148 protein-coding genes and 2 pseudogenes are annotated in these 202,183 nt (G+C 72.1%); 73 read left to right on the top strand and 77 right to left on the bottom strand.

Translation table 11 applies throughout. The features are described from left to right. Positions 1–54: 54 nt before the first annotated feature. The 4 genes from OO63_RS06870 to OO63_RS06885 form a co-directional block, all read right to left on the bottom strand. The gene (locus OO63_RS06870) at positions 55–723 is read right to left on the bottom strand and encodes a potassium channel family protein (protein WP_030357312.1); all 669 of its coding nucleotides are present in this window, start codon (positions 721–723) and stop codon (positions 55–57) included. Then, positions 723–1,391, bottom strand: coding sequence for a potassium channel family protein (locus OO63_RS06875; RefSeq protein WP_030357311.1), 669 nt, complete (start codon positions 1,389–1,391; stop codon positions 723–725). The genes OO63_RS06870 and OO63_RS06875 overlap by 1 nt, the downstream gene beginning before the upstream one ends. 156 nt (positions 1,392–1,547) lie before the next feature. Further along, complete coding sequence (locus tag OO63_RS06880; RefSeq protein WP_030357310.1) at positions 1,548–1,787, bottom strand: hypothetical protein; 240 nt, start codon at positions 1,785–1,787, stop codon at positions 1,548–1,550. Continuing rightward, on the bottom strand, positions 1,784–2,140 hold the full coding sequence (locus tag OO63_RS06885; protein WP_033263899.1) for an ArsR/SmtB family transcription factor: 357 nt from the start codon (positions 2,138–2,140) through the stop codon (positions 1,784–1,786). Before OO63_RS06885 ends, OO63_RS06880 begins: the two co-directional genes overlap by 4 nt. A gap of 248 nt (positions 2,141–2,388) precedes the next feature. Between OO63_RS06885 and OO63_RS06890 the strand changes: the two genes are divergently transcribed. The 3 genes from OO63_RS06890 (at position 2,389) to OO63_RS06900 (ending at position 8,426) form a co-directional block, all read left to right on the top strand. Then, positions 2,389–4,647, top strand: coding sequence for an MMPL family transporter (locus OO63_RS06890; protein WP_078618981.1), 2,259 nt, complete (start codon positions 2,389–2,391; stop codon positions 4,645–4,647). 176 nt (positions 4,648–4,823) lie between these two features. Further along, positions 4,824–6,872, top strand: coding sequence for an APC family permease (locus OO63_RS06895; RefSeq protein WP_030357307.1), 2,049 nt, complete (start codon positions 4,824–4,826; stop codon positions 6,870–6,872). A 222-nt stretch (positions 6,873–7,094) separates the two neighbouring features. After that, complete coding sequence (locus OO63_RS06900) at positions 7,095–8,426, top strand: class I SAM-dependent RNA methyltransferase (protein WP_030357306.1); 1,332 nt, start codon at positions 7,095–7,097, stop codon at positions 8,424–8,426. A gap of 105 nt (positions 8,427–8,531) precedes the next feature. Here OO63_RS06900 and OO63_RS06905 read toward each other — a convergent pair whose 3' ends face one another. Then, positions 8,532–9,503 carry a serine/threonine-protein kinase gene (locus OO63_RS06905; RefSeq protein ID WP_030357305.1) on the bottom strand — a complete coding sequence of 324 codons (972 nt, stop codon included), beginning with the start codon at positions 9,501–9,503 and terminating at the stop codon, positions 8,532–8,534. A gap of 244 nt (positions 9,504–9,747) precedes the next feature. Between OO63_RS06905 and OO63_RS06910 the strand changes: the two genes are divergently transcribed. The 3 genes from OO63_RS06910 (at position 9,748) to OO63_RS06920 (ending at position 22,271) form a co-directional block, all read left to right on the top strand. Next, on the top strand, positions 9,748–15,021 hold the full coding sequence (locus OO63_RS06910; RefSeq protein WP_030357304.1) for a DEAD/DEAH box helicase: 5,274 nt from the start codon (positions 9,748–9,750) through the stop codon (positions 15,019–15,021). A gap of 96 nt (positions 15,022–15,117) precedes the next feature. Next, positions 15,118–18,108, top strand: a complete 2,991-nt coding sequence (locus OO63_RS06915) for a helicase-related protein (protein WP_030357303.1) — start codon at positions 15,118–15,120, stop codon at positions 18,106–18,108. Continuing rightward, positions 18,105–22,271 carry an Eco57I restriction-modification methylase domain-containing protein gene (locus OO63_RS06920; protein WP_051810622.1) on the top strand — a complete coding sequence of 1,389 codons (4,167 nt, stop codon included), beginning with the start codon at positions 18,105–18,107 and terminating at the stop codon, positions 22,269–22,271. The genes OO63_RS06915 and OO63_RS06920 overlap by 4 nt, the downstream gene beginning before the upstream one ends. On the opposite strand, the gene OO63_RS47740 is transcribed toward OO63_RS06920, so the two are convergent. The 7 genes and pseudogenes from OO63_RS47740 to OO63_RS06945 form a co-directional block, all read right to left on the bottom strand. Continuing rightward, positions 22,178–22,495: a DUF397 domain-containing protein gene (locus tag OO63_RS47740; RefSeq protein ID WP_397622208.1), complete on the bottom strand. Its 318-nt coding sequence runs from the start codon at positions 22,493–22,495 to the stop codon at positions 22,178–22,180. The two genes, OO63_RS06920 and OO63_RS47740, sit on opposite strands and share 94 nt — an antisense overlap. A 74-nt stretch (positions 22,496–22,569) precedes the next feature. After that, a pseudogene (locus OO63_RS47535) lies at positions 22,570–22,827 on the bottom strand (Scr1 family TA system antitoxin-like transcriptional regulator); the annotation flags it as partial. An 8-nt stretch (positions 22,828–22,835) separates the two neighbouring features. Then, entirely contained in the window at positions 22,836–23,150 is a 315-nt protein-coding gene (locus OO63_RS47540) for a helix-turn-helix domain-containing protein (protein ID WP_346009319.1), read from the bottom strand. A 593-nt stretch (positions 23,151–23,743) separates the two neighbouring features. Beyond that, positions 23,744–25,495, bottom strand: a complete 1,752-nt coding sequence (locus OO63_RS06930) for an ABC-three component system protein (protein ID WP_030357301.1) — start codon at positions 25,493–25,495, stop codon at positions 23,744–23,746. Further along, positions 25,473–25,763: an ABC-three component system middle component 6 gene (locus OO63_RS06935; protein ID WP_030357366.1), complete on the bottom strand. Its 291-nt coding sequence runs from the start codon at positions 25,761–25,763 to the stop codon at positions 25,473–25,475. The genes OO63_RS06930 and OO63_RS06935 overlap by 23 nt, the downstream gene beginning before the upstream one ends. Then, positions 25,760–26,701 (bottom strand): ABC-three component system protein, encoded by a 942-nt coding sequence (locus OO63_RS06940; RefSeq protein WP_051810623.1) that lies wholly within the window; start codon positions 26,699–26,701, stop codon positions 25,760–25,762. Before OO63_RS06940 ends, OO63_RS06935 begins: the two co-directional genes overlap by 4 nt. A gap of 25 nt (positions 26,702–26,726) precedes the next feature. After that, entirely contained in the window at positions 26,727–27,224 is a 498-nt protein-coding gene (locus OO63_RS06945; RefSeq protein WP_078618982.1) for a DUF4357 domain-containing protein, read from the bottom strand. Between the two features lie 58 nt (positions 27,225–27,282). On the opposite strand from OO63_RS06945, the gene OO63_RS06950 reads away from it, so the two are divergent. Next, positions 27,283–29,445 (top strand): UvrD-helicase domain-containing protein, encoded by a 2,163-nt coding sequence (locus tag OO63_RS06950; protein ID WP_030357298.1) that lies wholly within the window; start codon positions 27,283–27,285, stop codon positions 29,443–29,445. A 142-nt stretch (positions 29,446–29,587) separates the two neighbouring features. Next, positions 29,588–31,609, top strand: coding sequence for an N-6 DNA methylase (locus tag OO63_RS06955; RefSeq protein ID WP_030357297.1), 2,022 nt, complete (start codon positions 29,588–29,590; stop codon positions 31,607–31,609). 31 nt (positions 31,610–31,640) lie between these two features. Here the strand turns inward: OO63_RS06955 and OO63_RS06960 are convergent, their stop codons facing one another. Next, on the bottom strand, positions 31,641–33,206 hold the full coding sequence (locus OO63_RS06960; protein WP_234311083.1) for a serine/threonine-protein kinase: 1,566 nt from the start codon (positions 33,204–33,206) through the stop codon (positions 31,641–31,643). A 197-nt stretch (positions 33,207–33,403) separates the two neighbouring features. Here OO63_RS06960 and OO63_RS06965 point away from each other — a divergent pair, with 197 nt between their 5' ends. The 7 genes from OO63_RS06965 to OO63_RS06995 all read left to right on the top strand — a co-directional run bounded on the left by OO63_RS06965 (position 33,404) and on the right by OO63_RS06995 (position 46,533). Further along, positions 33,404–35,200, top strand: coding sequence for a PD-(D/E)XK nuclease family protein (locus OO63_RS06965; RefSeq protein WP_234311082.1), 1,797 nt, complete (start codon positions 33,404–33,406; stop codon positions 35,198–35,200). Continuing rightward, positions 35,193–36,464, top strand: a complete 1,272-nt coding sequence (locus OO63_RS06970) for a pPIWI_RE_Y domain-containing protein (RefSeq protein WP_157853956.1) — start codon at positions 35,193–35,195, stop codon at positions 36,462–36,464. The genes OO63_RS06965 and OO63_RS06970 overlap by 8 nt, the downstream gene beginning before the upstream one ends. After that, positions 36,457–40,203 (top strand): pPIWI_RE_Z domain-containing protein, encoded by a 3,747-nt coding sequence (locus tag OO63_RS06975; protein WP_030357293.1) that lies wholly within the window; start codon positions 36,457–36,459, stop codon positions 40,201–40,203. Before OO63_RS06970 ends, OO63_RS06975 begins: the two co-directional genes overlap by 8 nt. A gap of 81 nt (positions 40,204–40,284) precedes the next feature. Continuing rightward, on the top strand, positions 40,285–43,353 hold the full coding sequence (locus OO63_RS06980; RefSeq protein ID WP_030357292.1) for a pPIWI_RE module domain-containing protein: 3,069 nt from the start codon (positions 40,285–40,287) through the stop codon (positions 43,351–43,353). Positions 43,354–43,682: 329 nt separating this feature from the next. Then, complete coding sequence (locus tag OO63_RS06985) at positions 43,683–43,886, top strand: hypothetical protein (RefSeq protein ID WP_157853957.1); 204 nt, start codon at positions 43,683–43,685, stop codon at positions 43,884–43,886. A 176-nt stretch (positions 43,887–44,062) separates the two neighbouring features. Beyond that, positions 44,063–45,247, top strand: a complete 1,185-nt coding sequence (locus OO63_RS06990) for a PDDEXK family nuclease (RefSeq protein ID WP_030357290.1) — start codon at positions 44,063–44,065, stop codon at positions 45,245–45,247. 95 nt (positions 45,248–45,342) lie between these two features. Further along, complete coding sequence (locus OO63_RS06995) at positions 45,343–46,533, top strand: cation:proton antiporter domain-containing protein (RefSeq protein WP_030357289.1); 1,191 nt, start codon at positions 45,343–45,345, stop codon at positions 46,531–46,533. A gap of 4 nt (positions 46,534–46,537) precedes the next feature. Here OO63_RS06995 and OO63_RS07000 read toward each other — a convergent pair whose 3' ends face one another. The 3 genes from OO63_RS07000 to OO63_RS07010 form a co-directional block, all read right to left on the bottom strand. Continuing rightward, positions 46,538–47,131, bottom strand: coding sequence for an MBL fold metallo-hydrolase (locus tag OO63_RS07000; protein ID WP_030357288.1), 594 nt, complete (start codon positions 47,129–47,131; stop codon positions 46,538–46,540). Positions 47,132–47,227: 96 nt separating this feature from the next. Next, entirely contained in the window at positions 47,228–50,053 is a 2,826-nt protein-coding gene (locus OO63_RS07005; RefSeq protein ID WP_030357287.1) for a molybdopterin-dependent oxidoreductase, read from the bottom strand. Continuing rightward, positions 50,050–50,898: an FAD binding domain-containing protein gene (locus OO63_RS07010; RefSeq protein ID WP_030357286.1), complete on the bottom strand. Its 849-nt coding sequence runs from the start codon at positions 50,896–50,898 to the stop codon at positions 50,050–50,052. The genes OO63_RS07005 and OO63_RS07010 overlap by 4 nt, the downstream gene beginning before the upstream one ends. 289 nt (positions 50,899–51,187) lie before the next feature. Here OO63_RS07010 and OO63_RS07015 point away from each other — a divergent pair, with 289 nt between their 5' ends. Beyond that, complete coding sequence (locus OO63_RS07015; RefSeq protein ID WP_030357285.1) at positions 51,188–52,867, top strand: PucR family transcriptional regulator; 1,680 nt, start codon at positions 51,188–51,190, stop codon at positions 52,865–52,867. 83 nt (positions 52,868–52,950) lie between these two features. Here OO63_RS07015 and OO63_RS07020 read toward each other — a convergent pair whose 3' ends face one another. From OO63_RS07020 to OO63_RS07040, 5 genes and pseudogenes are all read right to left on the bottom strand, one after another. Beyond that, positions 52,951–53,346, bottom strand: a complete 396-nt coding sequence (locus tag OO63_RS07020; RefSeq protein WP_030357284.1) for a TOBE domain-containing protein — start codon at positions 53,344–53,346, stop codon at positions 52,951–52,953. Positions 53,347–53,496: 150 nt separating this feature from the next. Beyond that, complete coding sequence (locus tag OO63_RS07025; protein ID WP_078618983.1) at positions 53,497–56,259, bottom strand: type I polyketide synthase; 2,763 nt, start codon at positions 56,257–56,259, stop codon at positions 53,497–53,499. Between the two features lie 893 nt (positions 56,260–57,152). Next, positions 57,153–57,872 carry a sigma-70 family RNA polymerase sigma factor gene (locus tag OO63_RS07030; protein WP_234311081.1) on the bottom strand — a complete coding sequence of 240 codons (720 nt, stop codon included), beginning with the start codon at positions 57,870–57,872 and terminating at the stop codon, positions 57,153–57,155. 321 nt (positions 57,873–58,193) lie between these two features. Then, a pseudogene (locus OO63_RS41370) lies at positions 58,194–58,481 on the bottom strand (hypothetical protein); the annotation flags it as partial. A gap of 94 nt (positions 58,482–58,575) precedes the next feature. Further along, positions 58,576–59,094 (bottom strand): hypothetical protein, encoded by a 519-nt coding sequence (locus OO63_RS07040; RefSeq protein WP_157853958.1) that lies wholly within the window; start codon positions 59,092–59,094, stop codon positions 58,576–58,578. Positions 59,095–59,375: 281 nt separating this feature from the next. Here OO63_RS07040 and OO63_RS47545 point away from each other — a divergent pair, with 281 nt between their 5' ends. Both OO63_RS47545 and OO63_RS07050 read left to right on the top strand, forming a co-directional pair. After that, positions 59,376–61,154, top strand: a complete 1,779-nt coding sequence (locus OO63_RS47545) for an MFS transporter (protein WP_346009318.1) — start codon at positions 59,376–59,378, stop codon at positions 61,152–61,154. A gap of 53 nt (positions 61,155–61,207) precedes the next feature. After that, on the top strand, positions 61,208–62,422 hold the full coding sequence (locus tag OO63_RS07050) for a hypothetical protein (protein ID WP_030357279.1): 1,215 nt from the start codon (positions 61,208–61,210) through the stop codon (positions 62,420–62,422). Between the two features lie 54 nt (positions 62,423–62,476). On the opposite strand, the gene OO63_RS07055 is transcribed toward OO63_RS07050, so the two are convergent. Further along, positions 62,477–63,640, bottom strand: a complete 1,164-nt coding sequence (locus tag OO63_RS07055) for an acyl-CoA dehydrogenase family protein (protein ID WP_030357278.1) — start codon at positions 63,638–63,640, stop codon at positions 62,477–62,479. Positions 63,641–63,869: 229 nt separating this feature from the next. On the opposite strand from OO63_RS07055, the gene OO63_RS07060 reads away from it, so the two are divergent. Both OO63_RS07060 and OO63_RS07065 read left to right on the top strand, forming a co-directional pair. Beyond that, a complete protein-coding gene (locus OO63_RS07060) occupies positions 63,870–65,849 on the top strand; it encodes a CoA transferase (RefSeq protein ID WP_030357277.1) in 1,980 nt (659 codons plus the stop codon). A gap of 88 nt (positions 65,850–65,937) precedes the next feature. Then, on the top strand, positions 65,938–67,725 hold the full coding sequence (locus tag OO63_RS07065) for a class I adenylate-forming enzyme family protein (protein ID WP_030357276.1): 1,788 nt from the start codon (positions 65,938–65,940) through the stop codon (positions 67,723–67,725). A 165-nt stretch (positions 67,726–67,890) separates the two neighbouring features. On the opposite strand, the gene OO63_RS07070 is transcribed toward OO63_RS07065, so the two are convergent. The 6 genes from OO63_RS07070 to OO63_RS07095 all read right to left on the bottom strand — a co-directional run bounded on the left by OO63_RS07070 (position 67,891) and on the right by OO63_RS07095 (position 74,095). After that, on the bottom strand, positions 67,891–68,715 hold the full coding sequence (locus OO63_RS07070) for a metal ABC transporter solute-binding protein, Zn/Mn family (protein ID WP_030357275.1): 825 nt from the start codon (positions 68,713–68,715) through the stop codon (positions 67,891–67,893). Beyond that, complete coding sequence (locus OO63_RS07075; protein WP_030357274.1) at positions 68,658–69,542, bottom strand: metal ABC transporter permease; 885 nt, start codon at positions 69,540–69,542, stop codon at positions 68,658–68,660. Before OO63_RS07075 ends, OO63_RS07070 begins: the two co-directional genes overlap by 58 nt. Before the next feature lie 403 nt (positions 69,543–69,945). Beyond that, complete coding sequence (locus OO63_RS07080) at positions 69,946–70,584, bottom strand: ATP-binding cassette domain-containing protein (protein WP_030357273.1); 639 nt, start codon at positions 70,582–70,584, stop codon at positions 69,946–69,948. Between the two features lie 150 nt (positions 70,585–70,734). Next, complete coding sequence (locus tag OO63_RS07085; protein WP_234311080.1) at positions 70,735–71,349, bottom strand: copper chaperone PCu(A)C; 615 nt, start codon at positions 71,347–71,349, stop codon at positions 70,735–70,737. Further along, positions 71,346–73,709, bottom strand: coding sequence for a heavy metal translocating P-type ATPase (locus tag OO63_RS07090; protein ID WP_078618996.1), 2,364 nt, complete (start codon positions 73,707–73,709; stop codon positions 71,346–71,348). Before OO63_RS07090 ends, OO63_RS07085 begins: the two co-directional genes overlap by 4 nt. Positions 73,710–73,798: 89 nt before the next feature. Continuing rightward, a complete protein-coding gene (locus tag OO63_RS07095) occupies positions 73,799–74,095 on the bottom strand; it encodes a hypothetical protein (RefSeq protein WP_234311079.1) in 297 nt (98 codons plus the stop codon). 196 nt (positions 74,096–74,291) lie between these two features. Between OO63_RS07095 and OO63_RS07100 the strand changes: the two genes are divergently transcribed. The 4 genes from OO63_RS07100 to OO63_RS07115 all read left to right on the top strand — a co-directional run bounded on the left by OO63_RS07100 (position 74,292) and on the right by OO63_RS07115 (position 77,176). Further along, entirely contained in the window at positions 74,292–74,675 is a 384-nt protein-coding gene (locus tag OO63_RS07100; protein WP_030357269.1) for a cell division protein SepF, read from the top strand. 144 nt (positions 74,676–74,819) lie between these two features. Continuing rightward, the gene (locus OO63_RS07105; RefSeq protein WP_051810629.1) at positions 74,820–76,061 is read left to right on the top strand and encodes an AAA family ATPase; all 1,242 of its coding nucleotides are present in this window, start codon (positions 74,820–74,822) and stop codon (positions 76,059–76,061) included. 12 nt (positions 76,062–76,073) lie between these two features. Continuing rightward, the gene (locus OO63_RS07110; RefSeq protein WP_030357267.1) at positions 76,074–76,397 is read left to right on the top strand and encodes a nucleotide pyrophosphohydrolase; all 324 of its coding nucleotides are present in this window, start codon (positions 76,074–76,076) and stop codon (positions 76,395–76,397) included. 257 nt (positions 76,398–76,654) lie between these two features. Next, complete coding sequence (locus tag OO63_RS07115; protein WP_030357266.1) at positions 76,655–77,176, top strand: DUF6099 family protein; 522 nt, start codon at positions 76,655–76,657, stop codon at positions 77,174–77,176. A 448-nt stretch (positions 77,177–77,624) separates the two neighbouring features. Here the strand turns inward: OO63_RS07115 and OO63_RS07120 are convergent, their stop codons facing one another. Further along, positions 77,625–77,888 carry a hypothetical protein gene (locus OO63_RS07120; RefSeq protein WP_051810630.1) on the bottom strand — a complete coding sequence of 88 codons (264 nt, stop codon included), beginning with the start codon at positions 77,886–77,888 and terminating at the stop codon, positions 77,625–77,627. Positions 77,889–78,153: 265 nt separating this feature from the next. Here OO63_RS07120 and OO63_RS07125 point away from each other — a divergent pair, with 265 nt between their 5' ends. Further along, positions 78,154–79,077 carry an LLM class F420-dependent oxidoreductase gene (locus OO63_RS07125; RefSeq protein WP_030357264.1) on the top strand — a complete coding sequence of 308 codons (924 nt, stop codon included), beginning with the start codon at positions 78,154–78,156 and terminating at the stop codon, positions 79,075–79,077. A gap of 69 nt (positions 79,078–79,146) precedes the next feature. On the opposite strand, the gene OO63_RS07130 is transcribed toward OO63_RS07125, so the two are convergent. Beyond that, positions 79,147–79,449 carry a hypothetical protein gene (locus OO63_RS07130; RefSeq protein ID WP_229909445.1) on the bottom strand — a complete coding sequence of 101 codons (303 nt, stop codon included), beginning with the start codon at positions 79,447–79,449 and terminating at the stop codon, positions 79,147–79,149. 161 nt (positions 79,450–79,610) lie between these two features. Between OO63_RS07130 and OO63_RS07135 the strand changes: the two genes are divergently transcribed. Next, complete coding sequence (locus OO63_RS07135) at positions 79,611–80,285, top strand: response regulator (RefSeq protein WP_030357262.1); 675 nt, start codon at positions 79,611–79,613, stop codon at positions 80,283–80,285. Between the two features lie 95 nt (positions 80,286–80,380). On the opposite strand, the gene OO63_RS07140 is transcribed toward OO63_RS07135, so the two are convergent. After that, the gene (locus tag OO63_RS07140; RefSeq protein ID WP_051810631.1) at positions 80,381–81,667 is read right to left on the bottom strand and encodes a sensor histidine kinase; all 1,287 of its coding nucleotides are present in this window, start codon (positions 81,665–81,667) and stop codon (positions 80,381–80,383) included. Positions 81,668–81,901: 234 nt separating this feature from the next. Between OO63_RS07140 and OO63_RS07145 the strand changes: the two genes are divergently transcribed. The 6 genes from OO63_RS07145 to argF all read left to right on the top strand — a co-directional run bounded on the left by OO63_RS07145 (position 81,902) and on the right by argF (position 92,319). After that, positions 81,902–84,166: an MMPL family transporter gene (locus OO63_RS07145; protein ID WP_051810632.1), complete on the top strand. Its 2,265-nt coding sequence runs from the start codon at positions 81,902–81,904 to the stop codon at positions 84,164–84,166. Between the two features lie 162 nt (positions 84,167–84,328). Further along, positions 84,329–85,333, top strand: a complete 1,005-nt coding sequence (locus OO63_RS07150) for a 2-dehydropantoate 2-reductase (protein WP_030357259.1) — start codon at positions 84,329–84,331, stop codon at positions 85,331–85,333. 371 nt (positions 85,334–85,704) lie between these two features. After that, on the top strand, positions 85,705–87,243 hold the full coding sequence (locus OO63_RS07155) for a 3' terminal RNA ribose 2'-O-methyltransferase Hen1 (protein WP_030357258.1): 1,539 nt from the start codon (positions 85,705–85,707) through the stop codon (positions 87,241–87,243). Next, entirely contained in the window at positions 87,240–89,861 is a 2,622-nt protein-coding gene (locus OO63_RS07160; protein ID WP_030357257.1) for a polynucleotide kinase-phosphatase, read from the top strand. The genes OO63_RS07155 and OO63_RS07160 overlap by 4 nt, the downstream gene beginning before the upstream one ends. A gap of 102 nt (positions 89,862–89,963) precedes the next feature. After that, positions 89,964–91,190: an arginine deiminase gene (locus tag OO63_RS07165; RefSeq protein WP_030357256.1), complete on the top strand. Its 1,227-nt coding sequence runs from the start codon at positions 89,964–89,966 to the stop codon at positions 91,188–91,190. Positions 91,191–91,308: 118 nt separating this feature from the next. Then, entirely contained in the window at positions 91,309–92,319 is a 1,011-nt protein-coding gene (gene argF / locus OO63_RS07170; protein WP_030357255.1) for an ornithine carbamoyltransferase, read from the top strand. Positions 92,320–92,346: 27 nt separating this feature from the next. Here argF and OO63_RS07175 read toward each other — a convergent pair whose 3' ends face one another. After that, positions 92,347–92,772 carry an ATP-binding protein gene (locus OO63_RS07175; protein WP_030357254.1) on the bottom strand — a complete coding sequence of 142 codons (426 nt, stop codon included), beginning with the start codon at positions 92,770–92,772 and terminating at the stop codon, positions 92,347–92,349. Positions 92,773–93,097: 325 nt separating this feature from the next. On the opposite strand from OO63_RS07175, the gene OO63_RS07180 reads away from it, so the two are divergent. Both OO63_RS07180 and OO63_RS07185 read left to right on the top strand, forming a co-directional pair. Next, on the top strand, positions 93,098–93,925 hold the full coding sequence (locus OO63_RS07180) for an enoyl-CoA hydratase family protein (RefSeq protein ID WP_030357253.1): 828 nt from the start codon (positions 93,098–93,100) through the stop codon (positions 93,923–93,925). Continuing rightward, positions 93,922–96,258: a bifunctional salicylyl-CoA 5-hydroxylase/oxidoreductase gene (locus OO63_RS07185; RefSeq protein WP_234311088.1), complete on the top strand. Its 2,337-nt coding sequence runs from the start codon at positions 93,922–93,924 to the stop codon at positions 96,256–96,258. The genes OO63_RS07180 and OO63_RS07185 overlap by 4 nt, the downstream gene beginning before the upstream one ends. Positions 96,259–96,522: 264 nt before the next feature. On the opposite strand, the gene OO63_RS07190 is transcribed toward OO63_RS07185, so the two are convergent. Further along, the gene (locus tag OO63_RS07190) at positions 96,523–97,347 is read right to left on the bottom strand and encodes a PaaX family transcriptional regulator (protein ID WP_030357251.1); all 825 of its coding nucleotides are present in this window, start codon (positions 97,345–97,347) and stop codon (positions 96,523–96,525) included. 9 nt (positions 97,348–97,356) lie between these two features. Beyond that, positions 97,357–99,015: an AMP-binding protein gene (locus tag OO63_RS07195; RefSeq protein WP_030357250.1), complete on the bottom strand. Its 1,659-nt coding sequence runs from the start codon at positions 99,013–99,015 to the stop codon at positions 97,357–97,359. Between the two features lie 126 nt (positions 99,016–99,141). Between OO63_RS07195 and OO63_RS07200 the strand changes: the two genes are divergently transcribed. The 4 genes from OO63_RS07200 (at position 99,142) to OO63_RS07215 (ending at position 102,393) form a co-directional block, all read left to right on the top strand. Then, positions 99,142–100,305, top strand: coding sequence for an acyl-CoA dehydrogenase family protein (locus OO63_RS07200; RefSeq protein ID WP_051810633.1), 1,164 nt, complete (start codon positions 99,142–99,144; stop codon positions 100,303–100,305). A gap of 73 nt (positions 100,306–100,378) precedes the next feature. Then, positions 100,379–100,777: a RidA family protein gene (locus tag OO63_RS07205; RefSeq protein ID WP_030357248.1), complete on the top strand. Its 399-nt coding sequence runs from the start codon at positions 100,379–100,381 to the stop codon at positions 100,775–100,777. Further along, positions 100,777–101,613 (top strand): alpha/beta fold hydrolase, encoded by an 837-nt coding sequence (locus tag OO63_RS07210; RefSeq protein WP_030357247.1) that lies wholly within the window; start codon positions 100,777–100,779, stop codon positions 101,611–101,613. The genes OO63_RS07205 and OO63_RS07210 overlap by 1 nt, the downstream gene beginning before the upstream one ends. A gap of 114 nt (positions 101,614–101,727) precedes the next feature. After that, positions 101,728–102,393: a hypothetical protein gene (locus tag OO63_RS07215; RefSeq protein ID WP_234311078.1), complete on the top strand. Its 666-nt coding sequence runs from the start codon at positions 101,728–101,730 to the stop codon at positions 102,391–102,393. Positions 102,394–102,442: 49 nt separating this feature from the next. Here OO63_RS07215 and OO63_RS07220 read toward each other — a convergent pair whose 3' ends face one another. The 3 genes from OO63_RS07220 to OO63_RS07230 all read right to left on the bottom strand — a co-directional run bounded on the left by OO63_RS07220 (position 102,443) and on the right by OO63_RS07230 (position 107,704). Further along, positions 102,443–103,900, bottom strand: a complete 1,458-nt coding sequence (locus OO63_RS07220; protein WP_030357245.1) for a hypothetical protein — start codon at positions 103,898–103,900, stop codon at positions 102,443–102,445. A 68-nt stretch (positions 103,901–103,968) separates the two neighbouring features. Further along, positions 103,969–105,498 (bottom strand): UDP-N-acetylglucosamine 1-carboxyvinyltransferase, encoded by a 1,530-nt coding sequence (locus OO63_RS07225; RefSeq protein ID WP_030357244.1) that lies wholly within the window; start codon positions 105,496–105,498, stop codon positions 103,969–103,971. A gap of 166 nt (positions 105,499–105,664) precedes the next feature. After that, positions 105,665–107,704, bottom strand: a complete 2,040-nt coding sequence (locus OO63_RS07230; protein ID WP_234311077.1) for an amidohydrolase — start codon at positions 107,702–107,704, stop codon at positions 105,665–105,667. 134 nt (positions 107,705–107,838) lie between these two features. On the opposite strand from OO63_RS07230, the gene OO63_RS07235 reads away from it, so the two are divergent. Further along, complete coding sequence (locus OO63_RS07235) at positions 107,839–108,867, top strand: LacI family DNA-binding transcriptional regulator (protein ID WP_033263918.1); 1,029 nt, start codon at positions 107,839–107,841, stop codon at positions 108,865–108,867. A 237-nt stretch (positions 108,868–109,104) separates the two neighbouring features. Here OO63_RS07235 and OO63_RS07240 read toward each other — a convergent pair whose 3' ends face one another. Continuing rightward, the gene (locus tag OO63_RS07240; protein ID WP_030357241.1) at positions 109,105–110,133 is read right to left on the bottom strand and encodes a hypothetical protein; all 1,029 of its coding nucleotides are present in this window, start codon (positions 110,131–110,133) and stop codon (positions 109,105–109,107) included. 125 nt (positions 110,134–110,258) lie between these two features. Further along, positions 110,259–111,518, bottom strand: coding sequence for an AlbA family DNA-binding domain-containing protein (locus OO63_RS07245; RefSeq protein WP_030357240.1), 1,260 nt, complete (start codon positions 111,516–111,518; stop codon positions 110,259–110,261). Between the two features lie 222 nt (positions 111,519–111,740). Here OO63_RS07245 and OO63_RS42075 point away from each other — a divergent pair, with 222 nt between their 5' ends. Next, positions 111,741–113,279: a PIN domain-containing protein gene (locus OO63_RS42075; protein WP_157853959.1), complete on the top strand. Its 1,539-nt coding sequence runs from the start codon at positions 111,741–111,743 to the stop codon at positions 113,277–113,279. Positions 113,280–113,412: 133 nt separating this feature from the next. On the opposite strand, the gene OO63_RS42080 is transcribed toward OO63_RS42075, so the two are convergent. From OO63_RS42080 to OO63_RS07270, 5 genes are read right to left on the bottom strand one after another with little or no spacing between them, the layout of a single operon-like run. After that, positions 113,413–114,396, bottom strand: coding sequence for a TniQ family protein (locus OO63_RS42080; protein ID WP_030357238.1), 984 nt, complete (start codon positions 114,394–114,396; stop codon positions 113,413–113,415). Beyond that, complete coding sequence (locus OO63_RS43225) at positions 114,396–114,980, bottom strand: TniQ family protein (RefSeq protein WP_078618985.1); 585 nt, start codon at positions 114,978–114,980, stop codon at positions 114,396–114,398. Before OO63_RS43225 ends, OO63_RS42080 begins: the two co-directional genes overlap by 1 nt. After that, positions 114,977–116,026 (bottom strand): TniB family NTP-binding protein, encoded by a 1,050-nt coding sequence (locus OO63_RS07260; RefSeq protein ID WP_078618986.1) that lies wholly within the window; start codon positions 116,024–116,026, stop codon positions 114,977–114,979. Before OO63_RS07260 ends, OO63_RS43225 begins: the two co-directional genes overlap by 4 nt. Then, entirely contained in the window at positions 116,023–118,116 is a 2,094-nt protein-coding gene (locus tag OO63_RS07265; protein WP_030357236.1) for a Mu transposase C-terminal domain-containing protein, read from the bottom strand. Before OO63_RS07265 ends, OO63_RS07260 begins: the two co-directional genes overlap by 4 nt. Further along, complete coding sequence (locus tag OO63_RS07270) at positions 118,082–118,852, bottom strand: TnsA-like heteromeric transposase endonuclease subunit (RefSeq protein WP_030357235.1); 771 nt, start codon at positions 118,850–118,852, stop codon at positions 118,082–118,084. The genes OO63_RS07265 and OO63_RS07270 overlap by 35 nt, the downstream gene beginning before the upstream one ends. Positions 118,853–119,221: 369 nt before the next feature. Between OO63_RS07270 and acnA the strand changes: the two genes are divergently transcribed. Further along, on the top strand, positions 119,222–121,936 hold the full coding sequence (gene acnA, locus OO63_RS07275; RefSeq protein ID WP_030357234.1) for an aconitate hydratase AcnA: 2,715 nt from the start codon (positions 119,222–119,224) through the stop codon (positions 121,934–121,936). Positions 121,937–121,940: 4 nt separating this feature from the next. Here the strand turns inward: acnA and OO63_RS07280 are convergent, their stop codons facing one another. After that, a complete protein-coding gene (locus OO63_RS07280; protein WP_051810638.1) occupies positions 121,941–123,131 on the bottom strand; it encodes an NAD(P)-binding domain-containing protein in 1,191 nt (396 codons plus the stop codon). 91 nt (positions 123,132–123,222) lie between these two features. Here OO63_RS07280 and OO63_RS07285 point away from each other — a divergent pair, with 91 nt between their 5' ends. Then, complete coding sequence (locus OO63_RS07285; RefSeq protein ID WP_199819459.1) at positions 123,223–123,873, top strand: helix-turn-helix domain-containing protein; 651 nt, start codon at positions 123,223–123,225, stop codon at positions 123,871–123,873. On the opposite strand, the gene OO63_RS07290 is transcribed toward OO63_RS07285, so the two are convergent. The 3 genes from OO63_RS07290 to OO63_RS07300 all read right to left on the bottom strand — a co-directional run bounded on the left by OO63_RS07290 (position 123,874) and on the right by OO63_RS07300 (position 125,575). Then, positions 123,874–124,611 carry a hypothetical protein gene (locus OO63_RS07290; protein ID WP_030357231.1) on the bottom strand — a complete coding sequence of 246 codons (738 nt, stop codon included), beginning with the start codon at positions 124,609–124,611 and terminating at the stop codon, positions 123,874–123,876. 136 nt (positions 124,612–124,747) lie between these two features. Next, positions 124,748–125,140, bottom strand: a complete 393-nt coding sequence (locus OO63_RS07295; RefSeq protein WP_030357230.1) for a VOC family protein — start codon at positions 125,138–125,140, stop codon at positions 124,748–124,750. Between the two features lie 114 nt (positions 125,141–125,254). After that, complete coding sequence (locus OO63_RS07300) at positions 125,255–125,575, bottom strand: ArsR/SmtB family transcription factor (RefSeq protein ID WP_030357229.1); 321 nt, start codon at positions 125,573–125,575, stop codon at positions 125,255–125,257. Between the two features lie 129 nt (positions 125,576–125,704). On the opposite strand from OO63_RS07300, the gene OO63_RS07305 reads away from it, so the two are divergent. Then, positions 125,705–127,231, top strand: coding sequence for an MFS transporter (locus OO63_RS07305; RefSeq protein ID WP_078618987.1), 1,527 nt, complete (start codon positions 125,705–125,707; stop codon positions 127,229–127,231). A gap of 156 nt (positions 127,232–127,387) precedes the next feature. Here OO63_RS07305 and OO63_RS07310 read toward each other — a convergent pair whose 3' ends face one another. The 5 genes from OO63_RS07310 to OO63_RS07330 all read right to left on the bottom strand — a co-directional run bounded on the left by OO63_RS07310 (position 127,388) and on the right by OO63_RS07330 (position 137,446). Further along, complete coding sequence (locus OO63_RS07310; protein WP_051810639.1) at positions 127,388–129,493, bottom strand: HEAT repeat domain-containing protein; 2,106 nt, start codon at positions 129,491–129,493, stop codon at positions 127,388–127,390. Further along, positions 129,493–130,170 (bottom strand): DUF7019 family protein, encoded by a 678-nt coding sequence (locus tag OO63_RS07315; protein WP_030357226.1) that lies wholly within the window; start codon positions 130,168–130,170, stop codon positions 129,493–129,495. Before OO63_RS07315 ends, OO63_RS07310 begins: the two co-directional genes overlap by 1 nt. A 153-nt stretch (positions 130,171–130,323) precedes the next feature. Continuing rightward, positions 130,324–134,190, bottom strand: coding sequence for a GH92 family glycosyl hydrolase (locus OO63_RS07320; protein WP_234311076.1), 3,867 nt, complete (start codon positions 134,188–134,190; stop codon positions 130,324–130,326). A gap of 129 nt (positions 134,191–134,319) precedes the next feature. After that, complete coding sequence (locus tag OO63_RS07325) at positions 134,320–136,116, bottom strand: Hsp70 family protein (protein WP_030357224.1); 1,797 nt, start codon at positions 136,114–136,116, stop codon at positions 134,320–134,322. Continuing rightward, positions 136,106–137,446 (bottom strand): KAP family P-loop NTPase fold protein, encoded by a 1,341-nt coding sequence (locus OO63_RS07330; RefSeq protein WP_030357223.1) that lies wholly within the window; start codon positions 137,444–137,446, stop codon positions 136,106–136,108. Before OO63_RS07330 ends, OO63_RS07325 begins: the two co-directional genes overlap by 11 nt. A 497-nt stretch (positions 137,447–137,943) precedes the next feature. Here OO63_RS07330 and ngcE point away from each other — a divergent pair, with 497 nt between their 5' ends. The 9 genes from ngcE (at position 137,944) to OO63_RS07375 (ending at position 150,206) form a co-directional block, all read left to right on the top strand. Further along, positions 137,944–139,392, top strand: a complete 1,449-nt coding sequence (ngcE, locus tag OO63_RS07335; RefSeq protein ID WP_030357222.1) for an N-acetylglucosamine/diacetylchitobiose ABC transporter substrate-binding protein — start codon at positions 137,944–137,946, stop codon at positions 139,390–139,392. 121 nt (positions 139,393–139,513) lie between these two features. Further along, positions 139,514–140,443, top strand: coding sequence for a carbohydrate ABC transporter permease (locus OO63_RS07340; protein WP_030357221.1), 930 nt, complete (start codon positions 139,514–139,516; stop codon positions 140,441–140,443). Between the two features lie 13 nt (positions 140,444–140,456). Continuing rightward, complete coding sequence (locus OO63_RS07345) at positions 140,457–141,383, top strand: carbohydrate ABC transporter permease (RefSeq protein ID WP_030357220.1); 927 nt, start codon at positions 140,457–140,459, stop codon at positions 141,381–141,383. A gap of 177 nt (positions 141,384–141,560) precedes the next feature. Next, on the top strand, positions 141,561–142,760 hold the full coding sequence (locus tag OO63_RS07350) for an ROK family transcriptional regulator (protein ID WP_030357219.1): 1,200 nt from the start codon (positions 141,561–141,563) through the stop codon (positions 142,758–142,760). A gap of 122 nt (positions 142,761–142,882) precedes the next feature. Further along, positions 142,883–143,980: a substrate-binding domain-containing protein gene (locus OO63_RS07355; RefSeq protein WP_030357218.1), complete on the top strand. Its 1,098-nt coding sequence runs from the start codon at positions 142,883–142,885 to the stop codon at positions 143,978–143,980. Positions 143,981–144,188: 208 nt separating this feature from the next. After that, positions 144,189–144,989, top strand: a complete 801-nt coding sequence (locus OO63_RS07360; RefSeq protein ID WP_078618988.1) for an ATP-binding cassette domain-containing protein — start codon at positions 144,189–144,191, stop codon at positions 144,987–144,989. Then, positions 144,986–146,302, top strand: a complete 1,317-nt coding sequence (locus tag OO63_RS07365; RefSeq protein WP_030357216.1) for a sugar ABC transporter permease — start codon at positions 144,986–144,988, stop codon at positions 146,300–146,302. Before OO63_RS07360 ends, OO63_RS07365 begins: the two co-directional genes overlap by 4 nt. Positions 146,303–146,569: 267 nt before the next feature. Continuing rightward, on the top strand, positions 146,570–148,507 hold the full coding sequence (gene dxs, locus OO63_RS07370; RefSeq protein ID WP_030357215.1) for a 1-deoxy-D-xylulose-5-phosphate synthase: 1,938 nt from the start codon (positions 146,570–146,572) through the stop codon (positions 148,505–148,507). 175 nt (positions 148,508–148,682) lie between these two features. Then, on the top strand, positions 148,683–150,206 hold the full coding sequence (locus OO63_RS07375; RefSeq protein ID WP_030357214.1) for an amino acid permease: 1,524 nt from the start codon (positions 148,683–148,685) through the stop codon (positions 150,204–150,206). A 245-nt stretch (positions 150,207–150,451) separates the two neighbouring features. Here OO63_RS07375 and OO63_RS07380 read toward each other — a convergent pair whose 3' ends face one another. Further along, positions 150,452–151,471 (bottom strand): hypothetical protein, encoded by a 1,020-nt coding sequence (locus OO63_RS07380; RefSeq protein ID WP_199819458.1) that lies wholly within the window; start codon positions 151,469–151,471, stop codon positions 150,452–150,454. Between the two features lie 77 nt (positions 151,472–151,548). On the opposite strand from OO63_RS07380, the gene OO63_RS07385 reads away from it, so the two are divergent. The 6 genes from OO63_RS07385 to OO63_RS07410 all read left to right on the top strand — a co-directional run bounded on the left by OO63_RS07385 (position 151,549) and on the right by OO63_RS07410 (position 159,381). Further along, positions 151,549–152,751, top strand: a complete 1,203-nt coding sequence (locus tag OO63_RS07385) for a CapA family protein (RefSeq protein WP_030357212.1) — start codon at positions 151,549–151,551, stop codon at positions 152,749–152,751. A gap of 280 nt (positions 152,752–153,031) precedes the next feature. Next, positions 153,032–155,266: a HAMP domain-containing protein gene (locus tag OO63_RS07390; RefSeq protein ID WP_033263896.1), complete on the top strand. Its 2,235-nt coding sequence runs from the start codon at positions 153,032–153,034 to the stop codon at positions 155,264–155,266. 6 nt (positions 155,267–155,272) lie between these two features. Continuing rightward, positions 155,273–157,156 carry a poly-gamma-glutamate synthase PgsB gene (gene pgsB, locus OO63_RS07395; protein WP_030357210.1) on the top strand — a complete coding sequence of 628 codons (1,884 nt, stop codon included), beginning with the start codon at positions 155,273–155,275 and terminating at the stop codon, positions 157,154–157,156. Next, entirely contained in the window at positions 157,153–157,635 is a 483-nt protein-coding gene (locus OO63_RS07400) for a poly-gamma-glutamate biosynthesis protein PgsC/CapC (RefSeq protein WP_030357209.1), read from the top strand. The genes pgsB and OO63_RS07400 overlap by 4 nt, the downstream gene beginning before the upstream one ends. Before the next feature lie 16 nt (positions 157,636–157,651). Beyond that, on the top strand, positions 157,652–158,722 hold the full coding sequence (locus OO63_RS07405) for a C40 family peptidase (protein WP_030357208.1): 1,071 nt from the start codon (positions 157,652–157,654) through the stop codon (positions 158,720–158,722). Positions 158,723–158,916: 194 nt separating this feature from the next. Beyond that, entirely contained in the window at positions 158,917–159,381 is a 465-nt protein-coding gene (locus tag OO63_RS07410; RefSeq protein WP_030357207.1) for a hypothetical protein, read from the top strand. Positions 159,382–159,394: 13 nt separating this feature from the next. Here the strand turns inward: OO63_RS07410 and OO63_RS07415 are convergent, their stop codons facing one another. After that, positions 159,395–159,763, bottom strand: coding sequence for a PIN domain-containing protein (locus tag OO63_RS07415; RefSeq protein ID WP_030357206.1), 369 nt, complete (start codon positions 159,761–159,763; stop codon positions 159,395–159,397). Between the two features lie 119 nt (positions 159,764–159,882). On the opposite strand from OO63_RS07415, the gene OO63_RS07420 reads away from it, so the two are divergent. Beyond that, complete coding sequence (locus tag OO63_RS07420; RefSeq protein ID WP_030357205.1) at positions 159,883–160,917, top strand: PLL family lectin; 1,035 nt, start codon at positions 159,883–159,885, stop codon at positions 160,915–160,917. A gap of 63 nt (positions 160,918–160,980) precedes the next feature. On the opposite strand, the gene OO63_RS07425 is transcribed toward OO63_RS07420, so the two are convergent. The 5 genes from OO63_RS07425 to OO63_RS07445 form a co-directional block, all read right to left on the bottom strand. Continuing rightward, complete coding sequence (locus OO63_RS07425) at positions 160,981–163,113, bottom strand: 3-hydroxyacyl-CoA dehydrogenase NAD-binding domain-containing protein (protein WP_030357204.1); 2,133 nt, start codon at positions 163,111–163,113, stop codon at positions 160,981–160,983. Further along, complete coding sequence (locus OO63_RS07430) at positions 163,110–164,336, bottom strand: thiolase family protein (protein ID WP_030357203.1); 1,227 nt, start codon at positions 164,334–164,336, stop codon at positions 163,110–163,112. Before OO63_RS07430 ends, OO63_RS07425 begins: the two co-directional genes overlap by 4 nt. Positions 164,337–165,348: 1,012 nt before the next feature. Further along, positions 165,349–166,644 (bottom strand): ribonuclease D, encoded by a 1,296-nt coding sequence (locus OO63_RS07435; protein ID WP_030360266.1) that lies wholly within the window; start codon positions 166,642–166,644, stop codon positions 165,349–165,351. A 78-nt stretch (positions 166,645–166,722) separates the two neighbouring features. After that, the gene (locus OO63_RS07440) at positions 166,723–167,385 is read right to left on the bottom strand and encodes a response regulator transcription factor (RefSeq protein ID WP_016643199.1); all 663 of its coding nucleotides are present in this window, start codon (positions 167,383–167,385) and stop codon (positions 166,723–166,725) included. Between the two features lie 328 nt (positions 167,386–167,713). Then, positions 167,714–168,373, bottom strand: a complete 660-nt coding sequence (locus OO63_RS07445) for a DUF3000 domain-containing protein (RefSeq protein WP_063750376.1) — start codon at positions 168,371–168,373, stop codon at positions 167,714–167,716. Positions 168,374–168,718: 345 nt separating this feature from the next. Between OO63_RS07445 and hemE the strand changes: the two genes are divergently transcribed. Further along, entirely contained in the window at positions 168,719–169,783 is a 1,065-nt protein-coding gene (gene hemE / locus OO63_RS07450) for a uroporphyrinogen decarboxylase (RefSeq protein ID WP_030360268.1), read from the top strand. A gap of 790 nt (positions 169,784–170,573) precedes the next feature. Here the strand turns inward: hemE and OO63_RS07455 are convergent. Together OO63_RS07455 and OO63_RS07460 are read right to left on the bottom strand one after the other, a co-directional pair. Further along, entirely contained in the window at positions 170,574–171,959 is a 1,386-nt protein-coding gene (locus OO63_RS07455) for an FAD-dependent oxidoreductase (RefSeq protein WP_030360269.1), read from the bottom strand. 85 nt (positions 171,960–172,044) lie between these two features. Further along, positions 172,045–173,097, bottom strand: a complete 1,053-nt coding sequence (locus OO63_RS07460; protein WP_078618998.1) for a DUF4349 domain-containing protein — start codon at positions 173,095–173,097, stop codon at positions 172,045–172,047. Between the two features lie 357 nt (positions 173,098–173,454). On the opposite strand from OO63_RS07460, the gene hemG reads away from it, so the two are divergent. From hemG to OO63_RS07475, 3 genes are all read left to right on the top strand, one after another. Next, positions 173,455–174,960 (top strand): protoporphyrinogen oxidase, encoded by a 1,506-nt coding sequence (gene hemG, locus OO63_RS07465; RefSeq protein WP_078618990.1) that lies wholly within the window; start codon positions 173,455–173,457, stop codon positions 174,958–174,960. 4 nt (positions 174,961–174,964) lie between these two features. Further along, positions 174,965–175,684 carry a hydrogen peroxide-dependent heme synthase gene (hemQ, locus tag OO63_RS07470; protein WP_030360272.1) on the top strand — a complete coding sequence of 240 codons (720 nt, stop codon included), beginning with the start codon at positions 174,965–174,967 and terminating at the stop codon, positions 175,682–175,684. Positions 175,685–175,851: 167 nt separating this feature from the next. After that, a complete protein-coding gene (locus OO63_RS07475) occupies positions 175,852–176,235 on the top strand; it encodes an RNHCP domain-containing protein (protein WP_030360273.1) in 384 nt (127 codons plus the stop codon). 87 nt (positions 176,236–176,322) lie between these two features. Here the strand turns inward: OO63_RS07475 and OO63_RS07480 are convergent, their stop codons facing one another. From OO63_RS07480 to OO63_RS07500, 5 genes are all read right to left on the bottom strand, one after another. Beyond that, positions 176,323–177,993 carry an alpha/beta hydrolase gene (locus tag OO63_RS07480; protein WP_030360274.1) on the bottom strand — a complete coding sequence of 557 codons (1,671 nt, stop codon included), beginning with the start codon at positions 177,991–177,993 and terminating at the stop codon, positions 176,323–176,325. Between the two features lie 160 nt (positions 177,994–178,153). Beyond that, positions 178,154–178,924 carry a TIGR04222 domain-containing membrane protein gene (locus OO63_RS07485; RefSeq protein WP_030360275.1) on the bottom strand — a complete coding sequence of 257 codons (771 nt, stop codon included), beginning with the start codon at positions 178,922–178,924 and terminating at the stop codon, positions 178,154–178,156. Between the two features lie 96 nt (positions 178,925–179,020). Further along, positions 179,021–179,776: a DUF4142 domain-containing protein gene (locus OO63_RS07490; protein ID WP_030360276.1), complete on the bottom strand. Its 756-nt coding sequence runs from the start codon at positions 179,774–179,776 to the stop codon at positions 179,021–179,023. A gap of 102 nt (positions 179,777–179,878) precedes the next feature. Continuing rightward, positions 179,879–181,291: an MbnB/TglH/ChrH family RiPP precursor modification enzyme gene (locus OO63_RS07495; protein WP_030360277.1), complete on the bottom strand. Its 1,413-nt coding sequence runs from the start codon at positions 181,289–181,291 to the stop codon at positions 179,879–179,881. Positions 181,292–181,456: 165 nt separating this feature from the next. Further along, positions 181,457–182,224, bottom strand: coding sequence for a DUF4142 domain-containing protein (locus OO63_RS07500; protein ID WP_030360278.1), 768 nt, complete (start codon positions 182,222–182,224; stop codon positions 181,457–181,459). Positions 182,225–182,458: 234 nt separating this feature from the next. Here OO63_RS07500 and OO63_RS07505 point away from each other — a divergent pair, with 234 nt between their 5' ends. Together OO63_RS07505 and OO63_RS07510 are read left to right on the top strand one after the other, a co-directional pair. Beyond that, a complete protein-coding gene (locus OO63_RS07505; RefSeq protein ID WP_030360279.1) occupies positions 182,459–182,902 on the top strand; it encodes a DUF5959 family protein in 444 nt (147 codons plus the stop codon). Positions 182,903–182,984: 82 nt separating this feature from the next. Next, positions 182,985–183,554 carry an SMI1/KNR4 family protein gene (locus OO63_RS07510; protein ID WP_234311284.1) on the top strand — a complete coding sequence of 190 codons (570 nt, stop codon included), beginning with the start codon at positions 182,985–182,987 and terminating at the stop codon, positions 183,552–183,554. Positions 183,555–183,592: 38 nt separating this feature from the next. On the opposite strand, the gene OO63_RS07515 is transcribed toward OO63_RS07510, so the two are convergent. The 3 genes from OO63_RS07515 to OO63_RS07525 all read right to left on the bottom strand — a co-directional run bounded on the left by OO63_RS07515 (position 183,593) and on the right by OO63_RS07525 (position 185,671). Next, the gene (locus OO63_RS07515) at positions 183,593–184,399 is read right to left on the bottom strand and encodes an aminoacyl-tRNA hydrolase (RefSeq protein WP_033263898.1); all 807 of its coding nucleotides are present in this window, start codon (positions 184,397–184,399) and stop codon (positions 183,593–183,595) included. Positions 184,400–184,435: 36 nt separating this feature from the next. Continuing rightward, a complete protein-coding gene (locus OO63_RS07520) occupies positions 184,436–184,621 on the bottom strand; it encodes a hypothetical protein (protein WP_030360282.1) in 186 nt (61 codons plus the stop codon). 165 nt (positions 184,622–184,786) lie between these two features. Next, positions 184,787–185,671, bottom strand: a complete 885-nt coding sequence (locus OO63_RS07525) for a polysaccharide deacetylase family protein (RefSeq protein ID WP_030360283.1) — start codon at positions 185,669–185,671, stop codon at positions 184,787–184,789. A 277-nt stretch (positions 185,672–185,948) separates the two neighbouring features. On the opposite strand from OO63_RS07525, the gene OO63_RS07530 reads away from it, so the two are divergent. Together OO63_RS07530 and OO63_RS07535 are read left to right on the top strand one after the other, a co-directional pair. Beyond that, on the top strand, positions 185,949–186,359 hold the full coding sequence (locus OO63_RS07530) for a VOC family protein (RefSeq protein WP_030360284.1): 411 nt from the start codon (positions 185,949–185,951) through the stop codon (positions 186,357–186,359). Positions 186,360–186,526: 167 nt separating this feature from the next. Beyond that, positions 186,527–187,738 carry a methyltransferase gene (locus tag OO63_RS07535; protein WP_030360285.1) on the top strand — a complete coding sequence of 404 codons (1,212 nt, stop codon included), beginning with the start codon at positions 186,527–186,529 and terminating at the stop codon, positions 187,736–187,738. A gap of 66 nt (positions 187,739–187,804) precedes the next feature. Here the strand turns inward: OO63_RS07535 and OO63_RS07540 are convergent, their stop codons facing one another. The 4 genes from OO63_RS07540 to zapE form a co-directional block, all read right to left on the bottom strand. Next, positions 187,805–188,251, bottom strand: a complete 447-nt coding sequence (locus tag OO63_RS07540; RefSeq protein WP_078618991.1) for a PIN domain-containing protein — start codon at positions 188,249–188,251, stop codon at positions 187,805–187,807. Continuing rightward, positions 188,245–188,493: a type II toxin-antitoxin system Phd/YefM family antitoxin gene (locus OO63_RS07545; protein ID WP_030360287.1), complete on the bottom strand. Its 249-nt coding sequence runs from the start codon at positions 188,491–188,493 to the stop codon at positions 188,245–188,247. The genes OO63_RS07540 and OO63_RS07545 overlap by 7 nt, the downstream gene beginning before the upstream one ends. Positions 188,494–188,639: 146 nt before the next feature. Next, positions 188,640–190,022 carry an alkaline phosphatase PhoX gene (locus OO63_RS07550; RefSeq protein ID WP_030360288.1) on the bottom strand — a complete coding sequence of 461 codons (1,383 nt, stop codon included), beginning with the start codon at positions 190,020–190,022 and terminating at the stop codon, positions 188,640–188,642. A gap of 112 nt (positions 190,023–190,134) precedes the next feature. Further along, complete coding sequence (gene zapE / locus OO63_RS07555; RefSeq protein ID WP_030360289.1) at positions 190,135–191,229, bottom strand: cell division protein ZapE; 1,095 nt, start codon at positions 191,227–191,229, stop codon at positions 190,135–190,137. A gap of 47 nt (positions 191,230–191,276) precedes the next feature. On the opposite strand from zapE, the gene OO63_RS07560 reads away from it, so the two are divergent. From OO63_RS07560 to OO63_RS07580, 5 genes are all read left to right on the top strand, one after another. Then, positions 191,277–192,089 (top strand): pyrimidine reductase family protein, encoded by an 813-nt coding sequence (locus tag OO63_RS07560; RefSeq protein ID WP_078618992.1) that lies wholly within the window; start codon positions 191,277–191,279, stop codon positions 192,087–192,089. Positions 192,090–192,222: 133 nt separating this feature from the next. Further along, positions 192,223–192,693, top strand: a complete 471-nt coding sequence (locus tag OO63_RS07565) for an indole-3-glycerol phosphate synthase (RefSeq protein ID WP_078618993.1) — start codon at positions 192,223–192,225, stop codon at positions 192,691–192,693. A 153-nt stretch (positions 192,694–192,846) separates the two neighbouring features. Continuing rightward, positions 192,847–194,229 (top strand): UDP-N-acetylmuramate--L-alanine ligase, encoded by a 1,383-nt coding sequence (gene murC / locus OO63_RS07570; protein WP_030360291.1) that lies wholly within the window; start codon positions 192,847–192,849, stop codon positions 194,227–194,229. Between the two features lie 43 nt (positions 194,230–194,272). Next, entirely contained in the window at positions 194,273–194,680 is a 408-nt protein-coding gene (gene msrB, locus OO63_RS07575) for a peptide-methionine (R)-S-oxide reductase MsrB (protein ID WP_030360292.1), read from the top strand. Positions 194,681–194,727: 47 nt separating this feature from the next. Continuing rightward, the gene (locus OO63_RS07580; RefSeq protein WP_030360293.1) at positions 194,728–195,294 is read left to right on the top strand and encodes a hypothetical protein; all 567 of its coding nucleotides are present in this window, start codon (positions 194,728–194,730) and stop codon (positions 195,292–195,294) included. A 340-nt stretch (positions 195,295–195,634) separates the two neighbouring features. Here the strand turns inward: OO63_RS07580 and OO63_RS07585 are convergent, their stop codons facing one another. From OO63_RS07585 to OO63_RS07595, 3 genes are all read right to left on the bottom strand, one after another. Continuing rightward, positions 195,635–196,894, bottom strand: a complete 1,260-nt coding sequence (locus OO63_RS07585) for a DUF1266 domain-containing protein (protein ID WP_030360294.1) — start codon at positions 196,892–196,894, stop codon at positions 195,635–195,637. 68 nt (positions 196,895–196,962) lie between these two features. Next, the gene (locus tag OO63_RS07590) at positions 196,963–198,273 is read right to left on the bottom strand and encodes a cytochrome P450 (protein ID WP_030360295.1); all 1,311 of its coding nucleotides are present in this window, start codon (positions 198,271–198,273) and stop codon (positions 196,963–196,965) included. After that, positions 198,270–199,076: an alpha/beta fold hydrolase gene (locus tag OO63_RS07595; protein ID WP_030360296.1), complete on the bottom strand. Its 807-nt coding sequence runs from the start codon at positions 199,074–199,076 to the stop codon at positions 198,270–198,272. Before OO63_RS07595 ends, OO63_RS07590 begins: the two co-directional genes overlap by 4 nt. Before the next feature lie 145 nt (positions 199,077–199,221). Between OO63_RS07595 and OO63_RS46285 the strand changes: the two genes are divergently transcribed. Further along, on the top strand, positions 199,222–202,134 hold the full coding sequence (locus tag OO63_RS46285; RefSeq protein WP_030360297.1) for a GTPase-associated protein 1-related protein: 2,913 nt from the start codon (positions 199,222–199,224) through the stop codon (positions 202,132–202,134). The last annotated feature ends 49 nt before the right edge of the window (positions 202,135–202,183 follow it).

A 202,183-nucleotide genomic window follows, 5' to 3' on the forward strand; every position in this document is an offset into this window, starting at 1 on the left:
GGCGGGGGGCGCCCGGAACATTCCGGGCGCCCCCACCTGCGTAGAGCCCAGGGGCTAGACGTCGCGACGTACGGAGAGCAGATCCTCCAACTGCTCCTCCCGCGCCTGCGCGGCGACAAAGAGAAGCTCGTCCCCCGCTTCGAGGGAGTCGTCCGGCGTCGGCGCCAGCACGCGCGTACCCCGGATGATGGTGACGAGCGAGGTGTCCTCGGGCCACTGGACGTCCCCGACGCGGGTACCCGCGAGGGCGGACTCCGGCGGCAGCGTCAGCTCGACGAGGTTCGCGTCGCCGTGGCTGAAGCGAAGAAGGCGGACGAGATCACCGACGCTCACCGCCTCCTCGACGAGCGCGGACATCAGCCGCGGCGTGGACACGGCGACGTCGACGCCCCAGGACTCGTTGAAGAGCCACTCGTTCTTGGGGTTGTTGACGCGCGCGACGACCCGCGGGACGCCGTACTCGGTCTTGGCGAGCAGGGAGACGACGAGGTTGACCTTGTCGTCGCCGGTGGCCGCGATGACCACGTTGCAGCGCTGCAGCGCCGCCTCGTCCAGCGAGGTGATCTCGCAGGCGTCGGCGAGCAGCCACTCGGCCTGCGGGACGCGCTCGACGGAGATGGCCGTCGGCGCCTTGTCGACGAGCAGCACCTCGTGCCCGTTCTCCAGGAGCTCACCGGCGATGGAACGGCCCACCGCGCCCGCTCCGGCAATGGCGACCCTCATCAGTGACCGCCTTCCTCGGGGCCTTCGGCGAACGCGGCCTCGACCTTCTCCACCTCGTCGGTGCGCATCATCACGTGCACCAGATCGCCCTCCTGGAGCACCGTCTGCGACGTCGGCAGGACGGCCTCGCCGAGCCGGGTGAGGAACGCGACGCGCACGCCGGTCTCCTCCTGCAGCTGGCTGATCTTGTGCCCGATCCAGGCGGCGGACGCGTGCACCTCGGCGAGCTGTACGCCGCCGGTGGGGTCGCGCCACAGCGGCTCAGCGCCGGACGGCAGGAGCCGGCGCAGCATCTGGTCGGCGGTCCAGCGGACCGTGGCGACTGTGGGGATGCCGAGACGCTGGTAGACCTCGGCGCGGCGCGGGTCGTAGATACGGGCCGCGACGTTCTCGATGCCGAACATCTCGCGGGCCACCCGGGCGGCGATGATGTTGGAGTTGTCGCCGCTGGAGACGGCGGCGAAGGCGCCGGCGTCCTCGATGCCGGCCTCGCGCAGGGTGTCCTGGTCGAAGCCGACGCCGGTCACACGGCGGCCGCCGAAGCCGGAGCCCAGACGGCGGAATGCGGTGGGGTCCTGGTCGACGACGGCGACCGTGTGCCCCTGCTGTTCCAGGGTCTGCGCGAGAGCGGAACCGACTCTCCCGCAGCCCATGATGACGATGTGCACGTCGTTACCCCGCGCTCCTCATGGCCCTCGTGACCTGCGTAAATGCCCTACTCATGACTCTCGCCCTCGAATGTTCCCCGGGAATGCTCGAGTCCACGTTAACGGCTTCTTCACCCGGGTCGGATACCGCGGGAGCGTCCGGGGCCGGGCGCGGGCTCACTCGACGGCGCGCAGCATGCTCTCCATGGACTGGACCCGGACGTTCAGCTCGGTGAGCTGGGTCCGTATGGCTTCCTGTTGGGCCGTGACCGAGTCCAGTGCCTTGCGGTAGCCCTCCATCGCCTGCGCGTACTCGATGTCGCGCTCGCGGCTGCGCTGCGTCTGGAACTTGGCCACCGCCACGATTGCGCCGGCAAGGATCAGGAAGAAGGCGATCGGGATGATCGCGTCGCTCATTGGGGCGTCCCCTTTGGTGAGTGCTTTCCGGCTTCGCCCGTCCCGTCCGGTGGAGCGTCCGCCCCGTCGAGGCGGGCAGCCGCGAGAATCGTATCCACGTTCAACTGCACGTCAAAGGGTGCGAGTTCGAAGTACTTGAGGGCCTTGCCGTCGTCCGACAGCTCCAGCCTGCCGATCACGAGACCGGCCTTCTCCAGGCGTTCCAGATGCATGTACAGCAGGGGCCGGGAGACGCCGAGGCGGCGGGCGAGTTCGCTCACGTACAGCGGTCCTGTGGCCAGCTCCGTGATGATCCGGATGCGCTGGGCGTGGCCCACGGCCGCCAGGAAGGCCAGCAGCTCCTCGCTGTTCATGGCCTGCATGGCCCGCCTTCGCGCCGTCCCGATACCCGTCGGCCAAGGCTTACGCATGGCTTGAACCACTGTCAAACCCTCCGTCGATCGGACTCTTCCATTTCCGCGTGCCTGCTCACGGATCCTGCGTGCCTGCTCACGGAGCCAACCCGTTCGATCCTGACAGTTGACGTCTCAGACCTTCACCTGTCAGTCTCAACTTACACATGGAGGACGGGAGAGTCGCTATGGCAGCGAGGGGGCCGGACATGAGGCGCGGACCGAGGCGGTCGATGACGGTGCGGGTGGCACGGTGGAGCGCGCTGCATCCGTGGCGGGCGATCGTCGGCTGGTTCGTGTTCGTGGTGCTGTGCCTGGGGGCGGGCATCACGGCCGGGATGAACCAGGCGACGTCGGCGGACTTCCGCGTCGGCGAGGCCGGCCGCGCGGAGGCCATGGCGGCGCGGGGCGACCTCCAGATCAAGCCCCTGGAGCAGATCCTCATCAGCGCCGAGCCGGGGCGGCGCCTGGACGCGCGAGCCGCCGACGCGGCCGTACAGGACGTCACCCGGCGCATGCGGGCGCTGCCGGAGGTCGACGAGGTCGCCGCGCCGGTCCGCTCCAAGGACGGCCGGGTCGTGCGGGTGCCCGTCACCCTGAAGGGCCCCGAGCAGGAGGGCAAGAAGAACGTCGTCCCGCTCCAGGCCGCGACCGAGAAGGTGAAGAAGGCCCACCCGGACGTCGTGGTGGAGGAGACCGGCGCCGCGTCCGTGAGCAAGGGCGTCAACGACCAGCGCGGCAAGGACCTGGCGTTCTCCGAGATGATCACGCTGCCGGTCACGCTGATCACGCTGGCCCTGGTGTTCGGCTCCGTCCTGATGGTCGGCGTACCGCTGCTGCTCGCCATCACCTCGATCATGGCGACCATGGGCCTGGCGATGCTCGCCTCGCACCTGCTGCCCGACACCGGCGTCGGGATGAACATGATCCTGCTCATCGGCATGGCCGTCGGCGTCGACTACACGCTCTTCTACCTCAAGCGCGAACGCGAGGAGCGGGCCCGCGCCGGCGGCAGGCTCTCCGCGGAGGCGCTCGTCGAGACCGCCGCGGCGACCGCGGGCCGCGCCATCGTGATCTCCGGGCTCGCCGTGATCGTCTCCACCGCCGCGCTCTATCTCGCCGGGGACGTCATCTTCGACTCCCTCGCCACCGGCACCATCCTGGTCGTCGCCGTCGCCGTGGTCAGCTCCGTGACCGTGCTGCCCGCGATGCTCGTCAAGCTCGGGAAGCGCGCGGAGCGCCGCGCGGAGAAGCGCCGCGCGGCGGGCAAGACCGTGCGGTCCGACGCCGAGAAGAAGCCGGGCCGGGTCTGGAACGCCCTGCTCACCCCCGCCCGCAAGCGCCCCGCACTCACCCTGTGCCTGTCCGTCCTGATCCTGCTCGGCCTCTCGGCCCCCGCCGTGACCATGAAGCTCAAGGACCCGGCCAGGGACAGCTTCTCCCGCGAGATCCCCGCCATGCAGGGCTACGACCGGCTGCTCGCCGCCTTCCCCGACCTGCGCATCCGCTACCAGGTCGTGGTCACGTCCGAGCCCGGCCAGGCCGGGCAGGTCACCGACGCCCTGCGCGCACTCGACCGCAAGGCCGCCGCCGACCCGCTCCTGGCCCGCCACGACCGCCCCGCCATCAAGACCTCCGCCGACCGCCGCGTCAGCACCCTGGACCTGGGCGCCCCGCACGCCACGTACTCCGACAAGGCCGTCCGGGCCCTCGACCACATCCGCGACGACTACCTGCCCGCGACCGTCGGCAAGCTCGACGGCGTCGAGAGCGCCGTCAGCGGTGACGTGCCGCGCGGCGTGGACTATGTGGACCACCAGAGCCAGAAGCTGCCGCTGGTCCTCGGCCTTCTGCTCCTGATGACGTTCGCGATGACGGTGTACGCGTTCCGGTCCGTCGTCCTCGGACTGCTCGGCGTCGGCCTGAACCTGCTGTCCGCCGCGTCCGCGCTCGGGCTGCTCGTGCTCGTCTTCCAGGGGGAGTGGGCCGAGGGCCTGCTGTCCTTCGTCTCCCTGCACGGCATCTCGTCGCGCGTGCCGCTGTTCCTCTTCGTGATCCTCTTCGGGCTCTCGATGGACTACCAGGTGTTCGTGGTCAGCCGGATCCAGGAGGCCGCCCTGAACGGCGTGCCCACCCGGCAGGCCGTCATCGACGGGATCGCGGCCTCCGCCAAGGTCGTCACCAGCGCGGCCATCGTCATGGTCACCGTCTTCGCGAGCTTCGTGATGCTGCACATCCTGGAGATGAAGCAGATGGGCTTCGTCCTCGCGGTGGCCGTCCTGCTCGACGCGTTCGTGATCCGCGTCATGATCCTGCCGTCGGCTCTGCTGCTGCTCGGCCGGGCGACGTGGTGGCCGTCGAAGGCGGTGCGGCGGGCCGAGGAGCGACTGACCCGCGGGTACGCGGCCCCGGCCGGAGAGAGCGCGGAGCCGCCGCTGGCGGGGGCGGGCACGGCCCGCGAGCGGTGAGCGCGGCCGCGGCGCGCGGCCGCGAACGCTGAGTGGGTGGATCGGTCGGTGTGTGCACACCGACCGATCCACCCACTCACCTTTTGAACATCTCTTTAATCTTCTCCCCAGAAGCTCTTGACAGGACCGGGGTACTGGGTGGGCGACGTGCTGACGGAGCGCTTACGATCCTCTGCGTGTCCAAACTGACCGACGTGCCCAAACGGATCCTCATCGGGCGCGCACTGCGCAGCGACCGGCTCGGAGAAACGCTCCTGCCGAAGCGCATCGCCCTCCCCGTGTTCGCGTCCGACCCGCTGTCCTCCGTCGCGTACGCGCCCGGCGAGGTGCTGCTCGTCCTGTCCGTCGCGGGCGTCTCGGCCTACCACTTCAGCCCCTGGATCGCCGTCGCGGTCGTCGTGCTGATGTTCACGGTCGTCGCCTCGTACCGCCAGAACGTGCACGCGTACCCGAGCGGCGGCGGTGACTACGAGGTCGCCAACACCAACCTCGGGCCCAAGGCCGGACTGACCGTCGCGAGCGCGCTGCTCGTCGACTACGTCCTGACCGTGGCCGTGTCGATCTCCTCGGGCATCGAGAACCTGGGCTCGGCGGTCCCGTTCGTCGTGGAGCACAAGGTGCTCTGCGCGGTCGGCGTCATCGTGCTCCTGACCCTCATGAACCTGCGCGGCGTGAAGGAGTCCGGCAAGCTCTTCGCGATCCCGACGTACGTCTTCGTGGTCGGCGTCTTCCTCATGATCGCGTGGGGCGCCTACCGGGGCCTGATCCTCGACGACACCATGAAGGCCCCGACGGCCGACTTCGAGATCAAGGCCGAGCACGAGGGCCTCGCGGGCTTCGCCATGGTCTTCCTGCTCCTGCGGGCCTTCTCCTCCGGCTGCGCCGCCCTCACCGGCGTCGAGGCGATCAGCAACGGCGTGCCCGCCTTCCGCAAGCCCAAGTCGAAGAACGCCGCGTCGACCCTCGCCCTGATGGGCGCGCTCGCCGTCACCATGTTCTGCGGCATCATCGGCCTCGCCATGGCGACGGACGTCAAGATGGCCGAGAAGCCCGCCAAGGACCTCCTGGAGAACGGCGTCCCGCTCGGCGGCGACTACGTCCAGAACCCGGTGATCTCCCAGGTCGCCGAGGCGGTCTTCGGCGACGGCAGCTTCCTCTTCATCGTCCTCGCCGCGGCCACCGCGCTTGTCCTCTTCCTCGCCGCCAACACGGCGTACAACGGCTTCCCGCTGCTCGGCTCGATCCTCGCGCAGGACCGCTACCTGCCGCGCCAGCTGCACACCCGCGGCGACCGCCTCGCCTTCTCCAACGGCATCGTGCTGCTCGCGGGCGCCGCCGCCATGCTCGTCTGGATCTACGGCGCGGACTCCACCCGCCTCATCCAGCTCTACATCGTCGGCGTCTTCGTCTCCTTCACGCTCAGCCAGATCGGCATGGTCCGGCACTGGAACCGTCACCTGGCCACGGAGCGCGACCCGGGCAAGCGCCGCCACATGATCCGCTCCCGGGCGATCAACGCCTTCGGCGCCTTCTTCACCGGCCTGGTCCTGATCGTCGTCCTCGTCACGAAGTTCACGCACGGCGCGTGGGTGGCGCTGCTCGGCATGGTCATCTTCTACGCGACGATGACCGCGATCCGCCGCCACTACGACCGCGTCGCCCACGAGATCGCGGCCGCCGAGGGCCCCTCCGACGACAGCGTCCGCCCCTCCCGCGTGCACTCCATCGTCCTCGTCTCCAAGATCCACAAGCCGACGCTGCGGGCCCTCGCGTTCGCCAAGCTGATGCGCACGGACACCCTGGAGGCATTGAGCGTCAACGTCGACCCGGCCGAGACCAAGGCCCTGCGCGACGAGTGGGAGCGCCGCAGCATCAGCGTGCCCCTGAAGGTCCTCGACTCGCCCTACCGCGAGGTCACCCGCCCGGTCATCGAGTACGTGAAGTCGCTGCGCCGGGAGAGCCCGCGCGACGCGGTCAGCGTGATCATCCCCGAGTACGTGGTGGGCCACTGGTACGAACACCTCCTCCACAACCAGAGCGCCCTGCGCCTCAAGGGCCGCCTGCTCTTCACCCCCGGCGTGATGGTGACCTCCGTCCCCTACCAGCTGGAGTCCTCCGAGGCGGCCAAGCGCCGGGCACGCAGGCGCCAGGAGTGGAACGCGCCGGGCTCGGTGCGGCGGGGGCCGGTGGAGAAGCGGGCGAAGGAGACGAGCAAGAAGGGGTGAGGTGGCGCGGGCCTTCTCCGGCGGGTGGGCCCGCCCCGGCCGGGTGGGCCCGCCCCGGCGGCGTGGCCATGTCCCTGGCGGGCGGCGCGGAAAGGTGGACGTAGACTGGTCGGCTGTCGTCCGGACGTCCCCTGTTCTCCCCCTGTTCCCGCTGTTCCCGCTGTACTCGACGCCGTCGACCACTGTCCTTCCTTACCTCTTACGTTGTGGAGTCACCCCGCCATGCAGGCTGAACCGAAGAACTCTCTGGTGGGCGAGGAGTACGAGGTCGAGGTCGGGCCGGTCGCGCACGGCGGGCACTGCGTCGCCCGTACGGCCGAGGGCCAGGTGCTCTTCGTACGGCACGCGCTGCCCGGCGAGAAGGTCGTCGCGCGCGTGACGGAGGGCGAGGAGGGCGCGCGCTTCCTGCGGGCCGACGCCGTGACGATCCTGGACCCCTCCAAGGACCGCGTCGAGGCCCCCTGCCCCTTCGCGGGCCCCGGCCGCTGCGGCGGCTGCGACTGGCAGCACGCGAAGCCGGGCGCGCAGCGCCGCCTCAAGGGTGAGGTGATCGCCGAACAGCTGAAGCGGCTTGCCGGTCTTACGCCCGAGGAGGCGGGCTGGGACGGCACGGTGATGCCGGCCGAGGGCGACAAGCTCCCTGCCGGCGAGGTCCCGGCGTGGCGCACTCGCGTCCAGTACGCGGTCGACCCCGACTCCGGCCGCGCGGGCCTGCGCCGCCACCGCTCCCACGAGGTGGAACCGGTCGACCACTGCATGATCGCGGCTCCCGGAGTCACCGAACTGGGCATCGAGCGGCGCGACTGGCCCGGCATGGCGTCGGTCGAGGCGATCGCGGCGACGGGATCGCAGGACCGCCAGGTGATCCTGACGCCCCGGCCCGGGGCGCGCCTTCCTCTCGTCGAGCTCGACAAGCCGGTCTCGGTCCTCCGCGTGGAGGAGAAGGACGGCGGCGTGCACCGCGTCCACGGCCGCCCCTTCGTCCGCGAACGCGCCGACGGCCGTACGTACCGGGTGGGCAACGGCGGCTTCTGGCAGGTCCACCCGAAGGCGGCCGACACCCTGGTCACGGCCGTCATGCAGGGCCTGTTCCCGCGCAAGGGCGAGACGGCCCTCGACCTCTACTGCGGCGTGGGCCTGTTCGCGGGCGCCATCGCCGACCGCGTCGGCGACGAGGGCGCCGTCCTCGGCATCGAGTCCGGCAAACGCGCCGTCGAGGACGCCCGCCACAACCTCGCCTCCTTCGACCGCGTCCGCATCGAACAGGGCAAGGTCGAGTCGGTCCTCCCGCGCACGGGCATCACCGAGGTCGACGTCATCGTCCTGGACCCGCCCCGGGCGGGGGCGGGGAAGCAGACGGTGCGACACCTGGCCGGTCTTGGCGCGCGTCGGATCGCCTATGTGGCCTGCGATCCGGCTGCGCTGGCGCGGGACTTGGGGTACTTCCGGGAGGGGGGGTACAAGGTGCGGATGCTGCGGGCGTTTGATCTTTTCCCTATGACGCATCATGTGGAGTGCGTGGCTATTCTCGAGCCGGTCGCGAAGGGCGCCTGACCTGCTGTTTCGTGCGCGTGCAGTACGTGCGGTGTGGGCGTTACGGGCGATAACTTGACGCTGAAATGACGCTCGTTCTGATAGGTCGTCAGGCGGGGGCGGGCGTCAGCCCAGCCGCCCCTGTCGTTGAGGCCGAGCCCATGAGCGAACCGGGCGTGCGTCCGGCCCCATCGGGTGCCGGAAGGGGCGCAGTGGGTCGACCTCGGCCCAGGGGGTGAGTGCGGCCGCCGGGTCGCCGCGTTCGGGGAGCCAGGTGGCGAGCCGACGCCAGACCTCGCCGGCGTGGGCCGGGCGGTCGTTCGGTGTCTTGGAGAGGAGCTCGATCACGAGGCTTTCCAGGTCCGAGGGGGCGTCGGGGCGCAGGTCGCGCAGAGGGATCGGCGGGTGGTCGAGGATCAGGCCGGGGAGCATGAGTTCCGACCGGTGCTCGAAGACGGGCTCGCCGGTGAGCATCTTGTGAAGCAGACAGCCGAGCGCGTAGAGGTCGGTGCGGTGGTCGACGGGCTTGCCCAGGATCTGTTCGGGTGCCATGCATTCCAGGCTGCCCGGCCGCTCGCCCGTGGCGGTCAGCTTGGTGGTGTCCGGTTCGAGGAAGGCGGCGACGCCGAAGTCGAGCACCTTGACCACGCCGTCGGTGCGGATGATGACATTGCGGCCCTTGAGGTCGCGGTGGACCACGTTTCGGGCGTGTACGGACCCGAGGACGGAGGCGATCTGCACCCCGACCGAAGCGGCTTCCTCGATGCTCAGCCGTTCCTGTTCGGCGATCCGGTCTTCGAGGTCGACGCCGGTCACGTACTGCATGACCAGGAACCGAGTGCCACGTTCCTCGCCGAGGTCGTAGACGGTCGCGATGCCGGTGTGGTCAAGGCGTGCGGCGGCGCGGGCCTCGCGTCGGAAGCGCTCGGCGTCTCGGGCGCGCTGGTCCTGAGTCAGGCCGGGAGATGTATTCATGGTCTTGAGTGCGACGTCGCGGCCGAGGTGTTCGTCGTGAGCGAGCCATACGACCCCCATGCCCCCGGAGCCGATCTCCCGCTTGATCCGGTAGCGCTTGGCGATCACAGGTCCGATGTCCATGTGCGGGGCGACTCCGTCCGCGTCCGTCCTCGTGGCTCGATGCGTCCGTCGCGCGGGCGCATCGAACAGAGTGTGGCATGTGCACAGTATTTCGGGAAGCGATCCCTGCGCGGCTGTAATCTATTGACTGAGTTCACAGTGGCATGCTGTGATGTGCGACGTACGATCAAGGGGAGTGTGGCGCACCGCGGTCGGCGGGTGGCTACCGTTGCTCCGTACCGCCTCGGGAACAAGTGGGGAACACGTGGACGTCTTCAAGGTGCACCAGCGGCTCATCCGGGACTACAAGGAGTACACGTCCGGATCGGTGGTGATCGACGACGCCCGCATCGACGCCCAGGTGGCGAAGTCGCTCGCCGACGGGGACCAGTGGCCCGACCCTTATCTCTCCCTCAACCCGAGCTTCGCGCCCGGTGGTTCGGTCGAAGATCTCGCGCGGCCGGGAGGATTGCTGCACCCGGCGTGCGCGGACATCTTCCGTACGGGCAAGGACGAGCGAGGCGCCACTGTCCGCCCGATCCACTTCCACCAGCACCAGCTGGAGGCGATCGAGGCGGCCGGCTCCAGGGAGTCGTACGTCCTGACCACCGGTACCGGCTCCGGCAAGAGCCTCGGCTACATCGTGCCGATCGTCGACCGGGTGCTGCGCGAGAAGGAGGCCGGTGCCGCGCCCGGCATCAAGGCGATCATCGTCTACCCCATGAACGCCCTTGCCAACAGCCAGGAGCGGGAGCTGGCGAAGTTCCTCACCGCTGGATATGAGGAGGGGGGCGAGCCGGTCACCTACGCCCGCTACACGGGCCAGGAGAGGGAGGACAAGAAGGAGGCCATCCGCGAGTCCAAGCCGGACATCCTGCTCACCAACTACGTGATGCTGGAGCTGATGCTCACCCGGCCCAAGGAGCGCGAGAAGCTCATCGGGGCGGCCAAGGGGCTGCGCTTCCTTGTCCTCGACGAACTGCACACCTACCGGGGACGTCAGGGCGCCGATGTCGCCGTGCTGGTGCGGCGCGTACGCGAAGCATGCGAGGCACCCGATCTGCAGTGTGTCGGCACGTCCGCGACGATGGCCACCGAGGGCACCCCCACCGCGCGCCGCGGCGAGGTCGCCCGCGTCGCCTCCACCCTCTTCGACACGGAGATCTCCCCGGAGCGGGTCGTCGGCGAGACGCTGGTGCGGGCGACCGGGGGCGCAGTGCCCACGCCGTCCGAACTCGCCGCGCGGGTGAGGGAGAACAACCCTCCGGCCGAGTACGGGCGGCTGGCCGCCGATCCGCTGGCCCGTTGGATCGAGACCGCCTTCGGCCTGGTCGAGACCGAGGACGAAGATGGCAGCACACTCCTGGTCCGCGCCGAACCGCTCACCGTGGAGGCCGCTGCGGTGCGCCTGCGCTTCGAGGCGTTCGGCATAGAGGAAGGCGACCCGGAGGAACGGTGGTACGCGGCGTGCGCGGAGGCCATCCGGACCACCCTCCGGGCGGGAGCGGCCGCCCGCAGAGAGGAGGGGAACCGTCCGCTGTTCGCCTTCAGGCTGCACCAGTTCCTGTCCAAGGGCGGATCTGTCTACGTCTCTCTTGAGGACGAGGCCGACCGTCACATCACCCGCACCTACCAGCAGCGTGTCCCGAACGCCCCCGAGAAGCTGCTGCTGCCGCTGTCCTTCTGCCGCGAATGCGGGCAGGAGTACCTGATGGTCGCCCGCGACCAGGGGGACGATGGCTCCGTCGCCTTTCGTACGCGCGAGGACGAGGACGACGAGCAGGGGTATCTGTACATCTCGGCCGTCAACCCGTGGCCGGAGCAGGTCGGCGACGCCATCGAGCAGCGGCGCTTTCCCGACAGCTGGCTCACCTTCGACGAGCGCAAGGGCGCCCCGGTGCTCACCGCCAGCCGCAGGAAGCGGGCGCCGCAGCCGGTGTGGGTGCGCCCGGACGGCACCGCAGGAGGAAAGGCGAACGGCGGCGTCTACGCGGCGTATCTGCCTGCCCCGTTCCTGTTCTGCCTGGAGTGCGGTGTCGGCTACGAGCAGGTCAAGGAGCGGGACTTCGCCAAGCTGATGACCCTCGACCAGGAGGGCCGCTCGACCGCCACCTCCGTCATCAGCGCCTCGATCGTGCGTCACCTCAAGAGCATTCCTGAGGGCGAACTCGACAAGGACGCAAGGAAGTTGCTGACCTTCGTCGACAACCGGCAGGACGCGAGCCTGCAGTCGGGGCACTTCAACGATTTCGTCATGGTCACGCAGCTGCGCGGTGCCCTGTACCGGGCGATGGCCGCCGCCGGTGACAAGGGGCTGCGCTGGAAGCGGCTCGGCGAGGACGTGGTGGCGGCGATGGGGCTCTCCCCCCACGAGTACGCGGCCAAGCCCACCGAGATCGAGGAGCTGGCCGAGAGCACGCTGGAGGCACTGGCCGCGGTCGCCGAGTACCGCCTCTTCCTCGACCTGGAACGCGGCTGGCGCGTCACCATGCCCAACCTGGAACAGACCGGGCTGCTCGGTCTGGAGTACGGGGGGCTCGACGCCATCGCCGGCGACGAGGACCGGTGGCGGGACACCGTGGGCCCGTTGCGTACGGCCACTCCCGAGGCGCGCCACCAGTTGTCCAAGGTCCTCATGGACGAACTGCGGCGCCAACGGGCCGTGGACACTCCCTACTTCACCGAGGCCAAGTTCGCCGAACTCCGCAAGGAGTCGGCGCGGCTCAACGACGCGTGGGGGATCGCCGACACGGAGGCGGCGCCGCCGCCGGCCAAGTTCGCGGTGGCCCGGCCCGGCCGTCCCGGACGTACCGGGCGCGGTCGCAGCGAGCTGAACCTGACCGGCCGCACCGCGTTCGGCCGCCACGTCCGCAAGGACACCACCTTCCCCGACTGGGGACAGGGACTCTCCCTCGACGAGGCCCAGGACGTCATCCGCGACCTGCTCCGCGTGCTGGCCGACGGCGGAGTCCTGACCGAGGTCTCCCAGGGGCGGGGTGAGGAGCCCGGCTACCGCATCAACCACACCGTCATCCGCTGGCACGCCCGCGACGACGACCACGGCGCCGTGGACCGCCTGCGCCGCACCTACCGCGACGAGCGCGGCCCCCGTGTCAACGCCTTCTTCAAGCGGCTCTACAAGGACATCGCCGCCACCTTCGCCGGTCTGCACGCAGCCGAACACACGGCTCAGGTCCACCCCGACGTCCGCCAAGAACGCGAGGACCTGTTCGGCGAGGGCACCCGGCTGCCCCTCCTGTACTGCTCGCCGACGATGGAACTCGGCGTCGACATCAAGAACCTCAACGCCGTCAACCTGCGCAACGTGCCGCCGACCCCCGCCAACTACGCGCAGCGCTCCGGCCGAGCTGGCCGCAGCGGCCAGCCCGCGCTCGTCACCACGTACTGCGCCACCGGCAACAGCCACGACCAGTACTACTTCACCCGGCGCGAGCAGATGGTGGCCGGCCGGGTCGCCCCGCCCCGGCTCGACCTGGCCAACGAGGATCTGCTCGCCTCCCACGTGCACGCGATCTGGCTCGCCGAGACCCGACTCGATCTCGGCACCAGCATGGCCCGGCTGATCGATGCCGACGGCGACCACCCCTCGCTGGAACTGGCGTCGTCGGTGGCCACGGCCATCGAGGAGCCGGCTGCCCGCCGCCGGGCCCTGGCGCGTGCCCGGACGGTCCTGGACGGTTGTGGTGATCTGCTGCGCGCCACGTCCTGGTGGCACGAGCGGTGGCTGGAGCAGACCGTCGAGGCCGCGCCGGGCAGCTTCCGCAAGGCGTGCGGGCGCTGGAAGAACCTCTTCAGGCAGGCCCTCGAAGAGCGCGAGATCCAGCACCGCAACATTCTCAACCGCACCGCCACGGGCCGGTCCAAGGACCAGGCCAAGCGCCGCCGCGCGCAGGCCGAGAGCCAGCTCGCGCTGCTGCGCAACGAGCAGGGCGGCGAGCGGACCGTGATGTCGGACTTCTTCCCGTACCGCTACTTCGCCTCCGAGGGCTTCCTGCCGGGCTACTCCTTCCCCAGGCTGCCGCTCGCCGCGTACATCCCGGGCACCGGCCGCACCAGCCGTGGCGGCTACGACGGCGACTACCTGCAGCGCTCCCGGTTCATCGCGGTCCGCGAGTTCGGGCCCGGCGCGCTCATCTACCACGAGGGCAGCCGCTACAAGGTGGACCGGGTGCAGCTGCCGCCGGACACCGCGGGCGAGCTGACCACCGAGAGCGCCAAGGTGTGCGGGGCCTGCGGCTATCTGTCCCCGGAGGAGCAGCACGAAGACGTCTGTATGGGCTGCGGCAGCGGCCTCGGTGACGCGCGGACCGGGCTGCTGCACCTGCACACCGTTTTCACCCACCGCCGCGACCGGATCTCCTCCGACGAGGAGGAGCGCCAGCGCACCGGCTACAAGGTGGAGATCTCCTACCGCTTCAAGAAGCACGAGGACGGCCGCGATGGATCACTGCGCGCCATGGCGCAGACCGCGTCGGGTCGCGCCCTCGCCGAGCTGGCGTACGGAGACAGCGCCACCGTCCGGCTCACCAACCTCGGCTACCGCCGCTCCGTCGCCAATGGCGAGATCGGCTTCTGGATGGACCCGGTGACGGGCGAGTGGCTCGCGGGCGGCGCCGCCAAGAAGGGCGGCCGGGAGACCCCCCAGGAGCAGGAAGGGCTCGCGGACGCCGAGAAGGCCCACCGCAAGATGCCGGTGATCCCGTACGTGCAGGACACCCGGAACATTCTCGTCCTCCACCTGACCCAGCCGGTCGACCGGGACACCGCCGTCACTCTCCAGTACGCCCTGGAGCGTGGCATCGAGGCCGAGTTCCAGCTGGAGGACGCCGAACTCGACACCGAGGAGCTGCCGCCGCACGACGGGCCGCGCGAGCGCCTCCTGTTCATCGAGAGCGCGGAGGGCGGTGCGGGCGTCCTGCGGCGTCTGCAGGCCGAGCCCAAAGCTCTGGCCCTCGCCGCGCGCAAGGCTCTGGAGATCGCCCACTTCGACCAGCTGGGGCGTGACCGCGGCGACGAGAAGACCAACGGCGACCCGTGCGAGAAGGGCTGCTACGACTGTCTGCTGTCCTTCGCCAACCAGCGGCACCACCGCGTCATCGACCGGCAACTCGTGCGCGACCTGCTCCAGGCGTTCGCGGACGGCACCGTCGGTGTGTCAACCCCGGGCCGTTCGCGCGACGAGCACGCCGACGTGCTGCGGCAGGGCGCCGACTCCACCCTGGAGGAGCGCTTCGTCGAGTACCTGAGGTCGCACGGCCACCGGCTTCCGGACCACCAGCAGATCAAGGTGCGCGAGGCGCTGTCCAAGCCGGACTTCGTCTACGACACCGGGTTCGGCCCGATCGCGGTCTTCGTCGACGGCCCGCACCACGACCACGACGACATCGTGCTGCGCGACGAGGAGGCGGAGGAACGGCTGAAGGACTTCGGCTGGGAAGTGGTCCGCGTCCGCTACGACGACGACTGGTCCAAGAAGGTCGCCGAGTACCCTCAGGTGTTCGGCGAACCCCGCCGCTGACCTGCGGTCGGACGCCTCGCCCAGCAGCGTCGGCCGCTCTCCCCTCCACGCCCCGTACGTATGCGGGGCCCGCCCGCACCCACCCGGAAGGCCCGTATGACCACCGCCGCCACGCCGGCCCCGAAGTACGCCGTCGGCTCCCTCGTCCATGCCCGGGGCCGTGAATGGGTGGTGCTGCCGGACTCCACAGAGGACCTCCTCGTGCTGCGCCCGCTGGGCGGCGCCGATGTCGACATCGCGGGGGTGCTGCCGGGCCTGGAGACCGTGGTCCCCGCCACGTTCGCCCCGCCCACCCCCGGTGACCTCGGCGACCAGCACACCGCCGGTCTGCTGCGCACCGCCCTGCGGATCGGGTTCCGGGCCGGTGCGGGCCCCTTCCGGTCACTCGCCTCGATCGCCGTGGACCCGCGCCCGTACCAGCTGGTGCCGCTGATGATGGCGCTGCGCCAGGACACGGTGCGGCTGCTGATCGCCGACGACGTGGGCATCGGCAAGACCGTCGAGGCCGGCCTCATCGCGGCCGAACTGCTCGCTCAGGGTGATGCCCGCGGCCTGGTCGTGCTGTGCTCACCGGCGCTCGCCGAGCAGTGGCGGGCCGAGCTGCGGGGCAAGTTCGGCATCGACGCGCGTCTTGTGCTGCCCGCCACGATCGGCCGCCTTGAGCGCGAGACGCCGTACGGGCAGTCGGTGTTCCGCCCTGACGGCGCCTACGTCGTGTCCACCGACTTCATCAAGTCGCCCCGCCACCGTGAGGACTTCCTGAACAACTGTCCCGACCTGGTGATCGTCGACGAGGCGCACACGTGTGTCGCGGACTCCACGGCGCAGGTCTCGGCGCGCACCTCGCAGCAGCGCTACGGACTGCTGCGCGCGCTCGCCGACGACGCCACCCGTCACCTCCTCCTGGTCACCGCGACCCCGCACAGCGGTAAGGAGGAGCCCTTCCGCAGACTGCTCGGGCTGCTCGACGCCCGCCTCGCCACCGTGGGCTTCGAATCCCGCGCGGGCCGTGAACTGCTCGCTCAGTTCTTCGTGCAGCGCCGCCGCGCCGACATCCGTGAGGATTTCCAGGACGGCGCGCACTTCCCCTCCAGCCGCGACACCGCCGAGGTCTCCTACTCCCTGCACCGCGACTACCGTGCCCTGCTCGCCGAGGTCCTCGCGTACGCCCGCGAGACGGTGCGCGCTGCCGACGGGGCGTTGCAGCAGCGGCAGCGCTGGTGGTCGACCCTGGCACTGCTGCGCACCCTGTCCTCCTCGCCGGCCGCCGCCGTACGGTCGCTGAACACCCGGGCCGGTGTCCAGGAGGCGGACACCCCGGACGAGGTGGACCGCACCGGGCAGGTGACCGTTTCGGACCCGGCGGACACTGACAGCGCCCAGTCCGCGGACGAGGTACCGGGCAGTCTGCTGCCCACCGCCACGTCCACGACCGAAGAGGCCGGCCCTGACGGCCTCGACGGCTCTGACGGCCCCGACGGTCTCGACGCCGAGGAGAAGGCCCGCCTCGTCGCCATGGCCGAGGCCGCGCGCAAACTCGCCGGTCCCACCCGCGACACCAAGCTGAAGCAACTGGTGGCGACGGTGACCGACCTCCTCGACTCCGGATACCGGCCGATCGTCTTCTGCCGCTACATCGCCACGTCCGACTACGTCGCCGACCACCTGAAGAAGGTGCTCAACAAGAAGGGCACCGAACACCCGGTTGCGGTCGCCTCCGTCACCGGAGAACTCTCGCCCGACATGCGTCTGAACCGCATCGCCGAACTCACCGGCGCGGACGAGAACGGCGAGCCCGCCCCCGAGCGGCGCGTCCTGGTGGCCACCGACTGCCTGTCCGAGGGCGTCAACCTCCAGGAGTCCTTCGACGCCGTCATCCACTACGACCTGGCTTGGAACCCGACCCGCCACGAGCAGCGCGAGGGCCGCGTCGACCGCTTCGGGCAGCGCACCGACACCGTGAAGGCCCTCACCCTGTACGGGGCGGACAACCCGGTCGACGACATCGTCCTGAAGGTGCTGCTGCGCAAGCACGAGCGCATCCGCCGCGCCACCGGCATCTCCGTACCCGTGCCGCAGCAGGCGGAGAGCGCCATGCAGGCGGTCTTCGAAGAGCTGATCCTCAGCGGCGAGACCCCGTCTTTCGAGCAGGAGGGCCTGTTCGAGCGCGAACAGCTGCCCGCTGCCGAGCAGCTGGAGCTTGCCTGGGAGTCCTCCGCCGAACGGGAGAAGGCGTCCCGGTCCCTCTACGCCCAGAACCGGATCAAGAAGGAGGACGTGGCCACCGAGGTCGTCGAGATCCGTGCCGCGCTCGGTACCGGCGAGGAGGTCAGGGAGTTCACCCGCCGCGCGCTCGGCGCACTGCGCGGGGTGCCCGCCGATCGCAAGCAGGGCGGGTTCACCGCCCACATCGACGCGCTTCCGCAGGGCCTGCGCGACGCCGTGACCGCGGCGCTCGGCCCCCGCCACCCGCGCCCGGTCGTCTTCCACGACGCGCCGAGCGCTCCGCGCGGCGAGGTGGCGCTCACCCGCACCGACCCGGTGGTGGCCGCGACCGCCCGCTTCGTCCTGGACACCGCCCTGGACGAGAAGTTCCCGGCCTGGCAGCGCCCGGCCCGCCGCTGCGGCGTGATTCGTACGAACGCCGTACGACGGCCCACCACGATGCTCCTCGTACGTCACCGTTTCCAGCTGAGCCTGCCCACCCGCGACGGCGAGATCCGCCCCCAACTCGCCGAAGACGCAAGGGTGGTGGCCTTCCAGGGCAGACCCGAAGCGCCACAGTGGCTGCCGGACGAGGAGGCGCTGGCCCTCTTGGAGGCCCGCGCCACCGGAAACTCCGACCCGGCCTTCGCCACCGACCACATCGCGTCGATTCTCGCCGCCCTGAATACCGGCCTCATGGACGAACTGCGCCTGCGCTCCAAGACGGCCGCGACGGAGCTCGAAGCCTCCCACCACCGGGTCCGTACCGCCGCCCGGGCCCGTCTCGCCGGCCTGAAGGCCGTCCCGCAGGGCGATCCGGACGTCCTCGGTGTCTTCCTTTATCGTCCGGCCGCCACGATCCAGCTGGGAGCCGACGCGTGAGCACCGCGAGAACCCTGGTCACCGACACCGTCGCCACCGTCGGCGGGTTGCTGCCCTACGACCTCCTTGTTCGGATCAAGGAGGGCAAGGAACAGTCCGGGTCAAAGCCCGCCGACTACCGGCTGTTCGCCAAGGGCGAGTCCGTACGGGACGCCGCCGAGCGCTCCTGGGGCTATCTGTGCGGCGTCTGGGCCGCCTACCAGGACGCTCTCGCCCGCGACGGGGCGGACGACGACACCGGCGTGCACGCGGTGGGGCTGACCACCGAACGCTGGCTGCTGCCCCTGTTCGAGCAGCTCGGCTTCGGCGCGCTGTCCGCCGTTCCGGAGCCCGGCCTGCCCGCCCACGACAACACCAAGGATTTCCCGGTCAGTCACGCGTGGGCGCATGTGCCCGTGCACCTCACCGGTTGGAACGTCCCGCTGGACGTCCGCACCCCCCACGTGGCGCCGCAGGCCCCGCAGTCCATGGTGCAGGAGTACCTCAACCGCTCAGGTGACAAGGCTCTGTGGGGTGTCCTGTCCAACGGCCGCCAGCTGCGGCTGCTGCGCGAGTCCGCGTCGCTGACCGGCGCCGCGTTCATCGAGTTCGACCTCCGGGCGATCTTCGAGGGCAAGCGGTCCGACGACTTCGTCCTCCTGTGGCGCCTGCTGCACCGCACCCGCTTCGAGGGCGAGCCCGCCGCCTCCTGCCCACTGGAGAAGTGGCGCACCGAGGCCATCGACTCCGGCACCCGCGCCCTCAAGGAACTCCGCAAGGGCGTCGAGAAGGCCCTCACCGTGATCGGCGGCGGACTGATCGCTCACCCCGACAACGCGAAGCTGCGCGAGGCCCTGCACGCCCGCACGCTCACCGTCCGCGACCTGCATCCCGCCCTGCTGCGCCTCGTCTACCGACTCCTCTTCCTCTTCGTCACCGAGGACCGCGGCCTGCTCCTGCACCCGGACGCCGACAAGACCGCACGCGACCGCTATGAGAAGTACTTCTCCACCGGCCGCCTGCGCCGCCTCGCCCGCCGCTCCGGCAGCCCGCACGGCGACCAGTGGGAGGCCCTCACCCTCGTCATCAAGGGCCTCGGCGAGCCCGGCGGGCGCCCCGAACTGGGCTTGCCCGCCCTCGGCGGCCTCTTCGAACCCATCCCGGTGGACAAGCGCCTCGACGGTCTCGCCCTCACCAACGAGTCCCTGTACGAGGCCGTGCGCGCCCTCGCCGTCATCTTCGACGTCAAGCTCGGCCGCCCCCGCAAGGTCGACTACCGACATCTGGGAGCGGACGAACTCGGCTCGGTCTACGAGTCGTTGCTCGAACTAGATCCCCGCCAGGAAGAGGACGGCTCCTACGTCCTGAAGAAGCTGGACGGCAACGACCGCAAGACCTCCGGCTCCTACTACACGCCCTCCCCGCTGATCGACTGCCTCCTGGACTCGGCCCTCGACCCCGTCATCGAGCGGGCCGTCCGCTCGGGCACGACGAAGCAGGAACGCAAGGCGGCGCTGCTGGCCCTGACCGTGTGCGACCCGGCCTGCGGCAGCGGCCACTTCCTGGTCGCGGCGGCCCGCCGCATCGCCCGCCGCCTCGCGGAGATCGAGACCGACGACCCGGAGCCGACCGCCGAGGCCGTCCGGGACGCCCTGCGCGAGGTCATCTCCCGCTGCGTGTACGGCGTTGACCTCAACGAGATGGCCGTGGAGCTGGCCAAGGTCTCCCTGTGGATCGAAGCCATGAAGCCGGGCCGCCCGCTCACCTTCCTCGACGCGCACATCAAGCACGGCAACGGGCTGCTCGGCACGACACCCAAGCTCCTCGCGGGCGGGCTGCCCGACGAGGCGTTCAAGGTCCTGGAGGGCGACGAGTCCAAGGCCGTCAGGAACCTGAAGGCCCGCAACGCGAGCGAGCGGGAGCGGTGGCTGGCGGCGCTGCACCACCACGCGAACCAGGACGCCCTCTTCTCCGAGCAGCATGCGCTGGAGATCTCCAACGCGGCGATCAGCGCGAAGACATCGGACATCACGACCGCACGGTCGGAGAAACTGGAGGACGTCCAGAACCAGGCTCGCGCTTACCACGAACTCACCACCTCCAGGGACTACGTGCGGGCTCTGGAGCTCGCCGACGCGTGGTGCGCGGCGTTCGTCTGGGAGAAGACCGAACACACCGACGGCACGAAACGGACGGACGAGACCTTCCCGCCCGCGCTCACCACGGACTCCCTGCTCGCCCTGCACTCCGCCGACGGCGGCGCGACTTTGCCTGCGGGCACGGTGAAGAAGGTGAAGCGGCTGCGCAAGGAGTACCGCTTCTTCCACTGGCACCTGGAGTTCCCCGAGGTGTTCCGGGTGCCGGCCGATCCGGACGCCGCGGGAGTGGATAAACGCACCGGGTGGAAGGGTGGGTTCAGCTGCGTCCTCGGGAACCCGCCGTGGGAGCGGGTCAAGCTCCAGGAGCAGGAGTTCTTCGCCACTCGTGACGCCTCGGTCGCGAACGCCGCGAACAAGGCGGCCCGCGAGCGCCGGATCGCCGCGCTGGCCACCAGCGAGGAGGAGGCGGACCAGGCGCTGCACGCCGAGTTCATCGAGGCGCGTCGCCTCTCCGAAGGCGTCAGCCACCTGCTGCGCGGCTCGGGCCGCTTTCCGCTCGCAGGGCGCGGCGACGTCAACACGTACGCGGTGTTCGCGGAGGCGGCTTCGCTCGGCATCGCCCCCGAGGGGCGCTTCGGCCTGGTCCTGCCGACCGGCATCGCCACCGACGCGACGACCGCGCCGTTCTTCTCCGACCTGGTCCGAAGCTCACGGCTCGCCTCGTTCCTGGACTTCGAGAACGAAGCGTTCATCCTCAGCCGGGACGTGCACCACTCGGTCCGGTTCTCGCTGCTGACCGTCACCGGCCGGGGTGAGCGGGTGGAATCGGCGTCCTTCGCGTTCGGCACCCGCCACATGGAGGACCTCGACGAGCGCCGCTTCGCGATGCCGCCCGAGGAAATCCTCCTGGTCAACCCCAACACGGGCACGCTGCCGGTGTTCCGTACGCGCAGGGACGCGGAGATCACGCTGGGGATCTACCGGCGCGTCCCGGTCCTCCGGCGCGAACCGGACGCGGACGGCAAGGGCGGCACGGATCCGTGGGGCCTGACCTTCATGACCATGTTTCACATGTCCAACGACTCGCACCTGTTCCGCGGCAAGGCGGAGTTGGAGGCCGAGGGCTGGAAGCTCAAGGGCAACATCTTCAAGCACCCGTCCGACGGGCGCCGCTATCTCCCGCTGTACGAGGCGAAGATGCTGCACCACTTCGACCACCGGCTCGGGACGTACGAGGGGCAGACGCAGGCGCAGGCGAATGTGGGGACGCTGCCGCGCGTGACGCCGGAGCAGCATGATGACCCGGAGTTCGCGCCTATGCCTCGGTACTGGGTGCCGGAGTTCGACGTGGACTCGGGGAAACGGGACAAGAAGGGGAACCGGATCATGTGGCCGGGGGTGGCTACGCGGCTGGCTGAGCGGGAGTGGGACAGCCCTTGGCTGGTGGGCTTCCGGAAGATCTGCCGTTCCACGGACCGTCGCACCGTGTTGTCCTTCCTGTTCCCCGCGGTGGGACTCGGCGACTCCGCGAACTTGATGTTGCCGACGGCCGATGGGGCGGCGGCGGGCCTGTACGCAAACACGACGTCGTTTGTGCTCGACTACGTGCTTCGGCAGAAGCTCGCCGGAACGAACCTGAACTTCTTCCAGTTCGAGCAGCTCGCCGTGTTGCCGCCCGGTTCGTTCATGGAGCTTGCCCCTGATGGGGGCGGCACGTTGGACAGCTGGCTTGAGCGGCGGGTGCTTGAACTGTGCTACACCGCGCAGGATATGGGGCCGTGGGCCCGTCGTCTGGGCGACACCGGCCGCCCTTTCCGCTGGGATCCGAACCGACGCGAGCTGCTGCGGGCAGAGGTGGAGGCCGCGATGTTCCATCTCTACGGACTTGGCCGTGACGACGTGCAGTACGTCATGGAGACGTTCTCCATCGTCAGGCGCGAGGAGGAGGCCGCCCACGGCGCCTACCGCACCCGCGACCTCATCCTCGACATCTACGACCGCATGGCGGAGGCCCGCGAGACCGGCCGCGCGTACCAGACCGTGCTGGACCCGCCGCCGGGCCAGGGCCCCCGCCACGAGAGCTGAACCGCGAATTCACGGGTGGAGCCGGTTAGTTGAGCTGGCTCCGCCCGAGTTCGGCGACGCACCCGGCCCAGGCGGCACGTGCGAACGCGAGCTGCGGGCCCTGAGTTCGAGTCACGTACGTGGATGGCTGTGAGGGCTGCGGCCACCTCGACGCACTCGCCGCCCTCGTCCCCGCTGTAGTTGCTCTTGAACCAGTCGACCTGCGCGGGCTGTTCGGTGTACACAGGTCTCCCAGCATCTTCTCGATCAGGCGCAGGGAATCGCGGGTGGTGAGCGCCTGCCCTCGGATGCTGCCATATTTCGCGGCCAGGACTCGTACGTCTTCCGGATCGGCGATCAGGCGACTGATGTGCTGAACCTCCAGGTACGCCATCCGCGGGTGGCCCTTGATTTCGAGCAAGGTGAACGGGCCTCCCATCCCGGCGTGGTCCTCGCTGACCGTCGGCATGACCTGCACCTAGACATGGCGAAGGCGGCTCACCTGGACCAGGTGTTCAAGTTGCTCCCGTTGAACTGCGCGGCCACCGAAGGACTGCCTGAGGACCGATTCCTGCACGATGGCGCTTACCGTAGCTGGCGGTCGGCACGGCCTGGTTGGCGAATTAGCACAGTTCTACCGCATCGGCCTCCAACTCCGCATAAATCCCGAAACCACTCCGGATGCCGCACCCTCCGCCGCGCCTTCGCCTGCTCCGCATCCTCCCCAAGCAGCGCCAACAGCCCACCGCAACGGAGAAGTTCATCCACCGTCGCCAAGAAGTCCGGCTGCGGAGTCCGTTGCCCCCGCTCGATCGAGGAGATCTGCTCCTCGTTGTACCCAACCGCCTGCCCCAGCTCCCGCTGGTTCATCCCGGCCCGCTCCCGCGCCGCCTTGATCATGCGGCCGATGGCGCGGAACAGGTCCGCTACCTCCTCGGAGCCCGCCGGATCTCCAGCGCCACCCGCGTCGCTTCGTACCGCCACCACCACTCATCGCCCGCCCGCTCGTTCCAGTCCCGGCCGCCGCCTGGGCCTGCCGCCCGTGGATCTCCTGCCCACCGAGCCCCGACCGCGTGCGTCACGGCCGGACGGACCCCCGGACAACTCCCGTACAAGCCGGGCCGCCCACCCGGACAGCCTGCCCGCACCGCCGGACAGTCACGCTGCGTACGGCGGCGTGTGCTCCCCCCCTCGTTAGATCGGGCGCGTCACCCTCGGTGATGTGAACCAGGAAACCGAGGTCGTCGACCCTCAATCAGACGCGCACATGGGCCCGCCTCTACGTCCATCTGCATCCGACCGAACTGCGGATCGAGGTCACCGACGCCCATGGCTACAGATAGCCGACGCCACAGGAATCCGACACCGGCGGTGAGACGGGGCGCGGCCTGCTGCTCGTCGAGGCCCTCTCCGACGACTGGGGCGTGCGCCCGCACCACCCCGGCGGCAAAACGGTATGGGCCGTGTTCCGGCGGTGAGGCGTGAGGGCGGGGTCAGAAACGGAACCCGAACAGTCCGCCTTCGTCGTAGGCGTCGGTCAGGCGTGGCTCGATCAGGTAGGGAGAAGGGTCGAAGCCGCCCAGGCGGGCGCGTTCCAGCTTGTCCGAGTTGAACGTCACGATGTACTGGAGTCCTTCCTCCTCGGCGACCTCGGACGCGAGCGTCAGCGCCTCGGTCACCTGACGGTCGTCCACGCCGTCGAAGAGGTGGCTGTCGTGGACCAGGAAGTCGGGCCCGCGGTCGTGGCGGTGGGCGATCACCGCGGCCGTGAGATCGAGGCAGAAGATCACCATCTTGTTGATGCCGACGCTGCCCTGACTGTCGACATGGGCGGAGATCTCCAGGCTGCTGGTACCGGCCCTGATGGTGAGGTAGGCCTGTCGGTCCTGCCCGTAGAGGCGGCGGGCGAATCGGGCGAAGAGCCATGTGGCCTCACGCGTCTGCTCGCCGCGTTCGTCCAGGTCGAGCTCCAACTCCTCCTGGAGCTCGACGCGCTGCGCCGTGATCTCCCGCTGACTGGCCTCCATGAACTGGGCCGTCTCGTGCTGTTTGCGCAGTGCTTCGAGTGCCGCCTGCTTCTGCGCGAGCAACTGCTGGAGCGCCGTGAGGCCGTCGAGGGCGCCTCCGTCGCGCAGTGCGCTCAGCGTCTCGGTGAGCTCCTCGGCGAGACGGGCGCGCTCGTGTTCGCGCGCCGTGAGTCTGTCTTGTGTCTCCGCGATCTCGTCGGCGAGGTAGCGGCGGCGGTTGCGGACGATGGAGGCGTGGAATCCGCGTACGTCCTCGAAGGACCGGTGCACTCGGTCCGGGAGAACGACACCCAGCTCCTGGTAGACGGCGTCCACGTATTCCGTGTCCGAGTCGTTGGCCTCGTCCACCGCGCGCCGCAGTTCCGCCAGGTTCCGGCGGTCGATGACGTCCTGCTCCGGCAGTGAGCGAACTTTCTTGTCCAACTCGTCTGCCCGCTGCTGGAGTTCCTCGTACGCCGGCAGGACACGGAAGGCGGCGATCTGCTCGCTGAGTCGCTTCACATCCCCCTCGGCGACGATGATCCGGCCGCGCAGGTCCGCCGTCGTACCGACGACTTGGTGCCAGGACGGATCGTTCATGGCCGACCGCAGCTGCCTTCGGGTCGCCTCCCGTGCGGCGATGTCGCGGTAGCCGGCGGCGAGTCGCCAGTCCAGTCCGAGGAGATAGGCGAGGTTGGCCGCGGCCTCGGCCGTGGGCTGCTGCGGATAGGTCCGCACCGGGTCGTTGAAGGCGTGCGAACCGACACGGCGTACGAGGAGCGACAGCAGGGCGCGTCCCGAGATGCCGGGATGGTCGGCGGGCAGCCGGAAGAGGTCTGCCTCTATGCGTGTCCTCCACTCCGTCACCGGCATCTCACGGGTGAGGTTGAGCTCGAACAGCCCTCCGGCATCGCCCTCGGCGCCCCCTGGGGCATCGGTCAGGACGATGCCCTGCTGGGCACCGCGCCTGCTCACCCGCACCGGGTCCTCTCGTCCGGGCCAGTCCATGGTCAGCGTGAAGAGGGTGTGCCGAAGCCGGGTGCGGGTGGGCAGACTGCCCTTGCCGGCCTGGGCACCCAGGGCGAAGTGCAGCAGCTCCACCAGGCTGGACTTTCCGGTGCCGTTGCGGCTGTCCGTCTTCGTCGCCCCGGGGTGCGCCTCGGCGACCAGAAGGTTGAGGCCGCGCCGGAACTCAACGGTACGGAACCGGGGATCGTCAGCGCTCAGACGACGCAGCATCGCCCCTCCTTCTGGTCGGCGAATCGGCTCGCTTTCTCGTCAGCAGATCGTCGCGGAATTCGATCACACCGAGCGCGTACAGCACATCGAGCCCGAGGACGAACCACTGGAAGGAGACCGGAGAGTGGTGACCGAGCCGGACACGTTCGGTGCGGAACCGCGACCAGGTCTGGGTGACCGTCAGAGGCATGTCGAGGACCCGCAAGATCTGTGCACCGACGGCCAGCAGAGAGCGGTCCGGGGAGATGCCCTTCGTCGGCGTGATCACGCTGCGCTCCGGTCCGCCGGGCCCGGGACCCAGCCGTCGGGCGGCACGTCGAAGACGTCACAGCGTTGGAAGAAGTGGGCGATGACGATCCAGGCGCAGTACATCGAGTTCAGGCTCGGCGCGGCGTTCCCCAGGATGTACTCCTGCAGTGCCGCCCACAGCTTGTCCTGGTCGTCGGTGTCGGCCCTGACCTGGTCGTAGTACACCCGGAAGCCCTGCGCGACCCGGTCCGCCTCGTCCGGTGCGCCGAGTCCGGCGTAGTACCTCTCGACGAGGTGGCTGTGGCCGATTCCCTGGATCAGTGCGCCTCGGACGTCGCCGGTCAGACCGTTCCACTCGATCTTGTACTTGTTGACCTCGGGGAGAGCGGCGAGGGGTTCGGCCGTGCGCCGCTGCTCACCGAGCCGGATGAGCAGCACCTCGAGGTCGGTGAGTCCGATGCCGTACGTCTTGTCTTGGACCGGCAGTTCACGACCGAGCAGCTCCTCCGTAGCGATTCTGTCGAGTCGCATGACGTCGTTCCACAGCCGGTGCCAGCCGTAGTGTTCCACCCGGCGCGGGCGGAGCTTCTCCTGTGCCTCGGACATCATCACGCTCAACTCCGGGTGGACGCCCTTGAGATCGTTGACCGCGAAGCGGAACGTGTCGAAGGCGTCCGGCCTCTTGGCGAGGGCCTTCTCCAGGTCGGAGGTGAACTTGCGCTTCACCCGGGCGATGTCGTCGGTCTGCGGCGAGTAGCACGCCCAGAGCACCCGGTCCCACAGAAGAAGTCCGTCGGCGCCCAGATCGCCGAGATTTCCGTGGGTCCGTACAGGTACGAAGTCGGGGTGTCGCAGGCTCAGCAGGTGGTGGATCAATTGCTCGAAGCTCTCGCCCGGCATGTCGGTGAGCTGCTGGCGCAAAGTGAGCTGCGCGAGCATGCGCTGGGTGAAGTCCACGTGGTCGATCCCCCGTCGAAAGTGGTCAGGCTCTGCCGCGAAGGGCGCTCAAGGACGTGCCGTCGTCCGTGTGCCAGGCGTCCCAACCATTGGCTTTGGCCCCGGTCACCGCCTCACACGCGCCGGACGGCGACCCACAGATCCGGCCGTCCTCCAGGCGAAGACCGCCTCCGGCGGTGACGTGTGCGTGGTGCTCCTGCCCGAGGTTGCGGCGGCGCCAGGTCAGCCGCTGCTCCGGCTTCAGCAGTCCCGCGGCGAGCAACTTGGCGAGCGCGCCCGGCTGGGTCGACGCCTCATCCAGGGCGAGCAGACGCCGCAGCACGCTGTTGGGTGTGTCGATCAGCGGTTTGGCTTCGCGCTGCAGGCGCGCGAAGACCTCGGCGTCAACGGTGATGCTGTGCTCGGACATCGAGCCCCCTTTCTTCGGAACAAATTTTCTCTCAATGTGATAGAGAGAAAAAAATAGCGACTCCTGCGGCTTGCTGTCAACTCCGATTCCGGGAGGGTGGGTCATTGCCTGCATGTCGTCTGGCCGTAAACTGAGTCAACGGGTGCAGCTGGGTGCGAGAAGGAGTTACGTAGTGCCGCAGATCGCGATCACCAACACCTTCTGGGAAGGCGTGGACCGGCTCGACAAGCCGTCCCGCGCCCGCGTCTACAAGGCGATGGGGAAGTTCCAGCAGCTGACGATGCACCAGTTGCACGCGGACAAGGGCCTGCACCTGGAGTCCGTGGTCGGCTCCCGTGATCCGCGTATGCGCACCATCCGGGTCGACGACGGACAGCGCATCGTGCTGCTCGCGCCCGACGACGGCAGTGACGTGTTCGTCTTCGTCCATGTCGTCTCCCACGACAAGGCGTACTCCTGGGCCAAGCGCCGGCTGTACTCGGTCAACGCGGTCACACGCTGTCTCGAAGTGCGTGACCTGACCGCCATGGAGCAGATCACCCCGCTCTTCGCCCAGGAGGCCGAGGCCGCGCCGGAGCTCCTGTTCGCCCGGTGGTCGGACGCTGTGCTGCGCCACCTCGGCGTCGACGACGTCACATTGCGCGCCGCTCGCGTCATCACTGGCAAGGCGCAGTTGGAAGCCTTCGGGTCGCTGATGCCGGAGGACCAGTTCGAGGCGCTGTGGCTGCTCGCGGAAGGGTTCGAGCCCGAGGACATCTACCGTGACCTCGTCGCGGCGCGGCAGACGGCAGCCGTCGAGGAGGCCGAGGGTAAGCAGGGCGAGCTGGCCGCCGCTGTCAGCCGTACGCGCAGTCGGATCGCCCTGGTCACCGGGCCCGAGGAGCTCGCCGACATCCTCGCCAAGCCCTTCGACGCATGGCGGATCTTCCTGCATCCCACTCAGCGGAGGGTCGCCTACCGTCCTGCGTACACGGGCCCCGCCCAGATCACCGGCGGCCCCGGCACCGGCAAGACCGTGGTCGCCCTGCACCGCGTCAATCACCTGCTCGAACGCTCACCCGACACCCGTGTCCTGCTCACCACGTACACCGGCGCGCTCGCCCGCTCGCTGCGCTCCGGGCTCGCCCTGCTCCTCGACCACGACCAGGCGCTCCTCGACCGGGTCACCGTCACCACGGTCGACTCCATCGCCCACCGCACCGTGCGCGAGCTGCACGGGAACCCGGGGGACGTCCTCGGCGACAAGGACGAGCGGCAGCGCTGGAAGCGTCTGGCCCGCCGACTCGAACTGCCGTGGACCGATGCCTTCCTGGCCCAGGAGTATCGGCACGTGCTGCTCGCCCAGGACCTGCGCACCTGGGAGGAGTACGAGAAGTGCCTGCGGCGTGGACGCGGCAGCAAGCTGGCGGCCGGGCAGCGTCCGCGGCTGTGGCAGGCGATGGCCCGGTTCGAGGAGGAACTCGCCCGCGACCGCGCCTGCACCTGGCTGCAGCTGTGCGCCAGAGCCGCCCGGCTGCTGGAGGACAGGCCGGGCGACGGCCTCCGTTACGACCATGTGGTGGTGGACGAGGCGCAGGACCTGCACCCCGCCCAGTGGCGGCTGCTGCGGGCGCTGGTGCCCGAAGGGCCCGACGACCTGTTCCTCACCGGCGACCCGCACCAGCGGATCTACGACTCCCGGGTCTCGCTGCGCTCCCTGGGCATCTCCATCGCGGGACGGGGCGCGCGACTGCGTCTCAACTACCGCTCCACGGAGGAGATCCTGCGCTGGTCGCGGGCGCTGCTCGACGGGGAGTCGGTGGCGGACCTGACCGGTGACGCCGCGGATTCGCTCTCTGGGTACCGGTCCCTGCTGCACGGGGAGCGGCCCGTGTGCGAGGGGCACGGCACGGAAGCGGCCGAGGCCGACGCCGTCGTGCGCACCGTGAGCGCGTGGGTGGCGGCCGGCGTCGCGCCGTCCGAGATCGCGGTCTGCGCCCGGTTCCACACACAGACCGCGATGATCAGTGACCGGCTCACCCGGGCCGGGCTGCCCGTGGTGCGGGTCAAGGACGGGCAGTCCGATGACGCGGCCGGGGTGCGGGTGTCGAGCCTGCACAGCTTGAAGGGTCTTGAGTTCCGCTGCGTGGCCGTGGCAGGGGTGACCGCGTCGGCGTTCCCGTTCGCGGCGGCGGTGACACCCGCCGACGTCGACCCGTTGCAGAACGCGACCGATCTCGCGGCCGAACGGTGCCTGCTGTTCGTCGCGAGCACTCGGGCGAGAGAGGCGCTCTACATGTCGTACAGCGGACGGCCGAGCGATTTCCTCGACGGGGTGAGGCGGCAGGAAGAGTGACGCTCTGTGCCCTGTGAACACTGTCAATGCTTATCGTGGGCGTAGTAGTCTGCGGGACGCGCGGGAGGGGAAAAGTGGCTCGATCACGCGCCTTTAGGCGGGGGAGCATCCGCATGTATTGAGAAACATCCAGGGAGTTCAGATGTCCACGCCGCGTGCCGTACCCGTGTCCCTGGCGGAAATCGCTCGTCTCGCGGGCGTCGGGCGGGCCGCTGTCAGCAACTGGCGGCGGCGTCATCCGTCGTTCCCCGCCCGGATCGCCGGCACGGACGTCAATCCCCAGTTCTCGCTCACCGACATCGAGAACTGGCTGCGCGAGAACAAAAAGCTCAAGAAGTCCGCCGAGCGTGAATGGCTCTGGCCCCGCTTCGAGGCGCTCGGCGGACGGGACGAGACGGGGGCGGCGATCGCCGAGGTGGGTAGACGGCTCGCCGGACGGTACGGGGCAGGGCAGCCCGCGTACCCGAAAGAGACGGCGGCCCTGATCGAACGGGCCGTGGACCTCGGGCGACGCGAAGGAGGCCCGGAGACCTTCGCCTTCCTGCTGCGCCGCTGGCTCGACGTCCACGTACGCCAGATCGCCACGACCCCTGAGCCGCTCGCCGCGCTCATGGCGGACATCGCCACCCACGTGGCGGCCGTCGACGGCGGCCTGACGGCGATGGACCCCGCCTGCGGAACCGGCCACCTCCTGATGGCCGTGACCGAGACGGCCACGAGGGCGGGCGGAGGAGCGCTCACTCTGCTCGGTGGCGACCGTGACCCCGTACTCGCAGCACTCGCCGAAGCCCGCCTGACCCTCGCCGGGGAGGTGCCGCAGAGGGAGCCCGCACGCATCGACGTACGCGGCGGGGACTCGCTGCGCGACGACCCGTTCGCCGACGCGCCCGCCGACATCGTGCTGTGCAACCCGCCGTTCAACGAACGGGACTGGGGATACGAGGAACTGGCCACGGACACCCGCTGGAGCCACGGCCTGCCGCCGCGTACCGAACCCGAACTCGCCTGGGTCCAGCACTGCCTGGCCGGTCTGCGGCCCGGAGGCGCGGCCGTGCTGCTGCTGCCCCCCGCCGTGGCGGCGCGCAAGGCAGGACGGCGCATCCGCGGGTCCCTGCTGCGCACCGGCCAGCTGAAGGCCGTCGTGGCGCTGCCACCGGGGTGCGCCGCGCCGCACAGCGTCTCCCTGCACCTGTGGGTGCTACGAGCGCCCGCGGCAGGTGAGGAGCCACCCGTGGGCGGTCACCTCCTGGTGGCCGACGGAGTGTCCCGTTTCCCCCGGGACCCGGGCCGTGAATGGGCCCCCGACTGGGCGGCGATCGGTGACTTCCTGCGCGAGGCCGTGGAGGGGACGGACCCGGCCGAGGGATCTGCCCATGCGCGGCGCGTACCCGTCATCGAGCTGCTCGACGACGAGGTCGACCTCACGCCGGGACGCCACATCACCCCGTCCCCGGCGGACAGTGCACCCCGACTGGCCGCGTCCTGGCGGGAGTTCACGGACCTCACCGCCAGTATGACCAAGTCCGCCCGGCTGCTCGCGGCGCTCGAACTCGCCTCCGCCACACAGGACACGCCCACGGCCACCACCGTCGCCGAACTGGCGCGGGCGGGGGCGCTCACCCTGCGCGGCGGCCAACAGCCGCCGGAGGCAGCGGTCCGCACCGGGACGCCGTCCACCGAGGACATCCCGCTGCTGACGGTTCCCGACCTTCTGTCGGGCGGCGCACCCAGGGGACACCTCGCCGCCGACGACCCGGCGGTGCGCGACGCCGTGGTCGCCGAACCCGGAGACATCGTCGTGGTGGGAGTGGCGCGGGCCTTCTCCGCCTGGGTCCACGAAGGAGCACCCACCGCCCTGGGTGCGCAACTGCACGCTGTGCGGGTGCAGCCAGAGCAGCTGGATGCCTGGTTCCTCGCCGGTTCGCTGCGCGCCCCTGCCAACGTCCGCCAGGCCGGGACCCACGCGACGAGCTCCTCCCGCATCGACGTTCGCCGCCTCCAGGTCCGCCAGGTGCCGCTGCGTGAACAGCGGCGCTACGGCGAGGCGTTCCGTGAACTCGCCGCCTTCGAACAGCTGGCGCGGCGCACCGCCGAGCTCGGCGGCGACCTCGTCCACGACCTCGGTGACGAACTGGCGGCCGGGCGGCTGGCGGGCGGGGCGTAGCGCGTCCGGCGGTGTGAGGCGGCGGAACGCGTCACGGTGCTTCGCCGTCCGTCCGGATTTGCGCGGTGTCATGACCGTCCGCGTCCGCGAGCCGGGCCGAGAGCTGGGCGTCGACCTCACGCCGTACGGACTCGACCTGTTGGGCGTACTCGCGCGGCAGGCCCGCGGCCGTGCGGCCCGCGGCGTCGACCGTGGCGACGGCGACCTCCAATTCACCGAAGGCGAGTCGGCATTCGGCCAGCCGCAGCCGGATCACCGCGCGCTCCGCCCGCTCGGCCGGACCGTCGCCGTGCAGGAGCGCGTCGTCGATCCCCTCGTAGAGACGAGCCGCGGAGCCGAAGTCCCCGGCCAGGCGGAGCCCGTCCGCCGCTCCCCGCCACGCGCGGCGCACCAGTGGGCGGCGCGCTCCCCACTCCCCGCGCACCCGTTCCGCCAGCGCACTCAGACGATCGGTCGCGTCACCGGGTTCGCGGGTGGCGATCTCCGACTCGGCCCGCGCACACAGCAGTTCCACCGCGTGGGCGTCCAGCCACTCCGGCTCGCCCTCCGCCAAGGACGGGACAGGGGGCGTGGCGGGAGCGCGAGGGGTGCGTACGGCCCGGTCCGCGGGCCGGCGAAGCGGCGCCGTGGCGTCGGGGTGGGTGCGCGGACGGGGCCCGGGGTCACCGGGCTGCGGACCGAGCGGTTCGAGGACCGCCAGGACCTCGTCCACGGGCGGTCGCTGTCCCGGCTGCTTGGCGAGCATGCGCAGCACGAGATCGTCGATCACCTCGGGGATGCCCGCGGCGTACACGCTGGGCGGCAGCGGCTCCTCGTACAGATGCCTCTCGGTCAGACCGGCATCCGCGCCGAGCGGGAACGGCGGGCGCCCGGTGAGCAGTTCGTAGAAGACGCAGCCGAAGCAGTACACGTCCGTCCGCGCCGTGGGTTCACGCTCAAGCAGCTGCTCCGGCGCGAGATAGCCACGGGTGCCGAGGGTGGAACCGTGCGCCGTGTAACGGGTGGCGTCAGACCGCAGCGGCTTGGCGATGCCGAAGTCGATGAGGACGAGCGCCCCCTCGTCGTCGATCATGATGTTGGCCGGCTTGAGGTCCCTGTGCACGACGGGCAACGTATGTGCGCAGGCCAGTGCTCCCGCCATCTGCACGGCGACTGCGATCGCCGTCGCCAGTGGCAGCGGAGTGTGCTCGTCGAGGAAGGTGCGCAGGCTCACCCCGGTCACCAGACGCATGGCGATGTACGGCACGCCCCGGTGCGACCCGCTGCTGTACAGCTCCGTGATGCCCGGGTGGTCGAGTGTGCCCAGAAGCGTGGCCTCGCGCCGGAACCGGGCGTTCCTGACGGCGAGTTCGGCCTCCCTCTCCTCCGGGTCCAGGGCGTACAGGGCCTCGGAGTCGTGGCGCAGGAACTTCACCGCGACCTCGCGATCCGCCGAGGCCGCGCGACCTTCGGAAGTCCCGCCGCCCGGGGAGACCTCGCGGGCCCGCCAGACGTGGGCCATCCCGCCCTTGCCGAGCGACTCCGTCAACTCGTAGCGCCCGTCGATCAGATCACCCGTGCCGGGCCTGTACATATCCGCGTACGAATCCACGTCCACGCCGCGCCGCCCCTTCGTCCTTCCGCACCATCCGGCACAACAGACTAGCGTGAAGCGAATGATTTGCTAGATCTTCATGGACTCAGTTCACAGATGTGTGTCATGCTGGGTCGCGTCCAGGGTGCCGTTCACAGCCTGCCAGGCCCCTTGGTCCTGGACGTCCACTTTGCCCTTGCCGCCCTGCAACGGGGGTCACCATGCAGAACCCACCGGGTGTGGCCGGAGACGGCTGGCTGATCAAGGCGAGTCCCCGGATGGCTCGGCCCGACGCCGCTGCCTGCCCCACGCACCGCCGCATCGCGATGCGGCCCCAGCTCGTGGCCGAGCCGGCTGTGCCGTTCCTGTCCACGCCGTACGAGGAGTTCGGATTCGGCCCGCTCTTCGCGGCGCTCGATCGTGTGGAGCATGACGGCCGGTCCGTCGCGCAGGTGCGCGAGGAGCTGCGGAATACCCGCGGCCCGTTCCGAGGCAGGGGCGCACCGGTCCACCCCGTACATCTCGCGTGGACCGCGCACGCCCTGGAGCGGTACGTCGCGGCCCGCGCCCGTGAGCAGGCCGCCGCCGCGGAAGCGGGGCTGCCGCCCACCCTGGCGGTCAAGCAGCCGTGGACGTGGCGCACCCGCCGACTGGACGCCCCCGATCCGCGCGGCGCCCGGCAGTACGAGCACACCCTGTGGGGCCGCATGTACGCCTCCGGCGACGGGACCGTGCGCGACCTCTGGCTGCCCTCGCTGGGCCGAGCCAAGACCAGCCGACCCGCCGCCGAACTCGGAGCCGTGGCACAGGTGATGGCCCATGGTGCACCCACTTCCCGGCGCAGAGCGCGGGACGAACCCCCGGCCGTGGCGACCGACACCAGCCGGCCGCCCACCCTGGTGCGCGTCTTCGACGTCGGGTGCGCCGACGGTTCGATGGAACCGCTGCTCGGTGCGCCGCCGTTGTTCGGCGAGGGGCTCGCCGAGGCAAAGGGGCGGTTCGGGAGCGACGCCGTGCCGGCGTTCCTCGCGGCCGCGACCGCGACCGGCACCAAGCCCGGCGAGAGCTGCGTCGACTGCAAGGCCATCGCCGGTTGTACGGACCTGAAGCGCACCCCGGGTCTGTGGGCAGGGCGGCCCGCGTCTGTCACGCGCAAGCGGCGTTCCGTCTCCGCCTGGGACCTGCGCCTGTATGCGGAATGCCCTGCCCAGTACCACCTGGTGAGGCGTCTGCGTCTCAACGACCTGTCCGGCGAGAACGAGGGGGCACGGCGTGGCAGGTTCGTCGACTCCCGGCTGGACGCGCTCCACGGTGAAAAGCCGGTTCGCGGCTGCCGGGACCGTGCGGCCCTCGATCCGGACGCGCTGTGGTCCGAAAGCGGTCTCGACGAGGCGTCCGCGCGTGAGGCCGCCGGAATGCTGGACGGGCACCGGCTGCTGTGCCCGCTCGACGGACTCGGCGCCGACGAGCACGTCCTCGTGCAGCATCGGGTGACGGCCTACGTTCCCGAACTCGATGTCGTCGTCCTCGCCGTACCCGATCTCGTGTACACCCATCGTGGCCGGTGGATCTGGCGCGAGACGAAGACATCCTCCCGCCCGCTGTGGGAGCGGGATTCACTGCTGGGTACGTATCCGCAACTGGCGCTCGGCGTGCTGCTGTTGCACGCGAGGGCCGTGGGCGACGACCCGCGCCGCTCCTGGATCGAGCTGGAGCACCTGCGCGAGGGGCGCGGGGAGAGCAGGCTCGAACGCGTCGATCCCGGGCGCGCTGAGACCGTAGATGAAGCCCGGGATGTCATCGCTTCTCTCGCCCAGCCGCTCATCGAGGACACCACGTACGAACCGAGGACCGGGCGCCACTGCCGCGGCTGCCTGGCGCGCACCTGGTGCCGTCGCGGCAGTGCACACGTCACCGATCATCCGTCGCCGCACCGCCCCGATGCGTCCTCTGCCGCCGACGGGTCCGAGCCGAATGGCGACCTGGCGCCGCGAGGGGGTGCTGCGTCCTATGAATGACCAAAGGGCGGCCACGGACTGGATGTTCAACCGGGATGTCGTTCTGCTGAAGGACGTGGCCACCGCCGTCCTGCACCTGGCGTCCGTCGACGACCTCGACGCCTTCGCCCTGCCCTATCCGGCCGCCGCACAGCGCGCCCTGGATGCCCTGACCCTCCAGTGCCTGCGCAACGGGGCCACGCCGCCGGCCGGCGTGCCCGAGATGGTCCGCTGGGCCCGCGCCCGGCCGCTCAGCAGCTGGCCTCTCGACCAGCTGCCCGCCGACCTGTTCGACGCTGCGGACCGACTGATCGACGAGGGCTCGGGAGAACCCTCCCAGCTCTGCCACGAACTCGCCGTGCGCGGACACGGCGACAGCACCGGGCGACAGTACGACCGCATGGTCATCCATGAGGCCCTGCGGGTCTGCCGCGCGACGTCCGCGCCCGAGTCGTACACGGCCTTCCGCCGCCTCCTGATCACCCGGCCCGTGCTCACGGAGGACGACTGGGCCGAGATCGCCTGCGACCTCTTCCTCGACCCGGTCCGGTTCCTCGTCGAGGAGATCTACGCTCCCGTCCCCGCCGGTTTCCGGCGCGACGGTTCGTACCTGTGCTGCCACCGCTGCCTGACCCTGCTGCACCCGGTGTCCGCCACCGACTGGTGGTGCGAGCGCGACCAGTGCCGCCACCAGGGCCCCGCGCCGCACGGCCGGACACTCGTGGCGGCGGAGACCGGCGAACTGCGCCAACTGCGCAAACCCTTGCGGCTGTTCGTCACCGGGCCCGGACAGGCCGAGACCTCCCTGGAGGGCGAGCTGCGGGCGCTGGGGCTCACCGTCGAGATGTGGCCCAACTTCGACTCGTACGACGTGCGGGTCATCTTCCCCGACGGTCATGTGTGGGCCGTGGACGTCAAGGACTGGGCGCATCCCGCCTTCCTCGGCCGCAGCGCGACCGCGGTGCGGGCCGAACCGCCCTACGACGAGGCGTGCTGGGTCGTCCCGGAATTCAGGGTCCGCGCACGCCGCGACTATCTCGACAGCTACGCCAAGGAGCGGCGCGCTGAGGCGGACGGGCTTCGGCTTCTGACGGATCGTCAACTCGTGTGGGCTGCCCGGCTGCGACTGGCCGGTGACCGAGGACCGGACGCCTTCATCGCTCCGCCGCGCGCCGAAGCGGACGAACCGCCGTGCCCCGGCCGAGGGGTCGCTGGACACCGCCCCATGGACACCACGACCCCGGCCGAGGGCGCCGGGCGGGAGGACGGAGTGGACGATGCGTGACCGCAGCAGTTGGTACCAGCCGGTCGTGGCCGCGCTCGGACCCTGGCCCGAGGAGCACGCCAGGACCCGGCCCGCCCTGCTCTGTCAGGTCGAGCTCGCCCTGCGGCTGATGGAGACCGTGGCACCCGGCCACGCCGCCGACGGGGCGTGGACACTCCTGGGCGGCTACGGCCTCGCCTTCGCACGTGCGGCGAAGTTGCCCGTGGGTGCCGCGGAGCAGGTCGCCCTGGCCGCCGCCCGGCACCTGCTGTGGCCGATGCGCCGCGGCCGGATGTGGCGGCAGTCCCTGGACGCGTACCTTGAACTGCCGGAACGGCTTCGGGCGTACCGTGTCCCGGCGCCGGGGGAGGCGGCATACCGGGTTCCTCCCAAGGTCGCGGCCGACCGCTTCGCCGTGTACGACGAGGCGCTGGCGAGCTTGCCGGGCTTCGCGGTCCAGCCGATGGAACAGGCGGAGGCGGGCGAGCATCGCTTCATGGACCGCCGCCACCGGCGTACCTCCGTCACCATCCCGGCCGACCTCGTACGAGACCCTCTCCCAGGCCACCCCCTCACCGCCGGACGCCCGGCCACCGCAGGACCGCTGGAGGTTCCGCTCGACGAACTCGCCGACGTGGCACGGTGGATGGACGAGGAGGAGCGGCGGCGCGGCCGCACGGCAGGAAACTGGGCCCAGCGCCTCGACGACCTCGATCTCGATACCCGTACCCCCGACGGAACCGCCTTCACATCGGCCTCCTCGCTGCCGCTGGACCGTCTCACCCACCTCGTCGGCATGGTCGGCGCGGGTAAATCGACCCTGATGACCCTGCTCGCCGTCTGGGCGCACCACAATGACCTGCGCACCACACTCGTCGTCGGCGACGTGGCCGAACAGCTCACCCTGACCGAGCTCTTCCGCGGACTCGGCCTGAGTGCTGCCCTGATCCAGGGTGGCACTACGCGACCCCAGCACACCCAGCGGCTGCACCGTAGACTCGCCGCGCGCGGAGCGCACTCACTGCTCGCCCACACCGACGCGACCTTCCGACACCTCAGCACCGCCTGCCCACTGGACGCGCTGCGCGCACTCGACACATCAGAGCCACTGCGCTACAACGACGCACCGTGCGGCGGCCTGCACCCCGTGCGCAGAGACAGGGCCGACGGGGGTGGTGACGAAGCGACGGCCGAGAACGCCCTGCGCGCACTCGCACGCGCCCGCGGCGCTGGCGGCGGGCAGACCCCGGAGGGCGGCACCGGGGAAGAGGAGGAATGGGGCGCCCCGCACGCCTGCCCGTTGTGGAGCGCCTGCCCCCGGCACTCCGCCGCGCGCGACCTCGTCGACGCGCTGATCTGGGTGGCGAATCCCGCCAGCCTCGTCCAGACAGCTGTTCCACGCCAACTCAACGCCGAACGCCTGCGCTACCTGGAACTGGCCTGTCTGCGTAGCGACATCGTGATCGTCGACGAGACCGACCGCGTACAGATGCAGCTGGACCAGATGTTCGCGCCGTCGGCCACCCTCGTCACCACCGGTGTCTCGGAGTCCTGGCTCGACCAGTTGCAGACCCATGAGATCGCGGAACTCGCCCGGCAGGGACGACTACCGCTCTCCGACCAGGACGTGGAGCGGTGGTCCGCCGCCCTCGACATCGTCGGCACCGCGGCGGACCGACTGTACGCCATGCTCATCGACGACGAAGGGTTGCGTAACTGGGCGCAGATCGACTACTTCAGCGCATGGACTCTTCAGGAGAAGTTGCTGAACGCTTGGTACCCGCTGACATCCGGCCGTGCCGTCCGGGGCCAGGACGGCACGGAGGCGGGCGACGTCGAGGACGAGACCGCGCTGTACGAGGACGACGGCGAAGGGGAAAGCTTGGGAGAGGCGGATTTCCCTGAGCCGGAGGTGCCCTGGGCGCACCGCCGCAGTGAGATCACCGGGTTCCTCGACACGTTCCGGGATGATCCGCTCGGCGGGCGGGGCCCCTACCTGACGCCCGCCGACGAACTCACCGCCCTCGCCCACGACGTCCTGCACACCCTCGACGAGAAGCGGACGCGCGCCCGGGTCCGCGCGCTCCTCGATTCCTTCCTCGTCGGAGCGCCGGGGCCCCAGGAGCGGCCGCCGTACACCGTCCGTCAGGGCAGGGAACGGGCGCGCGTGGAGGTACCGCTCACTGAGGAATGGCGCGAATTGAACGCGCGGCGACTGGAGTTCACCCTTGTGCTCGCCGCGCTGCACCAGCGTCTGGACCGGGTGACCTTCCTGTGGCCCCAGGTGGAGGCGGCGCTGCGGCTCGACGCGGCGAGCCACGGGCTGACCCGCCGACCACCGCTCGACTACGCGCCACTCCTGCCCGAGGCACCCATGGGCAATGTTCTCGGTTTCCAGTACCTCATCGACGAAAGGGCGGCCGCGCGCGACAAGGACGGACGCCGCACCGGAACCCTGCGCTTCTTCCGCTGCGCGGGCGTGGGCCGCGAACTGCTCCTCGGCCTCCCCCAGCTCGGCGCCGATCCCTCCCGGGCCGAACCCGGTCCACACGTTCTGCTGATGTCCGGCACCAGCTGGGCCGGCACGTCCACCCGCGCCCATGTCCTCGCTCCCGTCCGCGCGGTCCTGAAACCGCAGAGCAAAGCACTGCGGTCCATCCGGGACACTGTGTTCCGCACCGAGTTCCTCTATGACGCGACCGGGCAGCCGATCCGCCTCTCCGGGCAGGACCCTGACAAACGCGAGGACGTGCTGCGTTTGATGATCGACCGGCTGGCCCGTCCCCGCAGGGACGGAACCACGTCTCCGCTGCAGAGCGAACTCGCACAGATCCCCGACCAGCGTCGCAGGCGCGCCCTGCTTCTGGTGGGCAGCTACGCGGAGGCCGGGGTGGCCGCCACGGCCCTGGACGAGATCCCGCGCTGGCGCGGCCGGGTCCGTGTCCTGGCCGCCGACGACGCGGAACTCGAAACCGCGATCGACGGAAGGGCACCGGCCGGGAGCCGGACACGGAGCACCGGAGCGGTGCGACGCGGCGACCTCGCCTCCTTCGCCGAGGACCCGGACGCCGAACTGCTCGTCGCCCCTCTGCTCGCCGTCGAGCGCGGGCACAACATCCTCACCACTCCGCAGCGCCCCGGCGAGGAAAGGGTGGCGGCGTTCGGAACGGTGTTCTTCCTGGTCCGCCCTCACCCTCGTCCCGATGACCTGTCCCTGGCCGTCTTCGCCATCAACGACTGGGCGAGCCGGTTCGTACGAGGTCAACTGACCAGCGAAGGGGCGACATTCGGTGATCTGGTGGCGGAGGCCGACGATCTCCACGCGGCAGGCGGCACCTTCCGCACCGTCGCCCGCCGGGTCTGGCGGCACGTGCTGTCCCGTCCCTACATCTACTCCTCGCTCTCCGACGACGAGAAGGAGTCCTTCGTCTGGGACCAGCTCGTCACCCTCTGGCAGGTCATCGGCCGCCTCGTCCGCGGTGGTGTACCGGCCCGCGTCGTGTTCGTCGACGCCGCCTTCGCACCGCGGCTGGCCGCGGCACAAGCACCCGTCGCGGGCAGGAGCAGGGGGGCCCGAACCAGCGACCCGGGACTGCTGGTACGCCTCCGGGACGTCCTCGCCCCGTACTTCAGCGGCGCCGAGAACACTGTCGGCGGGCCCGACCCCGCCGACACCGAACTCGTCATGCTGCTCTACCGGCCACTGTACGAAGCGCTGTGTGGCCTTGGCGCTCCGCCCGCGCCGAGCGACACCGACTGACACACCGGGACGCCGTCGCTGCCAAGGCTGTCCAGGACACGGCGCTCACCGACCACGTACGACATCGCAGGGAGAACGGACATGTATCAGCACATCCGCCGATCCGCGTACCACCTCGCCGAGGGCAGCGAGCCCTGGACCGAGGACTACCGAGCCCTCGCCTTTCCCGAACACTGGCACGCGGACCTCCTCGAACTGCACAACCACGGGCACGACGAGGAGAAGAGGCGGCTGACCCTGCCCACACGCCGGCTCGACGGCGTCCTGCAGACCCTCGCTCCCGACGTGATCGTGCGCCCCCGCCCCCGTGTCCCCGTCGAGCCGGGGCCGGAGCAGCGCCCCGGGACCGCCGAGGACTTCTGGATGTACGTTCCGGCCTCGGCGACCGATCCCCTCCCGGAGCGCTCCCTGCGGCAGCTCCTGGACGCGTGGTTGCGCACACTCGGCCCCAAGGGCGCAGGGCAGGACCCCGCGTTTCGCTCGCTGCTGCTCGCGAGCAGTGCCGACCTCAAGCAGAACCTGCCCGAGTGGCAGCATGTCACCGGCGTCGAACTGCTCACCGCCCCCGTCACCCCCGGCGGGACCGCCGCCCCTGACCCCCGGCAGTTCCAGCTCGCCACCGACGCGTTGGCCCGCCGCATCCTCTCCCTCGACCCCTACCGCTTCGAAGGAGGGGAGCTGCACTTTCGGGCTGTACCTCGCGGCCCTCGCGACCAGGGGGCCGAGCTCATGTCGCAGCCCATGCGCCGGACGGTCAAGCGCAAGGAGTGGTGGTTCTCCGTCGTACTCAACATTTCCCTGCACACCACGCCGTTCGACGCCAGACCGCGTTTGCACCTGCACTGGGGCGTACGACGGTGGGCGACGCATCCGCGGGCCACCACCAAACGCCTCAACCTCTCCTACCGGGAAGCCACCACGGTCTACTTGAGGCCCACCATCCCCTGGCTCCCCGGAGCACCGGCCACCGAGCGCTATGCACTCGCCCGGCTGCGCAGGGACCGGGCAGCGGACACCTTCGCCTGGTCCGAGAACGACACGGCCGGCATCCTGCGCGGGCTCAGCCTCGCCGGCAATTTCCCGGACCCCGAACAACTCCTCGCCGAACCGGGCTCCTGGATCGGCGAGGGGGGAGGGGTCCGCGCCGCAGTGGTGCACAGCACCCGGATGGGAAAGCACGAGATCGGTACCGGCTTCATGCCCAACCAGCGCGCCCAGCTGACCGAGTGGGCCGAACAGGCCCTCCCGGAGCCCGTGGTGCGGGTGCCCGATCTGAAGCGGGGGCGCGGCAAGGGCACCGGCGCCCCGGGGAACCGGCGGCCCAAACCGAGGACCGACGAGGCCAAGAAGACCGAGCTGCTGCGTGAGACCCAGGCGCGCAGGGCGAACCTCGCGGCGCAGGCACGGATCGCCGACTCGGCCCCGCACTACAGTGGTCCACCGCTGGTCGAGGTTCGGTTGCTGTGGCAGTCGCCAGAAGTACGCAAGGAAGCAGTGGCCCAATTCGCGCACGCCCTGGGCCTTGACGGTGACGGTGGTGCCTCTGCGGCCGCGATCACGGATCGGGACTTCGACGAAGCCCGGCCCGGGGCACCAACCGTCCTCGAATGGCAGACGGAGGAACTCGTCCTGCGGCTGCGGTGCCTGCCCCTGGCTGACGGACTCGGAGACCGGCTGGTGTTCGACCCGGCCGTCAAAGGCAAGGGAGCGGCCCTCTCTACGGCCATCGTCGAGCGCCGCAAAGCCCTGGAGGCATGGCTGCGCGCGGACGGCGCGGACCCCGGCCGCCCTGAACTTGCCCTGGTGGAGATCGCCCACCGCAGCACCTTCCGCCCGTCGACGACGGACCCCAAGTTCGCCGTTCGGCTGGGGTGCGCCGACGCAGGCGTACTGACCCAGTTCGTTGTGACCTCGTCCACTGACCGGCAGATCGACAATGCGGACAGCATCGGGCATCGCACCCACAGCTCCTGGCTCGATGGGCTGCGTCAGCTCGGCGTCCGTGTACTGCCGCAGCACACCCTCGGCGACGACCTGCCCGACGGGCTTCAGTATGCCGCGGTCTGGATGGTGAAGCGCCGCAAGGACGGTCCGACCCGCCTGCCCAAGCACCTGCCCGTGGCCGTACTGGCCACCCCGCTGCCGCACGCGACAGGTCAGGCTGCCGTACGGGGCTGGGACGACGCCGCGGGGGAGTGGGTGCCGTATGCGCGCTTCCTCCTCGGCCTGGTGAAACTGGCCGAGATTGATCCCGAGGCATGTGCGGAGCCCGACCCGCAAGGCGACGGCCCGCAATCGAGTGCCCCTCTGGTGACCGGCCAGCAGTGGCGTACCAACCTCGCCCAGCAGCGCAAGGAGACTGCGGCATTCCTCCAGCGCGTACTGCACTCGCTACGTGGTCAGCCCACTGTGCTGATCACTCACGCACAGAACAGCAGGCTGCACTGGCCGTGGCTGCAGGACGGCCGGATCGAGCGGGATCTGATCCGGACGGGCCACGCCCCCGCGGGCCGGCTCGACGACGAACTCCGCCTTGTGCGCGTCCGAGGATGCGGCGGGCGGGAGGCCGCGCAGTGGTGGGGCCTGGCGGAACCCGGCAAGCCGCACGGCCAGCCAGCCGGCTTCTGGGCCCAGACCACCCCGTCCCAGGGCGGGACCCCAGCAACTGAGCGGATCTTCTACAGCACCACGGAACGACCGGGTACCCACGCCGTGTCGCCCGCTCTCGACCGTCTGGCCACCAGGGTCAACGCCGCGGGCAACCTCACTTCGCAGGCGGGCACCAGCGCCTGGAACCCGACCTTGCTCGAGATCGCGGTGCTCGGCTGCCATGCGAACAACGACGCGGGCGCCCTTGCCCTGGGAAAGCCGGACGATGCCGAGGCTCTGGCCCTCGCCATACACCAACTGCGCCAGGCACCGGACTATGCGGCGGCGCTGTCCCTGCCGCTCCCGCTTCACCTGGCGGGACTGGCCCAGGCATACGTCCTTCCGATGCTCGCGGAGGGTGATGAGAATTCAGCAGGAGTGACGGCGGGGGCCACTGTGGAGCAGGACCAGGGGAGCATGACGGACAACGATTCGGACCCGGACCTCATGGACGCGGCGGGGCTGACCACGGAACCCGAAGGGGGAGACGACGAGGGGTGAGGCTCGTCTCCGGAGGGGGCCTTGAGCTATGGGACGAAGCGCTTCTCCGGGGGGAGCGGCTGATGCACAGCCGATGGCTCCGCGACTTGCGTGGTTCGGCGGCGTCCACTTGGGTGGGTAGCGTCGAGCTGGAGCTGCTTGAGTCAGCAGTCACGCACGGTGCATGCGCCGCTTTGACGCTCGCCCAGTGCGTCCCCGATGGGCCGTCAGAATGGCCCTGACAAGGTATTACTTGCCCGTCGATGGTGCCGCACCGTGGGAAGACTCCTGATCTGGGGACGGCCTGGCGGTTGGGGGAGCCCGTCGACATCCTGCGGGAGTCTTCCCTGATGCGATGGCTGAGGCTGGGCGTCGATGGCGCCACGGTGGCCGAGGGTGGTGTGGGCCTGTTCGACTGCGCCTACGTGTGGCGCGACGGCCACCGAAACAGGAACGAGTTCCGCAGGGTGTGGTACTGCCGACGGCTGGTCGGCAGACCTGGTCCAAGCGGCTACGTGAGGAAGCTGCTCCGGACTGTCGTGACGCTCATCTGACGCTCAAAGTACCTGAAGGCTTCCCTTGCAGGTCGAAAATTGGCATCTGACCTGCAGGTATGCCATGTCCCTCGTGATGTGATGTGTTCCCGATGACACATCATGTGGAGTGCGTGGCGATTCTGGAGCCGGTCACGAAGCGCTCCTGATCTGGCATCTCGTGGGGGTGGGAACGCGTGAGCGATCAGCCGGTGTTCGTTCTCGGTGAGGAGTTGCAGGCGCTGGAGCTTGCGGGGTTCGAGACCGAGGCGGAGTTCCAGGAGCTGCTCGCGCGGCATCCGCGGGTGCTCGACTTCGGTTCCCTCGCCGACGGCAGGCCGCTGCGGCTGGTGCTGGTGGCGAGGGAGATGGGGGTCTCGGCGAGTGCGGAGAGCGGGGCGGCGTACTGGCTGGACCATCTCTTCGTCGACGCCGATGGAGTGCCGACGCTGGTGGAGGTCAAGCGGGCCACCGACACCCGGATCCGGCGTGAGGTCGTCGGGCAGATGCTGGACTACGCGGCGAACGCTGCCCGTTACTGGCCGGCCGCGCTGTTGCAGCGGTCCTTCGAGGAGACGTGCGGCAAGGACGGGCGTCCGCTGGAGGAGGCGTACGGGGAGCTCCTCGGCGGGGGTTCGGCGGGTTCGGCGGGTTCGGCGGGATCGGCGGGGTCCGCGGAGGAGTTCTGGCTCGGCGTCGAGGAGCGGCTGGCCGCCGGGCGGATGCGGCTGCTGTTCGTCGCCGACCGGATTCCGCTGGAGCTGCGGGCGATCGTCGAGTTCCTGAACCGGCAGCTGCGGCAGACCGATGTGTACGCGGTGGAGCTGACGCAGTACCGGGGCGGGGGAGACCTTCGCGTGCTGGTGCCGCGTATCTATGGGGAGGTCGCCACCGCGGCGAAGTCCCCCTCAACTCCCCGCGCGACGCAGCGGACCACCCGGGCCGAGATGGACGCGGCGATTCAGGCCCGTCCCGACGCGGAGGTACGGCGGGTCGCGACCGCCCTGCTCGATCACGCGGCGGCCAACGGGCGGCTGGAGGGCGGAACGGCCAAGTACCGGAGCATGTCCGTCTACTACCCCGTCTCCGGGCGGCAGGTGCCGGTCTGGACCCTGTCCTTGCAGGACGGCCCGGTGCGGGACGACCTCTCCTTCGCCTTCGGGTCGATCACGCATCACCTCGGCCGTGAGCGGGCGGCGGCGTTCGCCGCGTCCCTGCCGGCCGTGCCCGGGTTGGCGGAGAGGTTGCAGGCGTTGCCGGCGAAGGCGTACAACGCGTGGCCGTCCGTCGCCCTGAGCGCCCTCGCCGCGGAACCCGGCGCTCTGGAGGGCGTCCGCTCCGCGATCCACGGTCTCATCGACGGTCGGGAAGGCTCTGGCTGATGGTGTCGCCACACGGCGGACACGGGCGCTGACCTGGCCGCCCGCCCCGTGCGGCGTCCCCGCCGTCAGGGCTCGCGCCTGCGACCATACCCACCGTGATTGCCTCGATCATCGCCGTCGCCGCCACCCTCGTCGTCTGGTCGTTGTTGGCTGAGAAGTGTGAGGAGTGGCGGTTCACCGCGCCCGTTGTTGTGGTGGTCGCGGGGGTCTTGGTCGGGCTGACCGTGCGGGACAGCGTGGGGGAGACGCTCAATACGCATGCGGCTTTGCGGGCGGCTGAGGTCACGTTGGCTGTGTTGTTGTTCGTTGATGCGGCTGATGTTCGTGGGGGGATGTTCGGGCGGCATCCCGGGGTCGCGTTGCGGGTGTTGTTGATCGGGTTGCCGTTGAGTTTGGGGCTTGCCGTGGGGGTGGGGGCCTGGTTGCTGCCGGGGGTGGGGTGGCCGTTGTTGTTGGTGATCGCCTGTGTCGTGGTGCCCAGTGACTTCGCGCCCGCGCAGGCGATTCTGCGGGACCGGCGGCTGCCGGCCCGGGTGCGGGACGTGCTCAATGTGGAGGGCGGGTACAACGACGGGATCGTGTCGCCGGTCTTTCTCTTCGCGTTGGTTCTCGCGGGGCATGCCACGAGCGGGCGGAGCGCGGGGGACGCGCTCGGGACGGCCGCGCCCTCCGCGTTGAAGGCCGTTCTCGTGGGGCTCGCGCTCGGGGCCTTGCTGGGGTTCTGCGTCAATCGGGCCGAGCGGGCCGGGTTCATGAGTGCTCAGGCCAAGCGGTTGGTTCTCGTCGCGGCGCCCTTGTTGGCCTATGGGTGTGCGGTGGGGATCGGGGGGAACGGGTTTGTTGCTTCTTTTCTGTGCGGGTTCGTTTTTCACGCCGTGCGGCGTACTGAGGAGACTCAGCGCGAGATGCAGTTGATTGACGACGTCGGGTTTCTGCTCGGGGTCGTCATGTGGTTCGTTTTCGGGACGACCGCTGTGTTCGCCTTGTGGGGTGGTGTCGAGTGGGAGCTCGTGCTGTTCTGTGCGGCCGCCTTGACCGTGGTGCGGATCGTGCCCGTGATGCTTTCGCTCATCGGGTCGGGGGTGCCCGTCCGGGAAGGGTTTCTCATCGGGTGGCTCGGGCCTCGCGGGACCACCTCCATCGTGTTCGGGCTGCTCGCCTTCAATGAGCTGAGCCTCGACGACGACTCCGTCCTCGTGTTGACGGTCTTGGTGATCACCGTGCTCGGCAGCGTGGCGCTGCACGGCCTCGGCTCTCCCGTCACCGCGCGGAAGTATCGGCCCTAGGCGGCTACAGCGGGGTCGTGTCGTCCGGCGTGAACGGTGCGCCGTGGCCCGGCACGATCAGGTCCGCTGTCGCGTGTACGCGGGTGCGGGACGCGCGCAGGACTTCGCGGTCGGGGGCCACCGGGTCGTCCGCCGGTCCCGCCGCGTGCCACCAGAGGTCTCCCGCGAACGCGATCACGCCGGAGGCGGTTCCCGCGAGGAGCGTGATGTCCTCGGGGCTGTGGCCGGGGGTGCGGATCAGGCGGAGGGACGGGGTGAGTTCGTGGCCTTCGGCGTCCCGGTTCGTCCAGGTGTTGTTCTGGTACTCCACCTTGTGGTCGTGGATGCGGGCCTGGGGGAACAGGCCTGCGTTGAGGGTGTTGTCGGGGTGGTGGTGGCTGAGGATCACGTCGGTGATGTCCTCGGGGGCGAGGCCCAGTTCGGCCAGGGGGCCGAGGATGTCGTCGCGGCTCGCGACCATGCCGGGGTCGAAGACGATGTGGCGGCCCGCGTCGGAGACGTAGGAGACGGTGGCGGCGACGCCGGGGCCGGTGGAGCCCACGTAACCGGTGGTCAGGACCTTGTATGTGGCGGTGCGGCCGAGCTGTGTGTTCGTCATGGCCTTGATTCTTCCGAGGTCCGTCGGCTCCCACGAGTGGCACGTCTGCCGGTGATCGCAGGATTTGTGCCAAGGGTGGGGGCGCGCGTCGCGGGGTCAGGACGGGGGCACGGGCGTGGGGGAGGACAGCGCCAGCCACACCCGGTCGCGAGTCACCGGGAGCCTCGTGAAGCGGATGCCCGTCGCGTCGCGCAGGGCGTTGGTCAGGGCCGGAGCCACCGGGTTGAAGGGGCTCTCGCTCATGGACTTGGCGCCGAGGGGGCCGATCGCGTCCCTGGTCCGCGTGAAGTGCACCTCGGTGCGGGGGACGTCCGCGTACTGGGGGAGGCGGTAGCGGCGGAAGGCGGCCGTGGTGACCTCGCCGCGGTCGTCGACGCGTACCTCCTCGAAGAGGGTCGCGCCGAGGGCCTGGGCGACACCGCCCTCCACCTGGCCGCGGCACTGCATCGGGTTCATCACCCGGCCCGCGTCCGCCGCGTGCACGCTGCGCAGGACGCGGATCTCGCCCGTGCCGGGGTCCACGGCCACCTTGAACCAGTGCGCGTTGAACGCCACCGAGCGCGGCGAGCCGCCCCAGTGTCCCTCGGCGGAGAGCTCGGCCCCGGCGCCCGACTCGCGGGCCGCCTCGTGGAGTTCCTTGAGGGGGACGGTGCGGCCCGCGCAGTCGAAGGCCTCCGCGCCCAGGTGGCACAGGTGGCGGGCCACCCCGGTGTGCCGGGCCGCGAACGTGCGGAGGCGTTCGGCGAGCGCCGTCGCCGCGAGCAGCACCGCCTTGCCCGCCACCACCGTCCCCGTCGAGCCGAAGGCGCCCGTGTCATGGCGTACGACATCCGTGTCCGACTGACGGATCGTCACCCGGTCCTCGGTGGTCCGCAGCGCGCCCGCCGTGAGCTGCTGGTGGACCGTCGTGGTGCCGTTGCCGAACTCCGCCGTCCCCACGGCGACTTGGTACGTTCCGTCGGGGCGCAGCGACACGCGGGCGTCGGCGAAGTGGCCGCCGGGCGGGCCCGTCGCGATCATCGCCAGGGCCGCGCCCTGCCCGACCAGCCAGCCCTCGGGCGGCGCCGGGGCGGTGTCCGGGTCCGCCGCCATCGCCTCGCGTACGACCGCCAGACACTGGTCGAGGCCGTACGACGCGATGTGCAGGTCCTCCTCCTCGCCGATCGGGCTCAGCATCGGCTCGCCGGGGCCGATGACGTTGCGTTCGCGGACCGTGAGCGGGTCCAGGTCCAGGCGGCGGGCCAGCTCGTCGAGCAGGGACTCGACGGCGAAGGTGACCTGGCCGAGGCCGTAGCCGCGGAAGGCGCCCGCGGGCACGCAGTTGGTGTAGACGGAGTACGCGTCGACCTTCTTGTGCGGGGCGCGGTACATGGCCATCGACTCGCCCACGCTGTGGAACATCACCGCCGGGCCGTGATTGCCGTACGCGCCCGTGTTCGCCACCACCCGGTAGTGGAGTGCCGTCAGGGTGCCGTCCGCGCGGGCGCCGAGCTTGATCGTGACCTTGAACGGGTGCCGGGTCGTGGCGCCGTGGAACTGCTCGGCCCGGGTGTACTCCAGCTTCACCGGCCGCCGCAGCCGCAGCGCCGCCAGCGTCACGACGTCCTCCGTCAGCATCTCCTGCTTGCCGCCGAACCCGCCGCCGACCCGGCCCGCGACCACCCGGACCTCGTCCTCCGGCAAGTCGTACAGCGCGCACAGCGCCCGCCGCGTCAGGAAGGGCGTCTGCGTGGACGAGCGGACCGTGAGCCGCTCCCCGGTGCCGGCTCCGTCCCCGCCCTCACCCCCGCCCGCACCCCCGTCCTCGGACGTCGGCTCGAAGTACGCCACGCAGCCGTGCGTCTCCAGGCTCGCGTGCTGCACGCGCTGCGTACGGAACGTCTCCTCGATGACGATGTCCGCCTCCGCGAAGCCCCGCTCCACGTCGCCGATCTCGCCGTGCACCTCGCCCACCACGTTGTCCGCCGCCCGCGCGATGCGGGAGTCCGCGCCCTTGTCGCCGTGCAGGGCCGGGGCGCCCGGTCGCATGGCCTCCTCGGGGTCCACGACGTGGGGGAGCAGCTCGTACGTCACCTCCACGCGCCGGCAGCCCTCCTCCGCCGCCTGCTCGCTGTCCGCGACGACGGCCGCGACGCGCTGGCCCACGTACCGGACCGTGTCGTCGAGGACACGGGTGTCGTCGGGGTCCTCGGTGGGGTGCTCGTGGCGGGCCGACGAGTACAGGCGGTCGGGGGCGTCCTCGTGGGTGAGGACGGCGTGCACGCCCGGGATGCCGAGGGCGGCGCTCTTGTCGACGGCGAGGACGCGGGCGTGCGGGTGCGGGGAGCGGACGAGCTTCATGTGCAGCAGGCCCGGTACGTCGACGTCGAAGGTGTAGCGCGCGCTGCCGGTGACCACCTGGGGGCCCGCCGGTGCGCCGAGGTTGCGGCCGACGGCCTCCCCGGCGCCCGGGCGTTCGGTGTGCGCGACGCCGCGCACGGCGTCCTCGATGGCGCGGTAGCCCGTGCAGCGGCACAGGTTGCCCTTGAAGGCGCGCGGGAGGTCGTCGAGCTTGCCGTCGTCGTGCGCCGAGCCGCGCTCGGCCTCCAGGGCGGCCGTGGTCATGAGGAATCCGGCGGTGCAGAAGCCGCACTGGAAGCCCTGCGCGTCGAGGAACCGCCGCTGGACCGGATGGAGTTCGCCGTCCGCCGCCGCGAGGCCCTCGACCGTCGTGACCTCGCGGTCGGCCGCCCGCACCGCCGGATAGACGCAGCTGTGCACGGGCTCGCCGTCCACATGGACCGTGCAGGCACCGCAGTCCCCGGCGTCGCAGCCCTTCTTCACGCCGAACCAGCCCTGCTCGCGCAGATAGGTGCGCAGGCACTGGCCGGGGCGTGGATCCGTGGTGCTGGGGCGGCCGTTGACCTGGAGGTGGAAGGTCATCGGTGGGTCTCCTCACGTCGGGGGGCCTGCGGTGCCCGGCCCAGTTCGCGGCGTATCTCCTCGGCGAACCGGAACGCCATGTGCCGCCGCCACTCCGGCAGTCCGTGGATGTCGTCGAACCACTCGTCGTCGCCGACCGCCGCGGCCAGTGCCGCCCGCAGCCCCGCCGCGTCCGGCACCAGCGGGAACCAGAGCCGGACCGGCCGCACCGTCGCCGCCGTCACGGTCACCGTCAGCGAGCCGTCCGCCGGGTCGAGGGCGCCGATGACCAGGGCGCCGGAGCGGCCGAGGCCGTACAGGGACGCCTGCCGGAACGCGGTGCGGCAGCGCAGGGCGCGGGCGGGCAGGGTGACCGAGCGCAGCAACTCGCCCTCGGCCAGGACGGTACGGCCCGCGCCGGTGACGAAGTCCGCCGCCGGGACGGTGCGCGCCGCGCCCGTCTGCGGCCGCAGCAGACACATGCCGTCCAGCGCGGCGGTCAGCGAGATCATCGGCCCGGCCGGAAGGCCGTTGCAGAGGTTGCCGCCGACGGTCGCCATGTTCCAGATCTTGAACGAGGCGAGGAAGGCGCGGCAGCACTCCGTGAAGAGCGGTGCCGCCGGTGCGGCCGAGGTCGCGGCGAAGCGGTACAGGGTGGCGATGGTGCAGGTCGCCGCGATCTCCAGGGCGCCGTCCTGCCGGAGTGCGACCGGCTCCCAGCCCGTCCGGCTCAGGTCCACGAGGCGGCGCAGGTGCGGCTGCGGTTCGGAGAAGAGGTACGTTCCGCCGCCGAGCCAGGCGTCGCCCGGCCGCCAGGGTTCGCGGCGCCGCGCGTCCCGTACGTCGAGCACGGTGTTCAGATCCACGGCTCCCCCTGTCGTGCGCTCATGGCTCCCCCTGTCGTCGGCCCGCCCGTCGCCTTCCGGCCACGGTCGGCGGGTGTTCCGGCCATCGGCTGTCCTCAGTGAAGCCCGCGGGGCGGGGCGCGAACCACTGGTCCCGTACACGGAAAAACACCGGACCCGCGGGGTGCTCCTTGTGTGTTCAACCAAGAGGCGTTCTGCTCGAACACCTGGGCATTTACGATGAGGCTTCTCGTATTCGCCTCGTGAATGTGAGATGCGGGCCGTCCCGCAGCCGCGCAAGGAGCACCGCATGCACGTCGACCACCTCCGCCAGCTCGACAGCCTCGGCATCATGCTCGTCTGGGGCGACGAGCACCTGCTCGGCCGGGAGATCAGCGGGGTCACCGCCACCGACCTGGAGGACCCGGAGCGGTTCCTGCGGCCCGGCGAGATCGTCCTCACCGGGCTCGTGTGGTGGCACCCGGACGACGGACGCGCCAAGGCCGAGCGGTTCGTCGCCGCCCTGAGCGCGGGCGGCGCGGTCGCCCTCCTCGCCGGGGAGGAGACCCACGGCGCCGTCCCCGCCGACCTCGTCGACGCCTGCCGCGCCCACCGCGTGCCCCTGCTCTCCGTGCCCGCGCGCACCAGCTTCCGCGCCGTCACCGAAGCGGTGTACCTGCGGCAGTGGGGGGACCTGAGTCGCCTCCCCGCGCCGCACCACGCCCTGCCGGAGAACGTACGCGGCGAACTCGGCCGCCTCCTGGAGCGCGGCGCGGGACCGGCCGAACTCCTGGAGAGCGCCTTCGCCCACCTCGGCACACCGCCCTGCCACCTGCTGACGAGCACCGGCCGCACCGTCGCCCGCACCTCGTCGGCCCCCGCCCTGTCCGCGCGCGAGGCGGTGCGGCTGCTGCGCTCCGCGTCCGGCACGACGCTGCGCGTCCAGGCCGACGCCACCGCGTACGACGCCTGGCAGCTGCACCTGCCGGACACGGACGCCGCGCCGCCCCGCGTCCTGCACGAGATAGCCGAGGTGCTCGCCCAGCACCGCCACCACCACGACCGCCGTCGTGCCGCCCGCGCCCGGGCCCACGAAGCGCTCGTCGACCTGCTCGTCCGGGCGGACGCCGGGGCACCGGACACGGACGCGCTGGCCGACGCGCTGCGGGCCTGCGGGCTTCCGGCGCGGGGGAGTTACCGGGTGGTGGTCGCGGGAGTGGGAGCTTTCGGTGCGGGTGCGGGTGCGGGTGCGGGTGCGGGTGCGGGGGTCGGGGGTGCGGTGGACGGCGTGGGTGCGTCGTGTGCGGCCGCCGGGGTCGCTCCGCCGGGTCCCGGCCTCGCCCTCGACGCCCTCGCCGAAGCCACGCGCCACCTCACCTCCGCGCCCTTCGCGGTGGCGGAACGCCCGGGCGTCGGGGCCGTCGCGATCGTCCCGGTCGACGCGGGGGCCGACGGCACCGGGGGAGAGGGGCGCGAGCCCGGCGACGGGCTCCGGGACGGGTTCAGGGACGTGTGGCCGCTGCTCCTGGCCTGTCGGCCGGACACCGCCCTGCACGCGGGCATCAGCACCCTGATCCCGGACCCGGCCGGTCTCGGCCGGGCCGTCGTCCAGGCCCGCTACGCCCTCGCGGGAGCGAGGACCACCGCACCGGCGGCCGCCGGGCCGGAGGCCTCGGCCGTCACGGCCGTCGACGACCTCTCCACCCTGGAGTCCCTGCTCGCCGGAGTCCCCCACGACGTACGCGCGGCGTATCTGAGCAGCACGCTGGGCCCGCTCCTCGGCGAGTCACGGGCGTCGCACGGCGTGCTCCTGGAGACGCTGGAGGTGTTCCTCGCCCACAACGGCTCCTGGGCCCGCACCGCCAAGGCCCTGCAGCTGCACGTGAACACCGTCCACTACCGCATCCGGCGCGTGGAGGCCCTCACCGGCCGTGACCTGTCCCGCCTCGACCACAAGCTGGACCTGAGGGCCGCCCTGCTCTGCCGCTGAGACGCGAACGGCCTCCGGGGGACGCGGCCTTCAGGGGCGACGGCCTTCAGGCGCACCGGCCCTACCTCCGGAGCGCACCGGCCTCAGGGAACGTCGACATGGACATTCGTCGACTTCACCCGTGCGGTCACCAGCACCCCGACCTCGATGCCAAGCTCCGCCACGGACTCCCGCGTCACCAGGGACACCAGGCGGTGCGGCCCCGACTGGATCTCCACCTGCGCGGCCACGTCGTCGAGGCGGACCGCGGTGACGATCCCGGCGAACGAGTTGCGCACGGACGTGGCCACGCCGTCCGGCACCGGATGCCGGCCCGCGGCCCGCTCCTCGGCGAACGCCGCGAGCGCGGTGCCCTCGACGGTCCGGTTCCCCGTGCCGTCCCGCTCCATCCGCAGCCGACCGCCGTCCGCCCACCGGCGGACGGTCTCCGCGCTCACACCGAGGAGCGCCGCTGCCTGTCCCATGCTGTACGACCGCACGGTCGCACTCTACGGTGAGCGCACCGTCCCGCCGCCGAGCGGAATCAAGGCTTCCGTGTTTTCTCCGAGGAGCCGGTGGTGCCGAACTCCGTGCCGGGGCCGTCGCCGCCGGTACGCGTTCGGCGCGCGGCCCGTCCCGGTGTGGGCCCGCTAGGCCTGGAGAGCGGCGACGGCCGCGATGCCGGTCGCGTCGGGGGCCGCTGGGCCCTCCAGCCAGTAGCCGCGCCGCTGGAACGCGTACGTCGGCAGCTCCACGACGGCGGCGTCCGCGGGGAACGCCGGACGCCAGTCCACGTCCGCGCCACTGGCGTTGAGCTGCGCGAGAGAGGTCAGGAAGCGGCGCTGCCCGTCCTCGCCGCGGCGCAGCGTGCCGACGATCGCCGCGTCCGCGCCGACGTCCTCCGTGATCTGCCGCAGCGCCATGTCGAGCACCGGGTGCGGGGTGATCTCGACGAACGCGTCGGTCCCGGGGGCGAGTTCGCGGACGGTGCGCGCGAAGTCGACGGTGCCGGTGAGGTTGCTCATCCAGTACGTGCCGTCGAGCACGGGGCCGTCGACGAGCTCGCCGGTGCCGGTCGAGTACATCGGCAGCGTCGGCGTGCGCGGCCGGATCGGCTCCAGGAGGCCGAGGACCTCCTCGCGGAGTACCTCCATCCGCGCGCGGTGCGGCGCCAGGCCGGTGTGGACGCGCCGGGCCCGTACGCCTTCGGTGACCAGCTCGGCCTGCAGCGCCTCGACGGCCTCGACGTCGCCGGACAGCGTGACCAGGCGCGGCCCGTCGACGGAGGACACGAAGAGGCGGTCCTGCCACGCGGACAGGCGCGGTGTGACCTCGGCGGCGGGCAGCGGCACCGAGAGCGTCGTGCCCTGGCCGACGGCGGCCGACATCGCCTTGCTCCACAGCGCCACCACCCGCGCGCCGTCCTCCAGGGACAGGGCGCCGGAGACCACGGCGGCGCTGATCTCGCCGATGCCGTGACCCACGACGGCAGCGGGCTCGACGCCGAACGACTGCCACAGGGCGGTGAGGGACACCATGACCGCGAACAGGGCGGGCTGGGCCACGTCCGCGCGCTCCAGCGAGGCCGCGCCGGGCGTGTCGCGGAGCACGGCCTCCAGGTCCCAGTCGATGTGCGGCGCGAGTGCGGTCGCGCACTCCTCGACGCGGGCCCGGAACACGTCCGAGGCGTCGAGCAGGTCGCCCGCCATGCCGGTCCACTGCGGGCCCTGGCCGGGGAAGACGAACACGACGCGCTCGCGCGGCTCGGCGGTGCCGCTGATCCGCGTGGCCGAGCGGCGCCCCTCGGCGAGCGCGGCCAGTTCGGCGGTCAGCTCCTCGCGGCCGGAGCCGAGGACGACGGCGCGGTGCTTGAAGGCGGTACGCGTGGTGGCGAGCGAGAGCCCGATGTCCGCGGCGCTCGCGGTGCCGCCCTCCAGGTGGGCGAGGAGGCGCTCGGCCTGGGCGCGCACGGCGGCGGCGGAGCGGCCGGAGACGAGCCAGGGGAGCGTGTCGCCGCGCAGGGACGGCGAGACGGCGGCTACGGCGGCCTCCTCGGCTTCCGTGTCCCCTGCGCCCTCCGCACCCGCGTTGCTCGCGCTGCTCGCAGTGCCTTCGGGCGCCGAAGCCACCACCACATGGCAGTTGGTCCCGCCGACGCCGAACGACGAGACGCCGGCGAGCCGTTCGCCCTCGCCCGGCCAGTCGCCGACCGTGTCCTGCACGCGCAGGTTCAGCTCGGCCAAGGGGATACGGGGGTTGGGCGAGGCGTAGTGGAGGCTCGGCGGGAGCTGGCCGTGGGTGAGGGAGAGGACGACCTTCAGGAGCCCGGCCACGCCGGCGGCGGCGCCCAGGTGGCCGATGTTGGTCTTCACGGAGCCGACGCGCAGCGGCTCCCCGGCCGGGCGCGCGGAGCCGAGCACGGCGCCGAGGGCCGCGGCCTCGACCGGGTCGCCCACGGGGCTGCCGGTGCCGTGCAGTTCGACGTAGCCGACCTCGGCGGGCGCGGTCCCGGCCCGCTCGTGGGCGCGGTGCAGCAGGTCGCGCTGGGCGTCCTCGTGCGGCACGGTCAGGCCCGCGCCGCCGCCGTTGTTCACGGCGCTGCCGCGCAGCACGGCGTGCACGCGGTCGCCGTCGGCGAGGGCCCGCCGCAGCGGCTTCAGGACGACGACGGCGCCGCCCTCACCGCGTACGTAGCCGTTGGCGCGGGCGTCGAAGGTGTGGCACCGGCCGTCGGGGGACAGGCCGCCGAGCTTCTGGGCCAGGGCGGGCTTCTCCGGGGCCAGGTGCAGTTCGACGCCGCCCGCGAGGGCGACTCCGGACTCGCCGTTGCGCAGCGACTGGCACGCCATGTGCACGGCGACCAGGGAGGAGGCCTGGCCCGCGTCGACGGTGAGGCTCGGACCGCGCAGGCCGAGCACATAGGAGACGCGGTTGGCGATGAGGCTGCGGTCGAGGCCGGTGAAGGAGTGGTGCGTGACGTTCGAGCCGTCGGCGGCGCGGTGCGCGAGGTCGGCGTAGTCGCCGGTGGTCGCGCCGAGGAAGATGCCGGTGTCGCCGCCCCGGATGTCGGCGGGGACGACGCCGGCCTGCTCCAGGGCCTCCCAGCCCAGTTCGAGGACGAGTCGCTGCTGCGGGTCCATCAGCGCCGCCTCGCGCGGCGGGATGTGGAAGAAGCCGGGGTCGAAGCGGTCGATCCCGTCGAGGAAGGCACCCTTTCCGGCCGGGCCGTGCTCGATGCCGAGGCCGAGCTCCGCGCGTTCCGCGGGCATGTCGGTGACGGCGTCCTGCCCGGTGACGAGCAGGTGCCAGTACGCCTCGGGATCCGGGGCGCCGGGGAAGCGGCAGGACATCCCGATGACGGCTATGGGTTCCCCGGCAAGCCCTGCATCACTGCGGGTGTTGTGAACAGACATGCCATTCCTCACTCAAGGTCAAGCGGTGTTCTAGGGAGAGCCGCCACCAGGGGCGGGCGGCGCGCGACCGACGGCTTCGACGGTTTTGCGGACGGGTACGGGCGGATGCGGGCAGATAGGGGCGGATATAAACGGATGCAGACGGATGCAGGCGGAGCGGTGGCGCGCGCTCAACGGCTCGGCGATCCCCCGTCGCGGACGGCCTGTGGGCCGGGCGGGCGCGGGGGACGTGGGGGACGCGGCACGAGGGCGGCGGTGTGCGGCTCCGGTGTGCGGCCGGTGCCGAAAGAACCGGAAGAGCCGGAAGGGGGGAGATGACGCGATCGCGCGGTCGCGCACACGGCCATATCCCCCCTTCACCTCGAATTCGCTGTGTACAAGGCTGGGTTGGCCCCGATGATCCAGCTCCATTCCGTTTCTGGAAAGGAGGGCTGCTGTTGCGCCCTTTCAAGGTTTTCCGGCTTTCCGGCCGAGCTCGAACATACCCTCCGGCCGGGAAACGGTGAACCGGAAACAGGAGACTGCGGGGGCGGTTGGCAACTGGTCGGGGTACCACTGCCGCCGGTGTGCTCGCGACTGTCCTGTCAACGGGACGGGCTGACGTGCCCGCCCGGCTCGTACTCGCTCTTCGGCGAATCGCGAATTCCGTATGGGCGGCCGTCGGGAAGACTTGACGTATTCATAACGGGCCGCATTTCGGAAGTTCTTCGTTGCGTACTCGGGGGGTGCGCTGCCGAACTCTGGCATATGCGTTTCACAGTTCGCGGTGCGGTGGGGTGCGGGGCGTGTGGCCCGGGGCCGGGCCCGGGCCCGGGAGACGGAGGGGGCCGCCGCCGCGAGCGCGGCAGCGACCCCCTTCAGCGGTCCGGTTGATCTGTGGTCCTGCTGTTCCGTCAGGCCGCGGCGAGGGCCTCGATGAGCGTGGCCCGCGCCCGGGCCACCCGGGAGCGGACCGTGCCGACGGGGCAGCCGATGGCGGCGGCTGCCTCCGCGTACGGCTGCTGGAGGAGCTGGGTGAGGACGAACGCCTCGCGTCGCTCGGGCGGTATGCCGTCGAGCAGTTCGGCGAGCGCGATGCCGTCGTCGAACCCGGGAAGCCCGCGCGGCTGCGCCTGCTCGGCGGCGGCCTGCCAGTCGTCGCGGTCCGAAAGCCGGGGCCGGGCGGCCGCGTGCCGCAGGCTGTCGACGACGGTGCGCCGCGCGATGGACAGCAACCAGGTGCGCGCCGAGGAGCGCCCTTCGAACCGGTGCAGGCTGCCGAGCGCCCGCAGGAACGTGTCCTGCGCGAGGTCGTCGGCGGCCTGCGGGTCGGCGCTGAGGTGCGCGACGTAGCGCAGGACGTCCCGGTGCAGGGCGCGCACGAAACGCTCGACGGCCTCGGGGTCGCCGTCCCGCGCGGCGAGGGCGAGCCGCGTGACGGGTTCGTCGGCGGCGTCGGTGCGGCGGGTTCGGGTGCGGGCGGGGGTGCCGGGGCCGGGACAGGGGGAGGGCGCGGGTGCGGGTACGGGTACGGCTTCCCGTGCCGCCGGTGCGGGGCCTGCTGGTGGTGCTGGTGTCTGGGTCCGCGCCGGTGCCGGGTTCTGGGCAGGGGGTGCCGCCAGGGCAGGAGTCATCGCCTGAAGTCCTTTGGGAGTCCGGGATATCGGGATCCGGCCGCGCGCACGGCGGGGCCGGTGAGGTGTCGCGGCCCGGCGCCGTGAGGGCGGCGCGGGCCGGTGCCCGACCTGCTCGGGGCGTGCGTGCCACCGCGTGCCGCGGTGCGGCGTGCGGGGGTGGGACGCGCGCGGGCGGTACGCGGTCCGACGGCGGGTACGACGGCACGGGCGCGGAGCCGTGGGGCGCCGAGCCGGGTGTGCGAGGTGAAGCCGTACCGTGCCGAGCGGATGCCGTGCGAGCGCCGTGCGGTGCCGTGGCGGGTCGGGGGAAACCAGCTGTCAGACGACAGCGATCCCGAGGGGCGGACCCCTGGACGTGATGGCGTGGACGAGCAGCAGCCGCCGCGCGCGGCGGGCGCCGAAGTCACGGCGCGGGCGCAGCCGCGGCCGGTGCGGGGGCTGCGGCAGGCGCAGGGCGAGCCGCAGCGGGGCGACGAGCCAGCCCGCGACGGCGCGGCCGACGCGGAACGCGGCGCGCTCGCCGTACGCGAGCCACAGGCCGCACAGGAGCGCGGCCAGGAGGTGCGCGGCGAGCATGCCGAGCGGGGACATGCCGCCCATGTCGTGCCCGGAGTGCATGCCGGGCATCCCAGGCATGCCGGTCATGTCGGCCATGCCGGAGCCCGACCCCGATCCCGAGCCCGAGAGGGCGCCGGACGAGTCATGCATGCCGGACGTGCCGTGCCCCATGGAGGCGTGGGCGTTGCCCGCGCCCCCCCGTGCCGCCCGCGCCCAGGGTTTCCTGCATGCCCATGGAGTGCCGGGTGTGCCCCGGCGGCGGCCCGTTCAGGCGGTCGGCGAGGCCCGCGTCGGTGACGGCGCGCACGGCGTCCGCCTCCGGCAGCATCCCCGTACCGCCCGCTCCGCACAGCAGATGACGCGCCCACTGCTGGGCGACGGACGCGCCGCCCGGCGAGGACTGTGCCATGGCCTGCGCCAGCGAGAACCACGTGTGCAGCGCGGCCTGGGCCACGACGGACGCGGAGGTGACGGCGAGGACGCCGCGTTCGCGCCCGGCGACGAGCCAGGCGCCCGCGAACGTGGCGCCGCCCGCGCCGGGCAGCGCCCACCAGGGCAGCGGCGCCGACGACATCAGGGCGTGGCCGGTGGCAGCGAGCAGCACACAGGCGGCCGCGAACACCGCAGCCCGTACCGCGCGACAGCTTCGGCCCCCAGTCATGGCGGCCTCATCTTTGCATCCGCCTCGCGGCGGCAACGGGCGGGTCCGGAATGTTCCGTCACGAGGCGCGCGGAGGCCGGGCGCCGCACGGGTCCCGGCTCGGATGCGGCCGACGTGTGGCCGGGGTCACGAAGGCGCCCGGGAACCCCGGAGGGAACGGATCCGACTCCTGCGGAGGCGCGTTGGGCCACGATGTGCCCGAGACGTGGGCGCGCGCGGTGCGGTACGGCGTGAACTCGGTGGATTTGTCCGGCGGTACGAGACTTCCTGGGGGCGGCTGAGTGGGGACGGAGCAGGCGGGGGCCGGACCGGAGCACGCGGGGCGTGGGCCGGGGGCGGCGGGGCGTGGGGCGGAGGCGGGGCTTGAGCGGGAGCCGCAGCTGGAAGGCGCCGAGCGACAGCCGCAGCTGGAGGGCGCCGAGCCGCAGTCCCAGCCGGGGGCCGCCGAGCCGCAGTCCCAGCCGGGGGCCGTCGAGCCGCAGCCTCGTCCGCACCCGGAGCCCGAGCCGGGTCCGAAGATGGAGGGCACCGAGCGGCGGCCGCAGCTGGAGGGCGCTGAGCCGCAGTCTCAGCCGGGGGCCGTCGAGCCGCAGTCTCGTCCGCACCCGGAGCCCGAGCCGGGTCCGCAGCTGGAAGGCGCCGAGCGACAGCCGCAGCTGGAGGCCGCTGAGCCGCAGTCCCAGCCGGGGGCCGTCGAGCCGCAGCCTCGTCCGCACCCGGAGCCCGAGCCGGGCCCGAAGCCGGACGGCACCGAGCGACAGCCCCCGACGAACACCACCAAGCCCCGTCCGGAGCCGCACGGCTCCCAGCCCCAGCCGAAGACCTCGGACCCCCAACGAACCGGGCGGCCAACCTCCGCACCCCCGCAGACACGCCCCCTCCCCACCGCCCTCCTCACCTGCGCCATGGCGTTCTCCATGCTCCAGCTCTTCCTGCTCGGAGCGCTCGGCCCACGTCTGGTGGACGAGTTGGACATCTCGCCCACGGTGCTGGGCCTGACCACGACGATCGGCTTCGGCACCGCGGCCGTGCTTTCGCCCGCGGGCGGCCGGATCGTGGACCGTGTGGGCCCGCGCCGCGCGCTGGCGGCGCTGCTCCTCCTCTCGGCTGTGGCGCTCGCCCTGATCGGCGCGGCGCCCGGCGCGGGCTTCCTGCTGGCGGCGGTGGCCCTCGGCGGGCTGCCGCAGGCGCTCGCGAACCCGGCGACGAACAAGGCGATCCTGGCGTCGGTGGAACCGGCGCGCCGGGGCGCGGTGACCGGTATGAAGCAGTCGGGCGTCCAACTGGGCGCGTTCGCCGCGGGCCTGCCGCTCGCGGCGCTGGCCGGGTGGCTCGGCTGGCGGGGCGCGGTGTGGACGGCAGCGGGCGCGGCGGTGGTGACGGCGGCGTGGGCGCTGCGCACGCTGCCGCAGGACGCGCCCGCACGGACCGGCGCGCCACCGGCGGCCCTCGTGCCGCGCGGCACCATCGCCTGGCTGGCGGGCTTCTCGCTCCTGCTCGGCTGCGGCATCGCCTCTGTCAACACCTACCTGGCGCTGTACGGGGCGCACCGCCTCGACCTGGGTCCCGGCGCGGCCGGGGCGCTGGTGGCGGTGCTCGGGGTGTCCGGGGTCGTGGGCCGCGTCGCCTGGTCCAAGGCGGCGACGCCCGGCCGCGCGGAGTGGCTGCCGGGCCTGCTCGCGGCGGGCGCGGTCGGCGCGGCACTGCTCCTGGCCGGGGCGGCGGCGCTGGCCGCGCTGGTGTGGCCGGGCGCGGTGGCGGTGGGCGTGTTCGCGGTGTCGGCCAACGCGGTGTCGATGGTCCTGGTCATGCAGCGCGCGGCACCGGGCCGGGCGGGCCAGGACTCCGCCCTGGTCTCGGCGGGCTTCTTCGCGGGCTTCGCCCTGGGCCCGCCCCTCTTCGGCCTCCTTGCCTCCGCCGGCCACTACGGCTGGGGCTGGACCCTGGTGACGGCGGAGTTCGCGGCGGCGGGCGCGGTGGCACTGACGTGGGCGGTACGGGAACGGGGGCGCGGGGCCGGAGACACCGGGTCCAAGGCGCAGGGGCCGGGGCACGGGTGACGGGACACAGGTGACGGGACACGAGACACGGCTGACGGCGACTGGAGAGCAGGATGGGTGAGCGGCCGAGCGGGATGGCGGACGGGTGGGCCGGGGGCGCCCTGGAGGCCGTCCTCGGGCGGGTCGCCGTGACCCTCGCCGAGGTCGGCCCCCGCTTCCCGTTGTCCGCCGACCCGGGCACCGGCACCTGGACGACCACCCGGCGGGGCTCCTGGACGGGCGGCTTCTGGGCCGGACTGCTCTGGCTGCGGGCGCGGTACACGGGCGACCCGGCCCACCGGACCGCCGCCGAGGCCTGCACCGCGCGCCTCGCCGACTGGGCCGACGCCGACACCGCGACGCGCGGCCTGATCCTCTGGTACGGCACCGCGCTCGCCACCGGCTCGGCGCCCGCCGACCCCCTCCGCGCCCGCGCGGCCCACGCCTGCCTCACCGCCTTCGACTCCGAACTCGGCCTGGTCCCCTGGGGGTCGGCCTTCGGCGGCCCCCGCCTGCTCGCCCGCGCGGACGGGGCACCGGGGCTTGTCCCGCTGCTCGCCTCGGCGGGGCCACGGGGCAAGGAGGCGGCGGCCGCACACCTGCACCGGCACCTGGAGCTGTGCGTCGGGAACGACGGGCGGCTCGCCCCCGCCTGGCGTCACGACCCCGCCACCGGCTGGCACCCCCTCGCCGAACCCGCCCCCGGCTGGAGCCGCGGCCGCGCCTGGCTGCTCCTCGCCGTCGCGGACGCGCTGACGGGACCCGGCGGCGCGGTGGCATGCCCGGACCGCCTGCGCGCGACAGCCACCAGGCTGGGCGCACCGGAGCCCGAACCGACCGCGGACGAGGCGCACCCCACCCGGACACCCCACTCCCCGCCCCCGGCAACCCCTCTCGTCCCACCCGCCGACGAATCCCACCCCGACGGCCCCCTCGACACCTCCGCCGCGGCCATCACCGCCGTAGCCCTGCTCAAACTCGCGACGCAGCCCGGCCAAGAGGCCTGCGCCCGCCGAGCGGAGGCCGTCCTCCACCGCCTGGCCACCGCCCACCTGACCGGCACCGGGACCGCCTCCGAGGCCGCCTCCGAGGCCGCATCCGAGGCCGCCTCCGAGACCGGAGAAGCCCCCACCATCGGCGCCCCCGTCCCCCCGCCCGGCATGCTCCTCCACGGCTGCCACGACGCGGCCACCGGAACCGCCGTCCAGCACGAGCTCATCTGGGGCGACTTCTTCCTGGCCCTGGGTCTCGCCGCGCTGACAGGCGTGGTGGACCCACGCGAAGCGTGAGGCGGCGGACGGGGGCGTCGTCCGACGGCGCTCCGTCCCAGCAACCGCCGAAGGCTAGACGTACCCGCCCAGCACCCGCCGAGCCACCGACGTGATGTGCAACTCGTCGGGCCCGTCGAGGATCCGCGCCGCGCGCCCCGTGCGAAGGAGCGCGGGCAGCGCGGTGTCGGGGCCGAGGCCGGCCGCGCCGTGCACCTGGACCGCCGCGTCCACGACCTGCTGCAGCGTGCGCGCCGCCGCGACCTTCGCGAGGCCCACCTCGACGTGCGCGTCCTCCTCGGCCACGAGCCGCGCCACGGCCTCGTGCACCAGCGGCCGTGCCGTGCGCAGCGCGAGGAGCGACTCGAAGACGTGGCGCTGGACGAGTTGGTGCGCCGAGAGCGGCCCACGGGACCCCGTACGGGCGACCGCGCGCGCGGCCATCAGGTCGAAGGCCCGCTGCGCCTGCCCGAGCCAGCGCAGACAGCGCAGCGTACGGCCGAGTTGGAGCCGCTCACCGGCGACGGCGAGAGCGGCGCCCCGCGCCCCGACGAGATGGTCGCCCGGCACCCGTACGCCGTCGAACTCGATCTCCCACTGGCCGCCCGCCCCGAGCACGGGCAGTTCGCGCACGACACGGAAGCCGGGCGACGCCGTGGGCACGAGGAACAGCGAAAGGCCTTCGCGGTCCGGCGGCGCGCCATCGGTGCGGGCGAGCACGGTGACGAGGTCCGCGCCGCCCGCCCCGGACGTGAACCACTTGCGGCCGGTCAGGCGCCAACTGCCGTCCGGCCGGAGGGTGGCGCGGGTGCCGGTGAGGAAGGGGTCGGTGCCGGGCACGTCGGGCTCCGTCATCGCGTAACAGGTGCGGAGCTCGCCCGAGACGAGCCGGGTGAGATACGCCTCGCGGACCCGTGCGGTGCCGTGGCGGCGCAGCATCGTCACATCGAGGAGCGGCGCGGAGCCGAGCGCGGCGGGCCCGTGGTCGCTGGCGCCCTCCGCCTCGGCGAACGTCGCGTACCGGGCCAGGCCGAGCCCCTGCCCGCCCAGTTCGGCGGGCAGCGGCAGCGCCCAGAGTCCGGCCCGCCGGGCCCGCTCCCGCAGGGACCGCAGCACGGCGTCGGCCGCGGGTCCGCCCGCGTCCAGGGTGTCCTCGTACGGCATCACGTGCTCGCGTACGAACGCGCCGACGCGCTCGGGGAGGGACGCGGCGCCGTCGGCAGGGGGCGCCGCCCCCACCCACGGCCGGGTCGTGTCCCCGCATGGCTCGACCGCCTCCGCCACCCCGCCGACCACGTGCTCTGCTCCCACCGCTCCCACCGCTTCCTCTGTTTCACCGGGAACCCGCGGGCCCGGGCGCCCGACTGTCTTCCAAGGAACTGGTCGGGTGCCGACGGCCTCGGGTTCCCGCGTTCGGAACGACCCCGGCGGGGGCTGCCCCCGCACCGGGAGAGGAGACACGACTGACATGACGTCACCACCCCTCACCACAGTGCGCACCGCCGCCCGGCCCCTGGAGTCGCTGCGCTGCGACATCTCAGGGCCACCGGAGCTGACACGGGTCGTGACCGAGCATCTGCGCCTGCTCGGTGCGGAGACGGCCGAGGCGGCCGAGGCAGCCGATACGGCGGAGACAGCCGATACGGCCGATACGGCCGGTACGGCGGAGGCCCCCGGGACCGCGACGCCTGCCGGGACCACCGGAACCGAAGCCACCCCCGGCACCCACGCCCAAGTCGTCCTCACCGGCGGCGGATTCGGCCCGGTCACGGCGGAGGTGCACTGGGCGGACGCCCGGACGGCGCCGTCGCGCGACGCGGTGGGCGCGCCGCAGGCAACCCCCCACCCCCGCGAAGCGCACCCCACCCCCGACGAGGCCACGGTCCAGGCCGCCACCGGCATCATGTCCGTGCACGGACGCCGGGACGACGGCCCCCGCGGACTCGGCGCCGACTACGCGGCCACCGCCGCGGGCGTCCTGGCCGTGCAGGGGCTGCTCGCCCAACTCCTCGCGCAGGCGCGAGGCGGGAACGCCCACGCGGCCGGGCGGGTCACGACCAGCGCGGCCCGCGCGGGCCTGCTCGCCGTGTCGCAGTACCTCGCCGCCACCGGCGCCGACGAGGACGAGGCCGCCCGCATCGCCCCGGGCGGGCCCCCGTTCACCTCCGCCGACGGCACCCGCTTCGAGCTGGAGACCCTCGACCCCGGCGCCTGGGCCGCGTTCTGGCGGGCCCTGGACGCGCCGGGCGAGGCGATACGGGCCGGCTGGCGGCCCTTCCAGTTCCGGTACGCCACCGCCTGCGCGCCCTTCCCCGAGGCCCTGCACGCCACGGCCCGCGCCCACGCGTGGGCGCGCGTCCGGCAGGCCGCGGCCACCTCCGGCGCCGAGGTCTGCGCCCTGCGCACCCTCCAGGAGCGGGCTGCCGAGCACGACGGCGCCGCGCCCTGGTCCCTGGCGCGGCTCGGCCCGGCCGCCGCCGCGCCCGGGCGGCGGGGCCACCAACTCCCCACCCCGGACCTCCCGCTGACCGGGATCACCGTCCTGGAGGCGGGCCGCCGCATCCAGGCCCCCCTCGCCGCCCACCTGCTCCGCCTCCTCGGCGCCGACGTCGTCCGCATCGAGCCGCCGGGCGGCGACCCCCTGCGCGGCATGCCGCCCGCCTGCGGCGGCGTCTCGGCCCGCTGGCTCGCCCTGAACCGCGGCAAGCGCGCCGTCGAGGCCGACATCAAGTCCCCCTCGGGGCGCCGCCGCCTGCGCGAACTCGTCGCCGACGCCGACGTGTTCCTGCACAACTGGGCCCCCGGCAAGGCCGCTCAGCTCGGCCTCGACGCCGCCGACCTCACCGCCGTCAACCCGGGCCTGGTGTACGCGTACACGAGCGGCTGGGGCGACCGGCTCGACGACGCCCCCATGGGCACCGACTTCATGGTCCAGGCCCGCACGGCCGTCGGCGCGGCGGTCCGCCCGGCCGACGAGCCGCCCGCGCCCTCCCTGATGACCCTCCTCGACGTGCTCGGCGGCCTCCTCGGCGCGGAAGCCGTTCTCGCCGGGCTGCTTCTGCGCGAGCGCAACGGCGGCCGCGGCGTCCGCGTCGACTCCTCCCTCCTCGGCGCCGCCGACACCCTCACCGCCCCCGCCCTGCGCCGCGCGGCCCGCGGCGACGACCCCCGCCCGCCCGCCGGTTTCCGCCGCCCCCTGCGCACGGCGGACGGCTGGCTCGCCCCGACCGACACCTGCGCGGCGGCCGCGTCGGCGTACGACCTGAGCACCCTGCCCACCACCGAGGCCCTGGACCTGCTCCGCTCCCACGGCCTGACCGCGACCCCGGTCACCACCGACCTCGCGGCCCTGCACACCGGCGCGCGCCGCACGGGCTCCATCGGGGGCTCCATCGGGCGCGACACGCACGGGGCGCCCGTCGTCCCCGACCCGTGGGCCTTCTCCTGACGCCCACCGCACCCCGCGGCCACCGCACGGGACCGCCCGTGACGCCCCGCAGCCTCACGACCTCGCCTTCTCCCTCCCAGGAGCCTGTATGCCCCACCCCCTGAACGACCTCCTGCCCGCCTCCCTCCGCCGTGCCTGGGCGGTCGACGGCACCTGCCCCGACCTCGACCTGTACAGCCTGTTCCGGGCCCGGCAGATCAGCGATCTGCACCGCACGGCCGTCATCGACGCCAAGGGCAAGCTCTGTTACACCGCCCTGGACCGCAAGGTCCGATGTCTGGCCGTCGGGCTCAGAGAGCTCGGCGTCACGCCCGGGGACGTCGTCGGTGTCCAACTCCCCAACGCCCGTGCGGCGGTCATCGCCGACCTCGCCCTCGCGGCGATCGGCGCGGTCGCCCTGCCCTTCCCCGTCGGCCGCGGCGCAGCGGAGGCCATGAGCCTGCTGCGGCGCGCGGAGGCGGTGGCCGTCATCGCCGCCGCGGAGCACCGCGGGGCCCACCCGGCGGCGGCACTCCTCGCCTCGACGGCCGAGACCCACGGCGGCCTTCCGGCGTCCGACCGGTCCGGCACCGCCGCCCCCGCACCGCTCCGCCACGTCATAGCCGTCGGCCCCGGCGCTGTCCCCGAAGGCGCCGTCCCCTTCGCCCAGTTGCTGCGCTCCGACCCGGCGGCGTTCGTGGCCGCGCGCCCCGACCCGGACGGCCCCGCCCGCATCCTGGTGTCCTCGGGATCCGAGGCCGAGCCGAAGATGGTCGCGTACTCCCACAACGCCCTCGCCGGGGGCCGCGGCAACTTCTTCGCCTCGCTGATGCCGGACCCGGCACAGCCGCCGCGCTGCCTCTTCCTGGTGCCGCTGGCCTCCGCGTTCGGCTCCAACGGCACGGCCGTCGCGCTCGCCCGGCACGGCGGCACGCTCGTCCTGCTCGACCACTTCACGCCCGAGGCCGCCGTCGCCGCCGTACGGGAACACGAACCCACCCACGTCCTCGGCGTCCCGACGATGGCCCGCATGATCCTCGACCGCCTCGAACAGGAGCGGGAACAGGACCAGGAGGGCGCCGGGAAACTGCCCGCGCCGACGGCCCTCGTCCTCGGCGGCTCCCCTCTCGACGCCACCACGGCCGCCGAGGCCCGCCACGCCTTCGGCTGCCCCGTCGTGAACCTCTACGGCTCGGCGGACGGCGTCAACTGCCATACGGGACTGGGAGATCCGGAGGAGCAGGGCTCCACCGGAGCCGGAGCCGGAGCCGGAGCCGGATCCGGATCCGTGGACGGGCAACGAGACGGCGGCCTCGGGAACCGTCACGGCATCGTCGCGGGCCGCCCCGACCCCCGCGTCGCCGACATCCGCGTCGCCGACCCCGCCACCCACGAGCCCCTCCCGGAAGGCGCCGTCGGCGAGATCGTCGCGCGCGGCCCGATGACCCCGCTCTGCTACGTCGGCGCCCCCGAGCTCGACGCCCGCTACCGCACCCCCGACGGCTGGGTCCGCACCGGCGACCTGGGCCTCCTCGACGCGGACGGCGTCCTGCACGTCGTCGGCCGCCTCAAGGACGTGGTGATCCGCGGCGGCGCCAACATCAGCCCCGCGGAGGTCGAGCGGGAGCTGAGCGCGCATCCGCTGGTACGTGACGTGGTGTGCGTCGGCGTGCCCGACCCGGTGATGGGGGAGCGGCTCGCGGCCTGCGTGGTGCCGGTGTCCCGCGCGTCCGGGCCCGCGGCGCCGACGCTGGACGACCTGGTCCTGCACCTCACCGGGTGCGGCCTGGACCGCGCCAAGCACCCCGAACGGCTGCTGCTCGTCGAGGAGTTGCCGCTGACTCCGGCGGGCAAGCCGGACCGCGCGGCGCTGCGGGAGCGGGCGGCGCGGGCCTGAGGCAGGCGGCGGCCGGACAAGGACAAGGGCGGGGGCGGCGGCCGGACAGGGACAAGGGCGGGGGCGGCGGCCGGGGAGAACATCCCCGGCCACCGCCCCCGCTGTCACTACGCCCGGCGCGCCCGGCTTCTCACTCCGCCACCCCGCGCCCCCGAGCCCCAGAGGTCACTTCTTCGCCTTCATCGCCTTCATCGCCTTCTTCAACTCCGCGGCCGCGTCCCGGTAGACCGGCAGCAGGTCCAGGTCCTCGCCGGGGTAGTTGACGATCTTCACCTGGGCGGCGCCGGAGTCGGGGAGGACCTTCCCCGTGGACATGTGCGCGTTGTCGAGGACGAACGCGGGCTTCTTCGCGGAGAGCTTGGCGAGCTGCCCCGCGGTGACCGCCTCCGGCCCGTACGTGCCGACGGTCCGCGCGCCCGCCATGCGGGCCGACCACGTGGTGAACACCTGGCTGACGACGGCCGGGCTCGTGCCGCCGGGCCAGGCGGCCTTGAGGTCCTTGGCGAGCGCGGCGTACTCGCGGTCGAAGGTCTTGGTCCAGCTCGCCGCGGCGGCCTTGGTGCCGAAGAGCCCGCCGAGCCGGGTCACCTCGCCGCGCACCTTCGTGGCGTCGTTGTCGAGGTCGACCTTGACCAGCTCGGCCTTGGAACCGGCCGCGTCCTTGATCTTGCCGGCGTACGGCTCGAAGGGCGCGTACAGCACGAAGTCGGCCTTCGCGACGGTGGCGAGGTCGGAGGGCTTCGGGTCGTAGTCGGGGGCGTGCTGGGTGGACGACGGGACCAGGACCGTGACGTTCTTGGCGCCCGCGGCCTTGGCGAAGGCGCCCTCCCAGGTGGTGGTGGCGACCACGACGGGACCGTCCTTCTTGCTGTCCGAGCCGCCGTCGGACGAGTCGTCGCCGCAGCCCGCGGCCGTCACGGCGAGGACGGCGCTCAGTGCGAGGAGGGCGGACGTGCGGGTGTGGGGGATGCGGACGCCGGTGCGCGCCATGAGGTGATGCTCCGTTCGGGAATGAGGTGGACGGCGAGGACGACGGCCCCCGCGGTCAGGACGAGGACGGGCCCTGGCGGCCAGTCCAGCCAGAGGGCGATGAGGAAGCCCGTGACGTTGACGGTGAGGCCGATGGCCACGGCCCACAGCGCGATGGTGGTGAGCCGCTTGCCGAGACGGCGTGCGGCGAGGGCGGGAAGGAGGGTGAGGGCGTCCACGAGCAGCGCCCCGGTCAGCTTGATCGCGCCCGCCACGGCGACGGCGACGAGGACGAGCAGGACGACGGTGAGCGGGCCGACGCGCACGCCCGAACACTGGGCGAGCTCACGGTCGTACAGGAGCAGCGCGAGGTCGCGGCGCCGCCACCAGAACAGCGCCGGGACGACGACGGCGAGCACCCCGACCACGACGATGTCCGCGCTGCCGACGGACAGGATCGACCCCCACAGCAGCGCGAACGCGCCGGAGGCGTTGACCCCGGAGACGGACAGGACGAGCAGCGCCGCAGCGATGGCCATGCTCATTAGAAGCCCCATGGCCCCGGAAAGACCGGCCGGCGTCCTGGCCAGCGGCGCGACCCCCGCACCCGCGAGCGCACACGCCACCAGCGCACACAGCATCGGGTCGAGCCCCGTGAGCAGCCCCACGGCGATCCCGAGCAACGCGACGTGCATCATCGCGAACCGCACCGGCATGATGTCGAGCCCGACGATCACGACCCCGACGATCGGCAACCCGACGGAGGCGAGCAACAACGCGAATCCGGCCCGCTGCACGGGTACGAGTTCGAGCATCAGCCCGACGTCGGCGGTGGCGAGAACAGTCATCGCGGTGCCTCCTGACTCGCCCCGCCGGTCCGGCGTCCGAGGATCTGCGGGTGCCTGTCCCACCCGCCCGGGGCCCCTGCCCCGCTCCGCCCGACCCCCCAGCCGGTCCGGCGTGTGAGGGCGAGTCGCGCGGCGGCGATCGGCGGGAGTCCGTCCCACCCGGCCGGGATTTCCACGCCACCCCGTCCGACGCCCCAGCCGGTCCGGTGTGTGAGGGCGAGTCGCGCGGCGGCGATCGGCGGGAGTCCGTCCCACCCGCCCGGGACTTCCACCCCGCCCCGTCCGACCTTCCAGCCCGTCCGGCGTTTGAGGACGAGGCCGTTCAGGCCGACAGTGGGGGTCCAGGGGGCGGCAGCCCCCTGGTTACGGGAAGGGGCGGGGTTGGGGAGCCCCCGGCAGGGCCTCACCGCTCCACCTCCCGCAGCCGCCCGGCAGCCATGTCGAGCACGCGGTCGCAGCGCGAGGCGAGCGCCCGGTCATGCGTGACGACGACCAGCGTGACCGGCAGAGCGGTGAGCGCCGCGGCGGCCTCCTCCTGCCCCGCGAAGTCCAGCGCGGCAGTGGGCTCGTCGGCGAGCAGCACCCCCGCCCCGGCGGCCACACACCCGATGGCACGCGCCAGATACATCCGCTGCAACTGCCCCCCGGACAACGTGTCCAGAGGCTGCCGCCGCAACGCACCCACCCCCAGCCCCCGAGCCGCCTCCGCGGCTTCGTCGGGCGCCCCACCGGAGTCCAGCAACTCACCCGCGAGCAGCGGGAACCGCCCGGCCGCGGGCTTCTGCGGCACCCAGGCACAGGCCCGCCGCCGCCACCCCCGGTCCGCCGCGGAAGCGGTCCCGCGGCCACCGACGAGAATGCTGCCCGCAGCAGGCCGATGCAGGCCGAGGACGGCCCGCAGCAGCGTGGACTTTCCGGACCCGTTCGTCCCGGTGAGCGCCACGCGTTCCCCGGCGGCGACCTCCAGATGCACGTCGTCGACGGCGACCACGCGCCCATGCCCGCAGGTCACGCCCCGCATGCGTATGTCCAGACCACCCATCGGTCGCCCGCGCCCCTCTCCCGGCCCTGGTCCTGGGCCTGTTCCGGCCCGTACAGGCCTGCCTCGGCCCGTCCCGGCCGCCGTCCCGGGGCAGTAGTCGGACGGACGGGCCGGGGAGTTCCCGTACGCGGGCGGCGGATCCGCGGGGGCTCAACTGCCGGGCCTGACCACCACGGCCCGCACCGTCACCTCCCCGCCGTGCCGGAAGCGCAGCACGAAGGGCACCCGGTCGCCGAGCCGCAGCGACCCGGTGGGCCGCAGCATCACGTCCAGGCCCTCGGGCGTCATCCGCACGACGGACCGCGCGGGCACGGCCGCCGAGTCCACCATCCGCATCGACTCGACGTTCCCGGGCCGCTCCACGGTCCGGCTGAGCATGACGTCGGTGGCCGCGGGCGAGCGGACGGACAGCAACGTGTCGCCGGACTCACCGGTGTTGGTGATCCGGAAGAACGCCGCGGTCTCCGCCTTGCCGCCGTACGGCAGGAACACCCGCCCGTCGTCGACGGTCACGCGCGCGGGGCTACCCGCCGCCCCGACGGCGACCCACGCGGAGAGCCCGCACAGGGCGAGCGCGCAGGCGAGGACGGGGGCGAGGACCCCGGGGAGCGCGGAGCGCAGGCGCGCGTACGCCTCGCCGGTGCGGCCGGGGGCGTCGGCGGCCCGCTGCGGGGCACTCGACCTGGCACTCGGTCCGGCAGGCGTACCGGCAGGCGTACCGGCACTCCGACCGGCACTCAGTCCGGCACTCGTACGGGCCTTCACTGGAAGCTCCTCTTCCGAGCGGCCCGCCGAGGTCCGCCCCGCTCGCGCCCCGTCCGTTCCCGCCCCGTCCGTTCCCGCCCCGCCTGCTCCCGCCCCGCGGCCTCCCGCGCGGCACTCCGCGGCACCGGCTCCCACGTACGCAGCCGCAGGCTGTTCGCGACCACGAGCAGGGAGCTCGCCGACATCGCGAGGGCCGCCGTCATCGGGCCGAGGCGGCCGACGGCGGCGAGCGGTACGGCGAGGGCGTTGTAGCCGAACGCCCAGACCAGGTTGGCGCGGATGGTGGCGAGGGTGCGCCGGGCGAGCCGCACCGCGACGGCCGCGGCCCCGATGTCACCGGCGGCCAGCGTCACGTCGGCCGCGCCGATCGCGGCGTCGGTGCCGCAGCCCATGGCGATGCCGAGGTCGGCGCGGGCGAGCGCGGCCGCGTCGTTCACGCCGTCGCCGAGCACGGCGACGCGGCGGCCCTCGGCCCGCAGCCGCCCGACGAGGTCCGCCTTGTCCTCGGGCGTGCAGCGCGCGTGCACTTCGCGGATCCCCAGCTCGGCGGCCACGGCGTGCGCGGTCGCCGCCCGGTCCCCGGTGGCGAGGACCGGCTCCACGCCGAGCCGCCGCAGCCGGTCCACCGCGCGGTAACTCCCGGCCCGCAGCACGTCCCCCACGGCCACGACGGCCTCGACGACCCCGTCCACCCGCACCAGGACCACGGTCCGCGCGGCGGCCTCGGCGTCGGCGAGCGCACGGGCGAGGACGTCGGAGAGGGCGTGGCCCCCGCCGTCGGGCACCCCTTCCGGCCCCGCCTCCGCCCCCGGCGAGCACACCTCCACGAGCCGCCCCTCCACGACCCCGCGCACACCCCGCCCGGGCCGCGCCAGGAAATCCGCGACCTCAGGCAACTCCCCCTCACCGAGCTCCTGTCGGGCGTACGACGTGATCGCGCGCCCCAGCGGATGCTCCGAACCCCGCTCCACCGCCCCCGCGAGCCGCAGTGCCGCGTCCCGGCCCAGGCCGTCCGGCGCGGCGGTGACCTGGGTGACGGTCATGTGCCCTGTCGTCAGCGTGCCGGTCTTGTCGAGGACGACGGTGTCGACGTGGCGCAGCGTCTCCAGGGCGCGCGGTCCGCCGACGAGGACGCCGAGTTGGGCGCCGCGCCCGGTGGCGGCGAGCAGCGCGGTGGGCGTGGCGAGGCCCAGGGCGCAGGGACAGGCGACGACGAGGACGGCCACGGACGCGGTGACGGCGGCCTGCGGGTCGGCCCCGGCGCCGAGCCAGAACCCGAGGACGGTCACGGCGAGCGTGAGGACGACGGGGACGAAGACGGCCGCCGCGGCGTCCGCGACGCGCTGGGCGCGGGCCTTCCCGGCCTGGGCCTCCGTCACCATCCGGGTGATGCGGGCGAGTTGGGTGTCGGAGCCCACGGCGGTGGCCCGCACGACGAGCAGCCCGCTCTCGTTGACGGCGGCCCCGACGACGTCCTGCCCGGGCCCGACCTCGACCGGCTCGCTCTCACCGGTCACGAGGGACAGGTCGAGTGCGGAGTGCCCGGACACCACCACACCGTCGGTGGCCACCCGCTCCCCGGGCCGCACGACGAACTCCTGCCCCACCAGCAACTCCCCGGCGGGCACCCGTCGTTCACCGCCACCCGGGTCCCGTACCGCGACGTCCTTGACGGCGAGCGATGCCAGCGACCGCAGCGCCGCCCCGGTGCCGTGCCGCGCCCGCGCCTCCAGGAAGCGCCCCGCGAGCACCGAGAGCGGCACGCCGACGGCCGCCTCCAGATACACGTGCGCGCCCCCGCCCGCCGACGGAAGCACCTCGAACGGCATCCGCATCCCCGGCTCGCCCGCCCCGCCGAGGAACAGCGCGTACGCCGACCAGGAGAAGGACGCCGCGACGCCGAGCGACACCAGCGTGTCCATGGTCGCGGCGCAGTGCCGCAGGCCGCGTACCGCCCGCAGGTGGAAGGGCCACGCACCCCACACCGCGACCGGCGCCGTCAGCATGAAGCACAGCCACTGCCAGTTGCGGAACTGCCAGGCGGGCACCATCGAGAGGACGAGCACGGGCAGCGAGAGCAGCGCGGTGACCAGCAGCCGCTGCCGCTCGGCCCGCGCCTCGTCGGCGCCCGCCGCAGCGGGTTTCGCCGCCCCCGACGACGAGGGCGTGGGCGGTGCGGGCGGCGGGGGCGGCTCGGCGGTGTACCCGGCGCGTACGACGACGGCGACGAGCTCGTCCGTGCCGGTGCCGACGGGGTGGCGCACCCGGGCCCGGCCGGTGGCGAGGTTTACGGTCGCGCTGACGCCCGCCAGCCTGCCGAGCTTCTTCTCGACGCGGTTCACACAGGCGGCACAGGTCATCCCGCCGACGATCAGGTCGGTGGTGACGGTGGCCTCAGGAGTCCCGGGGGCCTCGGGTGCCTCGGGGGCGGCGGCCGTGGGTTCGGGGGTCACTGGCCGTGGCCTCCGTGCCCGCCGCCGTGGCCACCGCCCGAACCGCCGCCGGAGCCGCCGTCCTTGTCGTCGCCCGCACCGCCGTCCGGCGTCGAGGACCGCATCCCCGGTGCCACCGGCCCCACGGACGAGCCGACTTGATACGCGACGGCGAAGACGACGACGAGCAGGACGAGGAACCCCAGGAGCGCGGGTGGCGGCCGCCACACCCCGGACGCACCCGGCGTACGTGCGCTGCTTGACGTACGCGAACTCGGCGACGTACCCGAAAGGGACGAACGCTCGTCTGCCATCGACGCTCCCGTGGCTGATCCGGCGGCGCGGGCAGCGGACGCCCGGCACCGGACAGGTGGTCGCGCGCCGCCGCCGGTGGGTTCCCGGAAGGTGTGAGACGTGCCATGCGGACGTGTCGCAGTTGGGCCGAACGGGTGACTTGCGCAAGAATTGCCTGGTGCAGACGTTGAGGACGAGCCAGGACGGGGTTGCTCTGTGACCAGCCACGAAGCCACCGACGAACAGTGGGAAGGGCTCGCCCAGGTCGTACCGCTGCGCGGCCGCAACGAATGGCCGTCGTGGCCGGGACACCGGGCGCTGCCCGACGCCGAGACGGAAGCGCGCCGCCGTTTCATCGTGACGCGTGTGAACATCTTCGCGGACGCCCGTGAGGTCGCCGAGCACCTCATGGCGCAGACCCCCGTCCTGCTCGACCTGTCCGGCGCCGAGACCGAAGTCGCCAAGCGGGTCCTCGACTTCAGCAGCGGCGTGGTCTTCGGACTCGGCTGCGGGATGCACCGCGTGGAGAAGAACGTTTTCCTGCTGTCCCCGGCGGACACGGAGGTGCAGGGCCTGGTGGAGGCGGCGACCGGCATCTAGCCGGGCCCCGATGGCCGTCCGCCGCGATGGTGATCTAGCCCAACTCGCCCCCTCACGTGGGGCTTCGGCCGCCGATCCCCCGATCGTGCGAAGGTCGCTTGGGCAAAACGGTTCGGCTTGTCCACCGGCCCGTAGCTTCCGTTCATGACTGTGCACTCCCGCCGGGCGCTCGCGCAGGATCCGACGGCCCGGGCCAAGCCACGCGTCACCGAACTGCGTCTCTCCGCCTTCGCGGGCCACCGCGGCGCCGCGTTCCCGCTCGGCCCGCTCACGCTCTTCGCGGGCCCCAGCGGCAGCGGCAAGACGAGCGCGCTGCGGGCGTACGAGGCGCTCGCGCTGCTCGGCGCCGGAGTCGAGCTGATCGACGTGTTCCCCGAGCCCGCCCGCTGCGTGCCCGAACGCGCGCGGGCCGACGGCCAGGCCCGCCGCGGCTTCCGCATCGGCTGTACGGTCGACGGCCCCGCCGGGCCCGTCCGGCTCGACGTCGCCGTGCAGGCCGAACCGGAACTGCGCATCGCGGGCGAGCGCTTGACGCGCGACGGGCTGACCCTCCTGGAGACCGCGCAGCGCGACCCCGGCCGCCGCGCCGTCCAGGCCGCCTGGCACACCGCGGGCGCCGCGCCCGTGACCCGCGCGCCGCTGCCCGACGACCGGCTCGGCACGGCCCTGCTCCCGCTGCGCGTCGCGGGCAAGACCGACGGCCAGCGCCTGGTGCTCGCCGCCGCCGAACAGGTCGTCGTGGCACTGCGGTCGGTGTTCACCTGCGATCCGCGGCCCGGCCGCATGCGCGAGCCCGTGCCGCCCGGACTCGTCGGCGCGGGCCGGCTGCTCGGCGGCTGCGACAACCTCGCGGAGGTCCTGTGGCGCACCCGCTCCGAGTGCGGCAACCGGCACGCCCAGCTCGTGGCGGCGCTGCGCTCCGGCTGCGCGGGACCGGTCGCCGACGTCCTCGCCGAGGAGACCCGCGACGGCGAGCTGCGGGCCCTGCTCGACCGCGGCGACGGCGTGCGCACCTGCGTCGGGCGGCTAGGCGACGGCGAACTGCGCTATCTCGCCCTCGCCCTGGTGCTGCTCACCGGACCGCGCGTCCTGGAGGTCGACCCGGTGGCGGAGGTCCCCGAGGCCTACCAGAGCCTCACCGTCCTCGCCGACGGCTTCGACCGCTGCCTGGACCAGCGCCAGAAGCGGGCCCTCGCGGACCTCGCGGCCCGGATGTGCGCCCGCGGCCATCTGCGCCTCATCGGCGCCGTGGCCGACGCGACATGGGCCGCGACGGCGGACGGGGTGACGGTGGTGGACCTGGGGCGGGCCGGGGACGGGGGTGCCGAGAGCGCGCCGGTCGCCCGCCGCGCGCGGGTGCCGAGATCGCGGGCGCCCGGGATGTAGTTGACTTGAGCCGTGACAGACCAAGACGTAGCGGGACTGCAGCGCAGGCTGGCCGAGTTCGCGGCCGCGCGGCACTGGGAGCCCTACCACACGCCCAAGAACCTGGCCGCCGCACTCAGCGTGGAGGCCTCCGAACTCGTGGAGATCTTCCAGTGGCTGACGCCGGAGGAGTCGGCGCGGGTGATGGCCGACCCGGACTCGGCGCACCGCGTCACGGACGAGGTCGCCGACGTCCTCGCCTATCTCCTCCAGTTCTGCGAAGTGCTCGGCATCGACCCGCTCCAGGCGCTCGCGGCGAAGATCGAGCGGAACGAGCACCGCTTCCCGGCGCCGTAGCGCCCGCGTGCGCCGGGGAGCTGGGCCCATCCGCCCCGTGATCCCCGGCCGTCACCGCCCGTTGGACATGCCGAAAGCCCCCCAAAGACACCTCATCGTCACTCTCCGGAGTGGATGCATTGTCCACAGTCGATTTTTTGTCCACAGATTTCAGGCTTCCTCTGGCTTTTCGTCCTGAAGACGCTCACTGTGGGTAGTGGATAGGGGAGTTCGGATGTACGTGCTGTGAGTGGGCGCGCGATGAATGGGGACGGCGCATGGATGCGATGCGGCTCATCGAGGCGAGCAGGTGCGCCCTGGCGCGGAGTCAGGAGTCCGCAGCCATCGTGGCGGAGGTGTGGCAGTCCCAGGCCCTGGCACAGGCGATCGGCAGCCGCCTCGCGGTCGCGGGTCCGCCGGAGTTACGCGGCGAGGCGCTGGGCCTGAGCGAGCTCAGCGGCAGAGGCTGCGCCGTCCTCGACCCCCGCCAGTCCGGGACCCAGGAGATACGCGCGGCGGGCCTGACAGAGATAGGAGACGCCCACGACACCCTCCTCGGCCTCGGCGCCCTCCTCGGCGAAGTCGGCATCGCCCTGGTCACGGTGGCCATGGGCGCCGAGGACGAGGGGGTGTACTGGCAGTGCATGGAAGCCATCGACGCAGCCGACGAGTCCCGCGACCGCGTCCTCGAAATGCTCCGCAGACTCGCGGCCCGCGAACGCAATGCGGTGTCTGGCGGGGGCGCCTTGGACCGGGGGAGGTGCGACCGGGTATCGGAGGGCAAGTCGCCCTCGTGCTGAGGGCGGGGCGCGTGAGGTGTGGCCGGGAGGCGGCTTGGTCTGGGGCGAGGCGAGGCGTGGCGTGGCCCGGGTCGGCAAGTTGGGTTGGGGTGAGGTGTGATCTGGGTCGGCAAGTTGGTCTGAGGCGAGGCGAGGCGTGGCGTGGCCCGGGTCGGCAAGTTGGGTTGGGGCGAGGTGTGATCCGGGTCGGCAAGTTGGTCTGGGGCGCGGCACGGCCCAGGTCGGCAGATAAGAGCCCGTCCGGCGATTGAGGACGAGCGCGCAGCGCGATCGGCGGTGCGACGGGGCAGGCGGTGCCATGGGGCGGGCGGCGCCAGGGGGTAGACGGTGCCACGGGGTGGACGGTGCATCGGGCGGGTGGGCGGCTCTGGGCGCCGCCCCGGCCGCCGATGCACCCGGCCGCCGGGGGGTGCGGCGGCCGGGACGTCGGGTGCAACGACGGCCCCCGTCAGACCCGACCCCGCTCCTCCCCGGCAGGGCCCCGTTCCTCCCCGGCAGGGCCCCGCGTGGACTGCTGGAGGTCGGCGTCCAGTTGGGTCAGATCCGCGTTGAGCGCGGCCATGAGCTCCTCCATCTGCTGCAGCAGGCCCTTGGGCGCACCCTGCTGACCGGCCGGTGCCTGCGCGCGAGCCTGCTCCGGCACCACCTCGTCGCGGGGCTGCTCCGGCGCGAGCGGGTCGTGCGCCTGCTCGGGCACGGCTTCCTGGGACATGACGGCCTCCTCGGCCCGCGCCCCGCCGGTGCCGGGGGCGCGCCCCGGACGGGCAAGGCAGTTGGTGCGGGGGACGCGTCGGCAGCGACCGCCGGCGCGGGTGCCGGGCGGTCCGGCTCCGCCGAGCCAACGATCACCCGTGTGGCACGGTCACTGCGGCGGACCCGCCCCGGTCGCGGGGTTGACGGATTTCACCCGACCGGGGCGGCGGTGGACCGGTGGGACAGGGGAGGTTGACGGGCGTTCGACCGTGCAGGATGGAGGTATGGATCTTCGCATCTTCACCGAGCCCCAGCAGGGGGCCACCTACGACACGCTGCTCGCCGTCGCCAAGGCGACCGAGGACCTGGGCTTCGACGCGTTCTTCCGCTCGGACCACTATCTGCGGATGGGTTCCGTCGACGGCCTGCCCGGCCCCACGGACGCGTGGATCACGCTGGCCGGGCTCGCCCGGGAGACCAGGCGCATCCGGCTCGGCACGCTGATGACGGCGGGCACGTTCCGGCTGCCGGGCGTGCTCGCCATCCAGGTGGCTCAGGTCGACCAGATGTCGGGCGGCCGGGTCGAGCTGGGTCTGGGTGCGGGCTGGTTCGAGGAGGAGCACAAGGCGTACGGAATTCCGTTCCCGAAGGAGAAGTTCGCGCGGCTCGAGGAGCAGCTCGCGATCGTCACCGGCCTGTGGGGGACGCCGCCGGGCGACACGTTCTCGTACGAGGGAACGCACTACCAGCTGACCGACTCGCCCGCGCTGCCCAAGCCCGCGCAGTCCAAGGTGCCGGTCCTGATCGGCGGTCACGGCGCGAAGCGCACGCCGCGCCTCGCCGCGCGGTACGCGGACGAGTTCAACATTCCGTTCGCCTCGGTGGAGGACAGCGAGCGGCAGTTCGGCCGGGTGCGGGCCGCCGCCGATGAGGCCGGGCGCAAGGCCGGCGACCTGGTGTACTCCAACGCCCTGGTGGCGTGCGTGGGCAAGGACGACGCCGAGGTGGCCCGGCGCGCTGCCGTCATCGGGCGTGAGGTGGCGGAGCTGAAGGCCAACGGGCTCGCGGGTTCGCCCGCCGAGGTCGTCGACAAGATCGGCCGGTACGCGGAGATCGGCGCGAGCCGCGTCTACCTCCAGTGCCTCGACCTGTCCGACCTGGATCACCTGGAGCTGATCTCGGCACAGGTGCAGTCGCAACTGTCGTAACGTGCGACGGGGCCCGCCGATGACTCGACGGGCCCCGCGTCAGCCGGTGTCGGCTACCGCCCGGTGCTGCTAGCCACGGCCCTGGGTGGTGTGCGCGACGATGAAGTACTTGCCGCAGTCACCGCCGAACCGCCACTGGCCGCGGCCCACCCACTTGCCGTAGATGGTCTTGCCGTTGCTGCAGTCGGTGACGGCGCGGGCCTGGCCGCTCTTCACCTTGCAGGAGGCGGACCAGGTGTTGACCTTCATCTTCCAGTTGCCGCAGCTGTAGCTGCCGGCGGCGGAGGCGGGCGCGGCGGTGGCGAGGCCGCCGACGAGGAAAGCGGCCGCGATGGACGTGGTCACGGCGCGGCGCGACACAGTGAGCTTCAAGGAAGTCTCCCCCAGAGGTGCCCTGTCGGGCGAACAGTACGTCTGCGAACACGACGAGGCGTGCTCATGATCAATTCTAAGGCCGGGGCCCGGGCCCGCCGAGGCCGGGGTGGGGCTGCCGCCGGGGTCGACGGCGCGGATCGCTGTGGTAGGAACGGACGGTGGCCGAGACACGGATCGATGTGGTGATCGCCGACGATCAGGAGCTGGTGCGGACCGGGTTCAGCCTGATCCTGGGGGCGCAGCCGGGCATCACCGTGGTCGGTGCGGCGGCCGACGGCGTGGAGTGCATCGACATGGCGCGCAGGCTGCGCCCGGACGTGGTGCTCGCCGACATCCGCATGCCGCGCCTCGACGGCCTCGAAGTGGTGCGGCAGTTGGCGGGGCCCGGCGTGGCGGAGCCGCTGAACGTCGTGCTGATCACCACGTTCGACCAGGACGACTACGTGCGGACCGGGCTGCGGAACGGGGCGTGCGGGTTCCTGCTGAAGGACGCGTCGCCGGGGCTGCTCGTGGAGGCGGTGCAGGCCGCTTCCCGCGGGGACGCCCTGGTGTCACCGGCGGTGACGGTGCGTCTGCTGCGGCGGCTCGAGGAGTCGGAGCGTGGCCCGGTGTCCGGGAACGCGGGCGCCGCCGGGCTCAGTGAGCGGGAGCTGGACATCGTGCGTCTGGTCGCGGTGGGGCGCACGAACCAGGAGATCTGCGACGAGCTGTTCCTGTCCCTGTCGACGGTGAAGACGTATCTGGCGCGGATCCAGGCGAAGCTCGCGGCCCGCAACCGGGTGGAGGTCGCGGCGTGGGCCTGGGAGCACGGAGTGGCACACCCGGCGCGCTGACTCCGGGTACCTCGGTGCCCCCGTCCCTTCAGTGCCCCCGGCCCCCGGTGCCCCGTCCCCTCAGCGCCCCCGGCCCCCGGTGGCTCCCGTCCCTCTCAACGCCCCGGCCCCTGGCCCTGGAGGGCGTCGGCGGCGGACGTAGCCAGGGGGAAGGCGGCCTCGACCTGCCAGCCGCCGTGGGGGAGCGCGCCGGTGCGCAGCGTCCCGTCCAGGGCCTCGACGCGTTCGCGCAGACCGAGCAGGCCGAAGCCGCCGCGTCCGCCCGCCGGGGTGGTGGCCCGGTGCGGGGCCGTGGTGTTGGTGACGGTCACCCGTAGCCAGGCGGGGTCCGCGTCCAGGCGGACCGTGGCGCGGGCGCCGGGGGCGTGCCTGCGGACGTTGGTGAGGGCTTCCTGGACCAGGCGCTGCACGGAGATCTCGACCTCGGGGCTGAGGCGGGCCGTGCGGGCGGCCGCCGTGACGTCCAGCCGGGCGGACGTGTCGGCGTCGAGAGTGTCGGGGGCGTCGGGGGCGTTGGGGGTGTCGGGGGAGTCGGAGGCGTCTGCGGTGGTGTGGGCGCAGTGCGCGGAGACGAGGTCGGCCAGTTCGGTGAGGAGGTCGCCGGGGCGCAGCGCCGCGTGGTTGTCCTCCCGCAGGACGCCCACCAGGCGGCGCATCGACTCCAGCGTCTCCGTGCCGGACCGGGCGATGTTGCGCAGCAGCGGATCCACCTGGTCGGGCGCGGTGCCCTGGATGGTCACGGCGGCGTTGGCCTGGACGATGATGCCCGTCATGTGATGGGCGATCAGGTCGTGCAGGTCCCGGGCGAGGGCGAGGCGCTCCGCCTGGCGCACATCGTGCACGGCCCGTTGCCTGCGGAGCTCCATGGCGCGCAGGGCGCAGCCGGTGGCGACGCAGATGGCGAGGGCCACGGTCAGGATGTAGCCGCCCGCGACGAAGGCCGACCAGGAGCCGCTGCGCACCGGCAGCATCAGGACGGCGACGCACAGGGCGAGGGTGGCCGCGGTCGCGCGCGCCGGACGCCAGGCGTGGGCCGTGGTGCGGATGGTGAGGGAGAGCAGCCCGAAGGTCTCAAGGGCTCCCCACCACTGCAGCTCGGCGGAGTCGACCAGGGTCCACACGGTCAGGGCGAGGGAGATCGTCACGGCGCCGACGACGCGGCGGCCCAGGCCGAACGAGCGCGGCAGGCCGAGGACGGCGAGGCCGATCAGCGGACCGGTGACGACCACGGGCAGCCAGGCCGTCGGCTCCTGGATCGGATCGCGGTCGGCGATGCGCGCGGCGGCGAAGTCCCCGACCAGGATCAGCGTGCACGCGGTCAGGCTGCTGATCCTGAGGAGCCTGCCGTCGGCGGCCGGGTTGAGGGGGAGTTTCCAGTCCACGCCGATCAGCGTAGGAGCACAAGCGGAGGCGCGTGTCGGCCGAATGACCGACAGGCCGGTGCGCGAAGGGTACGCACGGCCGACGGAACGGACCCCCGCCCGGCGGAACCCTGGTGACCACGGCGGCCGGCGACCTTCCCCCGGGGCCCGGCCGCCGCCCGCACGTCCCGGACCGGGGGCAACGCACGGCCCGCCCGTCCGTATCCGACAGACAGAGAGTGATCGCACCCCCTCATGGCCACCTTCCTGCACCGCATCGGCCGGACCGCCTTCAGGCGACGCTGGCTGGTCGTCCTTCTCTGGGCGCTAGTCCTCGGTGCCGTGGGCGTCGCCGCCGCCAACGGCTCGGGTCCGCAGACGACCAACGTCACCCTCCCCGGCACGGAGGCACAGCGCGCCAACGACCTCCTGGAGAAGCAGTTCCCGGCCGCCAACGCCGACGGCGCCAACGCCCGCGTGGTCCTGCGGGCCCCCGGCGGGGAGAAGATCGACAGCGCCGACAACAGAGCGGCGCTCAAGGCGACGCTGGCCGACGTGCAGAAGTCCTCCGCGCACATCGCCAAGGTCAGCGACCCGTTCGCGGCGAAGGCGGTCAGCGCGAACGGCTCCACCGCCTACTCCCAGGTCACGTACAGCGTGCCGGACACGGAGCTGACGGACCGGGACCACAGCGGTCTCGACAAGGCGTTGGAGGACGGCCGGGACCGGGGGCTGGTGGTGGAGGCGTCAGGGAACGCCCTGCAGCCCCCCGAGGAGAGCCACACGGCGGAGGTGATCGGCTTCGCTCTGGCCGCTGTCATCCTCCTCATCACCTTCGGCTCCCTGGTCGCCGCGGGCCTGCCATTGGTGACCGCCCTGGTCGGCGTGGCCGTGAGCATGGCCGCCATCACGGCGCTCAGCGGTCCCTTCGAGCTGAACAGCAACGCCTCGGTCCTGGCCACCATGCTGGGCATCGCCGTCGGCATCGACTACGCCCTGTTCATCGTGTCCCGCTACCGCTCCGAGCGCGCCGCCGGGTACGACGCCGAGGAAGCCGCCGCCCGCGCCAACGGCACCGCCGGATCGGCCGTCGTCTTCGCCGGACTCACCGTCGTGATCGCCCTCGCGGGTCTGGCCGTCGTGAACCTGTCCATCCTGACCGCGATGGGCCTGGCCGCCGCGGGTGCGGTCGCCGTCGCCGTGCTCGTCGCCGTCACGCTGATGCCCGCGCTGCTGGGCTTCGCCGGGGAGCGGGTGGTCGGCAGGGGCCGCGGGCGGTTCGTCCGCCGGTTCCTCCCCGGCCGCGCGGGGTCCGCCACGGGCCCCGCCCGTGCGGGCTCCCCCAAGACCGGCCTCGCGCACCGCTGGATCGCGTACGTCCTCCGCAAGCCCGCGAAGGTCCTGGTCCTGGCCGTCCTCGCGCTCGGCGTGATCGCCCTGCCCGCCACGCGGCTCGAACTCGGTCTTCCGGACGACGGCTCCAAGTCCGCCTCCTCCACCCAGCGCAAGGCGTACGACATGCTGTCGCAGTCGTTCGGCCCCGGCTTCAACGGGCCGCTCACGGTGACCGTCGACAACGAGGATCCGGCCGTCGCCCGTACCGGAGCGGCGGAGATGGGCAAGTCCCTGAAGGGGCTGCGCGATGTGGCCGCCGTGAACCCGGCCCTGTTCAACAAGGCGGGCGACACCGCCGTCATCACGGTCGTGCCCAAGAGCGCGCCGGGCAGCGACGCCACGAAGGAACTCGTCGGCGACATCCGCTCCCTGGCCGACCGCATGGGGGCCGACTCCGGCGCCCGCGCCCTGGTGACCGGCACGACGGCGCTCAACATCGACGTCTCCGACAAGTTCAGCAAGGCGATCGTGCCCTACCTGGCGCTCGTCGTCGGGCTCGCGGTCCTCGTGCTGATCCTGGTGTTCCGTTCGGTCCTGGTGCCCCTGAAGGCCGCCCTCGGTTTCCTGCTGTCCGTCCTCGCCTCGCTCGGCGCGATCGTCGCGGTGTTCCAGTGGGGCTGGCTGAAGGACCTGATCGGCCTGGAGCAGACCGGCCCCCTCATGAGCCTGATGCCCATCCTCATGGTCGGCATCGTCTTCGGCCTGGCCATGGACTACCAGGTGTTCCTGGTGACCCGGATGCGGGAGGCGTACGTCCACGGCGCCGACGCGCGGACGGCGGTGGCGGACGGGTTCCGGCACAGCGCGACCGTCGTCACCGTCGCGGCCCTCATCATGATCACGGTCTTCGCCGGGTTCGTCGGTTCCGACGACGCCATGATCAAGGCCCTCGGCTTCGGTCTCGCGGTCGCCGTCGCCTTCGACGCGTTCGTCGTCCGCATGACGATCGTGCCCGCCGCCCTCGCGCTCCTCGGCAACCGCGCCTGGTCCCTGCCCGGGTGGCTCGACCGGATCCTGCCCCATGTCGACATCGAGGGGGAGAAGCTGGCGCGCGCCGAGCCGGTGCCGCCGCTGCCGGAGCGGCCGGGACGTCGGCCCGCGCACGACTACAGCGGACGGAGCTGAGCGGGGAGGGGTGGTGCCTGGCGCGGCACCACCCCTTCGCCGGGGTGGGGGAGGTGTGAGCCGCGGGGCTGGTAAGCCCGTGCGTCCTGGTCCAGGCTGTCCCTGGCCGACCCGACGCCGCCCGCCACGCCTGCCCGCCCGCCTCGCCCCCAGGAGCCGCCCATGCCCAGGCCCCGCTTCGCCGTCCTCGGTGCCGGCAGCATCGGCTGCCACCTCGGTGGCCACCTCGTCGCCGCCGGGCACGACGTGACCTTCGTCGGCCGGCCCGCCGCCATGGCGACCCTGGCCGAACGGGGACTCACCCTCACCAGCTCCACCCGCCCGCCCGTGCACCTCCCGCCGGACCGGCTGACGCTGGCCACCGGGCCCGAGGCGGCGGCGGGCGCCGACCACGTCCTCGTCACCGTGAAGAGCGCCGACACCGAGGCCGCCGCCACGGCCCTCGCCGCCCATCTCGCCCCCGACGCCGTCGTCGTGAGCTTCCAGAACGGACTGCGCAACCCCGCCGTCCTGCGCGCCGCGCTCCCCGGCCGCACCGTCCTCGCCGGGATGGTGCCGTACAACGTGATGCGGTCCGAGCCGGGCACCGTGCACCAGGGCATGCCGGGCCGCCTCATGGCCGAGCCCGACGACGCGCTCCTCGCCGCCTTCCACGAGGCGGGCCTGGACATCGAGGCCCGCACCGACATGTCCGAAGTGCAGCACTCCAAGCTCCTGATGAACCTCAACAACGCGGTCAACGCCCTGTCCGGCCTCCCGCTGCGCGACCAGCTCGGCCTGCGCGCCTACCGCGGCTGCCTCGCCCTGTGCCAGCGCGAGGCCCTCGCCGCCTACCGCGCCGCCGGGGTCGCGCCCGCCCGCCTCGGCCCCATCGCGCCCGGCGCCGTCCCGTTCGTCCTCGGGCTCCCCGACGCCGTCTTCCGCCGACTGGCCGCGGCGTCCCTGCGGACCGACGCCCACGCCCGCTCCTCGATGTGGGAGGACCTGAAGTGCGGTCGCCCCACGGAGGTCGAGTCCCTTCAGGGCGAGATCGTCGACCTGGCCCGCGCCCACGGCCGGCGCGCCCCCGTGAACGCCCGCCTGGTCGCCCTCGTGCACGAGGCGGAGTCCGCGCCGCGCACGTGGACGGGCCCCGAGCTGTACGCCGAGCTGCGCGCGGCACGCTGAACCGGGCGGCGGCCGCGCGGAAATTCACGCGTGCGTCCGAGGGCTTCGCTGTACGTTTGTGCAGGTGCGCCGGGAAGAGGGCGGTGCGCGGCGAGAGGTCCGTGCCGCGGCGCACGCGACAGATACGGGGGGTTGAGGAGCAGGCCGCGACGCGAGACGCGCCCGGCCAGCGGGGGCATGATCTGCCACCCCTTCGCGCATGCGCGGTCGGCCGACGCGGAACCGCCGGGCCGACGCGCCGTGCGACAGACACCCCGACACGTGACCCCGACAGGTGACACCGACACGTCACCGAACGCGAACGGTCCGACGAGCACACGGCTCGGACGGTCCGTCGAACCCCTGGCCCAGATCCCTATCGAGGCATGCCCATGTTCTTGACGATCAGCACCACCGGCACTCCGGAACGCCCCGCGACCGACCTCGGGTTCCTGCTGCACAAGCATCCCGGCAAGGCGCAGGCGTTCTCCACGTCCTACGGGCAGGCGCACGTCTTCTACCCCGAGGCGACGGCGGAGCGCTGCACGGCCGCGCTCCTGCTCGAAGTGGACCCGGTGGCGCTCGCACGGCGCGTCAGGGGAGCCACCAAGGGCCGGGGCGGCGCCGCGGACGCGGCCCTCGCGCAGTACGTCAACGACCGTCCGTACGCCGCGTCCTCGCTGTTCGCCGTCGCCCTGAGCACGGTGTTCTCCAGTGCCCTGCGCGGCGTGTGCAAGTCCCTGCCCGAGCGGGCGGCCGAGCCGCTGCCGCTGCGCGCCGAGGTGCCCGCGCTGCCCGCGCGCGGCGGGGCCCGCCTGGTCCGGGCGCTGTTCGAGCCGCTGGGCTGGACGGTGAGCGCCGATCCGGTGCCGCTCGACGAGCGCTTCCCGGAGTGGGGCGACTCGCGGTACGTACGCCTCGTACTGGACGTGCCGGACGGCAGGCTGACGCTCAGCGAGGCCCTGCGCCACCTGTACGTGCTCCTTCCGGTGCTCGACGACGCCAAGCACTACTGGGTCTCGGCCGACGAGGTCGACAAGCTGCTGCGCGCGGGGGAGGGCTGGCTCGCGGGCCACCCCGAGCAGAAGCTGATCACCAACCGCTATCTGGCGCGGCGCTGGTCGCTGACGCGCGAGGCCATGGAGCGGCTCGAACTGGCGCGGCTCGCCGACGCCGACGACACGGACGTCGAGGAGATCGACAACGCCGTCGCCGAGGACGAGGGGCCGGACGCGGAGGACAAGCCCGCGCCGCTCGCCGAGCAGCGCAGGGACGCGATCCTCGCCGCACTCGGCGCGGCGGGCGCCGCCCGTGTCCTCGACCTCGGCTGCGGACAGGGCCAGTTGCTGCAGGCGCTGCTCAAGGACGCGCGGTACACGGAGATCGTGGGCGTGGACGTGTCGATGCGCGCGCTCACCGTCGCGTCGCGGCGGCTCAAGCTGGACCGCATGGGTCAGCGTCAGGCGGAGCGCGTGACGCTTCGCCAGGGCTCGCTGGCGTACACCGACAAGCGTCTGAAGGGGTACGACGCGGCGGTGCTCTGCGAGGTCGTGGAGCACGTCGACCCGGAGCGTCTCTCCGCCCTGGAGTACGCGGTGTTCGGCTCGGCACGGCCCCGGACGGTGCTCGTGACCACGCCCAACGTCGAGTACAACGTCCGCTGGGAGTCCCTGCCCGCCGGTCACGTCCGGCACGGCGACCACCGCTTCGAGTGGACCCGCGCGGAGTTCCGGGCCTGGGCCGAGAGGGTCACCCACCAGCACGGGTACACCGTCGAGTTCGTGCCCGTCGGCCCCGACGACCCCGAGGTGGGCCCGCCGACCCAGATGGCGGTGTTCACCCAGACCCAGACCCAGACCCAGACCCCGAACGACCGGACCGGCCAGAACACCCAGAACACCCAGAGCACGAAGGAGGCGAAGGCAGCATGACCGACAACACCACCGACAACACCACCGGCACGAGCACCGGCAGCACCACCCCCGGCCGCCGCCTCCCCGTCACCGACCTCTCCCTCGTCGTCCTCATCGGCGCCTCCGGCGCGGGCAAGTCCACCTTCGCGCGGCGGCACTTCAAGCCGACCGAGGTGCTGTCCAGCGACTTCTGCCGGGGCCTCGTCGCCGACGACGAGAACGACCAGGGCGCGAGCGGCGACGCCTTCGACGTCCTGCACTACATCGCGGGCAAGCGGCTCGCCGCGGGCCGCCGCACCGTCGTGGACGCGACCAGCGTGCAGTCCGACAGCCGCAAGCAGCTGATCGAGCTGGCCCGGCGGCACGACGTGCTGCCCATCGCCATCGTCCTCGACGTCCCCGAGGACGTCTGCGCCGAGCGGAACGCCGCGCGGGCCGACCGGGCCGGGATGCCGCGCCGGGTCATCCAGCGCCACCAGCGCGAACTGCGGCGCTCGCTCAGGCACCTGGAGCGCGAGGGCTTCCGCAAGGTGCACGTCCTGCGGGGCGTCGCGGAGGTCGAGGGCGCCGAGGTCGTCACGGAGCGGCGCTTCAACGACCTCACCCACCTCACGGGCCCGTTCGACATCATCGGTGACATCCACGGCTGCGCGAGCGAGCTGGAGACGCTGCTCGACAGGCTCGGTTACGTCGACGGGGCGCACCCCGAGGGCCGCACGGCCGTGTTCGTCGGCGACCTCGTCGACCGCGGCCCGGACAGCCCCGGCGTCCTGCGCCGCGTCATGGGCATGGTCGCCGACGGCACCGCCCTGTGCGTACCGGGCAACCACGAGAACAAGCTGGGCCGCTACCTGAAGGGCCGCGGCGTCCAGCACACCCACGGCCTCGCCGAGACCATCGCGCAGCTGGAGGCCGAGGACGCGCGGGACCCCGACTTCCGGGCCCGGGTGCGGGAGTTCGTGGACGGCCTGGTCAGCCACTACGTCCTCGACGGCGGCAAGCTCGTGGTGTGCCACGCGGGCCTGCCGGAGAAGTACCACGGCCGCACCTCGGGCCGGGTGCGCTCGCACGCCCTGTACGGCGACACCACCGGCGAGACCGACGAGTTCGGCCTGCCCGTGCGCTACCCGTGGGCGGAGGACTACCGCGGCAAGGCGGCCGTGGTCTACGGCCACACCCCGGTGCCGACGGCGACCTGGCTGAACAACACCATCTGCCTGGACACCGGCGCGGTGTTCGGCGGCAGGCTGACCGCGCTGCGCTGGCCGGAGCGCGAGCTGGTCGACGTACCCGCGGAGCGCGTCTGGTACGAGCCGACGCGGCCGCTGCGCACCGACGCGCCCGGCGGCCACGATGGCCGTCCGCTCGACCTCGGCGACGTGCACGGCCGCCGCGCCGTGGAGACCCGGTACGCGGGCCGCGTCACCGTGCGCGAGGAGAACGCCGCCGCCGCGCTCGAGGTGATGAGCCGCTTCGCCGCCGACCCGCGCCTGCTCCCGTACCTGCCGCCGACGATGGCGCCCTCCGCCACCTCACGCCGGGAGGGCTACCTGGAGCACCCGGAGGACGCGTTCGCGCAGTACGCGGCCGACGGCGTCGCCCGGGTCGTGTGCGAGGAGAAGCACATGGGCTCCCGCGCGGTGGTCCTGGTGTGCCGGGACGCGGACGTGGCGCGCGAGCGGTTCGGGGTGGGGGGCACCTCCCACGCCGGTTCAGGCGGTGCGGGAGGGCCGACGGGCGCCCTCGTCACGCGCACCGGCCGCCCGTTCCTCGGCGACCCCGACCGCACCGAGCAGGTGCTCGGCCGGGTGCGGGACGCCGCCGACGCCGCCGGGCTCTGGGCGGAGCTCGACACCGACTGGCTGCTGCTCGACGCGGAGCTGATGCCGTGGTCGCTGAAGGCGTCGGGGCTGCTCCGCTCGCAGTACGCCGCCGTGGGCGCCGCGTCCGGCGCGGTCTTCCCCGGTGCGCTCGACGCCCTGGAGGCGGCCGTCGCCCGCGGCGTGGACGTCCGTGACCTGCTCGGCAAGCAGCGCGAACGCGCGGCGGACGCGGCCGCGTTCACCGACGCCTACCGCCGCTACTGCTGGCCGACCGACGGCCTGGACGGCGTGCGGCTCGCGCCGTTCCAGATCCTCGCCGTCCAGGGCAGGAGCCTCGCCGGGATGCCCCACGACCGGCAACTGGCGCTGATCGACCGGATGGTGGAGCACGACGGCACGGGTCTGCTGCGCACCACCCGGCGCCTGTACGTCGAGACCGGCGACGCGGATTCGGTGCGCGCGGGCGTCGACTGGTGGCTGGAGATGACCGGGCGCGGCGGCGAGGGCATGGTCGTCAAGCCGGTCGGCGCGCTGGTGCGCGACGGCAGGGGCCGCCTGGTGCAGCCCGGCATCAAGTGCCGGGGCCGGGAGTACCTGCGGATCGTCTACGGCCCGGAGTACACCCGGCCGGAGAACCTGGAGAAGCTGCGCGGCCGCACGCTCGGCCACAAGCGCTCCCTGGCGATCCGGGAGTACGCGCTCGGCCTCGAGGCCCTCGACCGGCTCGCGGAGGGCGAGCCGCTGTGGCGGGTCCACGAGGCGGTGTTCGCGGTGCTCGCGCTGGAATCGGAGCCCGTGGATCCGCGGCTCTGAGGTGTGTATGGCACGTTTTGGGCGTCCCTGTCCTGCCTGGCGGGACGTCCAAAACGTGCCGTCGGGCGCGTGGTGCGGTCCCGGTGGGGTGAGGATGGGGGCATGGGATTCCATGTCGACTCCGAGGCCGGGCACCTGCGCAGCGTGATCCTGCACCGCCCGGACCTGGAGCTGAAGCGCCTCACGCCGACCAACAAGGACGCGTTGCTGTTCGACGACGTGCTGTGGGTGCGGCGGGCAAGACAGGAGCACGACGGCTTCGCCGACGTGCTGCGCGACCGGGGGGTGACGGTCCACCTCTTCGGTGATCTGCTCACCGAGGCGCTGGACGTGCCGGCCGCGCGGCTGCTCGTCCTGGACCGCGTCTTCGACGAGAAGGAGTACGGCCCGCTCGCCACCGACCACCTGCGGGCGAGCTTCGAGTCGCTGCCGTCCGCGGAACTCGCCGAGTTCCTGATCGGCGGCATGACCAAACGGGAGTACCTGGAGCGGCACCCGGAGCCGACGTCCGTGCGCTTCCACTGCATGGACATGGACGACTTCCTGCTCGGCCCGCTGCCCAACCACCTGTTCACCCGCGACACGTCCGCCTGGATCTACGACGGCGTGTCCATCAACGCCATGCGCTGGCCCGCCCGGCAGCGCGAGACCGTCCACTTCGAGGCGATCTACCAGCACCACCCGCTCTTCCACAACCAGGGCTTCCACCTCTGGTCGCAGGGCCAGTCCGACTACCCCTCCACCATCGAGGGCGGCGACGTCCTGGTCCTCGGCAACGGCGCCGTGCTCATCGGCATGAGCGAGCGCACCAAGCCGCAGGCCGTCGAGATGCTCGCGCACAAGCTGTTCGCCGCCGGGTCCGCGACCTCGATCGTGGCCCTGGACATGCCCAAGCGCCGCGCCTTCATGCACCTGGACACGGTCATGACGATGGTCGACGGCGATACGTTCACGCAGTACGCGGGCCTCGGCATGCTCCGCTCGTACACCATCGAGCCGGGCGTCGACGAGCGCGAGTTGAAGGTCACCGACCACCCGCCGGAGCACATGCACCGCGCCATCGCCGCGTCGCTCGGCCTCGGCGGCATCCGGGTCCTCACGGCCACCCAGGACGTGCACGCCGCCGAGCGCGAGCAGTGGGACGACGGCTGCAACGTGCTCGCGGTCGAGCCGGGCGTCGTCGTGGCGTACGAGCGGAACGCGACCACCAACACGTATCTGCGCAAGCAAGGCATCGAGGTGATAGAGATCCCCGGCAGCGAGCTGGGCCGGGGCCGGGGCGGCCCGCGCTGCATGAGCTGTCCCGTCGAGCGGGATCCGGTTCGCTAGGCGCACCCTGGAGCGAGCGGGGCGGGGCGGGCGGGGGCCTGCATATAAATGTGAAAGATCGTATAGACTTTCAAAGGTCCCCGACCGCCTCGACGCACGCGTACCCCAGGAGCGCCCCATGGCGACGACCGCCACGACCGACCTCACCGGCCGCCACTTCCTCAAGGAGCTGGACTTCACCGCCGACGAGTTCCGCGGCCTGCTCGCCCTGGCCGCGGAGCTGAAGGCCGCCAAGCGGGCGGGCGCCGAGGCCCGGCGCCTGACCGGCAGGAACATCGCGCTGATCTTCGAGAAGGCGTCCACGAGGACCCGCTGCGCCTTCGAGGTGGCCGCCGCCGACCAGGGCGCCGCCACGACGTACATCGACCCCTCCGGGGCGCACATCGGCAAGAAGGAGTCCGTCAAGGACACCGCCCGCGTCCTCGGCCGGATGTTCGACGCCGTCCAGTTCCGCGGCGACGCCCAGGAGACCGTCGAGACCCTGGCCGCGCACGCGGGCGTGCCCGTCTACAACGGCCTGACCGACTCCTGGCACCCCACCCAGATGCTCGCCGACGTCCTGACGATGACCGAGCACTGCGCCAAGCCGCTGGAGGGGATCACCCTCGCCTACCTTGGCGACGCCCGTCTGAACATGGGCAACTCCTACCTGGTCACCGGCGCCCTGCTCGGCATGGACGTGCGGATTGTGGCGCCCCGGGCGTACTGGCCCGCGGCGGACGTCGTCGACCGGGCGCGGGCGCTCGCCGAGTCCACCGGGGCGCGGATCGCGCTCACCGAGGACGTCGCCGAGGGCGTCGCGGGCGCCGACTTCGTCGCCACCGACGTGTGGGTGTCGATGGGGGAGCCCGCCGAGGTCTGGGACGAGCGCATCACCGCCCTCGGTCCGTACGCGGTCACGATGGACGTCCTGCGCGCCACCGGCAACGCCGACGTGAAGTTCCTGCACTGCCTGCCCGCCTTCCACGACCTGGCCACGCAGGTCGGGCGCGAGGTGGCCGAGCGGCACGGGCGGGACTCGCTGGAGGTCACGGACGAGGTCTTCGAGTCGGCGCACTCGGTCGTCTTCGACGAGGCGGAGAACCGGATGCACACGATCAAGGCGGTCCTGGTGGCGACGCTCGCCTGAGGCCGCGGGAGCGCCGGGGCCCGCGCCTCAGTGGTCGGCCGGTGCCCGCAGCGTGAACCACACGGCCTTGCCGGACTCCGTGGGCCGGTGCCCGCAGGACGAGCTGAGGGTGCGGATGAGGAGCAGGCCGCGGCCGTGCTCCTGCCAGGGGTCGGGCTCGTCGTCCGGCGACGGATCGGTGAGGTCGCCCGGCGGGACCGGGCTGGAGTCGCGCACCTCGACCTGGCAGCTGGTCGGAAGCAGCTCGATGACCAGCTCTATCGGGTCGTGCCCCGGGGCGTGCTCCACGGCGTTGGCGACCAGCTCGGCGGTCAGGAGCTCCGCGGTGTCGGTGTCCGCGGTGGAACCGATGTCGACGAGGGCCGTACGGACCAGGGCGCGCGCGATCGGCACGGCCGCCGTGGTGTGCGGCAGTCCGATGCGCCAGGAGGCGGGAGCGTGCGGTTCGGGCAAGGCGGGTCCGTTCGGCGAGCAGGTGGTCCCGGGCAGGGGGCCCTGTGTGGTCCTGCTGTCAACCGTACGAATCCTAAGCCGAGTGGCGACAGGGGCGATCGTCGGCCGGTTTGCGACCCGATGCCAGGACATGGCGGGACTTACGCCTCTGCGACCGGGAATGATGTGCGCACCCCCGTCTCCCTGTATCGCGTACTCGTGACGACAGTCATGGACGAGTGATAACTTCGAGAGGGAGCGAGACCGCGTCCCGGCGCGCCGACCGCGCCCCTGCCAAGGCCCGCGCACCGGCCCCCGCCGCCCCCGACCCAGGAGGCCGCACGTCATGAGTCCCTTCACCGGCTCCACCGCACGCACCCCCGAGTGGCGGCATCTGCGCCTCAGCGTCGACGACGGCGTCGCCACCGTCACGCTCGCCCGCCCCGAGAAGCTGAACGCCCTCACCTTCGGCGCCTACGCCGACCTGCGCGACCTGCTCGCCGAGCTGTCCCGGGAGCGGTCCGTGCGGGCCCTCGTCCTCGGCGGTGAGGGCCGCGGCTTCTGCTCCGGCGGCGACGTGGACGAGATCATCGGCGCGACCCTCGCCATGGACACCGCGCAGCTCCTCGACTTCAACCGCATGACGGGCCAGGTCGTGCGGGCCCTGCGCGAATGCCCGTTCCCGGTGGTCGCCGCCGTGCACGGGGTGGCCGCAGGCGCGGGCGCGGTGCTCGCGCTCGCCGCGGACTTCCGGGTCGCCGACCCGTCGGCGCGGTTCTCGTTCCTGTTCACCAAGGTGGGGCTCTCCGGCGGCGACATGGGCGCGGCGTATCTGCTGCCGCGCGTCGTCGGGCTCGGCCACGCCACGCGCCTGCTGATGCTGGGGGAGCCGGTGCGGGCCCCCGAGGCCGAGCGCATCGGCCTCATCAGCGAGCTGACGGACGAGGGCAGGGCAGCGGAGGCCGCGGCGGCCCTGGCCCGCCGTCTGGCCGAGGGCCCCGCCCTCGCGTACGCCCAGACGAAGGCCCTGCTCACCGCCGAGCTGGACATGCCCCTCGCGGCCGCCGTCGAGATGGACGCGGCGACCCAGGCCCTGCTGATGAACGGCGAGGACTACGCGGAGTTCCACGCGGCGTTCACGGAGAAGCGGACGCCGAAGTGGCAGGGACGGTGACGGCGGTGACGGGGTCCTGCACCCCGTCGGGCGCGGCCCCGGCCGCGCACAGGATCGCCGTCATCGGCGGCGGCCCCGGCGGCCTCTACGCCGCCGCCCTGCTCAAGCGACTCGACCCGGACCGCGAGGTCACCGTCTGGGAGCGCAACGCCCCCGACGACACCTTCGGCTTCGGCGTGGTCCTCTCCGACGAGACCCTCGGCGGCATCGAGCACGCCGACCCGGTCGTGTACGCCGCGCTGCAGGAGGAGTTCGTCCGCTGGGACGACATCGACATCGTGCGCGGCGACACCCGCCACACCTCCGGCGGCCACGGCTTCGCCGCGCTGAGCCGCAAACGCCTCCTCGCCGTCCTGCACGAGCGCTGCCGCGACCTCGGAGTGGACCTCCGCTTCCGCACCGAGGCCCCGCCCGCGGCCACCCTCGCCACCGCGTACGACCTGGTGATCGCCGCGGACGGCGTGCACAGCCTCACCCGCGAGGCGCACCCCGAGGCCTTCCACCCCACCCTCACCAGCCACCGCTGCCGCTACATCTGGCTCGCCGCCGACTTCGCCTTCGACGCGTTCCGCTTCGAGATCGCCGAGACCGAGCACGGCGTGATGCAGCTGCACGGCTACCCCTACGAGGCCGCGACGGCCACCACCCCCGGCGCGTCCACCGTCATCGTCGAGATGCGCGAAGAGGTGTGGGAGGCCGCCGGGTTCGCCGACCTCGACGCGGCCGCGTCCGTCGAACGCTGCGCCAAGCTCTTCGCGGACGCGCTCGGCGGCCGCCCCCTGCGCGGCAACAACTCCAGCTGGCTCACCTTCCGTACCGTCGTCAACGCCCACTGGTCGCACGGCAACACCGTCCTGCTCGGCGACGCCGCCCACACCGCGCACTTCTCCATCGGCTCCGGCACCAAGCTCGCCGTCGAGGACGCCCTCGCGCTCGCCGCGAACCTCCAGGAGCAGCCCGACATCCCCGCCGCCCTCGCCGCGTACGAGACCGAGCGCCGCCCCGTCGTCGAGTCCACGCAGCGCGCCGCCCGCGCCAGCCTGCAGTGGTTCGAGGAACTGCCGACCTACCTCGGTCAGCCGCCGCTGCAGTTCGCCTTCAACCTGCTCACCCGCAGCCGCCGCGTCACCCACGACAATCTGCGGCTGCGCGACGCCGGCTTCACTGAGGCCGTCGAGCGTGACTTCGGGTGCCCGCCCGGTACGCCGCCCATGTTCACGCCGCTGCGGCTGCGCGGCCTCGAACTCCGCAACCGGGTCGTCGTGTCCCCCATGGACATGTACTCCGCCGAGGACGGCGTGCCCGGCGACTTCCACCTCGTCCACCTGGGCGCGCGGGCGCTCGGCGGGGCGGGCCTCGTCATGACCGAGATGGTCTGCGTGAGCGAGCGGGGCCGCATCACCCCCGGCTGCGCCGGGCTCTACACCGACGAACAGGCCGCCGCCTGGACCCGGATCGTCGACTTCGCCCACGCGCAGGCGCCCGGCACCGCCGTCGGCGTCCAGCTCGGCCACTCCGGCCGCAAGGGGTCCACGAAGCTGATGTGGGACGGCATCGACGAGCCCCTGCCCACCGGCAACTGGCCGCTCGTCGCCCCCTCACCCCTCCCGTACACCCCCGCGAACCAGACCCCCCACGCCCTGTCCGTGGCCGAACTCCCCGCCATCCGCGAGGAGTTCACCGCCGCCGCCCGGCGCGCCGCCGCCTGTGGCTTCGACCTCCTCGAACTCCACTGCGCCCACGGCTACCTCCTCTCCAGCTTCCTCTCCCCCCTCACCAACCACCGCACCGACGCCTACGGAGGCTCCCTCGAAGCCCGCCTCCGCTTCCCCCTCGAAGTCTTCGACTCCGTCCGCGAGGTGTGGCCCGCCGACCGGCCCATGACCGTCCGCATCTCCGCCACCGACTGGGCCGACGGCGGCAACACCGCCGACGACGCCGTCGCCGTCGCCCGCGCGTTCGCCGCGCACGGGGCCGACGCCATCGACGTCTCCACCGGGCAGGTCGTCGCCGACGAACGCCCCGCCTACGGCCGCTCCTACCAGACCCCCTTCGCCGACCGCATCCGCAACGAAACCTCCGTCCCCGTCATCGCCGTCGGCGCCATCTCCTCCTGGGACGACGTCAACTCCCTCCTCCTGGCAGGCCGCACCGACCTCTGCGCCCTCGCCCGCCCCCACCTCTACGACCCCCACTGGACGTTGCACGCCGCCGCCGAGCAGTCCTACTCCGGGCCCGGCGCCGTCTGGCCCGCCCCGTACCGCGCGGGCAGCCGCCGTCCCCAGACGGGGCGGACGGACGCGCCGAAGCCGCGGTTGTCGTTGGGGGGTTGAGGCGGGTGCCCTCGCGGGGCGCCCCAGTCCCGCCCCTTCTCCGAAACCGGGGGCTCCGCCCCCTGGACCCCCGTATCGGCGCTCCGCGCCTCGTCCTCAAACGCCGGACGGGCTGATACTCACCGGCACATTCCCAGCCCGCCCCGGCAACCTCTCAGCCCGTCCGGCGATTGAGGACGAGCCGCGAAGCGGCGATTCGGCGGGAGTTGTCCCACCCGCACGGGACACCCACCTTCGGGGCCCGGGGCCCCGCGCGGCCGCCGTTCACCCCGCCCCCGCCCCCGACACAAACCCCCGCCCCGCCTCCCCGAGCCGCTCGTCCAAGGCCCGGAACACCTCCGCGGAGCGGGCCCCGGGCCAGTCGTCCGGGAGCAGGTGCGGGGGCAGGCCGGGATCGGCGTAGGGGAGTCGGCGCCAGGAGTCGAGGGCGAGGAGGTGGTCCCGGTAGGCCTCGTCGGGGGGCGTGGAAGCGCGGGCCTGCCAGGCACGCAGGACGGGCTCGTGCCGATCGAGGAACGCCTCGTGCTGCTTGGCGAGCGAGGCGAGGTCCCACCAGCGGGCCACGGCCTCCGCGGTCGGCGCGAAGCCGAGGTGCTCGCCGCGGAACAGATCGACGTACGGGGCGAGTTGCAGCCGTTCGAGGGTGTGCCGGGTCTCCTCGTGGTGGTGGGCGGGGGCGATCCACACGCCGGGCGCGGCGCTGCCGAACCCGAGCCCGGCGAGCCGCGAGCGCAACACGTGCCGCTTGTTGCGCTCGGCCTCCGGCACGGAGAACACGGCGAGCACCCAGCCCCCCTCGTCCGCACGCCGATCGGCCCACGGCCAGTAGATGCGGCGGTCGCCGTCCTCCAGGAGCTGCCGGGCGTCGGGGGAGAGGGCGTATCCGGCGGCCCCGGCGGGCGTGCGCGCGGGCAGCAGCAGCCCGCGCCGCTTCAGACGGGACACGGAGGACCGCACGGACGGCGCGTCCACGCCCACGGGCGCGAGGAGCCGGACCAGTTCGGCCACGGCGACGGGGCCGGACGAGGCCCGGCCGTGCGCCCCGTAGAACGTGACGATCAGGGACCTGGGAGTGTGCTGCTCGGACACGTGATCACTCTAGGCCCCGGGCCCCGGCCCGGGCTCGCGGAGCCGGAAGCGCTGCAGCTTCCCCGTCGCCGTGCGCGGCAGCGCCTGAAGGAACACCAGCTCCCGCGGGCACTTGTACGGCACAAGCTCCGCCTTCACGAACTCCCGCAGCCGCTCCGCGTCGGCGACCGCCCCGGCACGCAGCACCACGTACGCCACGACCACCTGCCCGCGCCGCTCGTCGGGGCGGCCCACGACGGCCGTCTCCACCACGTCCGGGTGGCGCAGGAGCGCCTCCTCGACCTCCGGGCCCGCGATGTTGAACCCGGCCGAGATGATCATGTCGTCCGCGCGTGCGACGTACCGGAAGTAGCCGTCGCTGTCGCGGATGTACGTGTCGCCGGTGACGTTCCAGCCGTGGCGCACGTACTCCCGCTGCCGGGGGTCGGCCAGGTAGCGGCAGCCGACCGGGCCGCGGACCGCGAGGAGCCCCGGTTCGCCGTCCGGCACGGGCAGGCCCGCCTCGTCGACCACGCGCGCGTGCCACCCGGGGACGGGCAGTCCCGTGGTGCCGGGGCGGATCGCCTCGTCGGCGGCGGAGATGAAGATGTGCAGGAGTTCCGTCGCGCCGATGCCGTTGATGATGCGCAGGCCCGTGCGTTCGTACCAGGACTGCCAGGTCGCGGCCGGCAGGTTCTCGCCCGCGGACACGCAGCGGCGCAGGGAGGCGAGGGCCGGGGGAGGCGCGGGGGGCTGCTCCGGGGATTCGTCCGACGCGGGCGCGGGCAGCTCGTCCAGCATCGCCCGGTACGCCGTCGGTGCCGTGAACAGCACGCTCACGCCGTGTTCCGCGATCGCGGGCAGGAGCTGGCGCGGGCCCGCCTGTTCGAGGAGCAGGGACGAGGCGCCGACCCGCAGCGGGAAGATCACCAGGCCGCCGAGGCCGAACGTGAAGCCCAGCGGGGGGCTGCCCGCGAACACGTCGTCGGGCCCTGCCTTGAGGACGTAGCGCGCGAAGGTGTCCGCGATGGCGAGCACGTCCCGGTGGAAGTGCATGCAGCCCTTGGGGCGGCCCGTGGTGCCGGAGGTGAACGCGATCAGGGCCACGTCGTCGGCGGCGGTGTCCACGGCGTCGTACGCGGCCGGGGGGCGGGCCGCCACGCGGGCGACGAGGTCGTCGGGGCCCTCGCCGCCGTACGTCGTCACGGCGAGGCCGGGCACCCCGGCCTTCGTCAGGTCGTCGACCGCGCGGGCGTCGCACAGGGCGTGCGAGACCTGCGCGATCTCGCAGATCGTGGCCAGCTCCTGGGTGCGCTGCTGGGCGAGGACGGTCACCGCGACCCCGCCCGCCTTCATCACGGCGAGCCAGCACGCGGCGAGCCACGGCGTGGTGGCGCCGCGCAGCAGCACGCGGTTGCCGGGGACCACTCCGAGCTCGTCGGTGAGGACGTGCGCGATCCGGTCGACCTGTTCCTGGAGCCGTCCGTACGTCCAGACGGCGCCGTCGGTCGTCCGGAACGCGGGGCGGTCCGTGCCGTGCCGCCGGGCCGAGCGGTCGAGCAGTTCCGTGCCGCAGTTGAGGCGGTCCGGATAGTGCAGCTCGGGCCGGTCGCGGACCAGTGCGGGCCACTGCTCGCGGGGCGGCAGATGGTCCCGCGCGAAAGTGTCGACGTGGCCGGATGTCTCCATGGTGCCTCGCCCCTTTGCCGGTCGGGCGTAGTGGTGCGCCAGCCAGACGAGCGTATCGTGATGGTGACGACAGTCAACGGTGCGCGATAGACGCGATAGGGCGGCGCGCGAGGGGAGAGGACCGGGATGACCGCATTCTCGCTCAATCCGGAAGAGATCGCCCGGTGTGAACGGCTGCGGGAGCTGACCGCCGAGCGGCTGCTCCCCCTCGCCGACAAGGGGGACCCCGGCCGGGTGAACCGCCCCCTGGTCCAGGAGCTCGGCGAACTGGGCCTCCTGGACGCCCTGTTCGACTCCGGGGCGCTCGACCTGTGCCTGCTGCGGGAGTCCCTGGCCCGCGGCTGCACGGAGGCCGAGACCGCCCTCGCCCTGCAGGGCCTCGGCGCCCACCCCGTGCACGCGCACGGCTCCCCGGCGCAGCGCGAGCGCTGGCTGCCGCCCGTGCGCGCGGGCCGTGCCGTCGCCGCCTTCGCCCTCTCCGAGCCCGGCGCGGGCTCCGACGCGGCCGCCCTCGCCCTGGCCGCCGAGCCCGACGGGTCCGGCGGCTGGCATCTGACCGGCGAGAAGTCCTGGATCTCGAACGCACCCGAGGCCGACTTCTACACCGTCTTCGCCCGCACGACCCCGGACGCGGGCGCCCGCGGCGTCACCGCCTTCCTCGTCCCCGCCGACCGCGCGGGCCTGACCGGCACCCCCCTCGCGATGCTCTCGCCGCACCCGATCGGCACGCTCACCTTCGACGGGGTGCGCGTCGGCGCCGACGACGCCCTCGGCGAGCGCGACCGCGGCTTCCGCGTCGCCATGACCACCCTCAACCGCTTCCGGCCCAGCGTCGGCGCGTTCGCCGTCGGCATGGCCCAGGCCGCCCTCGACGCCACCCTCGCGCACACCGCGGGGCGGGACGCCTTCGGCGGCAAGCTCAAGGACCTGCAGGCGGTGTCCCACCAGGTGGCCGAGATGGCGACGCGCACGGAGGCGGCCCGCCTCCTCGTGTACGCGGCCGCGGCGGCGTACGACCGCGACGAGCCGGACATCGCGGGGCGCGCGGCGATGGCGAAGCTGTTCGCCACGGAGACCGCCCAGTTCGTCGTCGACACCGCCGTCCAACTGCACGGCGCCCGCGCGCTGCGCCACGGCCACCTCCTGGAGCACCTGTACCGCGAGGTGCGGGCCCCGCGCATCTACGAGGGCGCGAGCGAGGTCCAACGGGCCGTCATCGCCAAGGAGTTGTACGGAGGGCGGGCGGCGGGTGCGGGGGCCGCCGACCCGGCGGCCCGGGGGCAGGGGTAGCGTCCGGGACTGCGGCACCGAACGCGGCAGCGGCAACTCCAGCGCACGTGACCACGAAGGAGCGCACCACCGCATGAGCCTCGACCGACTCAACCCCGCCGACCTCTCCCCACCCACCGGCTTCTCGCACGCCGTCGTCGCCACCGGCGGCCGTCTGGTCTTCCTCGCCGGGCAGACCGCCCTCGACACCGACGGCAAGGTCGTCGGCGGGAGCCTCCCGGCCCAGTTCGAGCTGGCCCTCACCAACCTCCTGGCCGCCCTCGCCGCCGCGGGCGGCACCCCGGCCGACCTCGCCCGCGTCACGGTGTACGCCACCGACGTCGCCGACTACCGCGCCCACGCCCCCGAACTCGGCCGGATCTGGAAGCGGTTGGCGGGCCGCGACTACCCCGCGATGGCGGTGATCGGCGCGGTGCGGCTGTGGGACGAGGAGTGCCTGGTGGAGCTGGACGGGATCGCGGTGGTCGACTGATGCCGCAGGTCGAACTCGGCGTGGGCCCGATCGCGTACGAGGACAGCGGCGGGGACGGCGTGCCCGTCGTCCTCGTGCACGGGCCCGCCCAGGACGGCACGGTGTGGCGGCACGTCGTCGACCGGCTCGGCGCCGCCTTCCGCTGCCTGGTGCCGACCCTCCCGTACGGCAGCCATCGCCTGCCGCTGAAGCCGGGCGCCGCGCTCACGCCGCGCACGATGGCGCTGCTCGTCGGCGAGTTCGCGGACGCCCTCGCGCTCGGCGACGAGACGGTGTTCGTCGAGAACGACGGCGGTCGGCTCCAGCAACTGGTCACGGAGCGGCCCGAGCGCGTGGGCCGCTTGGTGATCGCGGGCTGCGAGGCCTTCGACAACTATCCGCCGGGCGCGGGCGGCAAGCTCCTCGACGTGGCGTCCCGGATCCCCGGCGGCATCGCCCTGCTCGCGCACGGCCTCGCCGTCCGCCCCCTGCGGCGCGTGCCCGGCACCGGGTACGCCGTGATGGCCCACCGCCCCGTCCCGCACGACCTGATCGACCACTGGATCGAACCCCTGCGCAAGAACCCCGCCGCGCGCCGCGTCCTGGTCGACTACCTCCGGTCCGTCACCAAGACGGACATGATGGCAGCCGTCGAGGGCCTGCGCGCCTACGACCGCCCCGCTCTGGTCGTCTGGGGCAGGCAGGACCGCATGATGCCCCCCGAACACGGCAGCAGACTGGCCGCACTGCTGCCCCAGGGCCACCTGGTCGAACTGGACCGCTGCGGCACCCTGATCCCCCTCGACCGCCCCGACGGTCTGGCCGACGCGATCAGGGAGTTCGTGGACAAGGGCTGAGCGTGTCCTTCATGGGCAGTCGCCGGGGAACGGCCACCGCGGCCGTTCCCCGAGCGGGGACCGCTGCGGCTGGTGTGGCCCAGGTGAAATGAGCGGCTGCAGTACCCTGCCCGCGTGGACGGTAGGGATGCGGTGAAGGGTCCTCCCGACTGGCGGGTGCTCGTCGTCGGGGGTGCGTCGGGGATGGGGAAGACCGGTGTCGGGCGGGCATTGGCGCGACGGTACGACGTCCCCGTCGTGGAGGTCGACGACATCGTGGAGGCACTCCTCGCGGTGACGCTGCCCGAGCACCTGCCGGAGGTCCACTTCTGGCGCACTCACCCGGAGGCCGCCCACCGGACGCCCGAGTCGGTGGTCGAGCGGCAGATCGCGATCTCCAAGGCGCTGGAGCCGGCGATCGAGGCCGTGGTGGCCAACCATGTGGGCACCGACACCCCGGTGATCCTGGAAGGGGACTACGTCCTGCCCGGACCGGCGACGCCCCACGGTCCGGTCCGTGCCGTCTTTCTCCACGAGGACGACGAGGGACAGGTGACGGCCAACTACCTGCGCCGGGAGCCGGAGGCCGGACCCCAGCGCCATCGCGCACGCGTCAGCGTGCTGTACGGCCGATGGCTCGCCGCGCAGGCGCGGGCCGCCGGTGTGCCGGTCGTCGCTCCGCGTCCGTGGGAGGACCTGGCTGGCCGTGTCGCCGAGACGGTGGGGGACGCCACCACCACCGCGGCGCCTGCCCGGACCGCCGCTCCCCAGAGCCTTCCGAGGAGGAGCCCGGCGGCTTGAGAGCAGCCCGCCGCGCCCAGCCGCCTCACCCCCGCCGCGCCCACCCGCCTCACCCCCGCCGCGCGAACCTCCGTGAGGAGAACGCCGCGTCGTCCTTCGCGCTCACGCCGTCCGTGACCCACCAGTGCGTCGGCTCCGTACTGTAGACGGCGGTGAGTCTCGTCGACGTCCAGGAGAGGACCACCTCGTCCTTGGCGTCGCCGTCGAAGTCGGCGGCGGTGTGCACCTGGTGGGTGCCGCTGCCGGCGGGGATGCGGGTGTCGTCGACGCGGGCGGGCGGCCTGCGGACGAGCTGGCCGACGCGGCGGTCGCCGTCGATGAGGACCGGGTCGCGCGGTGTGCCGCGCAGCAGGGTGTCGCGGCCGTCGCCGTCGGGGTCGACGGCCGTGTACGAGCCCTGGCGGGCGCCTTCGGGCGGCAGGTAGGTGCGGACGGTGCCGTTGTCACCGGGGTAGACGGCGTAGCTGCCGTGGACGTCGGCGTCCTCCTTGGAGGCGCCCGGTTCGTTGTTGCGGCCGCCGTCGTCGCCGACGGCGAGGTCGCGGGTGCCGTCGCCGTCGAAGTCGCCGAAGGCGTGCCCGTTCCCCTTGCGGACGGTGCGGCCGGTGGCGGGGAGGCCGCCGCCGGGGCGGGCGGCGAAGTACTCGCCCGCGGACTGCTCGCCGTCGTTGCCGTAGTGCACGAACACACCGGTGGTGCGGGGCTTGCCCGTGGCGGGCAGCTCGTCCGCGTGGAGGGTGCCGTACGACGTCGGGCCCGCCTCGGCCAGCGCCCGCCGCTCCGTGCGCGCCGCCGCGCCCCCGCGGGTGAACGGGCCGAACAGCAGCGCCACGGCCGTGCCGTCCGCGCGGAGCCCCGCCAGGTCGTGGCGCCCGTCGCCGTCGAAGTCGCCGCGCACCGTCTCCGCGTAGCCCTCCGCCGCGTCCTGCGCGGGCAGCCGGAGCCGGGTCGCCTTCGCGTCGCGCCGCGGTCCGTCCGCGCCGCCCCACGTCACGTACTGGACCCGGCGCTGCGACGAGCCGGTGGGGCCGCGCTCCGCCTCGGGGATCTCCTCGCCGCCGGTGCTGAGGAAGTCGGGGAAGCCGTCGTCGTCCAGGTCGGCGGTCGTCTCCGGGAGCACCGCCCCGGTCGCCGGGGGCTCGACGGCGGGCAGCCCGAGCTCGCGCGAGGAGTACACGCTGCGGATCGTCGGGTCGGGGCCGCGCTCGGTGCCGAAGACCACGGCGAGGTGGGACGGGCCGCCGCCGTTCTTCGCGGGGTCGGGCCCCGACACCTTCATGAGCAGGTCGCGGCGGCCGTCGCCGTTGATGTCGTCCGGATCGCCGGAGCCGCGCCCGGGCGCGGGCGGACGGCTCTCGGTCGGCACGACGTCCGGGGCCCGTGAAGCGGACGCGCCCCGGCCGGACTTGCCGGACCCGTCGCCGTCGGAGGCGCCGGAGCCGCACCCCGCGAGCAGGGCGAGCGCGGCACAGACGGCGAACGGGCGGGTCACGGCGGCAGAAGGCATGGGGCCCACCTTCACACCGGGACCCGCCCGGACTCCAGCGACGGCCGGTAGCGACCGGCCAGGACGCCTCAGATGTCCCGGAACGTCTCGATCTGCGCGCCGACCGAGTTCAGCCGCTCCGCCAGCTCCTCGTAGCCGCGGTTGATCACGTACACATTGCGGAGCACCGACGTGCCCTCGGCCGCCATCATCGCGAGCAGCACCACCACGGCGGGCCGCAGCGCGGGCGGGCACATCATCTCGGCGGCGCGCCAGCGCGTCGGGCCCTCGACCAGGACGCGGTGCGGGTCGAGCAGCTGGAGGCGGCCGCCCAGGCGGTTGAGGTCCGTCAGGTAGATCGCGCGGTTGTCGTAGACCCAGTCGTGGATGAGGGTCTTGCCCTGGGCCGCCGCCGCGATGGCCGCGAAGAAGGGGACATTGTCGATGTTGAGCCCCGGGAAGGGCATCGGGTGGATCTTGTCGATGGGCGCCTCCAGCTTGGAGGGGCGCACGGTGAGGTCGATGAGGCGGGTGCGGCCGTTGTCCGCCGCGTACTCCGGCGACCGGTCGTGGTCGAGGCCCATCTCCTCGAGGACCGCGAGCTCGATCTCCAGGAACTCGATCGGCACCCGCTTGACGGTCAGTTCGGACTCGGTGACGACGGCCGCGGCGAGCAGGCTCATCGCCTCGACCGGGTCCTCGGACGGCGAGTAGTCCACGTCCACGTCGATGGTCGGCACGCCGTGCACGGTCAGCGTCGTCGTGCCGATGCCCTCGACCTTGACGCCGAGCGCCTCCAGGAAGAAGCACAGGTCCTGGACCATGTAGTTGGAGGAGGCGTTGCGGATGACGGTCGTGCCGGCGCTGCGGGCGGCGGCGAGCAGCGCGTTCTCCGTCACCGTGTCGCCGCGCTCGGTCAGGACGATCGGGCGGTCGGGCGAGACGTCGCGGGCGACCTCCGCGTGGTACAGCCCCTCGGTCGCGGCGATGTCCAGGCCGAAGCGGCGCAGCGCGATCATGTGGGGCTCGATCGTGCGGGTGCCGAGGTCGCAGCCGCCGGCATAGGGCAGCTTGAAGTGGTCCATGCGGTGCAGCAGCGGGCCCAGGAACATGATGATCGAGCGGGTGCGGCGGGCGGCCTCCGCGTCGATGGCGTCCATGTCGAGCTTCGCGGGCGGCACGATCTCCAGGTCGACGCCGTCGTTGATCCAACGCGTGCGCACGCCGATGGAGTTGAGGACCTCCAGGAGGCGGTAGACCTCCTCGATGCGGGCGACGCGGCGCAGCACCGTGCGGCCCTTGTTGAGCAGCGACGCGCACAGCAGGGCGACGCAGGCGTTCTTGCTCGTCTTGACGTCGATGGAGCCCGAGAGGCGACGGCCGCCGACGACCCGCAGATGCATCGGACCGGCATAGCCGAGCGAGACGATCTCGCTGTCGAGCGCCTCGCCGATACGGGCGATCATCTCAAGGCTGATGTTCTGGTTGCCGCGCTCGATGCGGTTGACGGCGCTCTGGCTGGTGTTGAGCGCCTCGGCCAACTGCGCCTGAGTCCAGCCACGGTGCTGCCGGGCGTCACGAATGAGCTTGCCGATGCGTACGAGGTAGTCGTCTGCCATGGGTGCAGGCTATCTCAGATATGAGATGGCGTACGCGTTGGGGTGGGCCATTGGTGGAGTGACCGGTTCCGAGCGGAGCGCGCGGCCCCGCTCGCGCCCGCGGGAGCCGCCCGGCGCCCGGGAGTTGAGCCGGGCCGCACCGGGCCCGGCCACTCGCCGCCCGCGCTCAGCCGCAGCCGCAGGTCACCCGGGGCCGCCCCGCCGCCCGCGTCACCCGAGCGGCGGCGGCGCGCCCCGACGGCGACTCACCGTCGTGCACCACTGTGCCCCCGCTCAGCGTGAGACGCACCTCGGCGCCGCTGATCTCGGCCACCGGACACCGCGTCACATCGCGGTCGAGCAGCACCAGATCCGCCAGCTTGCCGCACTCGACGGTCCCGGTGAGATGCGCCATACGGAGCTGCCGCGCGCTGCCGAGGGTGTGCGTGAGCAGCGACGACGTCCGGCTGATGCCCTCCTTGGCGCGGTAGAGGTCGCCCTCTCCCTCGGCGTCCGTGCCGCGCCGGTCGACGGCCGTGCGCACCTGGTTCCACACCTGGAGCGGGTCGACGGGCCAGTCGGAGCCACCCGAGAGGTGCGCGCCGTGCGCCTGCAGGCTGCGCGCCGGGTACAGCCAGCGGTGCCGGTCCGCGCCGAGGTAGGGGAGCAGCGTGTCCACCGTCCAGGCGTTCCGCGTCGCCCATTGCAACTGCATACAGGCGACGACGCCGAGTTCGGCGAACCGGGGCAGGTCGGCCGGGTCGACGAGCTGGAGGTGCGCGACGGTGTTGCGGACGTCGCGGCGGCCGGTGCGGCGCAGGGCGTACGCGTATCCGTCGAGTGCGGTGCGCACGGCACGGTCGCCGATGGCGTGCGCGTGCAGCTGCCAGCCCTCGGCGTTGAGGGCTGCGGTGAGGCGGCCGAGGTCGGCGGCCGTCACATACAGGTCGCCGCGGTGGTCGGTGGGCCTGCCGTCCTTGTCCAGATAGGGCTTCAGGAGCGCGGCGGTCTGCGCCGGGTACTCGATGACGCCGTCGAGGAACACCTTGACGGTCCCGAACCGGAGCCCGGGCACCCCGTCGAACTCGTCGCGCAGCTTCTTCACGTACGCAACCGAGGCGCGCGGGTCCTTGGCCTGCTCGGAGGTGAGCCGGAGCGCGGGCACGACCCGCTGCGGCAGCTTGCCCGCGGCGGCGAGCGCCCGGTACAGGGCCAGCTCGTCCTCGCCCGACACCGCCTCCATGAACGTGGTGATCCCGGACGCCGCCGCCTCGGCGAACACCTTCGCGGCCGCGGCCACGAGCGCGGCCTCGTCGGGCTCGGGGATGTGCCGGGACACCAGGGCCTGCGCGTCGTCCTTGAGCACACCGGTGGGCTTGCCGTCCGCGCCCTTCACGATCTTGCCGCCGACGGGGTCCGGCGTGGCGGCGGTGATCTTCGCGATGTCCAGGGCGCGCTGGTTGACCCACATGTTGTGGCCGTCGGCGCCGCGCAGGGCGAGCGGGCGCCGGGTGGGCAGGGCGTCGAGCATCGAGTGGTGCGGGGCGGTGCCGCGCGGAAGCAGCCCCACGGGGTTCCAGTCCTCCACGACGAGCCATCCGTCGGGCTCGCCGCCCCCGCCCTCGCCCGGGGTCTCCTTCAGGAACCCGGTGAGGGTCTTCTGCAGCTCCGCCACGGTCTGCTCGGCGCCGTCGAGCGAGGGCCGGAGCGAGCGCGCGGCCGCGTCCGTCGGGTGGGCGTGCCCGTCATGGATCCCGCTGAGCAGACTCCCGCCGCGCCCGTCGACGACCTCGGTGTCCCGCCCGGCGAACCGCCGCACCTCGGCGTCCGACCCCACCGCGAGGATCCGCCCGTCCCGCCCGACGGCGACCGCCCGCGCGGGCCCGGAGCCGCGCACGCCGGTGAACACGCGGGCGTTGTGCACGACGAGCGCGGCACGGTGGCGGGCGCCGCGCCCGGCCGAGGCGCCGCCCGAGGCGGCGGCGGGGGCACCGGCCGCGGCGACGAGCCCGGCGGCGCCGACGGCACCGGCGGCGGCGAGCAGACTGCGCCGCGCGACGGACGAGGAGGGCGAGGAGGACGAGGAGGACAAGGGGGACGAGGAGGGCGATGAGGGCACGGTCGGCGCCGACGGCACCGACAACGCAGGCGGCACCGACGGCGTGGATGACGCCTTCGGCGCGAGCGGTGTGGACGGCTCGGCGGACTCGGCGGACTCGGCAGACATGGGCACTCCAAGGCGCATACGTCGACGGGGCAGTGACCGCACGTTCGGTGAGTAACCCGTTAACCAGAACCCACCCCGGACAACGAATTCCGCACTCCCGTCCCGCCATGCCCCCGCATCCGTACGATGACCCCGTGCCGGACAGCGGACCGACCCTCGCCGACGTCGCGCGCGCCGCCGAGGTGTCGACCGCGACCGTCTCGCACGCGCTCAACGGCACCGGGCGGCTCGCCGAAGCGACCCGGCGGCGCGTCCGCGCGACCGCGACCGCGCTCGGCTACGGCGCCCCGCGCACGGGCCCGCGCACCCGCACCCTCGGCATCGCCGTCACCACGTTCCCCGGCCCGTGGAACTACACCGAGATCGCCTACTTCTCACGTGCCGTCACCGCGGCCACCGCCGCCGCGCACGCGCACGGGTACGCGGTCACCACGCTGCCCGCGCACCGGGTCGCGGACGCGGCCTGGCACACGCTCGCCGTCGACGGCATGCTCATCGCCGACAGCCCGCCGGGCGATCCGATGGCACGGGCCCTGCGCGCCCGCGGCATCCCGCTCGTCTTCGACGGCGTCCCCGGCGACGTGCGCGCGGGCGACCACTGGATCGACAACGACCACACCGCCACCACCCGCCAGGTCCTCGACCACCTGACGGCAGCAGGTGCCCGGCGCATCGCGCTGCAGTCGGGCAGCGGCACCGAGACGTACGCGCGCGTGGTGACGGAGACGTACGAGGAGTGGTGCGCGGCGCACGGCGTCACGGCCCGCGCCGTGCGGTTCGAAGAGGCCGACGCCGAGGGCCTGGCCTTCGACGGGCTGCTCACCGGCGCCGACCGCGCGGACGCCGTGTACGCCGCGTACGACCCGGGCGGCCGTCAGCTCCTCGCGGCCGCGCGCCGCCACGGGCTGCGGATCCCCGAGGACCTGCTCCTGGTGTGTGCGAGCGAGGATCCGGGGTACACGGAGACCGCACCGCCCGTCACCACCGTGAGCCTCAACCCGGAACTCATGGCCCGCGCGGCCGTGGACCGCCTGGTCGCCCTGATCGAGAGCGCCGACCCGCCGGCACCCGGCCCGACGGCCGTACCGGCGGCACTGCATGTGCGGACCTCGTCCGGACGGACCTCCCGGCCCCACGCTCCACAGGCGCGCCCGCCGCGATGAGCGCACGCTCGACAGGAGGGCCCGCCCGACCCGGGCGCGCCCGGCGTCAGGGCATGCCTGACCTCCGCCGTGACAGGGCAGCGGGTGTTCCGTCTCATTTGATCGTGGGCAGAGCGGGACAGTGACCTGTGGTGCCCACGATCGGATGAGACCGGAGCGAGTGCCCCGTCTCAATTGATCGTGGGCATCCTGTATGAGTAAGGATGGCCGAGATGGCTGATTCGTGATGGCGGGTGACTACGGCCGGTTCCCGGGCGGTGCGCTGGTTGAATCGGAATCCAACGCCACGTCTTCTTGGAGGCCATGCAGGCTGATGATCTCGCCGCAGATGATGTAGGTGTTCAGGGCGCACAGATTGGCGGTCTCGAAGGCCATGGCCGCGTGGACGGCCTTGTTGGTCATGGTGTCCACGGCCACGAACCGTTCGTAGAGGCCCGCGATCATCACGTCGGTAAGCTTGTTACTCGACTTGCTCTCGATTGCCTGCTTGGTGAACTCGAAGAGCCGATGGCGGTGATGGGCGTCGTCCAGAGGGTGTCCCGTGGCGGACGGCTGGTCCTGCGGCGGCAGGACGTGGTCGACGACTGCCTTGAGGACGCGGCGGCACGTCGTGATGGCCTGTGACAACTCCTCCGCTGCGTCCCGGTCCGGGGTGGCTTCGGAGGCTTCCTGGAGTCTCCGGTAGACCGCGTTGAACTGCTGGAGGAGACCCGGCACGCCATCGGCAAGAAGCGCGTCGACCTTGACGCGGTAGCCGCCGAAGATGGACTCGTTGATGCTGCTGTAATCGAGGCGGCGTTCCCAGGAGCACAGCAAGGCGAATGTCAGGTGCCGGGTCCGAGCGAGGATCCGTGTCGTCCGCTCGCGAGTATTCAGATCGGTCGCGTAATCGACCCTCTCTCCACTCCTCTTGAGATCTCCAAGTTCGTTGTCCCAGAACTCCAGTTCGGTAAGTGAGTGGCCATCGATGTTGTCACTGCCCTCGATCTTGCGGTCATTCATCCACGCCTTGAGGGCTTGCTCTGCGGGCCCTGTCATCGACCCCCAAGACGATGGATCCTCCATGAGCATGCGGGAGATCTCGCCGTTCGTCGAGCGGTCCCCACCCATGGTCTTGAGGTCGAGCGAAAGTCGAATCGCATACTTGGTCTCGCCCATCAGGCTCGCGATGCGCACGGCACGACGGACCGACACTTCCAGAGGCTTGTCATCGAACTCGTCCAGTGCCTGCCGGACGAGCTGCAGAACGTGATCGCTTGTTGCCATGGCAGAAGCTTAGGGATCCCGACGTCGCGAACGCACTGCATTACCATGGACACTGCTCGTGGACTGAGGGGACGTCACTTCATTCTGACTTCCGTCGGCGCGCGCCGACGCCCACGCGGCAGTCCTCAGAACGCTGTGCTGGACGGAATCCGCCGGAATCCGGCGGCGATCTCATGGTGGCGTGCAGGCACCGTATTCGGGCCCACGCGGACGTAGAACTCCTGGCGCTGTCCGTCGCGGTAGGCGTACATCTGGCTCCCGCCGGAGACCTCGATAGCGAGCACCTTCTTGCCGTCGTGGTCGATTACGTGTGACTCGTACGGCGGCGCCGGTTCCACGCTGTCCCGGATCATGCTGACGACCTGGAGTTCCTGCTTGTCGACGTTCGAACCCTCGGGCAGGCCCACGATCTGCAGGTCGTCCCGAACGCCGATGAGGATGGTCCCGCCGTCCCGCGATGCGAAGGCAGCGATGGTCTTGAGCATTTTCTTCCGCGAGTCGCCCTCTGGGACCTCCCGTTTGCACTCCAGGTGCTGTCCCTCTCCGTTCGCCAGGAGGAGTTCCAACTCGGGGCCGGGCTGCTCCCAGACGACCGAAGCATCGCGGGCGCGGCCGTACGTGGGAGCGGGGAAGCTGCGCCAGTCCAGCCACTGGTCTTCACGGCGGAGCATCAACAGGCTGTCGTGCGCGAGTCCTTGGGTCAGAGGGAAGCGGTAAGTGCCGGCTCCGTCGACGGAGCGGTTCTCGTTGTCTGCCGCCCAGCTCAGCTCCAGAACCGTGCCGTCCAGGGCCTCGCCGTCGACAACGGCCGTCAGTAGGTCGGGTCCGATGGTGATCTGCGACAGCCAGCCTGCACGCTGTGGCTGGACGATGCGCCACAGGTCCGAACGGCCCGCGTTGTTGTCGTGGGGGCGCTGGTGGAGGAAGGCGCTGAGTGCTTGGTCGAAGTTCAGGAAGGAGGGGCCGTCCCCTACCAGCAGGCCGTGGCCGGGTTGGGGAGCGTTGGTGTCCCGGTTGAGGGTCCACTCGGTGCGCGGCCACGGCGTGGTCACCCGGTTCCATTCTTCCTGGCCGCGCAGCCGATAGGTGGCGGCGGTGGAGGACGGCGGGTCGGGGGAGACGACATGGAGGCCGTGGACGTCCTGGTCGTCGCCCCGCATCAGCGCGGCGACCGTGGGGCCGGGCAGGCGCAGTTCCAGGAAGGTCGCCGTGCTGTAGCGCCAAGCCCGATCTGTCACGGGGGCGTCGTCGTCCAAGTCGACCTGACCATGGTGCAGTCGCCACTGTTGTGCGTCCGAGACCAGGGCCAGCCGGACGTTCACTGAGGCGCGCTCGCTGAGCATCGCCACCAGTACGGCCGTGTCTGTCTGCCCGTTGTTCACCATGTCCGGCTCCCCTCTCCTCGTAGCGTGTGGAGCCGAATCGGACGCATCGTCACGGTCTTTGCTCACGAGCAGGCTACGCCAGGGGCGCTGAGCGGGAGGCCAAGTGCCTGCTTGCTTACGTGCAGGTAGTAGCCGAGTAGTGCGATGCCGGTGGCTGCGGTGCTGCGTTGCTCGAGACAAAGTTTGAGATACTGCCTCCCCTTTGAGGCTGGGAGGCCCTGGTTGATCATCTTTGATACGAACGCGGTGAACCTTCTGTCGCCTGAAGGCGCACGTGCCGACATCATCCGGAAGTTGAGAAAATCGGGACATCACAGGGTGGCTGTTCCATGGATGGTGCTTGAGGAAATGGCCGCCCATAAGGCGCATCTCTACCCGGTCAAGTACCAGGCGGTCCTGAACACCCTGGAGAAGCTGCGGGACATCCTGCCCTGGGAGCCGGAAAGCTCGCTGGAGCCGCTGGACCTGGAGCGCTTCCTGGATCACTGGCGAAAGGTCTACGGAGAGATCTTCGAGGTGATCGAGACCAGCGACGGGGCCATCCGCAGGGCGTTCCAGCGGGAGGCGATGGCTCTGCTGCCGGCAAAGCGAGGCAAGGACCATTCCGAAGGCGGCCGCGATGCAGCGATCTGGTTCTCTGTCCTGGAGTACCTTGAGCAGAATCCGGATCAGCACGTCCACTTCGTCACAAACAACAGCAAAGATTTCAGCGACGGGACCAGCTATCCGTACCCGTTGAACGAAGACATCCGTGGCCTGGAACACCGGCTTACCCTGCTGCAGGACTTCGACCAGGTCGTCTCCCAGTTCACCGAGGCGGTGTCCGGGACGGACGCGGAGGTCGCTGCGCTCGAACTGCTGAAGTCGCCGTCCGTCCGAGAAGGAGTCGCCCAGGCGGCAGCGGGCCTCAGCACCCTCACCGGTTTCGCTGGTCTCGGCGACGGCACCGTGGTGGAGCAGTGGTACGCGTGGGGCGAGGAACCCGATATTGAACTGCTCACCGTCGCGGACGTCACGGGTCACAGGATCGAAGACGACGTGTGGTACACGGCCAAGGTCCGATGGCTGTTGTACGGCCTCGCGATCGACGAGATGGAAACGCTCTCCGGGTACATCGCCTGCGTGTGGGAAACGAAGATTCTCTTCTCCACTCGCGACGGCGGGACTCCGACGCTCCTTGCGCTGGAGGAACCGTCGCCGCCGGACACCGGAGACGAGTCGTGCATGAAGATCCTGCAGAGCCTCAAGAAGCGAGTTGCCGACATCGCGGCAGGCGCCAAGCGCAACCTTCTGGCAGTTCAGACTCCACTAGCACGCTTGAGCACCGACCATCTGCCTCCATCGCTCGCAAAGCTGGATCTGGCCTCACTGCGGCTTGCCCAGGACGCCGCTGTCCGGCAGGCGGCACTCATGAATGGCCCAGCGCAGCGCCTTGCCCGACAGATCGCTGCCAACCAGAAACTCATCAATGGTCCTGGTCTGAGGCTCGCCCAGCAGATGGCAGCTCACAATGCCGCTTTGCGGGCAGCAGCCAATTATCCTGGGCTGCGCCTCGCTCAACAGGCCGCTGCCGCAATGGCCAAACTCGACATCGCCACTTCAATCCCTCAGGTAGGCGTGCCAGTTGTCACTCAGTCGACAAGCGGCGGGAACCCCGTTGCTGAGGACGATGAAGAGCAGCCGGAGGTGCTCGATACCCAAGCCGATTCCGAAGTCGAGCCGGGTGAAGCAGATGAAAAGGGTGACAGTGTGACTGATTAGGCCTTCCGGGTGAGCTCACACGGCGGCTCCGATTCCGGCTTCTGTGTGTGCGGCACCTCTAGCGTGCGGCCCTGAAACCCAGATGGGTGAGCCGCTGCGGCCGAAAAGTCCAGCCAGAACCCCTTAATGCTCCTCAGTAATAGGGAAGGGGCAGGGGACAGGTGCGGAGGTCCTTTGCGGGCCGTTTGGTGAGGCGGCGGGTCGTCTCTTCGTGGAAAAGGATGGTCAAGATCTCCCACCTGTTGAAGTGAAGAGCCATGTTGTAGTTGCCCGCGCGATCTCGGATCCACTGGAGGAGAGGATCCGAGCGGTCTTCGAGTTCGTAACCGCCCAGGATGTTCCGGTGGCTGACCTCGTCGAGGAATCGAGCGAGCCCGCCTTTGCGCAGGGCGACGCGTTCCCAGTGATCAGAGGCGAGTAGTCCGGAGAGTCGCACGATCTCCCGGTGAAATCCGGCTGCCAGCGCGAGGTCGTCGGCGACCGATTTTCCTGAGGGGTAGGAAAGTGCGGTGAGACGCCGTGTGATGGCTTCCTCCGGATGGAATCCGTAGCGTTCCTTCCAGCCGAGGAAGATCTCCTTGGCGCTGTGGAACGCGAGGCCGACCCAGCGGCGTCCGTGGCGGGCGATGAGGTTGCGGTGATGGCGCTGGGCGAGCACCGTGCCCGGAAGCGGGGTGACGTTGACCTGCTCTTCCGGCCGTTGGCAGCCGTCACCGATCCAGAGCAGATGGCGCAGGCAGACATTGCGGTCATGGGTCATCCAGCAGATCACCGGGCTGGTGATGCCTGCCCGGTGGGCGCAGAGCCGACAGGCCGGCCGCTGGGCGTTGTGGCCCTCGGGCAGGGGTCGGTCGATGAGGCCGGGGGTGTCGGTGTTTCGGGTTGCGATGAACTCGGGCAAAGCCAGGGTCAATTGGTGTTCGGTGAAGCTGGAGAGAGTGGCCAGGGGCGGTCGCAGCTCTGTGATCGGGGTCTTCTTCAGCATGCGGACGCTGAGGAGCGCGCGGAGTTCGTCGATGTCCAGGTGGTTGGCCGCGGCGAGCCGGGCAAGGAACGAGTCGACCGTCTCGTCCCGGAAGAGCGGGACGGTTCTGGGGAGTTGGCGGTTGGGAGCCATCAGCAGCTCCGTTCCCGAAGATAGAGGATGATCGTCGACAGGCTGACCGAGGTGTCGTAGTCGTTCATCAGCCGGGTCCAGATCTCGCGAGGCCGACAGCCATGGTCCGCCATCGGATCGATCACTGCCTTGAGCGGGGTCAGGACGGTGCCGGGCGGTCGTGGCCCGGAACGCGTTCGTGGAAGGTCCCTGGTGAGTGCAAGTCGCACCATGCGCCGGTCGAGGCCGTGCCGCGCCGCCAGAATGGGCAGCGGCAGGCCATGGGCGGCATCGTCGCGGACACTTCGGAGACGGCGAGTTACTTCTTCGGGCCACTCAGCATGGGCGGGAGCGGGCTTGCGGCGATGTCGCGGAGAGCTGGCGTCTGCCAGCGCGTGCTGCAGGGCAGCGGCGGGGTGGCCGGTGGTGGCGGCGAGCCGGGTAAGGCGGGGCTTGCCGAACCAGGTCGGCGGCCCGCATAGGAAGCCGTGGAGGTAACTGGGGGTGAGATGGTTGGCGCGGGCCAGACGCCGGATGTACGAATCCGTGCTCTCCCCCAGCCGCGGCCGGAGCGTCATCGGCAGCCGGGAGGGTGCCGCTGTCATGGTTGCTTTGCCTTCGCCAGCTTCTGACGGCGGTCGAACTCGGCAGCGAAGTCCAGCGGGATGGCCTGGATCCCGGCTTTGGTGATCTTCTCGGTGCCGGTCAGGATTGCGTCGATGGCCGCGCCGCGGATGGCATGGGACAGGGCGCCGATCATTCCGCCGGTGTGAGTGTGCAGCCAGCCGTCGAGCCGGCGCAGACTGCCCGACTGATGTCGGCGCAGTAAGAGGGTGTCCTCTAAGGTGGCGACCAGACGGCTCCAATCAGCCCCGGGCGGGAAGGGAGCCGTGCGGATCAGGGTGAAGCGTCCCGCGATCTGCGCGCCGCGTGTTCCTTCCAGCAGGCCCTTTTGATCCAGGTCGAGCCCTGCATAGACGAACGTGGCGGGGATCCGTTCGGCGAAGTACTTGAGGGTGTCAGACACCTCGGCGCCGTTGCGGGTGGCCAGCGAGATGTTGTGGACCTCGTCGACCAGCACCAGGCTGCAGCGCGCGTCGATGAGGACGCCGACCACCGCTTCGATGATGTCCGTCATGTTCAGCCGGGCGCGGACCGGCAGGCCGAGGAACCGGGCGAACTCGGCCGCGATCATCCGGGCGGTCGCCGCGGGTGGGACGGTCACGTAGAGGGTGGAGATGCGGTCCGTGACGCCCGGGTGCCGGGCCCGGTCGACCAGTTCGTGGGAGAGCCCGAGCTGAGTGATAGCGATGGACTTGCCGGTGCCCGCCGGTCCAGACACGAGCAGGCCGCGGCGTGCGCCGCGTTCGTTCCGGTTCATCAGCACTTGGCGGCGTCCGCAGGTCACGATGTGCCGGATCGTCGGAGTGGCCACCACCTGCGTGCGGGCGTGGTGGGCGATGCGGTTCTCGTCGTCCAGACCCCGTTCCGTCTCGGTCAGCGCCCGGTATTCATGCTCGGTCAGCAACATCGGCGGCGAGGGGGCGGCGGTGACGAAGTCCCGCCATCCTTCCAAGGTCGTCAACTGCAACTGGGCCTTGGCATCCCGTTCTGCCACAGACTGCGAGGCCTGTGACTGCTCGGTGCTCATGAACGCCTCCAGGGATCCTCAAGCGGATCGAACAGGCCGAGCGGGATCACGTCGGCCACCTTCTCCGGCACCTCAGGCTCCTGCACCTGTTGCTCTGCATCGGCCGGGGCACTGGCCTGTGGCCTGGGATAGGCGGGATCGGTCGTGGCGCGCGTGCGGGCGGCAACCCGTCCGCTGCGGCGCCGTGACGCCACCCGCTTCGGACGGTTCTGCGGCGACCTGTCCGGTCCGGTGACCATCCGCTCCAGCAACTCTGCGGCAGCGCGGGCGATCTCCTCCTCGCCCTCGCCGGACGCGCCGCGCTCGGCGAGCACTTTGCGGGCGTGGTTCCAGGCCAGCTCACCCATCGGGACCAGAGCTGTGCGCAGGTGCCGCCAGAACACCGTGATCCAGTCCTGTGTGCGCGGATGCCGTACCCAGATGCGGGAGATGTCGTAGGGGTCGTAGTGCACCTGCCATCGGCGCCCGTCCGGGCCGGAACCGGAGTACTCGCGGCGCAGGTCACCCAGGTCCGGGCCGTCATAGATCCGATGGTTGATCTTGAAGCCGTAAGCGTTCAGCGTTCGCCGCGTGAGCGGCAGCAGCTCGATGTACTCCGTCGGCGACAGCGTGACCGGGACGTGGCCGGCCGCCGCGACCAGCACCGCATACTTCTCGTTCGGGCTCAGCGGCCGGCCCGGCATCAACGGATCCCGCAGCCCATCGTGCGGCCGGGTCTGCCACCGGGCCACGATCCACTCCTCCAACAGCGCCTGGAGTTCGTGGATGGACCACACTGCTTCCTGCTCCGGCTCCTTGCCGCGATGCTCGGTGCCGCGGCCCTTGTGGCCGGGTAGGAACTGGGCGAACATCGACGCCACAGACCCCAGCGTCCGCTCGATGTGCGGCTTGTCGGTCGGGGTGTCCGGATGCGCCGGCTGCAGAGAGATCTCCAAGGTGTGGCAGGCCCGGCGGAAGGTGTCGGAGAGGAACGCCCTGCTGCGGTCGCAGACGATCGTCTCCGGCGTGATCACCGGAACCGCGGCAGACTGGGCCAGACGGGAATCCACGTCCAGCAGCGAGGCATGCGGCAGCACCGAACGCGTCATCCGAAGCCCCTCCGGCCAGCCAGGCCGCATCGGTTCAGGCGTCATCGCCCGCGCCAACAGCAACGCGGCATCCACTGCCTTCGTCGACGGCCGCAACACCGCCGACGCCAGCGTCCGCGTCGCCAGATCCACCAGACCGGTCAACTCACACGAGTCCACCGTGCCGTCATCGTGCACCACCAGTACATCCAGCCGCGTCGAGTCGATCTCCATCACCTCACCCGGGCGGGCCGCAATCACCTGCCCGAACACGCGATCCGGCCGCTTGGCCAGTGACCGTCGCGTGCGGGCCGCCCCGAGCGTGTGACGGCCCGAACCGATCGCGGACAACAGCCGGTAGAACGTCGCCCGCGATGGCAGCGGCACCACACCGCGGCCATGCTCGTTCTCCAACACCCGCTCCATCCGGTGCCGCAGCACCGCCCCGGACACTGTGGACCGCTCGGCCTGGTCCGCCACCACTTGCTCCAGCGCGGCCACCACTCGGGGATCGACCCGGCCCGTCACCTGCGGACGCAGCTGCCAACGCCCGTCAACCAACCCCGCGAGCCCCCTGGCCTCGAACCGGGCCCGTAGCTGCTGGACCCAGCTCAACGACACCGACAGACCGTCCTCCCGCAGCTCGGCGACCTTTGCCTGCTCCCGCTGCCGCAAAGACCGAACCGTCGGGTCATATTCTCCGCGCATCGGCTTGTCTGGTTCAGCCAGCGAGTAGCCGGTCAGCATCTCCACCAGGTGCTCCTGCCACCACTCCGCCCGTTCCACCACCGCCTCGGGCAGTCCGTCCAACAGGTCGGCAGCCGACACGGTCGGGCGACCCGGGACGGCACTGAGGATCTCGAAGTCCGACACCGTCAGCAGTTGCGGCAGCAGCACCACCGCGACGTCCTGCGCGTCGTCGACCAGCCGAACCAGCGATCCGGACAAAGCCACAACCGTGTGCTCGCGGCCAGAGAACCGGACCCGATCACCCACCGACAGCAGTCGCGGACGCGTCACCATCCCCGTCCCCTTCCCACCCGATCCAGCCCGGCGTAACCCAGGCTGACGGCGACAGCACCGCCGCCTGCAGATCCACCACGAGGTTCTGACACCAGAGCAGGTGATAGAGCACTGGAAGCACCAGAACCTGATCCCCCACGGCCCGAGCACCCTCCAGCAGACCTGCTCCACCCGCGAACACCTTGCGCAGAGCCGCGGCCGTGTCCTCGCGCATCACCCGCGTGTGCCGGAACCCCGCCAGCCAGCGCAGATTGGCGGTGAGGACCGCCTCCATGGCGCCCACGCGTTCGTAGTCCCAGCCGACCAACTCGCACGCACCCCGCGTGCCGGTGAACCTCACGGCATCGCGCTCGTCGACTCGCTCGTCCGGCCGGACATCCACCACCAAGCCCGTCCCGTCGCCCCGCCGTACGAAGAAGTCCGGCGTGTGCTCCAGATGCCCCACCACACCGTCGTCCCAGGCCAGCCTGAACGGCTGGGCAGCCATGGCGACCGTCGTGCGGTCGAAGTCAAGCCGGATGAGGTGATCGCGCTCCAGCCACGACTCGTAGGGGACGTGCCCCCGACAGGTGGCCGACCAGTACCAGCCCGTGAAATTGATCTGCCCGCGATAGGCGGGGAAGGACCGTGACGGGTTGCTCGCCTCGAACCGCTGCGGCCACATCACACTCAGCGGACCCTGCCGCCGGGCACCATCCGGCCCAGTCATCGTCACCCAGAAGTCCGCTGCATCCATCACGGCCTCCGCAACCAACGCCTACGAGGTACAGCGAAGCTACGAAAGGCTAGACATCGGTGCCCACAGAAGACTGAGACACGACACCGTTTGCCCACAGACGACTGAGACGTAGGCCTCTTTGCCCAGAGAAGACTGAGACTGCCCAGGGTTCACTGAGACAGGACAGCGGGGCGCGCCTCGTCGCCACGGCGGGTCATGTACTAGAGTTATCTCGACATCGAGATATCTGCCGAGGCGCGCCGCAGCCGCACGCCTTCGCCGCAGTCGCCGGTAAGGGTTACCTAACTTAGCCTTACCTTAGCGGATCGGCGAGAAGTTGTGACGGCAGGATGCGGTGGACTGCGCACATATATGAAGGAGACTGTCGTGTCGGCGAACAGCTTCGACGCCCGCGCCACGCTGCGCGTGGGCGACGAGTCGTACGAGATCTTCAAGCTGGACAAGGTCGAGGGCTCCGCACGCCTTCCCTACAGCCTGAAGGTTCTCCTGGAGAACCTGCTCCGCACCGAGGACGGCGCGAACATCACCGCCGACCACATCCGCGCGCTCGGCTCCTGGGACTCCCAGGCGCAGCCGAGCCAGGAGATCCAGTTCACGCCGGCCCGCGTGATCATGCAGGACTTCACCGGCGTGCCGTGTGTCGTGGACCTCGCCACGATGCGTGAGGCCGTGAAGGAGCTGGGCGGCGACCCGGCGAAGATCAACCCGCTGGCCCCGGCGGAGCTGGTCATCGACCACTCCGTCATCGCCGACAAGTTCGGCACGAAGGACGCCTTCGGCCAGAACGTCGAGCTGGAGTACGGCCGCAACAAGGAGCGCTACCAGTTCCTGCGCTGGGGCCAGACCGCCTTCGACGAGTTCAAGGTCGTCCCGCCGGGCACCGGCATCGTGCACCAGGTCAACATCGAGCACCTGGCGCGCACGGTCATGGTCCGGGGTGGCCAGGCCTACCCCGACACCCTCGTCGGCACCGACTCGCACACCACCATGGTCAACGGCCTCGGCGTCCTCGGCTGGGGCGTCGGCGGCATCGAGGCTGAGGCCGCGATGCTGGGCCAGCCGGTCTCGATGCTCATCCCGCGCGTCGTCGGCTTCAAGCTGACCGGCGAGCTGAAGCCGGGCACGACCGCCACCGACCTGGTGCTCACGATCACCGAGATGCTGCGCAAGCACGGCGTCGTCGGCAAGTTCGTCGAGTTCTACGGCGAGGGCGTCGCCGCCACGTCCCTGGCCAACCGCGCCACCATCGGCAACATGTCGCCGGAGTTCGGCTCCACCGCCGCGATCTTCCCGATCGACGGCGAGACCCTGAACTACCTGCGTCTGACCGGCCGCTCCGACCAGCAGGTCGCGCTCGTCGAGGCGTACGCCAAGGAGCAGGGCCTCTGGCTCGACCCGGCCGCCGAGCCGGACTTCTCCGAGAAGCTGGAGCTGGACCTCGCCACGGTCGTCCCGTCGATCGCCGGTCCGAAGCGCCCGCAGGACCGCATCGTCCTCGCGAACGCCGCCCAGCAGTTCGCCCTCGACGTGCGCAACTACGTCGCCACCGCCGACGAGGCGGGCGAGGAGTCCTTCCCGGCCTCCGACGCCCCCGCCACCAGCAACGGCGTGCCGTCGAACCCGACCACGGTCACGGCCCCCGACGGCTCGACGTACGAGATCGACCACGGTGCGGTGACGGTCGCGGCCATCACCTCCTGCACCAACACGTCGAACCCGTACGTGATGGTCGCCGCCGCGCTCGTCGCGAAGAAGGCCGTCGAGAAGGGCCTGACCCGCAAGCCGTGGGTCAAGACCACCCTCGCCCCGGGCTCGAAGGTCGTCACCGACTACTTCGACAAGGCGGGCCTCACCCCGTACCTGGACAAGGTCGGCTTCAACCTCGTCGGCTACGGCTGCACCACCTGCATCGGCAACTCGGGCCCGCTGCCCGAGGAGGTCTCGAAGGCCGTCAACGACCACGACCTGGCCGTGACGTCCGTCCTCTCCGGCAACCGGAACTTCGAGGGCCGCATCAACCCCGACGTCAAGATGAACTACCTGGCGTCGCCGCCGCTGGTCGTCGCGTACGCCATCGCGGGTTCGATGAAGGTGGACATCACCAAGGACGCGCTCGGCACGGACCAGGACGGCAAGCCCGTCTTCCTCGCCGACATCTGGCCGACCGAGGCCGAGGTCAACGACGTCGTCGCCAACTCCATCGGCGAGGACATGTTCAACAAGTCCTACTCCGACGTGTTCGCGGGCGACGCCCAGTGGCAGGCCCTGTCGATCCCGACCGGCAACACCTTCGAGTGGGACACCGAGTCCACCTACGTCCGCAAGCCCCCGTACTTCGAGGGCATGCAGATGGACCCGGCCCCGGTCAAGGACATCTCCGGCGCCCGCGTCCTCGCCAAGCTGGGCGACTCGGTCACCACCGACCACATCTCCCCGGCCGGTGCCATCAAGGCCGACACCCCGGCCGGCCAGTACCTCACGGAGCACGGCGTCGCCCGCCGCGACTTCAACAGCTACGGCTCGCGCCGCGGCAACCACGAGGTCATGATCCGCGGCACGTTCGCCAACATCCGCCTGCGCAACCAGCTCGCGCCGGGCACGGAGGGCGGCTTCACCCGCGACTTCACGAAGGCGGACGCCCCCGTCTCCTTCATCTACGACGCCTCGCGCAACTACATCGAGCAGGGCACCCCGCTGGTCATCCTGGGCGGCAAGGAGTACGGCTCCGGCTCGTCCCGCGACTGGGCCGCCAAGGGCACCGCGCTCCTCGGCGTCAAGGCCGTCATCACCGAGTCGTACGAGCGCATCCACCGCTCGAACCTCATCGGCATGGGCGTCCTGCCGCTCCAGTTCCCGGAGGGCCAGTCCGCCGACTCCCTCGGCCTGACCGGCGAGGAGACCTTCTCCTTCACCGGCGTCGAGGAGCTGAACAACGGCACCACCCCGCGCACGGTCAAGGTCACCACCGACACCGGCGTGGAGTTCGACGCGGTCGTCCGCATCGACACCCCCGGCGAGGCGGACTACTACCGCAACGGCGGCATCATGCAGTACGTGCTGCGCAGCCTGATCCGCAAGTAAGCGGTCAGGTCGGGTAATTGAGGGCCGTACCCCCCGGGCGTCGACCGGGGGGTACGGCCCTTTTCGCGCGCGTTCCTACGCGGTGACGAGAGGGACCGGCGCACCAGACGAGGGTGGTGATGCCGTGCCGCGCCAGGTCCAGGGTCTCGCCGAAGTCGCTCACGCCGTCCAGGGGCACCGCCGGGGCCGGGTTCTCCTCCGGGGCCGCGAAGCCGCGTTCCCGGAGCACGGTGTCGATCAGGTCGACGGCCCGCCGGAACGACCGCGCGGACTCCGCCGCCGTGGCGACCACGTTGTCCTTGAGCAGGAGCGTGCCGCCGTCCGCCGCGCGCACCGAGCCGACCAAGGTGACGCCCCTCGCGGCCAGGACGCCGACGTTGAGGTCACCGGTCCTGTCGTTCACGGCGGTGACCGGCAGCCCTGGCAGAACCGGTCCGCCGTCGCCGCCCGCCGCGCCGAACTCCTCGTACAGGGGCGGCAGGGCCTGGAGCCACTCCTGGATGCCGCGCCTCCGGTAGCGGCGGGGCCACGCGCGATGGCGGCCGACCGAGAGGAACGTGCGGCGCCCGGACGCCGCCAGCTCGTCCGCGATCTGCTGGCCGCTGATGCCCGCGCCGACCACCAGGACGGCCCCGTCCGGCAGGGCCCCGGGGTTGCGGTAGTCGCGGGAGTGGAGCTGGTGGAAGGACCGTGCGACGTCGGCGGCGAGGGCGGGGGTGCGGGGAGCCGCGTAACCGCCCACCGCCGCGACGAGGTTGCGGGAACCGACGACGCCGCCGGAGGCCAGGTGGGTCCGGAAACGTTCGTCGGCGTGTTCGGAGGCGTCCGGCAGGCACTCGACCTTCCGCACGGCGGTGTGCTGCCGCACCCGGAGCCCTCGTTCCGCCGCGTACCGGCGCAGGACGCGGGCCAGTTCGGGGCCCGAGGGACAGCCGTAGGGGTCGTCGCCGTCGTAGTCCGAGCCGGGGAACCGCACCGACTGGTTGCCGCTGCCGATGAGCAGGCTGTCCCAGCGTTCGTGGGCCCAGGCCTGGCCGATCTCGCCGCGCTCCAGGACGAGGGCTTCGCGTCCGCGTTCCTGGAGTGCCCCGGCCGCTCCGCACCCTTGCTGCCCGGCGCCGATGACGACGGTCTCCACGTACTCGTACCCCTGCTCGTCTTCGTTCTCGTGCTCGACACGCTGGTCCGCTGCCATGACCCGGCCTCTCCGCCGCGGGAACGCGGCTGCTTGGGTTCACCTGAGCGAGACCTTGTCTTCTCAAGTCGCCTTGATGTCAACTGGGTCCATGACACGGCGGGACGCGGTCCACATCGGCGCGGCGGCGGCTCTGTACGGCCTGGCGCCGTCCGCCGTGCGGTGGTGGGAGCAGCAGGGCGTGCTCGACCCGCCCGCACGGGAGGGCGGCAAGCGGCTCTACGACGACACCGACCTGCGCCGCATCGGCCTGGTCTATCTGTGCTGCGTGGTCGGGCGGATGCCGCTGGACCAGGCCGCCGTGGTCGCCTCGGGGAGGGCCACGCGCCGCGCCTGGCAGGACGCCGTCGACGCCCAGCTCGTGCAGGTGGAGCGGCAGATCGCGCAGTTGGAGGCGGCCCGGGGCTACCTCAGGCACGCGCGGGGCTGCGCGGACGACGACATCGCGGGGAGTTGCCCCGTCCTGGACGCCGAACTGTCCGCGCACACACCGCGCGGGCGCTACCAGGGCGCCGACCTCGTCACCGCTGCCCGCGCGGCGAGCGCGGGAGCGGTCGGCACAGGCGCCGAGAGCGGGCCCCCGCGTGACGAAAACGCGACGGCCCGCCCTCTGCGTGATGAAAGTCCGGCGCGCTGCGCCAACTGCCGGGGACCGGTCACGCCGTCGTCGCACGGACGGCCCCGGACGTACTGCTCACGCGCCTGCCAGCAACGCGCCTACCGCGCGCGTCACCGCGAGTGATCAGCTCAGGGGGATGCTCTTGACGGCGGACAGGATCGGGATCAGGACGTAGTCGCCGTTGCCGGGGCCGCAGGTGGGCCGGGTGTCGACGGTGTCGGAGACCTTCGTCCCGGTCGAGTACCGGGTGTCGGGGGACGTGACCACGCTCGTGAGGTGGCTCTTGAGCCGCTCCGAGTAGTACACGCACTGGTGCAGATTGAGGTGGCGGCCCGCGTTCAGGTCCAGGGCCTTGACGCCGGAGAGTCCCGGGTTGGGCACGTGGTTGCCGTTGCCGGGGCCGCAGGTCGGGCTTGTCTCGGGGGTGTTGGAGACCTTCGTGCCGGTGGAGTAGCGCCCGTCGCCGCTGGGTGTCACCAAGGTGGTGAAGCGGTCGGTGCTCGCGCTCCGGTAGTAGTCGCACTGCTGGAGGTTGAGGTAGCGGCCCGCCGTGAGGTTCAGGGCCTTCACGCCGTGCAGGATCGGGATGGGTACGTGATTGTCGTTGCCGGGGCCGCAGGCCGCCGCGGTGTCGGTGGTCGCGGAGTGCTTCGTGCCGGTGGAGTAGCGCCCGTCGCCGCTCGGCGTCACGAACGTGCTGAAGTGGTCGTCGAGGCTGCTCGCGTAGTACGCGCACTGGTGCAGGTTCAGATAGCCGGAGGCGGCCGCCTCCGGCTGCGGGTCCTGGGCCGCCTGGGCGGGCGCCGACGCGCCCAGGAAGGTGCCCATGCCGATCGCGAGGGCGAGTGCGGGTCGCCACACGCATGTGGCCGTCCATCGCTTCAATTCGGTTCTCCCGTCCGGGTGCGGGACGCGTCCCAAGACCGTCCCGCACTTCCTGCGACGAAGGTCCCACGGGCGCCCCGCACCCCGGTAGGGCGAGATCCGGCGATCGCGACTATGCCTGCGGCAAGCCGCCGTACGGCACCGTGATCAGCTCCATGGCGTGCTCCGACGGGTCGAGGAAGTACACGCCCTTCCCGCCGTCGTTGCGGTTGATCTCGCCCGGCCGCTTCTGGTGCGGGTCGGCCCAGTGGGCGAGGCCGCGCTCCGTGATCTTCGCGTACGCGGCGTCGAACTCCTCCTCGGAGACGAGGAAGGCGTAGTGCTGCGGGGTGATCGACTCGGCGGGGATCGTGGCGAAGTCCAGGGTGACGGTGTTGCTCAGTTCGACCGCGATGAACGGGCCCCACTCGGATGTGATCTCAAGTCCCAACAGCTCCGCGAAGAACTCGGCGGACTCCCGGTTGTCGCGGGCGTGGACGATCGTGTGATTGAGCTGAACTGCCAAGGAATGCCTCCGTGGGCATCTCCCGCACCTCCATGCCTCACCCAGGCGGTGACCGGCACGCGATGCTGCCGGGGATCTTAGGCGGGCCCCGGGCGCGCTGTCGAGCGGATCCGATCAGTCCTGTGCGGGCTCGGCGCGCACCAGGCCGAGCAGGCCGGGGAAGCGCGCGTCCAGTTCCGTGCGGCGCAGGACCGCCGTCCGGCTGTTGCCGTGGTCGACCATCCGCAGCAGACCCGCCTCGCGCATCACCTTGAAGTGGTGCGACGTCGTCGACTTCGACACCGGCAACTGGAAGGAGGCGCAGGTGCGTTCGGTGCCGTCGGGCTCGCGCAGGAACCCGGCGATCACGCCGAGGCGCAGGGGGTCCGCGAGGGCGTGCAGGACCGTGCGGAGGTCCATCTCGGCGGGCAGCGGGTGGCCTTCTTCGTCCGGCACGGAGTTGCTCCTCGCGTTCGGGTCCCAGTAGGTCGACGTAGGTTCTACTTGCATCGTACCTCTTGCGCGTGCCAGGGTCAGGTTCGATTCAAACCGAACCTTGCTCACCTCCCTGGGGGTCTCCTCGCCATGCCCGAACCATCGACGCCGTCCGCGCCCGCAGCGCCCTCCGCGCCCGCGGCGCAAGCTGCCCCCGCCGCACAGCCCGCGCCCCAGGTGCGGGAGGCCGAGACGCCGAAGCCGCCCCTGCTCCCGCTCGCCGCCATCCTCCTCGCCGTCTTCGTCGTCCCGATGTCGATCTCCGGGACCGCGGTCGCCCTCCCGGGCATCGGAGCCGCCACGCACGCGGAACCGGCGCCGCTCCAGTGGGTGGTGAACGCCTTCAACGTCGCCTTCGCCTGCTTCACCCTCGTCTGGGGCTCGGTCGCCGACGTCGTCGGCCGGGTCAGGGCCTTCGCCGCGGGGGCCGCCGTCTACGCGGCCGCCTCGCTCGCCAGCGCGCTCGCCTCCGGCGTGCTTCTGCTCGACGCGGCCCGCGCCCTCGCGGGCGTCGGCGGCGCGGCGATCTTCTCGTGCGGGGCCGCCATCCTGTCGACGGTGTACGAGGGTCCGGCGCGGGCCAAGGCGTTCGCGCTGTTCGGCACCGTGGCGGGCGTGGGCATCGCGGTCGGGCCCTCGCTCTCCGGGGTGCTGCTGCAGACGGTGAGCTGGCGCTGGGTGTTCGCGCTGCACGCCGTGGCGCTCGCCGTCGTCCTGCTCGCCGTGCCGGTCATCGCGCGGGCGGTGCCGCCGACGCCCCGCACTGGCGCGAAGATCGACGTCCCCGGCAGCGTGGTCTTCGTCGTCGCCATGGTGCTGCTGACCACCGCCATCGTGCAGGGCTCCCAGTGGGGCTGGGGGAGCGCGGGCGTGCTCGGGCTCTTCGCCGGGGCGGCCGTCGCGCTCGCGGTCTTCGGCTCCGTCGAGAAGCGGCGCGCACACCCCCTCCTCGACCTCGGCCTGCTGCGCGACCGGCGCTTCCTCGCGCTGTGCCTGGTCCCGGTCGCCGGATCGTTCGGCTTCGTCACGATGCTCACGTACCTGCCGACCTATCTGACGGAGGTGACCGGGCGCGGCACCGGCGCCGCGGGCCTGATCATGGTCCTGCTCACCGCGCCGATGCTCGTCCTCCCGCTGCTCGCCGCCAAGTTGGTGGCCCGCGGCGTCCCCGCGCTCACCGTCATCTACGCCAGCCTCGCCGCCCTCGTCGTCGGCGACGCCGCCCTGACCCTCTTCGGCCCCGACGTGTCCGTCGCCGTCGTCGCCCTGCCGATGATCGTCACCGGCGCGGGCATGGCGCTGGCCGCGGGCCTCGTCGACGGCCAGGCCCTGGCCCTGGTCGACCCCGCGAAGGCGGGCATGGCCGCGGGCTTCCTCAACACACTGCGGCTCGGCAGCGAGGCCGTCGCGGTGGCACTGTACGGCTCGGTCCTGACGACGCTCACCGCGTCACGGTCGTACGACTCCGCCTTCCACCTGGTCCTCTGGGGGCTCGCGGCGATCTGCCTGGTGCTCGGGTTGGTCGTCTTCGCGCTGATGGGCGGGCGCGGGGCCGCCGAGGCGGGCGCCGATCCGCGGGAAGGGCCGGGGCAGGGGGACTTGGGGCACGGCCGGTGAGCGGAGCCGGGGGTGCGGTGCGCGATGACCAGATCGAGCGCGGGCGGGCATCCGTCCGGGGCGCCGGCGACGACCGTGGTGGCCACGGACTCGGGCGCGACCTGCCGCCCCTCGGCGCGCGGGTCCGCCATCAGGCGGGCCGGACGGCTGCCGGTCCTACGGCCCGAGCCGGATCCCCCGGGCCTCAGCGATGGCGTTCACCGCTTCGATGTGCCAGGTGGAGAAGTGCTGCGCCGTGCGGCAGTACGCGAGCACGTGCTCGTGCGCCTCGTCGGTTCCGATCGCCAACAGGGCGCGCACGGCGGCCTCTTGGGCGCCGGACCACGCGTCGGGGCCGAGGAGCGACACCAACGGCGTGAGGCAGTCGGGCGTGCCGCGCTCGGTCAGCGCGAGGGCCGCGGCCTCCTGCGCCGGGCGTGAGCGGGAGAGCTGTCCCGCGCCGACCGCGACATGCCGTGCCGCCCACGGCGGGTGCGGTGCCGCGGCGATCCTGGCCAGGACGGCGGTCGCCTCGGCTTCGGGGCGGGCGGCGAGCGCCGCGACGAGCAGGTCGCCCAGGTTCTCGCCCAGGTCGTCCACGCCGTCGGCCAGGGCGGCGAGGACGGGCAGGGCGGGGGCGCCGATCCGGGTCAGGGCGCGCAGCGCGGCGCGTGCGAGATCGGGGGCGGTGTCGTGTGGCTCGGCGGGAGTGGTGTCGGTCGAGGGGCGCGGCGGGGGTGGTCCCGTGGCCGGTGCCGTGCTGTGCGGTCCGGTGCCGTTCGCGACGAACTCCCCCAGAGCCTCCATGGCCTCCGCCACGGGAAACGCGCCCAGGGCCACCACCGCCCGCGCCCGCATCGCCTCGTGCGGCGAGCGCGCGCACGCGAGCACCACCGGAAGGGTCTCCGGCGCGCCGATCAGGCCGAGGGCCCGGACCGCGCGGGCGCGCACGGTGCCGGGCCGTTCCTCGTCCTCGGCCAGCGCCGCGAGGGGCGCGGCGGCCTCCAGGAGCCGCAGGGCGCCGAGCGCGTCGATGACGGCGGTGCGCACCGCCGTGGGGGCCGCGGCGTCCGCCAGGACGGAAAGCACCGCCGAGGCGGCCACCGGGTGTCCGGTCGCCCCCAACGCCCTGGCCGCACCGCGCCGTTGGGCCACGGTCCGGCCCGCTCCGGTGAGCAGGCCCAGGAGATCCCGGAGCGGTGGATCGGGGAGCCGGGCGGCCAGGTCCGCCACGGTGTCGCTGATGTGCGCGTCCGCCAGTGCCTCCAGCAGGGCATCGCTCGCCGCGGCGGCCGCGTACGCGGACAGCGCCTGGGCGGCGGTCCGGCGCACGGTGGGTGCCTTCGACTCCCGCAGGTGGTGGCGGAGCAGGGCGTGGTACTCGTCCGGGTCCGGTACGGCGAAGACGTCGGGCTCCTCCGCCACGCGGGCGCAGACGGCGGCCACGGCGTGGGGCGGGCACTCGGGGTCGTGCGGGGAGCGGGACGCCCTGCGGAGCACGTCCCACAGGTGGTTCCGGCCGTCCTCCGTCCTGGCGAGCAGAGCCGTCGCCAGGCGGGCCGTCTCGGGGTCCGGGTCGCGCTGCGGGGCGTGCAGCAGCGTTTCGGCGGGCGGCCACAGGTGCGCGGGCGGCCAGTCGATGACGGGCAGCGCGTGCAGCGCCGTCACGGCGGCCCGGCGCAGGTGACCGTCGGGGGCGGGCTGGTGCGCGAGGACGAGGAGGGCGGAGGTCGCGCGCGGGTCACCGATCGCGCCGAGCGCCCGCACCACGCGGTCCGCGCGCCCCGGCAGGTACCCCCAGAGCGCGGCGAGGAGCGGAGTCACCGCCTCCGGCGCACGCAGGGCGGCCAGCGCGTCGAGCACCCGCGCCTGCCAGTAACTGCGGGCGGTCGGCAACTGGTCGCACAGCTCCACGAGTCCGCGCACGGCCTCCGGTCCACCGATGGCGACCAGGGCGTCGACCGCGGGCTCGTCCAGCTGCAGGCGATGGTCACGCGTCGACTCGGCCAGCATCGCGAGCAGCCCGGGAACCGCGCGGCGCTCCCGCAGCTTCCCCAGGGCCCTGGCGGCCTGCCACCGCGGTCCGTGCCGCAGGCAGCCCAACAGCGTCTCGACGGCCGCCGCCGAGTCCGTGCTGCCGCCCAGGAACTCGGTGGCGCGCAGCCGGACGTCGAGAACCTCCGACCGCGTGGCCCGGCACAGCCCCGCGACATCACCGTCCAGGCGCATCCGCACCAGATCGGCGTGCGACGACGCCCGCTCCCCTCGGACCTCCCCGTCCATCAGGCCTCCCCGTCCACGGGCACCCGGTCCGACATCGCCACGTACAGCGGTGTCCCGACAACGACGGTCAGCTCCCGCCCGTCCTCACGTGTCACGGTGCCGCGCATCAACTGCCGTGCCAGGAACTCGCAGTACATGGGCGGCACCGTCAACGCCTCGGCGACGCGCAGCACATCGTCCGTCACGCTCGCCCGGTCCGGCATCCTGGACCACGAGCGGACATTGAACTGGCGCTCCCACTCGGGCGGGGTGTCCTGAAGCAGCCGGAAGATGGACGGCAGCCCCGAGAAGCCGACCCGGTGCATGTCGGGCGCCGCCTGATGGCCGATCAGATGGTGTGCGGAGCCGATGAGCGCGACGACCGTGTCGCCGTCGCTCCCCGTCATCAGCGTCGGCTTGTCCGCCTCGCCGTACCCCGCGATCCGCAGCCCCAGGTCCCCACGGAACCAGGCCGTGGGCTCCGACATCCAGCTGACGTCGAACTCCCGCTCCAGATAGGCCTCCACGAGGTCGAGCCGGTCGTACGCGCTGGTCTCGGCGCGCGGCGACTGCACGGCCACGCTCACGACCTTCAGGTCGACCTTGGCCTCGACGGCGAGCCGCCGGAGGAGCTTCGGCGGGATCTGCTCGTAGAGCATGTCCACCTTGGCGGTGGAGACGTAGACGTAGTACCGCACGCGTGGTGTGTCCCCGTCAGTTGAGGGCCTTTGCCCGCACCTTGCCACACACGTGTCCCTGGTGCCCCGCCTTTGACGTCGCAGGCCGGCCCCGGCCCGTCGACGGAGGGGTCGACGGACCGGGGCCGGGGTTCGGGTGGGATCAGGCGGGCGTCAGCGGAGGAGTTCCACCTCCGAGAGGGTGCCCCGACCGCCCGTGAACACCAGGCGGTACTTCACGTACGACCCGGGGTCGCTCACCGTGAACGGCCGGGTCTGCTGGTCCCAGGCGAAGGACTGGCCGGAGCGCTTGTCGACGGTCTTCCACTTCTCGCCGTCGCGGGAGCCCTGGAGCACCCAGCCGCGCGGGGCCTTGGCCTTGTCGGCGGAGGTGAGCGTGTACTGGACGGCCTTGGTGCGGCCCTGGACGGGCAGCACGACGGACGCCGCGTTCGCGTACGTGGTCGAGGAGTTGTCGAACAGCTCGCCCTCGACCTTCAGGGCGTCCTTGCGCGGCGACGGCACCTTGTCGTCGTCCGTGACGGAGACCGGCTGGGCGTTCTTGCCGGTGCCCCACGCGGACGGCTTCGGGCCCATGTCGAACTCCAGGACCCCGCCGCGCGCGATGGCTTCGTGCGGCAGCGCGGTCGAGTTCCACTTCTTCCCATTCACCTTCAGGCCCTGCACGTACACGTTCTTCGCGCTGTTCCTGGGGGCCTTGACCACCAGGTCCCTGCCGTTGTCCATGTGCACGGTCATCTTCGTGAACTGCGGGGAGCCGATGGCGTACTCGCCGCTGCCCATGACGAGCGGGTAGAAGCCGAGGGAGGAGAAGAGGTACCAGGCCGACTGCTCGCCGTTGTCCTCGTCGCCGTGGTAGCCCTGCCCGATCTCGCTGCCCGTGTACAGGCGGGACATGACCTCGCGGACCTTCTCCTGCGTCTTCGAGGGCTGCCCGGCCGCGTCGTACATGTACGCGGCGTGGTGGGCGACCTGGTTGGAGTGCCCGTACATGCCCATGCGCACGTCACGGGCCTCCGTCATCTCGTGGATGACGCCGCCGTAGGAACCGGCGAACTCGGGCGAGGCCGTCTCCGGCGTGGCGAAGTACGTGTCGAGCTTCTTCGCCAGGCCGCCCCGGCCGCCGTACAGGTTCGCGAGGCCGCGCGAGTCCTGCGGCGCGGTGAAGGCGTAGCCCCACGCGTTGGTCTCGGTGTAGTCGTGGCCCCAGATCCGCGGGTCGAACTTCTCGGACGGGACGCGCCAGTCGCCCTTCTTGTTCTTGCCCTGGAAGAACCCGGCCTTGGCGTCGAAGAGGTTCACATAGTCGCGGGCGCGGTTGAGGAAGTACGCGGACTCCTCCTTGTAGCGCTTCTCGCCCGTCTTCTTGTAGAGCGCCTGGCCCATCTTTGCGATGCCGAAGTCGTTGACGTAGCCCTCAAGGGCCCACGACAGGCCCTCGTGCGTCTCGGACGGGGTGTAGCCGAGGAACGGCGAGGTGGTCATGCCCTTGCGGCCGTAGCCCGACTTGTCCGGGGCGACCGTCGCGTTCTTCACCGCCGCGTCGTACGCCGCCTTCGCGTCGAAGCCCTTGACGCCCTTCACGTAGGCGTCGGCGAACGCCACGTCGGAGGACGTGCCCGTCATCAGGTCCGCGTAGCCGGGCGAGGACCAGCGCGACGTCCAGCCGCCGTCCTTGTAGTGCTGCACGAAGCCGTCGACCAGCTCGCCCGCCTTCTTCGGCGTGAAGAGGGAGTAGGCGGGCCACGTCGTGCGGTAGGTGTCCCAGAAGCCGTTGTTCACGTACGGCTTGCCCTCGACGATCTTCGCGCCGGTGTGGGTGGGTGTGTCCGGGCCGGTCTGCGGCGAGAACGGCGACGCGTACTTGTGCTTCGAACCGACCTTCTCGAAGCCGGAGTTCGGGTAGAGGTAGAGGCGGTACAGGCTGGAGTACAGGGACGTCTTCTGCCCCTCGCTCGCGCCCTCCACCTCGACCCGGCCGAGGATGTCGTCCCACTTGTCCTGCGCCCGCTCCTTGACGCGGCCGAACGACGTGCCCGCGGGGATCTCCGCGTCCAGGTTGGCCTTCGCCTGGTCGACGCTGATCAGCGAGGTGGCGAGGCGCAGGCCGACCGTGCGGTCCTTGCCCGGCTTGAAGCGGAAGTAGCCGGTGGCGTCCGTGGTGCCGCCGCCCTCCAGCTTGCCGCCGTCGGTGACCGGGCTGTCGAAGGTGCCGTACACGAACATCCGGGTGGCGCCGGTCGACAGGCCCGACTTCACGTCGGAGTAGCCCGTGACGACACCCTTCTCCTTGTCGAGGGTCAGGCCGACGTTGTGCTTGGTGTCGCCCGTCTTCTCGATGTTGTCGAAGACGATGCTCGCGTCATCACCGGGATAGGTGAACCTGAACATGGCCGCGTGGTCGGTCGGCGTCATCTCGGCCTTCAGGCCGTTCTCGAACGTCACGCCGTAGTAGTGCGGCCTCGCCGTCTCCTTCTCGTGCCGGAACGGCAGCGCCCGCTTGGCGCGGTCGGCCTCCGGCTTGTCCTTCGCCACCGACGGCATCACCTGGAAGGTCTGCCGGTCGCCCATCCACGGGCTCGGCTCGTGGCTCGCGCTGAACGCCTGCACGGTCGGCAGGTTGTCGTCGTTGTTGCCGCGCGCGTAGTCGTACAGCCAGCTGATGGAGCCCGCGTTGGTCACCGGGGTCCAGAAGTTGAAGCCGTGCGGGACGGCCGTCGCCGGGAAGGTGTTGCCGCGCGAGAAGCCGCCGCTGGAGTTCGTGCCGCGCGTGGTCGAGGCGTAGTCGGAGGGGCGCGCCTTGGGCTTCGCGGGCGGGGTCTCCTTCAGGGACACGTCGTCCAGCCAGCCCCGGAACTTCGCGGGACCCTTGGGGGAGTCGTAGCCGACCAGGATCCGGTCCACCGTCTTCCCGGCGGCGACGTCACCGATCCGGCCCACGACGTCGTTCCACTGGTTGACGTAGAGCACCTTGGAATCGCCCTGCCCGCGCGGGGTCAGCGGGAATCCGTGCTGGTCGGTGGCCTTGAGGTCACTCAGATAGGTGCCGTCGGTGAAGGCCAGGTCGACCGCGACGTTCGTGGCGTCGTAGTCGAGGTCGCCCTCCGCCATGGACGGGAACACGCGGTACGACAGCTCCGTGTCGCGCCGCACGTCGACATCGACGTCGAAGACCTTGTTGTACGAGAAGCCGCGCTTGTCGGCCGTGTGCGTGCCCGCGTACCGCAGCGCCTGCCTGCCGGTGAACCCGGCGCGCGCCTTGGCGGTCGGGGACCCGGCGGGGCCGCGGTCGATGAGGCTCAGCATGTCGGCGGGCGGTGCCGGGTTGTCGCTGCCGCCGACGGAGAGGTGCACGTCGGCGAGTTGCAGGGCGTCGCCCGCGCCGTTGTTGGCGGTGATGTCCAGGCGGTAGTGGGAGTACGCGACCGTGTTCTCGAAGTCGTACTTCTTCGTCGTGAAGGGGCTGGCGAACTTCTCGCCCTTGCGGGTGTCGAGGTCCTTCCAGTCCTTGCCGTCCGTCGAGCCCTGGAGCGTCCAGTCCTTCGGATCGCGCTCGGGGTGGTCGTTGGCGGAGGTGAGCGCGTACGTCACCACCTTCGCGGGCTCGTCGAGCTCGAACTCCACCCAGCCCGTGGGCTTGAAGGTGAGCCACTTCGTCGACTTCTCGCCGTCGACCAGCTTCTCCTTGGTCTCCCCGGCGCCCGCGTTCTCGCCGCTCGCCCGGACGTCCACGACGTGGTCGTTCACGCTGCCCGGGATCCCGGAGCTGAAGTCGCCGTTGACCCCGCCGGCCTTCTTCTTGCCGTCGGGCCCCGTCTCGACCGTGTTCAGCCAGTCGGGCTGCGCGTCGTCCTTCTCGAACGAGGAGCTGAACTCCCGCTCGGCGCGCGGCGCCTCCTCCGGCCCGGCCACGGCGACACCTTGCGAGGCGGCGAGCACCGCGAGAGCGGTGAGGCCGACGGCGGCCGGGGTGCGGCGCGCGCTTCCCCCACGGCGTCTGTGTCGAGGTCTGTGTCCCATCCCCTGCGTCCCCTCCAAGCACCTGCTGGACAACGTTGTCAGTGGTTGCGCAGGGTCCAGTAGGGCGGTAAGTGGGCGGCGGTGTCAAGGGGGTTGAAGGGGGTCCGCGTGAGCCTGAGGGGGAAGGCGTCAGGCGAGGAAGCGCTCGACCTCCCGCGCGCGGTCGTCCATCTGTGCGCTGATCCGCTCGGCGACGTCGGTGACCAGGCGGTCCACCTCCGCCGGGTCGAGCGCGGCGTTGTTCAGGGTGGTCTTGATGAGCTGGCGGGCGCCGAGTTCGGCGCCCTTGGGCAGGGCCACGATGACGGCCATCCCGGCGACGAGCGCGGCCATCTGCGCCGGTGTCGCCCCGGCGCGCAACGCGCTGCGCAGCCGCATCAGGCCCAGCTGCGGCACCCTCGTGACGACGTCCAGTGCCCCCTGGGAGTTGCGAAGGACCCGCCACAGGGCACGGATGCGGCGGGTGATGGCCGTACCGATGATCTCGGGCAGCGCGATGTCGAGCGTGAACTGGTCGTCGCGGATGCCGTACGAGCGGCAGATGTCGAGCACCAGCGGAATCAGCGCGTCCGCCAGCGTGACGCGCAGCTCCGCCAGGACCTCGTCCAGACCGGTGAGTTCGCGGATCAGCTCGTCGAGGTCGCCCTCGTCGTCCGCGTTCAGGCGGTCGGCGCGGGCGAGGAGGCGGCTCAGGAGAGAGCTCTTGGCCTCGTCGAACGCCTCCACAAGGCCCACCCGGATCGCCTCCTCGAACTCCGGGCGGTCCTTGAGCGCCTGGATGTCGCGGCGGAACCGGGCCACGTTGACGCTGTGCCGCCCGATGCTGGCGAGCCCCCGGGTGACCGAGAGGGAGGGCTCCGTGTCGTTCTCCACGGTGGCCTCCGGGAAGGCGCCGACGCACAGTTCGCGGACCACGGGCATGCGGGAGCCGCCGCCGGTGAGGACGACCAGCTCGGGTCCTGGCGACCCGAGGTGGCCGCGTACCTCCGTCAGCGTCGCCGCGAAGCGGTCCGCCCAGCCGCCCGGCGCCCGCACCACACGCCCGGGGATGTCCAGCTGCCGCAGTCGGCCGAGGGCGAGTGTGACCAGCGGGACGAACACGGGGTCACAGCCGCACTCCAGCTCCTGCAGCCGCAGGTCCACCCCGCTGAACTGGGCCTCCTTGGCCCGGCGGCAGACCAGCGTCAGCATCTCAGGGCCGCCCTCGCTCCCGTGGGACGCGTCGAACTTCGCGTTCCCCGCGCAGGAGTCCCGCACGATGCGGGCGAGGGTGCCGTCGATGTCGCGGCAGCCCAGTTCGGCGCCCAGGGGCAGGTTCCGCGGCAGCAGGTCCTCCACGACGGTGAAGTCGGTCGTGGAGGAGCCCACGTCGACGACGAGGACCCGGTCGAGCCCGACCACCGCCGGCTGCCCGGCCCGCCGGTCCCTGACGTGCACCAGCGCGGACTGGGACTCCGCCACCAGCCGCAGCGGCACATCCATGGCGGTGAAGTGCCGCTGGTACGCCGCGACGGAGGGGCGGTCCCAGCCCGCGGGATGGCCGACGTACACCACGCAGTCCTCGCGCACCTCGGGGTGCTGGGCGAAGAACTCGGTGAGCAGCACCTGGGCGAAGCGCACCGCGTCCGGGGTGTGGAGGTCCGTGTTCTCCGGCCGGTTCTTGAAGTTGACGCTGAACTGCACGGAGTTCTTGGCGAACACGGCAGCTTCGCCGATGACGACGCGGTACCTGCGGTTCGCGGCCTGCGCCTCGGGGTTCTCCGGCTCGCGCCCGATGGCGGTGACGATGCTGGCGCCCTCGGTGCCGCGGAGATGGATCTCGGCCGAGGTCCGCCCGGTCGTCGGCAGCCAGCACAAGGAGCTCTCGCCGTCCCCGAGGTCGAGACCGACGGCGTAGGCGACGTCGCGTTCCAGGTCATGTGTCATGGCCCGGCCCCTCTCCGACGGCCCCTCGGGCGCTGAAGACCGGGACGGGCGCCACACCGCCGTTCGATGCGCCGCCGGTCACCGTGAGCACCTGGGTCAGGAGCCTGATCTCGGTCGGGGTCGGCGGATCGGGGAACTCGAAGCCCGCGCGCCGGTGCGCGACGGCCGCGAGCAGCCGCCGCACCCCGGGATTGCCGGTGGCGAGCACCAGGTCCTGGCCGCTCAGCTCGGTCTTCGCGAACTCGGCGTCGTCGTAGCGCCTCCAGACGCCGGGGTCGGCCTGGAGCGCGGTGAAGAAGGCCGGGTGTTTCATGCGCAGGGCCAGCAGGGTGCCCATGTGCAGCAGCAGCCGGAGTGAGGGCGGGTCCTTCAGGTTGCGGTGCAGGGTCATGGCCGTCAGGTTGAGGCCGTTGACGAAGCGGCGGACGCGGCGCGGGTTGGCCTCGAAGGCGACCTCGATCAGTTCCCACAGCTCGCGCGAGCCCGAAAGGCGGGAGTCGGTGATCTTGCCCTGGAGGTGGCTGACGATGGCCTCGAAGGAGACGCCCGGCAGGTGGTACGGGAAGTGGATGAGCTTCTCCAGATACTGTCGCCCCCGCGCCTCGTCCGGATCCTCGCTGTGGAACCGCAGGGCGGCCGCCTCCGCGACGACCTGGTAGTCCATCGCGAGGACGAACACGCAGGCGCCCTCGCCGAGGAACAGCTTCAGCGAGTCCAGGACGGTGATCGCCGCGTCCGGACTGCACCGGTCCAGGTCGTCGATGAACAGGACCAGGCGCCCGCCGTCGGTGTAGGCGTCGACCACGTCCTTGAAGTCCCGCTCGAAGCGGTTGACGTGCAGATAGGTCTCGGTGCCCGGCTGGGTGAACTCGGTCTGCGCGGCGGCCACGTCGTCGGCGGTGACGACGCCCGCGGTGAGCGGGCCCGCGGCGCGGCGGGCGAGCAGCCAGGCCGCGGCCTGGCTGAGCTGCCGGACCTTGTCCAGGGCCCCGGCCATCCGCTCGCGCAGGGCCAGGTCGCCCTCCTTGCGCCGCTCCTCCAGCTTCAGGGCGATCTCGGTGAGCACGCTCTGGATGAGGGCGTGCCAGATCTCGTCCTTCTGGTCGTACTTCCACGGGTTGAACCACACCGTCGGGATCTCGCGCTCGTCGAGCAGGTCCTGGCAGACCTTCATGAAGCTCGACTTGCCCGTGCCCCAGGGGCCGAAGACCCCGACGGTCAGGGGCAGGTCGTCGGTGTCGGAGATCGCCGCGCAGAGCACGTCGGCGTGGCCCTGGAATCCGTAGCGGTCCCCGTCCGCGTTCGCGATCGGGTTGTCGGTCAGCAGCATGAGCCCCCCCCATGCGCCGCGTCGGAATCAGCCACCGTGACTGATTGCCAGCGGCATACCACTCATGGTGCCCGAACCGGTCGTCTCCCGAGCGAAGTTCACCGAAGTGCCCGGAAATGACGGGCATGCCGAAGGGCCCGGAACAGCCCGGGAGAAAGCCCGATTCGATTCCGCATTGGTACGGACTTTTATGGCTCGCGAAGTGCTCGTCGCGCACGTCTCCGCGAGGTCTCAACTCGGAAAAGCCTGCAGTCCAAACCTGCATTCGATCTTGCTTGGCCGACTGTAAGTGGACTATACCTGTCGGCGTCCGAGTTCCCCCGGGCCGCCCCGGACCACCTAGTCGCGGCAGCCGTTCCATGGCATCGGACACATCTCGCATTTCCCGTACATCCCGTACATCCCGCACCATCGCACGGCCCCAGCTTCACAACTCCGCGGTGCCGGGGAGGATCCGGTTCACCGCCTGAGTCCTGGAAGAAGGCGAGGACTTGAGCATGGGATCCACCCCTGGGACCTCCGGCAGGCCCGAAACGAGCGGTGTCGGCCGACGTGACCTGATCAAGCGCGCGGCCGCGCTCGGCATCATCTCCGTCCCGACGATGGGCTTCCTCTCGGCCTGCGCGTCCGGCGGCGGCGGTGACAACGACAAGGCCAAGACCGTCAAGAAGACGAAGAACAATCCCTTCGGCGTAGCCAAGGACAACGACCTCGACGTCTTCATCTTCAAGGGCGGCTACGGCGACGCCTACGCCAAGGCGTGGGAGGCGTCCTTCGAGAAGAAGTACGGCGGCTCGGTCGCCCACAGCGGCGAGCAGGACGTCACCGGCAAGCTCCAGCCCCGCTTCAACAAGGGCAACCCGCCGGACGTCGTCGACGACTCCGGCTCCAAGAAGATGAAGCTGGACACCCTGCACAAGGAAGGTCATCTGACCGACCTCACGCAGCTGCTCGACGCGCCGTCCATCGACGACCCGAGCAAGAAGATCCGCGACATCATGCTGCCCGGCACCATCGAGCAGGGCACCTTCGGCGGCAAGTTCCACGCGCTGTTCTACGTGTACGCCACCTGGGGTCTGTGGTACTCCAACAAGCTTTTCAAGAAGCACGGTTGGAAGGTCCCGAAGACCTGGGACGAGATGCTCGACATCATGAAGGACGCCAAGTCCAAGGGCATCGGCGGCCTCGCCCACCAGGGCAAGTACCCGTACTACATGAACATCGTGATCATGGACCTGATCGCCAAGACCGGCGGCATGGACGCCGTGAAGGCGATCGACAACCTCGACAAGAAGGCCTTCGTCGGCAACCCGGCCGCCGAGCGCGCCATCGAGGCGGTGTACGAGATCGTGGAGAAGGGCCTGCTGATGCCGGGCACCAACTCCCTGGAGCACACCGAGGCCCAGACCAAGTGGAACGAGTACAAGGCCGTCTTCATCCCCTCGGGCTCCTGGCTGGAGAACGAGCAGGCGAAGCAGACGCCCGACGACTTCGAGATGACGTTCCTGCCGCTGCCCCTGCTGCCCGACTCCAAGATGAAGCTGCACGCCCTGCGCACCGGCGCCGACGAGCCCTTCATCGTGCCGTCCAAGGCGAAGAACGTCGCGGGCGGCCTTGAGTTCCTGCGCCGGATGCTCTCCAAGGAAGGCGCCACCGCCTTCGCCAAGGAGGCCAGTTCGCTGTCCGTGATCGGCCCCGAGTACGTCGACAAGAGCGTGCAGCTGCGCCCGGGCATCAAGACCGCCCTCGCGGCCGTCGACGCCTGCCCGGTCGACGAGCGCTTCAACTTCCGCTACTCGGAGTGGTACGGCGAGCTGGACGTCGCGATCCAGAACGCCACCGGTGAGCTGATGGCCAAGCGCATCACGCCCAAGAAGTGGCTGGAGCGCTGCCAGGCGGCGGTCGACAAGGAAGCAGAGAAGAACCCGGACACGAAGCGGAAGTAGCAGTCGTCGTCAGCCGCCGGCCGGGGCCGGGCGGCACGGCCGGGCCGGGCACCGCCCACGGCCCGGCCGGGGGTGCGGCGCCGTCTCGGCACGGTCACGGCAAGGCCAGGAGCAGGGTGTTATGCATCGGAAAAAGTACCCGTTCATCGCGGGATTCCTCGTTCTTCCCGTCGGGCTCTATGTATTGCTGGTGATCTGGCCCTATCTCCAGACCATCAGTTACTCCTTCACCGACTGGAGCGGCGCCTCCCAGAACTTCAATTTCGTCGGCCTCGACAACTACAAGGACCTCGCGAACGACGACGTCTTCATCAAGGCGCTGCAGCACAATGCCCTGCTCCTTGTCCTGGTGCCGACCCTGACGATTCTGCTCTCGCTGTTCTTCGCCTTCATGGTGAACGTCGGCGGGCGCGGTGGAGCCGGCGGTGTGTCCGGCGTCAAGGGCTCCGCCTTCTACCGCGTCATCTTCTTCTTCCCGCAGGTCCTGTCCATCGCGATCCTCGCCATCCTGTTCAAGGCGGTCTACCGCGGCGACGACTCGGGCCTCATCAACGGCACGCTGCAGGCGGTCGGCCTCGGCGACAAGAGCAACCCCACGGAGTGGCTGAACGACCCCGACCTGGTGCTCTGGTGCATCGTCTTCGTGATGGTCTGGGCCGGGGCGGGCTTCTACATGGTGCTGTTCTCGGCCGCCATGCAGTCCATCCCCAAGGACATCTACGAGGCGGCGCTGCTCGACGGCGCCGGACGGTTCCAGACCTTCTTCCGGGTCACCCTGCCGCTGCTCTGGGAGACCATCCAGACGGCCTGGGTGTTCCTCGCCATTCTGTCCATGGACGCGTTCCTGCTCATCTCCACGCTCACGTCGCAGGACTTCGGCGGTGGCCCCGACCACAGCAGTGAGGTCATCTCGACGTACCTCATGCGCAACTTCCAGACGTACAGCAAGAGCGGATACGCCTGCGCCATGGGTGTGGTGATGCTGCTGCTCACCCTGATCGTGTCCATCGTCACGCTGCGGCTCAGCCGACGTGACCGCATCGAGTTCTAAGGAGGCGCGAGCGATGACGGCTCCTGCGACTCAGCCACCGGTCACCAAGGCCAAGGTGCCGGGCCAGCGCGGCGGCGGCCGCGGCCCCGGCAAGGACGGCATGGAGGGCAGGACCCTCAACGCCTTCTCGCACGGCTTCCTGGTGCTGTGGGCGGTCATGATCGTCCTGCCCCTTTTCTGGATCCTGCTCGGCAACTTCAAGACCGACTCCCAGATCAAGTCCAGCGCCTGGACCTGGCCCACCGAATGGACCTTCGACGCCTTCCAGCGCGGCTGGGAGAAGGGCGTCGGCGACTATCTCCTCAACACCCTGATCGTCATGATCGTCTCGGTGCCCCTGACGATGCTGCTCGGCGCGATGGCGGCCTACGTCCTCGCCCGCTACGACTTCGTCGGCAACCGGTTCGTGTACTACTTCTTCGTCGCCGGTTCGATGTTCCCGGTGTTCCTGGCGCTCGTGCCGCTCTACTTCATGGTCGACCGGCTCGGCATGCTCAACACGTACCAAGGACTGATCCTGGTGTACGTCGCCTACTCGCTGCCGTTCACCGTGTTCTATCTGCACTCGTTCTTCCGCACCCTGCCGACGGCCGTGCACGAGGCCGCCGTGATCGACGGCGCCTCGCACACCCGGGTGTTCTTCCAGATCATGGTGCCGATGGCGAAGCCCGGACTGATCAGCGTCGGGATCTTCAACGTCCTCGGGCAGTGGAACCAGTACATCCTGCCGCTGACCTTGATGCAGAAGCAGAGCGGTGGCGACGAGGACCGCTCGATGCTCGCCCAGGGCCTGGTCAGCCTGATGAACCAGGGCAACTACGAGACCGACCTGCCCGCCCTGTACGCGGGCATGACCATCTCCATGATCCCGGTCCTCGTGGTCTACCTGTCCTTCCAGCGGCAGGTGCAGTCCGGACTCACGGCGGCCACGATCAAGTAGTCGAACGCGATCAAGCACAGGGAACGCCCCGCACGCGGGGCGTTTCGTGTGTGCGGTGTGACCTACTGGATTTTCGTCAAGGACTTGACTGCGGTAACCCGTTCAGAAGAGCTTGGAGTTCACAACTTGTACGGGCGGCGTCGGCGCCGCCCGCCATAGGCGGGAGTGGATGAGTCGATGGAGACTCCGGGGTCGCAGTCGTCACTGCACCGAGCAAACCTCGAGCGGGTCGTACGCGCGGTACGGCTCGCGGGATCGCTCACGCAGGCGGAGATCGCCAGGACGACGGGCCTGTCCGCCGCGACGGTGTCGAACATCGTCCGGGAGCTGAAGGACGGCGGCACCGTCGAGGTCACCCCCACGTCGGCGGGCGGCCGCCGGGCCCGCAGCGTCTCCCTCAGCGGCGACGCCGGCATGGTCATCGGCATCGACTTCGGCCACACCCACCTGCGCGTCGCCCTCGGCAACCTCGCCCACAAGGTGCTCGCCGAGGAGGCCGAGCCGCTGGACGTGGACGCCTCCGCCGCGCAGGGCTTCGACCGGGCCGAGCGCCTGGTCGGCAAGCTGATCGAGGCGACCGGAGTGGACCGCGCCAAGGTCGCGGGCGTCGGCCTCGGCGTGCCCGGGCCCATCGACGTGGAGTCCGGCACCCTCGGCTCCACCGCGATCCTGCCGGGCTGGGCGGGCACCAAGCCGGCCGAGGAGCTGAGGGAGCGGCTCGGCGTGCCCGTGCACGTCGACAACGACGCCAACCTGGGCGCGCTCGGCGAGCTGGTGTGGGGCGGCGGCCGCGGGGTCAAGGACCTGGCGTACATCAAGGTCGCGAGCGGTGTCGGCGCCGGCCTGGTGATCAGCGGCCGGATCTACCGGGGGCCCGGCGGCACGGCGGGGGAAATCGGGCATATCACCCTGGATGAGTCCGGCCCCGTCTGCCGCTGCGGCAACCGCGGCTGCCTGGAGACCTTCACCGCCGCCCGATACGTGCTGCCGCTGCTCCAGTCCAGCCACGGCACCGACCTGACCATGGAGCGCGTGGTCGCCCTCGCCCGCGACGGGGACCCGGGCTGCCGCCGGGTGATCTCCGACGTCGGCCGGCACATCGGCAGCGGTGTCGCGAACCTGTGCAACCTCCTCAACCCCAGCAGGGTCGTCCTCGGCGGCGCCCTCGCCGAGGCCGGGGAGCTGGTCCTCGCACCGATCAGGGAGTCCGTCGGGCGCTACGCCATCCCCAGCGCGGCCCGTCAACTCTCCGTACTTCCCGGGGCACTTGGCTCGCGCGCCGAGGTCCTGGGCGCGCTCGCCCTCGCGCTCAGCGAGATGGGGGATTCAACCCTTTTGGACGAGACCCTCCCCGCCGCCGCACCCGCCTTCACTTAGATAACGCATGGCACCGTTGTCATCTCGTTAAGGATTTACTCCTTGACGCGTGTCGGGCGGCCGAGTTGACTTCGAGCCACCTCGGCCGCAGCGACGCGGCCACGTCAGGGAGGCACCCCCAAATGAACGCATTGACGCGCCGCGTCGGCATAGGCACCGTCACCGTTTCCATGGCGCTGGCCTTGGCCGCGTGCGGCGAGGCCGGTGACGGCGACGACAAGGGCAGCGGCGGCGACGGCAAGACCATCGGCCTGCTCCTGCCGGAGAACAAGACCACCCGCTACGAGACCTTCGACCGCCCCATCATGGAGGCGAAGATCAAGTCGCTGTGCAGCGACTGCGAGGTCAAGTACAACAACGCCGCGCAGGACATCGAGACCCAGAAGAAGCAGTTCGACGCGCTGATCACGCAGGGCGTCAAGGTGATCATCCTGGACTCGGTGGACTACAAGTCCACCAAGGGCTGGGTCGAGCGCGCCAAGAAGGACGGCGTGCAGGTCGTCGCGTACGACCGGCTCGCCGAGGGCCCGCTGGCCGCCTACGTCAGCTACGACAACGAGAAGATCGGCCGCCTCCAGGGCGGCGCGCTCGTCAAGGCGCTGGGGTCCGAGGCCAAGGACTCCAATGTCGTCATGATCAACGGCTCCCCGACCGACCCGAACGCCCCCTTCTTCAAGAAGGGCGCCCACTCGGTGCTCGACAAGAACGTCAAGAAGGTCGCCTACGAGCAGGACATCCCGGACTGGTCCCCGGACGAGGCGAACAAGAAGATGGCCGCCGCCATCGACAAGCTCGGCAAGGACGGCATCGACGGCGTCTACTCCGCCAACGACGGCATGGCGGGCGGCATCATCACCGCCCTCAAGCAGCGCGGCATCGACGTCCCCGTCGGCGGCCAGGACGCGGAGCTCGCCGGCATCCAGCGCCTGCTGAGCGGTGACCAGGCCTTCACGATCTACAAGCAGATCAAGCCGGAGGCCGAGACCACCGCCGAGATCGCGGTCCGGCTGCTCAAGGACAAGAAGATCGACGACCTGACCGACCGCAAGGTCAATTCGCTCAGCGGCGACTACAAGGGCATCCCCGCCAAGCTGTACGACGCCCAGGCGATCACCAAGGACGAGGTGGCCGGCACCATCGTCAAGGACAAGGTCTACAAGGCCAGCGAGATCTGCACCAAGCAGTTCAAGAAGGCCTGCGACGAGGCCGGGATCAAGTAACTCCCGGTCAGGTTCCAGGTGTTGACGCGGCCCGCGGGCCGCGAGACACCTTCCCCAGCGGTCCGGTGCCCGCCCACTTCATTCCGCCCCGCAGTCGGAGGGCGGGCACCGGGCACCTTGTCCTGCGTGCCGCACGGCCCCGTGTCCCCCACACGCGTCCGTGCCCCACGCGCGCACCACCATCCCCGCCGGTCAGGCGGCGAAGGAGATGATTCACGTGTCCGCTACGCCCGTGCTGGCGTTGCGCGGGGTCTCCAAGCGGTTCGGCGCCGTCCAGGCGCTCACGGACGTAGACCTCGAGATCCACGCCGGTGAGGTGGTCGCCCTCGTCGGCGACAACGGCGCCGGCAAGTCCACGCTCGTCAAGACCATTTCCGGGGTCCACCCCATCGACGAGGGCGCCATCGAGTGGGAGGGCAGGGAGGTCCGCATCGGCCGCCCGCACGACGCCCAGGGCCTCGGCGTGGCGACCGTCTATCAGGACCTCGCGCTCTGCGACAACCTCGACGTCGTCGCCAACCTCTTCCTCGGCAGCGAGCTGAAGAGCGCCAGCGTCCTGGACGAGATCAAGATGGAGAAGCGGGCCCGGGTGCTCCTGGACACGCTGTCCATCCGTATCCCCAGCGTCCGCATCCCCGTCGCCGCTCTCTCCGGCGGCCAGCGGCAGGTCGTCGCCATCGCCCGCGCGCTGGTCGGCGACCCCAAGGTCGTCATCCTCGACGAGCCCACCGCGGCTCTCGGCGTCGAGCAGACCGCCCAGGTCCTCGACCTGGTGGAGCGCCTGCGCGAGCGCGGCCACGGCGTGATCCTCATCAGCCACAACATGGCCGACGTCCAGGCCGTCGCCGACCGGGTCGCGGTCCTGCGCCTCGGCCGCAACAACGGCGTCTTCCGGGTCGCCGACACCTCGCCCGAGGAAGTCATCGCCGCCATCACCGGCGCCACGGACAACGCCGTCACCCGCCGCAGGGCGCGCACGGCCACGGCAACGAAGGAGGGCGCGAAGTGAGCGACCTCGCCAAGACCCCCGACACCGACAAGGTCCAGGCGGCCACCGGCACCGCCGTGGACGCCGAGCCGTCCGCGACCCCCGCCGCGGCCGTCGACCCGCGCCTGCTGGTGCGCGAGCAGGGCTTCGCCGGTTACTGGTCGGAGTTCGTCCGCAAGATCCGCGGCGGTGAGCTCGGCTCGCTGCCCGTCGTCGTCGGCCTCATCGTCATCGCCCTGGTCTTCCAGCTCCAGAACGACAAGTTCCTGTCCGCCTCCAGCCTCGCCAACATCGCGGTGTTCACCTCCGGCGTCGGCATCATGTCGGTCGGCATCGTCTTCGTGCTGCTGCTCGGCGAGATCGACCTGTCCGTGGGCTCCGTCGCCGGTGTGGGTGCCGCCGTCTGGGCGGTCCTGAGCGTCACCCACGGGTGGGGCGACTGGCTGTCGGTGTTCGTGGCCATCGCCTCGGGCCTGGTGATCGGCGCGCTGCACGGCTTCTTCTTCGCCAAGATCGGCGTACCGGCCTTCGTGGTCACCCTGGCGGGCTTCCTCGGCTGGAGCGGTCTGCAGATCTGGCTGATGGGCAAGGAGGGCAGCATCAACACGCCCACCGGCTCCGTCGTCGAGGACCTGACCACGCACTTCTTCGCCGACAAGGCCGCCGCGTACGGCCTGGCCCTGATCGCCGTGCTCGCCTACGGGGCCTCCCAGTACCTGGACGCCCGGCGCCGCAAGAACGCCGAGCTGCCCTCGCGGCCGCTCAGCGAGATCCTGCTGCGCACCGGCCTGCTCGCGGTCCTCGCCTTCGTCGCCGCGTACTTCCTGAACGAGCCGGAGGGCGCCCGCGGCCTTCCGCTCGCCCTGGTGCTCTTCCTCGCCGTGCTCGTGATCGCGGACTTCGTGGCCCGCCGCACCACCTTCGGCCGTCAGGTCTTCGCGGTCGGCGGCAACGCGGAGGCGGCGCGCCGCGCGGGCATCAACGTCGACCGGGTGCGGATCACCGTGTTCGCGATCTCCGGCATGCTGGCCGCCTTCGGCGGGCTCTTCATCGCGAGCCTCTCCGGTGGCGCGACCAAGAGCCTCGGCGCCGGCAACACCCTGATGATGGTGATCGCGGCGGCGGTCATCGGCGGCACCAGCCTCTTCGGCGGCCGCGGCAAGATCTGGTCCGCCATGCTCGGCATGCTGGTGATCCAGTCGATCCAGCAGGGCCTGAACCTGGAGGGCATGCCCAACGAGATCCAGTACATGATCACCGGCGCGGTGCTGCTCGCCGCCGTCGTGATCGACTCGGTCTCGCGCAAGACCCAGAAGTCCGCGGGCCGCGCCTGATCCCGCAGGTCCGCGCTTGATCACGCGTGCCCGTGCCCGGTACCGGACATTCCGGTACCGGGCACGGGCATGTCCCCGAATGGGAACATCCGTTCCCGTCCGGGGGGCCGGAAATCCGGGCCGCCCCCGGTCGTACCAGTCGATTTACAGCCGATCGCGTGACGCGGGACCCTTGGCCCGGACTACGCCGTCAGCGGCGGAACATTAGACTCGACAGGCCCGGCAATGCTCGAACAGCGCTACACGCTCTACTGCAAGGAGGCACGGGTGCCGCTGCTGACCCGCATCACGGGACCGCGCGATCTGGACCTGCTCGGCCCGGAACAGCTCAACCAGCTGGCGGACGAGATCCGCGGCTTCCTCGTCGACGCTGTCTCCAAGACCGGCGGTCACCTCGGCCCCAACCTCGGTGTCGTCGAGCTGACCATCGCCCTGCACCGCGTCTTCGAGTCGCCGAAGGACAAGGTCCTGTGGGACACCGGCCACCAGGCCTACGTCCACAAGCTGCTCACCGGCCGCCAGGACTTCGCCAAGCTGCGCGCCAAGGGCGGCCTGTCCGGCTACCCCTCGCGCGCCGAGTCCGACCACGACGTGATCGAGAACAGCCACGCCTCCACCGTCCTCGGCTGGGCCGACGGCCTGGCCAAGGCCAACGAGGTGCGCGGCAAGGAGTACGCCGACCGGGCTGTGGTCGCCGTCATCGGTGACGGCGCCCTCACCGGCGGCATGGCCTGGGAAGCGCTGAACAACATCGCGGCCGCCAAGGACCGCCCGCTCGTCATCGTCGTCAACGACAACGAGCGTTCCTACGCTCCCACCATCGGCGGCCTCGCCAACCACCTCGCCACCCTGCGCACCACCGACGGCTACGAACGCTTCCTGGCCCGCGGCAAGGACCTCCTGGAGCGCACCCCCGTCGTCGGCAAGCCGCTGTACGAGACGCTGCACGGCGCCAAGAAGGGCCTGAAGGACTTCATCGCCCCGCAGGGCATGTTCGAGGACCTCGGCCTGAAGTACGTCGGCCCCATCGACGGCCACGACATCGAGGCCCTGGAGTCGGCCCTGCAGCGCGCCAAGCGCTTCAACGGCCCCGTCATCGTGCACTGCATCACCGAGAAGGGCCGCGGCTACAAACCCGCGGAGGACGACGAGGCCGACCACTTCCACGGCATCGGCCCGATCCACCCCGACACCGGCCTCCCGATCGCCGCGGGCGGCATGGACTGGACGTCCGTCTTCGGCGAGGAGATGGTCAAGCTCGGCCACGAGCGGGACGACATCGTCGCCATCACCGCGGCCATGCTCCAGCCCGTCGGCCTGCAGAAGTTCGCCAAGGCCTTCCCCGACCGGGTCTACGACGTCGGCATCGCCGAGCAGCACGCCGCCGTCAGCGCCGCGGGCCTCGCCTCCGGCGGCGTCCACCCCGTCTTCGCCGTGTACGCGACCTTCCTCAACCGCGCCTTCGACCAGCTCCTGATGGACGTGGCCCTGCACAAGTGCGGCGTCACCTTCGTCCTGGACCGCGCGGGCGTGACCGGCACCGACGGCGCCTCGCACAACGGCATGTGGGACATGTCGATCCTGCAGTGCGTGCCGACCCTGCGCATCGCCGCGCCCCGCGACGCCGACCAGGTCCGCCTCCAGCTCCGCGAGGCCGTCGAGGTCGACGACGCGCCGACCGTCGTGCGCTACTCCAAGGGCGCCGTCGGCCCCGCCGTGCAGGCGGTCGGCAAGGTCGGCGGCATGGACGTGCTGCGCAAGGCCGACACGGACCGGCCCGACGTGCTGCTCGTCTCTGTGGGCGCGCTCGCCCCGATGTGCCTGGAGATCGCCGACCTGCTCGACAAGCAGGGCATCTCCACCACCGTCGTCGACCCCCGCTGGGTCAAGCCGGTCGACGAGGCGATGGCACCGCTCGCCGAGCAGCACCGCGTCGTCGTCACCGTCGAGGACAACTCCCGCGCGGGCGGCGTCGGTTCGGCCGTCGCCCAGGCCCTCAGGGACGCGGGCGTGGACGTGCCGCTGCGCGACTTCGGCATCCCGCCGCGCTTCCTCGACCACGCCTCGCGCAAGGAGGTCATGGCGGAGATCGGCCTGACGGCCCCGGACATCGCCCGCCAGGTGACGGGTCTGGTCGCCAAGCTGGACGGCAGGTTCGAGCGCAACGCGGCGTCCGTGGACTCCGTGGAGCCCGCGCGCGACTGACGTACGCGACCGACGTTGACGACCGACGTTGACGACCGACGTATCCGGATGGGCCGGTTTCGCCACCATGAAGAGTGGTGAAACCGGCCCATTTGCGTGAATCCACCCGCGTCGGGGCATAAGCAGAACGTGCCCTCTCGATCATGTCGAGGACGACAAGCGTGGGAGGTACGCCGTGAGCAGCACCCTCTTCCGGACGAAGAAGGTCGAGCAGTCCATCCTCGACACCGAGGAACCAGAACACGCGCTCAAGAAATCCTTGTCCGCACTGGACCTGACCGTCTTCGGCGTCGGTGTCATCATCGGCACCGGCATCTTCGTCCTGACCGGCACGGTCGCCAAGAACAACGCCGGTCCCTCGGTGGCCCTGGCCTTCGTGGTCGCCGGGGTCGTCTGCGCCCTCGCGGCGCTCTGCTACGCCGAGTTCGCCTCCACGCTCCCGGTGGCGGGGTCCGCGTACACGTTCTCGTACGCGTCGCTCGGTGAGCTGCCCGCCTGGATCATCGGCTGGGACCTCGTCCTGGAGTTCGCGCTCGGCACGGCGGTGGTCGCCGTCGGCTGGTCCGGGTACATCGCCTCGCTGCTCGACAACGCGGGCTGGCATCTGCCCGAGGCGCTCGGCAGCAGGGACGCGGCCGACGGCTTCGGCTTCGACATCCTCGCCGCCGCCCTGGTCCTGCTGCTCACCGTCATCCTCGTCCTCGGCATGAAGCTGTCCGCGCGCATCACGTCCCTCGTCGTCGCCATCAAGGTGACGGTCGTCCTGGTCGTGATCATCGCGGGCGCCTTCTTCATCGAGAGCAAGAACTACGACCCGTTCATCCCCAAGGCCCAGGAGGTCGAGGCGGGCGGCGGTCTGGACTCCCCGCTGATCCAGCTCATGTTCGGCTGGGCGCCGAGCAACTTCGGCGTGATGGGCATCTTCACCGCCGCCTCCGTCGTCTTCTTCGCCTTCATCGGCTTCGACGTCGTGGCCACCGCCGCCGAGGAGACCAAGGACCCGCAGCGGGCCATGCCGCGCGGCATCCTCGGCTCGCTGCTCATCTGCACCACGCTGTACGTGGCCGTGTCGGTCGTCGTGACCGGCATGCAGCACTACTCCGAGCTGTCCGTGGACGCCCCGCTCGCCGACGCGTTCAAGGCCACCGGGCACCCCTGGTACGCGGGCTTCATCAGCTTCGGCGCCGCCGTCGGCCTCACCACGGTCTGCATGATCCTGCTGCTCGGTCAGACCCGGGTGTTCTTCGCGATGAGCCGCGACGGACTCCTGCCGCGCTTCTTCTCCCGCGTCCACCCGCGCTTCAAGACCCCGCACCGGCCGACGATCCTGCTCGGTGTGCTCATCGCCGTCGTGGCCGGCTTCACCCCGCTCAGCGAACTCGCCGAGCTGGTGAACATCGGCACCCTGTTCGCCTTCGTGATCGTCGCGGTCGGCGTGGTCATCCTCCGCAGGACGCGCCCCGATCTGCACCGCTCCTTCCGCACCCCGTGGGTGCCGGTCCTGCCGATCCTGTCCGTCGGCGCCTCGCTGTGGCTGATGCTCAACCTGCCCGCCGAGACCTGGGTCCGGTTCGGCGCGTGGATGCTGCTCGGCGTCGTCGTCTACTTCCTCTACAGCCGCTCGCACAGCCGCCTGGGACGGCAGGAGGAGACGACGGTGGGCGAGGTGCTGCGCCCGCCGGGCCGCGGCGAGAAGTAGCCGACGGCCGCCCCCGCGGGCACAGTCGCGCTGCAAATCCTGCCCCCGGAGCGGCCGGTCCGGGCAGCCTTCGGTCCCGATCCGGTGGGGACGGCGGGTGCGGCGGGGGAGTGCGTACGGGAGTGCGTACGGGGGGTGGCCGAGGGAGCCGTGGGGGACGGTGGTCCCGGGGCGGGCCCGAGGTGGGCGCGGGCGCCCCTCGGGGGCCACCCGGGTGCCCCCTGGGGCGCCTCGGCTGCCTCCGCCTACATCCGACGCCAGTCCCGCGTCACCGACGCCATCGCCGACACCGCCGCCCGCAGGTGCCGCTCGCGGTCGCGGATCCGCGCGCCGAACTCGACGTGCAGGAACTCCGTGTCCTGTGCGGCGGCGCCCCGGCCCTGGACGTTCTTGCGGCCTTCCAGGGGGCAGGAGCGGGCCCAGGCGCGGCACACGTCGTAGCCGCGGCGGCGCAGCGCGTCCGCCAGGTCCCGGCCCTCGTGGACGGCCTCGCGGCCCTTGCCCGTGGAGGCGACCACGTCGTACTTGGGGGCGGAGTCGTCCGCCATCCCGTGCACCTGGATGCCGGGCACGCCGCGCTTCGCCAACTCGTCGCAGATGGCGTGGAATACGCTCTTCCGCCGGTGCGCCACGTCCGCCTCGTCGTCACGCCCCGCTTTGCGATGTGCCCCCGCAATGACCATGACGCCGCCGGGGGAGCGGCTGAGGAGCGCGGCGCCGAGCCGTTCGGTGTGGCGGTCGGCGACAGGGTGGGGGACCTGCACGGACCAGCGGATCGGGGAGTCGAGGTCCACATAGACCCGGCCCCAGCCGCGCGGCGCGGAGGCGTCCTCGGAGAGGTCGGACACCTCGGCGTAGCGCCGCCCGGACTCGGTGTCGGTGACCGTGCGCACCCGGAAGTCGATGTCGGCCAGGCGGCGTTCGGCCCGGGAGCGGTGCCGGTCCAGGAGCAGGGCCACGCCCTCGGCGACGGTGCGCCGGTCCTTGGCCGACGGGCGGCGGTAGCCGCTGTCCTCGGAGAAGCCCGAGGTGTACGCGGTGACCCGGCGCTCCAGGTCGGCCCGGACGCGGCCGCCGGACGAGGGCGACGACGTGGCCGAGGGGGACGGCGTCGCGGAAGGAGCCCGGCTCCTGGGGGAGCGGTCGGCCGACGGGCGGCTCTCGGGCGCGCGCTCGGCCCACCCGGAGCGCGGCTTCTCGCTGTCCGAGGCGGAGGAGCACTGTGTGAGGCACAACACGCCCGCGAGGACGATGGCAAGCGCCACAAGACCCTTGCGGCGCTTTGCGTTTGTTATCGACCGAATTGGAGGGTGAGTCATGGTTGTATAAAGATAGCCTCGTGATGACACGTCCTTCTCGCAGGCTCATAGCGACCTGCGCCGCCTCGCTCGTCCTGCTCGCGGGCACCGCCTGCGGCCCTTTCGGCGACGACGGCGATGCCGCCGACGGCGGCGACCCGACCTTCACCGTCGCCGCCGCGGGCGACATCCTCATCCATCCCGAACTCACCGAGCAGGCCCGCAAGGACGGCAAGGCGACGGGCAAGGGTGAGAAGGGCATCGACTTCGGCCCGATGATGGCCGGTATCAAGCCGGTGATCAGCAAGGCCGACCTCGGCATCTGCCACTTCGAGCCGGTGGTCGGCGCCCCCGGCGGGCCGTTCCAGGGCTTCCCCGACTTCGTGGTCCCGCCGCAGATCACCACCGCCGTCAAGGCCGTCGGCTACGACCAGTGCTCCAGCGTCTCCAACCACAGCCTCGACCACGGCCCCGAGGGCGTCACGCGCACCCTGAACGCCCTGGACAAGGCGGGCCTGCGCCACACCGGCACGGCACGGAACAAGGCGGAGGCCGACAAGCCCCTCATCACCGAGGTCAAGGGCGTCAAGGTCGCCCAGATCGCCTTCGCGCTCGGCTTCAACGGGCGGCAGGTCCCCAAGGACAAGCCCTGGATCGCCAACCTCACCGACTTCGACCGCATCGCCGCCGCCGAGAAGAAGGCCCGCGCCGCGGGCGCCGAGGTCGTGATCCTGAGCCTCCACTGGGGCAAGGAGCACCAGCCCAACGCCGCCGCCCAGCAGGTCGAACTCGGCCGCAGGATCGCCAAGGAGACCGGGATCAACCTCGTGATCGGCCACCACGCGCACGTCGTGCAGCCGATGGAGAAGGTCGACGGCACCTGGATCGCGTACGGACTCGGCAACCAGATCGCCCGGCACGACGCGCCCAGCGGACTGACCGAGGAAGGCGTCATCGGCTGGTTCGAGTTCCGCAAGGACGGCGACGACTGGGACGTCAACGCCAAGTACGCGCCCACCTTCACGGAGATCCCGCCGGAGCCCGAGGAGGACGGCGCGGCACTGCCCAAGGACGCGGTGAAGGACCACCGGCTCCTCGACGTGGCCACCGCCCTGCGCGACGGCGACAAGCTCACCACCCAGCAGCGGGCCCGCTACCGCCTCGCCTTCGAGCGTACGCAGGGCACTCTGCTCAACCGCGGGGCGAGCAAGGACGGCCTCGAACCCCTGGAGAAGTTGCCGGACTGAGAACTTCCGCAGAACTCCAGGTGAACCGTCCGGCGGCCTTGTGGAAGGTGCCGGAAGTGGATCTTTGACGTAGCTCACATCTGGCTACGCTCGTACATCCATCCGGACCCGTCATGAGTCATGACATTCCAGATCGCCCCTGCGCGCCCGCGTGCGCCGCGGCGCGACATCCATACCCCGTGTCACACCAGTGTCACTCGCTGTGTCACTCCAGGAGAGGAGCACCCCCTTGGCCGCTTCGCCCACGAAGCGGCGGCACAAGGTCCGCCGAAGGACCGACATGTCGCTGATCGGAGGCATCCGCCCCCCGATCGCCGTGCTGTCGGTCCTGCTCCTTGCCCTGGCGGGCGTCACCGCCCTCACTCTTGGCCGCGTCGGCCAGGAAGCCGTCCCCAAGGCAGTCAAGTCGTCCCAGCAGCACTTCGCCGAGGACGGCGCCATCGCCCTGCGCGCCTCGATCGACGAGAGCGTCACCGACCTCACCCGGACCGCGGATCTGTTCAACGCGTCCGACCCGGTGCCCGCCGACGCCGTGCTCGACAAGATCAGCAGCGTGTACCAGAAGTGGATGGGCACCGCGGTCATGGAGGTCCGCTCGGGCAAGCTCCTCGCCGCCCGCGGCGAGAACGTCCCGCTGGCCGCGATCGACCGCGCGAAGCTCTCCGACGACGACGGCCTCGCGCCCCGCATGGTGCGCCTGGAGAGCGGCGAGACCCGGCTGCTCACCTTCGCCGTCCTCGCCTGGAAGGGCCAGCCGCAGCAACTCCTCGTCGCTTCGAGCAGCCTGCGCTTCCCCGGCATCAGCCTCGGCAACTTCCGCTCCATCGCCGTCGTCGGCGACGACGGCAAGGTGCTGAGCACCGACGGCATCCCCGAGCCCGAGCAGGTCAGCACCGACCAGGAGCGGGCGGAGGTCAAGGCCTCGGAGAAGCAGCTCAAGGCCTTCGCCGAGATCTCGGCGAAGAAGTCGCGCAGCCACCCGATCCTGGCCAAGGAGCCGGGCTCCGGCGGCTATCTCGGCGTCAGCGGTCATCTGGTCGGCGACCGCCACCTCGGTGAGCGGTCCATCGCCGGTTACGCCTCGCTCGCCGCGCCGGAGGCGGGTGAGTCCACCGTGGCCACCAGCCTCGGTCTCAGCGTCGTCTCCATGGTCCCGGTCGCCGAGGACACCAAGCGCACCAAGGGCTCCGCCCTCGGCCTCTTCGCCGCGGGCGCGCTCCTCGTCATCGGCGGCCTCACCGTCTTCCTGCTCCTGCGCACCGTGCAGCGCCCGATCGTCCGGCTGTTCCTGGAGAGCCGCAGGCTCACCCGCGGCGACCTCGGCCGCCCGGTGTCCGTGCCCAAGCACGGCGAGGCCGCCCGCATCGGCGGCGCCCTGGAACGCCTGCGCCGCCAGCTCAACGGCGAACCGGCGGCCAAGGCCACCCCTGCCAAGCGCAAGGGGCTCGGCAGCCGGACCCTGCTCGCCGTCGCCGGAGTGCTGCTGCTCGTCTGGTCGGCGCCGCTGCTGCTGCTCATCAACCGCGCCGGGGACACCGTCCGGGTGCCGCAGCAGATGGTCAACGACCAGCGCGAGCGCACCGACACCCTCTCCGACCGGGTCCGGCGCGCGCTCAACGAGGGTCACGCCGACCTCACCTCGCTCGCGTCCCTCATGGGTGCCCGCACCGACCCCTCGGACATGGACAAGGTCCTGGAGAGCGCCCGCAACCAGCACTCCCGCTACCGGTCCCTCTACGTCCTCGACAAGGACGGCAAGGTCCTCTCCAAGGCGGGCGACGACCCGCGCAGCCCCTCCGGCGAGAAGCCGTCCGACACCGCGGTCCGGGTGATCGACGACGACGGCAAGGAGCCGGTCATCATCGGCACCGCCGAGGTGCCGGGCCGTCAGGGCGCCGCCGTGGTGGGCGAGTTCCGCATCGAGTTCCTGAACTCGCTGCTCAAGCGCCCCGGCCTCGGCGAGGTCCGGGTGGTCGACGCCAAGCGCCGGGTGATCGGTGGCAACGACGGCTACCGCGAGTTCCAGGGGCTGCCCAGCGGCCGCCTCAACGGGCTCGTCGAGGGCACCGGGCAGAAGGTCGGCGGCAAGCCGCGCCCGAGCGGTGTGTTGTACCGCGACGGCGGCGACATCCAGATCGCGGCCGCCGCCCCGTTCGCCGGCGGCGGCGCGGCCGAGCAGCTCGGCTGGTCCGTGGTCAGCTGGCAGCCCGCGTCGAACCTCGAGATCCCCGAGTACACCCTGCAGAACCGCACGGTCCTCGCGGGCATGCTCGGCATCACGGCGGCCGCGGCCTGCCTCGGCTGGCTGCACATCATCGTGGTGCGGCCGCTGCGCAAGCTCGCCGAGCAGGCCGAGGCACTGGCCGACGGCGACCGCAAGACCGTCCTGTACCCGGTCCATCACGACGAGGTCGGCGCCGTCACGCGCAGCCTCGAACTGATCAGGCAGCAGCTGCCGTCGGGCACGCAGCGCAAGCGGGACGGCGCCAGTGCCGGCCTCGCCGGAAGGAACTGAACCGCTGTGCTCTTCCTCTACACCGTCCTGGTGGTGTGCTGCGCCGTCCTGCTGGTCGCGGGCGTGATCGAGCAGCGACGGCACTACACCAACCTGGAACACATACCGTCGCGGGTGCTGGTCAACGGCATCCGCGGCAAGAGCTCCATCACGCGCCTGTGCGCGGGCGCCCTGCGCGGCGGCGACCTCACCACGGTCGCCAAGACCACCGGCACCGCGGCCCGGTTCATCCACCCGGACGCCACCGAGGAGCCGGTCTACCGCAAGTTCGGCATCGCCAACGTCGTCGAGCAGATCGGCATCGTGCGGCGGGCCGCCGCGTACAACCCGGACGCGCTGGTCATCGAGTGCATGGCGGTCATGCCCGCGCTCCAGGAGATCAACCAGTCCAAGCTGATCCGCTCCACCATCGGCGTGCTCTGCAACGTCCGTGAGGACCACCTCGCCGAGATGGGCCCGACCCTGGACGACGTGGCGCGCTCGCTGTCCCGCTCGATGCCGGAGAACGGCATCTGCGTGACCGCGGAGAAGGACCGCTTCGCGATCCTCAAGGAGGAGGCCGACGCCCGCAACTGCGAGCTGATCTACGCCGACCCCGAGACGGTGTCCGACGAGGAGCTGCGCGGCTTCAGCTGGTTCACCTTCAAGGAGAACGTGTCGATCGCGCTGAAGGTCGCCGAACTCCTCGGCGTCGGCCGCGAGGTCGCCCTCCAGGGCATGTACGACGCGCCGCCGGACCCCGGTGTCCTCTCCGTCGAGCGGTACGTCACCGAGGAGGGCAAGAAGCTCCGCTTCGCCAACGTCTTCGCGGCCAACGACCCCGAGTCGACGCTGATGAACATCAACCAGCTGCTCGACCTCGGCGCCATCAACCGGCCGCTGAACGTCGTCATCAACTGCCGCCCCGACCGCGTCGAGCGCAACGGCCAGATGGGCGAGATCATCCCGGACCTCAAGCCGGACAAGGTCTTCGTCATCGGCCACCCCGCCAAGTCCGCCATCGACGCCATCCCCTCCGAGTGGCGCTCGCGCGCCGTCGACCTCGGCGGCGACAAGCGCGACCCGGAGGAGTTCATGGGCCAGCTGCTCGGGCAGCTCGGCGCCGACTCCTCGCTCGTGGCCATCGGCAACATCCACGGCCAGGGCGAGCTGCTCCTGGAGCACCTCGCCGAACTGCCCGCCGACGAGAGCGAGGACCCGGCGGCCCCGGCCGCCCCGGCAGGGGAGTCGGCCAACGAGACCACCGGCAGCCACCAGCTGTACGAGCCGCACATCGACCCGTACCAGCACTACCCGGAGGCGTACGAGAGCCGGTACACCAACACCGGCTCGCACCGGATGATCCCGGCGGCGCACGTCCCCGTGCAGCGCACCGCCCAGCAGCCCTACCCGCCGCAGTACGACGGCCAGGCCGCGCAGGACCCCTACGCGGGGCAGGGCGCGTACCAGCAGAACCAGGGGCAGTACGCGGCGCAGGAACCGTACGCGGCGCAGCAGGCGTCGTACGACACGCCGGTCACCTACGACGCGTACGGCCAGCAGCACCAGCAGGCCCCGCACGGGTACCACGGCCAGCAGGCCGCGCACCCGCAGTACGACCAGCGGGCCGCGCACCCGCAGTACGACCAGCAGGCCGCACACCCACAGCACCAGCAGGGCCAGCACCACCAGCAGCCCGCGCTCGGCCAGCACCACCAGCACGCCCCGCAGCAGCACCAGGGCGCGCACGAGCAGTACGCGCACGAGTCCTACCGGGCGCCGCACACGGAACCGCCGCAGGACCCGTCCCAACCTCCCGCCCCCCGCGGCCTGTTCGAGCCGCGCGTCCCGCCCGCCCCGCCCGCCGCGGATGAAACCCAGCAGTGGCACAGCCCAGGAGAGCAGCGTTGATCCCGTCCGTCCTCACCCCCGAGATCGCCGCGGTCGGCATCGCGCTCGGGCTGCTGTTCTCGCTCGTCTGCTATCTGACGACCAACCTGTCGCCCGGCGGCATGATCACGCCGGGCTGGCTCGCGCTGACCCTCGTCGAGGACCTCCAGCGCGCCGCCATGGTGGTCGGCGTCACCGTCCTGACGTACGTCTGCACCTTGCTGATGCAGAAGTTCGTCATCCTCTACGGCAAGCGCCTGTTCGCCGCGGTCGTGCTCACCGGCGTGGTGCTCCAGGCCACCGTGATGATCGTGCTCTCGATCGAGTTCCCGCTGATGTACAGCAACCAGACCCTCGGCTTCATCGTGCCGGGCCTGATCGCCTACCAGCTGGTCCGTCAGCCCAAGGGCCCCACCCTGCTCGCCACGGGATCGGTGACCCTCATGGCCTACGTCGTCCTCACGGCCGGGATCCTCCTCGGCTTCATGCCCTCCGCCTGACCTACCGGAGCCACACATGCCGCCCAAGAAGAAGCGCCCCGCAGTCCACGCCGTCACCGTCCTCGCCCTGCTCGCGGGCAGCACCTACCTGACCGTCGAACTGCGCAAGGACGAGCACGACAAGGCGCCGAAGGTGCAGTCCGTCACCGACACCCCGGACCTGACCAACGGCACCGGACAGGCCGACGGCAAGCAGAAGTGGGAGCGGCTGCGCAACCCCGACCGCTCCGTCCTGCGCACCGAGGACGGCAAGGTCCTCGCCACGTTCACCGACGGTGCCCGCACGGCGACCCTCTCCGGGCCGAGCCGCACCTTCGCCGAGCCCAGCAACACCAAGTCGAAGGTCGTCACCGACGACTGGGTGCGGCTGATGCCGGAGGTGTGGCGCAAGGGCGCGGAGAAGGAGAAGTGGTTCAAGGACTGGTTCAAGGAGTTCGCGGGCAGCGAGGAGGACGACCTCTTCGCGATGGCGTTCCAGTACGTCGAGGGCGCGCCCGTCAAGAAGGACGACGAGGGCATCGCCTACGCCGGTGACGCCGAGTTCGGGCCGCTTAACCCGGCCGGCAGCGAGGGCAACGACCTGCGCGAGGAGCAGTCCGACTTCTACGACTACCTCGGCATCCCGTACACCTTCCGCGACGGCACCACGATCCAGCCCGAGGCCAAGCGGGCCCGCGCCATCGACTGCTCCGGCTTCATCCGGACCGTCTTCGGCTACCGCGCCCGGTTCCCGCTGATGGCCAACGACACCACCGGCGACGGTCTGCCCCGCACCGCCAACGGCATGGCCCGCGGCAAGCTCGGCGCCCCCGTCATCCCGCTCAAGGGCGTCGGCGCCGCGGACCGCCCGAAGACGATCGACGTGGTCCAGCCCGGCGACCTGGTGTTCTTCAAGCTCGACGCCCGCACCAAGGAGCGGCTCGACCACGTGGGGATCTTCCTCGGCCACGACGCCGAGGGCCACAAGGTGTTCATCTCCAGCCGCGAAGAGGTCAACGGCCCCACCATCGGCGACAAGGGCGGCACGTCCCGCCTCGACGGCAACGGCTACTACGCCAAGGCGCTGCGCAGCGCCAAGCGCCTCTAGCCGCCGGGCTCCCGCGCGGGCGGACAGGCCCGCGCGGGAGCGCCGCACCCCTCCTCACCCCCTACCTGGCGAGAACGCCACCCGTGACAGGAGCAAGAGCCCCTATCGCTGCTGACAAGCCGCGCGAGGGCGTGTTTGTCTGGGCCACCTGATCACCGAAGGGCCCGCAACGCGGGCCGCAGAAGGGGGAGTTCATGAAGTCCATCAAGGTGCCCGCGCGCGTCCTGCTGCCGCTCGCCGGAGCCGTGTTCGCCACCGCCGCCCTCGCCGCACCCGCGACGGCCGCGCCTCAGCACTGGACCGACGGCGAGGCCCACTACGCCGAATCCCGCTCGGTCCTCACCCCGTACGACGGCACCCAGGGCGCCCGCGCCCTCGTCCGCGTGGACTGGGAGACCGGCAAGGGCGGCGTCTACGGAAACCTGTGGGACCTCAAGAAGGACGGCAACGACTCCGTCCTGCAGGCCGGTTACTCCTGGCTCGACGGCTCCACCTGGAAGCCCGCCACCCGCACCCTCAACACGGTGAAGGACGCCAGCGACAGCGGCCGCCACACCAGCCTGCACACCGACCCGGCGGTCAAGATCAAGGATCTGAAGGTCAGGGTCTGCACGGTCGACGGCACGGGCGCGCAGGTGTGGTGCGGGCAGTGGTACTGAGCGCCGGAGCGGGTTAGTTCCGGACCGTCCGCGGGCCCACGCACTCCGCTCCCAGCTCGGACACCCGGCGGCGCAGTTCGCGGTCCGCGGTGACCACCACGCAGGGCCCGGGGATCTCCGCGACCAGCTCCACGATGCGGTCGTCGCCGCTGCCGGGGGCCGAGTCGACGCGCACACCGGGGACGGACTCGACGCCCCGGGCCCGGCCCTCCACGACGAGGACCACGTCGAGAGGGCCGGGCAGTTCGGGCAGGCCCGCCGCGGCGAGCGGCACCAGACGGTCCCGCAGCCGCTCCGCCGCGCCCCGCCGGTCCCGCCACCATCCGTCCGGCACGGAGCCCACCACATTGGCGGCGTCCACGACGAGGGTCACAGTGTCCATGCGGCCAAGCCTCGCACGCCCGGGTGCACCCACCCCCACCTCGCCCATTAGAGTTGCTGTGACCCGACGTCCCTGGCCACGGAAACCGCCGCATGCCCCCAGCCCCCACCCCACCGACCGTGAACGGCGACTGGCTCATACGCGCACGCGACGGCAGGCTCGCCGTCTACGCCTGCGAGAGCGACGCCGTGGTCTGCCGCACCCAACGCCACCCGGGCGAGCCCTGGACCGCGCCCCGCGTCGTCGGCGGCGACCAGCGCGTCCACCCCGTCCTCGCCGTCTCCCAGGGCACCGACACGTACACCCACCTGGTGTCATGGCGCCCCACGGTCTCCGGCGAGTCCGGCCTCGTGCACTCCACCCACTTCCAGCCGCACCTCACCGCCCTCGACTGGAACCCCCTCGGCCACCCCAACAAGAAGGGGCAGAGCACCGGCGCGCCCGCCGTGACCGTCGACGCCCAGGGCCGCGCCCATGTGTTCGTGCCCAACCGGGGCGGCGGCGTCAGCATGCGCGGCCAGAAGGAGAAGGGCGGCTGGGGCCCCTGGCGCGACCTCAAGGGCCAGGGGGTGCGCGGCCCGCTTGCCGTCGTGACGGGCGAGTCCGGCCTGGTCACGGCGTACGCGGCCACGGCGGACAGCGTCCTGCGCTGGCGCCAGGCCTCGCCGGGCGCCGTCCCCGCCCTGGACGAGGAGCCGCTGCCGGTCACGGCCCGCCCCGGCACCCTGCGCGCCCTCGCCACCTCCGCCGAACGCACCACCCTGTTCTTCACGGACGCCGACGGTGAGCTGCGCGCCTGGCGCGGCACCGCGGCCGACGAGCCTGCCCGCCTCCTCGCGGCCGCGGGCCCCGGCCCGGTCTCGGCGATGCGCTGCGAACTCGACGGCCACGACTGCACGTTGCTGGCCCAGCGCGCCGAGAGCGGCCGCGTCGCCTTCGCCGCCTACCCGACCGAGCTGGAGTCGGCGGGCGCCTGGTGGGCCGAGTCGGGCCCCGCCCTGCCGGTGGACGCACGGGTCGCCCTCGCCACCGACGCCGCGGGCCGGGTGATAGCGGCGACCTTCGTGCCCGGCACCGGGGCGCTGCGGCTGACCCACAGGAAGGACGAGCCGGGCCTCGCTCTCAAGGCGTGGGAGCAGGCGGCCTCCGCTTAGCGGACCCGGACACGGCAGTGCCCGGCACGCCGGACGGCGTACCGGGCACTGAGGCTTTCCCTGCTACGCGGGGACGCTCGCGAGCCCCTGCTCCAGGAACCGCTTGCCGTTCACGCGCTCGCTGACACCCTCACGGTCCAGGTACGGCGTGATCCCGCCCAGGTGGAAGGGCCAGCCCGCGCCGGTGATCAGGCACAGGTCGACGTCCTGCGCCTCGGCGACGACACCCTCGTCGAGCATGAGCCCGATCTCCTGGGCGACGGCGTCGAGCACGCGGGCCCGCACCTGCTCCTCGGTCAGGACGGAGTCGCCCTGCGTAAGGAGCGCGGCGACCTCCGGGTCGAGCTCCGGCTTGCCGCTGTCGTACACGTAGAAGCCGCGCTTGCCGGCCTCGACGACGGCCTTCAGGTTCGGCGACACCGTGAAGCGGTCCGGGAAGGCGCGGTTCAGCGTCTCCGAGACGTGCAGGCCGATGGCCGGGCCGACCAGCTCAAGCAGGACCAGCGGCGACATCGGCAGGCCGAGCGGCTCGACGGCCTTCTCGGCGACCGGCACCGGGGTGCCCTCGTCGATGACGTTCTGGATCTCGCCCATGAAGCGGGTCAGGATGCGGTTCACGACGAACGCCGGGGCGTCCTTCACGAGCACCGCGGTCTTCTTCAGCTTCTTGGCGACACCGAAGGCCGTGGCCAGCGAGGCGTCGTCGGTCTGCTCGCCGCGCACGATCTCCAGGAGCGGCAGGATCGCGACCGGGTTGAAGAAGTGGAAGCCGACGACCCGCTCGGGGTGCTTCAGCTTGGAGGCCATCTCCGTCACCGACAGCGAGGAGGTGTTGGTCGCGAGGATCGCGTGCGCCGGGGCGACCGCCTCCACCTCGGCGAACACCTGCTGCTTGACGCCGATCTCCTCGAAGACGGCCTCGATGATGAAGTCCGCGTCGGCGAAGCCCTCGGCCTTGTCCAGGACACCCGTGACCAGGGCCTTCAGACGGTTGGCCTTGTCCTGGTTGACGCGCCCCTTCAGCAGGAGCTTGTCGATCTCGCCGTGGACGTACGACACACCCTTGTCCACGCGCTCCTGGTCGATGTCGGTCAGGACGACCGGCACCTCCAGGCGGCGCAGGAAGAGCAGCGCCAGCTGCGAGGCCATCAGGCCTGCGCCCACGACGCCGACCTTGGTGACCGGGCGCGCCAGGTTCTTGTCCGGGGCGCCCGCGGGGCGCTTGCCGCGCTTCTGCACCAGGTTGAACGCGTAGATGCCGCTGCGGAGTTCGCCGCCCATGATGAGATCGGCGAGCGCCTTGTCCTCGGCGTCGAAGCCCTTCTGCAGATCGCCGTCCTTGGCGGCGGCGACGATCTCCAGGGCGCGGTACGCGGCCGGGGCGGCGCCGTGCACCTTGGAGTCGGCGATGGCGAGGCCGCGGGCGACCGCCGCGTCCCAGCCCTCGCCGCGGTCGATCTCGGGGCGCTCTACCTTGACGGTGCCGTTGAGGACGGAGGCCGTCCACACCAGCGACTGCTCCAGGAAGTCGGCGCCCTCGAACAGCGCGTCCGCGATGCCGAGTTCGAAGACCTGCTTGCCCTTGAGCTGCTTGTTCTGGTTCAGCGAGTTCTCGATGATGACCGAAACCGCGCGGTCCGCACCGATCAGGTTCGGGAGCAGCGTGCAGCCGCCCCAGCCCGGGACGAGGCCCAGGAAGACCTCGGGCAGCGAGAACGCGGGCAGCGCCTTGGAGACGGTGCGGTACGCGCAGTGCAGACCGACCTCGACGCCACCGCCCATGGCGGCGCCGTTGTAGTACGCGAACGTCGGCACCGCGAGGCCCGCGAGCCGCTTGAAGACGTCGTGGCCGCCCTTGCCGATGGCCAGCGCGTCCTCGTGCCGCTTCAGTATCTCGACGCCCTTGAGGTCGGCGCCGACGGCGAAGATGAACGGCTTGCCGGTGATGCCGACACCGACGATCGTGCCCTCGGCCGCCTCCTTCTCGACCTGGTCGATCGCGGCGTTCAGGTTCGCCAGCGAGCCCGGGCCGAAGGTGGTCGGCTTGGTGTGGTCGAAGCCGTTGTCGAGGGTGATGAGGGCGAACCGCCCGGCGCCCGCGGGCAGGTCGAGGTGACGTACGTGAGCCTGCGTCACGACCTCGTCCGGGAACAGCTCGGCCGCACCCTTCAACAGCTCAGTGGTGGTGGTGCTCACTTGTCGCCTCCGGCGTCCTTGTGGTGCGGGTTCTCCCAGATGACCGTGGCGCCCATGCCGAAGCCGACGCACATGGTGGTCAGGCCGTAGCGGACCTCGGGCTGCTCCTCGAACTGCCGCGCCAGCTGCGTCATCAGGCGCACGCCGGACGAGGCGAGCGGGTGGCCGAAGGCGATGGCGCCGCCGTACTGGTTGACGCGGGCGTCGTCGTCGGCGATGCCGTAGTGCTCCAGGAAGGCGAGCACCTGCACGGCGAAGGCCTCGTTGATCTCGAAGAGGCCGATGTCGGAGATGGAGAGGCCCGCCTGGGCGAGGGCCTTCTCGGTCGCCGGGATCGGGCCGTAGCCCATGACCTCGGGCTCGACTCCCGCGAAGGAGTACGAGACCAGCCGCATCTTCACCGGGAGACCGTTCTCCCGCGCGAAGTCCTCGGAAGCGATGATCGAGGCGGTGGCGCCGTCGTTGAGACCCGCCGCGTTGCCCGCGGTGACGCGGCCGTGCGTACGGAACGGCGTCTTCAGGCCGGACAGGTTCTCCAGCGTCGTGCCCGGACGCATCGGCTCGTCCTGGGTGGCGAGCCCCCAACCGGTCTCGCCCGCCTCCTCGTTGGTGCGGCGTACGGAGATCGGCACCAGGTCCTGCTGGATCTTGCCGTTGGCGTACGCCTTGGCGGCCTTCTCCTGCGAGCGCACGGCGTACTCGTCGGCGCGCTGCTTGGTGATGGAGGGGTAGCGGTCGTGCAGGTTCTCGGCGGTCATGCCCATGAACAGGGCGGACTCGTCGACGAGCTTCTCGCTCACGAACCGGGGGTTCGGGTCGACGCCCTCGCCCATGGGGTGACGGCCCATGTGCTCGACGCCACCGGCGATCACCGCGTCGTACGCGCCGAAGGCGATGGAGCCCGCGGTCGTGGTGACGGCGGTCAGCGCGCCCGCGCACATGCGGTCGATCGAGTAGCCCGGCACGGACTGCGGGAGCCCCGCGAGGATGCCCGCCGTGCGGCCGATCGTGAGCCCCTGGTCGCCGATCTGCGTGGTGGCGGCCACCGCGACCTCGTCGATCTTGGCCGGGTCCAGGGCCGGGTTGCGGCGCAGCAGCTCCCGGATGGCCTTCACGATGAGGTCGTCGGCGCGGGTCTCGTGGTAAATGCCCTTGGGGCCCGCCTTGCCGAACGGGGTGCGGACGCCGTCGACGAAGACGACGTCCCTGACGGTACGAGGCACGATGGCTCTCCTCCAGGGTGCGGTGCGCCTGCGGCGCGCTTCCGGCTGCCATGCTACTTGTCGGTAACTATGAGGCCAAGGGCTGGTCGGGGGAGGCACACATCACATGCGGTGCGCATCCCCGGACGACCACCTCCACCCCCACATCTCCGCCCCGCGTCCCTCCTCCCACACCTGCCACCCCTCCGCCCCTTTGCCCCTTTGCCCCGGGCGACCGCGGCCCCGGCGGCACCCCGGGCGCGCCGGCTGAGCCTGGCCCCGCCACCCTGCTGCCTCCCCCCCCCCCCCCCCCCGCGGGGCGCTTCCCCACCCGCCCACCCGTGACTGCCGTCCCAGGCGCACCCCCGGCGAGCGTCGACCGGGTGCCGGGTCTGCCCTCCCCGGCACCCCTCGCCGTCTCCCTGCCTCCGCCCGCCCACCCGTTCACTGCCGTCCCAGGCGCACCGTCTGCGGTGGGTGGTGCGCTTATGGGTGCGGGTGGGCTGTCGGTACCCGCCTACCCGTGACTGCCGTCCCAGGTGCACCGTCTGCGGTGGGCGGTGTGCCTATGGGCGCGGGTGGGCTGTCGGTGCGTCCCCCTGCGTAGCCGCGAAGCCGCGAAGCCGCGTGTCCCTGTCGCTCTGCGTGGTGGTGGCTGCCATCCCCGGTGGGTCGGCCTGAAGTCGGCGCGCGGGGCGCCGCCAGGGTGCGGTGGCCGGGGCGTGTCGGTCGGTCGGCCTGTCGTCACGGTGTGGGGACGGGGCTGTCGCTCGACCTGCTGCCAGGGTGTGGGCGCGGGCCGTTACGTGGGCTGGGGTGTCGGGCTGAAGCCCGCCTGCAAGGTGATGGGCGGGTGGGTGGGGAGGACCGCCGCGCAGCGGCGGGGGAGGGCGCCCCCGGGCAAAGGGCGAGGCGCCCTCGGTGGGTGAGGGCGCCTCTGGTGGGCGCTGGTGGCCCGGGTCAGCGATCGTGGCCCGGTTGGCCCGGTTGGCCCGGTTGGCCCGGTTGGCCCGGTTGGCCCGGTTGGCCGGGGCTATGGGGCCGGGGTCGTGAGGGCCCTGGTGAGTGTGGGGGTTACCTGGGTGATTTGCCAGGGGCGGGCGCCGTGGGTGGTGAGAGCCGCGGCGACCGCGTCGGGGGTGAGGTCGGACGGGGGCTCCCAGCAGACGCGGCGGACCGTGTCGGGGGTGATCAGGTTCTCCTGGGGCATGTTCAGACGCTCGGCGAGCGCGGAGACGGCGGCGCGCGCGGCGGAGAGCCGCGCGGCCGCGGCCGGGTCCCGGTCGGCCCAGGAGCGGGGCGGCGGCGGCCCCGCCACTGCCTGCCCGGGCTGCGGCAGCTCGGCGTCCGGCAGCGCCCGGGCGCGATCGACCCCGGCCTGCCACTGCTCAAGCTGCCGCCGCCCCATCCGGTGCCCGAAGCCGGGCAGCGCGGTGAGGGCGTGCACGTTGGGGGGCAGGGCGAGCGCGGCCTCCACGATCGCGCCGTCGCTGAGCACCTTGCCGGGCGAGACGTCACGCCGCTGCGCGATCCGGTCCCGGGTCACCCACAGTTCCCGTACGACAGCCATCTGCCGCCGACGACGGACCTTGTGCATGCCGGACGTCCGCCGCCAGGGATCCTTGCGCGGCGGCGCGGGCGGCGCGGAGGCGATGGCGTCGAACTCCTCGCGGGCCCACTCCAGCTTCCCCTGCCGGTCCAGCTCCTTCTCCAGGGCGTCCCGCAGGTCGACGAGCAGCTCCACGTCCAGCGCGGCGTACCGCAGCCAGGGCTCGGGGAGGGGGCGGGTCGACCAGTCGACGGCGGAGTGGCCCTTCTCCAGGACGTACCCGAGGACGCTCTCGACCATGGCGCCGAGCCCGACCCGGGGGAATCCGGCGAGCCGTCCGGCGAGCTCCGTGTCGAAGATGCCGGCCGGGACCATGCCTATTTCCCGCAGGCACGGCAGGTCCTGGGTGGCGGCGTGCAGCACCCACTCCGTGCCGGCGAGCGCCTCGCCGAGCCCGGACAGGTCGGGGCAGGCGACGGGGTCGATCAGCGCGGTGCCCGCGCCCTCGCGGCGGAGCTGGACCAGGTACGCGCGCTGGCCGTAGCGGTAGCCGGACGCCCGTTCGGCGTCCACGGCCACCGGTCCCGTACCGGCGGCAAATGCCGCGATGACCTGCGCAAGCGTCGCGGGGTCGGCCACGACGGGCGGAATGCCGTCGCGCGGTTCGAGGAGCGGGGTGGGAGTCCCTTCGACGGAGACGCCTGTGACGCCTTCGTCCGGAGGAGCGCCTCCGGTGGTTCGCAGTGAACTGTCTGCTGCGGTCTCTTGGGCGTCGGTCACCTGTCAAGGGTATCTGTGAACGCACGGCGCCCGTCGACGGAACGTTACGTCGACGGGCGGCCGGGGGGTGTAAATCGGTCAGTGGATGATTCCCGTGCGCAGGGCCACCGCGACCATGCCCGCCCGGTCGCCGGTGCCGAGCTTGCGTGCGATGCGGGCGAGGTGGCTCTTGACGGTCAGTGCGGACAGGCCCATCGAGACGCCGATGGCCTTGTTGGACTGCCCCTCGGCCACCAGGCGGAGAACCTCCACCTCGCGGCCCGACAGCTCGCGGTAGCCGCCCGGGTGGCTCGGGGTGCCCGGCGGGCGCCGGTGCATACGGGCGGCGGCGGAGCCGATGGGGGCGGCGCCGGGACGGGTGGGCAGACCCACGTTGGTACGGGTGCCGGTGACGACGTAGCCCTTGACGCCGCCCGCGAGGGCGTTGCGCACGGCGCCGATGTCGTCGGCGGCGGAGAGCGCGAGTCCGTTGGGCCAGCCCGCGGCGCGGGTCTCGGACAGGAGGGTCAGGCCGGAGCCGTCGGGAAGGTGGACGTCGGCGACGCAGATGTCGCGGGGGTTGCCGATGCGGGGACGAGCCTCCGCGATGGACGAGGCCTCGATGACGTCACGTACACCGAGGGCCCACAGGTGGCGGGTCACGGTGGAGCGGACGCGGGGGTCGGCCACGACGACCATGGCGGTCGGCTTGTTCGGGCGGTAGGCGACCAGGCTTGCGGGCTGCTCGAGGAGAACGGACACCAGGCCTCCTGGGGTGGCGGGTCGGGACCGGCTCGGGGATGAAGCCGGGACGAACCGTACGTTTCAAGGTCACAGACCTCTTCGGCACCAATGGCACCCGCCTTTAGGGGATGATCACGATTTGGTGAGTAACAAATTCGGGCGATTCGGACACGTGATCGATCATCCGACGATCAACCCCTCTCACCAGGCGTGCCGTTCCCGTCGCCCGCGCTCGACCCCAGGCCGCGTCAACGCCGGGGGTCATCGCCGTGCCCCCGGGGCGCCGTCGTGACGGTGCCCCCGGCGGCACCGTCGTGACCGCCGGGGGCACCGCCGTGCCGCGCCCTCAGGTGGAACGGGGTCCCCGCCGCTGCGGCAGCGACACCACCGAGCCGTCGGCCGCCGCGACCGGCGGCAGTCCCGCGATCTGGCACAGCAGGTCGCACCACGCCGCCAGGTGCGCCGCCGTGTCCGGCACCCCGGCGGTCGACTCGCGCGGCGTCCAGGACGCGCGGATCTCGATCTGGGAGGCGGGCGGGCGCTCGGCGAGCCCGCCGAAGTAGTGCGAGCCCGCCCGCGTCACCGTCCCGCTCGGCTCCCCGCACGCCAGGCCCCGGGCGGCGAGCGCACCCGTCAGCCAGGTCCAGCACACCTCCGGAAGCAGCGGGTCCGCCGCCATCTCCGGCTCCAGCTCCGCCCGCACCAGCGTCACGAGCCGGAACGTCCCCTGCCAGGCGTCGTGCCCGTCCGGGTCGTGCAGCAGCACGAGTCTGCCGTCCGCCAGGTCCTCCTCGCCGTCGACGACGGCCGCCTCCAGCGCGTACGCGTACGGGGCGAGCCGCTGCGGCGACCGGGTCTGTTCGACCTCGATCTGCGGCCGCAGCCGTGCCCCGCGCAGCGCGTCGACGGCAGCACGGAACGGCGGTGGACCCGCGTCCGCCACCACCCCCTGCGCGCCGTCCATCTCGCCCGCGTCGTCCGACCGTTGTTCTTGAGCCGCAGCCATGCGGGGAAGATTAAGGGGAACGGCGCCTCCGTGCAGGGAGGCGCCCCTCTCGGGGCGCGCTTTGCTCACTCCTTGACCCCGGCTCGGGGTGGTCGGTGGTTGCCGCGCTGCGCGCTTGTCCTCAAGCGCCGGACGGGCTGGCTCCTCCCGGGTGTGGGTCTTTGTCCGGCCCGCCGTGGGGGTGCGGGGCCGTCGCGCTTGCGCGCTCGTCCTCAAGCGCCGGACGGGCTGAGATGGGCTCGTGCTCGCGTTCTGGACGGGCTGGGGTGGGTTCGTCCTCGCGTGCTGGGTGGGGTGACGTCGGCCCGGCCTCTCGTTGCTCTGGGCGCGTGGGAGACTTTGGGGGTGAGTGTCAATGACGAGGCCACGGGCCGGCGAAACGCAGCTACGTACGACTCCGCATTCCTGAAGGCGTGCAGGCGTGAGCCCGTGCCGCACACGCCGGTGTGGTTCATGCGGCAGGCCGGGCGCTCACTGCCCGAGTACCGCAAGGTGCGCGAGGGCACGGCCATGCTGGAGTCCTGCATGATGCCGGAGCTCGTCACCGAGATCACGCTGCAGCCGGTGCGCCGCCACGGCGTCGACGCGGCGATCTACTTCAGCGACATCGTCGTCCCCCTCAAGGCCATCGGCATCGACCTCGACATCAAGCCGGGCGTCGGGCCCGTCGTCGAGCAGCCGATCCGCTCCCGCGCCGACCTCGCGCGGCTGCGGGACCTCACGCCCGAGGACGTCTCCTACGTCACCGAGGCCATCGGGATGCTCACGCGCGAGCTGGGCGAGACGCCGCTCATCGGATTCGCCGGTGCGCCTTTCACCCTCGCGAGCTACCTCGTCGAGGGCGGTCCGAGCCGTAACCACGAGCACACCAAGGCCATGATGTACGGCGACCCGCAGCTGTGGGCCGACCTGCTCGACCGGCTCGCGGAGATCACCGGCGCCTTCCTGAAGGTGCAGATCGAGGCCGGCGCGAGCGCCGTGCAGCTCTTCGACTCCTGGGTGGGCGCCCTCGCCCCCGCCGACTACCGCCGCTCCGTGATGCCCGCGTCCACCAAGGTCTTCGAGGCCGTCGCGGGGTACGGCGTGCCGCGCATCCACTTCGGCGTCGGTACGGGTGAACTGCTGGGCCTGCTCGGCGAGGCCGGGGCCGACGTGGTCGGCGTGGACTGGCGCGTGCCGCTCGACGAGGCCGCCCGGCGCGTCGGGCCCGGCAAGGCGCTCCAGGGCAACATCGACCCCGCCGTCCTCTTCTCCAGCCGCGAGGCCGTCGAGGCGAAGGCCGACGAGGTGCTCGCCGCGGCCGCCGGGCTCGAGGGTCACATCTTCAACCTCGGCCACGGCGTCCTGCCCAGCACCGACCCCGACGCCCTCACCCGGCTCGTGGAGTACGTCCACACGCGTACCGCCTGATCGTCGTCGGGACTGCCCCGGCCGCCTCCTGGCGGCGGCCGGAGCAGCGGTCCCGTCCGTCCCGGAGCCCGACGCCGCACGCGACGCCCCCCCTCGCCCCGGGACGGAACCCCCCCATCAACAGAACCCCCTCTTCCTTCCGCGGCCGGACTCCCACCCGCCCCCCGACGGGTGGGAATCCGGCTCGCGCGCCCCGGTGAAGGCCACCGGACCGAGGTCCGGCAAGCCCGCGCCCGAGGGCTTCCACCCCCCCCAGCGACCCGAACGCATGTTGCCGTGTGTGTTCGTTCCGCTCTGACGCGTCACATAGTGCGTCCCGTCCGTGAGACCTGTGCCGATTCTGTGAAAAGTGGCGGAAAAGAGCAGGTAGTCGCTGATGGGTGCGGCGCGGGGCGCGTGGGGCCCGTGGGGAGGCGCGTGGTGCCGTCGGGTGTCCGGTGGTGAGGACGGCGTGGCCGCTCAGCGGGGTGTGGGCTGCCTCGCCGCCGTAGTGCGTGGCACTTGCATGTATGGGGCGTGCGCCCGGCGTGTTCGGCTTTTTGCAGTGGACCGGACCAATGAAGGGAATCGGCCACGCCCCAGGGCTTGCCGAATGCCGTGGCGGAATGCCGGAAAGCGCGTTCTGACCTGCACGGCAGACGCGTTCCGGGGGAGCGGTGCGCGGTGGGTATCAGGCCCCGCGCCCCGCCGTGCCGCGCACCGTCCCGCCGTGCCCCCGAAACCCGCCGCCGCAAGGGTGCGGACCGCGCCAACGGCAGGGCGGTGCCGCCGCTGCCGCCGACGCCGTCCCTCAGGCCCCGCCCGCCCGCACCGCCGACACCGCCTTGCGCGCCGCCACCAGGACCGGGTCCCACACGGGTGAGAACGGGGGCGCGTACCCGAGGTCGAGCGCCGTCATCTGCTCCACCGTCATGCGCGCCGTCAGCGCCACGGCCGCCACGTCGACCCGCTTGGCCGCGCCCTCACGGCCCACGATCTGGACGCCGAGCAGCCGGCCCGTGCGCCGCTCGGCCAGCATCTTCACCGTCATCAGGGCCGCCCCGGGGTAGTAACCGGCCCGGCTCGTCGACTCGATGGTCACCGCCGCGTACTGCAGGCCCGCCGCCCGCGCGTCCTTCTCCCGCAGGCCCGTGCGGGCGATCTCCAGGTCGCAGACCTTGCTCACGGCGGTGCCGACGACGCCGGGGAACGTGGCGTACCCGCCGCCCACGTTCGACCCGATGATCTGCCCGTGCTTGTTCGCGTGCGTGCCGAGCGCGATGTGCCGCTCCCGGCCCGAGACCAGGTCGAGGACCTCCACGCAGTCGCCGCCCGCCCAGATCGCCCCGTCCGCGACCGGCCCGCGCACCCGCATCGCCAGGTCGGTGAGCAGCCCGCCGTGCTCCCCGAGCGGCAGCCCGGCGGCGCGGGCGAGGGCGGTCTCGGGACGGACGCCGATCCCCAGGACCACCACGTCCGCGGGGAACTCGCGGTCCTCGGTGGCCACGGCCCTGGCCCGGCCGTCGTCCGCCGTGAGGATCTTGGTGACCTCGGCGTCGTTCACCATCGTGATGCCCATGCCGGTCATCGCCTCGCGCACCAGGCGGCCCATGTCCGGGTCGAGCGTGGACATCGGCTCCTTGCCGCGGTTGACCACCGTGACCTCGTAGCCCCGCCCGATCAGCGCCTCCGCCATCTCCACGCCGATGTAGCCCGCGCCGATCACCACGGCCCGGCGGCCCGGCGTCCCGGTGAGCGTGTCGAGGAGCGCCTGCCCGTCGTCCAGGGTCTGCACGCCGTGCACGCCCGGCGCGTCGATGCCGGGCAGGTCCGGGCGCAGCGGCCGGGCGCCGGTGGCGATCACGAGTTTGTCGTACGCGGTCCACTCCTCGGCGCCCGAGGCGAGGTCCCGGGCGCGCACCCGGCGCTCCCGCGCGTCGATCTCGACGACCTCGGTACGCATCCGCAGGTCGATGGAGCGTTCCCGGTGCTCCTCGGGCGTCCGCGCGATCAGGTCGTCCCGCTCGGCGACGTCGCCGCCCACCCAGTAGGGGATCCCGCACGCCGAGAACGAGGTGAAGTTGCCCCGCTCGAAGGCGACGATCTCCAGCTCCTGCGGCGACTTCAGTCTGCGTGCCTGCGACGCGGCCGACATCCCGGCCGCGTCCCCTCCGATGACCACCAGTCGTTCACTCATGCGGACACGCTACGGGGCGGGGGCAGTTCGGGTCCCGGTGCCGCCCCCGGCACGGCACCGGGACCCCGCCCCCACCCCGCGCAGGTCAGGAACCCCCCGACGGCTTCGGCGGGTTCGGCCCGCTCGCACCGCCCGCCCCGGAGGCGCCGGAGCCGCCCGACCCGCTGCCGCCGGAGCCGCCCGTGCCGCCTGGACCGCCGCTCCCGGCGCCGCCCGCGGGCGCCGCAACCGCCCGCCGCCCCGTCCACGGCCGCACCACCCGCAGCCACAGCAGCACCAGCAGCGCCGCGACCGCCGCGAACGGCAGGGCCGCCGCCAGGGCCACCGCCAGCCAGCCCAGCATCGTCACGAAGGCGCCCCAGCCGCCGGACAGCGCGCCCGCGAACGTCGGTCCTTCGTCCTCCTTGCTGTCCGCACCGGTCTCCGGCGACTCGGACAGCGTGAGCGTGATGGTGGCCATCGTCGTACGGTCCTTCAGTGAGGACTGCCGCGCGAGAAGCGCCTCCAGGTCCGCCTGACGACCGCTCAACTCGCCCTCCAGTGAGACGATGTCACTGATCTTCGTGGCCTTGTCCATCAGGGCCCGCACCCGCGCCACGCTCGCCCGCTGCGTCCTGATCCGGCTCTCGACGTCCACGACCTCCTCGGTGACGTCCTCGGCCTTGGCGTTGCGGCTGATCAGCTTTCCCGTGCCCGCGAGGTCGGAGAGGACCTGCTCGTAGCGGTCCTGCGGGACGCGCAGGACGACGCGGGAGCGGTCGTGGCCGCGCCGGTCGCGGTCGGTGGACTCGTCGCCGACCAGACCGCCCGCGCCCTCGGCCGCGGTCCGCGCCCGCTCCAGGGCCTTCGGTACGTCCTTGACGCGTACGGTCAGCGACGCAGTGCGGATGACGTGGGTGTCGGCGGGACGCAGCGGCCCGGACGGGTTCCTGGCGTCGCCGCCCGCGCGCTTCTTCCCGCCCTCGGCCCGGTCGCCGTCCGCCCCGCCCTCGTCCCGCAGGGCGGCGCTGTCGTCGCCGGGCCCCTGACTGGCCTGCGCCCCCGCGGCCCGGTCACCGCCGGAGCCGCTGCTCTTGTCGCCGTCGTCGTCACCGCTCGCACCGCACCCCGCGAGCGCGAGCGTCACCGCGAGGAGCAGCGCGGCGAGCCCGCCGAGCGGCCCCCGCCGCGCCCGGCCGAGGGGCACCGACGCGCCCGGAGCCGGTGGCGTGTCGGCGGGCGCGGGCCGCACGCCCGTACCGGATGGCCCTGACGGCCCTGACGCCCTTGACGTGTGCATCGACGTACCCCCGAGGTCGTGGTGAGTGTGCTCCTACGACGCCGGGACCGGTCGCGGTGTTCGGTCCGTGTGGTCCCGATGAGGTCCCGGCGCGGTCACGGAGGGGACTCGTCCGGAAGTGCGCGCGGGGGCCCGGACCGGACGGGGGCGGGCGCGTGAAAGGGGCGGGCGCGGGTGCCAGGAAGCGGTCCCGAGCTGCTCTGAGAGAGTGGGGGCATGCGCGCAGCGGACACACGGACGAGCCAGGAACCTTCTGCCCCTACTTCCCCCGGTGGTCCTCCCGGTGGGCTCGGGCACGTCGTCGTCATCGGTGGTGGCATCGCGGGGCTCGCCGCCGCTCATCGGCTTCTGGACGCGGGGGCGCGCGTCACCGTTCTGGAGGCCTCCGACCGGCTCGGCGGGAAGGTGCGGGCGGGGGAGATCGCGGGTGTGCGTGTCGACCTCGGGGCCGAGTCGATGCTGGCGCGCAGGCCGGAGGCGGTCGGGCTTGCCCGTGAGGTCGGGCTCGGCGACCGGCTTCAGGCGCCGGCGACGGCGAGTGCCGCGATCTGGACCCGCGGGGCGCTGCGCCCCATGCCCAAGGGGCACGTGATGGGCGTGCCCGGTGATGCCTCCGCCGTCGCCGGAGTGCTCTCCGACGAGGGCCTGCGCCGCATCGAGCGGGACCGCGAGCTGCCGCCCACCGAGGTCGGTGACGACATCGCTGTCGGGGAGTACGTCGCCCGGCGGGTCGGCCGCGAGGTCGTGGACCGGCTCGTGGAGCCGCTGCTCGGCGGGGTGTACGCCGGGGACGCGTACCGCATCTCGATGCGCTCCGCCGTCCCGCAGCTCTTCGAGGCCGCCCGCACCCACACCTCCCTCACCGAGGGCGTCCGCGACCTCCAGGCGCGGGCCGCGGGGAACCAGCAGCCCGGACCCGTCTTCATGGGCATCGACGGCGGCGTCGGCCGACTGCCCCTCGCCGTCGCGGAGTCGGTGCGGGCCCGGGGCGGCGAGATCCTCCTGAAGTGCGCGGCCCACGGGCTGCGCCGGGTCGAGGGCGGCTGGGAGGTGTACGTCGACGACTGGGACCTGGAGGCCGACGCCGTCGTCCTCGCCGTGCCCGCTCCGCACGCCGCCCGCCTCCTGGAGCACGACGTCCCCGGGGCCGCGGCCGAGCTGCGCGCCGTCGAGTACGCCTCCATGGCCCTGATCACCCTCGCCTACCGCCGGGCCGACGTGGGCGCGCTGCCCGACGGGAGCGGGTTCCTGGTGCCGCCCGTGGACGGGCGCACCATCAAGGCGTCGACGTTCGCGAGCCAGAAGTGGGGGTGGATCGCGGCGCAGGACCCGGACCTGTTCGTGCTGCGCACGTCCGTCGGGCGGTACGGGGACGAGAAGGACCTGGGCCGCCCGGACGACGAACTGGTGGGCATCTCCCGCGGGGACCTGCGCGCCGCCACCGGCCTGGACGCGGCGCCCGTCGCCTCGGCCGTCACACGCTGGGACAGCGGCCTGCCGCAGTACCCCGTCGGCCACCACGCGCGCGTGGCCCGCGTCCGCGAGCACGTGGGGCGGATGCCGGGCCTCGTGGTCTGCGGAGCGGCGTACGACGGAGTGGGGATCCCCGCCTGCGTCGCCAGCGCGAACGCGGCCGTCGACCAGCTCACCGGGGACCTTTCCGCCGTGCGCGAGCTCACCGCCAACCCGGTGCAGAGCCTGCACGGCGGCGCGGGAGAATAGCCGCATGAGTGACGACGCCCCCGCCAAGATCCCGAACGCCGGCAAGAAGGCCAAGGACCTCAACGAGGTCATCCGCTACACCCTGTGGTCCGTCTTCAAACTGCGCGACGTCCTGCCCGAGAGCCGCCTCGGGTACGCCGACGAGGTCCAGGAGCTGTTCGACAAGCTCGCTGCCCGGGACATCACCGTCCGCGGCACCTACGACGTGTCCGGCCTGCGCGCCGACGCCGACGTCATGATCTGGTGGCACGCGGAGACCGCCGACGAGCTCCAGGAGGCGTACAACCTCTTCCGGCGCACCAAGCTCGGCCGCGCCCTGGAGCCGGTCTGGTCGAACATGGCGCTGCACCGCCCCGCCGAGTTCAACAAGTCGCACATCCCGGCGTTCCTCGCCGACGAGACGCCCCGCGACTACGTCTCGGTGTACCCCTTCGTGCGCTCCTACGACTGGTACCTGCTGCCCGACGAGGACCGCCGCCGCATGCTCAAGGACCACGGCATGATGGCCCGCGGCTACCCCGACGTGCGCGCCAACACGGTCGCCTCGTTCTCCCTCGGCGACTACGAATGGCTGCTCGCCTTCGAGGCGGACGAGCTGTACCGCATCGTCGACCTGATGCGGCACCTGCGCGCCTCCGAGGCCCGCATGCACGTCCGCGAGGAGGTCCCGTTCTACACCGGCCGCCGCAAGTCCGTGGCGGACCTGGTGGCGGGTCTGGCGTAGCCGGTAATTCGGTTGCCGCGCCCGCGCGGCACGGGTTTCATCGAGAGGTCGGGCCGACTGGGGCCCGGCCTCTCGTGCGTGGACAGAAAGCCGGTGTTGTATGCCCAGGGCCCTGCGGAATCTCTCGACTTCACCCCATTCCGCATCGCTCAGGAGTCCTCTCTCCCATGTCTCAGAGGTCACGCAACACCTCCCGACGGGCGCGCACTGAAGCACGCGCCCAGTCCTTCCGCTGCCTCCACTGCGGCCTCGACGTCTCGATGACCGCACCCGGCACCGACCACCGCAACCACTGTCCGAACTGCCTCTGGAGCCGTCACCTCGACGACACCCCCGGCGACCGGGCGGCGGACTGCGGAGCCAGGATGGAACCCCTCGCCATATCCGTCAGAGGAGACGGCGAGTGGGTTCTCGTCCACCGCTGCACCCATTGCGGCGTCCTGCACGCGAACCGCACCGCGGGCGACGACAACGTCTTGCCGCTGACCCGGCTGGCGGTGCGGCCTCTGGCGCAGTCGCCCTTCCCGCTGGAGAGGCTCGGCATGCTCTGAGTCCGGTGACCCGCGGGTCCGTTGTGGCTGGGCGCGCCCGCGCGGCGGAGCCGCACAGGGATACGGCCCCGCGCCCCTTCGGGCGCTCTACAGCGGCTTGGGGAGTTCCGCGGCCCGCGCCCCCGACAGCGGCTTCGGCTCCGGGTGCGGCGCGCACGACGCGCGTCGCGCCGGGAGTTCGCCCTCCAGGAGATACGCCTCCACGTGGCCGTTGACGCACGCGTTCGGGCCGCCCGCGATGCCGTGCGTGCCCGCGTCCTTCTCGGTCACCAGGACCGAACCCGCGAGCCTGTGGTGCAGTTCGAGAGCGCCCTCGTACGGCGTCGCCGCGTCCCGCTCGGCGGCCAGGATCAGGGTCGGCGGCAGGGCGCCCGGGGCGGTGCGCACGTCGAGGGCCCGCTGGCGCGGCTCGGGCCAGTAGGCGCACGGCAGGTTCATCCAGGCGTTGTCCCAGGTCTCGAACGGGGCGAGGCGCGCGAGGGCGGAGTTGTCGCGGTCCCAGGTGGGGAAGTCGGTGGGCCAGGCCGCGTCGTTGCACTCGACGGCCGTGTAGACGGCGTTGCCGTTCTCGTCCTCGGCGGCCGCCGCCGGGTGCGGCGCGGCCTGCTGGATCAGCGGCTTCGGGTTGCCCTTCAGGTACTGCGACAGGGCCGTCGCCCGCATCGGCCAGTAGTCGTCGTAGTACGCGGCCCGCAGGAACGCCGCCCGCAGCTGCGAGGATCCGACCTTGCCGCCGGCGGGCTTGTGCGTCAGCTCGGCGCGGACGCTCTCGTAGGAGCGCTGCACCTCCTGCGGGGTCGTGCCGAGGCCGTACGCCTTGTGGTGCTTGGCGACCCAGGTGCGGAAGTCCGCCCAGCGGCGCTCGAAGGCGAAGGACTGGTCGAGGTTGTTGGCGTACCAGATCTGGTCCGGGGCCGGGTTGACCGCCGAGTCGAAGACCATGCGGCGCACATGGCCGGGGAACAGCGTGGCGTAGACGGAGCCGATGTAGGTGCCGTACGAGGCGCCCATGAACGTCAGCTTCCGCTCGCCGAGCGCGGCGCGCAGGACGTCCAGGTCACGGGCGTTGTTCAGGGTGGTGTAGTGGCGCAGGTCCGGGCCCGCGTTCCGGGCGCAGCCGCGCGCGTACGCCTTCGCCTGGGCGATCCGCTCCGCCTTGTACGAGGCGTCGGGGTGCGTCGGCGAGTTGGTGGGCGCCTTGGTGAACTGCTTCGGGTCCTGGCAGGACAGCGGCGCGGAGCGGCCGACGCCGCGCGGCGCGTAGCCGACGAGGTCGTACGCCGCCGCGACGCGCTTCCACTCCGGCATCGGGCCGACCATCGGGAAGTACATGCCGGACGCGCCCGGGCCGCCCGGGTTGAAGACCAGCGCGCCCTGCCGCGACACCACGGCCCGCCCCGACTTCCCGGTGGCCTCGACGCGGCTGACGGTCAGTCGGATCTGCTTGCCGTCGGGGTGGGCGTAGTCGAGGGGGACGGTGACCGTGCCGCACTCCACGGACGGCGGCAGGTTCTCCACCTGCGGGCAGGCGCCGAAGTCGATGCCGGTGGTCTGGGCGCGCTGGGCGGCGAGCGCGGTGCCGAGGGTCTCGGGGGAGGGGGTGGCGGGGGCGCCGGGGGCGCCGGGGACACCGGGGAAGGAGGCGGTGGCGGCGCTGCTCGCGGGGGCCGCGGCGAGGGCGGTCAGGACGAGGGAGCCGATGGTTCCGACGGTTCTGGCGGCTCTGTACCGGGCGGCGGCTGTTGCTGGTGCTCTCATCGCTGTTCTGTGTCCCTTTCGCGGGGCGGGCCCAAGTGATCGCGTAAATCGCAAAATCACAACAAAAGGGATATTCAGTTCGAAGAGTGGCAAAGTCCAGCACCGGCCCGGGGGCGTCGCGAGTCGCGCCCCAATGGCCCCCTGGCCGCCCGCGCGGGACCTACGGCCGGGTCTCGCGGTACCCGTCGAGGTTCGGGTCCCGGTGCGAGAGCGCGGCCCGCAGGGCGGGGTCCTCCAGCGCCCGCAGACCCCGCACGGCCACCGACGTCAGGTCGTCCCGCGAGGGCAGCGCGCCGAGCAGCCGCCGCCCCGCCGGGGAGGCCCAGCGCGTGGTCGGCACCTCGAAGCGAGCTATGGCCAGACAGCTCACCGTGAGGAAGAACGGCAGCGCGAACCACACCGCGACCGGCAGCTCCCCCTCGCGCCCCTCGACCGGAAGCAGCGTCGCGCACGCGCCGAGGACGACCACGGCGACCGCGGCCGCCCGTACCTGCCGCGCCGCGCCCGCGATCCCCGACCACATGCCGTCCGGCACCGCGAGACCCGCCGCGACCAGGCGGTCCGCGAGCGCCCGCACCCCGTCCCCGGCCGCCGCGGCCGTGCGCACCGGCGCGATCCGCGACTGCCCGGCCGGACCGATAGCCCCGAGCACCGACCGCTCCAGGTCGTCCCCCGCCACCGGATCCACCACCGTCGCCCACCCCGTGTGCGCGAGCAGCAGGCGCCGCCCCCGCGCCATGGAGAGGAGCGCCACGTCGACGACCCGCCCGGGTCCGCCCGACAGGAACGCCGCCTCGTACAGCGTCAGATGCCGGCCCTCGTGCGCCCCGCGCGCCTCACTGGCGGCGGCGCGCACCGCGGCCACGCAGAGCCGGCCGCAGGACAGTGCGGCGAGAGCACAGGCGAGAAGCAGCAGCGGGACCCAGAACATGCCGGTTTTCTATGTGAAGGAGGTGTGACGCCGCTACCGGTATTCCACGATGTGGACACCTCTTCTTCACCGGCTGCCCCGCCGTCCCGCCCCGCCTCAGTCGCGCAGTCCCGGCGCGGGCCGCGAGACCGCGGGCGGCAGCGAGTACGTGGGATTCGGCGCCGCCGGTGCCGCCGGGGGCGGGGAGTCCTGGGGGCCGGGGGGCGCGGGGGAGCGGGCCGGGGGCGGGGTGGTGGCCGTGGCGGCGTCGCGGGCCAGGCCGTCGAAGTCGACCAGGCCCGTCCCCTCCAGGACCTTGATGTGGTCGAGGACCGTGGTGTTCGCGTCGTCGGCGAGCGCCCGCACCTGGGAGTTGCGGGTGGTGGCGCGGACCTCCGCGACGAGGCTGAAGACCTTGCCGTGCGCGCGCCGCAGGATGTTCGCGAACTTCACGTCGTACGCCGTGCCGCGCTCCGCGCTCAGCTCCGCGAGCCAGCGGCGCTGCTGGGCGCTGGGCTGGCTCGGCAGTTCGAGCCGCAGCGCCGCCGCCACCTCGCGCACCCGGGCGTCCAGGAACGTGTGCCCCTCGACCAGGTGCTTGCCCGCGACGTGCACGGCCCGGGTGGTGCCGCGCTCCCCGGCCTGCTGGCCCGCGGGCAGCTCCCACAGGCCGGCGAGCCGCACCTTGGTGACGAAGTCCCGGTCGAGCGCGGACAGCGGTCCGTAGTCCGTCGACACGGTTTGCGAGGTGAGCGCGTCGAGGCCGGTGCCCGAGCGGTCCTCGTACGACCACACGGGATAGACCAGCGCGGCCAGCGTGACCACGAGCCCGGTGAGAACGAGACCGCTGCCGCTGATGATTCGGGAACGCATGACGCCTCCTGTCGCGCCACCGCACGCTAGTGCGCGGCGTGGGGGAGGCGTCCCGCATACCGGACGGAGTACGCCAACGGCTGTACGGAAAGCGGTAGGTGGTTACGTCGCCGGGGCGGGGTCGGCGTCCACGCCCGCGTGGCCGGGGGCGCGCCGCCGCGCCCTGCGCAGTGCGAGCCGGGCCGTCCGCGTCCGCAGCCAGCGGGTGAGGGGGTGTCCATCGAGCGGCTTCGGGCCCGAGCGCTCCAGCCACCAGGCCGTCAGCTCGCCGCGCGCCACCGCGTCCTCGGGCCGCCCGGCGAGCAGCAGGTGCTCGGCGAAGTCAAGGGCGTCCTGGCGGTAGCCGCCCGTCATGGGGCGGGTGCGGGCGTAGCCGAGGAAGTCCGCGCGGTACGACTCGCCGATGATCCACGGCAGTTCGGGGGCGACCTTCGCCACCACGTCCGCCCGCTTGGCGCCCAGCGCGCGGCTCTGCACCCGGAGCCGGGCCCCGTCGAAGCCCTCCGGCGCGGGGGTGCCCGCGACGAGGGCGGAGAGGAGGGCGGCCTGGGTGAGGGCGACGCGCTGGCGGGCCTCGGGGGTGGCGGCGGGGCCGGGCGCGGGGCCGTCGGCTGGGTCCGGCGCGGGGGCGGGGTCGGGCGCGGGGGCCGCCGCTGCGGACCCTGCCGTAGCCGTAGCCGTAGCCGTAGCCGTTGCCGTCGCCACCGTCTCCCGGATCGCCGTCAACTCCCGTTCCAGCTCGCCCTCCTCGGGGAAGTTCTCGTCCCGCTCCAGGAGCACGCCGGGCGGCCGGGTGCGCGAGGCGAGGTCGGCGAGGATGTCGAGGACGGGCTGCGGCACGGCGTGCGCGTGGCTGTCGTGCCACACGCCGTCCCGCTCGAAGCCGCCCGCCACATGGACGTACGCGATGGCCTCCACCGGCAGCTCGTCCAGGGCGCGGGACGGGTCCTCGCCCCGGTTGACGTGGTTGGTGTGCAGGTTGGCGACGTCGATGAGCAGCCGGACACCGGTCCGCTCCACCAGCTCGTACAGGAACTGGCCCTCCGTCATCTCCTCGCCGGGCCAGGAGATGAGGGCGGCGATGTTCTCGACGGCGAGCGGCACGGGCAGCGCGTCCTGGGCGATGCGGACGTTCTCGCACAGCACGGCGAGCGCGTCCCGGGTGCGCGGGACGGGCAGCAGGTGGCCCGCTTCGAGGTGCGGTGAGGCGGTGAGGGCGCCACCCGCCCGTACGAACGCGATGTGCTCGGTGACGAGCGGCGAGCCGAGTGCCTCCGCGCGCTCCGCGAGGGCGGTGAGCCGGGCCTCGTCCGGGCGCTCCGCGCCGCCGAGGCCGAGCGAGACGCCGTGCGGCACGACTGTCACGCCGCGCTCGCGCAGCCGCAGCAGCGAGTCGGGCAGGTGGCCCGGGCACACGTTCTCGGCGACGGCCTCGACCCAGTCGATGCCGGGCATGCGCTCGACGGCGTCGGCGATCTCCGGACGCCATCCGATGCCGGTCCCCAGCTGAGCCATGGTTCCTCGTGCGGTGCTTCCCCCTGCGATGGTTCCTTGTGCTGTCGTCCCCCGTGCGGTCATCGTCGTTCCCCCTCCTTGCCGCTGGTCCTCCCCGGTCGTTCACGTAGCCGTAGTCATGACCGCGCCAGACCGGGGCGAACCTTCTGATCAGGGGTTTCAGAGCTACATTTGAGGTTCGGGCCGGTCGGTGTTCACCGTGCCCGGAGCGCCGGGAGAGGGCCGTGAGGTGCCGGAGACGTCGCCGGTGGGACCGGCGGGTTCGGGCTGCGGGGGAGTGTTGCCGTCGGGCGGCGGGGGCCCCGTCGGGCTCGCCGTGGACTTGCCCGCGGTGTCGTTCGCGATGGCGTCGAAGTCGACGTAGCCGGTGCCTTCGAGCACGGTGATGTGGTCCAGGACGGTCTGGTTGGCGTCGGACGCGAGTTGGCGCACGAGGGAGTTGCGGGTGGTGTCCCGCACCTGGGCGATGAGGCTGAAGACCTTGCCGTGCGCGACGCGCAGCAGGTTGGCGAACTTGCGTTGGTAGTCCTCGCCGGTCGCGTCGGTCAACTCCCGCAGCCAGCCCTGCTGCTGGGCGGTGGGCCGGTTGGGCAGCTCGACGCCGAGCTGGGCGGCGATGCCGCGCACCCGCTCGTCGAGGTCGGTGTGGCCGACGATCAGATGGTCGCCCGCCTCCTTGATGGCCTTGCTGGGCGCGCGCTCCACGGCCTGCTGGCCCGCGGGCAGTTCCCAGAGTCCGGCGAGGCGCACCTTCACGATGAAGTCCCGGTCGGTCGCGGACAGCGGGCCCCAACGGGTCGACACGCTCCCGGCGTTGAGGTTCGCCTCGCCCGTGCCCGAGCGGTCGGCGTAGGACCACACCGGGAAGGCGAGGGCGCCCACGGTGACGACGAGCGCCGCGATGATCAGGGCCGTGCCGTTGATACGCCCCATGTGCCTGATGCGCTGCAAAGTGCCTCCCGAGCCGCATCCCGGCCGGGGGCCGGGCCACTTGGTGGTACGGGAAGGTACGGGAGGGGCGGGGCCGGTGTTCAGCGACGTGAAGGTTCTGTGACGGGGGTCACGTTCCGGGGGTGCGTGGGCGGGTGGTGCGCGGCCTCGGTGTTGTCGGTGCCGTCCACTAGGGTCCGGAAGGACAGAGGCCACACGGGGAATTGGGGAGGGGCCATGGCGCCTGCGGAGCCGATCGACTTGATCCGCCTGGAGGGCGAGGACAACAGCGTCGTCGTCAGGATCACCGGAAAGCGTCCCGCGCCGGGGCGTCCCGGAATCGACGAACTCGTCGGCGAGATCCTCGTCGACACCGCCTTCGTCCGGGGGACGCTCGCCACGTCGGTGTCCCCGGAGGACCTCACCGAGTGGCGCGAGACCCTCGACGCCCTCGACGGCGGCGACGACAGCACCTGGCGCGAGGGCGGCCGCGCCCCCGAACTCCTCGTCGAACTGGACCCCGACGGCGAGCGCGCCCACGTCACGATCGCCGACCACGCGATGTCCCTGACCACGGTCACGGCGACCGTCACGCTCACGGACGAGTGGTTCGACGAGGCGTACGACCGGTTGGACGCGACGTTGCGGGCTTGGCCGGTGGAGGGGGCGTTGCAGGGGTGAGGGAGCGGCACGCGTGCCGCGGCTCGGCCCGTGGCGCGCGCCGAGAGGGGAACTGCGGACGTGAGGTGGTCGCATGGCGCACGTGGCAGGTAGGGAACACCCGCGGTGGGACAGTGTCGCGTACTGGCGGGGCTACCTCGCCTCCTACAGCGCCGACCTCCTGCGGGCGAACGAGATCGACGCGTCGCGGGAGATCAGCGACGAGCAGCGGGCTGCCGGGTGGCTCGGGCAGGCAGGCGCGACCGAGGAACAGCTGGTGGCCGCGGAGGAGCGGCTCGGTGCTCGGCTGCCGCCCAGCTACCGCGCGTTTCTGGCCGCGTCCAACGGCTTCAGCCATCTGGGCCCGTTCATGTACGAGATGAGAACCACGGGGACGGTGGGCTGGCTGCGCGAAGCGGATCCCTCGACCTGGGCGATCATCCGCCAAGGCGGGCCCGAGGAAGCCGCCTACATGGACCGGGTGTTGCTGATATCGGGCTTCGGCGATGCCCAGTTCTGGCTGCTCGACCCCGGGGACGTCTCGCCCGCCGGGGAATGGGCCGCCAACATCTGGGCCAGTTGGTACCCGGGACTGCGCGAGCGCCGCCATTCGTTCGCCGACCTCGTCGCCGACGAACGGCGGTCCTTCGAGCGGTTGCGGGACGCAGACTGACCTGGCCGCACCAGGTCGTCGCACGCGGAGCCGAGGGTTCAGGCGCGTCGCAGGGCCGGGTGGTCCGCCACCACCGTGCAGGAGCCGGGGGCGATCTCCGTGAAGCCCGCGTCGCGGACCACGGGGAGGCCGCTCGCGGTCAGTTCGGGCCAGCGGGACGCGGGGGCCGTGCGGACGGACAGGGGGAAGCCCGCGTCGCGCCAGGCCGTGCGGGCCGGGGCGGAGAGGTCCCACCAGGCCAGCTGGGCGCCGTGGCCCGCCTGGGCCATCGCCTTGCCCGCCGACATGCCGACGTCGGGGTTCATCCAGAGGACGGGGGTGGACGGGTCGGGGTCCCGCGGCGGCTCCGGGTCGTCCAGGTCCGTGCCGGAGACCTGGAGGCGGGCCAGGTCCTTGGGCCAGCCGTCGAGCGGCACCGGCGGATACACCCGCACCTCGGCCGACTTGCCCGTCACCGTGATCCCGGGCAGCGCCTCCGCCCGCCGCCACTCCGCGCCGCGCGCCCTGCGCACCACCTTGCGGATGCGGGCGTCCTGCCAGTCCCGCATCACCTGCGCCCACTGCCCCTCGCCCAGCGCCCGCTCGTCGCTCAGGATCGTCAGGACCGCGCGGGCCGCCGTCTCCAGCGCGTCCGTACGGGCCGGGGGCGCGGCCCGCTCGATCCGGGCCACCAGGGGCAGCACGAACTGCGGGGCCTCGTCGCGCGGCGTGCGCTCGACGCGGAAGGGGCTGCTCGGAGCGGAGCCCTCGGCGGCCGGGGTGCCCTGGGCGTACCGGGAGGACGGTGCCGCCTCGGGAGCCCGCGTGGTCGGGGAGTGGTCCGGGCGGGGCGCGTTGCTGGTCACCCGTCCAGTCTGCCAGGGCCTTGATCGCCGCCCCGCTCAGCCCGAGCAAGCCGTCCGCTGGGCCTCCTGCCACTCGCAGACCGGGCACAGGGTGGCGCCCCGGTGGGACTCCGGGTACTCCGTGGGCTTCCTGCACAGCACGCACTCCGCGAACGGCGGGCCCTCCGCCGGGTGGGGGCCGGTCGCAGGGGCCGGGGCGCAGTACTCGTCGTCGTCCGCCATGGTGACGAGCCTAGGTGCTGGCCGGCTGTCCGGGCGGCCGGGGTGACAGGGGCTGCCGGGCAGCCGCAGCGCCGCCGGACGGCAGCCGGGCCCACCGGGGCTCGGCCGCGCACGCCGTGTCGGACGGCGCTGCACGCCGGCGCCGGTGGTCCGGGAAGAGCGGGATCAGGCCGCCCTGCCCTCCTTCGGTGCGCGCGCGGCCCCGATCTGCTCCGAGACCCGGACGAAGCGGAACCCGCGCTCGCGCAGCTTCGGCACGATCGTGCGCAGGGCGCGCTCCGTCGCGGGCGCGGCGCTGCGGGTGCAGTGCAGGACGACGACCGAGCCGGGCCGCACCCCGTCGAGCACCTGCCGCGCCACCGCGCCGGGGTCCGTGGCGAACGCGTCGCCGCCCACCACGTCCCACTGCACCGCGGTCACCCCGGCCGGGGCGAGCGCGCGCAGCGCCCGCTGGTCGTAACAGCCGCCCGGGAAGCGGAAGTACGGCACCGGGCGCTCGACGCCCGCCCTGCGGAACGCGGCGAAGGCGCGCTCCACGTCGGCGCGCATGCGGTGCGGGGCGACGGTGGGCAGGCCGTAGCAGTCGCGGGTGAAGGAGTAGTGGCTGTACGAGTGGTTGGCGACCTCGAAGAGGGGGTCCCGGCCGATGGCCCTGGCCTGCGCCGGGTACTCCTCCGCCCACCGGCCCGTCATGAAGAACGTCGCCGGGACGTCAAGGCGGCGCAGCGTGTCGACGAGCGCCGGGTTGTCGAAGCGTTCGCCCGCCCGGGCGCGGGGGCCCTGACCGGCCGTCATGTCGGCGTCGAAGGTGAGGGCGACCGTGGGCGCGCCCTGCTTGGCACGGGGAGCGTTCTTGAAGACCGGGGTGAGGCCCTGGGGGCCCGGGGCGAGGGTGGGCGGGGCGGCCTTCTGGGGGCTGTGGTGGGGAGCGGGGCTGTGGGGGCGCGTGGGGGTGGAGGGCGAGGCGCAGGCGCTGAGGGCGGTCAGGGCCGCCGCGGCGAGTGCGGCCAGGGAGGCGCGGGCGGCCCGCTGCCGTGCACGAGTGATCATGCGGTGAAGATAACTGTGCAAATAGGATTAATCGGGTAGGCGAGGCTCGCCCGAGGGGGTGCCGGGCCGGAGCGCGGGGAGCCGCCGAAGCCCGCGGGGTGTTGAAGTCCGCGGGGCGCCGAAGCTCGCGGGAGCCGTCGAAGCAAGCGCGACGCCGAAGCGCGCGGACCCCGAAGCCCACGGAGAAGCCGAAGCCCACGGAAAAGCCGAAGCCCGCCGTGGACCGCGCGGGAGACAATGCGCGCCCGGCCCATGATCGTACGAAAGGACGTGCCCCATGCCCGCCTCCCTCTACAACGTCGCCTTCGGCTGCGCGGACGCGTACGGACTCGCGCGGTTCTGGAGCGAGGTGGTGGGGCATCCGCTGGACGAGGAGGACCGGCCGGGCGACCCCGTCGCCGTGATCGCGCTGCCCACGGGCCTGCACCTGTACTTCGAGAACGTCCCCGAGCCCAAGAACGGCAAGAACCGTGTGCACGTGTGCCTCCGGCCGGACGGCCCGCGCGACGAGGAGGTCGAGCGGCTGCGGGGCGTCGGCGCGACCGTGGTCGCCGACCGGCGCGAGGCCGACGGCACGGGGTGGGTCGTCTTCGCGGACCCGGAGGGCAATGAGTTCTGTGTGCTGCGCAGCGCGGCGGAACGGGACCGGGGCGAGGCCGTGACCTGCGGCGGGGCGAACTCGGAGTGAGGCGTGCGGGTGGGGCGGCGGACGGCGTTCGCCGGGGAAGTCCGGGTTTGCCAGGGGGCGGCCGCTGTGGAATCGTCCTGAGGTCCTGACTTCCCCGGACGTTTCCCGGTCGCGCCGCGGCCCCGGGCCCCGCGCACCCGCGACCACGAGGAGTTGACGAGCCGTCGATGTCCGACCACACCGACATCACCTGGACCGAGGACGTCCGGCCGACCAAGCCCCGGCGGGGACGTGAAGCGGACCACGGCGACGGCACCCCCGCACTCCCCGCCCCGCTCACCCACACCACCCCCTGGCACTCCGAGAGCGGACTCCCCGCCCCCCGGCGCGTGCTCGTCGCCGACGACCGGATGAAGGCCGACGCCGCCTACCGCCTGGTGTGCGAGGGCACCGCGCTGCTCTGGCGCGGCGACTACCAGGGCGCCCGGCAGCTCCTGCGCGCCCTCGGGCGGCGCCTCGACCGGCTGACGCCGAAGCCGGGGGCCACCCCGGCCGAGACGTTCCACCGGCACCGGCAGGCCCGTGGCCACCGCGCCAGGGTCCTCGGCATGCTGCTCGTCGTGCTTGAGGACGACCACGGGCTCGCCCTGCGGCGCGCCCCCGACGTCCGGGCCGCCTGCACCGAGGCCTACGGCCCGCCCCGGCACCGCACCGTCGTGTCGCTGCGCGAACTGCTCGGCGTGATCGGCGCCCACGAGTGGCGCCGCAAGGGCGTGCCGATCCCGGCGCTCGACGCCCGCATCCACCCGCACTACGGCGTGTTCTCCCCGGTCAGGGGCGAGTACGTCGACCTCGTCGGCGAGGCTCCGCTGCCCGCCGCCGCCGAGGGCGCCCCCGCGACCGCCTTCGACCTCGGCACCGGCACCGGCGTGCTCGCCGCCGTCCTCGCGCACCGCGGCCTCGACCGGATCGTCGCCACCGACAGCAGCCCCCGCGCGCTCGCCTGCGCGCGCGACAACGTCGAACGGCTCGGCATCGGCGACCGCGTGCACGTCACCGACAGCGGCGACCTCTACCCGACGGGCCGCGCCGCCCTCGTCGTCTGCAACCCGCCGTGGCTCCCCGCCCGCCCCACCTCCAGCGTGGAACAGGGCGTGTACGACCCGGGCAGCGCCATGCTCCTCGCCTTCCTCGACGGCCTCGCCGAGCACCTGGAGCCCGGCGGCGAGGGCTGGCTGATCCTCTCCGACCTCGCCGAACACCTGGGCCTGCGCACCCGCGACGAACTCGTCGCCGCCTTCGACGCGGCAGGCCTGCGCGTCGTCGACCGCCTCGACGCCAAGCCCCGCCACCCCCGCGCGAGCGACACCACCGACCCCTTGCACGCGGCCCGCGCCGCCGAGGTCACGTCCCTGTGGCGGCTCGCCCCGGCGAGCTGAACCGCAGGCGGAGTTCGCGCTGGTGGCAGGGGAGTCCGTGGTCCGGCCGCACGGCCGGGGTGCTTCCTACATGTCGTCGGGCAGGAGGTGGAACGCCTCGTGCCCGGTCAGCGGCCGGATCATCCGGAAGTGACGGTCGGATGTGAACATGACGGCGGTGCCGTAGGCGGCGGCCAGAGCCACGTTCATGGCGTCCGCGAGACCGATTCCCTTGCCGCCGTCCGCGTCCTTGTAGCCGTCGGCGACGGCGATCGCGGTGTTCAGGTGGGAGGCGACGTCGGGAACCTCGAAGCGCCGTCGTGCGGCGTTGGTCTCGACGAATCGGGCTGCTGTGAGCGCCTGTTGGGCGCCGGCGCGCGCGGTGATCAGGTAGTCCAGTTCGGCGAGGACGAGTGGGGAGACCACCAGGTGCCCGATGGTGGCGAAGGCGCGCTTGTGTTCGGCGTGGCCGGTCATCTTCGGGTCCAGGAGCCGGACGAGGGCGTTGGTGTCGGCGATGGCGACGCTCAAGATCCCATGCCCTTCAGGATCTCCTCCATGTCGTCGTTGCTCAGATCGCCGCCGAGGTCCAGCTCGGGGATGTCGATGCTGTCCGCGATGGGACCGGTGGGGTAGGGCGGGACTTCTGCCTCGCGGTAGGGGGCGATGGTGGCCACGGGGCGGCCGTTCTTGGTGACGGTGATGGTCTCGCCGCGTTCGGCGGCGGCAAGGATCTGCGAGGACTTCTGGTTGAACTCGCGCGCAGTCGTTTCCATGTACTACATGGTACTACTCGTGTGGTCCCGGTGGCCGGACGTGAGCTGTGGCCGCACCTTCGCCCTTGGCCACAGCCCGCACCTCTCCCGGTCGCCTGCCCCGATCGTGCGCCGGGGCAGGCGGCGGCGCTACCTGTGCCGCGGGGCTACCTGTGCCAGGGGCCCGTCACGGCGAACGTGGTGCCGGGCGTGTAGCAGTTCACGTACATCGTGTCGTGGTCGGGGGAGAAGGCGACGCCCGCGAACTCGCCCCACTCGGGCTCCTCGGGGGTGCCTGTGTTCTGGGCGTTGCGCGCCATCGCGTACACCTTGCCGCCGCGCGTGACGCCGTACACGTGCTGCGTACCGCCGCCGTCCTCGCACACCATCAGGCCGCCGCTGGGCGCGAGGCAGATGTTGTCCGGGGACTCGCCGGGGAGCTGGACGTCGGTGTCGGGGCCGAAGACGATCACGAGGGTGAGGCGGCGGCGCGCCGGGTCGTAGCGCCAGACCTGGCCGTAGTGGTCGCCCGCGGAGCCCTCCGCGCTGCGCGCGTAGCTGGAGACGAAGTACACACAGCGCCCGCCCCAGTAGCAGCCCTCCAGCTTCTGGGCGTGGGTGATGCCCTTCGGCCCGAAGTCCTGGTTGCGGATGGGGGTCTGGGCGGCCAGTGGGTCGGGTACGTCGGCCCACTCGACGCCGTCGAAGGTGGCGCCGGTCTCCTGGATCGCGGACAGGTCCGGCAGGCCGGGCACGCGCATCGCCTGGAGCCGTCCGCCCGCGCGCAGCGAGCCCCTGCCGCCCTCGGGCTTGTCCGGCAGGAAGCGGTAGAACAGGCCGAACGGCTTCTGGAAGGCGTCCTCGGTCTCGTAGACGACACCGCGCCACGGGTCGACGGCGACCGCCTCGTGCTGGAAGCGGCCCATGGCGGTCAGCGGCACGGCTCCCGTGCGCCGCGGATCCACCGGGTCGACCTCGAAGATGAAGCCGTGGTCCTTGGTGTAGCCGTTCGTACCGGCCTTGTCCTCGGTCTCCTCGCAGGTCAGCCAGGTGCCCCAGGGGGTGGGGCCGCCCGCGCAGTTGACGGCCGTACCGGCGATGGCGACGCGCTCGTCGACCACCCGGCCGTGCCGGTCGAGCCCGAGCGCCGTACAGCCGCCCTTGGCCATCGGGTCGTAGGTGAGGCCCTTGACGGTCGGGACGCCGAGCTTCGCGGTGACGCGGTTCTCGTGGTTGCGGACGAGGTGGACCCCGCCGCGGCGGCCCCGGAACGCCGCCATCCCGTCGTGGTTGCTGGGCACCTTGCCCTCGCCCGAGCGGAGTTCGTCGCCCTCGCGGGAGAGGACCCGGTAGCGGAATCCTTTCGGCAGGTCGAGCAGGCCTTCGGGATCGGGCACGAGCGGGCCGTAGCCCGCCTTGCCCTGGGTGGCCGCGGTGGCCGTGCCCGCGAACAGCTCCGACAGGGCGCCGGTGAAGGCGATGGACGCCCCCAGGGCTCCGGTGCCGGCGAGCACTTGACGTCTGGTCGCGGACGGCTTGGCATCTGACATGGGGCAACCTCCTGCTGGCGGACAGGAACATGACCCGCACGTGTGTAGCACGCAGGCGGCCCGTGCACGAGGGTTTGGACACCCCCGCGATCAACGTCGCCGGTACGGCCGGTCAGTCCCGCACGAGCCCCTTCGCGTCGCGCGCGAGGGCCGTGAGCCGCGAGATCGCCCGGAAGTACTTCTTCCGGTAGCCGCCGTTCAGCATGTCCTCGCTGAACAGCCTGTCGAACGGGACACCGGAGGCGAGCACCGGCACCTCCCGGTCGTAGAGGCGGTCGGCGAGGACGACCAGGCGCAGCGCCGTCGACTGGTCGGGCACCGGCGTGACGTCCGTGAGGCACACGGCCGTGACGCCGTCGGTGAGCGCGCCGTACCGGCTCGGGTGCACGCGCGCGAGGTGCCCGAGCAGGTGCGGGAAGTCGTCGAGGCTCGCGCCCTCGGTGGCGTACGCGGCCTTGGTCACCTGCTCGTCGGAGTACGGCGCGGGGGCCTCGGGCAGACCCCGGTGGCGGTAGTCGTCGCCGTCGATGCGCAGCGCCTTGAAGTGGGCCGAGAGGCCCTGGATCTCGCGCAGGAAGTCGGCGGCGGCGAACCGGCCCTCGCCCAGCTTGCCGGGCAGCGTGTTGGAGGTCGCCGCGAGCGCCACGCCCGCCTCGACGAGCTTGCCGAGCAGCGACGACACCAGGACGGTGTCGCCCGGGTCGTCCAGCTCGAACTCGTCGATGCACAGCAGGCGGTGGCCGCTGAGCGTGCGCACGGTCTGCTGGAAGCCGAGCGCCCCGACGAGGTTGGTCAGCTCCACGAACGTGCCGAAGGCCTTGAGCGCGGGCTCGGCCGGGGTGGCGTGCCACAGCGAGGCGAGCAGGTGGGTCTTGCCGACGCCGTAGCCGCCGTCCAGGTAGACGCCCCGGGGCCCGCTCGGGGCCGGCTGCTTCGCCCGGGAGAACCAGCGCCGCTTGCCCGATCCGGTCGCGTGCGCCCCGCCGAGCCCGCCCGCGAAGGTGCTGAGGACGCGCACGGCCTCGCTCTGGCTGGGCTGTCCCGGGTCCGGGATGTACGTATCGAAGCGGACCGAGTCGAAGCGCGGCGGCGGCACCATCTCGGCGACGAGACGGTCCGCGGGCACCTGCGGCTCGCGGGCGCACAGGGACACGGGGCCCGCTTCGGCTATGGGGCTCTGCCCGGCGGCAGGGGAGGTTGCTGACACGATTCTCCACTGTAGAGCCGTCGCGGGGCCGTGTAAGACTGCCCGGCATGCGACGCCTGTTCCCTGTGACCGACCACACAGTCGAATCGACCCCGGACGGGAGCGCCCCGGCGGCCGCCCGGGACCGGGCCGCCGAGGACCGCGAGTGGTCCCTGGACGAGCTGGCCGACGCGTACGCCTACCCCGCCGGGCCCGGCCCCTGGCTGCGCGCCAACATGGTCTCGACGCTGGACGGCGCCGCTCAGCACGAGGGCCGCTCCCAGCCCATCTCCAACGCCACCGACATGCGGGTCTTCGGCGCCCTGCGCGGGCTCGCCGACGTGGTCGTGGTGGGTGCGGAAACGGTACGCCAGGAGGGCTACCGGCCCGCCCGCGCCCGGGAGGCCTTCGCGGCCCGCAGGGCGGCGGCCGGGCAGGCCCCGGCCCCGGCGATCGCGGTCGTCAGCGCGAGCCTCGACCTGGACTTCACGCTGCCCCTGTTCACCGCCCCGCTCACCCCCACCCTCGTGGTCACCGGCGCCGCCGCGGCCGCCGACCGGGTGGCCGCGGCCCGCAAGGCGGGCGCGGACGTGGTGATCGCGGGCGAGGGCGCCGGGGCCGACCCCGCGCGGGTCGTGCGGGAACTCGGCGAGCGGGGTCTGACCCGGCTGCTCACCGAGGGCGGGCCGAGGATGCTCGGCCAGTTCGTGGCGGCGGGCGCGCTCGACGAGCTGTGCCTGACGGTGTCGCCGATGCTGACGGCGGGGGACGCCCAGCGCATCGCGGGCGGACCGGGTCTCGCGGTGCCCGAGAAATTCGTACTGGCGTCCGTTCTGGAGGAGTCCGGGTTCCTGTTCACCCGATACCGCCGAGGCTCCTGACAATCGGCGGAATATTCCGTTCCGTTTCGCTTTCGCGGGGCACACTAAATCTCGCAGCCCCCGCTCGGGCAGGGGCAGGATGGTTTCCGCAGGGGGCCGGAAACGCGGCCCACGGAGGAGAAGGGCGCCTGTCGTGTTCACAAGCGTATTGATGATCGAGAAGGCCCTGACGTCCGCCGACGTGGAGTTCGTCACCACCTTGCACAGTGACGAGCCGGTCACCTTCCACGTGCTGCTCCAGCCCCGCGGCGACCAGGCGGACCGCCTGCTGCGGGCCATCGACGACGTCGCCCTCGGCGAGCTCGACGAGGCCGTCCGCGAGGGCGACGTGCCCGAGGGCAAGGACGCGGTGGGCCCCGCCGGGCAGGCGCTCCAGGTGTCCCTCCTGGCGCTGCGGGCGGCGGGCAGCGAGGCCACGGGCCGCCTGATCGAGTCCCACCCCCTGGACGCGCTCCAGGAGCTGGTCGACGACGTGGGCGCGGACGAGGTCATCGTGCTGACCGAGCCGCACCTGGTGGAGGAGTTCTTCCACCGCGACTGGGCCTCCCGGGCCCGCCACAAGGTGGGCGTCCCGGTCCTGAAGCTCTTCGCGCACAGTTCGTGACCACGGACGGATGCGCGCGGCTCGGTGCCGGGCGGGCCGGAATCAGCCCGTCCGGCGCTTGAGGACGAGGCCGCGGGCCGATCAACCCGGGGCAGCGGGGCCCAGTAGGCTGGCCCCGCGCACGTGACCGTCCCACCCTTCGGAGAGAACTCGATGCCCACCGCCATGGACCGACCGCACTTCATCGGCATCGGCGGCGCCGGAATGTCGGGCATCGCGAAGATCCTCGCCCAGCGCGGCGCGAAGGTCGCGGGCAGCGACGCCCGCGACTCCGCCACCGCCGAGGCCCTGCGCGCGCTCGGCGCCACCGTCCACATCGGGCACGACGCCGCGCACCTCGCGCCCGACGCGACCTGCGTCGTCGTCTCCTCCGCGATCCGCGCCGACAACCCCGAGCTGGCCCGCGCCACCGAGCTCGGCATCCCCGTCGTGCACCGCTCGGACGCCCTGGCCTCCCTGATGGACGGCCTGCGCCCGATCGCGGTCGCCGGTACGCACGGCAAGACCACGACGACGTCGATGCTCGCCGTCACGCTCGCCACCCTCGGCCTCGACCCGTCGTACGCGATCGGCGGCGACCTGGACGCCCCCGGCACGAACGCGCTGCACGGCGGGGGCGACATCTTCGTCGCCGAGGCCGACGAGAGCGACCGCAGCTTCCACAAGTACACGCCCGAGGTCGCCATCGTCCTCAACGTGGAGCTCGACCACCACGCCAACTACGCGTCGATGGACGAGATCTACGAGTCCTTCGAGATCTTCGCGGGCAAGGTCGTCCCCGGCGGCACGCTCGTCATCTCGGCGGACCAGCCCGGCGCGGTCGAGCTGACCAAGCGCGTGCGCGACCTGGGCGAGCTCAAGGTCGTCACCTACGGCGAGTCCGAGGACGCCGACCTGCGCATCCACAAGATCACCGCGCGCGGTCTGACCAGCGAGGTCACCGTCCTGCTCGACGGCAAGCTGCTCACCTTCACCGTCTCGGTGCCGGGACGCCACTACGCCAGCAACGCGGTCGCGGCTCTCGCCGCGGGCATCGCGCTCGGCATCCCGTCCCGGAACCTGGCCGGCGCCCTGAAGTCCTACACCGGAGTCAAGCGCCGCCTCCAGCTCAAGGGCGAGGCCGCGGGCGTCCAGGTCATCGACTCCTACGCCCACCACCCCACCGAGATGACGGCCGACCTGGAGGCGATGCGCTCCGCCGCGGGCGAATCGCGCATCCTCGTCCTCTTCCAGCCCCACCTCTTCTCGCGCACCCAGGAGCTGGGCAAGGAGATGGGCGAGGCCCTCGCCCTCGCCGACTCCTCCGTGGTCCTTGACATCTACCCGGCGCGCGAGGACCCGATCCCCGGCATCACAAGCGCCCTGATCATCGACGCCGCGCGCGCGGCGGGCGCCGACGTGCGGGCCGTGGCCGACAAGGACGCGGCACCCGCGGTGATCGCGGGAATGGCGCGGCCCGGCGATCTCGTTCTCACCATGGGAGCGGGCGACGTCACCGACCTCGGCCCGCTCATCCTGGCCGAGCTGTCGAAGTAGCCCGCCCCGGCGGGCCGGAATGTCCACGAAGGGGATGCGACCCATGTCGTACGACGTCGAGAAGCCCGACGAGCAGTGGCGCGCGGAGCTGACCCCCGCCGAGTACCAGGTCCTCCGTCAGGCCGGCACGGAACCCGCGTTCCGGGGCGAGTACACCGACACCAAGACCAAGGGTGTCTACTCCTGCCGGGCCTGCGGCGCGGAGCTCTTCACGTCGAACGAGAAGTTCGAGTCGCACTGCGGCTGGCCCAGCTTCTACGACCCGCGGGACGCCGAGGCCGTCGAGCTGATCCAGGACACCTCGCACGGCATGGTCCGCACCGAGGTGCGCTGCGCCCGGTGCGGCTCGCACCTCGGGCACGTCTTCGAGGGCGAGGGCTATCCGACGCCCACGGACCAGCGGTACTGCATCAACTCCATCTCGCTGCGCCTCACCGCCGACGAGAGCTGACCGGATCCCGGCTCAGCGGGGCCGTGGTCGGCGACTAGCGTGAGGGCATGTCGACCACGGGGGCCCGCGGGCCGGTTGCAGTGAGGTGTCCCGGCTGCGGCGGCGCGGACGTCGCCGCGGTGCGGGACGCGGCGGACGGCGGGGGAGCCGCCCGCAAGGAGCTGGCGGCCCGGCTCGCCAAGGGCCCCGCCAAGTCCGGCGACGGACTGCTGCACTTCGCCGAGGGCATGGTGCTCGTCGCCCTCTCCCTCGCCTGGGCGTGGATGGGCACCGACCCGGAGAAGCCGCTGTACGTCTGGGGCGGGATCGCCCTCGCCGTGCTCCTGTTCATCGGCACGCTCGCCGTGGTGCGCGGCGACGGCCGCGAGAAGGCCGCCGAGCGGGCCGGAGCGCCGCGCGCCGCCATGCTCTGGGACCCCGCGCACTACTGCCGCGGCTGCGAGTCCGTGTTCTGCCCCCAAGGCGAGCCGTGGCAGGGCCTGCTGACACCGGAGCAGTTCAAGCGGCTGGTGTGGGACGAGGCCGGGTACGCCGACCAGCTTCCGCCGGGGGACCGGGCGAAGGACGTGGACGTGCCGCCGGGGACCTTGGTGGGGCGGCCGTTGCGCGGGTGACTCCGTGAGGGAGCACGGCAGTTGTGAGGGGCGTGTTGCGGGAGTGCGGTGGTGCGCCGTGAGATTTTCTCGAACGGCGCGCTCCGCTTCCGCGTTCACCTGGCCACGGTGTGGCGCACGTGGCGACCACGGCCGTGGCGGGGCCCGTCCAGCGGGTCCGGGTGCGCCTGCGGTGGCCCGAGCGGGTGGGAGATATCCGCCGCGGCAGCGGCGGGAGGCCGTCCACGGCCCGCAGTCGCCGATGGTGGGGGACCCCCGCTGGAGACGTTCACCCTGCGGACAACTGGAAACGGGTGGTGCGGGCGGGGAATAGCCGCCGCGGTAGCGGCGGGACAGGGCGTCACAGGAAAGGGACCCGTTGCCAGGGGCTGTCCGGGTCCGCCGTGAGGGTGCGGTGGGCGCGCAGTACGGACGTGTACCACGTGCCGTACTCCTCCTCGTCGAAGTGGAGGCAGCGGCCGAGGACGTACCCCGCGGAGAACTCCGGCCAGGAGGCGTACGCCGCGCGGGCCTCGTGGGAGACGCGTTCGAGGGCGGCGACGAGCTCCGTGTGGGTGGCGTACCGGGCGCCGCGGCCCCAGCGGGCCATCTTGGAGGCGCGGCCCAGGTCCCAGGCGGCGACGGTGGCGACATGGCCGTCCGGCGGAAGCAGACCGTCGGCGCGGAAGCGGGCCTCGTAGCGAAGGACCTTGCCGACGAGGGCCCGCATCGCGTCGACGAACTGGTCGAGCTCCGGGTCGTCGCCGGGCCGGTGCGGGACGTCGGGCCCGCCGGTCTCGACGACGCGGTTGCGCAGGGTCACCTCGACGCAGCGGCGCCACAGCTCCGCGTCCACCGGCGACCCCTGCTCGGCGAGCACGGCGGTGCGGGCGCCGAGGACGAAGTCCCAGTACCAGGGGCTGACTTCACGGTCCAGGAGGCGTTCCTGGACGCCGTGCCACTCCTCGCGGTCCCGCACGCCCCACCACTCCTCCAGGCGCGCCACCTCGTTGGTGTAGCCGGCGCCGTGCCAGTCGAGGGTGTTCCAGGGCGCGCCGTTGGCGAAGCACAGGTGGGCGCCGCAGGCCAGGCCGTGCAGGACGGGTCCTTCCGGCGCGCCGGTGCGGCGGGTGTCCACGCGGTCGTCGATCCGCCCCGGCCGGTGGTGCTCGTCGTGCAGGTCGGCCCAGACCTGCCGCTCCTCGTCCGTGGTCAGGTAGTACTGCTCGCAGGGCGTCTGGGTGTTGACGACCATGACGTCGATGTCCTCGGGCCACTGCCGCGCGAGGGTGCCGAGCGTGACGTACTCGTACACGACGTCGGGGTGCGGGCGCGGCAGCAGCCCCGCCGTGTACACCTGCGCCACCCTGCGGCCGTCGGGGACCTCCACGCTGAACAGGGGCGGGGCGTCCGGCGCCGCCGCGAGGTCGGTGAGCAGCACCGGGCGGTACAGGCCCTCGACGGCGAGCGCCCGCAGATAGCCGTAGCCGTCGTCGGCCTCGATCAGCTCGTACAGGTGCTCCTCCAGATCGGCGGGCGCCTGCCAGCGGGTGCCGTCCTGCGGCGCCGGGACGACCGGGAACACGTCGTCGTGGTAGTCGTCTTCGGCTGCCGCGTACATGGCCGGATGCTCGCTTCCGTGCTGGGATGATCTTTCCCGAACGGTATCCGACGCGGTCGTCGGCCCCTTCAGTCCACCATCCGCAGGGGCAGCGACTTGAGGCTGTTGATGAAGTGCGAGACCAGGCGGACCGGCGACCCGGCGAGGCGCGGCCGCGGCACGGCGGCGAGGAACTCCTCGTAGAAGACCGCGAGTTGCATCCGTGCGAAGTGCGCGCCCAGGCAGACGTGCGGGCCGCCGCCAAACGACACGTGCGGGTTCGGAGCGCGCCGCAGGTCGAGGCGGTCGGGGTCGGTGAACACCCGCTCGTCGCGGTTGGCCGCGGCGTGGAAGACGACGACCTTGTCGCCGCGCCGGATCGGCTGCCCGGCGAGCCGCGTGTCGCGGGACGCCGTCCGCCGGAAGCTGAGCACCGGCGGATGCCAGCGCAGCAGCTCCTCCACCGCGCCGGGCACCGGCGCCGCCCCCGACCGCAGCGCGCCCAGCTGGTCCGGGTGCTCGACGAGGGCGAGCACCCCGCCGGGCGCGGCGCCCCGCACCGTGTCGTTGCCCGCGACGGTGAGCAGGAAGAAGAACATCTCCAGCTCGCCCGCGGCCAGTTCGGGCGTGGTGGCGAGCGCCGTGAGGACGTCGTCCTCGGGGTGGCGCCGCTTGTGCGCGGCGAGTTCACCGGCGTACGCGAACATGTCCGCCAGCATCGCCGGTGACCGCGGATTCACCGGCCGCCCGTCGGGCCCGAGCACCGGCTCGCCCGCCTCGTCCGGGTCCTGGTAGCCGATGACGCGCTGCGTCCAGTGGAGCAGAAGGCCCCGGTCGCTCTCCGGCACGCCGAGCAGATCCGCGAGGTTCAGGAGCGCGTAGTCGTCGGTGACCGCGGGCACGAGGTCGCAGCAGCCGTCCCCGGCGCGGGCCACGGACACCGCCCGCGCGAGGAGCGTCCGGGCCCGCTCCCGCGCCCGCTCCTCGAAGCGGGCGATGCGGCGCGGAGTGAACGCGCGGCTCACCAGCGTGCGCAACCGGCCGTGCCCGATGGGCTCGCCCCCGCTCGAACGGAGCTGAGAGCTCGGGGACGGGTCCTGATTGAGCATCATGCGCCGGATGAACGGCAGGTCGTCCGGGTCCGGGTCGCGGATCTGGGTGGCGCCGAGGTACGAGGAGTACGTCGTCGTGTCCTTGAGGACCGCCGTCACGTCCGCGTGCCGCGTCACCGCCCAGAACCCGGGCCCGGCGGGCCAGCCGAGCACGGCCGGTTCCTCCTGCCGGGCGACGGGGTGGTGGTCGCGCAGGACGCGGTAGCGGTCGTACGGCACGCCGTCGGCGTACAGACGCGGGTCGAAGACGTCGGGGAGCGCGGCGGCGGGCCCGGGGGGTGGGGTCATGCGCCGGCGGCGCCGGGCGCGGCCCCCGTCGTGCCGTCGTCGGCCCGCAGGAAGTCCTCCACCGCGCGGATCAGGTCGAGCGGCGCCTCGTCCATCGCGTAGTGCCCTGCGCCCGGCAGGTCCACCAACTCGCCGCGCGCGAACCAGGTCAGCCAGGTCTGCCGCATCAGGTCCGCCGACAGGGCCGGGTCCAGTGCGCCGGTCACGGCGAGCGCGGGCACCTGGCAGTTGTCGAGGCGCGCGTGGAAGTCGTCGCCCGTCCAGGAGTCGAGCCAGGCACGGAACGCCTTGGCGTCGCTGCACGCGAGGGACCGGGCGACCATGCGGCCGAGCCAGGCGTCCGGACGGACCCCGCCCGTCGTCACGTCGATGATCGCGCGGCGGTTCTCCGGCCGGTGCGCGGCCGACGCGAACAACTCGCCCTGCTCGGGCGGCAGCGGCAGGCCCGAAGCGGGCACCGGCGAGATCCCCACGATCCGCCGCACCCGGTGCGGCGTGAGCGCCACCACGCGCTGCGCCACGCTTCCGCCCATCGAGTGCCCGACCACCGAGAACCGCTCCCACCCGAGCCGGTCGGCCAGGTCGACGAGGTCGGCGGCCCCCTCGGCGGTGGTGTACGAGCCGACGACGTCCTTGGCCTCGCCGTACCCCCGCAGGTCCACCAGGGCGTACTGGAAGGTGTCGGTGTCGAGGTCGGCGACCAGCGGCGCGTACGCGGAGCGGTCCGCGAACCAGCCGTGCACGGCGAGCACCTTGTGGGGTCCTTCGCCGACCAGCTGATGAGGAAGTATGAAGGCGGTCACGACGGTCACCATGGCCGGGACCGGCGGGCCGCGCAAGAGTGCCGTCGTGCCCCGGGTGCCTGGAGCGGCGGGGTGAAACTCGGGGTGGGCATGGGAAGTTGGCTGACTTCCTGCGGGCGGTGCGCGCTGATGGTCACAATGTGGCATGGCCATCCGCCACCTCAACTACCGGCTCGACGAGGAGCCGGTCACCGGCGCCGTCCGACTGGTTCCGGTCCCTGTCCCACCCGGTCCCGAGGCCGCTGCCACCGTGCCGGAGGGGGGCTCGACGCGTGCGCGGGCGTCGGCGTCGGCGCCGGACTCCGGGGGTGCCTCGGGGGCGGTGCCCGCACAGGCGTCCGGCTCCGAGTCCGGTGGGGAGACCGGTTCGTGGGCGGACGACGCGGAGGTCGCCGAGTGGGTGGCGCTCGCCGTCGGCGCCGGGCGCGGGCGGGGCGCGGACGGGCTCGGGCGCGAGGCGCGGTTCAGCTTCAGCCGGCTGCCCGACGGCGCCAGCCTGCTGTGCCGCACCGGCGGTGCCGGACGCGGGGTGCGGGCCATCCACCTCACCGGTGCCGACGCGGCCCGCTTCGCGGAGGAGTGGCCGGTGACGCTGCTCGCGGCCGGGGCGGGGGCTCTGGGCAGCGTCACGGACGCGGACGCCGGTACCGGTACCGGTACAGGCGGGGACGTCGACCCCGACCCCGATTTCAACTCCGGCTCCGAACCCGGTTCCGGCTCCGGACCCGGTTCCGGCTCCGGACCCGGTTCCGGCTCCGCCCTCGACTCCGGCACCGGTGAACTCCCCGTTCCCGGAGGCCCGTTCGGCACCGCCGAGCTGTCCCGCTTCGCCCGCGCCCACGAGCCCCGCGTCGCCCCCTTTCTCGCCGACGTACGCCGCCTCTTCGACGACCCGGCCGGGCGCCAGCTCGTCATGGCCGAGGAGAGCCCGGACACCGTCGCCCGCTGGATCGCCCTCGCCTGCGCCTCGCTGCCGCCCGCGTACGTTCCCTCGCTGACGTTCACCACCCGGGCCGCCGACCCCGGCCGGGCCCCGCAGCACATCGTCGGCATCGGCCCCGACGCCGACTTCGACCGCTTCGACAGCGCCACGCTCGACCACCTCTACCGCGTCCACGACGGCCTCGACGGCCCCGGCAGCCCGCCCGCCACCGACATCTGGGCGACCTGGACGGCCCGCCTGTGGATCGCGGGCGTACCGCTGCCCCGGGCCACGGCCGCCACAGCCACCGTCGCCGCCGACAAGGGCGCTGCCTCCGACACCCGCGACGGCACGGCCGACTCCGCCGACTCCATCCCCGACTCCGGCCCCGACTCCGGCCCCGACTCCGGCCCCGACTCCGCCCTCGACTCCGAGGCCTTCTCGCCGACCCGGCTCGTCCCCGTCCTGCTCCGCGCGGGCCTGTTGTCAGGGGGCGACCTCGCCGAGCTGACCGGCGACGCCCGGAGGGACGCGGTGACCGCGCTGGTGGCGGCGGTACGCGTCAGCGGCGGGGGTCCGGCCGCGGGGCGTACCGGCGGGGGCACTGCGGCGGGTCGTACCGGCGAGGGCTCCCCGGAAGGCCGTACCGACGAAGGCGCGCCCACGGGCGGCACCGCCGACGCCGCACCCGACCCGGGCACCCCCACCGCCGACCAGGCACCCCCTCCCGTCGGCCCCGCCCACCTCACCGCCCTCTGCCGGGAACTCCACGCCCACGACCCGGACGCCGCCGCGCCCCTCGCGCTCGCCCTGGCCCGGCGCCGTCTCGGCGGCGTCGGCCCGCGCGATCTTCCCCTCGAACTGGCCGACGTCTGCGCCGAGTTGCCGCTCGGTGAGCACGCCGAGCGGGCGCTGCGGGCCGAGTACGGCGGGGACGCCGACGAGGCGCTGTGGCGGGCGCTGCGGGAGCCCCCGGAGGCCTGGGTGGAACCGCTGCGGCTCGCGCTCGCCGTCGCCGCCGACGGCGGGCGCGGCATCGACGCGGCGATGAAGCGGCTCGCCCGCGCCCTGCGCGCCTCCGACGGCACCGACCGCGAGCAGGCCGCGCACGTCCTCGACGCCGTCGACTACGCCCCGCTGACCCGGCGTGTCCTCAAGCTGCTCGGCTCCGACGGCGGCATCGGGCGGCTCGACCTGCTGCGGGACCTCGCCGCCTCGCCGCAGGGCGACTGGCTGCGCCGCAACCTCGACGACCACTCGCCGCAGCCGTTGCGCCTGGCCGCGGCCGCCGCCCAGTGGGGCGGTCCCGGCGCAGGGCTGCGCGGCGTCGACCTGTTCGGCAGGCTCGCCGAGATCCTGCCGGGGCGACGGGTGGGCGACGCGGCGACACTGCGGCAGATGTGGCGGCTCGTCTGGCGCGGCACCGAACCGGCGCCCGCCGACCTCCCCTGGCTCGCCCGCACCTGCACCGTGCCGCTGCTCGTCCAGGCGGGCCTCGGCAGGCACATCACGGGCGTCGTCACGGCACCCGACCGGGTCGACCAGGAGACCGTCGCGTTCGCCCGTGACCTGCTCCACGAGCGCGGCCTGAACCGCCGCCAGCGCGCCACCGCCCACCTCCTCGTCCTCGCCCAGGACCTGGCCGACCGCAGACGCGCCCTGCCGCAGAGCGTCCACCGGCTGCAGGCGCTGCACGTCGACGCGGCCCCGCTGGCCGTCACCGTGCGCCGGGGCGTCGGCGACCTCGTCGCCCTCTCCCTCGTCCGCGCCGAGGCGCCGCAGCTCGCCCGCCCGCCCGTGTTCGACTACCTGATCTCCTCCGGGCCCGAACTCCTCGATCCGTACCGGCAGTTGATGCTCGACGAACGCAGACGCGACCAGCTCGACCGGGACCTTCCGCTGCAACCGGAGGACATCAGCGCCTACTACTACCTGTGGCGGCCCACCCGGCGCCCCGGCACCAGCCTCGACTGGCGGCAGGTCGCCCAGGAACTCCTCCGCGAGATCCTCGCGCCCGTCGTGGCCCGCCTCGACGAGCGGCGCCTCGGCGAGGTGGCCACCGTCATCGCCAACCGCCAGGGCGAGGCGCGGGTGCGGGAGTGGAACGCCTGGCGGCACGGCTTCCACGCCGGATAGCCGCCGTCCCGCCCGGCCCCGTCCCGCCCGGCCCCGTCCCGCCCGGCCC

The sequence above is a fragment of the Streptomyces alboflavus genome (assembly GCF_000716675.1).
Classification (GTDB): domain Bacteria; phylum Actinomycetota; class Actinomycetes; order Streptomycetales; family Streptomycetaceae; genus Streptomyces; species Streptomyces alboflavus.

What these genes read in the sequence shown, in the direction of transcription:
- OO63_RS07245 (WP_030357240.1), bottom strand. Translation starts at nt 111,518, where the DNA reads ATGGTGAACAACGGGCAGACAGACACGGCCGTACTGGTGGCGATGCTC.
- OO63_RS07495 (WP_030360277.1), bottom strand. Translation starts at nt 181,291, where the DNA reads ATGGCTCAGCTGGGGACCGGCATCGGATGGCGTCCGGAGATCGCCGAC.
- OO63_RS07590 (WP_030360295.1), bottom strand. Translation starts at nt 198,273, where the DNA reads ATGACCCCACCCCCCGGGCCCGCCGCCGCGCTCCCCGACGTCTTCGAC.
- OO63_RS07205 (WP_030357248.1), top strand. Translation starts at nt 100,379, where the DNA reads ATGAGCCTCGACCGACTCAACCCCGCCGACCTCTCCCCACCCACCGGC.
- OO63_RS07475 (WP_030360273.1), top strand. Translation starts at nt 175,852, where the DNA reads ATGTCTCAGAGGTCACGCAACACCTCCCGACGGGCGCGCACTGAAGCA.
- OO63_RS07585 (WP_030360294.1), bottom strand. Translation starts at nt 196,894, where the DNA reads ATGTACGCGGCAGCCGAAGACGACTACCACGACGACGTGTTCCCGGTC.
- OO63_RS07125 (WP_030357264.1), top strand. Translation starts at nt 78,154, where the DNA reads ATGGATCTTCGCATCTTCACCGAGCCCCAGCAGGGGGCCACCTACGAC.
- OO63_RS07260 (WP_078618986.1), bottom strand. Translation starts at nt 116,026, where the DNA reads ATGAGCACCGAGCAGTCACAGGCCTCGCAGTCTGTGGCAGAACGGGAT.
- OO63_RS07095 (WP_234311079.1), bottom strand. Translation starts at nt 74,095, where the DNA reads ATGGCAGACGAGCGTTCGTCCCTTTCGGGTACGTCGCCGAGTTCGCGT.
- OO63_RS07355 (WP_030357218.1), top strand. Translation starts at nt 142,883, where the DNA reads ATGAACGCATTGACGCGCCGCGTCGGCATAGGCACCGTCACCGTTTCC.
- OO63_RS07415 (WP_030357206.1), bottom strand. Translation starts at nt 159,763, where the DNA reads ATGGACACTGTGACCCTCGTCGTGGACGCCGCCAATGTGGTGGGCTCC.
- OO63_RS06975 (WP_030357293.1), top strand. Translation starts at nt 36,457, where the DNA reads ATGCGTGACCGCAGCAGTTGGTACCAGCCGGTCGTGGCCGCGCTCGGA.
- OO63_RS07000 (WP_030357288.1), bottom strand. Translation starts at nt 47,131, where the DNA reads ATGACGAACACACAGCTCGGCCGCACCGCCACATACAAGGTCCTGACC.
- OO63_RS07310 (WP_051810639.1), bottom strand. Translation starts at nt 129,493, where the DNA reads ATGGACGGGGAGGTCCGAGGGGAGCGGGCGTCGTCGCACGCCGATCTG.
- OO63_RS07165 (WP_030357256.1), top strand. Translation starts at nt 89,964, where the DNA reads ATGGGATTCCATGTCGACTCCGAGGCCGGGCACCTGCGCAGCGTGATC.
- OO63_RS07545 (WP_030360287.1), bottom strand. Translation starts at nt 188,493, where the DNA reads ATGGAAACGACTGCGCGCGAGTTCAACCAGAAGTCCTCGCAGATCCTT.
- OO63_RS07325 (WP_030357224.1), bottom strand. Translation starts at nt 136,116, where the DNA reads ATGACACATGACCTGGAACGCGACGTCGCCTACGCCGTCGGTCTCGAC.
- OO63_RS07090 (WP_078618996.1), bottom strand. Translation starts at nt 73,709, where the DNA reads ATGACCTGTGCCGCCTGTGTGAACCGCGTCGAGAAGAAGCTCGGCAGG.
- OO63_RS07500 (WP_030360278.1), bottom strand. Translation starts at nt 182,224, where the DNA reads ATGGGGCGTATCAACGGCACGGCCCTGATCATCGCGGCGCTCGTCGTC.
- OO63_RS06890 (WP_078618981.1), top strand. Translation starts at nt 2,389, where the DNA reads ATGAGGCGCGGACCGAGGCGGTCGATGACGGTGCGGGTGGCACGGTGG.
- OO63_RS07330 (WP_030357223.1), bottom strand. Translation starts at nt 137,446, where the DNA reads ATGCTGCTGACCGACAACCCGATCGCGAACGCGGACGGGGACCGCTAC.
- OO63_RS07445 (WP_063750376.1), bottom strand. Translation starts at nt 168,373, where the DNA reads ATGGCTGCGGCTCAAGAACAACGGTCGGACGACGCGGGCGAGATGGAC.
- OO63_RS06870 (WP_030357312.1), bottom strand. Translation starts at nt 723, where the DNA reads ATGAGGGTCGCCATTGCCGGAGCGGGCGCGGTGGGCCGTTCCATCGCC.
- OO63_RS07340 (WP_030357221.1), top strand. Translation starts at nt 139,514, where the DNA reads ATGCATCGGAAAAAGTACCCGTTCATCGCGGGATTCCTCGTTCTTCCC.
- OO63_RS07025 (WP_078618983.1), bottom strand. Translation starts at nt 56,259, where the DNA reads ATGTCTGTTCACAACACCCGCAGTGATGCAGGGCTTGCCGGGGAACCC.
- OO63_RS07525 (WP_030360283.1), bottom strand. Translation starts at nt 185,671, where the DNA reads ATGATCACTCGTGCACGGCAGCGGGCCGCCCGCGCCTCCCTGGCCGCA.
- OO63_RS07195 (WP_030357250.1), bottom strand. Translation starts at nt 99,015, where the DNA reads ATGGAGACATCCGGCCACGTCGACACTTTCGCGCGGGACCATCTGCCG.
- OO63_RS07320 (WP_234311076.1), bottom strand. Translation starts at nt 134,190, where the DNA reads ATGGGACACAGACCTCGACACAGACGCCGTGGGGGAAGCGCGCGCCGC.
- OO63_RS07060 (WP_030357277.1), top strand. Translation starts at nt 63,870, where the DNA reads ATGACGTCACCACCCCTCACCACAGTGCGCACCGCCGCCCGGCCCCTG.
- OO63_RS07040 (WP_157853958.1), bottom strand. Translation starts at nt 59,094, where the DNA reads ATGACTGGGGGCCGAAGCTGTCGCGCGGTACGGGCTGCGGTGTTCGCG.
- OO63_RS07270 (WP_030357235.1), bottom strand. Translation starts at nt 118,852, where the DNA reads ATGGATGCAGCGGACTTCTGGGTGACGATGACTGGGCCGGATGGTGCC.
- OO63_RS07120 (WP_051810630.1), bottom strand. Translation starts at nt 77,888, where the DNA reads ATGTCCCAGGAAGCCGTGCCCGAGCAGGCGCACGACCCGCTCGCGCCG.
- OO63_RS07080 (WP_030357273.1), bottom strand. Translation starts at nt 70,584, where the DNA reads ATGGGTGGTCTGGACATACGCATGCGGGGCGTGACCTGCGGGCATGGG.
- OO63_RS43225 (WP_078618985.1), bottom strand. Translation starts at nt 114,980, where the DNA reads ATGACAGCGGCACCCTCCCGGCTGCCGATGACGCTCCGGCCGCGGCTG.
- OO63_RS07455 (WP_030360269.1), bottom strand. Translation starts at nt 171,959, where the DNA reads ATGAGTGAACGACTGGTGGTCATCGGAGGGGACGCGGCCGGGATGTCG.
- msrB (WP_030360292.1), top strand. Translation starts at nt 194,273, where the DNA reads ATGTCGTACGACGTCGAGAAGCCCGACGAGCAGTGGCGCGCGGAGCTG.
- OO63_RS07490 (WP_030360276.1), bottom strand. Translation starts at nt 179,776, where the DNA reads ATGCGTTCCCGAATCATCAGCGGCAGCGGTCTCGTTCTCACCGGGCTC.
- OO63_RS06915 (WP_030357303.1), top strand. Translation starts at nt 15,118, where the DNA reads ATGACCACCGCCGCCACGCCGGCCCCGAAGTACGCCGTCGGCTCCCTC.
- OO63_RS07200 (WP_051810633.1), top strand. Translation starts at nt 99,142, where the DNA reads ATGACCGCATTCTCGCTCAATCCGGAAGAGATCGCCCGGTGTGAACGG.
- OO63_RS06985 (WP_157853957.1), top strand. Translation starts at nt 43,683, where the DNA reads ATGCGATGGCTGAGGCTGGGCGTCGATGGCGCCACGGTGGCCGAGGGT.
- OO63_RS07160 (WP_030357257.1), top strand. Translation starts at nt 87,240, where the DNA reads ATGACCGACAACACCACCGACAACACCACCGGCACGAGCACCGGCAGC.
- OO63_RS07115 (WP_030357266.1), top strand. Translation starts at nt 76,655, where the DNA reads ATGGATGCGATGCGGCTCATCGAGGCGAGCAGGTGCGCCCTGGCGCGG.
- OO63_RS06965 (WP_234311082.1), top strand. Translation starts at nt 33,404, where the DNA reads ATGCAGAACCCACCGGGTGTGGCCGGAGACGGCTGGCTGATCAAGGCG.
- OO63_RS07345 (WP_030357220.1), top strand. Translation starts at nt 140,457, where the DNA reads ATGACGGCTCCTGCGACTCAGCCACCGGTCACCAAGGCCAAGGTGCCG.
- OO63_RS07225 (WP_030357244.1), bottom strand. Translation starts at nt 105,498, where the DNA reads ATGGCAGACGACTACCTCGTACGCATCGGCAAGCTCATTCGTGACGCC.
- OO63_RS07285 (WP_199819459.1), top strand. Translation starts at nt 123,223, where the DNA reads ATGACACGGCGGGACGCGGTCCACATCGGCGCGGCGGCGGCTCTGTAC.
- OO63_RS06970 (WP_157853956.1), top strand. Translation starts at nt 35,193, where the DNA reads ATGAATGACCAAAGGGCGGCCACGGACTGGATGTTCAACCGGGATGTC.
- murC (WP_030360291.1), top strand. Translation starts at nt 192,847, where the DNA reads ATGCCCACCGCCATGGACCGACCGCACTTCATCGGCATCGGCGGCGCC.
- hemQ (WP_030360272.1), top strand. Translation starts at nt 174,965, where the DNA reads ATGAGTGACGACGCCCCCGCCAAGATCCCGAACGCCGGCAAGAAGGCC.
- OO63_RS07075 (WP_030357274.1), bottom strand. Translation starts at nt 69,542, where the DNA reads ATGACTGTTCTCGCCACCGCCGACGTCGGGCTGATGCTCGAACTCGTA.
- OO63_RS07480 (WP_030360274.1), bottom strand. Translation starts at nt 177,993, where the DNA reads ATGAGAGCACCAGCAACAGCCGCCGCCCGGTACAGAGCCGCCAGAACC.
- ngcE (WP_030357222.1), top strand. Translation starts at nt 137,944, where the DNA reads ATGGGATCCACCCCTGGGACCTCCGGCAGGCCCGAAACGAGCGGTGTC.
- OO63_RS07015 (WP_030357285.1), top strand. Translation starts at nt 51,188, where the DNA reads ATGCACGTCGACCACCTCCGCCAGCTCGACAGCCTCGGCATCATGCTC.
- OO63_RS07230 (WP_234311077.1), bottom strand. Translation starts at nt 107,704, where the DNA reads ATGTCTGCCGAGTCCGCCGAGTCCGCCGAGCCGTCCACACCGCTCGCG.
- OO63_RS07155 (WP_030357258.1), top strand. Translation starts at nt 85,705, where the DNA reads ATGTTCTTGACGATCAGCACCACCGGCACTCCGGAACGCCCCGCGACC.
- OO63_RS06900 (WP_030357306.1), top strand. Translation starts at nt 7,095, where the DNA reads ATGCAGGCTGAACCGAAGAACTCTCTGGTGGGCGAGGAGTACGAGGTC.
- OO63_RS47540 (WP_346009319.1), bottom strand. Translation starts at nt 23,150, where the DNA reads ATGATCAAGGCGGCGCGGGAGCGGGCCGGGATGAACCAGCGGGAGCTG.
- OO63_RS06955 (WP_030357297.1), top strand. Translation starts at nt 29,588, where the DNA reads ATGTCCACGCCGCGTGCCGTACCCGTGTCCCTGGCGGAAATCGCTCGT.
- OO63_RS07560 (WP_078618992.1), top strand. Translation starts at nt 191,277, where the DNA reads ATGCGACGCCTGTTCCCTGTGACCGACCACACAGTCGAATCGACCCCG.
- OO63_RS07050 (WP_030357279.1), top strand. Translation starts at nt 61,208, where the DNA reads ATGGGTGAGCGGCCGAGCGGGATGGCGGACGGGTGGGCCGGGGGCGCC.
- OO63_RS42080 (WP_030357238.1), bottom strand. Translation starts at nt 114,396, where the DNA reads ATGGCTCCCAACCGCCAACTCCCCAGAACCGTCCCGCTCTTCCGGGAC.
- OO63_RS07220 (WP_030357245.1), bottom strand. Translation starts at nt 103,900, where the DNA reads ATGCCTTCTGCCGCCGTGACCCGCCCGTTCGCCGTCTGTGCCGCGCTC.
- OO63_RS06905 (WP_030357305.1), bottom strand. Translation starts at nt 9,503, where the DNA reads ATGGACATCGGACCTGTGATCGCCAAGCGCTACCGGATCAAGCGGGAG.
- OO63_RS06930 (WP_030357301.1), bottom strand. Translation starts at nt 25,495, where the DNA reads ATGCTGCGTCGTCTGAGCGCTGACGATCCCCGGTTCCGTACCGTTGAG.
- OO63_RS07180 (WP_030357253.1), top strand. Translation starts at nt 93,098, where the DNA reads ATGAGTCCCTTCACCGGCTCCACCGCACGCACCCCCGAGTGGCGGCAT.
- OO63_RS07150 (WP_030357259.1), top strand. Translation starts at nt 84,329, where the DNA reads ATGCCCAGGCCCCGCTTCGCCGTCCTCGGTGCCGGCAGCATCGGCTGC.
- OO63_RS06945 (WP_078618982.1), bottom strand. Translation starts at nt 27,224, where the DNA reads ATGCAGGCAATGACCCACCCTCCCGGAATCGGAGTTGACAGCAAGCCG.
- OO63_RS07265 (WP_030357236.1), bottom strand. Translation starts at nt 118,116, where the DNA reads ATGGTGACGCGTCCGCGACTGCTGTCGGTGGGTGATCGGGTCCGGTTC.
- OO63_RS07280 (WP_051810638.1), bottom strand. Translation starts at nt 123,131, where the DNA reads ATGGCAGCGGACCAGCGTGTCGAGCACGAGAACGAAGACGAGCAGGGG.
- OO63_RS07485 (WP_030360275.1), bottom strand. Translation starts at nt 178,924, where the DNA reads ATGTTCTGGGTCCCGCTGCTGCTTCTCGCCTGTGCTCTCGCCGCACTG.
- OO63_RS07350 (WP_030357219.1), top strand. Translation starts at nt 141,561, where the DNA reads ATGGAGACTCCGGGGTCGCAGTCGTCACTGCACCGAGCAAACCTCGAG.
- OO63_RS07505 (WP_030360279.1), top strand. Translation starts at nt 182,459, where the DNA reads ATGGCGCCTGCGGAGCCGATCGACTTGATCCGCCTGGAGGGCGAGGAC.
- OO63_RS46285 (WP_030360297.1), top strand. Translation starts at nt 199,222, where the DNA reads ATGGCCATCCGCCACCTCAACTACCGGCTCGACGAGGAGCCGGTCACC.
- OO63_RS07550 (WP_030360288.1), bottom strand. Translation starts at nt 190,022, where the DNA reads ATGTCAGATGCCAAGCCGTCCGCGACCAGACGTCAAGTGCTCGCCGGC.
- OO63_RS07580 (WP_030360293.1), top strand. Translation starts at nt 194,728, where the DNA reads ATGTCGACCACGGGGGCCCGCGGGCCGGTTGCAGTGAGGTGTCCCGGC.
- OO63_RS07390 (WP_033263896.1), top strand. Translation starts at nt 153,032, where the DNA reads ATGTCGCTGATCGGAGGCATCCGCCCCCCGATCGCCGTGCTGTCGGTC.
- OO63_RS07530 (WP_030360284.1), top strand. Translation starts at nt 185,949, where the DNA reads ATGCCCGCCTCCCTCTACAACGTCGCCTTCGGCTGCGCGGACGCGTAC.
- OO63_RS06980 (WP_030357292.1), top strand. Translation starts at nt 40,285, where the DNA reads ATGTATCAGCACATCCGCCGATCCGCGTACCACCTCGCCGAGGGCAGC.
- OO63_RS07405 (WP_030357208.1), top strand. Translation starts at nt 157,652, where the DNA reads ATGCCGCCCAAGAAGAAGCGCCCCGCAGTCCACGCCGTCACCGTCCTC.
- OO63_RS07210 (WP_030357247.1), top strand. Translation starts at nt 100,777, where the DNA reads ATGCCGCAGGTCGAACTCGGCGTGGGCCCGATCGCGTACGAGGACAGC.
- OO63_RS07105 (WP_051810629.1), top strand. Translation starts at nt 74,820, where the DNA reads ATGACTGTGCACTCCCGCCGGGCGCTCGCGCAGGATCCGACGGCCCGG.
- OO63_RS07145 (WP_051810632.1), top strand. Translation starts at nt 81,902, where the DNA reads ATGGCCACCTTCCTGCACCGCATCGGCCGGACCGCCTTCAGGCGACGC.
- OO63_RS07535 (WP_030360285.1), top strand. Translation starts at nt 186,527, where the DNA reads ATGTCCGACCACACCGACATCACCTGGACCGAGGACGTCCGGCCGACC.
- OO63_RS07030 (WP_234311081.1), bottom strand. Translation starts at nt 57,872, where the DNA reads ATGACTCCTGCCCTGGCGGCACCCCCTGCCCAGAACCCGGCACCGGCG.
- OO63_RS07305 (WP_078618987.1), top strand. Translation starts at nt 125,705, where the DNA reads ATGCCCGAACCATCGACGCCGTCCGCGCCCGCAGCGCCCTCCGCGCCC.
- OO63_RS06885 (WP_033263899.1), bottom strand. Translation starts at nt 2,140, where the DNA reads ATGAACAGCGAGGAGCTGCTGGCCTTCCTGGCGGCCGTGGGCCACGCC.
- OO63_RS07240 (WP_030357241.1), bottom strand. Translation starts at nt 110,133, where the DNA reads ATGGCAACAAGCGATCACGTTCTGCAGCTCGTCCGGCAGGCACTGGAC.
- OO63_RS07520 (WP_030360282.1), bottom strand. Translation starts at nt 184,621, where the DNA reads ATGGCGGACGACGACGAGTACTGCGCCCCGGCCCCTGCGACCGGCCCC.
- OO63_RS07360 (WP_078618988.1), top strand. Translation starts at nt 144,189, where the DNA reads ATGATTCACGTGTCCGCTACGCCCGTGCTGGCGTTGCGCGGGGTCTCC.
- argF (WP_030357255.1), top strand. Translation starts at nt 91,309, where the DNA reads ATGGCGACGACCGCCACGACCGACCTCACCGGCCGCCACTTCCTCAAG.
- OO63_RS07410 (WP_030357207.1), top strand. Translation starts at nt 158,917, where the DNA reads ATGAAGTCCATCAAGGTGCCCGCGCGCGTCCTGCTGCCGCTCGCCGGA.
- OO63_RS06880 (WP_030357310.1), bottom strand. Translation starts at nt 1,787, where the DNA reads ATGAGCGACGCGATCATCCCGATCGCCTTCTTCCTGATCCTTGCCGGC.
- OO63_RS07070 (WP_030357275.1), bottom strand. Translation starts at nt 68,715, where the DNA reads ATGGCGCGCACCGGCGTCCGCATCCCCCACACCCGCACGTCCGCCCTC.
- OO63_RS07005 (WP_030357287.1), bottom strand. Translation starts at nt 50,053, where the DNA reads ATGACCTTCCACCTCCAGGTCAACGGCCGCCCCAGCACCACGGATCCA.
- hemG (WP_078618990.1), top strand. Translation starts at nt 173,455, where the DNA reads ATGCGCGCAGCGGACACACGGACGAGCCAGGAACCTTCTGCCCCTACT.
- OO63_RS07065 (WP_030357276.1), top strand. Translation starts at nt 65,938, where the DNA reads ATGCCCCACCCCCTGAACGACCTCCTGCCCGCCTCCCTCCGCCGTGCC.
- OO63_RS07385 (WP_030357212.1), top strand. Translation starts at nt 151,549, where the DNA reads ATGACACGTCCTTCTCGCAGGCTCATAGCGACCTGCGCCGCCTCGCTC.